The organism is Mycoplasmopsis pulmonis, from assembly GCF_900660575.1.
In the GTDB taxonomy this organism is placed as follows: Bacteria; Bacillota_I; Bacilli_A; order Mycoplasmatales; family Metamycoplasmataceae; genus Mycoplasmopsis_B; species Mycoplasmopsis_B pulmonis.
Window position 1 is genome coordinate 230,686 of sequence record NZ_LR215008.1, and the last position, 230,686, is coordinate 461,371.

The following is a 230,686-nucleotide window of genomic DNA, read 5'->3' on the forward strand; positions in this document are numbered from 1 at the left end:
GAGAGAGCAAATAAAGATAAAAATGGAGTTATTCATGAAATTGACACAGTTAGTGCTACACAAGAAGATAGAGATAATGGTCAAGTTCAGGTAAGTGTTAAAATTTCAAAAGGAAATTCTTCAAGTATTTATAGAGTAATTGTTTTAGGATTCAAGAGAGGATAATAATGGCTAGAGAGTTGAAAAATTACATTCCAAATGTGCTTGTTGTAGTTTTAGGTGAGTGAAACTTTGAACATATTTATAACTTAGATTTTAAAATTAAACAAAATGCTAAGTTTTTAAGATTTGGTTCTAAAAAACAAAACATTAGTAATTTAAATATTGAAGAACATTTTTACCTATGACATCCTTATGATAAAAACTCAAGTGTAAATTACAAAAAACACAAATCACCAGCCCAACTTTTTGAAGAAAATAAAATTGAACTTGATTTATTCTTTAAAAATGCTGATTTGATGGTTGTTCTTTCAAAAACTCGAGATGAAGAAAGTTTAGAATATGTTTCTTTTTTATCAAAAATTGCCAAAGCAAACAATATTTTAACAATGCATCTTTTACTTAAAAATTTACTTTGAGCAAAAACTTCAGCTAAGCTCTATTCTATGGCCCTTGATCATATTAGAGATAATAAAAACATCTTAATAGATCTTGAAGAAATCAACTTACTTTCAACCTATGAAAACATTGAAATTCCTAAAAGAGATCGCTATGTAGATAAATCAATTTCTCAAATAATGAAATCTCTAATAGCTCCTTTTTATGAAACTGTTTTAAATCCTAATTTGTATGCAAAAATCAAATATGAGATTTTAACTAGAAAAATTGAAAAGCTTCCAGAAAAATGATATGTTGCTTTAGGAAGTTCAAATGAAAAACAAGATCGTTTTGAAAAAGCACTTTTTGCAGCTCTTGCAAATCCAACATTTAGAGGTACATTTAACTCAGCTAAAAAATTCTTTATTATAATTTCAGGAACTTTTATTAGTGAAAATAAAATTGCTAAAACTCTTAACATTCTAAAACAAATTGTAATTCCTGGCTCAGAGGTTATTGTCTCAAGAGTTGTAGAGGACTATCTTTTTGAAAATGTTATAAATGTTGCCATTATTGCTAGAAGTGCAGACAAAATTGAATTAGTTGATGATCCTGAGCAAATCAATTCTTTAATTAGAGAAACAATGGCAAAAGTTTATTCACTAGTTGACAATGAAGAAACTAGAGAAATTATTCTAAATAAGCCTTTTCAAAAAACAAAAATAATTGATCAATAAAATTGACCTTTATCTAAAAACTAGTGCTTATCTAGAAGCAATTTTTTTATTTACTCTGGAATTTAAAATCTAAAATTAACTAAAATATTAGAAACTTAGTTCATGAAAAGAACTTTGCTATTTTTTTATTTGCCTAATTTATAATTAAGCTTATGATAAAAAAGTCATTTTGGTTTGAATGGTATGAAGGCAGTAAACAAAAAACAACTAAAAGAATTCGTTTTGAGTGAAAATCTGTAATTGCTATTTTTGTAATTTTTTTAGTTATTTGAAGTTTTTATAATGTTTTTGGAAAAATTAATCCTAGAGGATTTCAAATTTTCTCTGAAAACTTTAAAGACTTTTTTGCTTTTTGAAATGTTAGTGTCAAATACCCGGGTTATTCTCTTATAAGTCTTAGTTTTCAATTTTTATGAACTTCTCTTAAATATGTAGCTTTAGGAAATACTATTGGTTTTATTCTGGCTATGATTAGCTCCTACTTTAGTGCTAGAAATATAAATAAAAGTTATGTCTCTACATTGCTAAAGTCAATTATTCTATTTTTTAGAGCCTTCCCAGTGCTAGTTTTTGTTTATGCTTTTAGAGAAGGTTTTGAATCTATTTTAGTAGCTAGTTTAGTTTTTAGTTGATTTACATGACTATGACTTCATAAATATATCTATGAAATTATTGAAAATGTTGATCTAAAAAAATATAACCATTACATAATGACAGGATATTCTAAATTTTCTGCTTATCGAAAAGGAATTTTTCCTGAGATAAAAACTAAATTAATTCTAATTTATTTTTTATCTTTTGAAGCTAATCTAAGATGATCTTCAATTTTAGGAGCAGCTGGAGTTGAGGGTATTGGTTCTCTTTTTAATGATGCTTGAAAAGATAATAAATATCGTTTTAAGGCAATAGGAATTCCATTAGTTATCTTTTTGTTTGCTATTTTATTTTTAGAAGCAATTAATTTATTCTTGAATAAAGTTGTTCTTTACAGGAAAAATAGAACTTTTTCAGAAAAAGACTATGGATATTGTTTTAATTGAAAAACATGGTTTCAAGTATTTTTAATTTTGATTTTTGTTGTAATTGCACTAATAGCTTTTTCTGAGATTAGATGAAATTTTTCAAGAATTAATGACTTTGGTATCTTTTTAAAAAGTGTTTTTATTCCTAGATTTGATTTTTGATTTACTCCAGTAAGAGAAAATAATCCATTTTTTATGATTGGAACAGTTATTTTCCAAAGTATAAGCATTGTAGTTTTAACTATATTTTTTGCACTTCTAATTAGTATTTTTTTAAATGAAAAACTTAATAGTAAGTATGTTTATTTACCATTAAAAATAATTAATTCAGTTGTTAGAGTTATTCCAACTATCTTTTGATTCTTTATTTTTTCACCTATTTTTCATAATCCACTTTTATTTGTGGTAGTAATTGCCATTAGTATTCACAACTCAAGTGTTTTATCCATACAAATTAATGCATTAATTAATGCTATTAATTTTAAGATATATGATAATTTGAAACTACAAGGATGATCTCGTGGAAGATTGCTTATTTTTTATGTGCTTCCTTCAATTAAAAAAGATCTAATAAGTTGAGTAGTTTTTAAATTTGAAGACATTTTTAGAAACGTAATTTTATTCGGTGTCTTTGGTTCTTCTCTTCTAGGAGCTAGATTAGTTTCTCTTCTTTCTCCAGGTAGAGCACAAGAGCTTTCAATTGCAGCTAGCTATGTATATCCTATTGTTATTTTTATAATTCTACTTAATATTTTTTCAGCTTTTTTCAAGAAAAAAAGTTGAAAAAAAGTAAAAGATAAAAACTCATCATTTAAGAATAAACTTATTAATCATTCAAAAGTGATATCTACAAAGCTTAAACGAAAAATAAAATAAGATCAAAACCCTAAAAAAATTTTTTTGAATAAAACTTAGATTTTATCTATCAAAAGTAGATTAGATTTTTATAAGAGTTTTAAAAGTAAAATTTGTTAGCTAAAAATTAAGTTTTAAATTTAAATTAAAAAAACAAGTGTCTTTAGATAAATATAAATCTACACTTGTTTTAATTTAATAAGGAACATTTGATTAAAAAGCAAAATTTTTGCTTTTAAATTTCCATTAGTTCTCTTTCTTTTCTTTTGGTAATTTCATCTATTTGTTCAATATATGAATCATTAATTGTTTGAATTTTTGTTTCATATTTTTTAATATCATCTTCAGAAATTTCACTTTTAAATGATTTAATTTTTTTATTTGACTCTTGTCTTAAAAGTCGAATAGAAACTCTAGCTTGTTCTGTAAATTTATTTAGTGATTTAACTAATTCTTTTCTTCTTTGAGTATTTAGAGCTGGAAAGTTTAGTCTAATTTGATTTCCTTCATTAACAATGGCAACATCAAGATTTGCTAATAATAAACTTTTGTGAATTTCCTTTGTGATGTTATGATCAAAAGGCTTAATTAAAAGTTGTTGAGGCTCTGGAACACTAATATTAGAAATTTGCTCAAGAGGTATTAACTCTTCATAGTAAGAGACTTTAATGTTTTTGATTAATTGAGGATTTGCTCTTCCAGTTGAAATTTTTGATAAATTAAATTCAAAATTTGAAACTACATTCATTGATTTTTCTTCAAGAGTTGAAAAAACTTCATTAATTATTGAAATATCCATTAGTTAACCACCTTTGTATGATTTATTTTTCCTAAAATACTATTATAAATAGAATTTTTTTCAGTTATGTCAAAGACTATTAATTCAATTTTATTTTCTTTGGCCATTGATATGGCTGTAAGGTCCATAATCTGCAAGTTCATATTTAAAACTTCATCATAGGTAATTGTGTCAAATTTTTTTGCATCTTTATTTTTCTTTGGATCATCTGAGTAAACTCCATTTACTCCATTTTTACCCATAATGATGGCATCAGCTCCTATTTCACTAGCAAAAAGAGTAGCTGCTGTATCAGTGGTAAAATAAGGCCTTCCAGTTCCACCTGCAAAAATTACTATTTCATTATTTTCTAAATTTTTTGTAGCTTTTTCATTGATGTAATTTTCAGCTACTTTAGGATCTAGATTTAAGGAAGAATAAACTCTTGCAACTAATCCTTCTTTTTCAAATCCTGATTTTAGAGCTAGGCCATTCATGACTGTTGCTAGCATTCCAATATAATCTGCTCTATTTCTAGGAATTCCATTTTTTTCGGCACTCGTTCCACGCCAAAAATTTCCTCCACCAACTACAATTGCTACTTCAATTCCTTTTTTGACAACTTCTTTTAATTGTTTAGCAATGTCTTCTACTAATTTATAATCAATGGCTAGATTTTTCTCTTTATTTGCTAGCCCTTCACCAGAGAGTTTTAGTAAGATTCTCTTATACATATATTTAAATCACCCCAAATTTTCAAAATTAATCTTTATTATATATTAGCTAAATAATAATCAGACATTTTTTTATTTCAAAAATGTAAAAAAATGAAATATTTTCAATAAATATTTTCAATTTATGCATATTTTTTCAACTTTTTATTATTAATAAACATTCTTTTTATAATCAAACTAGGTAAGTTTTCTAAAGATGAAAGGAACATCAAAAAATATAAAACTTTAGCTGATCCAACATTTCTTATATTAAAAAATAGTAAAACTAAATCTAATTAAAAAAGTTTTTAACTTGAAACAATTTAGAAACTTACTAGAAAAAGAGGTGAAAAATGGAAAATAACGAAAAATATATTATTACATTGGATTCAGGAACTACATCGTGTCGTTCATTAATTGTTAATAAAAAAGGTGAAATTATTGCCATTGCTCAAAATGAATTTAGTCAATATTTTCCTAAATCAGGTTGAGTTGAACATGACCCTTTAGAAATTTGAAATACTCAACTTTCAACTATGCAAAGTGTAAAAAACAAAGCCCAAATTAAATCAAGTGATATTGTGGCTTTAGGTATTACCAACCAAAGAGAAAATATTGTTGTTTGAGATAAAGACACAGGCTTGCCTGTTTATAATGCCATAGTTTGACAAGATGTAAGAACTTCAAGCTTTTGTGATCAGATGATAGCTGAAAATAAAACTGAGTTTTTTAGAGAAAAAACAGGACTAATTATTAATCCATATTTTAGTGCTACTAAATTAAAATGAATTTTAGAAAACGTTCCTTTAGCCAAAGAAAAATTGGCTAAAGGAAAACTTTTAGCAGGAACAATTGATACTTGGTTGATTTGGAAATTAACTGGTGGAAAAGTTCATGCTAGCGATGTTTCAAATGCTTCAAGAACTATGCTTTTTAACATCCATAGCCTTGATTGAGATCAAGAGATTCTAGATTATTTAAAAATTCCAAGAAGCATCTTACCTAAAGTTCAGGCCTCTTCTGAATTTTATGGCTTTGTTCAAAGCAGTCTGTGGTCAAATAAAGCCAAGGGGAAAGTTCCAATTACTGGAGTAGCAGGAGATCAACAATCAGCTTTATTTGGTCAAATGTGCACTGAAGTAGGAATGGTAAAAAACACTTATGGAACAGGATGTTTTACTTTGGTTAACACTGGTCAAAAACCAGTTAATTCTAAAAATAGACTTTTAACAACAATAGCTTGAAAATTAGGTAATGAAAAAACAATTTATGCCTTAGAAGGTTCAGTTTTTGTAGCAGGAGCTGCTATTCAATGACTAAGAGATTCACTAAGGATTTTATATAATGCAGCTTTAAGTGATTTTTATAGCTCCTTGGTAAAAGATAACCAAAGAGTCTATGTTGTTCCAGCTTTTACTGGACTAGGAGCTCCATATTGAGATTCTTATGCTAAAGGAGCAATTTTTGGCCTTGAAAGAGGAACTAAAAATGAACATATTATTAAAGCTACTTTAGAGTCAATAGCTTATCAAAGTAATGACTTAATTAAAGCTATGGAAAAAGACTTAGGTCAAAAAATAACTTTACTTAAAGTAGATGGAGGAGCTAGCAAGTCTGATTATTTAATGAACTTTCAAGCATCTATTTCAAATTTAGATGTTCATAGACCAGCCAATGTAGAAACTACTGCCCTAGGAGCTGCTTATTTAGCTGGATTGGCCGTTGGTTTTTGAAAAGATATAAAAGAAATTCAAAAAATGATCAAAATTGATCATCAGTTCAAACCTTCTGTTGATCAAAAAGAAGTTGATGTTTTATTAAAAGGATGAAATGAAGCTGTAAAAAGAGTTTTAAACTGACAAAAGGACATTGAATAATGCACTTAGATATATTAGGTGAGTTTTTAGGAACTTTAGTTTTGATTTTACTTGGAAATGGTGTAGGTATGTCAACTCATCTTAAAAGAATGCTTGCTAACCAACATGGAAAATGAATTATGATTGCCCTAGGTTGGGGCCTTGCAGTTTTAATGGGAGTTATTGTAGCTTTTTCATTAAATTCACCAGCTCATCTTAATCCAGCTGTTTCTATTTTTGCTTTAGTTTCAGGTAGCTTAGCTCTTTGAAAGTTTTTTGTCTATTTTTTAGTTCAAGTTTTAGGAGCTTTTATAGGGCAAGTAATTTTATATATAATTAACTATAAAAATATTAAAGAAACTAACGATTGAAATTTGATGCGTGCAATGAGTGCAACTGGTGGGGTATATGATAATTTTAATGAAAAAGGGCTTGTTCAAAATCTTTTATATGAATATGTAGCAAGCTTAGTTTTAATTGGAGTTATTTTTGCCCTTTCAAAAGGCAAAAATACTCAAGCTTTTCAAAGTTTAGGAGCCATTCCTGTAATGCTTTTAGTTTTATCAATTGGATTATCTCTTGGTTCAGTAAGTGGCTATGCAATCAATCCAGCTCGTGATTTTGGACCTAGACTTGCTTTTTGAGTTTTTAGCACTTTAGTTTGAAAACAAAAAAGTGCTTCAGCTCAATGAAGTTATAGTTTTGTGCCAATTGTCTCTCCACTGCTAGCAGGAACTACCATTGGTTTATTTGCATTAATTTAAAAGATTAAAAATTTATTTTTTATTATTTATAAGGATTAAAGGAACTTAAAATAATAAAAATAAGAATAAATTTATAATTAATAAAAATCCAAAAGTAATTTTTATTAAGCTAGCTAAAATTAAAAATTCTTAAAATTATTTTTTTTAACCTAAAAAAAAAAAAAAAAAATTAGCACTTTATTCATTTGAGTGCTAATTTTGTGATATACTTCAAAATGTAAGACAAAAAATTACGCACCAAATTTTGTTATTTACTAACCGGTGGTAAAAAGCAAAAATAATATAAAAAGATAACTAAGTTAAATAAATTTTTGTAAAGGAGACATTTTAGACTATGCCAAAAGAAATAATTTTAGGAATTGACTTAGGGACAACAAACTCTGTTGTTTCAATTATTGAAAATAAAAAACCAGTAGTTTTAGAAAACTTTAATGGTAAAAGAACAACTCCTTCGGTAGTTGCTTTTAAAAATGGAGAAATTCAAGTTGGGGAAATTGCAAAAAGACAACTTGAAACTAACCCTGACACAATTGCTTCTATTAAAAGATTAATGGGAACTACTAAAACTGTTAAAGCAAATGGAAAAACTTATAAACCAGAGGAAATTTCAGCTATGATTCTTTCTCACTTGAAAGAATATGCTGAGAAAAAAGTTGGTAAAAAATTAACAAAAGCAGTAATTACTGTTCCAGCTTATTTTGATAACTCTCAAAGAGAGGCAACTAAAATTGCAGGTAAAATTGCAGGTTTAGATGTTCTTAGAATTATCAATGAACCCACAGCTGCTGCTCTTTCATTTGGGCTAGACAAAAAAGAAAAAGAAATGAAAGTTTTAGTTTATGACTTAGGGGGAGGAACATTTGACGTTTCAGTACTTGAGTTAGAAAATGGAACTTTTGAAGTTCTTTCAACTAGTGGAGACAACCACCTAGGAGGAGATGATTGAGACCATGTTATTGTTGAATGATTAACTAAAGAAATTAAAAATAGATATGATTTTGACCCTTCAAAAGACAAAATGGTAATGACAAGACTTAAAGAAGCAGCTGAAAAAGCAAAAATTGACCTTTCAGCACAAATGGTAGCTCAAATTACTCTTCCTTTCTTGTCAGTTACTTCTAAAGGACCTATTAACGTTGATTTAGAACTAAAAAGAAGTGAATTTGAAAAAATGACAACTCATTTAGTTGATAGAACTAGAAAACCTATTGAAGATGCTCTAAGAGAGGCAAAAATTAAAGCAAGTGACCTTAGTGAAGTTCTTTTAGTTGGAGGATCAACTAGAATTCCTGCTGTTCAATCTATGGTAGAGCATGTTCTTGGTAAAAAACCAAATCGTTCAATTAACCCTGATGAAGTTGTTGCTATTGGAGCTGCAATTCAAGGTGGAGTTTTAGCAGGAGATATCAATGATGTTCTATTACTTGATGTTACTCCTTTAACACTAGGAATTGAAACCCTTGGTGGTGTTGCTACTCCATTGATACCAAGAAACACAACTATTCCAGTTACAAAATCACAAGTTTTTTCAACAGCAGCTGATAATCAAAGTGAAGTAACAATTTCAGTTGTTCAAGGTGAAAGACCAATGGCAAGCGACAATAAACAATTAGGACAATTTAACCTAAGTGGAATTGAACCAGCTCCTAGAGGAGTGCCTCAAATTGAAGTTTCATTTTCAATTGATGTTAACGGAATTACAACAGTTAAAGCTAAAGATTTAAAAACTAATAAAGAACAAGAAATAACCATCAAAAACTCTTCAAAACTTTCAGATGAAGAAGTAGAAAAAATGGTAAAAGAAGCTGAAGAAAACAGAGAAGCTGATAAAGCTAAAAAAGAAAAAGTTGAAGTTATTGTTAGAGCTGAGTCATTAATTTCTCAACTTGAAAAATCATTAGTTGATCAAGGTGATAAAGTTGATGCTAAAGCTAAAGAAGAAACACAAAAACAAATTCAAGAATTAAAAGATTTAATTAAAGATGACAAAATTGAAGAGCTAAAAGTTAAACTAGAACAAATTGAACAAGCAGCTCAAGCTTTTGCTCAATATAGTGCTCAACAAGCCGCTACCGAAAATTCAAAAGATAGTGACACAGTTGAAGCTGAAATAGTTGATGATAAAGCAAACTAATTCAAATCTTTAAAATCAAAAAATACCAACTAAAAATGAGTTGGTATTTTTGTTTTGTTTATTTAGTTTTTCAAAAAAACAATAAAAAAACAAGTCATTCTTAATAAAGAGGCTTGTTTTATTAATATTTTAAGCATTATTTATTCAATTATTTATAAATAAAATCAATTTGTTCTTGAGAGAGCTTTTTATTAGTTGTTTCAAGTTGGACTATTTTGTTATTTTTAATTCCGAAAATTTTGTCAGCATAATTTTGAGCTATATTCAAATCATGGACATTCAAAATAATACAACCTTGAAAGTTTTTTGAAAGATCTTTAATTAATTTTAAAATGTTTTTTGAAGTTTCCACATCAAGGGCACTTGTAGGTTCATCGGCTAGAATTAATTTAGGTTTTTTGATTAAGATTTTGGCAATTTCGACTCTTTGCTGTTGGCCTCCAGAAAGATCTGATGCTTTCCAAAATGCTTTATCTAGAATACCCAAATATTCTAATGTGTCGAAAATTTGTTTTTTTTGTTTCAAAGTTATGATTCCAAAGATCTTAAAAAATCAATTATGATAATCATCAATTGATCTTTTAATATTTACATAGACAAAATCATCCAAAACTAAATTTGGACTTTGAGACAAAAAACCAATATTTTTAAGTTGTTTTTTTAACTCTTTTGATTTTAGTTTGGTTAAATCAACATTATTCAAAATAACTTGAGAGTCTTTTGAATTTATTAAGTTTTGAACAATTGCCTTAAAAAGAGTGGTTTTTCCAACACCACTAGGACCTATAATTGCTGCTATTTCAAATGGTTTGAGTTCAAAGTTAACATCTTCTAAAATATAATTTTTACTATCTGGATATCTCGAAAACAAATTTTTAATTTTTAACATTTTATTTATTGACCATAAGCATTGTTGAAAATTTTTCTAACTTCTTCATCAAAGTTAGCTATAGATTTATATCCGTTATAACCTACAAAAGGACCAAAGCTATCTTTTCCACTTTTACCTAAGTTAATAAAAGTTTGGACAATTAAATTAGCTTGTTTTTCATCAAAGTCTTTTCTAAATGAACCAATGTCATAAGGAAGTCTTTCGGTTGCTGTTAGAACTTCAACTTTTCCATTTTCAATTTTTGATGTATATCTTTTTCCATCTTTTTCATTTTCAGTTCATGCAAATGATCCTTCTTTATCAAAGGCAATTTTGAAATTTGCATCTTGACCTATATCTCTACCTTTTCCAACTTTATATTTAGAAGGATGATTAAGTTTATCTGTTGCTAAAGTAAAGTTTTGTCCTAGATTAAAGTGTTTTCTAATTAAACTCTCTTGAAGAAGATATTTTCCTGAAGAGTTAGTATTATCTGTGCTTATTATTCCAAAGTTTCTAAAAGTATCTCAATTTTTTTCATTTCAAGCTTTCTTAATTTGATTTAGATCACTTTCTGTTCCATGAATAAAAAGTATACCTCTGTAAAAACTAACTAGATCATCTGGATTTGAATATAAAAATTCATATTTTTTTCCATCTCATTTTTGAGCTTCTCTAGTCCAATTATTATATAAAGGTTCTTTATTAAAAATTGCATTTGTATCAGTGGCAATTTTTCTTAAAGGATCATCATTTTGACCATTTACATATTTTGCATTTGCATCTTTGTCAAATTTAAATGCTCTAGTTAAAGTATGCAATTTTGAAAGTAATTTTTTAGATTCTGAATCTTGACGAGTTACAGTTTCAGTAACATTTGCTATTCCAAAATCATCAGTTCCTGTTTGAAGTCCTTGAACTACTAGACCACTATCATCTTGATGTTTGATTGTAAAGTTTACATCATCAAGATTTTTTGTTTCTGGATCTGCATCTTTGAGTTTTTTAAATTCTTCTGAAAAAGCTTTTAAAAATTTTTCTTCTTTTCCATCCCCTGCTTTTAATTCTCAATATTGTGTTCTTAAGGTTAGACTAACATCTTTGTCTCATTTTTGAGCAGTAGTAGAATTATTATTTTTAACATCAGAAGATTGCTTATTTCCAGGCTCAGTTGTTTTACTATTTCCGACACAAGAGACAAAAGTAATAGCTGGTAGAAACAAAAACACACCAGCTAAAATTTTAAATTTTTTTAGTTTCATAAAGTTTCTCCTCGATTTTCATAAGACAGAGAAGAGTAAGTGGTAATTTCTAAGACGAAATTTAAAGTCTCGCTACGCTAATATTAATTAGATCAGCTAAAGAGTTTTTCTCAACCATACCTACTTTTTCAGTGAGATATAGTACCCCTGCCTTTGTTAAACATTATATTATATATTTGATTAATAAATGAGCTATTTTTTAGTTTCTATGAAAATGTGAAAAATTTAAAATTTAATGCTTTTTATATTAAATAAATATAAAAATAACTAATAAATAAAGAACTTATTTTCTATAAATTAATTATCTTTTATAGGCCAAAAAAATTTTTAAAAAAAATTAAAATTTTTTAAAAATAGTGTATTATTTAGAACAAGTGACCATAACGCAAGTTATACCTGATACCATTCCGAACTCAGTAGTCAAGACTTGTGGTGCCGACGATACCCGCTGGGGAAAATAGGGAGTTGCTTTTTTTTATATTTTTTTTGATATAAAAAAAAGCATAAATACAAACAAGCTTATCAAAATCTTTTAGATTTAAATTTAAATTTAGTTTTTTATTTTTTATTAAAAAGATTAAGTCTTAGCTTTATAAAAAAATTTTTAAAAAAAATTAAAATTTTTTAAAAATAGTGTATTATTTAGAACAAGTGACCATAACGCAAGTTATACCTGATACCATTCCGAACTCAGTAGTCAAGACTTGTGGTGCCGACGATACCCGCTGGGGAAAATAGGGAGTTGCTTTTTTTTTGCCTTTTTTGTGATGAAGGGAATCAACAATGTCTTTTAGCTATGATATAAAATGAGAACTTATTAACTCGAAATTTAACTCTTCTAAATTTAAATCTTTTGTAAAAGGCTTTGTTTTGGCCTCTGGAGTAAAAAAAGAAGATAAACTTTGATGCAAGATTAATAGCTTTGACTTAATTGAAAAATTTAAAGAACTTTTAAATAATTTTAAATTTCAATATCAATTTGAAAAAGGTAACTTTATTTTTGAAGCTAAAAAACTAAATTTTAAAAATATTACCAACTTTACAAGCTTTTATGCTGGAGTTTTTGTAGCAAGAGGCTCTATTAGCAAAGAAGAAGCCAATAGCTACCATCTTGAATTTAGCTCAAATTATCAAGATTATTTTAATTTAATAATGGAAAGGATTTTAAAACATGAATATGACTTTCATTTTAATATTCTGACCAAAAAAAATAAGTATGTAGCTTATTTAAAAAGAGTTAGTTCCATTTCAACTTTTTTACAAGGAATAGGAGCTTTAAATAATTATTTTATTTTTGAAGAGCGAAAAATTAATAGAGATATGAAAAGCGCTATGGTTAAATTTACTAATTTAGATGTACAAAACTCATTGAAAATAGTAAATTCATCAAAACAACATTGTACTTACATCAATTTTGTTTATCAAAAAAATCTAAAATACCTTTTTAATGAAAAAGAATTAGCTTTTTTTGATTTAAAACTTGAATATCCTTATTTATCTCTTGAAGGAATTAAAGAATTACTAGAAAAAAGAAATATTTATATTTCAAAAAGTGGACTAAACCATTGGTTAATTAAATTAAAGAAAATATATCTTAACAATAAGGAAAATAAATAGGTTTTTATGAATTAAAAGTGTAGAATTTTTATATGTTTGAAAATAGCAATTTATCAATTAAACAAAAAAAACATTTTATTTTAACCAAAAACAAATTTTATGCCACTACTTTTTTATTTTTAGGGATTATGTTGTTGTCTTTAATGTCAATGACCATGGTTTTTACTAGCACTAATTGGATTTTTCAAGACTTACAAAGAGCAAAACGACTTCTTTACATAGCGATAGGTACAAGTTTTTCACTTTTCATTGTTTCTTTTTTCTTTAGACGAAAAATGTCAACAAGTATAGGTTTTGCCTTATTTATAGTTGTTCCATGAACTTTATCTCTTTCTTTTTTAGCTAGTTCTTCAATAAGCATTTATTTAACCCTTAATCAAAATAATGTCTTAAAATCTCTAGCCATCATTGCTATTCCTGGAGCTACTTTAATAGTAATAGGATTACTAAGCTGATTTAATATTTTTAAATTTTGAAAATTGTATTCTTTTCTTATTTTTGGAACATTTGGATTAATTATATTTTCAATAGTTTCATTTTTTATCTTCAATTCAGTATTGCATACAATTTATTCAGTTTTGGCTTACATCATTTTTAGTCTTTGAATTGGTTTTGATATTTGAATTATTCAAAAAAAGGCTGAATACATTCAAACATATGAAAGAGAAATTACTATTTCAGCTTTCCTAGCTTTAGCTTTAACATCAGCTTTTTCAATCTTTATTGATGTTGTTAACTTAGTTCTTATTACTGCAGATCTTCTTAGATAATTAAATTTAAAAATTTTAACCTTCAGGAAACTGAAGGTTTTTTATTTGGAATTAACAAATAAAGGCTATTTTTATAATAGCAATGTATTATTTTAATAATCAATTTATACAAATTATTTAAGAGGAGATTTTTATGAAAATTATAGCCATAGACATTGGAGGAACAAACACTAGAGTTGCCCTTTATGATGAGAGCTTAAAAAAACTAGATTATAAAAAAATAACTTCCCATCCAAGAAACTATGAAGAGACTATGAACCAAGTAGTTGAATTTATCAATGGCCATCAAGGAGTTGAGGCAATAGGAATTTCAGCTCCAGGACCAGCTGATTATCAAAAAGGAGTTTTCTTTAATTTACCTAATCTTCCAGGTTGAAGAAATTTTCATTTTATTGATTTTTTAAAACAAAAAACTAATGTAAAAAATATTAAAGCACAAAATGATGCTAATTTAATGGCCCTTGCTCATCACTATCATTTTAAAAGAACAAAAGATGATGTTACACAATTTTTTACAGTCTCAACGGGTATAGGAGCTGGACTAATAATTGAGAATAAAATTTTTGCAGGATCAAAAGGCTTTGGTCAAGAAATTGCAAACTTACCAGCTGCTTGAAATAAAGAAAGTGGCTTTGGTTATGGACAAGGTTCAATTGAACTTTATGCCTCTGGTAAAGGACTAAGTCTAAGATCAAATATGAAGGCACAAGAGCTTCTTTCAAAGTACAACTATGAAGATAATAAAATTATTGAAGAGGCCATTGAATCACTTGCAAATTTGATTGCCATAAGTGCTGCTTTTGTAAATCCTAATTTAATAGTTTTTGACGGTTCAGTTGCTCGTTACAACAAATGATACATAATGAAGGCAATAGAAATTTCAAGAAAAAGAATGTTTGAAAGTCAATGGAATTCACTTGAATTTAAATTTTCTGAATTAGATGATGATGCTGCCTTGATTGGTGCTTTTCATCTTGTAACAAAAAATAACTCTTAAAATAAAAAAAGATGATTTTGTTTTTGCTAGCAAAAAAAGAAACATAAAAAAAATTAAAAAATCATCTTTTAAAAAATCTAAGAATTTAAAAAACTTCAAAAAATTGAAAAAAGTTAGTTTTTCCCTAAAAAAATGTAGAAAAATTAACTTTTTTTATATTTTTTTTAAATTATTAAGAAAATCATCTTTTATTAAAATATTCGCAATTTTACTTATTAAAAATTAAAATGTGTTAACATTAAATGTGTAATATCTAATCTTATAAAAATGGATATTTATTATTAGTTTTTTTTAACTTTAAGAAAGGACCTAAATGGACACAACTAACGAGAATATAAAACCAAAAAACTCAAAAGTTAATTCAAGTGTTCAGTCTGAAATTTTAGGTGAAGTTAGCAAGGGAGTAATTTTTCTAAAAATTATTTCATATACTTTACTTGCTCTATTTTTTGGAATGATTTCTTCGTTGAATTATATTGTTTTTCCCAATAACATTTTAGTTGGAGAACAATCGCTAAAAAACATTGAATTGATTTGAATTTTTGTTTTGGCTACAATTACTCTTGTTTCAAATTTTATTATTTTGTTTACTGGATCACATTTTAAAAGTGTTTGACCATTGAAATATTACTTGGGTATATTTTTCAATAACCTAATCTTATTTATTTTAGTGGCTATTAGTACAAGCATAATAAAAATAGAAAATACAAACTCTATTATTTCAAGAGCCAACTTCTACTTAATTACATTTATTGTTTATGCAGTGACATGATTTGTAATCATGACATATTTTTATCTAATTGGAAGAAATGCTTTTCCTTTAGTAGAGACAAAATATAAATTTTTTGTTGCATGATCTTTATATGTAATTGTTATAGCTGTGCTTTTAAGATCATTTGCAGTATCTGAAGTACGAAGTTCTCAAAATGAAGGCTTAATTTATTCAATAATAATGATTATGCTTTCATTATTGATGCTTACATATATTGTTTTTGCTTTTGTATTTATCAAACTTTTCAAATCAAATGCTGTTGTTGATTTAAGAGAAGTTCAAATTGAAAAAATTAAAAATAGTAGAGACTTACTTTCAGCTGCTTCTTTAGTAATATCTGTTGCAATTGCAATAGTTGCAATAGTTATTAGAAGCGATTCAAGTAATGCAGCAGAGGGTGATTCAAAACTGCTTTTAATTATTGGTATTGCAATTACAACCACTGTTCTATTTTTCTATTTAGCAATGACATCACTAAAAAGAAAAGTAGTTGTTAAACAAAATTTTGAAGAAAATTTTGTAGAAAAAAAATCTAAAAGACAAGTTACAACCTCTTTAGACAACATGTTATTTTCAACATTTGTTACTTTTCTAGTTGTAATAGTCAATACTATCTTAATAGGAATTTCAGAGTCTTTAACTAGAACTCAAACATCAAGTGTTTATCTATTAATTGTTACTGGAATATTTATTTTCTTAATTAATGTTTATAACATTATGGCAAAGGTTAAAATGCCTAACTTTAAAAATTATATTTCATCAACAATTGCCATGACAATAGCCCTTGTTTTAGTATGTGTGACTATTCTTTACTCTTCAATTAAAGACTCTACAATTATCAAAACGTTCCTACCTGTAGAGATGAGCTTGCTTTTAATGGTAACTTTAACAATTGGTTTTACAATGTTGCTTTTAATTGCTGTTGTTTCAATTTTTAGAATCGAATCATTTAATAAGAAAAAACCTATCAAAAACAAAAAAACCAATAAAGAAACACCACAAAACACAGTTGAGACAAAACAAGCGCAGACCTTTGAAGGCCAAGCAGAAAAACAAACACTTTAATTAATACAAAGGAGAAATAAAAAATGAATAATAAAACAAACGATAAAATAACAACTGAACAAATTACAACTAATGAAGTTTTGGAAAAGCAAGCTACAACAGAAGAGCAACTAAGAACTAGCGAAACTCAAATAATTGATACTTTGTATGAAGAATTTGACAACATTGAAGATCTTAATCTTGAACCTAAATCTCATAGTTCATGAGAAAAATTAGAAAACTCAACAAACTATGAAGATTTAGTTATGCAAACTAAAGAAATTGCAACAAGTGTTTCATTAAACGAAACTGAAATGAAAAAAATTGAAGAGGATTCACTAGAAAGAAGAAAGAAAATTGAACTTCTTGAAGCTAGATATGATGATCTTAATGCAAAGCCTCTTTCTGGAGTTGACTCATATGACAATTTCAATTTAGTTTTAAACAAATCTTCATGAAATTACAATGAAATTTTAAAAAGAAACACTCAATTTAAATTAATAGATTTAGTTTTACAAGTTCAACTTTATCTTTATAGTGAAGACACTCCATTACTTTCAGTTGAAAAAATTCAAGGTGTTCTAAAAGACTTTATCGACAAAGTTGCAGAAAAAATTATTGATGGACATGCAGTTGTTTTAAACTCAATAATTATTCTTGACACAGTTAGATTCGACCAATCATCAATTTTACCTATTGCAGTTGCTAACCCAAAACTAATGCCTCCAATTAACGTTATTGAATGAGACACATTCATAACAGGAGAAGAAAACTTAGTTATTATTGATACTTTCATTCAAATGATTGAAAACTCTCTATCAAGAGGACATGAAGTTGAGTTTTTTGAAAATTCACTTTTTGTTAGAAACATTGAAGGTATTACCTCACTTTTTATAAATGAAGAAGCTTCAAGGTACTTTAATTCAAGAATTACTAAAAAATACTCTTCAGCTAAAAAACAAAGTAGTAGTTTAATAAAATAAACTAATTCATTTAGTTTTATATACAACTAAAAAGCTTTTAAAGGAGTAGAGTTGAAAAGAAAAGAAATTGAAGAAAGGAAAAATAATTTTGAATTTTTCTCAAATTACATTGATATTTCCAAAATCTCATTGTTATACAATTTAAATAAAGAAATTCAAGATTTAAACACTATTAAATCCCTAAGAAAATCACATAGTGTTTTACTTTCTAAAATCAATGAAAAGTGATTAAAAAAATATAACAATTATTACTTAAATGTTAATAAAAAACTACCTTCTCTATATATATTAGTGGATGCAAAGCAAGATGATGAATATGCTGAAATTGCTTTAAATAAATTAAAAGAAATCATGGTAGAAAGAATTACACTAAATGATTATGTAATTACCATTGGTTGAAAAACTCATAAATTAGCCGAGTCAATTGGCTTTCAAATAATTGACAAATTAGACTTTAGTGCCTTTGAAAAAATTGATCTTCTAAGTGAAAGACTCTCATCAATTTTAGAAATTGGACTTCAAAATTATGTCTTTAGTAAATCAGTTTTACTTATTGCAGAAAATGACATTGAAACTAAAGGGATTATTGAAAAAATTATTATTCCTTTTGACAAAAGTTCACTTGAACAAAAAATGGAAATTCTTGATGATGACGGAATACCTATTAAAGATGATGAATTTGAAGAAGATGAAAATTGAATTAGCCATTATGAAGATATTATCAATGCAATTGATCTAAGAAAAAACAAATGAAAACCTGATGTTGTAGGTTTTTACAACAAAATGTCAAAAGCTTTAATTAAAAGTGAATTTTACGAAATTAAAATTAAAAGAAACATTCAAACTTTAAAGTTACAACTTGCAATTCTTGAAGATAAAAAAAGAAATGTTAATGAACAACTTGAAGATCTTCAGAAAAAATGAAATAAAGTTAGAAAAGAAGAAACTACTAATAAATCATTAATTCTTTTTGCAGCTTTTAAAGCTAAAAAGAAACAACTTGAATTATCAGATCTAGAAGAAAAAAAAGCTGAGAAATTAGCTGACAAAATTAGAAAAACAAATGCTATTAAAAATAAAGAGCATATTCTTTTAAAAGAAGAAGAAAGTCTAACAAAAGCTACAACTAATTTAAAAAAAGTCAAAACTAAAGAGCCACAACTAGAAAAAAGAAAAAAGAAAATTAAGGAAGAAATCTAATGCCATTAATTCTAAGTATTATTGAACCAAGTAATTATAAGCAAATTGTTCCTAATAATAACTTTGAAATTCTAGACATAACTCTTATTTCTACAGTTCAAAAACCAGTGATTATAACTGATGAGCCAGCTAAAAAACAAAGTGTTTCAGTTTATGATGTAGCAGCTCTTGTATTTTCAATTAAGAACCCTGAAAATGAAGAGATCAAAAAAGTTTATGTCATTGCTGAAAGTGTTATTTGAATTTCAAACGAAAAAGGAAATTTAGTTTCAATTAATGGTCTTTTTAAAATTATTCCAAATGATCTATTTATTGCTGTTTACAAGAAATTCGAAGATCTAAAAGAAATGTCTGTTGAAGAAATTGAAGAGTTCTTAGAACTTGATAAAAGTAAATCAATTCTTCAAGCCTTCGATGAAGTTACTGATTATTTTTCAATTTCAAACTATGAAATCAACAGCAACCTTTTTAGAATGGCTACAAATCAAGACAAATTCACTAATCTATCTAAAAAAATTCTAGTTAAAACTTTAGTTGCCTGACAACTAACAAAATAAAGGGGATAAAACATGAACAAGAAAAATAAAAAAGCTTTGTTAATAGCTCTTCCAATAGTTTCTTTAGTAGCAGCTTCTACTACTAGTGCTTTTGTCCTTACTAATAGACCAAAACAAGAAATTCAAAACCAAATTCAAGACCAAAGACAAAGTGTTAATCTAAAAAATATTAAATATCAAGATTCAGTAAGTCAAAATATAGCTGGAGGAATTTTAGACAATCCCAAAGTTTATTTTAAACTTGATGAAATCTTACCTTTGGAAATTGAAAATGGTCAATGAAAAAATATTGTTGAAAATTTAAATTTAATTCCAAATACTTCCCCTGCTAAAAACCAACTTTTAGAAATCATGAAAAATCTTGAGTACTATAGACTTTGAGAGAGTTTCAAAAGAGGTTCACAAGAACTTGATTTAATTGAAGATTTTAGAAAAAAATTTGCTTTAGATTTTAATTTCGAAAGTGTTGAACAAATTACAGGTGGAAATGAAAACATTAAAAAAATCATTAATGAACTTAATGGTTTTGTTGAAGGTACAAGAGTTAACATTACTGGAATAGGTAATACCTCAGCTAGTGCAAACTCTCCTGATTTTATTCCTGGGGCAAAAATAGTTGATTTGTCTCTTTCGGTGGCTTCTTCTACAACTAATGTTAATTTAAATGATAGATATAACACATTAGTTAAAATAGCTGAAATTGACACTAGTTTAAACTCTGACGTAGTTTTTAACTTTGAATATAGTGGAACAAGTGTTGTTGGAACTAAAAACGGAAAGCTAATTATCAAAAATGAAAATGGTGAGCTTCAAAGTGCTAATTTTTCTCTTGAAAATTATTCAAAAAACTTAAACCTTTTTGGAAGATGAGAAGGTTTTACAGGAACTCAAGATTCAAACCAAGGTTTTCCAACAACTATAAGAAACTTTATAATTGTTAGAACTCTTGAAAGTTTAGAAGTCTATGTTAGAGCTGAACAAAATGAAAGAATTCAAAACATCCAAGTTGAATCAGGAAAAACAGCTGTTAAAAAATTTGGAATTTTAAATTCTCAGCTAAGCTCTCAACCTATTATTAGTTCACAATCATTTAGTTCAATTAGATTTTATGGAGTAGGAATTAACACTCAAAATTGAACAAATCGAGAAGGCTTTGATGTTTATTTAGGAGATAAAACTACTTTTGAAAATCCTATTTATGCAAAATCTTCAAATCAAGATTATTCAGTTGGTAATTTAGTTCAAATAAAAGATGAAAATGGAGATGTTAATCTAAAACTTAGCTATGACAAAAGCTCTGAAGATAGAGAAAAAAGATTTGAAATTAGCCCTAACTTAGCAAAACTTCCAATTCAAAGTGAAGATCTTAACAAAGTTAACCTTAGTGTAAGTCCTTCTTCATTTGACAATGGTAACTATGCTAAATTTTCAGTTGGTTTTAACAAAGATATAATTAGCTTTAACTCAGCTCAGGCTAATAACTCATCTACTTATAATCCATTAATTTCTCTAGATGCCAAAGACTATGCTAAAAAAATATTCTTTGAGCCACCTTCAATTTCTACAAGTCTTGACTTTAGTGCTCAAGAAAAAAATATTCAAGGAGAAATTTTTGTTGACAATGAAATTCAAGCTAGAAAAGAATTGGCAAGAATTTACAACAAATGAGCAATAGATTCAACTCAAAACTATGATTCAAATAAATATAGCAAAATTGATTTTTCATATAACAAAATAACTTCAGAACAAAGTAATGGAAGATTTATAAAAATTAAACAAAATCAAGTTACTAAATTTTCAAATTTTGGTCCAGAGCTTTACAAACAACTTTCAAAAGATTATGTTGAATATGCAAATATTATTAAACAACTTGATCCTCAAGCAGATGTTTCTAATTTAAGTCCCTTTATTCTTTCAGTTCTAAATGAAGAAACAGCCTCTGATGTTATTAGATCTCAATTCTTTAGTAAAATAAGCTCAACTAATCTTCAACCAATTATTAACAGAATAGTTGAAGCACTTAACGATAGAACAAAAAATAGCCAAACTAAAGATGCCATTTATGAAAAAGAAATGGCCAACATTATTGAGCTTGTATATAGATGAATTAACAGTGAGTTCAAGAAAAACTTGGATGATATTTTCCTACGTTCTCTAAGAGGATTTATAGAAAGTTCTAATAAAAACCAAGCTTTAAGTTTTAACAAAGTTTTAAACCTAGATGTTGTTAAAACCAATGAACATCAAGTAAATGTAAATGGAACAACTCAAAAAGTTAAGCTTTTTTCACTGGTTCCTCAAGTTCAATCTTGAATTTCAAAACCTGATGGAAGTGCAGCTAGTGCAAGTGACATTCTAAAAAGCATTATTGATTTTATCTACAAAGATGAACTAGGAACTTCATTTTTTGCCTTTAGTAATTCAATAGCAACTTATAGATCATTTTTACAACAAGAAAATGAAAGCCAAGATGATTTAAACATAAGAAGATCACAGCTTTATTCTAGTGAATATTTAAAAGATAGAACAAGAGCAATTGAAGCTGCTAATTTATATATTGAATTGTTTAAATTAGTAGGAATTGATTGAAATGCTAAAATGTTTGGATTTTTAGAATCAGGACAAACAATTAACTTTGGAACACTAAAATCTTCTCAAACAAATGATCCTACATTTTCAATTGAAGGATTTATTGAAGAATTTGCCTCTAAACTAGAAAATACTTCAAGAGACAATTCAAATCTAATAGATACTAAAGAAAGAGAAAATGAAGTTTCAATAAAAATTTATGATAAAAAAATAACTTCTGAATATTTAAAAGTTCTTTTATCAGGATCAAATATTTACAATTCTTTAAATGCTAGATTAAATTCAATTTCTAATTTAGCAAATACAGATGATGAAAAAAGAGTTATTAATCTAAGACTAAGAGAGTCAATACCTACTTTAAATGTTGTGGCAAATTATGCCCTTGTTGCAGGAAATGTTAATGTTAAAAATTACATTGATAATTTTGTTAATGAACAAAGCCAATTATCACAGGCTCAAAAAATCATTAATGAAATTGATCTTTCTAAACAACTAGTTTTTAGAACAGTTGATGTTCAGTCATTTTTATCAGCTGGAACTCAAGCTGTAGATCAAATATTTAAATATTCAATGCTGATTTTTTCATTAATTTTCATGGTAATACCTGCATTTTTATTAGTGACAAAAAGAAAAACAATCAATTTTAAAACACAACCATTTTTAAAATCAATATTAACGGGTCTTTCAGTTCTTGGAGCTGTTGTGCTTGCTGTGGCTCTATGATTGATTCTAATATAAGATAAGGAGAAAATATGATTACAAAATTAAAAATTACATCCATAAAGGATAATATTGTTACGGTTGTTGGTAACCATCCCTATAAATTCTTGGAAGTTGTAAAATTTTCAAACAAAACTCAAGGAATTGTTCTTAAAGGGAGCGCTTTTCAAGCAGAAGTTGGATTAGTTAATGTTGATAGCCACAACCAATTAGAAGTAGGATCAGAGGCCATTGCCACTGGTGAACTTTTCAAAGTTAAAATTCACGATAACTTAATTGGTTCAGTTGTTGATGTAAGTCTAAATGAAGTTTTAACTTTTAGTAAAAGAGGTCAAGATGACATTGCTATTCTTGACGTTTTTGAAGAGGCAAAACCAATTTATTCAAGAAAAGCTGTAAATGCACCTCTTGAAACAGGAATTAATGCAATAGACGCTGTTTTACCAATTGGTAGAGGACAAAAACAATTAATTATTGGGGATAAAGGAACAGGAAAAACAGCTATTGCTTTAAATGCGATTTTAGCTCAAGAAAAATCAAATGTTATTTCAATTTATGCAGCTGTTGGTAAAAAAAGAGAAGAAGTTGTTGAAATCTTTAGTGTTTTAAAAAGCAGAAAATTGATGGACAAAACTATCATTATCTCTTCATCAGCTGATGATTTAGCTGTTACTAAATATTTACTTCCTTATGTTTCAATGTCAGTTGCAGAGCACTATCAATCACTTGGAAGAGACGTTTTAGTAGTTATTGATGATTTAACAAACCACGCTGATGCCTATCGTGAAATTTCACTTCTTTCAGGTTCTGCCCCTGGACGAGAGGCCTATCCTGGAGATATTTTCTACACTCACTCAAGACTATTAGAAAGAGCTGGTAAATTTAGCGATGAATTTGGTGGAGGATCAATTACTTGTATACCTATTGCCCAAACATTGGCTAGCGATATTTCAGGGTATATCCCAACTAACTTAATTTCAATTACTGACGGGCAAATCTTTACTTCAACTAAGTTATTTAACTCAGGAAAAAGACCAGCCATCGATATTGGACTTTCAGTTTCAAGGATTGGTTCTATAGCTCAAAAATACTCAATGATTCAAGCTTCAAAAGGTTTAAAAACTTTAATAACTGAATTTTTAAACCAAAAGAAACTCTCTTCAGTTTTAACTGAAAGAACCAAAAGAGATCTTGAAAAAATGGAACTAGGATGAGTTTTTGAGGCTTTAATGGACCAAAGAGAATATGAAGTAGTTGAATATCACACAACAACAATCTTGCTATTCTTACTTAAAAAAGGATATCTATCATTTTACTGAGAAAAAACTAAAGAATTAGTTTTAATCAAAGACATTTTAAAAACATTCTTGTCAAAAGATATTATGGGCAATAAACTAAGAATGCTTTTAGACACCCATGAATTAGAAGCTCCAATCATTGATTTATATCTAAAACACTTTATTTTACCTCTATTAAAATATCACTTATTAACAGAGAGCGTTTATTTAAGTAAAAATACTAAATTCATTAAGAAATTTAATGACATTAGAAATGACGGTAGAGTACTTCTATCATACGAAAGAAAAGGTTTAGAGAAAGGAATAGCATATGACTACAAATAAAAACTCGTATAAAGATTATCATTTCAATACTTTAAAAGCAGCTTCTAATAAAGTTGGTCTAAAAATTAAAAAAGGTACCAAAAGAAATAAACTAATTGAAAACATTTTAAAACACGATTTAGAATTTCCTGAAAACACAGTTTTAGCCTTTTTACTTTCACCTGAATCAAGTGCTAGCCTTCAAAAAGAAAGTGCTTCAAAGGCTAAAATTGTTAAAGAAGTAACAAAAATTGCTAAAGAAAAAGCTAGTTCTAAAAAAGTTAAAGTTGTTAAAAATCTTTTAGAAGATGAAAAACCAGAGCCAGTTGTTGTTCAAGAAGAAACCAAAGAAATTGAAAGCTCGTTTTCAGATTATGACTATAAAAAAATGACAGCTTACAAAATTTATAGCCCTGAAAACTTAGCTCTTTTAACTTATGATCAATTAGTTGTTTTAGCTAAAGTTCACAAAATTTTCAAACCAGAAAATAAAACCAAACAATCTCTAATAGCAGCCATTGCTGAAAGACAATACACAGATGATTTTAGAAGAAAATCTGAAGAAATCATGAAACCAAGAGCTAAGTTTAAAGCTAGAAATCCTCTAAAACCTCTTGAAGATAAAGCCTATGTTCTAGAAGGAATTGTAGTTGAGGTTAAATCACAGGTTTACAAAATTAAACTTACTCTTGTAAAAGAAAAACCAATTATTAATGCTCTTTTTGAAATTCAAACTGAGCAAGGACAAACAAGATTGCTTGAAATTTCTGATATTTTAAGTGATAGCTTAGTTGCAGGATATGTACTAGGAAGAGAGCAAGGTATTGAAATAGGTTCTTTTGCTCGTTCAAAAAATAATCCTTATTCAATTCCTATTTCAGAAAAATTACTTGGAAGAATTATTGACCCTGTAGGAAGAATCTTAGATGATCCTACACATCCACTAGTTGGTAAACAATATGCTCCAATGATTGAAACTGAATCAAAACAAACTGAAAAGTATAAAGTTTTCCCTAAAACTCAAATTCTAGAAACTGGAATTAAAGTTATTGACGTTTTACTTCCTATTCCTTCAGGAGGAAAAACAGGACTTCTTGGTGGAGCTGGAGTTGGAAAAACTGTTGTTGTTCAAGAACTAATTAACACTTTCATTAAACACCACGATGGAGTTTCGGTTTTCTCTGGTATTGGAGAGCGTATTCGTGAAGGTCATGAATTATGAGAAGAAGCTAAAGAGTTAGGATTTTTAGATAAAACCACTTTTATCTTTGGACAAATGAATGAATCACCAGGACTAAGACTTCGTTCAGGATTTACTGGAGTTAAAGTTGCTGAATACTTTAGAAACAATCTAGGTAAAAACGTGCTTTTATTTATGGATAATATCTTTAGATACATGCAAGCTGGTTCAGAGGTTTCATCTCTACTTGAAAAAACCCCTTCAGCTGTTGGATATCAACCAATGCTAGTAAGTGAAATTGGTAAGTTGCAAGAGAGAATTAACTCAAACAATGATGGAGATATCACTTCTATTCAAGCTATGTATATTCCAGCTGATGACTTTACCGATCCAGCTGCTGTAGCTGCTTTTGCCCATTTTGATGCAACCATTATTCTTTCAAGACAACTAGCAGCTGAGGGTCTTTATCCAGCTGTTGATCCACTAGTTTCTTCTTCAAAATTGCTTTCAACTAAATTTACCTCAACAAGACACATTAACATTGCCAAAGAAACAATTGCTATTTTAGAAAAAAGTAAATCACTTGAAGACATTATTAACATTCTAGGTTTTGATGCTCTTTCTGAAGCTGATAGAAAAACCGTTAGAATTGCAAGAATTATTAGAAAATTCCTAACTCAACCATTTGTAGTTAGTGAAAAATTCACAGGACAAAAAGGAGTTTTTGTTACTTTAAATGATGCTCTAAGAGGAATGGAAAGAATTTTAACTGGAGAGTTTAACCATATTCCAGAGACCTACTTTGCTTATGTAGGAACCATTGAAGAAGCTCTTGAAAAATATGAATATGACAATAAAGAAGAAGAAGCTAAATTGATGGTTAAAGAAGAAATTTCACAAGAGGCAACTAATATTAACATTTAATTTAATAAAAAGGCATTTTTCAAAGGAAAAATGTTTTTTTTATGAAACTTAAGCTATGCTTAGTAATGTTTAGACAAAAAAATATATAATTAAAATATTTTTATACATAAATTATTCAAGGAGAAATCATTTATATGAATTTTAATGACTATATTATTTCTAGAGTCAAAAAACTTAAAGAAAAAAAACGTATCCTACTAGTTGATGGAAACGATCCAAGATCTCTTGAAGCTGCCAAAGAACTTCAAAAATATCCAAATATTGAAGTTAGCCTTTTGGTTGAGTCTAAAAGCGATGTTAAAGATGGATTTAACTTTGTTGTTTTAGATCAAGATCAAAAACAATACGAAAGTTTTTGTCAAGATCTTTTTGAATCAAGAAAAGGAAAAGACTCTCTTGAGTCTGTTCAAAAAGCTCTTAAAACTCGTCCTTTTTATGCAATGATGCTACTAAAAAAAGGCTTTTTTGATGGAGTTGTTGGTGGACTTTTATATACAACAGCTGATATTTTAAAAGCTGCTTTTAAGGTTGTTGGTCCTAAAGTTGGTGTAAAAACTATTAGCTCATTAATGATTATGTCTAAGGGCGAAGATACTAAAATTTTTGCAGATATTTCAATCAATGTTAACCCTTCAGCTGATCAATTAGTTGACATTGCTAAAAACAGCGTTGAGTTTTTAGAACAAATGGGTATTGAAGCTTTTCCTTCATTTTTATCTTTTTCAACTCAAGGCTCAGCTGTTAGTGATGAGACTAAAAAAGTAGTTGAGGCCAAAGAAAAATTTAATGCTCTAGCACTAAAGGCCAAAGCTCTAGGAGAGATTCAATTTGATGCAGCCGTTGATCTTAAAACAAGATCTTCAAAATACAAAAACCCAGAGTTTAGTCAAGAGTCTAATTTACTAATTTTTCCTGACTTAGAAGCTGGAAACATTGGATATAAAATTGCTCAAAGAATGGGTAAATATGGAGCTTTTGGACCTATTGTAACTGGAACAAAACTTCCAATTAACGATCTTTCAAGAGGAGCATCAGTTGAAGATGTTGCCAATACTGTTTTAATTACTGCATTACAAAGTGAGGGAAAATAAATGAAAATTTTAGTTATTAACGCAGGATCGAGCTCTATTAAATTTGCTTTATTTGAAAAAGAAAATTTAAATCAAATAGCTAGTGGTATAGCTGAGAGAATTGGAATTGAAAATGGAATTATTTCAATTTCTTTTGACAAAAAATATCAATTTGAAATTGATATGAAAGACCATCTTGAAGCTGCTAAAAAACTTTTAGAACTTTTTGAGCAAATTTCACTAATCAAAAACGCTGATGAAATTGAACTAATAGGTTTTAGAGTAGTTCATGGAGGAATTGAACTAAATAAAGCTTCGAAACTAGATCAAAAAACTATTTCAATCATTGAAGACTCAGCTAAATATGCTCCTTTACACAACCCAGGAGCTCTTCAAGCGATTAAAGCTTTTCAAGTTGCTCTTCCAAAAGCTAAACTTTCAGTTAATTTAGACACAGCTTTTCACTCAAGCATTGACAAAATTAACTATTCATATCCAATCAATTATGAATTGGCTCAAAAATTAGGAATTAGAAAATTTGGTTTCCACGGAATAAGCCATCGCTTTATTACTAATAAACTAGAAAAAATTCTTAACAAAAAAAGTGTTAACTTTGTTAACTTGCACATTGGTAATGGAGCTAGTTTATGTGCTGTTAAAGACTCAAAATCAATAGATACTTCAATGGGATTTACTCCTTTAGCTGGAATTATGATGGGAACAAGAAGTGGTGACATTGACCCTTCTATTCACGAGTTTGTTTGTAAAGAAGAAAACATGAGTATTGAAGAATTTACTTCAATTTTAAACAAAAAATCAGGAATATTTGGAGTAAGTCAAATCTCTAGTGACCTTAGAGATGTTGAAGAGCAATATGCCAAAGGAAACGAGCAAGCTATTTTTGCCCTTGATTTATATAGCCAAAAAATTGCTGACTATGCAGCTATTTATCTAAATAAAATTGCTCCTCAAATTGACGCTATTGTTTTTACAGCAGGAGTTGGAGAAAACTCAGCTTTTATTCGTAAAAATGTTATTAGCAGAATTAAAATCAAAAACATTGAACTTGATGAGACTTTAAATAGTCAAAAAGTTGGAGAATATCAGCTAATTTCGACAAAAAACAGTGAAATTCCTGTTTATGTAATTAGAACCAATGAAGAGCTAATGATTGCTAGTGATGCAAAAAAACTAAACTCTTAAAATGCTTCGTTTTATCAAAAGTGCTTCTAATAGCCAATCGTGATATAACCACGACAAAGTCGAAATTTGTTTTATTGGAAGAAGTAATGTTGGAAAATCCTCTTTAATTAATAGTCTTTCTAACTCAGCGGTTTCTAAAGTTTCTAACACTCCCGGAAGAACTCAATTAATTAATTTTTTTGAAGATGATCAAAAAAATGTCTATGTTGATCTTCCGGGTTATGGCTTTGCACAAATGCCAAAAGATAAACTTGAAAAAATGCATCAAATGATTGATGAATATCTTCAAAATCGCAAAAACTTAAAAACAATTGTGCTTTTATTTGACTCAAGAAGAGGAATTTTAGACCAAGACTTAGACTTTATTAATTGAGCCCAGCAAGCTAAGAAAAATATAATCTTGTTAGCAACTAAAATTGACAAACTAAATCAAGCTCAAAAACATAAGCTTTTAGTCTCTCTCAAAGAGCTTAATTTAGAAAAATCCGTGCTTTTGGTCTCTTCTTTAAAAAGAACAAATATAGATAATTTGAAAAAACTTTTAGCAAGTGAATTTAAATAATTAACTTAAGAGCTTGATTTATTAAAAATAAAAATAAGCTAAAATTCTAATAGTAAAAGAAGTTGTTTAGGCAACTTTTTTTATTAACTATGCTTATTAAAATTTTTAAAAATAAGCAATTGTGATAAATTTTTCATCAAAATTAATGGTTTTTTTAATCCATAGACCTTTGAATGTTAAATTAGTGATAAAATGAGTATAAATAGATTTGTAAATTTGTTATTTTAGATATTTTTTTACAAAAATTAAGTAAAAGTAATAAAAAAATAGGAGTTTTTTTAATGTATTCGATAAAAAAGAAATCAAAACTAATTGCTACAATTGGACCTTCTTCTGATAACTATGAAGTTTTAAAAGAGTTAGTAGAAAATGGAGTAACTTGTGTAAGGGCTAATTTTTCACATGGAGACTATCAAGAACAAAAAAGAAAATTTGATCTTGCCAAAAAAGTAAGCCATGATTTAAACACCCCCCTTTCATTAATGTTAGATACTAAAGGACCTGAAATTAGAATTGGGAAAATGAAAGATGGAGTTCAAAAAATTGAGGCCAATCAAAGTTTAAAAATTTGAGTCTCAGAAGAAAAATATAAAAATTTATTAGGAACCTCAGAAGATATTAGCGTTTCTTATAATATGTCTCAAGATTTAAAAAAGGGCAATCAAGTTCTTCTTGATGATGGAAAATTAGATACTATTGTAGAAAAAGTAACCCCTGAGTATGTTCAAGTAAGAGCACTTAATTCTCATAATTTAAAAACAAATAAAAGAATTAACCTTCCGGGAGTGGCTTTTTCACTTCCTTTTCTAAGCGAAAAAGACAAAAAGGATATAGCCTTTGGAGTTGAAAATGATATTAACTATGTTGCAGCTTCATTTGTTAATTCCAAAGAAAATGTATTAGAACTTAGAGCTATTTTAAAATCACTAAACGCAGAGCATGTTCAAATTATTTCAAAAATTGAATCAACTCTAGGAATTGAAAACATCGATGAAATAATTGAACACTCAGATGGAGTTATGATAGCAAGAGGAGATTTAGGACTTGAAATTCCTTACTATGAAGTTCCTTACTGACAAAAAACAATTATTAGAAAATGTATAAATGTAGGCAAAGTTGTAATAGTAGCAACTCAAATGCTTGATAGTATGGAACATAACACTAACCCTACAAGAGCAGAAGTCACTGATGTATACTTTGCAACTGAATTAGGAGCTGATTCAACCATGCTCTCAGGAGAGACCGCTCAAGGACATTTTCCAGTTGAGGCTGTTCAGGTTATGTCAAAAATTAACCAAAGAGCTGAAAAAGAGTTTTATAGTAAACTTTACTACAATGCTCAACTTGAATCAAATGCAAAATTAGCTACTACCAAAAGAGCTAAAATTGCCTATGAAGTAGCAAAGAAAACTCAATCAGGAGATTTTAAATATACAGTAGTGCTTTCAGCTAGTGGTAATTTATTAAAGAAAGTAGCCAACTTTAGACCTAATACTTCAATTATAGGCTTTGTTCAAGACAAAAAACTAATCAATGCCTTTGGAATAGTCTCTTCTGTATTTGTCTCACCTGAGTCTGTTCAAAAATACTTTGAACTAAAAAATAATCCTTTAGCTGCAATTAGCACCCTTAAAAACTATGATGCAAGACCAGGAGATAAATTCTTGATTGTTCATAATGAAAAAATTACCCAACATGTTGTTGAGTAATTTTTAAAGGATCTCTTATTAGAATTTTTAGCTCTAAAGGCTAAAAATTTTTTTATCTCTTTCTTCGATTTTTCATTCATCTTCAAAATAAAAATAAAGCTGGCACAAGAATTAAAATAAAGTTAATAACCAAAAAGATTCTAAATCAAATTTTTCTTCTTCCTTTGGTAATTTTTTCATAAACTTCATCTGTTATTCAATTTTCTTTACCACCAAAGGATTGTTCAATATCGTTTTTTCGTTTTTTTCTTGAAAGAGCAAAAAAAACATGAAGAACTACTCAAGCTGCTAAAACTATAATAAAAATAGTTATTACCAAATTAGCATTTCCAAACATAATTCGAATTAGCTCTTTAAAATTAAAGTCTATTCGACCAAATATTCCTAGTGAAACTGATTTGTTAACATCTTTAAGAGCATATAAAATACCTAGAAAAATTGAACAAAACCAAAGCAAAATAATACTAATTCAATTATGATCTATTTGCCTTAAAATAATTTTTTTATAAGCATTTTTCATATACTGAGGACCGTTGGGAGTATCTCCTCTTTGAACTTCATTGCGATATGAAATTTCTGAATTTTTTAAATTCCTTAGATCAATTAAAATGCTAATAATTTTAGCAAGCATTACAAAGGCTATAGTTCCACCAAAAAAATAATAAGTATTTGAAGGCTCTATCAATTTCTCGCTTAATAAAGTTGGTTTAAAAGCATTTATTAATAGAAAAATTGAAACTATAACAATAGCTGCTAAAAATAAAATTAAAGTTAAAACATTAATAATTTTTTCAGATCTAAAAACTCGATAAGCACTAGCTTCCATTACGCCTTTAGGATCTTTTACTTTTGAGGATTGAAGTAAAATTTTATTATATTGATTTGAGGGACTAACAATATTAATCGTTGAAGTGTCGTGAAGAGGTTTTATATCCATGGCCATTATCCTTTAGTTTAATTATTTAATTTTATTTTATTACAAGGATAGAAAAAAACCTAATTAAAGGTTGATAATAGGTCTTTTTCTTTCTCTTCTTAAAAGAATAATATAGATAAATAGATAAACAATATGAACAGCAAAGATTATAACTATGATCAAAATCGCTGCACTCATGAAAAATCTTGCTGGAAGAGCATAAATAATAGGATCAACATTGCCATCAAATCTTCAAGTTGAGTCTCTAAAGAAGATTTTGTGGAAATATTCAAAAGCAATTTGAAAATTAGCAGCTATTGCAATACCTATTATTAGTGCAAGAATCAAAATAGCTATAAATGAAAATTTTAAATATGAATAACTTCTATGAGCTAGTGTTAAATAAATTGTTAAAGGAATAAAAAGAAGTCCGAAGAATATTCCGCTAATGGCTAAGTTTTCTATAAGAAATTTAACATCTCTAAAATGTGATATTCCACTTTCTGACATAGGAAAGTGAGTTAAACGCAAATCTGTTTTTTTAGAAAAAGGAACTAAATAATCAATAATTTCACCATAGGCTTGAACTATTTGAGCTGAACTAACATTTAAATTTGAACCATTTTCTTTTAATTTTTGGTTTATTGAAGCTTCTAAATCTAAAGTGTTTACTTGGCTGCTGTATATTCATTTACTAAAAAAAATAGATAGTGAAATTAAAATAACCGTAATTATTAATAATGAAATTGTATTTAAAAAAGTTGCCGTATGTTTGAGAAATTTGTGTTTATAAAAAGGGGTTTTATGATTTTGCATTGTTTATTAATTTTACACTATTTTTGCAATATTGAAGTGGAGCTAATTAAGCCAAGGGCCAAAACTTAGAATAAATCCAATAAATTTAACCAAAAACCTCATAGATATAAACTATAATGTATCATTAGCCTATGCACAATATTAAAAAATCTATTGTAGCTTCAATTATCAAGACTCTAGAAAATTTTTATCAAGATGAGCCTATTAAATTAAGCTCATCAAATTTTTCTGATCTTTCAAGTAATATTTTGATGATTGTCCAGAAAAAAAACAAACTTTCTTTAGAGACCTTGCAAGAGCTTTTTGAAAATAAATTTGAAAATGAATATGTAGAAAAATTTGAAATACTAAAGCCTGGTTTTTTGAATCTTTTTTTAAATGATCTAGCTTTTAAGACTCTAGTTTTTGAAATTTTAGAGAAAAAGCAAAACTATGGAAGATTAGAAAAAAACGGTCAAAACATTAACATTGAATTTGTCTCAGCCAATCCAACAGGTTTTTTACATATAGGCCATGTTAGAAATGCTTGTTATGGACAAATTTTAGCCAACACCTTAGACTTTAGTGGCTACAACGTCACTAAAGAATACTATATCAATGATGCTGGAAGTCAAATTGAAACTCTAGCTTATTCTGTTTATTTTCGTGCTAGAGAATATTTAAATTTTGAAACTCAAGCTCCTCAAGAAATGTATAGAGGAAATGACATAATTTATGGAGCAAAGGCACTAATTGAGAAATTTGGAAGTGGAATTTTTGAAAAAGACTTTGAAGAAATTAAAGAATTTTTAAAAGAAGAATCAACCAATATTTTTCTTAAAAAAATTAAAGAAGATTTAGCTTTAATAAGAGTTAGCTTTGACATTTTCTTTTCTGAAAAAAGTTTGTACAAAGAAAATAAAATTGAGCCAATTTTAAAAGCTCTTGGGAACTACACATATGAAAAAGAGGGAGCTCTTTGATTAAAAACTAGCGATTTTGGAGATGACAAAGATCGTGTTTTAAGAAAAAGTGATGGTTCACTAACTTATTTTAGCCCTGACATTGCCTATCATAATATTAAACATGTAAGAAATAATTCTAGTTTAATCAACATTTGAGGAGCAGACCACTCAGGTTATATTAAAAGACTTTCAATAGCTTATGAAATGATAAGTGGTCAAAAAGTAAAAGTTGAGACAATCCAACTAGTTAAACTTACTAAAAACAATCAAGAGCTTAAAATGTCAAAAAGAATGGGTACTAGTTTTACTTTAATTGAGCTCTATGAAATGGTAGGAAAAGATGCAATTCGTTTTTATATGAACTCAAGATCTAATAACTCAAATTTAGTCTTTGACATCGATGCAATTTTAAAAAATGACTCTGAAAATTACATCTACACTATTAAATACACTTATGCAAGAGCTTTTCAACTTTTATTAAAAGCTCAAGAAAGTTCAAATGATTTATCAAAAGAAACTAACAACAACTATCAAAATGAATTTGTTAAAAATCTAATTAAAAAAATGGTTGAGTTTCCTTTATTAATTTTGCAAATTTCTCAAAGTTTTAAAACTCATTTACTCAATCAATATTTAATTGATTTAGTAACAACTTTTAATTCATTTTATTCAAATGTTTCAATTATTGGCTCTAGTCAACAAGAGGCTTTAATTGAAGTGGTAAAAGCTTTTAGAATTCTTATGAGCACTATCTTTGACATAATTGGAATAGATAAAATTGAAAAAATGTAGATTTTAGTTTAACTAATGAAATTAAAAGAAAATGCACGCTTAGGTGCATTTTTTAGTTATTTAAATTAGTGCTTTAATAAATTATTTATCTAAATCATTTCTAAACATAAAATCATAAATAGCCTCTGCCACTCCATGTTGAGAAACTGATGAGGTATAAAATTTAGCTTGATTTTTGATGTTTTGACTTGAATTGTCCATGGCATAAGAAAATTTTACAAGTTCAAACATAGGACTATCATTTGCACTATCACCTATGGCCATTACTTTATCTAAGTTTTCTTGTTTAAAATGCTCCATTACTAAAAACTTTAGTGCACTTCCTTTTGAAGTGTTTTTTGGAGTTACCTCTAGATGAATGTCTTTGATTTTTGCACATTCAAAATCATTTTCTTTTAGTATATTACAAATGATAGAGCTATCTTTTGGATCTGTAAAATATTCAATTTTAAGAGATTGTTCAATTTTATCTTTTTGATAATGTATTTGTCCAAAACCATTAAATTTATTTACATACTCAGCTCTTTCTTTGCTTGCGTTGTATGAATAAAAAGCTTCTTGGGTTACATAAATAACCTCAACTGGATAGTCTTTAGTAGTTTTTTTAAAAACTTCAATTTGTTCTTTACTAAACTGATTTTTAAAAAGAGCTTTGTCATTTTTCATATCATGGATATAAGCTCCATTTGAAGTAATTACGTAATTGATATTAAGATCAAGAGCTATATTTTTAATTTTATTCGAAAAAGGATTACCTGTTGCTATGACTACTTCGATACCTTTTTCTTGAGCTTTTTTAATTGCTAGTTTGTTTTTATCAGAGGGGATAAATGATTTATCGTACAAAGTACCATCTAAATCTGTAAAAATAAAATACATATATTTCCTTTTTAATTTATTTTATTTCTATATTGTAATAAAAAAAAGAGCTTTGTTATATTAATAAATCATATTAAAAATTTAGATAAATAATTAACCTTTTTGAATAAAAATTTTTTAAGCATTCTTTAGCATTTTTTTATAAAAATATTTAACTGATGGTGAATATAGAAAAATAGAAAAGCAAAATTTTAAAAAAAGCCACTAAATTTTTGGACTAAATTTAGCCATTTTTTTAACTATAAAATCTAAGAAAAATTTAATAAATTGAAACTAGCAAATTTTTGTCTATATTGAAGTTTCTAATTGTAGCTGATTTTAATTGAAAAATTCAATAAAACTTTTGTATTTTTTTGTTTTATCCCTTTGATGGCGCTTTGAAAGTCGAAAAAAGCCGAAAAAGGAGTAAAATATATACTATGAAGAAAAAAATACTAACTTTAACAAGTGTGCTTGTAGTGGCCCCTTTATTAGCCGTTTCTTGTATCGTAGATCCTACAAAACAAAAAGAAAAACAAGAGCAAGGTCAAGGTAGTGAAAAACCACAAAGTGATCAAAATGAGCAGTCAGATAGAGATATGCAAAACACTCCTGATGATTCTCAATCAAAAGATGAAGAAAAACATGAAAAGATTCATTTTGAATTAGATGACATTGCTAAAGTTGAGTTATCTAAAAATTCAGAATTAAAAAGAATACTTCCTTCAAATGTTGTAAATGAGAATTTGGATTTTAACTCTTTAAGGTTAATCACAAAAGATAACATGCTTATTGGAGAAAAAAATATTCCAAAAAATTACACTGTTGCTTTTTCTATAGATCCAAACTCTGTACAAAATGCTAGTGCTGATAACACTGATGGTTCAATGAACATCATTGTTTCCCTTAAAAAAGATAATGGCGTATTTTTAGAAAAAGTTTTCAAAATAACTGGCCTTCTTTCAGAGTTAGAATATATCAGTGATCAAAATTTAAAAGTAGATATACCAAATAAACAAAATATTTTGGCTAGCTCGATTGTAGAAGTTGAACAAATTACTAATGAAAAAATTAGCCTTTCTTCACAAGGAAAAGTTCCTAGCACTTTTGATTTATCTAAATATGAGACTTCCTTCCATGTACTTTCTCATGATGATGAAAAAGGTAGTTTAAAAATAAGACTTACCTTAAGTGCAAAGTCTAAAACTAAATCAAAAGATTTTGACTATACAATTGATGGATTTAAGCAGTCATTCCTTGAAGATAGAATTACTCTAAAACCTAAAGACGGAGTAAATAAAACTGCAGATGAAATTATAAAAAGTCTTCAACTTCTTCCAAAAGAAGCAAGCTCTGAAGATAAATTAGAAGTTTTAAGAAGCGCCTATGATATAAGTGTGCCTAGCTCTCTTAAATTTAATTTTGTCTCTTTTGAAGCAAAACAAGGAACTTTTGATAAAGGTGTTTTTAACTTACTTTTTAACACAAATTAATGGAACCAGAAGAACTGAAGAGGTTAAATTAGATATTCAAACATTTAATATTATCAAAAGATACTTGGATGAGACAATTGCAAAAATTGATACAGTTACTCTAAAAGCTAATTCAAGTTTAAAAAATAGTTTGCCTTCAGAGTTTGCAGAGAATAAAGAAATTAAAAATTGAGAAAATGAAATTGAACTTTTAGATAAAAATAAAGCAAAAATTGATGTCAAAAAAGAATTTCAAGTTTCACTTTCTAGCTCAACTAATCCTCAATATAATTTAATTGATGGCTCATTAAACATTGAAGTTCGTATTTCAAGAGATGGAATAGTTCAAAAAGTAACTAAAAAACTCTCTGGTCTAACAAAACTTGATGCAAACTTATTTGATGTAGTGGCCAAAGCTAATGTTTCTAATCAACTTCCAGGAGCTTTAAAAGCCAAAGATACAAATTTTAAATTTGGTGAAAAAACATTTAGCACTGACTCTTTTGAGCTTAAATTTAAAAATACTAAGGAAAATAATTCAATTTTAAATCTTTATAAATTGACTTTAGAAAATGTTAAATTAAAAAACTTTTCAGGTCAAGTAAGTTTTGATGTTAAATTCACAAGAAGAGGTTCATACAAAGAACAAGAAAATGTTGTAATTAGCAAAAGTGTTACAAATTTCAAAAAAGAGCCTTTATTTACAGATCAATTCAGAAGATACTTTGATGAAAATGATCATTTCCACAAATCAGTTGCTATTACAACAAGAGTGTCTAGAAATGATTTTATTAAAAAGATTGTTGATGCAAGAGAAAATGATGATTTAGATTATTTAATTGACTACTTTATGAGCTTTTTGGTTAAACCAAATGAACACAATAGTAATAGATTGTCATTTTTAATAAGAACTAATAATCTCTCTTCTGCAAGATATACTCCGATTAAAGGAAGATATAGAAGTGGAACTCGTTTAGATCAACTATCAGAGCAGTTTACTATTTTCCAAAATGTTCATATAGTAGGTAGAGACAAAACAAGAGTAATAAGAGAAAAAATCAAAAATTGATTTGATTGAGCTGTTTTTGCAGTTAGAAAAAATCTAAATAAAAATGCAGCTGATTTTAAAAACGATTTTAACAAAGCAAAAAACTTTAACTATAGATTAGCTGTTTTTAATAACTACTATAATTTATACCTTCCAAAAGGATATAAATTATCAGATCTAAAAGAAAAAACACTAACTCCAGTAATTTATAAAGAAGCTAATCAAGAATCACAAGAAAATAGATATAGTGATTATGAAATAACATATGTAATTGAAAAAGTAACTCCAAAGAGCATTCACATAATTGAAAGTAAATTAATTTTACCTTCAGGTCACAAAACTTATGTTGATTTTCATATTAAAGACTTTATTAAAAAAGTAGAAGTTTTAGACATTAAAAAACACTTCGGAAACACTAATGTTGTTTGACATGAACTATTAAGAAGATCACTAAAACAAGTTAAATATAGATTCAATGACAATAGTATTTTCTTCAAAGATGTTAATATAGCTCCTCAAGATGATAAATTGATAAATACCTCACCTGGTGTATATACTCTATTTCAAACAATAAGAAGACATAATGGTGGATACGTTTTACAAAAAAATCGCTTCATTTATGAAAATGGCAAAATTTATCTATTGAGCAATAACACAATAGATGCTTTAAATTTCTTATAGAAAGCAAAAAATCTAATTAGCAAAAAACTAGTTAGATTTTTTATTTGTCCAAAATCAATTAAACACTCCTAGCTCATTAGAAAAAAGCTTTGTTTAGTTGATTTTAAAGTTCATAAATTTCAAAACAATAAAATTTAAGCTTAAATAAGCTCTTATTTTGCAATTTAGCACTCGTTTGAATAAAAACCTAAAAGATTTTAAAAAGTGTTTTCTAGCTATTTTATTTTAAGTTTTTAAATAGCTTTTTAAAAAGTAAAAAAACACCCTTAGAAAATAAATTCTAATGGGCGTTGTAATTACATTGTAAGTAATGAAGGATTAAATCATTGTTGTAAAGAAGGTAAGTGTAATTACTCTTAAATTATATAAAAAATCTAATTTATTTTTTTATATAAAATGTTAAAAACATTTACAAAGCAAATAAACCAAGCTTTTATGTTTTTCAAAGTCACAATCCTATTTAATTATAAAAACGCTGATTGGATAATACTTAGTTTTGTGGAATTTTAAAGTAAATATTTGCTTTTGTAGAGCAAAGCTTATTTTAGCTAATTTAATATTTAAATTTTCAAACTAATAGATTTGGCCTTTAGAAGGCTTTTAAAAGCAATAGTTTTAAATCAAAAAAGCAATATAAAAAATAACCACTTTTGCGGTTATTTTTTAAAGATTACTTAATTTGGAATTATCTTTTTCTACCAAAGAATCAAAATCTTTTTTTGTGAGGAGCTGCAACTTCGTCTTCACTTAAGATATCTCTTGAAGTGTTCTCTGTGATTTCTTGTTCTAGTTCATGTGTTTTCATAGCTAATAAATCACTTTCAATAACTTCTGTTGGTTCGAAATTTTCTTGAGTTGATCTTTCAATTTCATCACTTGTTTGGAAAGCTGCACTTTGTAAATCTAAATCATCAAAAGTTGAACTTGGAGTATTGAAATTATTTGTATTAAAACTTTCAAAATTTGATGTTTCTAAGCTAGATGTTTCTAAAGTTGTGTTTTGAGGCTCTGGATTTTCTAAGTCATCAAAAGAATTTGTTGTTGTCTTAGGAATGTCAGAAACTGTAAAACTATTGGTTTGAGAAGAAACGCTTTCATTAGTTTCTGTTGACATTTCCATAGTTTTTTCACTAGTTTGATCTAAGTGTTCAAAGCTTTGAGTAGGAAAACTTTCTTCTAATGTTTGGAAACTAGTCTCTTCTGTTGGGAAAGTAGATTCTCTTGTTTGGAAACTTGTTTCTCTAACATATTGTTCTAAAGTAGGCTTTAAATCATCGTTTGTATGTTCAAAAGTATTTGGAATTAAAGTTTCTTTAATTTCTGTTTCTTGAGTTTGTTTTAAATCTTGAAAGTCGCTTGTTTTGAACTCGTTTGAAAATTCAGAAGAAAATGGATTTGTTGAAGTTAAAAATGAACTAGTTGAGTCACTTTGCTCTTCTGTTTTAAACATATCTTGAGAATCAAATTCTGGATTTTCATAGTTATTAATTAAATTCTCTTGGTTTTCACTTGTAGCAAAGTGTTCTTGAGTAGAACTTGTAAATTCACTAAAGTTTTCAGTTGTGTTTTGTGAAAATGTTTCTTCAGCCATTGGTGAATCAAAGTTTTGGCTAAATTCTTGACTGAATTCTTGACTTTGAACTTGTGCGTCATATTGATCATATGTTTGTTCATAGTTTTGAATTGCATCAATACCTGGAAGAACTTTTGATTCAATAAATTCTAAGCTAGCTCCACCACCTGTTGAAATGTGTGAGAAAAGCATTTGTGCATTTAATTTTTCAATAATAGCAATTGAATCTCCTCCACCAACAACTGAGTAAGCTCCTACTAATTGAGAAATAGCTTCAACAACAGCTAAACTACCACTTTGGAATTCTTCAAATTCAGTTACACCCATAGGTCCATTTCAAAAAATTGTTTTAGCAGGGCTTATTCCTAGTTTAGTATCACCTTTGATGTATTTGTGAATTAGTTCAATTGTTTTAGGTCCAACATCCATACCAATAAATGTTTGAGGTATTTCTAGTGGGTTTTCATTGTTGAAAATTGGTTTTGCATTTTTGAATTTTTTAGCAAGAGCATGGTCAATAGGTAAAATAATTTTGTGGTTGTATTTTTTTAGAAATTCTGTGGCAAATTCAATTTTATCTTGTTCATAAATAGAATCACCAATTCCAATACCTTGAGCTTTTAGGAATGTATAAGCCATAGCTCCACCAATAATTAATCTATCAACTTTATCAATTATTTTTTCTAAAACATTTATTTTGTCTGAAACTTTTGATCCACCTAAAATAGCCACAAATGGTTTTTCTTGTTGTTCCATTAATTTCCATAAGGCATTAACTTCTTTTTGTACCAAAATACCAAGAGCTGATTCTTTAATGTTACTTGCAATACCAACATTTGAAGCATGTGCTCTATGAGCAGTTCCAAAAGCATCATTAATAAAAACATCACCTAGAGAAGCTCAATATTTTCCAAGCTCAGGATCGTTATTAGTTTCAGCTTTATTATTTAGGTCTTCAAATCTTGTATTTTCAATTAATAATACATCTCCAGGTTTTAATTTTTCAATTGCACTTTCTAATTTTTTTCCTCTTGTTTGATCTACAAATTTTACAGGTGAGTTTAAAAGTGAAGCTAGAGCTTCTACAACAATAGATAATGATTTTTTCTCTTTGTCTTCTTTTGTTTTTACTCTACCTAAGTGAGATAATAATATAATTTTTCCACCGCGCTCTTGAACATATTTAATTGTTGGAATAGATTCTTCAATTCTCTTTAAAGAAGTTATTTTTTTACCTTTTAAAGGAACATTTAAGTCTAGTCTAATCAAAACCTTTTTATCATTTAAGTTCAAGTCAGTTATAAGTTTTTTCATTTTCCTCCAGGTTATTGAAATTATTTAATACTTTTAGTTAATAAGTAAATTTAGCTTATTTCATATTAACAAATTATTACATTTAATTATAAACAAATTTATCAAAAAATGCGACAACTACGACAATTATAGTTGATAATTTATTTTTTGTCCATATTAGATTTTAATACACTCAAGAATGCCTCTTGTGGAACTTCAACTGAACCAATTGATTTCATTCTTTTTTTTCCTTCTTTTTGTTTTTTCAGAAGTTTTTGTCTTCTTGTTACATCTCCACCATAAAGCTTTGCTGTAACATCTTTTCTATAAGCTTTTATTGTTTCTCTTGCAATAACTTTTGCTCCAATAATAGCTTGAATTGGTATTTCAAAAGATTGTTTTGGAATAACATCTTTTAGTTTTAATGCAAGTTCTTTTGAACGCTCATAAGCATTTTCTCGATGAGATATAAAACTAAAGGCATCAACTTTTTCTTTGTTAAGTAAAATATCAACTTTAACAAGATCAGCATCTCGATATTCTATAAATTCATAGTCAAATGATGCATATCCTTTTGAAATAGATTTTAGCTTATCAAAAAAGTCCAAGATGATTTCACTTAGAGGTAGTTCATAGATTATTTTTACTCTTTTGTCAATGTATTCAATATTGACATAAACTCCTCTTTTTGATTGACATAGCTCCATGATTCCACCAATGAATTCTTCAGTTACTAATATAAAGGATCTAATAAAAGGTTCTTTAATATTTTTGATGTAGTTTCTATCAGGTAAATCACTTGGATTTGAAACTATTTCAACTTTATTATTTGTTAAATAAACTTTGTATTCAACAGAAGGAGCAGTTGCAATAATATCAATGTTAAATTCACGTTTAAGTCTTTCTTGAAGAACTTCCATGTGAAGCATTCCAAGAAAACCAACTCTAAAGCCAAATCCAAGGGCTTTTGAAGATTCTAATTCTCAAGTAATTGATGAATCTGAAAGAGATATTTTTTCAAGAGATTCTTTCAAAACAGGATAGTCTTTTCCATCTATTGGATAAAATCCTGTAAAGACAACAGCTTTAACTTTTTTATATCCAGGAAGAGCTTCTTTAGTTGGATTTTTTACAAGAGTAAGAGTATCACCAACTGAGACATCTTTGGCATCTCTAATTGAAGCTGCAATTCATCCAACTTCTCCTGATTCTAAAAAAGGTTTTTTTACTTCAGTGGGTGTTCTTACTCCAAGTTCAATTACATGAAATTGTTTGTTTGTAGAGATGAATTTAAATTGATCATTAACTGCAATTTTTCCCTCAAAAATTCTAACAAGTAAGATAACTCCTCGATAAGCGTCAAAATAAGAATCAAAGACTAGTGCTTTTAGAGGTTTGTCATCATCGGCATCAATTGGATAAGAAATTTTATCAACAATTTCTTCTAAAACTTTTTCAACATTTAAACCACTTTTTGCAGAAATCAAGATGGTATCTTTTGCAGAAATTCCAATAACTTCTTCAATTTCACCTTTGATTCTTTCTGGATCAGCTGATGGAAGGTCTATTTTGTTAATAATAGGAATTATTTTTAGGTTATTTTCTAGAGCCAAATATGCATTTGCCAAAGTTTGAGCTTCAATACCTTGAGTTGCATCAACTAATAAAAGAGCTCCTTCAGAGGCAGCTAGTGATCTTGAAACTTCATAAGTAAAATCAACATGGCCAGGAGTGTCAATTAAATGAAAAATATAGTCTTTATATTTTATTTGAACAGCATTTAATTTGATTGTAATTCCACGCTCTTGCTCTAAGTCCATTGAATCAAGATGTTGAGCTTTTAGCTCTCTAGTTGAAACTGTTTGAGTAATTTCTAAAATTCGATCAGCAAGTGTTGATTTTCCATGATCAATGTGGGCAATAATTGAAAAGTTTCTAATTTTTGATTTATTCATAAAAATTATTATATGGAAATTATGGGTAAGTAAATTAAACAATATTTTGAGATGAAAAGCTAATTAAAAGCTAGTTTTGTTCTTATAAACATTGTTAAATTAAAAACTCCCAAAATTATTTGGAAGATTTTTCTTGAGCTAGTGCTCTTCTTTTTTCTCTAGCGTATTCTTTTTTTAATTTAGCAGCTCTTTTTTCAGCTCTTAATTTATTATTTTTTCTAACAATTTTTCTCATTTTTCCTCCATTTGAGAATTTTTCAAAGTTTTATTAATACAAATGTATCTATAAACGAATTTATTTAAGATTGACTATCTTAGTTTATCTATTTTACTAAATTTTAAAAAGCTTTTGTTTAAAATTTCATACAAAAAACAAAGCCATTTTCAAATTAATACCTTTGAAAGCTGGCCTTGTTTAAAAATTATTATTTTAAAAATTAAAGTTCTAATTTAGAGTTATTTTAAATTTACAAGTAAAAGTCCATCAACAAAAATTTGTTCATTTACTTTTTGACTTTTATTAACTTGATCAAAAGTTAAAATATCCTCAACTTTAGAAGCACTTACATGTTTGGTTTCAATAGAAAATGAATCTAGAATTCTTACATTAATATATTCACCATCTGCACCTGAAGATCTAAATCTTAGTCTAATTACTTTGTATTTATCATCTTGTTTTACAACATGGAAATAAGTAAGCATATCATTTGCGATTGTCATTCTTCTTCTAATTACATCACTAAATTGTGCTGAATTAGTATTGATATTATTGCTTGCTTTAAATTTTATTTGTTTTAACTCATCAACAATTGCTGATAGTCAGTGTTTATTATTACTTAAATATCTAGTTTTTAAGAAATTTGCAGCTCAAAATTGATCAAAAATTCTTCTAAACTCGATTGGCACAAAAGTTACATAACCAAGAATAGTTCTTTTACTAATTACTTTTGAACCTTTTTTTAGTTTGTATTCAAGTTCATAAGCACTATAGCTACTTTGAGAAGCTGATATTGGTGAAAGTTTTGCGTTATCTTCTAAATAAAAAGTATAACCCTTAGGTATTTCTAAATCGTAGTATTTTAGAAGTACATTTTTTTTGTGATTTTTGTCATTTTTTGCCTCAAATTCAGTTTTAAAATCATTTGAGTTTTTGTCTATATTTTTTCTTTTGAAGAAAGTATTTTCATTTATAAAATCAATTAATTTATTTTTGAAATTTTCAAGAGTATTTATAGTTTGGCTACCACCAAAAATAAACATTTGATTTTCATTTTGAGAATCTACACCAGTTGTTTTGATATAGAATTCTTTTAGTTTTTTAAAATCAGGTAAATTATTTTTTTCTTGTTCTAGTAAAGAATCAACTAAACCTCTTGTGTCATTGTTGTTTCTTGCTTTAACAAAGATATCTATTAATTCTCTTGTAGTTAAAAAGTAACCTAGCCCATATGAGCTTTGATTTTGATGAGAATAAAAGACTTTATTATTTCTAACTTGCTCTCTTTTAAAACCAGTAATTACTTTTGAAAAGCTTGATGAATTTTTGCTTGAAGTATTTCTTACAAGTTTTACATTGAAATCAACTTGACCTGAATAATTTTTGTAATTAACCACTTCAATTTCTATGTTAAAAAACTTTAGAACTTGAGCAGTATCGGCAACTGATTTTCTAATTTGAACCTCAAATTTTGGAGAAGTAATTTGACCTTTTTCAATTTTTAAGTCACTAGCTTTTAAATCACTTGGATAAGTTTTAGATATATCTCATGAATTATTTTTTTTAATTTCAATATCATTTGAGTTAAGTTTTCTAAAACCTGAAAGCACTTTATTAACTTCAACTTTTCGAGAATCTTTTTCAATGATTAAAATTACATCAACACTTCCATTTGTAAGGTTGTAATTTGGTTGACCTTTAAGTTTTACTGAATATTTAAAACCATTAGATAAATCACTTTGATTTGAAGAGTTATCTTTTACTCTTATATGGTTTTTAATTTGGTTACTATCAATTACTTGATTTGGATTTAATTGAGTAACTAGAGATTGTGCATATGTTGAGTTATTTTTTAAAATTAACTCTTTAATTTTTTTAGCTTCGTTGTTTAGTTCTTTTAAAACTAAGTTTGATTTTTCATCTACAATCTTAATTCCTGGAAAATCCTACAAGATATTGGTAGAATTGTCTTGATTCAACTTTTCCAGTTTTTGAACTAGGATTTTCATCAGAACCATTGTCTAAATTATCTCTAACTATTTTGTAATGTAAAACTAGTTGATAATTAAATTGATTATTTAATTTAAATGTTTGAAGATCTATTTTAACTACCTCAAGTTTAGCATTTTGTGGAATTGATAGATCAAAATATTTTCTTAATTCTTCTAGTTTATTTTCACTATTTAGTATTTGATTTCTAAATTCAGGAGCTTTTGGACGAGTACTTAGATTTTTTCATCTAATGTTAGCTTCATGATTAAGATTTACTCTTGCAAATCCTGTAACTTCAAGACTAAGATCTCTTTTAATGCTTGGATTTTCTTTTAGAGAAATAGTAGCTTTTATTTTTGCTTTTGCTTCAACATCGTTGACTCAAACTTTTTCGAATTTAACATCGTATTTATTATCAACATCTAAACCTTCAACTTTTAACTTTTTCATTTCATTAGTTAATTGTGATGGTGAAATTTTTCCTTTTTCTGTTACATCAACACTAAACTTGCTTTCTTCTAAAGTAGAAAGTTTTGGTTTTAACCCTTCTAATTTAACTTTTTTACTTTGGGTTTCGCTACCTTTGGTTAATTTTAAGTTTACTTCAAGAGTTCCTGCATCATCATTAACTTGATTATTTCCACTTATAAGCTCAAGTGAAAGTTGAGCATCACTAGGAACTTGAAAATCATTTTCTCCTGCTTTTACTGAAAATTTGCTAATGTCTTTAAGATCTTCACTTGTTATTGCCGAAGCAAGTTTTTGAATAGATGAATTTTCTTTTAACGAAAGTTTTGTTATTGATTGAATTTTAGATTCTAAAGTGTTTGGATCAGTTTTTGGTCCAGTTTGAGGGGTATTGTCTGGTTTAGTCTCTGGATTAGGAGTTGGACTAGTATCGGGTTTATTCTCTGGATTAGTCTCCGGATTAGTCTCTGAATTAGTGTTTGGATTAGACTGTTGTCCTTGCTCACCATTCTGCTTATTACTTAGCACAAGATAAGTTGTCGCACCACCAACCGCAACTATAGTTCCTCCGGTTGCTGCAATTGCAGCTAATATAATTTTTTTTGACTTAAGCATAACATCCTACCTTAGTTTTTATTCGTGTTTATTCATGTATATTTGGGGCAAATTTTAGTTAATTTACAAAAACATACACACTTTAATTATACCATTTTAAAATTAAAAATCAAAAAAATAAAATAAAAGTGTTATATTATAATAAATTATTCAAATTTATAACTAAAAAATTTATATTATTTTTCTAATAGCTTAATTTAAGAAAATTTATTATATTTTTGGTCTAAAAATCAGCTATATTTATAGAAAAATGAGCACTAAAAAATTTTTATTTTTTTTGAAATAAATTTTAAAACTTGTTATAATAACATAGCATTTTTAAAAGCCCGGGTGGCGGAATAGGTAGACGCAGGGGACTTAAAATCCCCCGGCAGTAGTGCCGTGCTGGTTCAATTCCAGTTCCGGGTACCAATAGAGCGCCTTTAGCTCAGCAGGTAGAGCAAATGGCTTTTAACCATTGGGTCAGAGGTTCAAATCCTCTAAGGCGTACCATTTTCACGAAAGTGACCAAAAACACAGCTTAGGTTGTGTTTTTTATTTTATTGATCATAAAAAAGTAATATAATTACCAAGAATTTTCCTAAATTTTTTTTTATTTTTGACAAAAGAGCAAATTTTGGATATTAAAGATTGAAGGAAGTGGAAATATGTCTGAAAACAATCAAAGTAACCAAAATAATCAAATAAATAAAATAATTAAATCAACCATTGAAGAAATAGAAAAAAAATTTGGAAATGAATCAATAATGCTTTTGGGTCAAAAAGAAAAATGTGACGTTGATGTTTTTTCATCTGGCTCATATGCAATTAATAGTGCCCTTGGAATAGGGGGCTTTCCTAAAGGAAGAATTATTGAAATCTTTGGCCCTGAATCTAGTGGAAAAACTACAATAGCTCTTCATACAATAGCTGAAATTCAAAAGAAAAATGGTTTTGCAGCTTTTATTGACGTTGAGCACTCAATTGATCCAGTTTATGCTAAAAATTTAGGAATAGACATTGACAATCTCTTAATTTCTCAACCAGATAGTGGAGAGCAAGCTTTAGAAATAGTTGATATTCTTGCTAAATCTGGCTCAATAGACTTAATTGTTGTCGATTCAGTTGCTGCTCTTGTTCCTGAAGCTGAGTTAAATGGAGAGATGAAGGATCAATCAATTGGTCTTCAAGCTCGTTTAATGTCAAAGGCTCTAAGAAAAATTACAGGATCTTTATCAAAAAATAAAACTTCTGTGATTTTCATTAATCAAGTGCGAGAAAAAATTGGTGTGGTTTTTGGAAATCCCGAAACCACCCCCGGAGGAAGAGCTCTTAAGTTTTATGCATCGATTCGTTTAGATGTGAGAAAAAGCACAAATATTATGTTAAATAATGACATAAGTGGAAATCAAATTAGAGTTAAAGTTGTAAAAAATAAATTAGCTCCACCATTTAAAATTGCAGAAACTGAAATAATTTTTTCAAAAGGAATTAACAAATTTGGAGAAGTAGCTGATTTGGCTCTTGTTCATGATGTATTACAGAAAAAAGGAGCTTGATTTTCATACAACGGAAATAACATAGCTCAAGGACGTCAAAAATTAATAGCTCAACTTGAGTCTAACAATGAACTCTTTGAAGAAATTTTTCAAAAAATAGTTGAAAAAGAAAATCAAAAGTTATCCTAAAAGCAAATTAAAAAATCATTAATTATAAATCTTTATTTTGTGAATTTAGGTGATTTTTTTATTGCTCTTTTTAATATAATAGCAATACTATGATTAGGAAAAATTTTGATGTTATTGTAATTGGTGGAGGCCACGCTGGTGTTGAGGCTACTTTTGCTTTGGCAAAAATGAACTTAAAAGTCGCTTTGATTACAATTTATAAAGATAAAATTGGTGCAATGCCTTGTAATCCTTCTATTGGAGGACCTGCAAAAGGAATTATTACCAAAGAAATTGATGCCCTTGGGGGAGTGCAAGGCTACTATGCTGATAAAGCTATGATTCAAGTGAAAATGCTCAATGAATCAAAAGGCCCTTCAGTTAGGGCAATTAGAGCTCAAATTGATAAGGAAAAATACTCAGAAATTATTGTAAAAGATCTTTTACAAAATGAAAATGTGACAATTTTTGAGGATTTTGCCACTGATTTGATTGTTGAAAATGATCAAATAGTTGGTGTTGAACTTGAAAAAAACAAAACTATTAGTTCCAATCTTGTTGTTATGACAACCGGAACATATATGAACTCAAGAATTTTAAGAGGAAGCGACATTGAACACACAGGACCTAATGGAGAAAAAACCGGAATAGGTCTTTCTAAAGCTCTAGAAAGACTAGGTTTTGAACTAATTAGACTAAAAACAGGAACTCCTCCAAGAATTTACTCTGATTCAATAGATTTTTCCAAAGTAGAAGAGGAAGTCCTTGATGTTAATGGCTATGTTTTTTCACCTAGAAGTAATGTCAAAATTGACAAACAAATTCATTGTTATTTAACTTATACAAATGAAAAAACTCACAAAATAATTCAAGATAACATTAATAAATCAGCTATGTACTCTCAATTAATTGAAGGTACTGGTCCTCGTTATTGTCCTAGTGTTGAAGATAAAATTATGAAATTTGCTGACAAAGAGCGACATCAAATTTTCTTTGAACCAGAGACTTCTCGCCAGGACATTATGTATATAAACGGACTTTCAACATCATTTCCAGTTGAAGTTCAAAAACAAATTGTCAAAACCATACCTGGACTAGAAAATGCTAGAGTTAAAATTTGAGGTTATGCAATTGAATATGATGCAATTAATCCACTGCAGTTAAAAAAATCGCTTGAGTCTAAAAAAATCAAGGGACTATTTTTAGCAGGTCAAATCAATGGAACTAGTGGATATGAAGAAGCGGCAGCTCAAGGGCTAATAGCTGGAATTAACGCTGGTTTAAAATTTAAAGGTGAAGATGAAATTGTAATTCAAAGAAATCATGGTTATATTGGTGTTCTAATTGATGATTTAGTAACAAAAGGAACTCAAGAGCCCTATAGAATGCTTACCTCAAGAGCCGAGTATCGTCTTTTATTAAGAAATGATAACGTTGATATTAGACTAGCTCATTATGGACTAAAAGCTCATTTAATTTCTCAACAAGACTATCAAAAGATTCTTGAAAAATACAAGAAAATAGATGAAAAAATTGAAGAGTTAAAAACTAAGTTTGTCTCTTCGAAAACTGATTTTGCTCAAAAGTACAAAATTGAAAATGGAATAAGTTATTTCCAAGCTCTAACTCGCCCTGATATTGAGCCAAGTGATTTAATAAAAGATTTTGAATTTTTAAATGAAATGACTATTCAAATAAGACTAGAAGGCTACATTAAAAAACAAAATAATGCAGCTGCTAAAATGGAAAGACTTGAAAATTTAAAAATTCCTGAAAAAATTGATTATTCACAAATTTTAAATTTAGCCAATGAAGCAAGAGAAAAATTTAATAAAATTCGCCCTCAAACTATAGGACAGGCCTCAAGAATTAGTGGTATTAACCCAGCTGATATTCAAATGTTACTTTTTTATCTTGATTTGAAAAAAAGCAAACATGAAAATTAACATTATTTCAGTTGGAACTCTTTCAAAAGAATTTCAAGTTATTTTTGATGACTATATCAAAAAAATTAACTTTTATTCAAATGTCAATTTAATCAAGATAAAAGAGTTTAAAAGTAATAACAAAGATTTAATTATTAAAAATGAAACTATGGCTATTTTGGAAAAAATTCCTAAAAATAGCAAAGTTTTTCTTTGTTCTTTAAATGCAGAGCAATATTCTTCAGAAAAATTTGCTCTTTTTCTTCAAGAAGACAATATAAGCTTTGTCATTGGCGGCTCTCATGGAGTTGATGAAAAGATGTTTAAAGGTGCTTGAAAAATAAATTTTTCAAAAATGACTTTTCCACACCAACTTTTTCATTTAATGTTAATTGAGCAAATATATCGAGGTTTTAGTATTTTAAATAACAAAATTTATCATAAGTAATTATAATAATATAATTATTAAAAGGTATAATTCAAAGCATGCTGAACTACAAATTAAGATTAAGAAAACCATTAGTTGTTTTTAAGAAGTATTGAACTATTAAAAAAATTACTTTTGTATCAATTTTAATTGCTATTTCAGTAGTTTTTGCTATTTTAGGAGCTACAATAATTCCTATCACTAGCTTGCCTACATACAAAATTTCTTTTACAGGACTTCCTGTTAAGATTTCGGGTTATATTTTTGGTCCAATAATTGGTCTTTTTGTAGGTCTTTTAACAGATCTTATTTCAATTTTGTTTTTACCTTCATATTACCACCCTTATTACACATTAGCCTCAGGTATTAATGGATTTATTCCAGGAATTGTTGGTGTAATGTTTTTTAAATTTTTTAAAGTTTTTTTCAACCCAAGAAGAAAAGAATTTTCTTTAGATTCAAAAATTGAAAAAGAAAAAAAACTTTATGAAAAGTCTAATTTTACAAATCAAAAACTTGCTAAAAAAATTGAACTTTTAACCCAAAGAAAAGAAAAACTAACTAAAGCAAACACGGATAAAAGAGTTGATTCATTTTTAACTTTTGTTTTTATGATTGCTGGAGCATTTTTTATTGTTATTACCATCCTTTTTAATTACGTTTTAATTTTCAATATCTTAAGTAAAAAACAAATAGCTGATTCTTTTTTACGTAAACCTGAATATTTAATGCTTTTAGCCTCTTCTGGTTTTATCCTAATGTTTTTTTATGTGATAATAAGTAAATTCTTTTTAAAAAGTGAGAAGTACTACACTATTATTCCTATTGTTGTTTTTTCAGCACTTTTAGAATTTGCAAATGTTAATGTTATTTCTTTAGCTGATGAGGCATCTTTAAATATAAGTTATGTCACTGCTATGTTTAACCATATAATAACTGCTCCTATTAAAATTTGAGTTAACTTAGTTGTTGTCTATTATTCATATAAAATAATAATTTTCCTAATAAATAAAAATTCAAAAAATAGTTGATAATTTAAAAGAAAATGAGAAATTAATGGAAGAAAAAAAATATATTAATATTGAAGATATTTATATTTTCAATAAAAATAAAAATAAAATTGATTCCAATTTTCAATCAAAAATTAGATTAAAAATTTTTGAAGGAGAAATTGGAGCTTTTTTTCTTAGAGAAGATAGTAATTTTTTATATACTAAAATCTGAAAAATTATAGAAAATCAAAAACTAGATGACTGAGTTTTAATTTCAAATTCATTTTTTTTTGATGGGCATGAATTTGAAAATATTTCTAACAAAAAATTAATAACCTCTGATTTAATTGACATACTTTACAAAGAGGATTCTTTTGCTACAAAAAACTCTGAAATTTCAAGTGTTCACGAAAATATTTACAAGCACATTAAATGAATTTTAGAAAAAAATAAAGCCTCTTTTAAATCAAAAAATGATCAAAAATATAGTGCTAATAACATCCAATATTTGATGGATAATTTAAAGCTAAAATATTTAAATTTAATTAATAAAACTTATGAAAAAAACTTAAGCTTTTTAGAAAATTGAGAAGAAAAAATAAGTAAATATAGAGATCTCTATGAAAACAATGGCGAAAAAGCAATTACAACAATTCTTTCATTTTTTAAAAGTGTAAATTCATTACTTGTTTATCATCAAAAAAAATATAGTATTGTTTTTCATGATTCTTATAAAGAATTTTTAACTTTAAATAAAAACTTAAAAAACACTTTTTTCTTAGATACAACTAATTTAGATAAATTAAAAAAAGAGATAAATCACACAAGAACTATATCTTTTTTTAATTTCAATAGCTTATCTCAAAGAGAAGATTTTTTTGTTTTAAAAAAAGAAATTGATAACATACTTTTAAACCAAAATAATAGAATCAGAAACATCAAAAAAATGATTGATTCATTCATTTTTTCTTATGAAAATCTTTATAAAATCGAAAATTCACCATACAACAAAACTCACACAAACAATAAGCCTCTTTTTTATTTAAAAAGAAAATTAGTTTTTCAAAAAGCAGCTAGGGTTTTAAGGAAAAACAAGAAATTTTTAGTTTATCTAGACAAAGATCATTTAAATAGTTTTATTGAAAATTTTAAAAAATACTCGCTTGATTTTATCCATAATAACTTGTTTTATATCAATGACAAATACTCTCATGTAAAACAAATTAGAAATATTATTTTTTTTGAATTCAACTTTGATTTTAAGCCATATTTATTACTTTCTTCTTCAAATAAAAAGAGATATAAAAATGAAATTAAGGCTGTGCAAAATCAACTGATTTCATATCAAAATCAAATCAACATTTTTTTATTTAAAAACTTTAAAAAAGATCTTCAAAAAGACTATGAAGCTGATAATTTAGAATATCTTTATAAAGAAGAATATGCTGATATTCATTGAAAACAAAAAAAGATTTCCGAAAATCATACTAAAATAATTTCTAATTTAGATTCTAAAATTTATAACTTACTAGAAAGAAACAATCAAGTTATTTTAAACATTAAAAAATTAATTAATGAAGCTAGCAATATTAATGAGGCAATTGAGAAAAAAGATAATAAATCTTCATATATTTCATACAATAAAAAATGAGCAAAAATTATCTTAAAAAATATTGATAATTTAAAACTTTTAACCCAATCAATTACTTACTTAAATTTATATTTTAAAAACTTAAATTCTAAGAAAAATCACTATGAAATTTTTGTCAAAATGTACTATGAATATTTATTGATGATTGACAAAATTAAAATAAATGGCGATTATCTTTTGACAATTCATAACGACCTTGATGATTTTGAAAAAATCAAGATTTCATTTTTAATTTCACAACTTAAAAATCCATTTTTAATTTTTATTAACCTTTTAGATAAAAGTTTTTCAAAAAATGAGTTAACTAAAATAATTGGACTTTTTGGCTCAATTACAAGACAAAAAAAACAAGCCATTATTTTCTTTTTAAATGACAAGCATTTAGTATTTAATTTAACAAATAGAGTCTGAATTTTTGCAAAAAACTCACTAGTAGAATTTGGTAAAACTCATAAAGTATTTTTAAATCCAATTAATATTTTTTCTAAAAAGATGATCTATCATGACAAAGATAAGTATCTAAGAGATATAGTTGACTATGATATTGACAAAGAGGAAAAAACCTTCAATAAATATACAGATGATCATTTTGTTTTTTCAACTCAAAATGAGTTTTTACTTTGAAGTAAAACTTTAAAAGGTGATATGGATGCTTATATAACTGATAAAAAAATTTCAAATTTTTATACAGATAAAAGCCCAACAACACTACTTGATTTAGAAAGTGTTGTTTCTTATCCTAAAGAATTTATGTTAATTGACATTTCAAAAAAATAAATGTAAAATTTGATACCATAAAATAATTGATTAACTTTATAAAAAGCAAGCAAGAAGTGAGGTAATATGGATTCAAAGTATAATCACTATGAAATAGAAAAAGATAAAAATCAAAAATGGATTGACAAAAAGTATTTTATCAATCATGATTTAGATAAAAAACCTTTTTCAATAATATTGCCCCCGCCAAATGTAACTGGACAGCTGCACCTTGGTCATGCTTTAAATGGATATTTACAAGATAGTGTTATTAGATATAAAAAACTTGAAGGATATGATGTTTTATTTTTACCTGCAATGGACCATGCAGGAATAGCCACTCAAATTAAAGTTGAAGAGTCTCTTGCAAAAGAAAATCTTTTAAAGCAAGATATTGGAAGAGAAAAGTTTTTAAAATTTAGTTATCAATGAAAAGATAAATATGCCAACATCATTAAATCTCAGTGAAACAAACTTGGCTTAGCCCTTGATTATTCAAGTGAGAGATTTACCCTTGATCAAGATTCTAAAGATGCTGTTAATAAAGTTTTTATTGATTTATATAATGCTGGCATTATTTATCAAGGAGTTAAAGGAATTAATTGAGACCCTCTTCAAAAAACAGCTCTATCAAATGTTGAGGTAATTAACAAAGAAACTCCTCAAAAAATGTATTACATAAAATACTTTTTAGAAAACTCAGATGAATTTGTTGAAATAGCCACTGTTAGAACAGAAACACTTTATAGTGATAGAGCCATAGGAATAAATCCAAATGATCCTAGAGCTAAAAATTATGTAAATAAATTTGTAATTCATCCTTTAACAAAAAAAAGATTGCCAATTATTACAGATGACTACATTGATCAATCTTTTGCTTCAGGTTTTATGAAAATATCAGCTCATTCATTAGCTGATATTGACATTTTAAATAAAAACAACCTAGAAATAGTTGAGTCAATTGATGAAAGCGGATTTTTAACAAATATTTGTGATGAATTTGAAGGAATGGAGCGTTTTGAAGCTCGTGAAAAAATTGCTCAAAAATTACAAAAAGAAAACTTAATTTCAAGAGTAGAAAACTACTCTTCAAATATTGGTTATTCAGATAGAACCAAAGTGCCAATTGAAATTTTAGTTAAAAAACAGTGATTTGTTAAAATGGATCTTTTTTCTAAGATGGTTTTAGATTCTTTAGAATCAAAAAACAAAGTAAATTTTTACCCTTCTAGATTTAAAAAAAATCTTGAAGGTTGAATGAATAAAACTTATGATTGAACAATTTCTCGTCAGCTTTGATGAGGTCATCAAATACCAGCTTGATACAAAGATGAACAAACTAAAGTTCAACTTAATAGCCCCGGGCCTGATTGAACTCAAGATCCAGATGTTTTGGATACATGATTTTCTTCTGCTATAGCTCCTTTTTCATTTTTTGGTTGACCAAATACTTACAAAAAGCTAAAAAGATACTATCCAACTTCACTTTTAGTTACAGGTCATGACATCATATTTTTTTGAGTTTCAAGGATGTATTTTTCAGGGCTTTATTTTATGAAAGACAAGCCTTTCAATGATGTTTTACTTCATGGTTTAATTAGAGATGAACAACGTAGAAAAATGACAAAATCTCTTGGTAATGGAATTGATCCAATGGTGCTAATTGATCAATATGGTTCAGATTCGCTAAGATGGTTTTTAATTACAAATACAACTCCTGGTTTGGATATAACCTACAATGAAGAAAAGATTAAATCTTCATGAAATTTTATGAACAAACTTTGAAACATTGCTCGTTTTATTAACTTGCAAGAAAACACTAAAAAAGTTTCAATGTCAAAATATGACTATTGAATTAGTGATAAGTTCAATAAAGTTGAATCATATGTTAAAAAGTTCATGAAAAAATATGAATTTACTTTAATTGGAAAAGAAATTTATAAATTCATCATCAATGATTTTTCATCGTGATATTTAGAATTTTCTAAAATCACAAAAAACATAGATTTTCAAAAAGTAATTTTCAAAAGACTTTTACTTCTTTTACATCCTTTTATTCCATTTTTAACAGATCATTTATTCAAGATAATTTATGATCAAGAACTTCTTGAACACACCTTTGAAAACAAAAAATTAAAAACTCAAAAAAATAATGTAGATCAACTTATTTTAGTTATAAGAGCTATTAGAGAATTTAGAGAAAAGTACCAAATTTCTAAAAAAGAAAAAATTAAATATTGAATTCAAGATTGCCAATTTTTACAAGAAGATATTGATGCTATTAACTTTTTAACTTTTTCAGAGTTAAGTCAAAACTCTGAAAATATGACAATAGTTGAAAATATTAAAATATTTATGATTTTGCCAAAAAATATTGAAGAAAATCTTTCTAAAGAAAAGGCACAAAAAATTGAATTTTTAAAATTTGAAATAAAAAGAGCTCAGTCACTTTTACTAAATGAAAAATTCATCTCTAAAGCTCCTACTTTAAAAGTAGAAGAGGAAAAAGCAAAACTTGAAAAATATCAATTACAACTAAAGGAATTACTTGATGAAAAAATTATTGAGTAATGAATTAGTTCAAATAAAAAGAGCTGAACTAAAAGAAAAATTCTCTAAGTTAGACCAAAAAGTTAAGTTTGCCATTGTTTTAATTGGTGATAATGCCTCATCTAAAATTTATGTTAAAAAGAAAATAGAGTTTGCCCAAGATATAGGTGTCGAGGCAAAACTTTTTCATTTTGAAGAAAATGTTGATTTTAATTTATTAAAAGATGCTTTTAAAAAAATAGATAAAGAATATGATGGAATAATTTTACAACTTCCAGTTTTACACTTTGATGTAAATGAACTTCTTTTAATGATTGATAAAAATAAAGATCTCGATGGACTTAACCCTGAAAATGAAAAAGCTTTTTATGAAAATAGAGAATGTATTATTCCGGCTACTGCAAGGGCTATTTGAACTTTTTTAAAATTTCATAAAATAAGTGTTGAAAATAAAAAAGTTTTTGTAGTAGGCCAGTCACGTTTGGTTGGAAAGCCCATTAGTCAATTTTTAAAAAATAACAATGCCATAGTTAGAGTTTTTGATAAATCCACAGGTTCAAAAGGCACTGAAGAAGCTGATATTTTAATTGTTGCTACGGGAGTTGCTCAATTGATAAAAGCTGAAAACATCAAAGAAAATTCAATTTTAATTGATGTTGGCTTTAGTAAAATAAACAATAAAATTTATGGAGATCTTGATATTGAATCAATAAAAGAAAAAGCTCTAAAATATACCCCTCCAATTGGGGCAATAGGACCAGTTACTGTCCTAAGTTTATTTGAAAATCTTTATGAAATAATTTTGAAGAAAAAATAATTTTGTGTTAATATTTTTAAGCAAAAGAAATTGCAGAAAGTAGAAAAGTCACTTCTCACCTGATGATTCATTCATGGGTTCTAGCTACAATTTTATAAATTTTTTTAATATTTATTATGTAGTTAATGAGAGTGGATTTCATCCACTTTTTATTTTGCTTATAAAAACTTTAGAAGGAGTTACCATTTCAAATACTGAACAACACCAAAAAAAAGGTCAAAAAAACAAAGTTTTACTAAATAACGATATCCCATTTTCAAAAGTATTTTTAATCGGAGAAGATGGAGAAAAAATCGGAATAAAAACTAAAGAAGAAGCCCTAGATATTGCTCGAGGAGAAAAAAAAGATTTAGTTTTAATTTCAGTTCAACCCAAACCAATTGCAAGAATATTGGACTATGGAAAGTTTAAATATGATCGCAAGAAAAAGGAAAAAGAACAAAAAGAAAAACAAACTAATATTAATAATAGACAAATAAGATTGACACCATTAATTGGAGATCATGATTTACTAACAAAGGCTAAAAAAACTAGAGAACTATTATTAAAAGGTGACAGAATTAAAGTTTCTTTAAAATTTAAAGGAAGAGAAATAGCTAGAAAAGAGCTAGGAATTGATACTTTAAATCGTTTTTATGAACAAGTTGAAGACATAGCCAAAATCGACAAAGAACCAAAATTAAATCAAGATCGTTTTTTGGATATGTATTTGCACCCTGATAAGCAAAAAATAGCAAAATACTTAAAAGAAAAAGGAGAAGATAATGCCAAAAATGAAAAGTAAATCAGCTTTAAAAAAGCGAATTAAAATTACTGGAACTGGAAAAATTAAAAGACATCAAGCATTTAGATCACATCTTGCTCAAAACAAAACTACTAAACAAAAAAGACAATCTAGAAACGCTGAATTAATGCACAAATCTGATTACAAAAGATTTAAAGCACTTATTCAAAAATAATTAAAAGGAGTAAATTATGAGAGTTAAAGGCGGAACAGTTACAAGAGCAAGAAGAAAAAAATGATTAAAATTAGCTAAAGGTTACTGAGGACACAAATCAATTGGTTATAAAGTAGCAAAACAAGCAGTTGTAAAATCATGAACTTATGCTTTTAGAGATCGTAAACAAGTTAAAAGAAACTTTAGAAAACTATGAATTAGTAGAATTAATGCAGCAGTTAGACCACTTGGAATGAGCTATTCTCAATTTATTAATGGACTAAAAAAAGCTAATGTTAAAATTAATAGAAAAATGCTTTCTGAGCTTGCTATTCGTGAAATGAAAACTTTTGAAATGTTAGTTTCAATTTCAAAATCTTCAAAATAAAATTTAATTAAAAGCAACTTTTTGGCAAGGGCCAAAAAGTTTTTTTATTCTTTAAAAAAACTTATCATAGCTAAATTAAAAACATGGATATTTTTGCTAATCTTAGCTTTTTTAGTTAATTGGTTTTGACAAAACTTTTTCTAGTTTAAGTCAAAGAAAAATAAGAAAAAAGCAACTTTAGTAAGTTAATATAAAAAAGCTATTTTTAATTTTTTTAGATTTAAAAAGTTAAAAAAAGTATCAAAAAAAGAAATTAAAAGTTTTTATCTTATAAATTTAAGAATATTACACAACATAGTATACATCAAAGAGCTAAAAAAAGCATTTGCAATAAAAGTGTTTTATAAAAATATTGGTAAATTTTCATTTTTTTTCATAGTAATTTTCAAAAATTTTGACAATTTTAAAATCAATTTAAAATTTATTATTAGTGAAAGGAAACAATGAAATTATTATCGTCAATTTTAAATAGATTTACACCAAGACAACTTTTGGTTTTATTTATTTTAGCAGCAGCTGATGTTTTTGTTATAGCAGCTCCTTACTATATTAAAAACATCATTCCCAATTTACATACATATTTACACATAAAAGAACACAACATTGCTGAGTTAACTAGTGTTATTGGTTATGTAACTCTAGTTACTCAGCTTCCAGGTGGATTTTTGGCCAATAAATTTAGGTCCAAATATTTATTAGCAGGAGCTACTTTTAGCACTGGACTTATAACAGTGTGGTTTGCTTTTAACATTTTAAATTTATCTGGACTAAGCTATGAGTCTTTATTAGTTCAGTATAAAATAATTTTTGGTCTTTGAGGAATAAGTTCAACTTTAATTTTTTGAACTCCTCTATGAAAATTAGTATCTCAACAAACTACCAAAGAAAACCAAGGTCTAGCCTATGGTCTTCAAGGTATGATGAATGGAGTATTAGGATTTTTCTTAATTTTTGCTCTATCACTTCTATTTACTCAAGTATGACAGCCAAGAGCTGAAGGCTCAGCCGCACCTTTTGCTACATATGCTTTTATAGTAGCTTTTTACTTACTTGTAACAACAGCTTTGATTGTTTTTTTAGTTCCGGAAAAATTCACAAAATCAACTGAAAAACTTTCTTGAAATAAAATAAAAGAAAATTGAAATAAACTGGGACAAAAAAATAAAAAACACTTTTTAAAATATACTTTAAATAGGAGTGTTTATGAAACAACTAAAACCAGAACAATGAAAGAAATGATTTTCATTATATGAAGAATTTTATGATGGAAAAATTAATATAAAAAAATATATATTTTTAGTAAACAAAAATATTGGTAAAGATTGAAAAAATACATATGTAAAATCTTGATTTTTCAAAAAATATTCTGCTTTTCAAAAAGATGAACAATCTTTAATTTCACAAACTGGCAAATCTACAGCTAACAAAAAAAATAACGGTAGACCACCAAAAAGAAAAGAAGTTAATGAATATACAAGAGAAGAATTAGAAGAGATTGTTAAAATTTATAGAATAATTTTTGATGACATTAGTGAAAAAGAAATTCGAAAAAAAATTAAAGAACATAAAGATAAAGAAAAAATATTAACTAAAATTTCATGAAAAGAATTTCTCTTTTCAAAATCAACATATTATTCTTGAAAAAAACCTAAACTTGCAGAGCCGAAAAAAGATCAAGAAATTGAAGAAATTATTAGAAAATCATTTCATGAAAACAAAGGTATATTTGGTAGAAAAAGATTAGAAATTTATATTCAAAATAAATATAAAAGGTATATAAACTATCGAAAAATAGGTAGAATTTTGCTTAAATTAAATCTTTTTTGCAAAATTAGAAGAGCAAAAAGAAAAAATGAAATTAAAAATCTTAATACTAAATATCAAAATCTAATTCAAAGAGACTACAATGGCAAATTTAACAACATAGTTGCCACTGATGTAACTTATATTCCAAGCCCCAAAGATGCAATTAACAATCATGTTTATTTATCGATTGCAATTCATCATCAAAGCAAGAAAATAATTAATTGAAATCTAAGTAAAAGAAATGATGTTAAGTTAGTTTTAGATCATATTTCTAAAATCAAATTTGATAAAGAGTGAATAATTCACTCAGATCATGGAAGTCAATATTCATCAAATCAGTATAGTGAAATTATTAAAGAAAACAATGGGATAATTTCAATGAGTAGAATCGCAAATTCACTTGATAATCGAGAAGCAGAATATTTCTTTTCAAATATCAAAAGTGAGTGCTTAAATGATCTAAAAATTTCAAAATTATCATTCAAAGAATTGCAAGAAATTATTCAAAATTATATTGACTGATACAATAATGAAAGATTACAATCAATCTTAGAATGAAAAACACCTCAACAAAGCTGAGATGTTCTAAGTGTTTTTTAAATAGTCACTTTTTTTGTCCTAGTTTAAAATCACATTCTTAAAGCTTTGTCAAATTGAAAATTATGAATGCTTTCAGTATTTTTATTAGGAATGTATACATTCCAATCAGTTTTTGCTTTTTATCTATTACAAATGATTGAAAATGCCTTTTTAGGACCAACCATTCTTGTAGCTACTTTAGGTGGACTAAGAACTTATGCAATGAGAGTTGCCATTTCAGGTTATGTCGGAAGACTAGCTGATAAATTTAGATCATATGTTCTATTTTTAATCATAGTTTTAGGAATAGGAATTGTTCTTGTTGGAGTTATGATCTTGCTTCCTTTTGGAGCAAAAGATAGACAGCAAAACATTGCATTAATTGTTATTTCTTCAATAATATTTGTTTTTGTAGGTCTTCTATCATGAATCATGGTAACACTAAGATATGTTCAAGTTGGTGAGACTAAAATTGAAAAATCAGCATATGCTTCATCAATTGGAATTCTATCATTTATTGGTTTTTCTTCAGATGCATGACTTTATCAAATCACCGGTTATGTTGGAGAAAAATACACAGCTGATCAAGAAGGACATACCTCAATTGTTGGATATCAAATAATTTTACTAATATCACTAATTATTGCCTTTGTAGGTTTAATGGCAGGGTTTATAGTCTTTATCGCAAATACTCGAGAGCTAAAGAGACTAGGAAAAACTAACTATCGCTGAAGGGAATTAGAAAATGTCTAGAAAACAACTTCTTTTAGCCCATAGAGGCTACATGGCAATAGCCCCTGAAAATACTCCTTTATCTTTTGAATTAGCAAAGCTTTTTGGCTTTGATGGAGTTGAACTTGATGTTCACTTAACAAAAGATCAAAAGCTTGTAATTATTCATGATGAAAGTACTAATCGAACAGCTCTTAATGATAAAGTCATTGCAAATGAAACTTTAAATTCTTTAAAAAAAGATGATCATGGCTTATTTTTTAAAGTTAAAGTTCCTAGACAAACCATCTTAACTCTTGAAGAGTTTTTAGACAAATACTTAGATGTTTTTGAAATTATTAACGTTGAAATTAAAAGTGATGTATATCACTATCCAAATATTGAAAATAAAATTTTTGAACTATCACTTAAATATGGACAAAAACTCATTGACAAAGTAATTTTTTCATCATTTAATTTTGAAACTTTAAAAATCATGAAAAAGCTTAATCCCAATTTCAAATTAGCCTTTTTATTTTGAACAAAAACTCAACTAGAAAAAGTTTCAAAAAACCAAATATTTGAAGTTTGTGATTTTTTAAATCCTTGAACTGAGCTTTATGAAAAAATTAAAGATGAACTTGATAAATTCAACCTTCCATATTTACTTTGAACAATTAGATCAAATGATAAATATCAAAAGTTTTTAAAAGATAAAAAAGTTTATGCACAAATTTCAAATTACAAGTGAAAATAATTATAAAATTTAATAAATAAATTTATCAAAATACATGATTCAAACTTGAATTTTTGAAAAAAGCTTATTAAAAAGCTTTTTTCAAAAGCCATAAGGAAAATATGAAAAAACATGACATAATCATAATTGGTGGAGGTATCATAGGTATAACAATTGCCTATGAGCTTTCTAAATACAAAAAAGTGGATGTTTTACTTTTAGAAAAAAATCCACTTTTAGCTGATGAAACTTCAAAGGGAAATTCAGGAGTTATTCATTGTGGCTTTGATGCTGATTCAAACAAAATTGAATCAAAGTTAAATGTTCTAGGAAATCGCCTTTGACAAGAAAAAATCTTCAAAGATGTTCATTTTCCACGAGCTAAAGTTGACTCACTTGTTCTAGCTTTTAATGATCTAGAAAACGAAGCTGTAGAAAAGCTCTACCAAAGAGGACTTAGAAATGGCGTTTTAAAAGAGCATTTAAAAATTTTAACAAAAGAGCAAATTCTAAAAAAAGAGCCTTTAGTAAATAATAAGGTTCAAAGTGCTCTTTTGTGTACAAATTCTTGGTCAATCGATCCTCAAAAAGCTAGTTATGCCCTTGCCAAAGTAGCTCTTCAAAACAAGGTTAAAATCGAGCTTAATTCAGAGGTAGAAACCATTGAATATCAAGAAGATTTTTTCTATCTAAAAGTTAAAAATGGCCAAAGCTACAAAAGTAAAATTGTCATTAATGCAGCGGGTCATTATGGAGATGAAATTGCCAAAAAAGCTGGCTATGGTGAATTTAAATTAAAAGCTAGAAGAGGTCAATATCGAATTTTAGCCCGAAGTGAAGGCCATGTTAGTAAATCAATTTTGTTTATGGTACCAACCATTCATGGAAAGGGTGTAATAGTTTCACCCATGCTTGATGGAAGAGTTTTAGTTGGCCCTACAGCTGAGGAAAACATTGCCAAAGATCAAACAAGACTAGTGACATCTCAGGGATTTGACTTAATTGAAAAAAATGGAAAAAAAATTATTCCAAGTTTAAAAATTCAAAACACTGAAATGACTTTTGCAGGATCAAGGCCAATTGATATTCAAACCAATGATTTTGTAATTAAAAGTGCCAAAGACAATCCTAATTTTATTAATGTAGTAGGAACAAAATCCCCTGGTCTTTCAGCTGCTCCTGCAATTGCTTTGGAAGTAGTTAAATTAATTAAAAAAACCAATTTGAAAATAACTAAAAAAAGTTATTTTAAAGGAAGATTTAAAGAGCTTATTTAACTTGTTTAGCTTAATTTAAAATAAAAAAAGCAAAGCTTCAAAAAAGAGCTCTGCTTTTTAATTTGACTAAAGCTTTGAATGAATCAAATAAAGATCAAACAAAAGCTAATTTATAAAAAAAGTCTTGATCTTCAAGACTTTAGCTAAATTATTTTTTTGGACTTTGAGTGCTATTTGAAGAAATTTTAAGTCTATTAATAACTTTTTTAAGTTTTAATTCATTTCTAAAATAATCACTATCTTTGTTTTTACTATTTGAAAGAATTTCAACAAGATAGTCATGTTCTCTTCGAGCTTTTTCAATGTCAATGTCTTCTTTAAATTCGATGGCACCTGTGATGATATTAGCTTTGTCTTTTTCAACATATAAAAGCCCACCATTAATTGAACATATTCGATAGTCTTTGTGGCCTTCAGTGTTAATATGAAGTTCACTAATTTCAATAGTTGAAATTAGAGGTTGGTGGCCATATTGAATACCAATGTGGCCCCCTGCAGTTACAACAGTGACTATATCAACTTTTTCGTTAAAAAAAATGCCATTAGGCGTTGTTATTATTAGCTGTAGTTGCATTGCTTTGTCCTTTAGCTTTTTCTATTGCCTCATCAATTGAACCTACATATAAAAAAGCATCTTCAGGTAAATTATCATGTTTACCTTCAAGAATTTCTTTAAAAGATCTAATAGTTTCTTTTAAAGGAACAAACTTACCTTTTTTACCTGAGAATTTTTCAGCTACAGTAAAAGGTTGAGATAAAAAGTTTCTAATTTTTCTAGCTCTAAAGACTAATTTTTTATCCTCTTCAGAGAGCTCTCCTATTCCTAGAATAGCGATGATGTCTTGAAGTTCTTTAAATCTTTGTAAGATATTTTGAACTTCAAGGGCTACTAAGTAGTGCTCATTACCAATAATTAAAGGATCAAGCATTCTTGAAGAAGAGGCAAGTGGATCAATGGCTGGATAAATTCCTAAAGCTGCTATGTTACGCTCTAAAACAGTTTTGGCATCTAAGTGAGTAAAGGTTGTAGCAGGAGCTGGATCTGTTAGATCATCAGCTGGAACATAGACAGCTTGAACAGAAGTAATTGAACCATTTTTAGTTGAGGTAATACGCTCTTGAAGTTGTCCCATTTCAGTTGCTAAAGTAGGTTGATAACCAACAGCTGAGGGCATACGACCTAAAAGAGCTGAAACTTCACTACCTGCTTGAGTAAATCTAAAGATGTTGTCAATAAATAAAAGCACATCTTGTTTAAATTTATCTCTAAAATACTCAGCCATAGTTAGCCCAGTTAAAGCAACTCTCATTCTAGCTCCAGGAGGTTCATTCATTTGACCAAAAACTAGAGTGGTTTTATCTAAAACTCCTGAGGCAATCATTTCATGATAGAGATCATTTCCTTCACGAGTTCTCTCTCCTACACCAGCAAAAACTGATAGACCTCCGTGTTGAGTTGCTATGTTGTTAATTAACTCTTGAACTAGAACAGTTTTTCCAACTCCAGCTCCTCCAAAAAGTCCAATTTTTCCACCTTTTGAATAAGGAACTAGTAGGTCAATGACTTTAATTCCTGTTTCAAGAATTTCACTTGAATCATTTTGCTCTTCATATGAAGGAGCACTAGCGTGAATTGAACGAAATTCTTTGGCTTCAATTTCACCTTTGTTGTCAATTGTTTGACCTAAAACATTAAACATTCTTGAAAGCACTTCTTTTCCTACAGGAACCATTATTGGAGCTCCTGTGTCAATTACTTCAAGACCTCTAGAAAGTCCATTTGTTGAGACCATTGAAATGGTTCTAACAACTTCATCACCTATGTGCTGAGCAACTTCAAAGTTATATTTATTGTTTTCAAAAACTAGTTCTAAGTTATTGTAAATGGCTGGAATTTTTTGTCCAGCAAAAGAAATATCAACAACAGGACCTAATATTTGTACTATTTTACCAACGTTTTTTTGACTCATTTTATACCTCCTTATTCAACTGAACCAGCTACAATTTCTGAAATTTCTTGAGTAATTTTTGCTTGGCGAGTTTGATTGTATTCAATTTTTAGATTGCCAATTAAATCAATTGCGTTTTTAGAAGCACTTTCCATAGCAGTTCTTCTAGCAGCTAGCTCTGAGACTTTAGATTCAGTTAAAAATCCAAAAATAATAGAGGCTAGATAAAGTGGAATGGCTTTGTGAAAAACACTTTCAACATCGGGTTCAAATTCTAAAATGGCATTTTCTTTGATCTCGCTTTTCATTGGATTTTTTTTGATTGGTAAAATTGTAGAAATTTTTTCTTGTTGATTAATTAAATTAATAAATTTTGTGTAGACAACTTTAATTTGATTAACATCTTTGTTTAAAAATGAATTTAAAGCACTATCACTAATTAGTTTTGCTATTTTATAAGTTACATAATCAGGAAGAGCTTTAAAAGTTTCAATAATTTGATCTTGGCGATTTGAAAAAAAGTTGATTGCTTTTTGACCAATTAAAATTAGTTTATCTTCATTTTTTATATTTGAGTTTAAGATTTTAAAAATATTTGAATTGTATGAACCAGCTAGGCCAATGTCGCTTGAAATTACAATGTACAAAGTTGAATTTTTTTGACCATCTGGATAGAGTTTTATTTGAGGGTCAATTTGTGAGACAATTTTAGAGAAAATATCTAGAACGCTTTGAGAAAATTCATTAACTTCCAAAAAATGTTTTTGAGTTTTTTTCATTTTGGAAGTTGCAACTAATTCCATTGCTTTTGTAATTTTTTTGATGTTGTCAATTAGTGCAATCCTGTTTTTTGTTTTTTGTAATGAAGGCATTATTTACTTTCAACTAATTTAGCATATTCTTCAGGAATTGGACGGTGGTCTTTTGGATTGTAATTGGCAATTGACTTAGTAATGTTTTTAATCTCTTCAATAATGATTTTAGTAATTTCATTTCTTAATTTAGTTGATAATTTTTTATCATTTCTAATAAGAGTTTTTAGATTTAAAGCTTTGGCATCTTTGTTAAATTTATGGATGATAGCTTTTTTAAATTTAGATATATACTCAAGAGGAATTGGGTTAATTAAATTTTGTTTAATAGCTAAAAATAAAATAACTTGAGTATATTGATCAATTGGGCTATATTGATCTTGTTTTAAAATTTCATAAATTTTAGATCCATTTTCCAAAATAGCTTTAGTTGAATCATCAAGATCAGAGCCAAATTGAGAAAAAGCAAGCATTTCATTATATTGAGCCAATTGAAGTTTTAATGAAGAAGTAACTTCTTTCATAGCACTTATTTGGGCACTTGAGCCAACCCTTGAAACTGAAAAACCAACATCGATGGCAGGTCTTTGTCCTGAGTTAAAAAGTGATTCTTTAGTAAAGATTTGACCATCAGTAATTGAAATAACATTGGTAGCAATATAAGCCGAAATATCACCTTGCTGAGTTTCAATTATTGGAAGGGCAGTAATTGAGCCTCCTCCATTTTCTTTGTTAACTTTAGCTGCTCTTTCAAGAAGTTGAGAGTGAAGATAAAAAACATCTCCAGGATAGGCCTCTCTTCCAGGGGGCCTTCTTAAAAGTAGAGAAAGAGTTCTATATGCAACAGCATGTTTTGAAAGATCATCATAGACAATTAAAACATCTTGGCCAGTTTCCATGAACTCCTCAGCAATAGTTACTCCTGTATAAGGAGCTAAATATTGCATAGGACTAAGCTCACTTGCACTAGCACTAACAACGCTAGTATATTCCATAGCGCCATGATTTTCAAGTTTTCTAACAATTTGAGCAACTGTTGAATTTTTTTGTCCAATAGCTACATAAATACATTTAACATTTTTACCTTTTTGGTTAATTATGGCATCAATTGCAATAGCTGTTTTTCCGGTTTGTCTATCTCCTATGATAAGCTCTCTTTGACCTTTACCAATTGGAATCATTGAGTCAATTGCTAAAATACCAGTTGAAAGAGCTTCATTAACACTCTCACGAGCCATAACCCCTGGGGCTACTCTAAAAATTTGTCTATGAATTTCTGAGTCAATTTCACCTTTTCCATCAATTGGCTCTCCTAGTGCATTAATGACTCTACCAAGAATTTCTGGACCTACTTTAATAGAAATAACTTCAAAAGTTCTTTTGGCCTCATCACCTTCTTTTAGTAAAGTATCATTACCTAAAATAGCAACTCCAATATAGTCAATTTCAAGATTTAAAGTTAAACCATAAACACTTTCATTAAAAATTATTAGCTCACCATTTTTGACGTTTTTAAGACCTGAAACAAGAGCAATTCCATCTCCAATAGAAATGACTTTTCCAACTTCATCATTGATTTTTTCAATTTTATAATTTCTAATTCTTTCTTTAATAATTGATGAGATGTCTTTATTTTTTAATGCCATTTTTAGTCTCCTTTTTTAATTGATAGTGCCATTTGGTCAATTCATGAGGCCACATTGTTTCTTTGTTTAAAATCGCCAACTTGGATTTCATAGCCTGAAATTAGTTCTTTGTCAATTAAATTTAAAAGTTTTACTTCTTTTTTCAAAAAAACTGATAGTTTTTTTTCAATTTCCAATAGTTTTTTATCAGAGAGTTTTAAGGTTGTGTAGATGATCCCATTTTCAATGTTAAGTTTTTTATTAATGGTAAGAATTGCCTTTAAAAATATATTGTCAAGGTATTTAATTTTGTTATTTTCAACTGCCATTAATAAAAAATTTAAAATTAAAGGTTCAATTAAATCAAAAATTTCTTCAATGAATTTTTTCTTGTTTTCAAGTTTAATTGAACCACTAGCTAAATATTCAACTACTTCAGGGTTGTAAGAAAAAATATTTTTGATAATAAAAAGTTGATTCAAAAATAGTTTTTCTTTTTTTTCTTCAAAGGCAATTTGACTTAAAGCCTTTGCACTGCTTTGCACATAGTGATTGTCAATCATAGTTTTGTCCTTTTATTTTTCTGAATCAAAACTGATGTCATCGATGATTTTTTTTTCGTAGTTGCTATCAATTTCTTTAATCAATATTTTCTTAGCAATGATAGTAGCTGCATCAATTATTTCTTCTCTTGATGTTCTAAGAAACTCTTCTTCTTTTCTCTTGATTTCTAATTGGGCTTTTTTAAGAATTTCCTCAGATTTTTTTTGAGCGCTCATTTTGTAATTTATAACAATTAATTCAGCATCTCTTTTTGAGCTATTGATTATCTCGCTTGCTTGTTCTCTGGCTTCATTTAATTTTTTATTCGACTCTTCAAGATTTTCAAGTGATTGTTGTTTTAGCTTGTTAGCTGCATCAATGTTATCTTGAATGTATTGTTTTCTTTTTTTAATATTTTTTCTAATAGGTTTATAAAAAAAATAAGTTAAAAAGAAAATTGAAATTACAAGTGCTGCTAAAGTAGCTAGCATCAAAGGAATTGATGGAAATAATCTATAAAATTTTTCTGTTAATTCCTCATTGTAATTTGTAAGTAAGTTAGCTCCAAAATTCATTAGTAAACAAACACTAATAAAATAGCAATAATAAATGAATATAGTGAAGCTGATTCACTAATTGCCATACCAATAATCATTAAAGATCTAATTTTTTTAATAGCTTCAGGGTTTCTTCCAACAGCCTCAGCCGCTCTTCCAGCCGAAAGTCCTTGTCCTAGTCCTGTACCAAAGTTACCAATAGAAGCTAGCCCAGCTCCTACTGCAACTAATCCAGCTCCAGTTGTTGCACTAGCTGGGTCATTTTTTAAAGCAAGTAATGAAATTATATTTTCCATGTTGTTCTCCTTAAATATTTTAAATAATCTTAATTTTTTAAATTCTAAACTTAAATTTTATTTTGTTTCCTTTTTAATTGTGAAAAAGAAAATATTTTTTTAGAAAAGTTAAATTTACTTTGTTTTTTTCTTAGTTCTTTTTCATCAATTTCGCTTGATCAATAAACAATTGATAGTAATGTAAAGACATAAGCTTGGATAATGGCGCCAAAAAGGTCAAAATACAAGTGAAATAAAGGTGTAAAAAATGGTGCCAATACTAAAAGTTGATTTTGACTTCCACTAATTTGGCCTCAAAGATAACCTAAAAAAGTGTAAAACAAAAACACAACAGTACTTCCACCTATGATGTTTCCAAAAATACGAACAGAAAGTGAAAGAAGCGGTATAAAATGACCTATTAAATCTAATGGATTAATGATGTTAAAAATAATTTTTACTTTTCTATTTGCAAATTTAAAAACAGTAATTCCAATTCATGAAATAAGGGCCAAAGTTAGTGGAACTGAATAAGAAGTTACAATTGGCTCTAATCCAATTAAAGAGATTAAATTTCCTATTAATAAAAAAGTAATTAAAGAGAAAAAATAAGCTCCTGATCTTTTTAATTTATTTTCACTTGCATCATCAAAGGTTGATTGAAAAGCTCCAACATATTCTTCAGCAATTAAAACAACTCCTTTGGGTACTTCTTTATAGTTTTGTTTTCTAACTTTAAAATAAACTACAAGAGAAATAATAATGATGATTAAAGTTGTAATAAAAAGTGAAAACAACTGTGGATGTTCTCAAGATCATAGGCTTGTTGTAAAGCTTGGATTTTTGTTTTTTGGCTCACTTTGAGCACTAAGAAACATTTTCATTACTAACTTTTTTCCTCCTATTTTTTATGGCATTGATAATTAAATCTAGGATTATAGCACTAAAAATAATTAATGTTGAAGCTATGTATCAAAACAAATTTATTGGAGAGCTCATTTGTCCAACAAGTGTGCTTTGATTTTGAGAATACTTTTTATTAATAAAAATTATTAAAATCAAAGCAATACATAAAATAAAAGTCTTGATGTAAAAATGAACTAGATGTTTAGTTTTTACAAAGGAGTTTTTTTCATTAATTGTTCATTTAGTAGTTATTATCTCCGAGATAAAAAAACCAACAACATTTAAAAAACCACCAATAAATCAACCCAAAAATCAATAGTATTTAATCTCTGGTATAAAAGCAAAAATTATCAAAAAAATAGAGGTGCTTAGTCAAATAATTATTGATAGAATTTTTACTCTTTTTGACATAATTTTCCAATTAAATTTAAAGGCACACACTCATGCCTGTTTGTTATTTTACTCCTATTTTTTTAAAAAGAAAAAAAGATTTTAAAGTCCTATTTCTTTTAAAATCTTTGACTTTTATTTATGAGAAAAAGCTTTATTTAAACAACTTTATTAATACGTTCTTGGATAATTTTTTCAATTTCTTTTTTTTCTTTAATGTCACTTTCAATAGATTTTTTTAACTCTCCAATAGTCATGTTGTCATCAAAGTTATATTTTTTTAAATTTTGAGCAAGATTAAAAAGTTCTAGAGAATGAAGAGTAACTGATCTTTTAAATGAGCGTAGTTTAACAATTTGGTTGAATCTATTATTTACAATTTCAGGGTGCAAAGATAAAAATTGTAATCTCAAAACATCATCTTCGGAGTACTCTGCTAATTCATTTAAAAGTTTTTGTTGCTCTTCGAAAGTTAATAAATTTGTTATTTTTCAATTATTAATTAAAAGTAAAAAACCACAAAAAGAAGCAAGAGCTCCATCTTGATCAAGGCCATATTTTTTAATTTCCATTTCAGAGTATTCTTTGGCTACTAAAGTTTTTAAAAAACTAAAGTAGCTCTTTTTAAATTCATGTTTAGTTAGAGCTAAAAGTGAAACTTCTTCACTATGAAAAATTGAACTTACGCTAATGTTGGGACCAAAAAATTCACTAAGTAAAGTTTTTTCTAAATTAGGAGCAAAAGCTAGAAAGTTAATTTTTTCAAAATCTAAGCTTTGCATAATTGAAAAAATATCATCTTTTAATTTTTCTTTTAAATCAGATGCAATTTTTTCATAGGTTTTATTTTGTCTAAAATCAACTATTGTAGTTTTGTGATTAAAAACATTGTGATTGTCAAAATAACCAATTGTATAGGCAAAAGGGATAGCTCTTTTTGACTTAAATCTCTTATTTCTAAATTTAAAAGTTGATCTTATTGCTTCAAAATCAATATAAATATCTAGGACACTTTTCATATTTAATACAATTATTATATATTTTTAATTAAATTTAAAAGTTATTTTAGTTGCCAAAGATTCTAAGATGTGATATCATTTTATGGCTTGAACTTTTGATTTTGGTGTTTAAAAATAATTACCAATTTATTTAGAAATCTTAATTTTAATAAAACAAAAATTACTAGAAATTAACTCTATAATATATTTTAGGAGCTTTATTTTATGAATACAACAAAAGACAAAACGCTATGATTCATTAGAAAAACAATTGCCTCTTCGATTTCCCTTTCGGCTTCATTAATTGCAATTTGGTATTCACTTCCTATTGAATTAGGAACCAAAAGAAATCAAAGCTTTAGTCAAAGCGAATCACTTGAATTTGAAATTGAAAGATTAGAAAAAAACTATCAAGAAAAATTACAAAAAAAACAAGAATTAGCTAGTATAGACCCCAATCAAAAGTTCCCTAATATTTTAAAAAACTTAATTAGCAGAAAAAAGAACTACTAATTTTTATAGTAGATATTTATCTTAAAAAATAAGTGCCTTGCATTAAAAAAGCTGGCACTTATTTTTTTTAAAGTTAATTATTTAAATAAGCCTCTAGAGCTATTTTGCCTGAATTTAAATAAGCTCTCATTAAAAGTCCTTTTCCTAATTTAACTCCTCCAAAGTATCTTATTGAGACAATAAGAACATTTGAGAGATTATGCTTTGAAATTAAATTTCAAAGAGGCAAGCCCGCACTTCCTTTAGGTTCTTTGTCATCACTATAGCCTGAATTTAAAAATCCTTGATCATCACGAAAAACAAAAGCGCTGCAAATATGTGAGGCTTTTTTGTGCTGTTTTTTTAAATCTTCAATGATTTTACTAACTTGAGCTTTAGAGTTAATTTCAAAGACTTTGCTATAAAACTTTGATTTTTTAATTTCATATAATTGCATGGCTAGTTAAGCTTTATTTTAGTTTATCTCAAATATCCTCACCAGTTTCAATAGTTTTTAAACCAAAGTTTCTTGCAACAATATTTCCACTTGTGCCTAGTCCCAAAAGAGTTTTTAAATAGCTAGGATTTTTAAATGCTTTTGAATAAACAATTAATGGAAGAGCCTCTCTAGTATGACTTGATCCTGGAAAAGTTGGATCATTTCCATGATCTGCTGTAATTATTAATAGATCATCATCACTTAAAACTTCAAGAAGCTCTCCTAATTTTTTATCAAAAGAGTCAATGTTTTTTCCATATCCAATTACATCTCTTCTATGTCCATAGTGTGAGTCAAATTCAACTAAGTTAACAAAAACAAATTGATTTTCTTTTTTAGTTTTTGCAATTTCAATGGCCACATCCATATTTTCAACATCACTAGCTGGAGGATAGACTTTATCTATTGCTTGTCCTACAAAAATGTCATTGATTTTACCAACTGCTATTGTTTGAATTTTTGCTTTTTGAAGTGAGTTTAAAAGAGTTTCAGAAGGTTTATTTGCATAGTCATGACGATTAAAAGTTCTTGTATAACTTCCGTTTTGTCCAACATAGGGCCGAGCTATTACTCTAGCTACATTTCAAATGCTTTTTGAAGAACAAATTTGTCTTGCAGCTTTTGCATAGCGATAGAGATTTTCAAGTCCCATGTGCTCTTCATGGCCACAAATTTGTAAAGTTGAATCAGGGGAAGTATAGACAATAATTTCATTATTTTCTATTTCTCTATGAGCCAATCTTTTTAAAATTTCAGTTCCACTTGCATTTTCATTGCCAATAATTTTTCTTCCATCAAAGGCTTTTTCTAGTTCTTTAATTAGCTCATCAGGAAAGCCTTTTTCAATAAAATTGGGATTTGCCACTTTTGTTTGAATTCCCATCATTTCTCAATGACCAGCTAGGGTGTCTTTTGCATTTGATTTTGCAAAGATTTTTCCAACATAAGCCTGTGGTTTAAGATCTTCATTTTTATCTTTTAAACTCACAAGAGCTTCAATACCTAATTTTTTTAGATTAGGTATTTGAAGATCATAATTTTGTCAAACATGTAAAAACGTGTTTGCCCCATTATCTCCAAAGCTCTCTTGCTTTTGGTCTTTTCCAATTCCCATAGAATCAGCTACTATCATAAAAACATTTTTAAATTTTTTAACCATCTTAGTCTCTTTATTTTATTTCAATATTTATTTGTTTAATTTGTCTTGTTTTAATGCTGCTTTCTTTAAAGATTTTTCTACTAATTCAAGCATCTTCTGTATCATGATAAAAATCTTGTTCATAGACAATTTCTTTAATTCCAGTTTGAGTTATTGTTTTTGCACAATTTGAACAAGGAAAAAGAGTTGTATAAAGAACTGCATTTTCTAGAAGAGTTGTTGTATTTAAAATAGCATTTAATTCAGCGTGGATGACATAGGCATATTTTTTATCTTTTTCATTTTCTGCATCTTTTGATCAAGGAAAAAAATCATTTCCTAAAGGCATTCCGTTGTAGCCAAGGGCTATAACTCTTTTTTTGTCATTAATAATACAAGCTCCAACTCTTGTATTGGGGTCTTTTGATCTTAGTGAACTAACTTTAGCCAAAAGCATAAAATATTCATCTCAATCAATAATTTTTTCTTTTTCCATGTTTTTATTTTATATAAAATTAATTTGTTTAAGAAAATAAGCTTTAAAAAAATAAAAAAATTGATAAAAATTATAAAAAATATGTTATTCTATCAATTAGCTTACCATTAGTTGGTAGGTTTAAACTAAAGAGTATAATAGTTTAAACGTCTGCGGAATTTTAATTATTCTTTCCCATGGCTAACTTTGTGGTGTTTCTATTTTTTAGAAACACTTTTTTTTATTTAAAAAGCTACATTTACTGTTAATTTACAAAAAAGCGATTTTTTAGTACTAGTTATTGGCATTTGTTAATAAAAATAAATTAAAATAAATAGATTTTTTTAGTTAAAATTTATATAAATATTAAATTTGTAATTTAAATGACTAAAATTTTCAAATTTTATTGTTGGTATATTTTGTAATTTAGGAGAATCAATGAGAAGGTTTTATTGTTTATATTCAAAAACTAATGTCCCATATCACTGAATATTACAAGAAGTAAAGTCAAATCCCATTGGTTATTTTAAATCAAGACTAGACTGTATCGACTATTTTATTGATAATTACGCTACTAAAACTAAAGCAATCATTTGATTTCATAATGACTTAAAAATTTTTGAAGGTTCACTTAAAAACATTGCTGGCAAAGATGGACAAAATCTCTATGAAATTGTAATTGACAAATTTCAAATGAAAAAACACAAAAATGAAATTGTTGAAAAAGAAACAAATGAAGTTTATAATGAATTTTTTATTGATCCAAAAACTAAAAAAAGAATTGAGTATAAAAAACGTAAAAAATGAATTGGAACCAAAGAATATATTCTTGAAATCAATAACTCAGATCCTGAAAAAGAATATTTTCAACCTCAAAAAACTAGTTATGATAGTGGTCTAGTAGACATTCCGTTGTTTTATTACAATAATAAAAACTCACAAACCCAAAATCAAAAAACCACTCAAGTTAATAAATCATCTCAAGAAAAAACTAATAAAGAATTAAATATGAAAAGCTCTTCAATTACAAAAGAAATTAATCAATCTGCAGAATCAAAAACTACTTCACAAAACCAAGATCTTAGTTTAAATGAGCAAAACAATTTAAACCAAAGCTCTGTTACTAGCCAAAATACTTTTGAAGCTACTAGCTCTAGTTTTAATCAAATGCCTAACTTTGACACTAGTCAAACTAGTGCTCAAACTATTAGCCCAGCTCCAAATCAAAATCTTAGTCAAACTAATGAGGTCACTCCAAGTCCAGTTGTTGATTTTTCACAAACAAGTATTTTTGGACATGGAAATGATTTTAATCAATTCAATAGTTTTACTATAAATCAAAAAAGAAACTCAAGCTCTAGTGAAAAGACAAATCCAGATACAAGTGAGTTTAAAAATCAATACAATCTTGAAAATGAGCTAGAGTTTAAAAACAAAGATTTTATGGACAAAAAAGATCAACATGTTGAATCTTTTTTCAAAAGCTTTGAAAGCCAACTTCAAGAAAAAGCTAAAGATTTAGAAAATGAAAATAAAAGCAATTTTACTAAACTAGAAAAAGAACTTCAAGAAATTCAAGAAAAAAATAGAAAGCTTGAAGAAGAAAATAGACTTAAAAATCTTGAAATTGAAAAAGACTATATTAATTTTCAAAATGAGCTTGATCAACTTGAAGCTAGCGCTGAATTAGAAAATCAAAAAGAAAAACAAGAACTTTTAAAAAGCCAACTTCATTTATATCAAGAACAAATCAAGGAAATCGAAAGAGAACAAGAAGAGTTTTTGAAAAATCAAGAAATAGAAAAATTGAGATTAATTGAAGAACAAGAAAATCAAATATATGAACAAGAAGAGCTTTATAACCAACTTGAAGAGAATTTAAAAATTGAATATGAAAATGCACTTTTAAATTACTATCAAAATCTTTATGAGCAATCTCTTCAAAATCAATCTCAAGCAATGTATCAAGAATTTCAAGCTTTTACCCAAGATCAAATTAATGCTTTTAATCAAGAGATGAATTGAAGATTTAATGAGTGACAAGCAGCTCTACTTGAACAGCAACATGAGCTTTATCGAAGAGAGATGCAACTTCAACAATATATTTATAATCAGCAACTTGTAATAGAGGAACAAAGAACACTCTTTGAGCAACAAAAAAATCAAATATTACTTGAAAGAAATTTGTTTTTCCAACAACAATATCAACAAAAACAATTTTATCCAACAAATCCAAATCCTAATATTCAGATTGATAATTATTTATCAGAAGAAAAACAACCTAGTAATATAATTTATAATCAAAGTAATAATGACAATTCAATGTTTAGCATATACAATGAACCAGATATAATTTATTATGAAGATCCAAATGATCAAGCCAATACTGAAGAGGAGATAATGTCTAAAGCAAATCAAAACTACAATCCCAATAATATTAACAATAACGGATATGGCCAAAATCCAAGTTTTCCAAATCAACAGCCAAATCAACAAATGAACAATCAATATGTTGAAGCTCAATATGCAACTGGAGAAATTCATAATCCTTATGTAACAAACCAACATCCAAATCCAAGTGCTCCAATGCCAAATTTTGCTCAGAGTCAAAATTTTGTAAATCCTTTTGTTCAACCTCAGCCTCAAGCTCCTAGATTAGTAAATCAACCAATGCCAAATCCTTTTACAAGAACAGAGCAATTTAATTACAATCCATATGCTCAAGCTCCTTCTATGCAAAGTCCTACTCAAAATATGGCCAACCCTTTTGTAGCTCCTACTCAAAACATGGCCAACCCTTTTGCAAGAGCAACCCAAAGTTTAGCCAATCCTTATAGCCAAGTAAGTCCAAGGCCTTCTTTTCAAGGTTTAAATACTATTTATGAAGCTCCTCTTACTAGTGTTTCACAAAATTCTCCTTTGCTAGATACAATTACAATTGATTCAACTCTAGAGGTAATTAAACACAAAGAATCTCAATTAAAAGAGATGAAAAAGCAAGAGATTTTATCAAGAGAAAAAAGACTTAGAGAAATCAAAGAAAATGAAAAGTTAATTTTTGAAGCTAAAAAAGAAGAGCTAAGAAGAGCTGAAGAAAGAGTTAAATCTCTTTTAGAACAAGAAAAGCAAAACTATGAAACTAAAAAAGAAACAATCAAAGAGCAAGAATACAAAGTTCGTCAACTAATTTCAGATGAAATTAAAGAATATGAACAAAGAACTAAAGAACTTGAATTTGCAAAAGTTGAACTAGAAAACAAACTAAGAGCCCAAGAGCGTGAAACAAGTGAGCTTAGAGATGATTTTCAAAAATATAAAGAAAACTTAGAAAATTCTCAAAGAACAACTCAACAAGTTTATAGACCTCAAAACCCTGATGTCAAACCAGTTTATTCAAGTATTGTAGATGGTCAAAAAATTAAAGAACATGACAAAGATGGAATTACTAAAACTTATGTAATTAATCCAATTGAAAATTACACAACTAACAAAAAGTATGTTCTTTAATCAAAAGAAAACATTGAACAAAAACCTTTAGATGAATCTCTTTACATTCCAGATCATGTAATTGCAAATGAAGATGAAGAATCAATTCAAAAAAATTGGGTTAAAGTAGAAGAAAAAACTAAAGAACCTGAAAAAGTTTCAAAAATTTTATATTGAGCACTAGGATTTTCTTTACTTGTTCTAATTGGAGCTATTGCACTTTTAGTTTTATTTATGCTAAACGTAATTTAATAGCAAAAATCTAAAAACTAAAAATTTAAAAAACCAAAAAAGCATCATAGACCAAAAAATGATGCTTTTTAATTTTTTAAAGTTTATAAAAAATTAATTAAGAGAATAATAAATAATTAAAGTTACTATTGTAATAATAAAAGAAATAGCCAAAACACTTAAAAGGGTAATTCAAGGTTTATTTTTTAGTTCACTGTTATATTGCTCACTAGTAATTTTTTCTTTATGATCTTTTTTATTAAATGTTCTACGATTTTGATTAATAATTTGCAAATTTTTTCATCATAAAATAATGCTTTTAAAAAGAGTAAACCTAATCAAAACATTAATTAAACAAAAAAGAAGCACAATTACTGAGCTAGTGTTAATGGCATTGTATCAAAGGTTTTTTTGGTAAAAAGTTAAAAACAAAGAAAAACCAATGATAAAAACAAATTGTCCAACAAGTGCCATTGCAAAAGTTGTTTTATTAGTTTTTTGTCATTGGTTTTTTAATCATTTAGTCATTCTTTTATTTTAGAACATTAATGATAAAAAATATTAAGAATTATGTAAGTAATTGAAATAATGGCTATGGCCAAAACTGTTAAATTGAGCCCATTTTTCATAAAATCAAGATATTTGATATTTTTTTCTTGGTATTCTTTTCTTTTTATTAAATATTTAATTGTATCTACAAGACCATAAGTTAATAAATAAGAGGCAAATCCAAAAGAAATTCCAACTGAAATCGAAAATCCTAAAACTCCAATTAAAACTGTAATTAATAGAACAACTACATCATAGGTTTTCTTTCATTCAAAGTGTCTTAATTCTTTTAAAATCAAAATTGAAATAAAAATAAGCACAGGTCCTGTTATAGGTTGAATGGAACTAAAAGGGCCAGTTTTTATTGGTAGAAGTGGACCTAAAATTGGTCAAAGAGCTATTGAAATTAAAAATAAAAATGATGTTGTCAAAGAAGAAATACCAGTTTTGGCCCCACTTTTAATGGCTACAGCTGATTCAACATAAGTTGTAACTGAAGAGTTTAATAAAAGTGAGCCAAAAATAGTTGAAGTTCCATCAATGATGTTAGCTCTTTTGATTCATTTTGTTCTAAATTCTTCATTGTAGTAGTGCTCTTTAGAAATCATTGAATCAAAAACCATTAAAGTTCCTGTTGTATCAAAGAAATCTACATATAAAAATGTAAAAATTGATCAATAAAAAAGTGGATTTGAAAAAGCCTTTGAAGCACTTGTTCACATCTCTTTTGAAGCCTCTGAAAATTTAGTAAAGTCACTAAAAGTTCTTAGTTGAAAAGTTTCTCTAAGCCCTTCAATTGTTCCTTTTAATGGAGAAGAGTCATCCAAAGTTCAATTTTTGCTAATTCCATAAGTAATGGCTAGCATTATTACACCAGCGATCATCGAAATTATGACAGCTCCTTGAATTTTCAAAAGATAAAGAACAATCATAATTAGAAAAACTAAAATTCCAATAATAACCATTGGATTTTTAAAATCTCCAAGTCCAGTAAGAGTAGCTGGATTTGAGACAATAACTCCCATGTTTTGTAGACCTATATAACCAATTAAAAGCCCAATCAAAACTGAGATACTAATTTTTAAATTTTTTGAAACTGAATTTACCAAATATTTTCTTAAATTTGTAACTGCAATCAAAAAATATAAATTTCCGGAAATAAAAACGGCAAGAAGAGCCCCGCCATATCCTATTCCTAGTGCATTTGCTACATTAAAAGTGAAAAAGGCATTAATACCCATTCCAGGCGCAAGAACAAGCGGGACGTTGGCAAAAACACCCATTAAAAAAGTTGCTAAAAATGAAGAAATCGCAGTTCCTAAAAAAATAGCTGCTAAAAATCCTCTCTTGCCACCTTGTCCATCTGCTAGAGATAGAATTGAAGGGTTGACTGAGAGGATATAAATCATTGCTAAAAAAGTGGTAATACCACCGATAATTTCTTTTTTTATCAGAGTATTTCTCTCTGAAATTTTAAAGAAATTATCAATGTATTTATAAATCATTAAAATCTCCTCATTTCTAAAATGTAAATAAAAAATAATGGGTTTAAAAACCCATTTTTATTATATAAGAGCAATAGTGAAATTTTAAATTTGGCTTTGATAAAAAGCTAAGAAATTTTTAACAACTTTTTGAAATTTTGTTGTAAAATGTTTTTGTTGGTTGTCTTAAAAAAAGCAATCTATAAAATTAGAAAGTGAAAAATGCGATTTGAATTTAACCTTTGTTCGAAGAAAAATAAGAATGCCATTTTCAAAGCAAATATCTTTGCTATGAACTATTTTAATTTTAAGATTGAATCAGTTTTAAGATTGTAACTTTTAACTTTAATTTTAATAAGTTAAAATTTAACATAAGAAATCTTGATATTTGCAATCTTAAAAAATTTAAGAAGACATTTATCAAGATTTATTTTTTATGATAACCAAACAACTAGTTAAACTATTAATTAAACTAATACTAATTTATAAAATTTTAAAAAAACTAAAGGAGATTTGATGTTAAACAGACGCAGGCTTTTAAAATTTTTAATACCTACACTTTTACCATTGGGAATTATGACTATAGCTGTTTCTTGTTCTAATGGCCCATCAAATACAGGTGGACAAAATCAAAAAACAACAAACCAAGATTCATTCCAAGCAAATGCAGCTACTTTTTTTGTTAGAGTTAACGAAAAAGTTCATAGACCTTTTGAAGAAGATATTACCTCTCAAGCTTATTCTCTTGATCAAAATACACTTTTATATGGATCATTACTTTTTCAACTTGCAGCTTCAGGACAAACTAAAGCCACAAGTGAAGGAGTTATAAGTGAAAAATCTAAAAACTGACATAAACTAGTTCATGCAGAAAAAGTTTATTTAACTCTAGCTGATGAAAATGGTCAAGAAAAAGTTGTTGTCTATGACAATGACAAAGTAGATAAATGAGTAGCTCACCCTTCAAATCCGTCAGTTGACATGGGTGAGTCTTCAGATCCAAAATCTATAAATAATCCAAAATTTTTAGAAGATCTTAAAAAAACAAAGAAAATGCAAGTAACTATTAAAAAAGGTAATTTCTGAGTTAATAGTAGAGGAGAAAAAACTCAATATGAAGTTAAAGCAGAGGATTTTTGAACAAAATATGCTAGAACTTTCTTAAGAGATAACAAAGCTCGTCATGAAGCTGGAGGTTCTAAAGAACTTGATGAAATGGCAAGAAATAAATATAAAGGTCTAAGTCCTAATCCAGGATCTAATCCCTTTGATGCCAATGGAGAATATTCAGATGAATATCTTTTAAATATTTTTAACATTGACTATAAAGCTCTAAAACATAAAGAAAAATTTTTACAAAAAACATCAGAGGAAAACCCAGAGCAAGCTCTAACTTTTATGAGTGCAGAGGGTCAAAAAGGAATGTATGACTTTTTCAGAAAAGTTTTCTTAGACACTAACATATTTACAGCAGCTCCTACTGATTACATTAAAGATAACAAAGCTACAAAAGATATAGCTCAAACAACAGGATTAGTTTCTGAAGTTGGTTACTATTGATATGGTGAAAAACCAAGTGATTTTCTTTCTGCAGGACCTTACTATTTATCAAGCGCTAATGCTGATAGAAGAATTTTTGTTCAAAATAAACACTTTTTAGATCAAGACTGGGTTAAAAATGAAAATGCTCTAAGAAGGCTTACATTCTTTACAACAACTCAAAATGTACAAGCTTATGCAAGAGAAGAATTTGAAGAGTACAAAGAAGGTAATAGGGTTACTATAAATTGAAATACTTTAGATAGTGCACAAAAACTTCAAATTATTGATAATCCTCAAAAATTTAACTTAAATTATCGAAAACCATTAGATAACAGTAGCATTAGAATTGCGGGAAATAATAACTTTGTTGCAAACCCTGGAAATCAACCTTCAAACAAAAGAGCTTACCAATTTAGTGATGCTTATTCTAAGTTAGTCTACGGTGCAAAAACTACTGAATTATCAGCTGAAACATCACCTGTTGTTAATAAACATTTTTGAACAGGAGATTCACTAATTTTTAGAACATTAATTTCAAATGCTTTTAATATTCACAAATATGGTCAATTAAATATAACTACTGAGTCAGTTTGAATTCCAACAGCTCGTCCTGATGCTTTAATTAACGGAAGCAATCATGCAAGCTCTCAATTTAAAACTCTTGCAGATGCAAAAGATATGAATTCACTTTTTGCTTTAGGTTATAATGAACAAAACAAAATCATAAAATTTGGTGAAAAAACTATTGAAGAAGATAGAAAACACTTTATAGCTAACCCTGACAATGATATTATTTCAAGCCGTTCTTCTACTTGAGAACAACTTCAAAAACAAATAAAACAACTTTTAGATAAGTTCTATCAAGCAAACACAGAATTTAATCCTCAAGATGAAAATGGAAAAATAAGTGCAAACTTTTATGAGGTTCCTCTTGCTATTGAAGAGAGAATTTTAACAACTGCAAAAATAGTAGAAAACATCAATAGGCTTGATCCTAGATTAAACTTTAAAGTAATTCCTTACAACGAAAATGACACTAGCCAAGACCTTAGAGAATTTAGAGCTCCAACTAGTTGATCCGGTTGAGGATATGACTATGACGGTTATGGTGGATTTTTGGGAATGGTTTTATATCCTAATTCCAGATTTCAATTTTTAACTTTACTTTGAGCTTTTGGAGCCTTAGATGAAAATCATGAATTGGCAAAAATTTTTCCACAAGTTTATAAATTAGCTAAAGAAATTAAAAATAATAAAAAACTTTTCCCTGAAGGGGCTAGAAGTTTTGAAGAAATTCAAAGTGCAACAGCAAAAGATCTTTCAATTGACATTATTAAATACTTGAAAAAAAATAAAAGTGATGACTTTGATGTAATTGGAGAGTATGCTAAATTTGCAAAAGAATATCAAGACAAGACAACTAATGAAGATTTAATTGCTCTGACAAAAGAATTTAACGTTTTATTTGGATGAAGTCCAAACAACGATTTAAAACACACTCCAAAACAATTTTTACCTGTACTAGTAAATAAACACTACCAAGTTCCACAACACTCATTAAACAACTTGTCATATTACGATTGAAGAATTGTTAAAAAATAATGATTAGCTATCTCTCTAAAAGACTTGGCTTATTCATATTTACCTTCTTCATAATTCTCTTTGTTGTTTATGTTTTTCAAGCTTCATTTGGAAATATTCCTTTTAGTCAAGGAATACAAGAACCTCCTAGAGGATCAGATGAGCTTCAAAGACTAAATTCACAACTTAAACTTCATGGTTTTGATAAACCTGTTATAGTAAGATTTTTTACTTGATTTTTTAATCTTTTAAAAGGGGACTTTGGAATTAGTTATGTTTCAAAAATTGAACTTCCCAAAGATGTTTTTTCGCGATTAAAATGATCAATTTTTATAAGTTTACCTGCTTTTATATTTAGTGTTATTATAGGAGTAAGCCTTGGTACACTAGCTGCTTACAAAAGAGCAAGTGCAATTGATACATCAATTAATGCTTTTTCAACATTTTTTTCAGCTGTACCCTCATTTGTTTTAGCTCCCTTTATCATAATATTCTTTGCTAAAGTCTTCAACTTACCATGAAGTTTTAGAGAAGTAGATGCTGAAACAGGTATAACTTTTGCAGAGACAATAAGATCATCAATAGCACCAATTTTTGTTTTTACCATTACCAATATTTCAGGATATGTAATTATTAGTAGAAACCAAATTGTTCAAGTTTTAACTTCTAATCAAGTTTTAATTGCAAAGTCAAAAGGTCTAACAACATTTCAAATTTTTAGAAAACATGTTTTAAGAAATGCTTCTTTACCTCTTGCGGCTGCTATTATTCCTTCATATCTTTTCATTTTGTCTGGTTCAATTGTTCTTGAATCACTTTTCAACATACCAGGAAATGCTCAAAATATTCTTGATGCTACAAAAAAAGGTGAAATTAATGTAATAATGTTTAATGTTGTATTCTTTACTGGTCTGTCTATGCTTACTCAAATTTTAGTTGATATAATTTTTGTAATTTTAGATCCAAGAATTAAAATTTATTCTTCTTCTAGATGAAATTTGAAAAAAAGAATTCAAAGTTTTATAACCAGAAAAAACATTTTAGTTCAATTGCAAAGGAGAGCTAATGGAAGAAAATAAAAACACTCAACATAAACTCTCTGAAGCTGATTTAGCCTTATTGAACTTTGCATCACAAAATAATTTAAATGCAGCTCTTGTTGGAAAACCAAAAACTTTTTGAAAAGATATTGTACTAAGATTTTTTCAAAATAAATTTGCAGTTTTTGCCTTAATTGTATTTTTAGTAGTATTTTTAATGTCAATTTTTGTTCCTATTTTTTCACCTTATTCTTCAACAAAACCTATTTCAACAGCTGATGTTTCTTTGGTTCAAAAATTGCCCTCATCAATAGGAAACAAACCTCATAGAGTTCTTATTTCTTCGGATTTTTTAGATATTCTAAAAAACCTTGAGGCAAATAATCCTGGAACTAAAATTATTTTAGAAAGTCAAAGACTTGGAAATCAAGTTAGAATTTCTTATTATCCATACTTGGCTCTTTCACTTCTTTCTCCTACAAAACAACAATTTAGTTCAATAATAGGTACTGACAGTTTCGGAAGAGATCTTTGACTTACTTCTTGAGAAGGAACAAGAAATGCCCTTTTATTAGGTTTTATAGTTGGAACAATTCAAACATTTATTGGAATAATTGTAGGAACTTACATGGGATTTCACATTGGTAAAAAAGTTGATAACATCTTAATGAGAGTTATTGAAATTATTAACTCAATTCCATGATTTTTGATCTTCATAATTCTTGTTCAAATTTTAGGAACTGACTATTTAAGTATTGGAATAATCCTTATTGTTTTAGGTTGAACAAACCCTACTTATGTAGCTAGAAGTTATACTTCAATTATTAAAGATGAAGAATTTCTTTATGCTTCAAAAGTTGTTGGTGCTTCAAAATTAAGAATTATTTATCTAGAAGCTCTTCCTCAAATAATTGGTAAATTAACCAATGTTTATTTAAATAGAATTATTGGTGGAATTTTTGCCCTTAGTTCACTTGCCTTTTTACAACTTATCTTTGATAACCCTTCATTAACACCTAATTTAGGATTAATTTTAAATAACTCAACTAGATTAATTGATGAAAATATTTGAGCAATCATTTTGCCATCTTCAATTTTGGCCATTATTGTTATTACTCTAAAAATAACTTTTACAGGATTGCATGATGCTTTAGATCCAAAAACAAAGAAGGTTTCATAATATGCATGCAAATGATATTGAACAAAAAAGCCAAAAAATTGATCAAAATAACATGGTTAAAAAAGATAGTAATTATGTTTTAAATGTTAAAAACTTAAATATTTATTTTAAGATTAGCAAAAAACAAAAGATTCATGTTGTAAGAGGAATTGATTTAAAAGTTGCTAAATCACAAATAGTTGGTTTAGTAGGAGAGTCAGGTTCTGGAAAAACTGTTACTTCCAAATCATTTTTAGGTATTAACTTTAATGACATAACTAGTTCAGATAAAATGGACATTTCTGGAATTGATGCAAGCAAATTTATCAAAAACAAAGATTGACTTAAAATAAGAGGAAAAAAAGTTGGTTATATACCTCAAGATCCTCTAACTGCTTTAAATCCAACAAGAACAATAGGTAAGCAACTTTTAGATGTTCTTCACAAGGATCCAAGATTTAAAACCAAAAAAGAAAAAATTGATTATTTAGTTGATATTCTTGAAACCTTTGGTATTAGAGATGCTCGTTCTAAATTTAATTCATATCCTCATACCTTTAGTGGTGGGATGAAGCAAAGAGTTGTTATTGCCATGGTTGTTGCTTTAAATCCTGATTTAATTATTGCAGATGAGCCAACAACTGCTCTTGATCCAACAGTTCAAGCCTCTGTTTTATCATTGCTTGATGAAATTAGGGAAAAATATAAAATAGCTATTATTTTTATTTCCCACAACATCTCAGTTGTAGCAAAATTTTGTGACTACATTTATGTAATGTATGCAGGTAAAGTTGTTGAAAAAGGAACTAGAAGAGATATTTTTACTAACCCTAAACATCCTTATACCTGAGCTTTAATTAGTGCCATTCCAGAAAACAAGGAAAAAGCTCTTTATACCATTAAAGGAACTCCTCCGGATATGGCTAATCTTCCTCCAGGAGATGCTTTTGCTCCGAGAAATGAATATGCCCTAGATTTAGATTATGTTAAGGAACCTCCTTTTTTCAAAATAAGCTCTACTCATAGCGCTGCTACTTGGCTTTTACATGAAAAAGCTCCTAAAATTGAGTTAAAAGAATCTGTTGTTAAAAGACTAGAATCATTTAGAAAGGTTTTTAATGAATAAAGAAAGTAAAACTATTTTAGAAGTTAAAAATCTAAAGAAATTCTTTCACAACAAATTTGGAATAGTCAATGCAGTTGATAATGTTGAATTTAGTGTTAAAGAAGGAGAAATAGTCGGCCTTATTGGAGAGTCAGGTTCTGGAAAAACAACTGTTGGAAGATCTTTAATTCGTCTTTATGATGACTATTCCGGAGTTGTAATTTTAAATGGAAAGCCAATTTCAGGAAAAAGAATCTCAAGAAAAAAAGAAAAGTTTTTAAGAAAAAACATGCAAATGATTTTTCAAGATCCCCATGCTTCATTAAATGGACAAAAAAATATTTTTTCAATTTTAAAAGAGCCTTTAGTTGTTAATGGGATTTTAAAACAAGAGTTAAAAGATGTTCTAAAAGATCTTAGCCTTGTTCAGCAAAATTTCTATTACACCTTTAGAGATAAATTTAATGACACAAAGCTAGAAAATTTTGAATTTAAATATGAAAGTGCTAAAAAAGCCCTTGGTTCATGAGAGGAAAAACTTGAAAAATTAACTTTTTCTCCTGAAGAAAAATTTGATGATCTTTTTGATTCTTATTTTAATTTCTATGAGTCTAATTATTCAATTCAGTCATTAGTTATTAATAATGAATATCGAAACTATGACAAGCTTTATAACTTTTATTTTGAAAAACAAAAAGACTATCGAAATAAAGTAAATATTGACCAAGATGAAATTGAACTAGCTACAATTAGAGAACAAATTGAACTTTATAATAAATATCACAAAAAAAGTGAAGACTACTATAAAGCAAAAGAGCTCTATGATAAAAATAAAAAATTGCTTGGAGAGTTTAAAAAATCTTTTGCAACTAAAAAAGAAAATGCAGTTAATATGATCAAAAGTTATATTAATGAATTCTTTTTAGAATACAAGCTTGCCAATTCTAAAGCTTGAGATGCCACTTCTAATGAAGAGTGATCATATTACAAGTTAATAGCAACAGTAAATAAAATATCTTATAAATTATTAAAAGTTTCTTTTTTTAAAAACCTTTTAAATACTAACCTTTTATTCTTTTTAAAATTCAATGAAGTTAGGTTTTTAATAGAGCAAATTAAAAAATACAATGAAGATTTTATTTATAAATTTAACTTACCAAAAACTTTTTCAAAAGGTTTTGAAAAAAAACTAGTTCTTGAAATTTATGATGCTTATAAGTTTAAAATTGATAAATATCTACAAAGAGCTCAAGAGCACAAAAACCTTTATTTAAAAGAAAAAGCAGATTTTGAAAATAGAAAAGCTCAAAGCAAAAAATCTTTTGCCTTTAATTCTGAAAATAATAAAGACTTTTTGCCAACTATTCAAAAATTAAAAGATGAATATGAAAAAGCTAAAAAAATCTTTGACCAAGGAGTTGAAAAATTCAATATTGAATTTAATAGTCGTCAAGAAAAAAGAGACAAAAGACTCAAAGAACTTGAGTCTTTATGACAAGAAGAGATTTTGGATGTTCAAAAAAGAATTAAAGCAATATTTGCTAAAAAACACACTGAGTTTTTAAATTTTGTCAAAGATCAATTAAGCCAAAAAGGCAAAGATAAAAAAGAAATTAATTTAATAGTTTCTCAATATGACAACATCCTAAAAGAAAAAGAAAAAAACTTTAATAATTTTGAAAAAGAAATTATGGTTATCCAAAGAGGATATGAAAATATCAAGATTCTTTATGGAATTGAAAGTGATAATAAGTTTTTTAAATACTACAACAAAGTCTTTTATCCTCAAATCATCAAAAAAGTAATTTTACAAGAAAAAATTTATAAAGCTCTTGAAGATGTAGGTCTTTTAAAACAATTTGCCTATCGATATCCTCATGAATTTTCAGGAGGTCAAAGACAAAGAATTGTTATAGCTCGTGCTTTGATTGTTGATCCTAAATTAATAATCGCTGATGAGCCTATAGCTTCACTTGATATTTCTATTCAAGCTCAAATTGTTAACTTACTAAAAGAGCTTGGAAAAGAAAAAAACATTGGAATTGTCTTTATTGCCCACGATCTTTCAATGGTTGAATATATAGCTGATAAAATTTTAATTATGCATTTGGGAAAAATTGTTGAAAGAGGTAAAACTGAAAAAATTTATGAAAACCCTATTCATAAATATACAATCAATTTGTTTAATTCAATACCTAAAATGGCCAATGCAAATGAACCTTTTAAAAAATCTAACTTTGATATTTCATATTTAGATGAGCAAAAGTTTCCAAACAAAATCTCATATTTTGACGTTGAAGATCAACACCAAGTTTTAGCCACTGCTAAGCAGTTTCAAGAATGAGTGAAAGCTAAATAACTTTAATTAATAATAAGTTAATAAAAAATTATCCATCTTTTTTGTGGATAATTTTTTGTCTCTTTTAAAAAGTTAATAATTTATTAAACTAAGTAAAAACCAAATTTTCCTCATTGGTAAATTACCTTTTGACCATCTTTAACTTTTGTTTTTCCATCATTGTAAAGAGCTATGTAATACTTTTGTGAAAAAAAAGGAATTAGGCCATTAAAAACATTCTTAATACTTTTAAATGTTCATCTAATATAAAGATTGTCAATAATTTCTTGGTCAAAAAAACCTTCCTTGTCAACAATATCTAAAAGTTTTTTAGATATATTTAGCTTTATTTTTCTAATTTGTTGAAGTTGATTGAAAAATTTAAATTCTCTGTCAGAGTTAAAATTTAAAATTGCTTCTTTGTGAATTAACCCTTCATTTTCAATTAGTGATTTTAAATCTTTTGAGTGTTTGCTAATAAAACTTCTTCTTTTGGGACTAAAGATTTTTCAAACAGGAGGAATAACTCAAAAAGAACCATTGACAAAGTTAATTTTCAAATTAGCAACTTCAAAAGATTCAAGCTTTTTATCCATAATTATAATTAATTTTTAAAGCGAAATTCACTTGGAACTTGATCATCAGAGATTCCATTGGCAAAGATATTAGTCTTTAAATTAGCTCCTAAGTTTTCATAAGCTTTAGCTAAAGCTTGACGATATGAAGTTTTTTGATCTTTACCTCCACCAAAAATTAGATCATATTGAGCAAGTTTATATTTTCCATATAAACCTTGATAATCAAATCCCTCTGAACGAAAGGCAGCTGCTATTCCACTATTGGCACTTTGATTTCCACTATGGAAAATACCTACTAATTCATTATTTTGGTTTCTAATAGAACTTCCACTTGATCCTCCAGGAGGTACATAGTCTTTTATTAAATAGTTTAGACCATAACTAAAGTATTTTTTCCCATCACTATGTACATGTGGACCATCATCATTAATAAATGGTGCAATCAAGAATGCATCAAAAACTCCAGGTTTATCTTTAAATTGGCGAAAAGCTAATTGTCTACTTAAATAATTATCTCTTAAATGATTTGGGTATTTATTTGTATTAGCTTTTAAATCATCAAATTTATCATAATATTTAGGATCAGCATTTATTCAAAGACTAAACTTTTCTGCGAGTTTTTGTCGTCTATCATATCTTTCTTGCGGTGTAAGATTTTTATTTTTTCTATCATCATCGCTAGCAAAAAAATCATTTTCAGCTGTAGGAAAACCTAAAGCAAATAATTGATCACCATTAAAGTTAGTTTGTTTTGAGTCTTCTAAAGGAGCATCAATTTTTTCATAATTTTTTAAATAACTCTCTTTTAAAAATTTAACATGATCTTGCTGTCTTTCTGCATAGTTGTGTGTAAAACAACGAGCCATTTCATAGGCATTTTTAAAATCACCCATAAAATTTTTGTCAATTTTTTCAAAATCGATTTCTAAAACTGCAAAGTCAGCAAACTCTTCAATATCTGCATATTTTTTCTTTTGTGAGTGTGTTAAAAAATCTTTAGGAGAAGTCTTTAAAAAATCTGTTGCTTCATAGATTTTTCTCATTGCTCTAGTATTTAATGTGTATTGCATAAAATTTGACTTCTTTTTAGCTTCATCACTAATCAAAAAGTCAGTGTGAGTTAGTTTTTCTAGTAATGGAGTGTCTTTTTTTACTGTATAGGCTCGAATGAAATCAGTATTTGAATTAAGAGATGAACTTACATGAACATTAGTTGCAAAAAGTCATTTTGTTGGATAAGCTTTATTTGGCTCTTTTACATAATCTAAAATTCACATAGTTCCTGAGTTAGTGTTTGCTAGATTACCTACTTTTTTAGAGGTAAATTGAACTGAATATGATTGCTCAGCTATTTTTTTATAAGTTTCATTTAATAAAAGTCGTGCAACACCTTTGTTTCGATAGATATTTCCACCATTGACTAAATGCGCATTATTTAAACCAGTTTTTGGAACAATTTTGTCCTCTTTGATTGCTATTCCTTGAAATTGGTTATTTGAATAACTAGCAACACTATGCCCTTTAGCATATGAGTTATATCAATTGTCCATTTTTAATTCTTCAGCTTTTTTGTTATAGTTTTCTTGATCTTGAGTGCTTGCATTAGTGTCTGGTCTAAATTTTGGATCAATATTTTTACCATCTCAAATTTTTTCAGATTTTAAATATCCTTTTGTTGCATCAGTATAAAATTTGTTTTCAAAGTTATATTGTTGTTCATGAGAGGCTTTTGCATAATTTTTTAATCCTACAAAACCTGTTAAAAATCCATAAGTTAGTATTTCTTTGTTTGAATTTTCTTTATCTTGTAAAGTAATTTCAAATTTAACTTTACCCTCTAGCTGAGAGATATCCTTGCCATTTGAATCAAGATAAGGAACTCTTTTAGTTTTAGACTCTACTATGGTATATTTATCTTTAAATTGAGGCTTAAGTGAAACTGATATTTCAGAAGGAAATGAATCAAGAAAGTCTGTATTTAGCCCAAAAGTGCTTCTAAAACCTTCTGATGAATAATCTTTTAATTTTATATCAACTTTTTGATCTGGATTTTCAGAGCTACTTATTACATCTGCATAAGGATCATTACTTATGATTGGTCTATCATCGCTAGAAGAGCTACTATTTTTAGATGACTCAGAGCTATTGTTTTTATCTAAGTCTTTTTTATTAGGCTCAACTTGCTTTGTTTGTTCAGTTGAGCCACTTTGATTGTTTTGTACATTTGGATTAACTGGGCTTTTTGGTTTTGAAATTACAACTTTTTCATCAGAATTCTTTGAACAAGAAGACAAAGCAATACTTGGCATTGCTAGCAGGGCAAAAGAAGAAAAGATTTTGTAAATTTGTTTTTTGTTTTTTAATTTAGTAACTTTTACTTTCATCTAAAAACTCCTTAAATAAAGTTAAATATTATGATGCTAATTATACCATTTTAGAACTTTTTTAAAGGTTTTAACTTTAAAAGTAATGTAAAAAAACCAATTTTGCTAGAAAATTGGTTTTAAATTTTTTAGTTAAAAAAGTGATTATTCAACTACAACTTCAGCACCTGAGGCTGCTATAGATTTTCTTAACTCTTCAGCTTCATCAGCTTTTAGGTTTTCTTTAATAGCAACTGGAGTTGATTCTACCATTTTTTTAGCATCCATTATTGATAGACCAAGAGCTTCTTTAATTGCTTTAATAACAGCAATTTTAGCTCCACCATCTGATTTAAGAATAACATTAAATGATGTTTTTTCTTCACTAACTTCAGCAGCTGGTCCAGCAGCAACTGCAACAGCTGAAGGGTCAATTCCAAATTCATCTTTCATTGCTTGAACTAATTCCATAACTTCTTGAATGTTCATTTCTTTAAGAGAAGCTATAAAAGTTTCTTTTGTTAATTTTGCCATATTTATTTCTCCTTTTTTGTATTTAAATTTATATTAGTTTAGTTATTAATTAGAAAGTTTGTTTTCATCTACTAGAAGCTTGAAAGACAATGAAATTTGTCTTAAAGGTCCAAGTAGTGAAGAAGCCAAGATTGTAAGAGCTTCTTCATATGTTGGAAGTTCAGCAACAGCTTTTACTCCAGCTGCATCAACAACTTTTCCATCAAAAATTCCAGCTTTTAGAACTAGTTTTTTGTTTTTCTTAGCAAATTCAGCTAAAACTTTAGCTCCATCCATACCTAGTTCATTACTAAAAACAAACAAATTTGGTCCTACTAAAAATTTATCTAAATCTGAGTGTCCTAGTTTTTGAGTTGCCAATTTAACTAGACGATTTTTGTAAACTTTAATTTCGACATTATGTTTTTTAGCTTCTTTTCTAAGATTTAAAAGTTTAGCAACTGTTAAACCACGATATTCAGCTAAAAATAGTGATTGAGAATCATTAATTTTTTTAGTAATTTCAACAACTATATCTTTTTTAATTTGTCTATTTTTTGATTCGATGTGCATTTTCACCTCCTCAATTTTTATAAAATAATTAATAGTGCAACAGGGATAAAACATATACTAGGAAACATTATTAAAGCTTATAACTCGTTTCTGTCTTTATATATTGCAAAGCAATTTTACTTTAATTTATGAAAAAAATAAAAAAATTATTGCTCTTGATCAAAACTTTGAATCAAAATTTTTTTAGCTTCTAAAAAATCCTTAGAAGGAATCTTATGTCATATAGAAACTTCTAAGTAAATAGAGTTTTTAGGAATTGTAACTACCTCTTTTTTTCCCAAAATATTTTCAAATTCAACTTTTTTTGGAGTTGCTCCAGTTTTTTGAACTATCCCAAGCTTATAAAAATGGGGAGAAAAAACTTTAGCTCTTTCAAAAACAAGGTATTTTGAAAGAGCATCAAAGCTTTTTAGTGTTTTTTCAAAAACATTTTTTGAAGGATCTTGTCTAAAGATTTTTCTAAATTCTTCATAGTATTTTTCTGAGTTAAGTTTGGAAATTTCAGAACCTGCTTTGAAGTTAAAATTTTTAATTAGCTCTTTTGCAACATCAGAGTTGCTTTGGACATTATTGGTCTTTTTTTGATCTTGAGTGTTTTGTTGACTTTGATTATCTTGGCTTTGTTTTGAGCAAGAAATTAAAAAAGGGCTCATTAGTGCAAAAGTTGAAAATAAGGTAAAAAATTTTATTTTTTTTAGTTTCATAAAAGCTCTTTTCTAAAGTAGTTTAAATAAATGGCTTTCTAATATTCCTCCGCCTCCAGAGCCTATTTCTACATTGGAAGAGTGGCTGTGAAAAGAAAGGATGACTAAGGTAAAAATTATTCCACAGCCAAAAGAAATAAGGGTAAAATACCATGTTTTTTTGGAGTCATTTCTTAGGTGAATAAACTCAGGAACCAATTCAATGACGGCTACAAAAGCAATAATTGTTCCACCACTGGCATAAATAAAAGGAAGTAATCATCAAATTTGACTTAAAAATCGATTAATAAAAGCTCCAATAGTCATAATTGGAATTAATATTAAAACACTAATGAAATTATAAAGCATAGCTTTTTTAGTGTTTTGTCCATATTGAACTTGGCGGTAGTAAACAATTAAGATCTCTATTAAAATGTGGAGATTAAAAGTTACAATTAGTCCAATATTTATTTTATCTCCTTGAGTTATTCTACTAACTGTAGCTCCAAGAACAAAGCCATCAATTGTTCTATGAGAAAGAAGTAATAAAATTGCTAGCCATGCAGCTTTGGGATTGTCGATGTCACTAAAGTTTATGATGTGATCGCTATGAGAGTGCTCAGTGTGGTCAACATGGACTTCTTTAAAAAAACGTGAAAAAAAAGCTCTTAGAATAAAAACGCTCATAAGACCAACAAGAGCTCCTGAGCCAATGATGGCAGCTATTAAAAATTGTTCTTTGGTTATTGAACCGTTTGTTAGGTAGCTTTGAGAGCTATGAAGGGCTATTTCAATTTCACTATAGCCTTCTTTAATAAAGCCAACTGTACCTAAAATCAAAAGCATAGCTGAGCTAAATGAATAGAGCAAAATGTTGTTTTGCTTTTTAATTTTGGGTCTTACTAAAGAGACCAAAAATACTAGTATTATTGGAGAAATTAATAAAATAATTGAGTAAATAATTAAATTTATAAAAATGGCTAGGTTAATATTACCACCAAAATCATTGGCTTTATATGGAAACATTTAAACTCATTCTACAATAGATTAACTAATTTAATCTATTAAAAATTCTTATTAAGGTATTGTTAAATTATATAGATGTTTTAGCTTTATAAGCTAATTTTTATTCATCTTTGTTATATTGCTCTGATAAATACTTGTTTTTTCTATTAAAACGTACTATTTTTAAAATTGATAAAGGATTTCTTTTAATATCATCTATGTGGATTGCTCAATCAGCTTTAAGATAAACAATTTCAAAAATAGTAATTTCAATTATTGAGATGCTTTGGAAAATTAAATACATTAGAGCAAGGCTTAAATTTGTATTTGGAACAATTACATAAGTAACAAAGACTAGTCATAAAAATGAAAAAGTTGAAACAGAAAAATCAACAAATGAAGAAAGATTTGTTTTTCCTCCAGAGGCTATTAGTGTTAAGGAAGTAACATATCACATTCACACAGGAGTTCATAGGGCAATAATTAATAAAATTCACTTTAGTTGATTTAGATAAACATTTTGAGCTTCAATGGCATAACTTGGCTCAAATCCTCGTGAGGTTATATCTTCATAGACCCCTGAGGCAAGAGCTCTAGCATAGGGAACTAAAAAGGCAAAAATAATTAAAATTATTGAAAAAAAAGTAGCTATTAAGGTGTGAAAGCCTTTTAGAGCACTTGCATTTTTAATGGCTTTTTGAAAGTTTCTTCTTCCTAGGTGCTTACCAACAAAAATAGCAACATTGGAGCTAACTGTATAAAAAACAGCTAAAAAAGTTTGAGTAATGGTACTAGCTAGTCCCATAATACCAGCTGCTCCAATGTTTCAATCTTTTTGTCCAATTGAGCCTTCTGGAAAAGCGCTATTGAACATGATTGAGCGTGAAATAATTAAAAATAAAACCCCAATTGTTAAAAATGCTGCATAAAATCTTTTTAAAAATCTTTTTCAAGCATTTTTTGAAATTTTAAAAAGTGATCAAGGAGTAATTGAAATTTCAGGTATTTTTTTATAGAAAAAATAGCTATCTGTAAAAATTCCTAAAAAACGAGCTCCTATGGAAGCATAAGCTGCTCCTTCAACACCCATTTTTAGTCCATACATTAAAAGTGAGTTTAGTCCAACATTGGCTACAAGTGAGGGAATTGAAGAGTATAAAACATATTTTGCCTGTCCAGTTTCAGATAAAACTGAGCTTATTGGAGTAGTTCATGAGAGCATAAATCAGCTTATAACTATTAATCTTAGGTATTTAACTGATTGATCTAATGTTTTTTGGCTAATTTGGCCCTTGGCAAAAAAGTAGATGTAATTTTCAGGGATAATTAAAGCTAGGCCTCCAAAAATAATGACAAAGATTACAGAAACTAAAACTCTAATTCGAATAGTCATTTTAACCTTATCATATTCTTTAGCTCCTAAGAGCTGTCCAACAATAACAGAGCCCACTACACTAACACCGCTTAAAAAAGCTCCGTAAATGGCAGTTCAACCATTGGCATAAGAAAGAGAGTCAACTCCTTTGTCAATGTGAGTTACCATAAAATTATCAACAAAACCATTAAGTGAAAAAAACAATGATGTAATGATCATTGGCACTGAGTATTTTAAATACTTTTTCCATTGTTTTTTACTATCTGGAAAATAGTTCTTGATATTTTTAAAAATTATTTTTTGCATATAAATCTATAAGATAATATCTATATTAACAAAATTGCCTAGCTTTATCTTCTATTAAGCTTTTGATATCTAGTAAAAGAAAGGATTAATTATGGATAAAAATCAGCCAACTACAAAATTGCAAACTAATAATAAGTCAATAAAAAAAGTCTTTTTGTATTTTACAATAGCTTTTGTTGTCTTGATTTTGCTTGCTGTTTTTGCTTTAGCTGTTGCTTCTTTTGTTTATATAAAAAAAAGATTCTAGAAGATCTTTTGTGGTCATAAAATGATTTGGAGCAAGTGAAGGGAATCGAACCCTCACAATCAGCTTGGAAGGCTGAAGTTCTACCATTAAACTACACTTGCATTGTTTCCATTGGATATTATACATATTTTTATAAATATTCAATGAAATTTTTTTAAAAAATTTTATTAATTTTTTAAGCCTTTTAATAGCTAATTTTTCAAAATTTATTTTGAAGTTTTATTTCATTTTATAACTTTTTCTTGGCCTTTGATCATTCTGCTAATGTTTTCATGATGAGATCAAATTACTAGCAAAATGATTAAAACATAAACTAAAGGTGAAATTCATCAAGGCCATTGATAAGCAATAAATCCTAGGGGAAGTTGGCTCATTCAAGGAATAAACATTAAAGGAAGTAGTGATGGTATGGTAATAAGAGTTGTAAAAGAGACAATTCTTTTTCAGTAGGTAATTATCAATAAATAAACAATTGCACCAATAACGGCAATTATGATATTAACTGAAATGATATAGCCAAGAGTTGAAGCTGCACCTTTGCCACCTTTGAATTTGTGCCAGATTGGGAAAATATGACCAATAACAACACAATAAGCTACTGCATGAAAAACAACAACTGAGTCTTTAAAAGCATAGAGATTTACAAAATAGACTAAAAGACTAGCAAGGTAAGTTTTTAATATATCAAGGGCAAAAATAACTAGGGCAATTTTAACTCCAAAGTTTCTTAAAACATTAGTTGATCCTGCATTGCCGCTTCCTAGCTTTCTAACATCATTTTTTTTAAATTTTGAATAAATAATTGAAAAATTAATTGAACCAAAAAGATAAGCTCCTAGACAAAAAGCTAAATTTATTAAAACAATAACAAAATCAGGCATATTCCAAAAATTATACTTTATTATTTAAATAATATTTTTAAATTTGATTTTGTACATACATAATTTGTTTTTTCTCAATGTATTTTTGCTTTTCAAAATTTAAAACTGATATTAGCGGAACAAGTATTAGTGAATAAATTGGAATGGTAAAAAGTGACTTAATTATTATTGGTCCTTGTCAAGTAAAATATAAATCTTTATGAAGGCGCACTCTTTTGCTTGGTAAGAACCTATTTAAATAATTAGTAAAAGCATAAGGGCCCATTAATCATCTAGATAAAACAACGCTTGAGACAATTAGACAAATTACAATAATGATTCTAAAGTAGATATCTTTTTTTGTTTTTAAATAAAGAAATAAAAACAAAAAAATTAGAATAAGTGAAACAAGAGCAACAATAGTTGAAACAACAATAGAGCTAATAAAGCTTACTTCTTGTCAAATTCAAATGTCAACACCTTTTTTTGGTCTATAAAAAGCAAAAGTTGTAAAACCTCCAGTTAAAGAAACTACAATGATAGTAATTGGAATAAAAATAAGTTTTAAATTTTTGTTTTTATAGATTTGATATAAAAGCGAGGCTATTATAGGAATAAAAACGGCTGAAATGGCATATTCTCACATTCAAAAAGCAATTCTACCTTTTAGAATTAGGGCAAAAGTATCGGTTATGATAGAAAGAAAAACGCCTTTAATAGGGCCAAAAAATATTCCAAATGTTATAAAAAATAAAATTTCAGTATCAATGTTTAGTCTTGGAGGAAGAGTGTGATGAACAATTAAAGATGAAACTAGTGAAAGTGCAAACAAAATTCCTGATATAGCTATATCAAAAGTTGTGAATCTAAACTCATTTTTTAAGTAATTGACAAATTTTGTATTTTTGTAGAATGTTTTTACCTCTTTAGACATTTTTAACTCAATTAATATAAATAATAGCAAAATTAAATAAAAAATTAACACCAAATTGTGCTAATTTTTTATAACTTTAACTTGATTTAAATTCAAGCTTAATTTTAATAATTTTGCTTTAAAGGTTGATTTTTTTCAACTTCTTCAATTTCTACAAACTTATCAAAGTCTTTAACTATGTTTTCTTTATCTATTCATAGTTTTAAAGCTCAATTTATAATAGGAATAATTATAAGAAGTACTAGATAACCTAAGTACATGAAAAATTGTGAAAGAGCACTAAGATCACCATCTCCTCCTAAAAATACTCCTCATGAAGATTTAAAATCACTTTTAAATAGATCAGCAAATATTAAATATGTTGATATAATTGTTAAAACTAAAATTCCGCCAAGTGAGAAAAAAGCTGCTGTATAGTAAACTGGGACAAAAAAATAAAAAACACTTTTTAAAATATACTTTAAATAGGAGTGTTTATGAAACAACTAAAACCAGAACAATGAAAGAAATGATTTTCATTATATGAAGAATTTTATGATGGAAAAATTAATATAAAAAAATATATATTTTTAGTAAACAAAAATATTGGTAAAGATTGAAAAAATACATATGTAAAATCTTGATTTTTCAAAAAATATTCTGCTTTTCAAAAAGATGAACAATCTTTAATTTCACAAACTGGCAAATCTACAGCTAACAAAAAAAATAACGGTAGACCACCAAAAAGAAAAGAAGTTAATGAATATACAAGAGAAGAATTAGAAGAGATTGTTAAAATTTATAGAATAATTTTTGATGACATTAGTGAAAAAGAAATTCGAAAAAAAATTAAAGAACATAAAGATAAAGAAAAAATATTAACTAAAATTTCATGAAAAGAATTTCTCTTTTCAAAATCAACATATTATTCTTGAAAAAAACCTAAACTTGCAGAGCCGAAAAAAGATCAAGAAATTGAAGAAATTATTAGAAAATCATTTCATGAAAACAAAGGTATATTTGGTAGAAAAAGATTAGAAATTTATATTCAAAATAAATATAAAAGGTATATAAACTATCGAAAAATAGATAGAATTTTGCTTAAATTAAATCTTTTTTGCAAAATTAGAAGAGCAAAAAGAAAAAATGAAATTAAAAATCTTAATACTAAATATCAAAATCTAATTCAAAGAGACTACAATGGCAAATTTAACAACATAGTTGCCACTGATGTAACTTATATTCCAAGCCCCAAAGATGCAATTAACAATCATGTTTATTTATCGATTGCAATTCATCATCAAAGCAAGAAAATAATTAATTGAAATCTAAGTAAAAGAAATGATGTTAAGTTAGTTTTAGATCATATTTCTAAAATCAAATTTGATAAAGAGTGAATAATTCACTCAGATCATGGAAGTCAATATTCATCAAATCAGTATAGTGAAATTATTAAAGAAAACAATGGGATAATTTCAATGAGTAGAATCGCAAATTCACTTGATAATCGAGAAGCAGAATATTTCTTTTCAAATATCAAAAGTGAGTGCTTAAATGATCTAAAAATTTCAAAATTATCATTCAAAGAATTGCAAGAAATTATTCAAAATTATATTGACTGATACAATAATGAAAGATTACAATCAATCTTAGAATGAAAAACACCTCAACAAAGCTGAGATGTTCTAAGTGTTTTTTAAATAGTCACTTTTTTTGTCCTAGTTTATAGAACAAAATATTATTAATTCTTTTGCTTGTTTCTAGTTTGTTTTTAACTCTTTTGATTGTGTAGAGTAAAATTACTATTCCATAGATTATAAAGAAGTAGTAAGTAGGCATGTTTGAAGCGCCATCAATTGTTTGATCATTGTTTAAAATCATTGCTGGAAGCAAGATAATTAAACTTCAAAAAACAAACATGATAAAGCAGTATATAAAAGCACTAACCATTTCAGCTACATGTTGTGACATTGATTTTTTGAAGTAGTTTAGAACTTTTTTAGCCCCTGCTAAAGTATTAGATTTAATGTGAAAATCTATTTGTTGAACATATGAGGCAATAAGACCATTTGAAACACCTAATGCAGAGATTAATAAGAATGAATAAACTGTAGTGTTAATTGCATTTGAAACAGAAGGTGAAAGAGAATCTTTTAATATTCCATCAATTGAACCTTGGTTGTGCAAAATTGCAGAAAGAGCAACAAGTGAGTAAAGTATAACAATTGTTATCATTCCAAATAAAACAACTTTTGGAAGAGTTTTTTCTGAATTTTTAACTCTTTTACCAATTGAACCAACTGAAATAAATGAATCATATGCAAATAAAACAGCAGGAAGAGCAGCTATTACATTTGCAAAGCTAAATTCACCTATTTTTTTAGTTTTATTTGGAACAAAAGCATTAGCTCCATCCTCTAAAGTGTGAGTGCTTACAAAGATTAGCCCAACTAATATAGTAGCAATTAGAGGTAAAAATTTTAAAATAGTTGTAATAACTTGAAAAACTCCAGAGGCCTTAATTGAAACAATGTTTAAAATGATAAAAATAAACGAAATTACGGTTCCTAGAACTAAAGAGTGTCACATTTCCATTTTAATGTTTGCTCCTAGTAAATTCAATCAATGGAAAAATATTTCCGCTGTGAAAAAACCTAGGATGATTTGGATAATACCACTATAAAAAAGGGTAAAGGAAATACTTACAAAATATCCAAATCTTTTGTCACCAACTTTGTGAGATCAGTTTCCAATTCCAGCTATTTTTGTGTTTTTCAAAAATGAAATTTCTGAAAAGTTTATAGCAGCTGCAAGTGAAATAATTCCACCAAAAACTCATGCTAATAGTCATGAAGTTCCATTGTGTTCAACAGCTCTACCTACCGAGCCATTTTTAAAGAAAATACCTATTCCTACAACCGATCCTAGTAGCATAGAAAGAGCTACAAAGAAACCGACTTTTTTGAATGTTTTTTCACTCATAAAAAACCTTTCTTATTTAATAAATTACGTAATTAAATTTTTAAATTTTATAATTATAAAGAAAACTTTTTTCTTTATTTTAGTTATTGATAATTCTTTGAAATTCCTCTGGCATTGGAATTTCAAAAGTTAATTCTTGATTGGTAATTGGGTGGACAAAAAATAATTTATATGCATGAAGATATTGTCCATAATCACTAAAAGACTTTCCATATAAGGGATCGTTCCACACAGGATGTTTAAAATAATTTAGATGAACTCTAATTTGATGAGTTCTACCTGTTTCTAGTTGACACTCAACTAATGAAAGAGGCTGTTTTTCATAATAGAATTGTTTTATTAAATAAACATGAGTAATGGCATTTTTTGAATTATTATTTGTAATTTCCGTTTTTTTTCGATCTTTTTGAGAACGTCCAATTGGAAGGTTTAAATGAACAATTTTATTTTCAAAAAATCCTTCAACTATCGCAATATAACTTCTTTTAATTTCATGATTTTTTAGCATCTTAGCTAGTAATTGATGAACTTGATTTGTTTTAGCAATTATTAAAAGTCCTGATGTGTCTTTGTCAATTCTATGAACAATGCCAGGTCTTAAAAGTCCATTTTCATTTGAAAGATTCTTGAAGTGATAAATTAACCCATTTACCAAAGTTTGCGAATAATGCCCTGGAGCTGGATGTACCACTAGTCCTGAGGGCTTGTTAATGACAATTAAATGCTCATCTTCATAGACAATATCTAGATCCATTTTTTCAGGTTTTAAATCAATGGTTTTATCAATAACTTTAATAACTTCAATTTCAGCATCTGGCTTTAAAATGAAGTTTGGTTTTTGGATAACTTTACCATTGACAAAAACAGCTTTTTCTAGAATTAGACTTTTAATGTCATTTCTAGAAATGGCTGAATTATCACTGATGTATTTGTCTATTCTTTCTGAGTATTTGCTTGTCATCTTTAACATAAAAACAATTATATGTAAAAATTTTTTTATTGTATCAAAAAACTAAATTTATTTTTTAAATTTTTGAGTTTATTTTGTTAATTTTTTAATAGCTTTTAACTTTGAAAAAAATTATAAAACAAAGCTTTTTCAAAGCAAATTCTTTGGTAATTTTGTTTAAAAATCAAAAGACTTAGAAGTTGATATTAAGTATAATTAGATTCTATGGATGAAAGACAAAAAAAGATTGATCAATTGTGATTTGACAAATTTAAATATCAAGAAAAAGTCTATGATTATGCAGATAATTTAATCATCAAAGATCAATTTAATACAGCTAAAAAATATAGTTGAGGAGTTGATTATTTTGACATTGAAGACAAAGATCAAGTCTACATTGCTTCTCAAGAATTTATCACTAAAAGAGCAGGTAGAAAAAAATTTGAAGTTAATGGTTTAAACTTCGAGTTAATAGAGGATTTAAACACTAATTTTAGATTTGTCTCTGCCAATAAAATCATCAATTATTTTGATCCTTTTAATGTCGATTTATATTTTCAAAATTTACTTGAATCTAAAGAGCAAAAAGAAGAGTTTTTATTTTTTGCTCTTTCAATAAAAAAGATGAAAGATGAGCCTCAACAAATCTTTAATAATTTTTTATATCAATACTTAAAAGATGAGTGCTTTGTTAATTTTTCAATCGAAGAATTAGGTGAGCAATACATCTTAAAATTTATTTTTAAAAATAATAAAAATCAAAGCATTGTTAAATATTTTGACTTAGCTATTTTTTTAACTTCAATTATTCCACTTTTTGTTTATAGACTAAGAAAGAAATTTAAGGATCTTTGATTAATTAATGAGTTTGTTAAAAAAGGAAAATACTTTAATTTTATTTTGTTTGAACTAAACAAAGAAAAAGATCCAGCTATTGTAGAAAACATTCAAGCTTCTAATTTAACTTATGCCTTTGAAAACACAATTTATTTAAATGAAAAATTTAAACAAAGTATAACTAGTCAAAACAACAACTATACCCCTGAGCACTTTAGTGTATCTAAAGACATTGAAAATAAAGGAGTTTATGTTTTTAACTACCTTGATTCAAATGTAACAAAATATATTTCCAAAAAAATAAAAGAATAAAAAAGCACACTCAAAATCAAGTGTGCTTTTGTTTTTAAATTAATCTTCTAATTTGAAATTTTTCATCATTTCATTCATAAGGATGGCTTTTTCTTTTTCATTTGAAGTGTTTTTTTCAATAAAATCGCGGCTAAATTGTTTTACAGCCTCACTAGCTCCTAAAGGAAGTTCTACTCCATATAAAGCATTATATTCTTTCATTTTATTGATTAAAAAATCTCTTGCCATAATTGAAGCAACAGCCACTGAAATGTGTTTTGACTCTGCTTGATAAGTTAAATAAATTGGTTTGTTTATTTTTCTAAAACCAGCTCATTTCATGCTTGGGTCAAATCATTTTTCAAGATATCCCTTAATTGCATTTTCAGTTGAATATTGATCAATTAAAACACAATCAAAATCATTTGTTTTAATTGTGAACTTTGCTTCTTTTAAAGCTTTTAAATGAACAAAGGTTTTGATCTCATTTGCATTATTTTTTTTAGTCATATTATTGTAACCTTTTGGTCCAATATGTGCAACTTTAAATTTAGCTAGTTCATTTTCTTTAATAATAGAGGCTAATTGTTGAATTTTTGAATCAGAAAGTTTTTTTGAATCTTTAACTCCAAGGTCAATTAATTTTTGAACATTTTCTTCACTAACAACTGCAACTGCAGCTACTAATGGAGTAAAGTAATCACCCACGCCAGTTTCATCGATTCCAAGAACTTTTTTGTTAGCAAGCTCTTGCTGAAGTTCATGGACATCTTGTATTTCTTTAATTTGCATTTTCTTTCCTTTTTAGTCTATTTTTTTTATGTATTTCTAGCGACTTTTCAATTTCTGCTTGAGGATCTTCTAGGAGTTTTTTTAGATAAAGACCAACACCACCTTCTTCATTGGTTTTGTTTCATCTAACAGTTGATCATGATTTAATTTCAGGATCTGCATTTTTAACAGTAACTGAAATATTAGTTTTTTTAAACATCGGAACGTCATTAAAACTATCTCCAATTGAAACAGTATTTTCTCATGGGATATCATAGTATCTTCTTAGTAAAGGAACAACTTTTCCTTTATTAACTCCAAGGCTAGTTATGTCAAAAACTGAAGTTGATTCTTTACCTTTTGATCAATATGAAAACTCACCTAGATCACCATATTTTTTAGTCATAAATGATTGAAGCTCTACCGGATCAGTTGTTTCTTTTACATCAAAGACAATTCCAGTTGGCTTAAGAGGAATTTTATTTAAATCAATTCCAACAACAAATTTTTCAGCATCTTTAAAACCAAAGATACTCTCTAAAACAGGGTCTCTTTTTTGAATTTGAACCCATCCTAGCCCTTCAATTGCTAAGTTAGTCATTTCTTTTTGGATTTTTTCATCACCAATTATATAAAGCATTTCATTAAGATTTAAATAATGAATTGTTGGAACAAAGTTTTGATCACTTGGATTGTGAATTTGAGCTCCATTTTGATTTCCAACAATTGTATTTAAACCAAGTCTTTGATAGATTGTTTTGGTGCTTCGCCATGGCCTTCCAGTTAAAATACAAACATGGTGTCCTTGGTTTGAAGCTTCCTTTACTCATTTAATTGTTTCTTCATGAATTTCGTTTGTAGATGATTTAGACAAAAGTGTTCCGTCTAAATCAACACATATTAGCAGCTTATCTTTTTGATTATTTTTTTTCATCTAATTCCTTAATTATCATTGTTATATTGTTAAATTAATTCTTCTATTTTTGGCATCCATTATATATTAAATGTCTAAAGTTTCAACATTTTTAAATTCTACATTCATTTTATTGTTTGCTATGGTTAAAATTGCAAATGATTTTTGTGAGGAAAATCTAGGAAGTGATATTGATCCTGGATTAATTGCAATTTTGTCTTCATATTTAGTTAAAAGATTCATATGTGAGTGACCATAAATTAAAATATCAAAGCTTGAATTTTTCAAAACTTTTTCCATAAATTTTGAATTTATTAGTTGATTATATGAACCAATTAAATGACCATGTTCAAGATGAATTTTTTTGCCCATTATTTCAAAATCAAGGCTAGTTCTTGCTTGATCAAAATCATTGTTACCAGCTACAAAAAAGTCAAAATACTTTTGCATTAAATCATATGATAGCAAATGATCTCCTGCACTAATTGCATAGTCATAACTTTGACTTTTTAGTATTTTTTCTAAAGTCTTTAGATCTCCGTGGATATCCGAAATTATTAATATTGTTGTTTTCATAATTCAACTTTCCTAAAAAATTTATTTACAATAAATAAATCTTTCTAGTTATATTATTTATAATACAACAATTATGATTAATATTGTATTATATCAACCTGAAATTCCACCAAATACAGGAAATATTATTAGAACTTGCTTTGCAACTAGCTCAAAATTACACATTATTAAACCAATTGCCTTTGATTTAAACCCTAGATTTTTAAAAAGATCTGCAGCTGGCCACCTTTTAAGTGAAATTCAACATGAAGTTCATGATTCATACAATGATTTTTTAGCAAAGTATCAAAATGAAAATATTTTTTATATTACTCGCTATTCACAAAAAAGCTATTCAGATATTGATTTTAAGTTAGAAACTTTTGATGGTAAAAAAGACATCTTTTTTGTTTTTGGAACTGAGTCAACTGGAATACCAAAAAAAATACTTTCTCAAAACATTGACAAAACTCTAAGAATACCAATGGCCCCTGAAAATCGCTCTTTAAATTTAGCCAATTCTGTAGTGGTAATTATTTATGAGTGTCTAAGACAACTTGACTTTCCAAATCTTTCAAAATATGAAATTCAAAAAGGAAAAAACTTTTTAAATGAATAAAGTTATTTCTTCAAAAGAAAATGAAAAAATCAAGCATCTTAAAAAACTTCAAAATAAAAAATATCGACAAAAATTTAATGAATTTTTAATTGAAGGAGATCACTTAATTGATGAGGCTTTGAAAAATAATTTTGAATGTCAAATTTATTCAACTAAACCAAATGAAAAACATGATTTTTTAATAACAAAAGAAGTTTTAAAACATGTTTCTCTTCTAGTTAATTCAGAGCAAAAAATTGCTAAAGTAAAAATCAAAGAAACCAGCAATGATTTTTTAAACATTGATCAAAAAAGTAATATTTTATTTTTAAATAATTTACAAGATCCAACTAACATAGGTACACTTTTAAGATCAGCTCTTTCTTTTAATTTTAAAAACATTATTTATGATAATTTGGATATTTATAATCCAAAAATAATAAGAGCAAGTCAAGGAGCAATTTTTGCTTTAAATTTTTTTAAATCAAAAAATCACCAAAAAACTCTAAAATATCTACAAGAAAAAAACTATGAAATAATTGGAACTTTCTTGCATAGTGATTCAACTAATTTATATCAAAATAGCTTTGATAAAAAAATAGTTTTAATCTTAGGAAATGAAGGCTTAGGAATTGAAAAAGAAATTTTAACTTTAATTGATAAAAATGTGATTGTACCTATCAACTTTGAATCTTTAAATGTAGCCATTGCAGGTTCAATCATCATGTCATATGTTGAAAATAAAGGGAGCAAAAATGAAGCTTAGTGATTTTGAAAATTTAATTAAAAAAATTACAGATAATAAATTTACAACACAAATAAATGGCTATAATGCAAGTGAAGTTGATGCTTTTATAGATTTAATAACAAAAGAGATCTACAAATTTTTAACAAACCATCTAGAGCAAGAAAAGAAAATTAAGGATTTAGAACAAAAGATAAATTCAAAAACAATATCACTTTTTAGCTGTCAAGAAAAACTAACTGTTTTTGAAGGAATAAAAAATGAACAGCAAAAAAAACAATAATGAAAATGATAATTTAAATGAAATAAAGATAAATTGATTTCCAGGTCACATGGCCAAGGGAATGAGGGAAATTGAAGAAAAAGCTGTTGTAGCTGATCTTTTTGTGATTTTACTTGATGTAAGAGCGCCACTGAGCTGCTACAATAAATCATTTGATAAAATAGCACCTAATAAACCAAGACTTTTTGTTTTTTCTAAAATTGATCTAGGAGACAAAGATAAATATAATAAAATTAAAGAACATTTTGGTTCAGATAAAAATGTAGTTTTTGTTGATTTAAAAAAACCTCAAAGTCGCCAAATAATTTTGAAAAAAATTGACTATCTTTTAAAAGAAAAAGTTTTACAAGAACAAAAAAAAGGATTAAACAAACCTAGACTAAGAGTTTTTGTTTTGGGAGTTCCAAATACTGGAAAAAGTACGTTTATAAATCTTCTTTTAAAAGAGAAAAAAGTTAAAGTTGGGAACATGCCAGGAATCACAAGAGGGCAACAATGAATCAAAGTTGATAACATCTTATTGTTAGACACTCCAGGGATTTTATGACCCAATTTAGATGATCAAGATGTTGCTATTAAACTCTCAATTATTGGTTCAATAAGATCAGAGATCATCCCTAGTGATTTTCTCTTTAAAAACACTTATAAAATCATCTCTAAAAACTATCCTGAAATTTTAACAAATATGAATCTTTTTTCTTCGAACGATGAAAACAAGATTCATGAAAATTTATTAAAAATTGCAGAGCAAAAAAACATGTTTATTAAAAATGGTGAATATGATTTAGAAAGAGCTAGAAAGTGATTTTATAATTTCATAAAAAATTCAAAAGGACTAACTTATGATTTCTAAAAATGAAAAAAGTTATACAAAAATTTTAATTAAAAATAACATTAGAATTTTTCTTTCAGACTACACAAAAGTTGCAAATGAAATTCTTTTAAAAAAACAAACATCTTTTATTTCAAAAGTTATTTTATCTTCAGCAATTGCAACTTTTGGTTCACTTGGCTTTATCCTTACAAAAGATGGTGAAGTTAAAATTAGTTATGTCTCAAAACAACTAGGAAGTGTAATTGATGTAATAGGAACTTTTGATGGTAAATTAAGAGCAAAAATGTTGAATAATCAAATTCAAGATGAAGATAATTTTTCAGAGGATTTTTTATCTAAAAGCATTGATTTATCGAACATTTATTTAACTCCTTATATTGGTGAAGATGCAAAGTTAATTGTAAATGTCAAAGATAAAATTTCAAATTATAATTCTCAAGTTGATGTTTTTAAAGCTGATATGATTAGTGATTTAAATTATTTTTTTTATCAATCATTTCAAATTCATAGTGCCATTAAAAAATCAATAAAATTTGATGAAAAAAATAACTTGACAAAAGCTACATCAATCATCATGCAACTTCTTCCTAATCACAAAGAAGAAGACATAATTTTCATTGAAAAATTTTGAAAAGAAAATAATTTTAATGATATGTCAATAGAAGAGGTTGAAAACAAACTAGAGGCTAATTTGTTAGAAACAAAAGAAGTAACTTTTGTTTTTGAGTGTTCATATGAAAAAGTAGTTAATATGCTTAGTTCTTTATCTAAAGAAAATAAAAAATATCTTTTTGAAAATAAGGATGAAAACATAGAAGTTAATTGTCCATTTTGTGAAAGTAAATATTTGATTGAAAAAAAGATAATTGAAAAATAAAAAATAAAACCTATTTTTACCCATTAAATAAATACTCTATATAATACATAATGAACATTAGGATTGGTTAGAACATTTAATGGTGCTGAATACCTAAGGAGGTATTTTCTTTGAAGAAAAAAACTAAATTGTTTATTTTGTCAGTTCCAATAGTTGCAACTGCTGTAGCTGCAACTTCTATTGTTGTTTCCTTAGTTCATAAAAACAAAGTTAGAGATGAAAATATTAGAAAACAATTAAATGAACTTGCCATAGACCAAAAATTTTCAATCCTACTAAAAAATGACTTAGAAAATAAAACTCTAAGTGATTTAATAAATGAATACAAAGCTTTAGGTGATAAGGAAATTTCATTTAATTCTTTTATGCTTAGCAAAGTTATTTTAAGACCAGAACTTGAAGAAGGTGTTGAAGTTGAGTATTTTTTAAAAGATGATGATCAATAAACTGGGACAAAAAAATAAAAAACACTTTTTAAAATATACTTTAAATAGGAGTGTTTATGAAACAACTAAAACCAGAACAATGAAAGAAATGATTTTCATTATATGAAGAATTTTATGATGGAAAAATTAATATAAAAAAATATATATTTTTAGTAAACAAAAATATTGGTAAAGATTGAAAAAATACATATGTAAAATCTTGATTTTTCAAAAAATATTCTGCTTTTCAAAAAGATGAACAATCTTTAATTTCACAAACTGGCAAATCTACAGCTAACAAAAAAAATAACGGTAGACCACCAAAAAGAAAAGAAGTTAATGAATATACAAGAGAAGAATTAGAAGAGATTGTTAAAATTTATAGAATAATTTTTGATGACATTAGTGAAAAAGAAATTCGAAAAAAAATTAAAGAACATAAAGATAAAGAAAAAATATTAACTAAAATTTCATGAAAAGAATTTCTCTTTTCAAAATCAACATATTATTCTTGAAAAAAACCTAAACTTGCAGAGCCGAAAAAAGATCAAGAAATTGAAGAAATTATTAGAAAATCATTTCATGAAAACAAAGGTATATTTGGTAGAAAAAGATTAGAAATTTATATTCAAAATAAATATAAAAGGTATATAAACTATCGAAAAATAGGTAGAATTTTGCTTAAATTAAATCTTTTTTGCAAAATTAGAAGAGCAAAAAGAAAAAATGAAATTAAAAATCTTAATACTAAATATCAAAATCTAATTCAAAGAGACTACAATGGCAAATTTAACAACATAGTTGCCACTGATGTAACTTATATTCCAAGCCCCAAAGATGCAATTAACAATCATGTTTATTTATCGATTGCAATTCATCATCAAAGCAAGAAAATAATTAATTGAAATCTAAGTAAAAGAAATGATGTTAAGTTAGTTTTAGATCATATTTCTAAAATCAAATTTGATAAAGAGTGAATAATTCACTCAGATCATGGAAGTCAATATTCATCAAATCAGTATAGTGAAATTATTAAAGAAAACAATGGGATAATTTCAATGAGTAGAATCGCAAATTCACTTGATAATCGAGAAGCAGAATATTTCTTTTCAAATATCAAAAGTGAGTGCTTAAATGATCTAAAAATTTCAAAATTATCATTCAAAGAATTGCAAGAAATTATTCAAAATTATATTGACTGATACAATAATGAAAGATTACAATCAATCTTAGAATGAAAAACACCTCAACAAAGCTGAGATGTTCTAAGTGTTTTTTAAATAGTCACTTTTTTTGTCCTAGTTTACAAGGTGCATTTTTTATTTTAAAAAAAGCTAACCTTATCTCTCAAGAGTACAAACTAGAAGAGGCTAGTTTTGAACATTTATATAAAGAAATTCAAGATTCTTTAAATTCTATATCTTCAATTGCTGTAAAAGATCAAGCTTTATTTCTTAGAAATAAACTTCCTTCTGAAGTTTTAAATGGTGAGTTAAATTTAGATAACATTGATGTTTTTACAACTGCTGGGGATAAATATCAAAATGAAAAATTTGACATTACTTTTGAAATTGTTGAACAAGAAAACAAGGCTCATTTAAATGACTTTGAAGCCAAATTAAATGTAAAAGTTTCTTTAAGTTATAGAAATAGCAATCCTTCAGTTAAAAGATCTAAGATTTTAAATCTATCTAATTTAAAAAACATTGACACTAGAGTTCAAGACTATGTAAATTCTATAAGTACTATAAATTTAAAAGATGGAAAAAATCAAATAAAAAATAAACTTGCCTCTGAAATTACTAATGAAGATTTAAAAATTTCAAATTTTGTATTTCTAAAAAATGATCAAGCAATTTTTAATGAAAAAGATTATTCATTAGAAATTGAAAAAGCTAATGTAGCAAATTCTCACTCTGACACTGAAGGTTCAATTTATGTAAATGTTAAATTGACAAAAGGTAAAATTACAAAAATTTCAAAAAATCCAATCCAAATTAGTGGCTTCAAAAAAATCACTACATTACTAGAAGAAAAAGCTAATTCTATTACAAAAATTGAACTAACTGAAAACAACATTATTTCTAAATTTCTTCCTTCTGAAATTACAAATGAAGACTTAAATCAAAATGACAATTTAAAAGCTTTTATTGAAGAAAATAAAGAATATGACACATCAAAATATCCAATTCATTTTTCAATTCCCTTTGAAGAACAATACTACAACAATGAAACAGGAACTTTAAAAGTTGTTGTTACTGTTTCTAGTGATAATATAACAATAAAAAGAAGTGAATTAATAGAGATAAGCGGACTAAAAACTTCTTCAGAAAAAATTAGAGAAAATTTATTAAATCTTAGTAAGATTTTATTTAATCAAGCAAATAGAGATCTAGCAAAAAAACTGCCTTCTGAAATTACAAATGATGATTTAAAAATTGATAAATTAAATGTTCTTAATGACAATGATTTAAATTACAAAAAAGCTCAATTTCTTTCATTTGAAATAGCAAAAGATGAAGAAGATTATTTAGATGATTTAGAGGGGTTTTTAAAGGTAAAACTAACTTATACTGAAGGGTCTTTAAAAGATGAAAAAGTTTTAGTTTTAAAAGATTTATCAAAAATAATTGATAGAGTAGAAGTTGATTGAGTAGATGCAACAATAAAAAAAGAAGAAACTAAAGCATCATCAATAGTTCAAGAAAACTTAACTCATGAAGATGATGAAAATGTTAATAAAAATTTAAATATAACTTTTGGCCAAACAACAAAAGAATTAACAGAAAAATATAATGTTAGTGTTTTATTAAAAGATGAAAATGACATTCAAGGTGAACTAGTATTAAATGTTCAATTAACTAATAAAAATAACCCTAACAAAACAAGTTCAACTCAAAAAATTATCTCTGGTTTTAAAAGCTTTCAAATGCTTAACTCATCATTGACGCCAGTTTCATTTGATTACAAAATCAATGATGTAGTTAAAAATATTTTTACACTTCAAACAAAAGATTATTCATCAATTGAGTTAAAAAAATACATTAAATATGCTCAACAAAAAGGTGATAAAGTAATTGATGATTTAGCAAATAAAATCTATTCTTTTTTAGGTGAAAACTTAACAAATAAAATTTCATATTACAATAAATTTAAATTAGTAGGTAATGACTATGACTATGAAAAATTTGGTATACCTTGAAATGGAATTTTTGAATCAATCAACTTTAAAAAATTAGGATTTTTTAAAGACAAAGATGATTTATTAGAAACTATAAAAAATGAAATAAAAACTTTTATTTTATTTGAACCTAAAGAAATGTCAAATAAAACTAGTGTTTATAGTCCAACAAGATTATTAAATGAATTTAATTCAAAAATAACTACTCAAGGAAAAATTGATTTATTAAAACAATTTTTTGATTTTGAACTTCCAAATGGATATCAATTTAAAGATGAATTACTTACATTAGATTTAGTCAATTTTGCTAATTACAATGAGCCTTCAGAAATTAGTGATTTAAATTTATCTTTTAAATTAAAATCACAAGAAGGAAAAGAAATATTTAAAACATATACATTAAAATTCTTTAACTTTTTAGTTGACAAACAAGAAAAATTAACTGATCAAAATGTTGATCTTATTTTGCTTGAAAAAATTAGTGGAAAAGAAATTAGTTGAAAAAATGATCTTAAATCTAATTTAAAATATATATCTTTTTCTAAAGATCAAATCTCACAAAAAAACAATCATACTTTCTATAAAATAAGTGAGTCAAATTGATCAATGAGACATGACAATTTAATCCTAAACTTAATCATAAAAGATCATGCACTATGAGTTGGTATTGAACTTGAATTTAGCATTGAAAATTCAATGATAAAAACAAAAATAATATCTAGAAAATTCACTTATTCAAATCTTAATAAAACTGAAGAAGAAATTAAATGAAGTGATCTTGATCAAACATCAGAAAATTTAAAATTCAATATTGACGGATTCTTATTTAAAAGATCTCAAATAAACTAATTTTTAATACCTAATAAAATATATAAAATTATCCTCTTAATTCTACTTGAGGTATATCTTTTGCTATTAACTTTATCAACAAAATCATCATAGCTTTTTTCATTTATATGTTTTTTAAAAAGATTTTCAATTCCTTCACTTACTAGCTTGAATTGACGAAGTTCTTGAGCTGTTTTATTAAAAATTATTGTTTGAAAATCAAAGTATAAATCTTCAATTCTTATGGGCTTTTTTTCAAAGATCATTGGTGTATATTTTGATACATCTTTGCCTTCAAAAATCATCTTTCTAATCAAAGTTGAACTAGCATATTTTCCACTTGGTTTATCTGATTTATAATCATTTGTTCTTGTATGACAAAAAGCTGTGATTTTATAGTTATTAAAGATAATTTGTTTTACATACTCAAAGCCTAAAATATCATTGGGCATTTGAAAATATTTTCCAGTTATTTTTTGACTTGCTAAACTTGAGGCTTTTGGAAATGAAAGGCCTTTTTTTAAATTTTCTTTTAAAAATAATTGATATTGACTTTTATTATCTTTAATAATTTTTGCAATGTTTATAAACTCATTTATATCATTTGTTTCAGAGCCAAAAATAAGCTTATCAATTTGGAGTGAATTTATTTTTGCAAGAGCTCCTTTTGCAAAAATATGTGCAGCTTGACTTGCATATTCAAATTCTAATTCATGAACATAATCAGCTCCATATTCAAGAGCAATTTTTTTTCTCTTTTCAAAACTAGCAATTGCAATTTCTCCTCTTTGGACATAATTGCCTGAAAGAATTATGTGAATTTTTTCTCCAGGAAATTTTTCTTTTACATAATTGATTTGATAAATATGTCCATTGTGAAAAGGGTTGTATTCTGCAATAATTGCAATTGCCATTTTACTCCTTAAAGTTACTACTAAAATTAATAATTATTTATAATTTTACTATCTTAAATTTAAAATTTATTTAATCATACTTTAGTTACTTATCTAAGGAGATTTTATGCCTGAATTACCAGAGGTTAGAGTTGTTTGCAAATCATTAAATGAAAAAGTTCAAAATTTAGTTTTTAAAAAAGTTGAGATTTTTAATCCCAAACTTTTTAAAGAATATGACCCTTCTTATTTTCAAGAATTTTTAATAGGTGAAAAAATTTTGAAAATTTCTAATTTAGGTAAAAATATCATTTACTTTTTAACAAACAACAAGATTATGCTCTCTCATTTAAGAATGGAGGGTAAATATAGCTTTTATGAACAAAAACCCAAAGAAACTCTAAAACACATCCAAGCTATTTTTTACTTTGAAAATGGCTCTGAACTTCACTATCGAGAATCACGACCTTTTGGAACTTTTCATATTCGATATTTAAACAATTATTTAAAAATAGATCCTCTTGCAAAAGTTGCTCAAAGCCCTGGTGAAATTGACTTTGAAACTTTTTATAATAGACTAAGCAAAAAAGCACTAGCAATTAAACCGACCTTATTGGATCAAAGCATTGTTTCGGGAATCGGAAATATCTATGCTGATGAAATTCTTTTTGCTTCAAAAATTCATCCAGCAACTCCAAGTAACTTATTATCAAAAGATAAGGTAAAAGAGATTTTAAAAAATGCTATTGAAATTCTTGATAAATCCACAGAACTAGGAGGTTCAACAATAAATTCATATGAATCACTAAATAAAAAAGAAGGTCAGTATCAAAACTTTTTAAAAGTTCATACTAAAAAAGGCGAGTTTTGCATCAAATGTTCTAGCAAAATTGAAAAAATTAAATTTAAAGGCAGAGGAACTTATTTTTGTCCAACTTGTCAAAAACAAAAAGATTTTATTTAATTTTTAAATTTAAAACAAGGCATAATTAAAAAAGCCAATGGAATATAAAAATTTAAAAAATATTATTATAGAGAGAATAAAACAAAAAAGATTTTATATGAAAAAAATCCTTAGCGAAAGCAAGGATCATGTTTTAATTGCACTTTATGGCTATGCTGCACAAGATATAGTTATTTTTTTAAACATTTTAAATGAAGGCAAGCTTAACATTGATCTTGATGAGCTTGAAAATTTAGTAACAAAAGTTTATGTTTCGACATTTAAAGAACAAGGCAATTTAAGAAAAGATAATTTAAAAAATTTAGTCCAAGAACTTGAGCAAAAAATAGATCCTATAATCGAGCAAATCTATGAAAATTTAAAAGGTGAAAAAAACACTCATTTAGAACAAACTAGCAATTAAAAAATCTAAATATAAATATAATGTATAATTAAAAACATATTATTTTATACATTCAAAAAACTAAGAATAGAGGGCAAAATCGCAAAAGTTTTAGTAATCAAAACATCTATGATGGGTGCAAATTCAATTTCAAATGTACTTAACGATAAATTTATGGAATACTATAAAGAAAAAAATCCAAATGATGAGTTTATTTATATGAACTTAAATGATGAAAAAATGGCAAGTATTACAATGACATCACACAACATGAAAGAATACTTTGTAGCTGAATATTCAGATAAATACATCAATCAATTAAAAAAAGTAGACAAAGTTGTTATGTCAGTTCCAATGACAAACTTCAATGTTAATGCTGTGACAAAAAATTATTTAGATCACATTTCAGTAGCTGATAAAACATTTAGTTATAAATATTCAAAAAAAGGTGAAGCTATTGGTCTTTTAGATCATTTATCAGTTCAAATTTTAACAACTCAAGGAGCTCCTTTAGGTTGATATCCTTGAGGTAACCACTCAGAATATTTAAAAGGACACTGAAGATTTTTGGGTGCCAAAGTTGCAGATCACATTTTAGTAGATAGTGTTAAAATAGGAGAAAATTCTAAAAAAACTCCTCAAGAAATCATTGAAAAATTTGATGGTGAAATAAAAAAAGCTGCTTATAGTTTTTAAGATTTTCATTACAATAGATAAAAAACTGCTTGCAATTTGTAAGTGGTTTTTTTACTTTGATTTATAATATAACACTAAGTTTTAAAAACCAATTTTCTAGTAAAAATGGTAAAATTTAACTGCCTTATTTTAATTCTAAAAAGCTTAGGAGTTTGTTATGAAAATGAAAAATAAAATTCTAATTGGTTTGGGTCTTGCTAGTTGAGCCGGTATTATTACTACCTCTGCAATTTTACTTCCAAAAATTGGTAAAGGAAAAGATGTAGCTGTTGTAGATAATAAAAACAAAGATAGTGAAACTTCATCAGGATCTGTTTCAGATGATTTTGATAAAAACACAAAACATAGCCCTGATGATAAAAAAGCGAACCAAAACAAAGATAAAAAATCTAGTCAATCTAGAAGCTCAGAGTCAGATTTAGAAAACAAAAATAATTCAGAGAATAATTTCGACAGTGGTTTTATTGATAATAACAGCACTTTATCAAATGATAAGCGTTTAATAAAAGACAAAATTAGATTTGTCACTTTTGGTGATTCAATTGCAGCTGGTTTTAATGCAAAAATGCTTGATTATGTTCCTGGTGAATATGATCCTAATACAAAGCAAATAACTGGACTAAGTTATTCATCTTATATAGCAGACTACATTAATGATCTTGATCCAAACAAGCTAGAGAGTTTTAAAAACTTTGCTTTTTCAGGAACAACTCTAAAAGATTGAAATGATTATTTTAATAATAAAGATACAATATTTTTTAACTCAACTAAAAGCGAAGATCTAAGTCAAAGAGAAGATTTTTTAAAACGACTTACAAACTCTAATTTATTACTTTTAAATTTAGGTGCAAATGACTTTATGTCACTTGCTTTTGAAAAGTTTAAAGAAAAAGATGTTCTTTCACTTCTTATGAAAAAAGACGCTAGCACAAATGATTTAATTGGTGTTTTTTTACCTATTCTTTCAAGTATTAGACACGAAATGGGTATTAGATATAAAGAACTTATTAGTCACATTAGAAAATATAATAAAAATGTAACAATTAATTTAATTGGTTATCCAATGCCTGCTCTTAAGCTTTTTAATATGGTTAATAAACTATTGGGAGAGAGTGTAAAAATTGGTAATGATACACTATTGGGATTTCTTTTAAATTTCATTAATTCAAGCATTAAAGATCAAGTTGATTTATATGAAAATGTAAACTTTGTTAATGCCTATGATGATCCATTGTGATTAAAACACAAAAATGATTTTACAGATGTAGCCTTTGATATTCACCCAAATGAAATTGGTTATAAAAAAATGGCTCAAGAGATCTTTTTGAAATTAGCAATTGACATTTCAAAATATAACAACCCTAGTGAAATAAATTCATCTTGAAATGCAAATTATTTAAGTTATGATCACGGAAAATTTTCAAGATTATTTGAATTTAAAAATAAAAAAGACAGTGAAATTATTACTACTGTTTTAGGAGTTAATAATTCAGCTCTTTTTTCAAAAAATGACAAAAGAATTGCTCTTTATGAGTCTAAATTTAACACAGATAATTACTCAGAAATTCTTTTTAGATATAGTGATATTTTCAAAACACTTTCTAAATCAGCTGTTGAATTTATTATAAATTCTTCTATATTTAAAACACTTGATCCAGAGGAAGATTTAAAGAAATTCTTGTTTGCAAACAATGAAGCTAATTATCAAAAACTTTTTGAAATTCTAACAAAATCAAGATTTGTTCACAACATTATCAATAGATCAATTAGAGACACTTTAACTCTCGATTTAGATAATAATGGACAAGCTGGTATTCAAGAAATTGAACTTTCACATTTGATGACAATATTCAAAAAAGAAATTTCAAATTTAGATAACTATCTAGGTTTATTAAGAGAGTTTTCATCAAGCAGTTTTTATGTTGATCCTGAAACAAACTTATCTTTTAAAGACATAATTAAAAAAATCCTAAAAAACTTCTTACAAAAAAGTGAATTAAAAACAACTTTAATTTCAAAATTCACTGGTGCTTTTATACAAAATAAAATTCTATCTCACAACCTAAGTGAATTGGTTTTAAGAATTGTTTCAGGGGAAAAAACTTTTGCATTAATAGAAAAACTTATTGATGATATTTTTGATAACAAAGCTGTTTATCAAAAAGTTGAAAAAATTGAAGATTTCTTGTTTGCTTTTGTTAACACAAATGAAAAAGCAATTACTGATTTTGTAAGATTTGTTTTAAATGAATTAGTTGCAAAACCAGAAAACTTTAAAGCACTTGTTTCTTTTGGAATTAGCCAATTTTTAAACTCATCAAATGAGGTTATTTCAACTCAAACAAGCCAAGCATTTTATGAAGTTTCTAAAACTTTAGTCAACATTGTAGACACAGAAGAATTACTTGAAAAAGTCCTTAAAAATTTCATTGAGGAAATTAAAAGCTCTGCTCAATTAAAATTATCAAATCCTAAAGAATTTAATCTTATTGAAAAACTTCAAAAATCAATTATTTCAACATTTGGATTTACAAATGATTTAGGTTGATCATTCTTAAAGCAAGTTGTTAAATCTAAATCTCTTTCATCAGTGGAACAAAGAGATAAATTTACAAGTAGTTTAAAAGAAGTTGTTTCATTTGTTTTTAAAAGTGAAAACGTTAAAAATAAGTTAATTAGCTCAGCTGGAACTTATCTTTCAAATATTGAATTATTTAAAGAAAATAGTGATGTTTTTAAAGGAATATTTTCACATATTTTAAACTTTGAAAAAACACCTGAATTGTTAAATAAAATAATTGATTATGTAATTAATTCATGAGAATCAATTGATCAATATAATGATGCATTTGAATTTGTGCTTAACTTTTTAAAAACAAATTCATCATGATTTAAAACTTATGTAAAAGATATTTTTTCATCAGTGGTTAACTCAGAAATTCAATATGCAAATATCTTAACAAGCAAACTTAATAAGTTAGCTTCTCAAGCTGGTTTTGAACTTACAAACTCAAGTGTTGAATCAATTAAAAACATTTTTACTAACACACTAAAAATTATTGCAGATTCAAATACAATAGATGCTTTAGTTGATACTTTTGTAAATTCAAAAACTCTATTAGAAATTGATAAAAAAAACTTTATAGCATCATTAAAAAATATTCAAATTTTTGCTCTTTCAGATGACAATTTCTTTAGTGTTTTTAAAGCTTTAATTTCATCAAATAAACTAAAAGATAAAGCCTTTGTAAATCAATACAAACAAGACATTACTAATGTTTTAAAAGAGTTGTTATTTGAAGAAAAATTCTTTAATTTAATTTACTCATTTATGATGCCAAAAACTAGTGAGCTTTTTGAAAATAACCCTGAGGCACTTAATAAAACAACTACAATTTTAAGAAATGCTCTTAAGAAAAATTTAGATCCTGATTTTATCAATAAAATGATGGACATTATTTTTGATAATTTAGACAAATATCAAAAACTAGAAAATTATGGACAAGTTTTAGGTTTAATTTTAAAAGACAACTCTGATGCAATTGCAACAAAAGTTCAAGCTATTTTTAAAGATGTAGTTAATGAAGCAAATTTCCAAGATGTTTTAAAAGTTCTTTTGGTTTCACAAACCAAAAAATTCATGGGATTTGAGCTTAATGCAGATGAGACAAATAAAATTTCAACTGATTTAACTAAAATTTTAAAACAAGTTTTTGAATCAAATAATTTTGCTAAATCACTAGCTTTAGCTACCAAAGATTCATTAGTTATTGATGGAGTTCAAGCAAATAAAAAAATATTTGATTTTACAAGATTTTTAAATACTTTCTTACTAAGTGAAAAAGATGAAAAAACTAAAGAAAATTATCAAATGGTTAAGTCGATATTAAATACAAAATTGATTGACATATCACAAAACTCAGAGTCAATTAAAAATCTTTTAAAAACATTTACAAAATCAGCACTTTCTCGTGATGAACTTTATGAAAAAACAATTAAAGTTTTCTTATCAAAAGAAAAATTAGCAAGTGCTTATACTCCAGTTTATGAGTTTGTTAAATTTGTTTTAAAAAATGAAAAAACAACTAATTTTAGTGATCTTTTAATTGATAGTCTTTTCAAAGATTTTTCGCAATATCAACAAGCCAATAGTTTTGAAGAGTTGATCTATCTTGTTTTAAGAAACAACAAAGAAACTGTTGTTAATTACTTAAAAGAACTTTCTTTTGAAATAAAATCATCTAATATAATTCAAAGACTTTTAGGTCAAACAATTAATGCCTTAGTAACTCCTAATGGAGAGAAAATTTTTAGTGATACTGAACTACAAAGTCTTTCAACTTTAATAAATGAAAGTTTAGATTTATTTGGAAAAACTAACATCATTTCTAATCTATATGATTTAGTGCTTTCAGCTCTATCTATTAACCAAGAATCTTCAAGCGTTTTAACTAAAGTAGAAAATATTACTCATAAAGCTTTAGATCAACAAAATTCATATTTTGCTGTGATTAAAACTCTTTTAAGTGTAAAAGAAGGCGATGTAGACAAAAGTGATGAGTTCAAAGCTATTATTAAAAAATTCTTAAATCTTTTTGCAAAAAATGATTATCTTTTAACTAAATTTATTAGTCCAATAGTTGATAAAACAATAGACTTTGATAGTGCTACTAAATCAAGCATTGTTAAATTAATTAAAAATGTTTTAAGTGATGAACAAAACTTGAAATTTAGTGCACAAATAATTGATACAATTTTTGCAAATAAAAACAAGTATTTAGCATATGAAAATCTAAATGATTTTTTAATTGATGCTTTAGTTGATAATAAAGAAAATATAATTAATTTAAGCTCTAATACACTAGGTAAAATAAAAACAGATGATGAGTTTAAAAACATTATAAAAAGCTTTATAACTAAGAATCTAATGACAAGTGATTCATCAATTACTGAAGAAGAAATTAACACAATTGTTAAATCAGCTCATGAGTTAATTTCAATTGTTGATTCATCTAATTTTTTAAATCAACTTTTAAAAGACTTTTTTGCACTTTTAGAAAAAAACAAAAAAGATTCTAAATCAACTTCATTAGAATTTTCAACATTTATGAAAAAATCAATAAGTGAATTTTTAGATGCTGAAAATAATTATTTAGCCCTATTCAAAAAAGTTCTTTCATCAAATCTTCTTTCTACTCAAAGTGACCAAAGTAGTTTTACAAAATCTATATCTTCAATTCTAAGAGTATTTTTAAGAAAAGAAAAAGCTCTTGAGCTAATGTTAAAAAAACAATTTAGAAATTTTGAACTTCATGATATTAAAGTTGATGATGCAATTAACTTGATTAAATTTATTTTTAGAGACAATCAAGTTATTGATTTTATAGAAACCATCATTAATAGAGTTGTTTCACAAAAAGAAGAGTATTCAAAGCTAAATTCTTATCAAGAAATTCTTTATAAATTCTTATCATCAAATAAAAATGAAACTTTAAATTTCTTTAAAAAACAAATAGGTGAAATTAAAAATTCTAAATTAATAAATCCACTTGCAAAAAGCTTTATTGAAAGTGAGTTAAAAAAATCAAAAATAACTTTGCAAAATGATGAAATTGATTCAATAGTAAATTTTGTAAATGAGTCATTAGTAGTTCTTGAAAAAACAGATTTAATTGACAAACTTTATGATTTAGTTGTTTCATCTTTTAATGCAAAAGTCTCTGATAAAACAAAAGTTGAAATCTTTAATTTTTCAAGTCTTTTAAAACCAATAATGGATCAAAAAGATAACTACTTTAGTTTAGTTAAAACACTTGCTACAATTAACTGAAAATTAATGGAATCTCAAAATACAGATGCTCTTAAAAATGCCCTTGGACAAATGCTTTTAAGAGTGTTTAAAAATACTGATTTATTAAACAAATTCTTAGATCCAGTTTTACAAAATATTAACTTCATAGATCAAGATCAAAAAGACTCAAAAACTAAAAATGAAAATTTAAGAAATGCTTCAAAACAAATTCTAGTTTTTGTGCTTCAAAATGAAGATACATTAGAGTTTTTTAAATCACTAGTAAACAACATTATTTCTAATAATCAAAATTACAAAAATGCAAATAATTATCTTGATTTAATTGTTTCTTTTATTGAAAAAAACAAAAACTTAGTAACTCAATACTTTAAGAAAATAGCTCCAAAAATTGCAAGTGATTCAATGTTAAAAACTTTTGTAAATGGCTTTGCTTTAAATCTTTTACAAGAGCAAAATCTTGAGCTTTCTAAAGATGAACTTTCACTAGTTTCAAATATTACATCAGGGGCAATTGATGCATTGTCAACTTCAAATATTGTTGAAAAAATTCTTGAGGTATTTTTAGCTGAAGTTAAAAAACAAAATCCTCAAAGCAAAACAAATGATTTATTTGCTTCAATTCAAGAAATTCTAAAGAGCAAATTTGACTTTTCACAAAATGGTCTTTTTGAAGTTTTATCAATTATTTTAAAATCAAATATTCTAGATTCAAAATCTATTAATAACAAAGAATACATTCAAAAAGTAAAAACTCTTTTTGAGAAGTTATTGAAAAACACTTCTGTACAAAATTTTGTCAAAGATAAATTTATTGAAAACATTTCAAAATCAATTCCTATTGAACAAAACAATAAACAAAGCTTGTCAAAAATAGTAGCTCTAATAGCAAGTGATCCTCAAACAACTAATTTAGTTAATAAAGTAATTGATGATATTTTTAAAAATCACAAAAACTATGCTTCAAAAGCTAATTTAAATGAGATCTTAGCTGAATTTTTAACAACTCATAAAAATCAATTATTAGCTTATTTAAAATCAATTATTAATAAGTTAAATGTTAAAGTTTCAGAGTTACATGATTTTAGTGTAAATGTGCTTCTTAGTCAATTAAAATCTAAGATGAACATTGAGTTTAACAATAAAGAAAAAGAACAATTAAAATCAATTTTAAAAACATCAATTCATCTAATAATAAACTCTGATATTCCTCAATTAGTACTTAATAATTTAATTGAAGAATTAAAAAATAAAAAAGCTCTTTCAAGAAGCGTTTCAATGCAAAAAATAATAACTAGAAACTTAAATTTTGACAAAGGCTTTTTTGAGATATTTAAAATTGTTTTAAATAGCGTAAAACAAAAAGATAATAATTTTAGACAAGAAGTTATTAATCAAATCAAAAATGGACTTTCAATTGTTTTAAATAAAGATACTTTGATTAATGCTATTTTCACAAACTTTGATTTAAAAATTCCAAATGATTTAAAACAAAATTCATTTAATTTATTAAAAGAGATTTCAAATGATGTTCACTTCCATAGAGTTGTAGAGGCTATTTTAGAAGTAGTGTTTTCAAATCAAATTCACTATCACAATGGCAAAATTTATGAAAGTGCACAAAGAAAATCTGAAATAAAAAATTGAGAAGATTTAATTAGAGTTGTGCTTGAAAAATCAGATAACGTCGCTAATAATAAAGTTGAAGATGCTTTATATGATCTTATTTATAAACTTTTACTTAAATCAAATTCTTTAAAAAACATTTTAGTTTCACAACTTCTTCCAATGTTTAAAAGTGCTAAATTTGATATCAAAACAAAACATCATGAGATTATTTTAAGATTTGTTCAAGGTTTAGGAAGATTTGCTCATGAACAAGGAATGTTAAAAAACATTTTCAAAAAATCATTAGATAAATTCAAAAACACAAACTTTTCAAAAGTAGACTTTAATAAATTAACTATTGAGATAATGAATATTATTAAATCTAACTTCATGGATGTTAAAACTAATACTCTTTATGTAAGTAACATTTGAAAAACAAAAGATTTATTAGATAAATACTTTAGAACTTATAGAGATGCTACTAAAGATTTTGTTAACTTCTTCAACATGCTTTTTGAAGCTTCATCACTTCCAAACAAAACTTGACATCAATATCAAAATGGTATTTATAAAATGCTTACAAATATTATTTATCCAAATGAAGCCAATGCAGGAGGTGCACAAGGATCAAGTTCAAGTCTAAAAGTAGATGGATGAGATATTTTCAAAAACTTAATTCATTTAGTTAATACTTATAAAGAACTTATGTCAGTGTTTTCATATCACTTAGGAAAAGGCTACATTGACACAATTTGACAAACTAAAAACTTTAAAGACAATCCTTACTACAAAGCTTTATTTAGAATAACTACAATTATTTTATGAATTACTTATCAAAATGTTGATGGTTTTATTTGATGAAATGCAACTAATCGAACAATTGAAGGCTTTACTTATGCAGGACTTGAAGATGGTTGAAATAAAGCCAAAAATGAAAAAAGAGGTATTGTTAATAATATTAGAAAATTCACTGGACACTATCCAGAGGACAAAGTTGTTTTAAATGGTTCTAACTTAGTTCAAACTATTTTTGGAAACCGTTCAAACGGAACAACAAGATACAACTATTATGATGATCAACTTCTAGCCTACATTTGATGAAATAGCTCTAAAGATCGTTTTACAAATCATCCAAATAGAATAATTCTGCTTGAAGCTCTAAGAAATGGTTGAATTCAAAAAACTTGAAAGAGAAGATAGCTAAATTATCATTTAATAACATAAAGTCTAAGTACTTTATGTTTTTTGTTTTTATTTAAAGAAAATAAAAAATAAAATATAATATAAAAGATTATGCAAGCATTTATTAATTATTTTGACTTTTTTAAAATATTTTCAAAAATTAATGCTTTGTGTTTTTTAAATTAAATTTAAAAGTTATTTGTTGTTTGGACAAATAACTTTTTGTTAAGATGAGCAAAAGGAGTAAAAATGGAATTAAATAAATATATTGATCATACTTTGTTAAAGCCAGAGGCAAAATCAAAAGATATTGATAAGCTAATTGATGAGGCTAAAAAATATAATTTTAAAGCAATTTGCATCAACTCATCATGGGTTAAATATGCCAAAGAAAAATTAAAAGATAGCGACATAAAAATAGCATCAGTAATTGATTTTCCTTTTGGAGCTGCCATTACTCAAGCAAAGGTTCAAGAAGCCAAATTAGCAATTAGCCATGGAGCTAGTGAAATTGATATGGTAATGAATATTGGAAAGTTTAAAGATGGCGATTATGAATATGTTTTAAATGATATTAAAAGCGTTAAAAAAGTAATGGGATCAAACATTTTAAAAGTTATTATTGAAACTGCTTTATTAAATGAAAAAGAAATCATTAAAGCTTGTCAAATTGTTTTAAATTCAGGAGCTGAATTTGTTAAAACATCTACTGGATATTCATATCGAGGAGCAAGTGAAAGTGACATTGAAATTATGAAAAAAACCGTTGGAGATAAAGTTTTAATTAAAGCCTCTGGAGGAATTAAAAATCAAGAAAGCCTAAAAAAAATGATTGAACTAGGCTCAAGCAGAATTGGAACTTCTTCATCAGTTGCGCTTATGGAAAATCAAGAAATTAAGAAAGGATATTAAATGTTAAAAGTTATTGACCATCCTCTAATTAAACAAAAACTCTCAGTTATAAGATCTCAAAAAGCAGGTCATGATGTTTTTAGAAAAAATGTAATTGAAATTGCCTCACTTATGACTTATGAAGTTTTTAGAAACTATAAACTAAAAGAAATTAAAATTGACACTCCCGTAGCCCAAGATGTTTTGGCCTATGACTATGACAAAGAAATTGTAATTGTGGCAATTTTAAGAGCTGGTTTAGCTATGGTTCCGGGAATTGTAAATTTACTTCCAAAAGCAAGAGTTGGTCACATCGGAATTTTCCGTGATGAAAAAACCTTTGAACCTAATAATTATTTCTACAAAATTCCAGATGTGCCAAAAGACTCAGAAATATTAATTGTCGATCCTATGTTAGCAACAGGAAACTCAGCTGTTTATGCTATTGAAAGACTAAAAAAAGATGGTTTTAAAAACATTAGACTTCTTTCACTTGTTGGAGTTCAAGAAGGAGTTGACAATATTGAGAAAAATGTTGGAAAAGACTTTCCAATTTTTCTAGGATCTCTAGATGAAAAATTAAATGACAAAAAATATATTGTTCCAGGACTAGGTGATGCTGGAGATAGAATCTTTGGAACAAAATAAATAAGCTTTTATAAAGCAACTAAAAAAACAACCTCTTGATTTAGGTTGTTTTTTTAGTTAATTAAATTTAAGATAATTGTAATTTTTAAAGCAAGAAAAATTACAATTTTTTTATTAAGCATCTTCTTGAATTTTCATAAGCTCTTCTCAAAGCTTTTCTTTTGAGGTTTTTCTTCCACCATCTTTGGTGTAGTTTAAAAGAGTTGTACTAATTGTTTTTCATACTTTTGCAGTGTAGTTATCATGATAGATATATTTGTTATATTCATTAGCTTGTCTTGCTGATAAAATGTCTTCTAAAGATAATTTTACTGATATTAAAAAGTTTTTCTCTTGTTGAGCTTTTTCCATTTTTTTAATTTCATCATCACTTTTATTTTCTTTAGCTTTTAAAGAGTTAAATTCTTGAGTTTTTTGCTCAATCATTTTTTCTATTTTTTGCTTTTCTTCTTTAGTAAGCCTATCTGCTGTAGGAACTACATATCTACTTGTATTTCTTAGATGGTCTTTTACTTTAATGCTTCCATAAGAGCTTGGAAGATCTCCTGTTAAAAGTCATTCAATAAATTTGATGGTGGCTTTATCTCTTTTTGGAGTTGTTTTTATTGGAACAAGTGAAGAACCTCCATAGTAAAATACAGCCCTATCAGATCCTTTTTTCATTCTTGTAGTTTGTCTTGTGTAGTAGATATCTTCTTCTTTGGTAAAGCCTTTTTGAATTTGCTCTCATTTTTCTTGTTTGCTTTGACTATTGCCATCAAAATTTTGAAGTTCAATATCTCTTGTAGTAAAAGAATTGTAAGCATCTTTATAACCTAGATGAGTAGCATAGGCAAAAGCTGTGTTGTATTTTAAAATATCACGACTTGATCAATCGTTTTCACCTTTTGTTGAATAAAAAATTGATTTAAATTTTCTTGATTTAGTTCCTGAGCCTAAAATATGTTTTTCGTGATTATCCTTAACAAAAGCTTCATAGGAATCGAGTAAAATATTTTTAATATTTTCATTATTTTTAAAGTTATAAATTAAATTTTTTCCAGTTTTTCCTGTTTCTTTATTTACTTCAAAATCTCAAAGATAAGGATTTTTTCCTTCATAGGCATTTAACCTATCAAAAACAAATTTTTCAAAAGCCACGCTTTGATAGTCTATTCTAAAAACTTTAGCATCAGCTCCCTGTTCTATTTGTTCTTTTATCTCAGGAGAAAGATTTTCTTGCAAGGTTAAATTTTCATAGACTTTTGCTGCAAATTCTTGAAGGCCTTCATAGGTATTAAATGAATCATCAACAACTTCATATCCTTTAAAAGCTTCACTTGACTTAGCTACTAAATATTTTCACATTTTTCCTTCAGGAATTTGAACATTTCCCTCTGTTTTAGCTTTGTCAATTTTTGTTTTTAAGACATTAGTCTCTGATAAATTAATTTTTCCGCCACCAGCTTTAATTTGATCAAAAATATGAGCCATAATGTCAATATTAAAAACAAGAGCATCTATTGTTGCAATATCAAAAGGAATTGAATAGAGCTTTTCTATGTCTGAACCCGGAATTCTTCCATGTAATTTTCAAAATACATCATCAAAAAGATCTTTTGTGATTTTTGAATTTTCAAGATCTAAAAGTCTATTATATTGATTTATTAAAAAAGCACCTCTGGCACTATTTAATAAAATATTAGGAATTTCATCATCTTTTTTTAGATGCAATTTTTCAAGTGTAGTTCTTGCTAGTGAATCTTCATTATAAGTTTTGGTTATTCTTTGATCTTGAAGCTCAACTGGCAAAAAATTAGTATCATTTTTAAATTCTTGATTGTAAATTTTTATTAGCTCTCTTAGAGCTGGCATTAAAGGTCAGCTTTGTCCTTGAGCTGCTTGAAAGATAACTTTGTCTTCAAAAGTTTCCATTGTTTTGATTTCTTTTTGACAAGAAACAACAAAAGCTGTTGTCGTTAAAATAGACACTCCTGCAAGGCTAGTAAATATTTTGTTTTTGTTTTTCATTTTTACCCCTTCTATTGTCTATTTTGAATTGACAATATGTTTGTTTGATGTTTAAATTATGAACTTTTATTTTTAAAAAATAGGTAAATAAACATTTTTTTAAAATAAATAAGTTGAATTTCCACATTTTTTAAAAATAACAAACAAAGTTGCTAGGGGCCAAAGTAACTAAAGTTTTTATTGAATTTTTTCTAGCTCTGCTCAAAACTCTTCTTTTGTTAGAGGTTTTTCTCCACTTTTAGTTGAATTAAGTAAAATTTGAGTAATTTTAGTTCATATTTGACTTGTGTAATCATCATTGTAGATAAATCTAGTTTGTTCTTTAGCTTTTACTGAGGCTAAAATATCATCAATTGTAAGTCTAGCTGAGATTAAATAATTTCTTTGCTCTTCAGCTTTGTCCATTTGAGCAATTTCTTCAGCGCTTTTGTTTTCTTTGGCTTTAAGATCTTTAAATAATTTATCTTGCTCATCTATTAGTTTTTGTACTTTGTCTCTTTCTTGTTCTGAGATTTTATCTGCAGTAGGAACTATATATCTACTTCTATTTCTTAGTAAGTCCTTAACTTTTCCACCGCCATGTTTTTCAGGAAGATCTCCTGTAAAAATTCACTCTAAGAATTTAATGGTGGCTTTGTCTCTTTTTTGGGTAGTTTTTATAGCAACTAGTGAAGAGCCTCCATAGTTAAAAAGTCTATTTTGTGAATTTTTTTGTAGCTTTGTTGTTTGTCTAGTTAGTCAAAAATCTTCTATTCTAGTAAAGCCTTTTTCAAGATCTTTTCATCTTTTTTCTTGTTCTTGAGCATTTCCACTAAAGCCTCTAAGAACAGATTGTTTTAATGTAGATGAGTTGTAATAGTTGGTATAACCAAGTTTAGTTGTATAGGCAAAAGCGCTATTATATCTTGTAACATCACTACCTGATCAGTCATTGTGACCTTTAGTTGAATAGTAAATAGATTTTAATCTTTTAGCGCTAGTTCCTGAACCTGAAACTATTTTTTGTTTATTGTCTTTGACAAAATCATTGTAGGCATTTAGGAAAATTTCTTTAACTCTTGGATCATTTTTAAAATTGTATTTTAAGTTTCTTCCGGTTATTCCTTTGCTTGGATCTGGATTTTCAAAGTCTCAAAGATAAGGATTTTTTCCTTCATAGGCATTTAGTCTATCATATAAAAATTTACCAAAGGTTAGATCTTGATAGTCCATTCTAAATACTTTAGCATCTGCATCACTAGCTATTTTAGCTTTTATTTCATCTGATAAATTTTTTTGTAGTTCAAGGCCATCATAGACTTTTGAGGCAAATTCTTGAATTGCCTCATAACTTTCAAAAGTTTCATCTTTTACTTCATAACCACTAAAGGCTTGGTTGGATTTGGCCATTAAATATCTTCAAATTTTTCCTTCTGGAATTTCACTGTTTCCTTCAGTTTTAGCTTTGTCAATTTTCATTTTTAGTGGATTGGTCTCTGACAAGTTAACTTTTCCTCCACCTGCTCTAATTTGTTCAAAAATATGAGCCATAATGTCAAGGTTATAAAGCACGGCATCAACTGTAGTTACATCGAAAGGAAGAGCATATAATTTTTCTACATTTGAACCTGGAATTTTACTATGAGTTTTTCTAAGAACCTCTCCAAAAAGTTCACCTTTAATCTTAGTTCCTTCAAAGTCTAAAAGTCTTTCATATTGACTAATCAAAAAAGCACCACTTGGGTTATTTAACAAAATATTTGGAATGTCATTGTTATTTCCACCATGAATTTTTGAAAGAGTATCTCTTGCTAGAGTATCTTCACTAAAAGTTTTTGTAATTGATTGATCTTGTAACTCAACTGGTAAAAAATCAGCGTCATTTTTATATTCTTGATTATAAATTTTGATAAGCTCACTAAGACCAGTCATAAGAGGCCAAATTGTACCTTGAGCTGATTGAAAAACAACTTTATCTTCAAAACTATCTGCTTGGAAGTTTAATTTTTTTGAACTTTCTCCTTGTTTACATGAAACAACAATGGGAGTCAAAGCTAAAAAAGCTGCAAAAGCAGCTGAAACTAAAAATCTCTTTTTATTTTTCATTTTTGTTCCTTTTATTTTAATTTTATTTTATTTATTTTTTACTCTTGTATTTCGAAAGGGTTTCTTTCGAAAAAAATATTAACTTTTAAATTATCACCTTTTTAGCTAAGCATTAAAATAAAAAGTTAAATTCCTGAAAAAATGAATTAAAATTTCACATTTAATTTTTCAAGTTGCTTAAAAAAGTAATAAAAAGCTTTTCGAAATACAAAAAAACCAACTATTTTAAATTAGTTGGAATATATTTTTTAATTGCTTGTAAGAAAAAACCAACTTAAAAAAAAGATTAAAATTTTATTAATTTTGTGCTAAAAAGCTTATTCTTGAATTTTTTTAATTTCTTCTCAAAGATCACTAGATGAAGTTTTACGTCCTCCATTTCTAGTGCTATCAAGAAGGGATCTACTTATTGTTCCTCAAACTTTTGTTGTATAACCATCAGTGTGGTTTGCTCTATTATATTCATTTCTTTTTATAGATTCTAAAATATCATCAAGAGTAAGTCTAACAGCCATTAAGTAATTTCTTTCCTCTTGAGCTTTTTCCATTGTTTGGATTTCTTGCTCAGTTTTGTTTTCTTTGGCTTCTAAATCTTTAAATATTTTAGTTTTTTCTTCAATTACTTTTACGATTTTATCTCTTTCTTCTTCAGTTACTCTATCAACGGTTGGAACTATGTATCTACTTCTATTTCTTAGTAAGTCCTTAACTTTTCCTCCGCCATGTTTTGTTGAAAGATCACCTGTAAAAATTCACTCTAAAAATTTAATTGTAGCTTTGTCTCTTTTTTCACTAGTTTTTATAGTAACTAATGAAGAACCACCATAATTAAAAATTGCTTTTTGTGAGCCTTTTTTCATTCTTGTAGTTTGTCTTGTGTAATAAACATCATCTTCTTTAGTGTAGTCTTTTTGAATTTCTTGTCATTTATCTTCTAGCTCTTTTTGGCTACCTTGAACATTTCTAAGATGATCTTTTCTTATTGTATAAGTAGCATATGAACCATTGTAACCTAGATGAGGAACATAAGCAAAGGCTGTGTTGTATCTTAGAATATCACCAGTTGATCAATCAGTGTTACCTTTAGTTGAATAGTAAATTGATCTAAATTTTTTGGCTTTAAGTCCTTCTCCTAAAACATTTGTAACTTTATTGTCTTTAGTAAAGTCTTGGTAAGCCTCAAGTAAAATGTTTTTAATTCTCTCATCTTTTTTGAAGTTGTAATCTAAGTGCTTTCCTTCTTTTCCAGTTGCTTGATCTTTTTCAAAGTTTCATAGATAAGGATTTTTACCATCATAGGCATCTAATCTATCGTAAAGAAATTTACCAAAAGCTGCATTTTGATAGTCCATTCTAAAAACTTTTGCATCTTGACCTTGAAGTATTTTTTCTTTGATTTCATCAGATAAATCATCTTTAAGTTTTAAACCATCATAGACTTTTGAGGCAAATTCTTGAAGTCCTTCATAGGTGTCAAATGAATCATCATTAACTTCATATCCTTTAAAAGATTCATTAGATTTAACAACTAAGTATTTTCACATTTTTCCTTCAGGAATTGAAGTGTTTCCTTTTTGATTAGCTTGGTCAATTTTAGTTTTTAAAGCATTTGTCTCTGACAAGTTAATTTTTCCACCACCTGCTCTAATTTGTTCAAAAATATGAGCCATAATGTCTATGTTAAAAACTAAGCCCTCTATTGTAGAAATGTCAAAGGGAATTGCATAAAGCTTTTCTATATCTGAGCCTGGAATTTTACTGTGAGTTTTTCGAAGAGCTTTTCCAAAAAGATCTCCATTAATTTTTGAGTTTTCAAGATTTAAAAGTCTTTCATATTGATTAACTAAAAAAGCTCCACCTGGGCTATTAAGTAAAATGTTTGGAATTTCACTGTTTTTTTTGTGATAAAACTTTTCAAGGATGTTTCTTACTAGAGCATCTTCTCCAAAAGTTTTTGTTATTGTTTGATCTTGAAGCTCAACTGGTAGAAAATCAGGGTCATTTTTATGATCTTCATTGTAAATTTTTATAACTTCTCTTAGTCCAATCATCAATGGTCAACCAGCTCCTTGAGCTGCTTGAAAAACAACTTTATTATCAAATGTTTCTCCAACTTGATTTTGGGTTTTTGAATCTTGATTTTGAGTTTTTGTCTGTTCATTTTGTTTACAAGAAATAGCTATTGGCGCTAAAACTAAAAAAGATGTCATAGCAGAGGAAACTAAAAGTTTCTTTTTATTTTTCATTTTTATTCCTTTTTTAAATTTAATTTATTTATTTTTTGCTCTTTTATTTTGAAAGGTTAACTTTCAAAAATTTCAATAGACTCTTATTATCAACTTATTAATTAGTGATTTAAATAAAAAAATTAAATTTTGTAAAAAAATGAATAAAAATTTCACAATTGTAAAAAAATTGTGAAATTTGAAATTAATGTTTTAGCATTCGCATTATTGTTTCTAAAAATTCTTCTGAAGAGACTTTTTTAGGATCATTTAAAGTTGTGTTAAATAAAAGAGTTGCTATGGTAGAAATGACTCTAATTGTCAAATCATCATTTTGAATATTCAAAGTTTTTTGATTTTGTTTTTTAATATTCAAAATATCCTCAAGTGATAAATTAGCAGCTCTTAAAGGACCAATTTCATCTTCAATTTGATCTTTTCTTTTACTTTGCTCTTGTGTTGGATTGGCTAAGTTTTTTAAACTTTCTAGTTCTTTTTCCTTAGAGCTAATTAAAGATTCTAAATCAGCTTTGGCTTTATCGGTTACAGCTTGTTTTGTTGGGAAAACATAAGAGCTTCCATTTTGTAAAAATGATCAAACTTTTTGATTTGTTCCAGGAATGTTTGCCTCATAAATTCACTCTAAGAATTTAATGGTGGCTTTATCTCTTTTGCTAGTGGTTTTTATAGCCACTAGCGAAGAGCCTCCTTCATAGAAAATTGGATGTTTTGAGTCTTTTTGAACTTTTGTAACTTGATTGCTTCAATAAACATCTTCTCATTTTGGAAAATCATCAATTATTTTCTTTTTCTCTTGTTCATTTCCACTAACGTAAGTTCTTCTTGAATGAGGTGAGTCATAAGAGCGAGTTATTCCTACATGAGATGAAAAACCAAAGGCACTATTATAGTTTCTAATATCTCAACTTGTTCAATCAACACTTCCATTAGCTGCATAGTGAATTGAATTTAATTTCTTGGCATTAATTCCACTTCCAATTATGTTGGTTTGTTTGTTATCCTTGGTAAATTCTTCATAGGTTTGTTTTAGTATGTTTTGAAGTTCTTGACTGTTATTGATAGTGTATTCTAAAGTAGATTTTTTTTGACCTTGAGCATCAGTTTTTTCTTTTAAATTTCACAAGAAATTATTTGTGTCTTTATCAGAGTTTATCTTATCAAAAAGCAGTTTTTGAAAAGGAAGCTCTTGATAGTCAATTTTAAAAATATTGGCATTTTTGTCTTTTAGAAGTTTTTCTTGAATTTGAGGGTTTAAATTTTCTTGAAGTTTTAGTCCATCATAAACTTTTGAGGCAAATTCTTGAAGTCCTTGATAACTTTGAAAGTGTCAATCTTGGACATTAAAATTTGAATAAGCATTGTTGGATTTGGCTATTAAATATCTTCAAATTTTTCCTTCTGGAATTTCACTGTTTCCTTCAGTTTTGGCTTTATCAATTTTCATTTTTAAAGGATTGGTCTCTGATAGGCTAATTTTTCCTCCACCTGCTTTAATTTGCTCAAAAATATGAGCCATAATATCAATGTTAAAAACAAGTGAGTCAAGAGAAGCAACATTAAAAGGAATTGAAAAAAGTTTTTCTGAGCTTTGACCTATTACTTTATTGTGAAGATTGTAAAGTCCTTCAAAATAAAGATCTTTTGAAATTTTTGTTCCTGTAAAATCAAGCAATCTTTGATATTCATTGATTAAATGAGCACTTTTATGATTATTTAAAATTAAGTTAGGGATGTTATTGTTATTAGCCACTTTTAATTGTGCAGTTACATTTCTAGCCAATTCATCTTCATCAAAAGTTTTGGTTATACTTGCATCTTGAAGTTCAACTTCTAGAAAATCATTGGTGTCTTTTTGACTTTTGTTATAAAGCTCAACAACTTTTTGAAAAGTAGGCATTAAAGGCCAAGAAGCTCCTTGAGCTGTTTGGATAATAACTTTATCGCTAAAGTCATTTGATCTTATACATGAGACAAAAACTGAAGATAAAGCTAATGTAGAAATGGAACTAATTTCAAGGAGTATTTTTTTGTTTTTCATAATTTCACCTACTTAATTTAAAGTCTAATCTTGATTACTTAATTTTATCAAAAATTTAAAAAAACTGCTTTTTTATGGTTAAAAAAGGCAGTTTTTTGATTTTTTTAATTTTTTACTTAAAAAGTTTGTTTCCTATTTCAACAAATTGATCTATTGTTTGTTCAAAATTTTTAAAGGCTAGATCATAAATTTTTGAATCATAAAGATCAATTCCAGCATCTTTTAAAATTTCAACTGGTCAGTCTCTTCCACCTGCACTTAAGAATTTATTGATGTAAAATTCTAGAGCTTGCTTACCTTCTTCTTTGTATTTTTGGTAAAAGACATTGGCAACTATCATTCCAATTGCATATTTATAAACATAGAAATGGTAGTAAAAATGAGGAACATTAACTCCAATAACATTTTTTTCATCTTCTGGATGGTGATTTTTTAAATCACTAACTTTGTATTTTTGGCTAATTTGTTCATAAATCTCATCAATTTTTGTATAAGTTCCCACTGGTTCGCCTTTGTCAATTTTATTGTACAAAGTATATTCATATTCACTTCAAAGAGTTTGTCTATGAACTGTTCCAACAAAATTTAAAATACTCTCATTTAGAATATGGAATTTTGTCTCTAGATTCTCTGAAACTTCCAATAGATAATCCTTAAGCATTAGCTCATTAAAAATTGAAGCAATTTCTGCTAGAAAAATAGGATAAGAACTTAGTGATTGAGGTTGGGTTTTGTCTGAAAAATATGAGTGCATTGAATGACCCATTTCATGTGAAAGAGTTGAAACACTATTTAGAGTTCCATCAAAATTCATAAGGATGAATTTTTTGTCAATTCCATGTGTTGATCCAATTGAATAAGCTCCTGATCTTTTATTTTTAACAGGAAGATAGTCAACTCATCTTGAACTAAAAGCTTCTTTGACTTTCGAAATGTATTCACTTCCCATAGGTTCAAGTGATTTTAAAACTAAATCTTGAGCCTCTTCAATTGAATATTTTTCATCAACTACAACTAGAGGTAGATAAATGTCTCAAGCTTCCATTTGTTTCGAATTTTTCTTTTCGAAAAATTTCTTGTAATTTTGATAGTATTTTTGGAAAACTTTTTTGTTTGAAGAGACTTTGTCATAGAGATTTTTAAGAAGTTTTTCATCAACTTGATCTTCAAATAAAAAGGAATTTACAGTTGAAGAATATCCTCTAGCCAAAGCATCAGCTGAAAGCTTGCTAAAGTGTTGGTATAAAAGTGAACTAAGAGTTTCTTTGTGTTTAGCAGATGCTTTATTTCAATTTAGATAAGTTGTTTTTCTAATGTTTTCATCTTGGTCTTTTAGAAGATTAAATCTATTTGATAAATTAATTTCAATTTTTCTTTTTCCATCACTTGAAAGAGCATAGCCATAGTCAAGTTCTGAATTAGTTAAAATACCATAGACTTTATAAAGTTCAATATTACCTCTTGAAACTTTAATTAAATAATCTTCAACTTCCTTGCTTAAGCGGTGTTTTTTACTTTTAAAAACAAAATCAAGAGCTTTTTTATAACTTGCTAGTCTAGGGTCTAAAAGTCACTTAGTAATTTTTTCTTCATGTTCTAAAATTCTTTGATTTTCATCTCCAATTTGATTAAAAAAGCTATAGTACATAAATTCAAATTTTTGACTAATTTCTCTAAAGTGAGAATCAACTACATTAACACTAATGTTATTAGAAATATAATTGATGATTTTGTTATTTAGTAAATTAAAATCTTCTTCTAGTTTTAAAGATTCTAAATAACTTTCAATGTTTTGGTATTTTGAATCTTTTATTTTGATTAATTTTTTAGATTTTTCTAAAAATTGATCAAAAAGTTGATCAATTGTTTTCCCTTCTAAAAGATAGTCTAAATCAAAGCGATATTCTTTTGGCACATCGCTATATTTTTTGTATTCTTTTATTTCTTTTGACATAGTTAGACACTTACCTTTACTAGAGATTCTACTTGTAATGATCCAAATTTGGACCTTCCATTTAAATTAGTTAGTTCCAAAAGCAAGATTATTTTTATAACTTTTGCTCCTTGAGACTCAAGCAAATCAATAATTGCTTTTGTTGTTCCGCCAGTTGCTAAAACATCATCGATAATTATGGCTTTATCCCCTGGTTTAATCACTCCTTTTTGAATTTCTAAAATATCTTTTCCATATTCAAGATCATATTCATGTTTAATGACTTCTCCAGGAAGTTTTCCTTTTTTTCTAACCATAATAAATGGCTTAGACAAAAAAGCAGCAGTTGGTGTTCCAAAAAGAAAGCCCCTTGCATCGGGGCCAACTATAATATCTGCATCCTTTGCTAGTTCGGCCATTTTTTTAATTGTGTAATTTAAAGCTTGGCCATTGGCTAACAAAGGTGAGATATCTTTAAAATTAATTCCTTGTTTAGGAAAATCTTTAACATTTTTTATAAATTTTTCTAAGTTCATAACGTAGATTATTGTAGCACAATAATTTTAGTTATTCTCTTGGAAAAATTGGGTTCTTTTTATATCTTCGAAAAACTCTTCTTTTGTTTTTTGCTTAGCTGGGTTGCTAGCTGTTCCTGGTTTGGTGTTATCTAAAAGAATAGTACTAATTGTTGATCATAATTGAGATGTATTTTCATCATGGTGATAAACAATAGTTTCTTTGTTTTCTTTTTGTCTTGCTAAAAGATCTTCTAGAGAAATACTTACAGATTGAAGTGAAGGAAGTTGATCTTGAAGTTGAATGTATTCAGTTTCTTCTTCTTTAGTTCTATCAGTTTTTTTAGCTAATTCATCAATTCTTTTTGTTTTTTTGTCAATTAGAGCTTTTAAAGTTTGACTTTCTTGTTCATTAACTCTGTCTTTTAAAGGAATAACATATGAACTAGTATTTCTTAGTTGTAAAACAACTTTTCCTTGATTTTCATCATTTTTATATTTTTCTGGCAAGTCTCCAAAGAATAGTCATTCTAAGAACTTAATTGTAGCTTTATCTCTTTTTTCAGTTGTTTTAACTGCAACTATAGAAGAACCACCTTCATGGAAAATTTGTTTTGTTGAATCTTTTCCTTGTTTTGTAACTTGTTTAAGACTTAAAACATCTTCTTTTTTTGTGATTTCATGATTGAATTTTTTATCTCTTTGTTCTAGAGTTAAATTTTTGTCTGTGTCAATAAAAGCTCTTCTAACAAATGGAGTGTTGTAAACTTGGTTTTGACCAACAGTTGGTGCATAAGCAAAAGCTGTTTCATAATTTCTTATATCTCAAGTTGCTCAATCAGAATTACCATTTTTATTGTAGTAAATTGATCTTAAGTTTTTGTTTATTGTTGAAAGATTTTTTTCTTTATTGTCTTTAGTAAATTCTTCATATGTATTTTTTAAAAGCTCTTGCATAGCAGTGTCTGTTTTAAGTGTATATTCTAGATATTTTTTACCAGCACCTTGTTTTGTTGGATCGTCTTTTAATTTTCATAAGAATTTATCTGGTTGTCCACCTAATTTATCATATAGATATTTTCCAAAAGCATCATTTTGGTAGTCAATTTCAAAAATTCTTGCATCTCTAGAATCTTTTAATTCATTTTTTACATTTTCAGCTAAATCATCTTTAAGTTTTAATCCTTCATAAAGATCTGAAGCAAATTTTTGTAATGATTCGTGGCTTTCAAAAGTAGCATCTGTAACTTCTAAGTTTTTAAAAACTTCATTAGATGATGCAACTAAATATTTTCAAATTTTATTATCAGGAATTCCAGCATTTCCTTCTTGTTTTGCTTTGTCAGTTTTTTGTTTTAAAGCATTGTTAGCTGATAGATTAACTTTTCCTCCACCTGCTATAATTTGCTCAAAAATATGAGCCATAATATCCACATTAAAAACAAGAGCATCAATTGTTGCTATGTCAAATGGAATTGCAAAGATTTTTTCATCTGGATGACCAGGAATTTTGTTGTTATTTTGATAGAACTTTTCTTCAAATTTATCTTTTGTAATTTGTGTATTAGAAAAGTCTAATAATCTATTAAATTGATTTACAACAAATGCTGAATAAGTGTCACTTAAAAGTAGATTTGGAATTTCTGAATTTTTTTCTGATTTTAATCTACTTTGAACACCATTTGAAAGTTCTCTTTGACTATTGTATTTTGAAACTTCAAGACTTTGAAGTTCAACAGGTAAAAAGTCTTTTGTTCCTTTTTGGGTCTCGTTATATATATCAACTAGTGGTTGAAGACCTCTCATTAAAGGTCAAATTTTACCTTGTGCAGTTTGGAAAACAACTTTGTTATCAAAACTAGTAGCATCCTTACACGAAACTACAACTGGTGCAATTGCTAAAACAGGCAAAGCACTAGCTGCAATAAAAAACTTTTTTTTCATTTTTCTCCTAAGATAGTGTAAAATTTTGTCACAAAAATTGATGGACAAAATTAATTTTTAATTTTATTTATTCATATTTTTGCTATAGTTTGCTCATAATTTTGTTAATAAAAATTGCAAAAATATCTTTTAATTATACAACTAATTTTAGTTTTTTATTTTTTAATAAATTAAATTATTGCTTGTCGAAAATAAAAAAAATCAATTTTTTTATAAAAAAAATCAAATAATGTTGTAAAATAAAAAAAATTCTTATGCTCATTTTTGAAAACATTTTACAAAAGCTATAAAGAATGTCAAAATTTAAAATTAGCGTTTTAGCTATAAAACAATTATAAGGAGGACTAATGGCTATAGTACCAAAGAGAAAAACTTCCAAACAAAGAAAAAGAAAAAGACAAACTCATGATGCTCTAAAAGTTTCTACATTAGTTTCATGTCAAAACTGTTCTGTTCAAACTATTCCTCATGTTACCTGTAAATCGTGTGGTTTTTACAAAGGTAGACAAGTTTTAAAAGTTAAGAGTTCTTAAGATGTTAATATTACAAAAAAATAGAAGGTTGAGACTTTCTATTTTTTTGTAAAATATAAAGACTAATTGAAAATATGCCTAAATTAAACCAAATTTTAAATATAGCAAGTGAAAGTATCTCTAGTTTTAAATTAAATACTCATTACAAGATTGCAATTGTTCTTGGGATGTTTTTTGTTTTTTCAGTTTTTGTTCTTTTTATAATTTGAAAAGTAAAAAAACTTTTAAAAGTTAAAAAGCTTAAAAAGATAGGTTCAAATTTTGAAAAGAAAATCAACTCTCAGTTGATTGAATATGTAAAAAGTAAATATTCTTTTTACCATCCTTCAAGTATGTATGAATATAGTAATAAAATTTTATTTGAAGTAGATGGAATATTACTTACAAGTAGAGCTTTAATTGTTATTGAAATGAAATCAATTACTGGCTCTATTAGTGGAGATGCCTTTGATGCTTTTTGAACAAAAAGAGTAGGTCAAAACACTTATGAAATTCCAAATGTTATTTTTCAAAATAAAAAGCACATAGATCATATTTTAAAAATTATTGGAATTAAAGTTCCAATTCTTTCACTAATAGTTTTTGATTCAAAAATTGAAAGCATTGAAATATCAAATGTTCCTGCTCATGCATTAATTGAAAAAGAAAATATGTTAATTGGAACTCTTGAAAGCTTAGAAGATCTTTTGAAAGTAAAAATTACCAATGATGAAATTGAACATATAAACAATAAGCTAAATGAACACAAAACAAGCACTAGTCAAAATAAAAAATTACACCTTAGTTATGCAAGAAGAAATAGTCCTAAAAAAAATAGATAAAGACTCTCTTGTTTTTGAAGATATTAGTCAAAAACAATATGAAGTAAAAATTCTCAAAACGCATAATATCAAAAATGTTTATTTATCAATAATTAAAGGTCAAATAACTCTAAGAGTGCCAAAAAATAAAATATTATCTAATAATGAAATCATAAACTTTGTAAGCAAACATATTTCTAAGCTAATAAAAAGCTTTGATAAAGTTCAAATTCAAAAAGAAGAAAATTTTTTTCTTCTTTTTGGAATAAAAACTTTTTTTATTTACAAAAATAACATTTTAATAATTCCCGATCTTTCAAAAGTTATTAGAGTAAAAGAATATGAAAAAATAGATATTTATCTTAAAAAAATAATTAAAGAAATTTTTTTAGAATATCTTAAAGTTAGACAAAAATATTGGTCCTTGATTATGGGAGTACCAGAGCATTCAATTGAAGTTAGAGAAAAAAATAGATCATGAGCTTCAAATTATGTTTCAAAGAAAAAAATAGTCTATGCTCTAAAATCTAGTTCAAAATCTTACGAGTGAATAGACTATTTAATTATTCATGAACTTGCTCATTATAAAGAGCAAAACCATTCAAGTAATTTTTGAAAGATTGTCTCACTTTATTGCCCTAATTGAAAAGCAATGAAGAAAAACAATTAGTTTAAAAAAGTAAAAATCTTTAGATTTGTTTTTCTAAGAGCTGATCTAATTTTTCAAGAGCAAAATCACAAGCTTGATTTTGAATTTGCTCTCTTGATCCTTTAAGTTTAAATTCATAGACTTGATCATTTATTCCAATGTAAACTAACCCTACTTCTTTGTTATCTCAAGCATCAGGGCCAGCATTTCCTGTAAAGGAAAAACAAAGATCAGCTTCAAAAAAAGCTTTGCCTTTTTTTGCCATTTCTAAAGCCACATTTGCATTAATGATGCCTTTTGAAGTATCGATGCCCAGCTTTTCTTTGACTTGATTAGAATAGGCCACTATTGAACCTGCAAAATATTTACTAGCTCCAGGTCTTTGAACAATTTTGCTAGCAAAAAGTCCACCTGTAAACGACTCAACTGAACAAAATTTCATATTAATTCCTTAATAGTTTTATTTATAAAAAAATCCTTGCTCATAAAACAAGGACACAAATTGAAAAATTATTTTCTAATTTTAAGTTTTTGAATAGTTGTTTGGTAACTTTCGAAATTAACATCTTTAAGGTAAGCCAAAAGTTTTTTTCTTTTGTTAATTTTAGCTATAAAACCTCTTTTTGAATGTTTATCTTTTTTGTTTGTTTCAAAGTGGATTTTAAGTCTTTCAATATCATGGGTTAAAATCGCAATTTGAACTTCAATAGCACCAACATTTTTTTCAGAACCACCAAATTCAATGGCTAATTCCTTAACAAGTTTTTTATCTGTCATTTTTCCTTTCTAAACCTAGCAAAAATAAAACTATTTTAACCAAGCATAAAATTGATCAAGAAAATTAAATTATTTTTTTTCTTGGTAAACACTAGCGTATTTTCTGTTTCTTCTTTTTTCATATTTAACATAACCATCAACTAACATAAATAAAGTATCGTCATTACCTCTACCTACGTTTTGACCAGGGAAAATTTTAGTTCCTCTTTGTCTATAAATTATTGATCCCGCAAGAGCAAATTGACCATCACCTAATTTAGCACCTAGTCTTCTACCTTTGGAATCGCGGCCATTTCTAGTCGAACCACCAGCTTTTGTTTTTGCCATTTTTTATACACCTAACCTTTGATTTCTAAAATTTTAACTCTTGTATAAGGTTGTCTATGACCTAGTTTTCTTTTATGAGTTGATTTTGCGTTATGTCTATAAACAATAATTTTTTTGTGTTTACTTTGTTTTTGGATTTCACCAATTACTTTGACTTTTTCTAAATATGGTCTTCCAACTTTATCTCCAAAAAGCAAGACTTTATCAAATTCTACTTTTTCTCCGGCATTACCTTCGATTTTTTCTGTAAAGATAACTTCTTGTTCTTTGACTAAAAGTTGTTTGCCACCTACTTCAATAATAGCGTACATTATTATACTCCTAGTATTATATATATCATCCTTGGGGTACTTTATATTTAAAGATTTGACAAACCCTTTTGGTATGGTTACAGGGTAACTTGGCAATTATAACATTTTTTAATTTTAAAAATAAAAAAATAAGTAGCTCAAAAACCTAAGTTTTAAGGTTTTGCAGCTACTTATTATTTGAGTGAGGAAAACATAGAAAATTAATAATTAATAATACTTAATTAACAAAAATTAGTATGTAAAGTATACTGGAATACCAGTATTTGAATTTGTTGTTTTTTTAGAAGCGCTCGAGCTTTCATTTTGACGCTCATTGTCTCATTTGTATGAAAAATCTTTGCTTTTTACTTCACCTTTTGTTGAAGTAAAGGATCTAATTGTTTGAACTAAAGACACAGCCGCTGTGACAAGTCCGGGTATTAGTCCTAAAGCAACTAAAACAGATCCTCCATAGACATTGGATTCTTCTTCAGCTTTCATTTTAACAAAACCATTTGTTTCCATTTTAACCTCCTTCCAATCTAGTATTTCCTAAATTACAAAAGAAATCTAATAAAAAAACAAATTTGAGAAAAACCTTATTATTTTTCCACTTTTAGAAAAACTTCTTTTAATTGCTCTTCTGAAACTAGTGAAGGAGCATCTTCCATAAGAGCTTGTCCACTTGAGGTTTTTGGAAAAGCTATAACTTCTCTAATTGATTCACTTTGAGTCATGATCATAATAAGACGTTCAATACCAAAGGCAAGACCACAATGAGGAGGAAGGCCATAGTCAAAGGCTTTTAGGAAAAAACCAAATTTATCTTCAATTTCTTTTTGTGATAAATTTAGTAATTTAAAAATTTGAGCTTGAATTTCTTTTTTGTAAATTCTAACAGAACCTGAAACTAGTTCATATCCATTTAAAACTAAGTCATATGATTTAGCTTTGGTTTTTTCATAGGAAATTTTTCCATCAACTAGAGTTGATTCATCATACATTGTAAATGGGTGATGTGAAGGACTATAAGTATTTGTGTTTTCATCATATTCAAAAAGTGGTCAATCAATAATTCAAGCAAATTTATATTGATCCTTATTTGCTCATTTAAAAATAGAATTTAGCTCAACTCTTGTTGCCCCTAATGATAAAAGAACTTTATTTTCAAAGTCACTAGCTACTATAAAAAATGTTCCATTTTCAATTGAAAAATCTTCAATTATTTTTTCAACACTTTCTTTGTCTTTATTTGCAAAGTTTGTCCTTGAAATTTTTCCTTGTTCTACACTTGAGTAAAACAAAATATTAGCTCCATTTTTTTTGGCAATTTCCTCTAATGTTTTAAAGTCATTTTTAGTGATAATTTCTTTTATAAAAAGACCCTTGATAAATTTTTTAGATGAGATGATTTCAAAGGAACTTTTTTCAAAGTATTTTTTTAAATCTTGAATTTTAACTTCATATCTTAAATCAGGTTTGTCACTTCCATAATTTTGCATCACATAATCAAAAGAAAGTCTTTCAAAAGGAGCTTCAATTTTAATGTTCATTTTTTCAAAAGCATAAACTAGCATTTTCTCAGTTATTGAATGTAAAACTTTTTCATCTTGAAAAGAAATTTCTATATCAAGTTGTGAAAATTCTGGTTGACGATCTTTTCTACTATCTTCATCTCTAAAAGCACGTGCTATTTGGAAATATCTTTCAAAACCAGAGGCCATTAATAATTGTTTATAAAGTTGAGGTGATTGAGGAAGTGAAAAGAATTTATTTTTATTTCTTGTAGGAACTAAAAAATCTCTTGCCCCTTCAGGAGTTGATTTTGATAAAATTGGTGTTTCAATTTCAACAAAATCATTTTCAATTAAAAAAGTTCTTAGTGCATTAATAAACTTTGATCTAAAAATAATCTTTTTAGTGTTGATTGGTTTTCTTAGATCTAAAAAGCGATATTGTAGTTTTGTCTCTTCCTTTGAATTGTCATCATCTCTAATTAAAAATGGTAGCTCTTTTGAAGTATTTAAAACTTCATATTCACTTACATGCACTTCAATTTCACCTGATTGTAGATTTGGATTTTTTTCTTTTCTAAGAACAACTTTTCCCTTAACTTTTAGGATTGTTTCAAAACCTAATTTAGAAGTTAAATTATCAAAAACAATTTGGATAATTCCGTGCATATCTCTTAAATCAATAAAAGTTAATTTTCCAAATTTTCTTTCATTTTGAATCCAACCAAAAAGAGTTAATTCCTCACCTACATTTTTGCTTGTTATTTCATTGTTTTTATATTTTTTAATCACTGTTTTCCTTAATATATTTTTTAATATTTTCAATGTTGGGATTAATTAGATCCACAACTAGTTTTTGGTCATTAAATTTATTTTTTAAACTCACTTCATTTTGAGCATTATTTAACTCTTTAAAAATTAAAAAATCACTTTCTTTTATTTGTTTTGATTTGAAGATTTTTTTAAAATTAACTACTTTATTTATGCAATCAATTTTTATTAAATCACCAAAGTTATTTCTTAGTTTTAAAAGTGCTATTAAATCATCTTCATTTGATGCAAAAGCAGTTATTTTTTTTGCATCATCTTTAAAGTTATTTAAGTCAATAACTTCCATGATCCTTTCAAGACCAAAACCAAAGCCAATTCCTTCAATATTTTCTCCACCAAGTTCTTTTAAAAGTGATGAATAAACTCCTCCACCTAAAAGAGTTTTTTGAGCTCCTAAATTTTGATTTGTTGAAACAAATTCAAAGACAAAATCACTATAGTAATCTAGACCTCTAACAAGAAAGGGATCTACTTTAAATTTAATATCAAATTTTTTAAATAAATCTTGTAATTGATAAAAATTTTCAAGAGATTCTTTTGGTAAAAAATCATGAATTTTAGGTGCATTTTTGACAAAGGCTTTTTGTGATTCTATTTTGTCATCTAAAATTCTTAGAGCATTGTTTTTTAGTCTTTCTTTTGAAATCTCCTCAAGTTGATTTTCAAATTGATTTAAGTAGTTTTTTAAATGATCTAAATAGTTTTTCCTTTGCTCAGGATGGCCTATTCAATTAATCACAATTTCATAGTCATCAATTTTTAAAGTATCTAAAAAATTTTTGGCAAAAAAAATGATTTCAATATTTGTAAAAGGGCTTTGTTTTTCTAGTCATTCAATACCGCCACTAAAGAATTGTCTTTGTCTTCCTTTTTGGGGATTTTCATAACGAAACATTGGACCAAAATAAAAAAACTTATTATGTTTTTGTAATAAATTATTTTCAACTATTGCCCTTAGTGCAGGAGCTGTTCCTTCAGGTCTTAGAGCTATTTGTCTTTTTGATTTATCTTCAAAACTATAGAGCTCTTTTTTTACAAGATCACTAAAGTCTCCACTTGTTCTTTTAAAGAGTTCAACATTTTCAATAATAGGTGTTTCTAAAAAAGAAAAATTAAATTTTTTTGCACTTGTAAAAAAAGCATTTCTAATTATTTCTAATTTGTTAGAATCTTGAAAATAATAGTCTCTAGTCCCTTTTAATTTTTGAAATTTCACCTTAAGCCTTTCATAATATTTTGCCTTTAAAAATATTCAAAATTATACATTTTAGATTAATAAAAATTTATAAAGTTATTGTTATTAAGCAATTGAAATAATTGCCAAAATTAAAAACAAAGTTCCTAAAATAAAGAAGATAATAATCAATGCAATTAATGTCATAAATCAAATTGACAAAATTGAAAATTTCATCTTGTATTTGTAGTTTGGATTGATTCCATCAAAAAAGAAATATTCTCTAAAAAAAAGTACTTGAAAATTAAGTCAATCTTGATGACTAAAAAGATCTTCAAATTCATCTGGAGCTTTCTGATGAGATAAAAATTCAAGTAATTCTTTTTCTTTTGAAAATTCAAATTTAGGATTTTTAAAGCTATATCATTTACCGAAATAGTTTTTGTAAAATGAATTTTTGAAATACAAAATTTTCATTTGTTTAAACAAAAAATAAAAAGATAAAAGAAGTGCTATTAAAACAAAAAAGCTAGTTAAAAGATAAACTGGAGCTGTTTTTTCGACATCTTTTTTTAGGATGATTCAAAGAGAAAGTGAAATAGCAAAAAAAATTAAAAATATTGATGTAATTCAAAGAGTTAAAAGAAAATTTTTTTTACTCAAAACTTTCTTAAAAAAAGTTTCTTTATGGTTTTCATTTAAGAAAACAACTCTTTTTGTCATTGAGTAAAGTTGCTCTTTGTTTTTTGGTGAAGAATTTTTGTAGTCACTATAAAAATCTTCTTTATTTTTTCAATTTGATATTTTTGCTTTATTAGGATTTTTATATCTTTTTAGACTATCAGGTTGATGAGCTCATTGACCCTTTTCAACAAAATTAGAATTTTCAAAAATTTCTAATTTTCTTTTGAGCTCTTCCATTTTTTCATCTAAAGTTGTTCTATTTTTTTTTGACATTTTATCTATTTTAGCAAAATAAAATAATTTATAAGTTTTAGAGGCTATTTTTTTATAAAATTAACTTATTTTATTAAATAATGTAAACTTAACAAACTAAAAAAATATTGAAAGTTTTAAAAAATATGAGAATTGCAATTTATGGTGGGTGTTTTGACCCAATTCACAAGGGACATAGCAAAATAGCAAAATATGCTATTGATAATTTTAATCTTGACAAAGTTATTTTTGTTCCAACTTGAAAAAATCCTTTAAAAACTAGCAAGGACATGGCAAGCTCTGAACATAGGGTAAATATGTTAAAGCTTGTACTAGAGGAAAAACAAGAAATCTCTGATTTTGAAATTAATAGAAAATGTCCTAGTTATACAAAAGATACACTTGAGTATTTTTTACAAAAATATCCAAATGATGAAATTTTTTTAATTATTGGAAGTGATAATTTAAAAAATTTAAATAAATGAAAAAAGATTGAATGAATTGCCCAAAATGCTCAAATATTAGTGGCAAGACGAACTAAAAGTTTTTCAAAAATTAATGCTAAAAAATACAATGCAATAATTATGAAAAATGACATTTTAGAATTTGCTTCAAGTGATGTAAAAAAAGGTGATTTTACTCATCTTGATCAAAAAGTTAACGAATATATTGGCAACAACTTTTTATATATAAATTCAATAGTAAAAAGTACTCTTTCAATTTATCGTTCTAAGCACTCTATTGCAGCTGCAAATGCAGCTAGAGAATATGCAAAGAAAATTAACTTCGATCAAAACATTGCCTATAATGCAGCGCTAATGCATGATATTACCAAAGAATGAGATGAACAAAAACATAGAAAATTTTTAATAAAACATGGTAAAAAAGATGAAGCTAGTTTTGACTATCATAAACTTCATCAGCATAGCGGAGCTACTTGAGTTAGACATTATTACAATTGTCATAACAATGAAGTATATGAGGCGATTTCAAAGCACACAACCCTTGAAGGAAAACAAATTTTAACTTTAGATAAAATAGTTTATGCAGCTGATAAATTAGCTAATGGAAGAAAATATCCTGGAATTCAAAAAGATAGAGAATTAATTTTAAAAGACTTTAATAAAGGCTTTAAAAATATTGTAGAAAAAACAGTTGAAAAATTAAAAAAAGAAAACAAACTTTCATTAGAAGAACAAAAAAGATTTGAAAGAATCATCAATGAATAATGAGAAAATTTTTTATCTAATAGTAGCTGATCCAAATGAATTTGTCAATCTTCAAAATCATAATTTTGAGCTTATAAAAAAAGAATATTCTAAGGCAAAAGAATATTATTTTTTTAGAAAAAACAACATCACTTTAGTTTGTGTTCACTCTCGAATTGGTCTTGTAAATTCAGCGCTAACAACTCAAGATTTAATAAATAAATATAGTCCTGAAATAATCTTTAATTTTGGAGCAGTAGGCTCTGTAATTAAAGATGATCTTTTTAAAGTTTATCAAATTGAAAAAGCAAGTTTTTGAGATGTTGCTACACCTTGATATCCAATTGGTCAAACTCCAGGAGAAAAAAGATTTTTTGATTTAACAACTTTTGAAAATTCTTTACAAAAAGCTCATATTTTTTCAGGCTCTAGTTTTGTAAGTGATCTTAGCACTCTTAAGATATTAGATGAGAATATAAAATACTGACTTTTTGATATGGAACTAGCTGCTATGGCCCAAGTTTGTTTTTATAACAAAGTCAAACTTGTAAGTATTAAAGCAGTAAGTGATGTTATTCAAAATCAAGGCTCAAAAATAGAAATAGATGATATCAACAAAAGAATTAATAAAGCTTCAAATTTAGCCCTTGAAAGTTTGTTTGAAATATTAGGAAAAATGTAATATGAAAATCCAAAAAAGAATTGCACATCTTGGTTATTGTTCAAGAAGACAAGCTGAGGCTTTGATTTTACAAAACAAAGTAAAAGTTAATTCATCTTTTGCAACAATAGGTCAAATAGTTAGTGATCAAGATATCATTGAAATTAATGGAAAAATTCTTGTTGAAAAAGAAAATGAAAAAGAATATTATTTGCTTCATAAACCACCTAAAACTATTTCATCAACTAAGGATGAAAAAAACCGTCAAGTTGTAACTGATTTAGTTAAATCAAAATCTCGAGTTTATCCAGTCGGAAGACTTGACTATAACACAACTGGTGTTTTGATCCTTACAAATGATGGAGATCTTACTCAAAAACTTCTTCATCCAAAATATCAAATCAAAAGGTTATATCATTGTAAATTGGATATACCCTTAGAAGAAAAAGAACTAATTTATCTAAATGAAGAAAAAATATATATTGATAAAAAATTATCAATTCACAAAGTTTTACAAGTTGAAAAAAAATCTTATTTAGTTGAACTTCATCAAGGCTCTTATCACCATGTTAAAAAAATTTTCGAAAAGGTAAATAGAAAAGTTGTTAAGTTAAAAAGACTTGCTTTTGGACCTATAACAATTGATAACTTACCAGAGGGATATTTTAGAAAATTAACCTTTAAAGAAATCAAAACTCTAAAAGCTCTAACAAGAGATTAGTCTCTTAAAAATAACTTTTTAAAAAGCTAAAAATCTTTATTTATAAAAATGTTAATGTTTTTGTAAATAAAGATTTTTGTTATAAGAAAAATAACTTTTTTAATTGAATATTAAGAAATTTTAAAAGCCTGTAAAGTTAAAAATAACTTTAAAAGCAAATTTTATTTTTATATATAATTGAAAGCGCATTGGTCAATTGCTGATTTTATAATTAGAGGAAAGTCCGCTCTAGCACAGCCTGCGATGGTTGTAGTGATCGTGTTGGATCTAATAAATCCAAGCCTAGACGACAAGTGCCACAGAGACGAGAAAAGTGAAACGCGGTAAACTCCACGAGCTAGAAACTCAAATTTTGGTAGAGGAACTTTTGCAAGGTAAATGAACTAAGCAAAAGAGGTAATTTTTAAAATAATAAAAATTACTTAGATAAATAATTGACAAGGATTAAAAATCCTACAAAAAGCGGCTTATAAATGCTAAAAAACCTCATAGCGAGGTTTTTTATTTATTTCTATTTTTTGCGTATTTTTCAATGAAATTATCAGCACTTTTAAACTGATCTAAATCAAAGAATTGTCCTACATCCTGGAAGTATTTGTAAATATCTTCAAGATTTTTTCTGTTAGTTTTTATAGCCTTTTCTTTAGAAGGAAAAATTATATCTCTTTGAATTAAATGAAAAGTTGTGGGAATTGGAAAATTTTCAAGGTTTACAAAATTTCTAGCTTGTTCATATGAGATATTAAAGTTATCCTTTAAAAATGAAAGAGTTGAAGTGATGCTTGTTGTTGTTCCTTGATATCCTCAAATAGTAGTTTTTGATGAATTATTTTTATCCTTAAAATCATTTTTGTCAAATAAAACTGAATTATTTTTTCCAAGTGCTATATATTCACTTTCTAAAATAAACTCTCAAGGAATTTCTGATTCTAGAATAATTGGTTTGTCAAAATTATTTGTTATTAAATTTACATAATGTTTAGACTCATTGTTTTTATAGTAAGGATGAAGTTTGAAAATATAGTTGTATTTATTGGGATCATATTTAATTTTAATTGCTTCAAAAATTTTGTGCACTTCATCTAAATTTTTTCTAGCAAGATCTGTGTTAGTTTCTAGTCTTAGTTTATCTCTATCTACAGTGCTTGTATGTCTAAAAAGTGATGATCCTAAAAATACTAAGTTTTTCTTTTTTGTGTCTAAAAAATTTTTATTATGAACAATAAATTCATCAAATTTTTGATCTTTAACTTTTAAAACACCTTCATAGTTTTTAACAAAATTTTCATCAATTTTTTCTCCAAAGCTAAATTGTCTATGACTTAATGGAGATTTATGGATTTTAAATTTTGCATTTTGATTTTTATATCTTTTATCAAAGTATCCAACATAAGATGGATCAAAGTTATATACTTTTATTTTATCTTCTAGTTGAAAAAATAATCGATGATCATATTTTTCAAAAGCTTCTTTTGTTTTGTTTTTTTGAATGTCTTCTCATGCTTTTTTAAGTTCATCTTTTGAAGGTCAAATATTATTTTTTTGTGCAAAATTTTCAAAGTAATATTGATTCATAAAATATATTTGTTGAGCATTACCATCTGAGAATAAAACTATTTTGTTAGCTCTTTCAATTACAAATCTTTGTATCTCAATTGGCATGTTCATTCAAACAATATCAGGAATATAAAAATCAAATTTTTCAACTTTTCTATCTAGATATGGTTTTAATCAATTTTGAAGCTCTTCAACTGAATTAGGCTTTCATGTATATGAATATTTTTTTATATTCCCATTTTCATCTTTGAGTTTTAAATCTTCAAAATCATTCATCAATAAAAATCTAGAATCTTTTGAGAAATTTTCTTGTGAGTCAATTGATTTTAAAACATCTCCATAATCATCTAAGAGTTTTTTAAAATCAAACTTTTGCTCTTCTTTATTTTCAATAGTTTTTTTATATTTATTTTCTAAATCAGAAGTTAATAAAATAACATCATTGAATTGTTGATTATCTCCTGATTTTTTCATCATTTCAAGTTGAGCAATCATGGAAATAAAAGATGCTATATAAATTTGTGCAGCTCTTCAAGTTATGAAAAAAGAAGGATGTTCATTTTGTGCTGAATCTTTAATGTCATCAATCCAATTTTCTAAATTTAAATTTTTCTTAATTGAATTACTTTGATCATTTTTTGTCTCATCTGGAATGTTGTTTTTAGTTTCGTTATTTTGTTTATTTTTATTGTCAGCTTCACCTTGTTTAATTTCTGCAGAGCAAGAAATCATAGTGGAAAATGATAAAGTTAAAAGTGAGGCAAAAAATAAGTATTTTAATTTTTTAGTTTTCATAAATTTTTCTTTGTATATTTTTTGGATTTTAAAATAGTTTATAGCATTTTAACTATCATGGTAGAGAGAATTTTTTAGTTATTTCAAGAACTTCATTTTTTAACTCTTGATGTAGTGAAAGATCATCAGGATTTTTTAAAGCTTTAACCATAATTCTTGCAATTAAAATAAATTCATTTTCTTTAAAACCTCTTGTGGTCATAGCAGGAGTTCCCAATCTTATTCCTGAAGTAACCATTGGTGAGTTTGTATCAAAGGGAATAGTATTTTTATTAACTGTTATGTTGATTTTCCCTAAGATATTTTCAGCTTTTTTACCAGTAATTCCATAAGAGTCAAAAACATTAACTATTAGTAGATGGTTGTCAGTTCCTCCTGAAATAACTTTGGCTCCAAGCTTGATAAATTCATCTGCAAAAACTTTTGCATTTTTTACAACTTGATCTTGGTAGGTTTTAAAAGAAGGTTGCAAAGCTTCATAAAATCCTGTTGCCTTTCCAGCTATAGCATGGAAAAGAGGTCCTCCTTGATATCCAGGAAAAACTCATCTATCAATTTTTTTAGCAAGCTCTTCATTATTGGTCATAATGATTGCCCCTCTTGCAGAGCGCATTGTTTTATGTGTTGTTGTCATAATGACATCTGCATATTCACTTGGAGAAGGGTGGTTATTTGTAACTATTAATCCAGCAATGTGGGAAATATCAGCTAAAAGATAAGCTCCAACTTCATCAGCTATTTCTCTAAATTTTTTAAAATCAACTATTCTAGGATATGCAGAGTAACCACAAATAATAACTTTTGGTTTTACTTCTTTTGCTATCTTTAAAATATCATCATAATTTAGAAAACCATTTTCATCAACTTCATAAGTATGAGAATTATAGAAAAAACCACTAAAGCTTATTTTGTAACCATGAGTTAAATGTCCTCCTGATTTTAGTGAAAGTCCTAGGATAGTATCTCCATTATTCGCAAGTGAAGCAATAGCAGAGGCATTAGCTACAGAACCTGAGTAAGGTTGAACATTAACGTATTTAACATTGAAAAGTTTTTTTGCTCTTTCAATTGCTAAATTTTCTACTACATCAACGTTTTCACATCCTCCATAATAACGCTTTGAAGGATAACCTTCACCATATTTGTTTGTTAAAATAGATCCTACTGCTTTTAGTGTATCTTCAGAGACAAAATTTTCACTTGCAATTAATTCAACATGTTCTTGCTGTCTTTTTAATTCATTGTTAATTGCTTGTTCAACTTCCTTGTCATTTAAAGTAATTTTTTTATACATATTTACATCTCCTTTTTATAATTTTAAATTTAAAAGCTACTATTGTAAATTCAAGTTAAATTTTAAAATAAAAATGTAACAATTTATGTTTTTCTTAATAAATACAAAAATTTTATTTTATTTACTTAAATAGTTTTAATTTAACAATTAAGTATTTTATTTAATGTTATTTTAATTAGCTAGAAATATTTTTAAATTGAAAAATATTAATCTTGATAATTAGCTTAAAAAAGTAAATATCTAAATTAAATAAGTTAATTAAATTCTCTAAAAATTTAGAGCAATTTTTAAACAAATTTAAACAATAAAAATTTAGAAAATCTCAAGTTAAAACATTATTTACTTAATTAATTGTTTATAGTTTATTTTCGCTATTTTGCAGTCATAGATAAGTTAAAAAAACAAAATAAAAAACAAGTTTTATCATTTAAAAAAGCACTTGTTTTTTATGGATTTTCTCTATTGTTTTTTTATATATTTTTACTAGCAAAATTTAAGTAATTTTTTTAAAAGATGAACTTGGAGATTTTATGTTTTTAAAGTTTTTTTAATAGTTAAAATCAAGTTAATTTTAAACCTCTAAAAGTCTTAAACCGTGATGGGAAATTCTTTCTAAATTTTTTAGAATATTTAAAATTTCAATATCTAAAATATAATCTTTTTTATCTAAGTCAAGTTGTTGAAGATCTGCATGAAAATTATGAGAATATTTGTTGATCATTGAATCAGTTTTTCTAACAATTTTTCTATTTTCTGAGAGCTTAGAAATTTCAGGATTTTCTAATTGTAAAATACCATCATTTAAGATTTGGATGTTAATGTCTAAAATCTTAATAATTTGTTCTTTTCACTTTTTATAAAACTCTTCATTAATTTTTTTAAATTGTGATTTTGTTTTGTTGTAATCTTCTAAGACTTCTCTTAAAAGTTGAGATATTTTTTCAAGTGATCTATGAGCTAAAATTAGTTTTAAATTAATCTTTGATTCTTTTTCATTTAAATTCGTTTTAGAAACTAAAACAGAATATTTATAAAGCTCTTTTTTATATTCTCTAATAACTTCTAAATCTCTTTCAATGGAAATTGATTTAGGACCTTTTTGATTAATATATTGTTTAAATTTTTCGATCAAAGAAATAACACTTTTAGTTAGAATCATTGTTGATTTTTTTGCAGATAAAAGTGCAAACTCAACCGATACATTAACAAGAGTTTTTGGAAGTAACATACCCTCTGTTTTTTCATCTTCACTTTTTTTGATCAATACAAAACAAAGTCATACAAGTTGTTTGATAAAGAAGAAGAAAACAACAGCTAGAAAAATATTGAATAATAAATGTGCTATTGATAATTGTCAAGCAGCTATTTCATTTTCTCCTGGCACAATTAATCTAACAAAAGGAGCAAAGGCAACTCCTACAAGTGACATTGCTATAAGAGCAATTGAAAAGTTACTAAAAAGCCATGATATTGCAATTCTTTTTGAATTTTTATCCCCTGAAACAAATGCAATAATTATTGCAGTTATAGTAGTTCCAATGTTAGCTCCTAAAACAAGAGCTATTCCTGAACTTAAGCTAAGAATGTTTTCGCCTTGAGAAATTATGGCTTGATAAATTGCTATGGTAGCAGATGAAGATTGAAAAAGGGCAGTAAGGGCAATTGAGAAGAAAAATGAAATTCAATTTGAACTAGCACTATCTTGACCAAATTTTTTGATAAAGTCACTGAAAACAGGTGATTGAACTAAAACTTTAACAGCTGAGCCAAGTATTTTTAGTCCTAAAAATATCATTCCAATTGAAAAAATTAAAAATCCAATTTTAGTTCATTTTTCTTTCTTGAAAAATAAGAAAATAAATCCACCAATAACACAAAGCATTAATAAATAATTTGATATTTTAAAATATTGTTCTAAAGCAACAATAATTGAAGTTGTAGCAGTTCCTACATTGGCTCCTATTACAAAAGCTATTGCCCCTTTTAAATCAATAAATTTAGCTGCCAAAAGCCCCATAATCAAAGCCACAGCTCCATCTGAGGATTGAATCATACTAGTAAAGGCAAATCCTGCAAAAATTCCAATTATTGGTCTTTTGGAAAAAGAAAGTAAGATTTTTTTAAATTTTTCACTTCCAACATTTCTAATGCTAGTTGACATCATTTTAATTGACATTAAAAAAACACTTATTCCAACAAATACTAGTAAAATTCCTTCTCAATATCCCAGTCCAATTGTTGTGTTTAGTGAATTAGTCAAATCTATTTTTCAAAAAAACATAGTTCACTAAATATTACCTTATTTTTCATAAATAAACTACAAAATTCAACTAATAATAAACTTATGTAATAAAATAAAAACATGTTTGATTTTCTAGGTAATAGAATACAAAAAAGTATTCAAAAAATGAGTAAAAAAACTACTTTGAATGAAGCCGATATCCTTGAGGTTATCAAAGATATCAAATTTGCTTTATTAGAAGCTGACGTTAATTTATTAGTAGTTAAAAAGTTTATTAAAGATGTTAAAGAAAAAGCCCTTGAATCAGAGCTAATAGGTAAGTTAAATCCATCTCAAACAATGATTAAAATTGTCAAAGATGAACTAACTACTTTACTCGGAGGAAAAGCCCAAGAGATTAAAATTGTTAAAAAGCCTCATGTTATTATGTTTGTTGGTCTTCAAGGTGGAGGAAAAACTACCACCGTTGCCAAAGTTGCTTATTATTTAAGAAAGAAAAAATTTGTTGAAAATCCTCTTTTGGTAGCCTGTGATGTCTACAGGCCAGCTGCCATTGATCAACTTCAAACTTTGGCTAAACAAATTCAAATTCCAGTTTATGCAAATGATGTAAGTGTTTCTCCCATAAAAACAGCAAGACAAGCCCTTGATCAAGCTTATAAAGAAAAAAATGATTTAGTAATAATTGACACTGCCGGACGTCTTTCAATAGATGAAAAGTTAATGGAAGAGCTTTTGTTAATTAAAAAAGAAATTAAGCCTGATGAAATTATTTTTGTAGCAGATGCAATGTCAGGTCAAGATATTATCAATGTTGCCAAAACTTTTCATGAAAAACTTAGTCTTAGTAGTTCAATAATTACTAAGCTAGACTCTGATGCAAGAGGTGGAGCTGCTTTATCAATTAGAGAAATTTTAAATATTCCAATTAAGTTCATAGGGACAGGAGAAAAAATTTCTAACATTGATATTTTTCATGCAGATAGAATGGCTGAGAGAATTTTAGGTATGGGAGATGTGCTTTCTCTAATTGAAAAAACTGAAGAAGTTGTTGACAAAAATAAAGTTAAAAAAATGATGAATAGAATGATCAAAGGTAATTTTGATCTTGAAGATTTAATGGAGAATCTAAAGCAAGTTCAAAAAATGGGTAAGCTTTCTAAAATTGTTAAAATGATCCCTGGATTAGGGGGCAAAATTGATGAGTCAAAACTTGATCAAGCTGAGTCAAAAATTCGTCTTTTTACAATACTTATTTCATCTATGACTAGTGAAGAGAAAAAAAATCCTAAGCTTTTAAAAAATGCTTCAAGAAAAAGAAGAATTATTGAAGGTTCAGGAAGAAGTGTTCAAGAATATAACTTATTAGTTAATGAATTTGAGACAATGACTAAGAAAATGAAAGCTCTTTCTGCAAATCTAAAAGAAGGAAAAATTACTCCAGGATCTTTTGGAAACTTTTCAATATAAGACAAATGAGTTTATAAAAATTTAATTGACTTTTTTATCAGTAAAATTGTGGATAAAATTACCATTTAAATCATTTTTAGTTAAAAAATGCTAATTTTAATCTATAAAATAAAGTGAGCTCAAAGTCAAAAATACCGATATGAATCTTTGGGTGAGTTCATAAAAAAATTAATATATTATAAAAAAATAATTTTAGTTTTAAGCAGTTATAAAAATTTGATAATTTAATATCAAATATTTATTTTATACGACTAAGCTAAAATTTGAAATGAGTTTATATGAAAATCAACAAAAAATTGTTTGTTCTTAGTCTTTCTTTAGCAACTTTATCACTACCTTTAGTTGCTATTTCTTGTGGAGTTGGTTCGGGTTCAACAGCATCTACTTACAAATTAGTTTCATCTCCAGAACAACCTGCAAAAGCAGTTAGTGAAAAAATTTCAGATGGTTCTATTGTAATTACAGTAACAGATCCTGAAAATCAAAGATGAGTAGAGACAAAAAAACAATTAGATGCTTATTCAAAAACAAATGGATTTGAGCACATTTCATCAAATCACGTAAAAGCTCAAGCTGAGCAAAATTCATTTGTTGATGCTGAACTTGCAAAAACAGGAAATAACAAACCAAAAGTTGTTTTAATGGGAGCAGCTGATTCAGGAAATGCTACACAAGCTATTGAATCTACAACTAATGCTCAAGCTCAATTTATTGCTGTAGATAGATTCATTCATAAAATTTCTAATAACTACAATTGATATGTTGCCTTCAACAATTACACAGTTGGACAATTACAAGGATTAGCTTTAATTTCTGGAATTTATGGAAAACAAGGTGAGCCTTTTAAAACTTTAGAAGAAGCTAAAACTTATGTTATGGCTAATAAATTAGCAAGTGAAAAAGGATTTGTAGCTTTAGCTGGAGCTCCTGAAGATAATAACTCTCACTTATTCTTTAAAGGTGCAATGGATGTTATTACTGCAATTATGAAAATAGATTCAAACTTAAAATACTTTGGTGAAGGTGAAGGTGCTGATGTTTTCAATAGACTTTCAGGAGATTCAAAACCAACTGATCAAGAGCTTACAAGTGCTATTACATCACACTTTAGAGTAGTTGCTCAAGCAAACTGAAACTATTCACAAGGAAAACAATTCTTGGATACTTTATTTGCAAAATCAACTTTTGATAGTAGAAAAAATAATTTAGCAGCAGTTCTTGCTCCAAATGACGAAATGGCTCAACAAGCTGCAATTACAAGTATTGAACAAAAAGGTCTTGATCCTAAGAAAATTTATATAACAGGACAAGATTCAAATCAACCTTCATTAAGATCTATTGATAATGAAACAGGTCAAAATATGACTATTTCAAAAGAAGACTGAAAAATAGCAGCTATTTCAACAGCTCTTGCTTATTACATAGTAAAAAATCCAAAACAAAGCAGTGAAACTGATGAGGTTTACAACAAAAAAGTTGAAGCTTATCTAAAAGAACAATATCCAAATATTCCATTCCAAATATCTAGAACAGAGTATGTAGCTAAAGAAAGTGAATCAAATAAAAAAGAAATTAATTCTGTTTTATTAACACCAACTTTAGTAACAAAAGCTAACTTCTCAAAAGTTTTCAAGAAAGAATCATAGAAAAATTAAATAATTTTTAAAAAACCATCAATAATTTTTATTGCCAGAGATGGTTTTTTATTTATGAATTTAAAAAGGAAGAAAAATGAACACTAACGAAGATGTCATTCTTGAGTTAAAAAATGTTACAAAAGTCTATCCTGGTGTAGTTGCTTTAAATAATGTTTCTTTTAAAGTTAAAAGAAAATCCATTTTATCTCTTGTAGGAGAAAATGGAGCTGGTAAATCAACCATTTTAAAGGTTATAAGTGGCGTTATTCCAAATGATAAATTTGATGGAGCAATTTTTTACAACGGTATTCAAACAAACTTTTCTAATTTAAAACAATCTGAAAAAGCTGGAATTGCAATTATTCACCAAGAACTTGCTATCTCACCACATCTTTCACTTTATGAAAATATTTTTTTAGGTAACTATGAAGCAAAACATGGGCTAATTAATCGTAATGAAATGATTAAAAAAGCTAATTATTATCTTCATTTAGTAGGTCTTAAAAAAAATCCAGATACTAAAGCTGGAACACTTTCAATTGCTGATCAACAACTTTTGGAAATAGCAAAAGCATTGGCTAAAAAAGCTAAGTTATTAATTTTAGATGAACCCACTTCTTCATTAAATGACAAAGATAGTTATGCACTTTTAGATATTATGAAAAGACTTCGTGATGAAGAAGGAATAACATGTATTTTTGTTAGTCATAAACTTAAAGAAGTTGCATATGTAGCAGATTACATAACCATCATTAGGGATGGAAAACACATCTCTGACTATAGTAATTCAAAAGAAAAAACCATAAATGAAGCTACTTTAATTAAAGACATTGTTGGAAGGGACTTAGAATCTAAATTTCCTGAAAAACCAGCTGAGCGAAAAATTGGAAAAATTAAACTTGAAGTTGAAAAATTCCAAGTTGAAAATCCAAAAGTTAATGGAAAATTAGATGTCATTAATGCTTCATTTAATGTTAGAGAAGGCGAAATTGTTGGAATAAGTGGACTAGTTGGTTCAGGAAGAAGTGAACTTGCTATGTCAATTTTTGGAAATGCCTATGGTATTAGAAAAAATGGTAATATCAAAATTGATGGCAAGATAGTTAATTTAAAAACTCCGCTTCAAGCTATTAAAAATGGTCTAATGTACGCCTCTGAGGATCGAAAAAATGTTGGTTTAATTCAAATGTTTTCAATTCATTGAAATATCTCCTCAGCTGCCTCTCACATTTTTTCTAACAAATTTGGAATTCTAAAAAAAGAAAAAGAAACACAAAACTCTTCATATATGAGAAGCAAAGTTAACATTAAAGCCCCTTCTGTTGACTATCTAGTTGAGACTCTTTCAGGAGGAAATCAACAAAAAGTTTTAATAGCCAAGGCCTTAACAACTAATTTTGATATATTAATTATTGATGAACCTACTAAAGGTATTGACGTTGGATCTAAATATGAAATTTATAAAATATTATTAGATCTTGCCTCAGAAGGAAAAGCCATTGTTGTTATTTCCTCTGAATTAGAAGAGCTTTTAGGAATTACAGATAGAATCTTTGTTATGTCACAAGGAATTATCAAAGGAGAGCTTCCTTCAAAAGAGGCAACTCCAGAAAAAGTAATGCAAATTGCCATTGGAACAAAACAAAATGAAAGGAGTCAAGCAAATGTCCAATAACTATAGTCAAAGTGAAATTCAAAAAATTAATGAACTTAGGAAAATAAACCTTGAAAAACGCAAAGTTCGTGATCAAAAAGAAAAAGCTAAGTTAGATTCTAAAAACAAAAAAAACGAAGCAAAATTTCAAAAATTAAAAACAAATTTTGACTCTTTTGCTAAGTCAAAAAATCAAAGACTAAACAAAGTAGTTAAATCTATTGAAACTAAATTTGATCAAAAAATTAGCACTTTAAAACAAAGTCTTTCAACAACTAAAACAAATGAACAAGAGCTAAAAGACTCAAAAGCTCTTTATAACAAAAAGAAAAAATACTACGAAAGTAGAATTGCAAAAAATGAAGCTAAATATGAAAATTTAATCAAAAAGCTTCAATATAAAATTGACACTTATGCCCTTGATAAACAAGAAGGTCAACAAAAAATTGATCAGCTTTATCTTGATCTTGGCCAAATAAACAAAAGATGGTCATTAAAAATAGCTTCTTTAAATATCGAAGATACAAAAATCAAACTTGAAAAGCAAATTAAAAAACTAGAAGAAAAAAAACAACTTCAAATTAAAACAATTGAAAAAAGAAGAGAAGTTTCACCCGGATCTTCTTTTGTTTCGAATCTAAGAAACAGAATAGCAGATGAAAAATCTCGTTACATTGGAAATTATTCAATTGACTATATTTTCAAAAAAATATCAGCCAACATTAGAAAATACTCAATGTTCTACATTTTGGCCCTTATTCTTTTGATCTTTGGATCTTTAACTAAATTCCAAAATATAACTCCTTCTAATATTGAAGTTATCTTTAGAAATAATACATATGTTCTAATCATTGGAATGGGAATGCTCCTTGTAATTGTTGGTGGAAACATTGACCTTTCTGTTGGCCAGCTCCTTAGTTTACTCGGGGCCATATCGGTTATTATTTATAATGGAGTAAGTAGAACATTTTCAAATAATAGCTCTCTTGGTGGACTTTATTTAATTATTACCTTAATTGGTACTGCATTTATAGGTGCTTTAATTGGTATTTCTCAAGGATTTTTAATTGGATATTTCAAAATACCTTCATTTATCGTTACTTTAGGGGGAATGTTAATTTTTAAAGGGCTAGCTCTTTTTGCAGTTCCTCTAAACAACATAACCCCTGAAGGAGGATCCCAATCAGCTTATGTTAGGGCTATTATTAGAACAATCTTTGATGTTCAAGTTGGTGGTTTTTACATTATTTCATTTTTAATTTTTATTGTCTCACTTGCTTTAATAGTTCTTTTTCTAGTTTATGGTAGAAACAAGAAAATAAAATTTGGTTTACTAGTTGACTCTGGTTTTGTATTTTGACTAAAAATAGTTGTTATATCAGTGTTTATGATTTTACTAGGTTATGCTTTTGGAAAAATTGGAGTTAAATGATACTTGCTTTACATTATGATCTTGCTTGTTATCTTTGTATTTTTAACTCAAAACACAGTTTTTGGAAGAAAAGTTTATGCCATTGGTGGTAATAAAAAATCAGCAGAGCTCTCAGGTATCGATGTTAGAAAAACTACTACTTTAATCTTTATGATTAATGGAATAATGGTTGCAATTGCCTCAATAATCTTTACTGGTATTGTAACTTCAGCTACAGCTACCGCTGGTGAAGGATTTGAATTAGACGTTATTTCATCTGTCTTTGTTGGTGGAGCTTCTATGGCTGGAGGAATAGGAACAACTATTGGAACTCTAATTGGTGGATTTATCCTTGGATTTATTAACAATGGAATCTTGCTTTTAGCCCTTAATGTTGGAACTCAACGTGTTGTTAAAGGTGTTGTTCTTGTCTTAGCTGTTGCCTACGATATTTATGCAAACAGAAAAATTAGTTAATTAACTAACAAAACAAAAAGAAAAATGTCAAGCTTAAAAGCTGACATTTTTTATTTTCCTTTAATGGTGCTATTTAAAAAAATAAGTACTAAGCTTTGTGATAAGTTTATTTACTAAAGCTTTGGCTATTTAACAACTAAATAAATTATTGTAAAAATAGTGCTATATTAGGCAAGTAAAGTTAACTAAAATTTTCTAAGCTAACTAGCAAGCTTATCTAAGAATCAAAGAAATAAAAATACTAACTAATCAAAGCTAGTTAGTATTTAATTAAAGTGTGATTACAAAATAATTAACTTGTTATTGCCTCACCTCTATTAGCTTTTTGGATAATAGATTTCAAGTGTTCTAAATCACCATTGGTCATTTCTTTTTCAATTTTTTTAGAATTAGGATTGGCATTTCATTTATCAATAGCTTTTTGAATAGAAGTGTCTGCTTGAGTTTTAATGCTTTCTTTAACTCTTGATTTAGTAATGTTAACGAATTTAGCGCTTAAACCTCTTTTTAGAACTAGGTTCTTAGGATTTGATCCAAGGAATTTATCATTTCCTTCTTTAAGAATTACTGATTCTTCATCTTTAGTTAATAAAGCTAGTAGAATTTGGTAAACAGGAAAAGCTATATTTTTTACAATTGATGTAAAGAATCTTTTAGAATCATTTGTAAATGATAAACTTTGATCTGTGTCAACTCCAACTATAAATCTATCTTCATCGCTTGTGTCTTTTCTAAGTACGTCCACAACCACACCTGTAAAAGGTCCAGCAACTGGAAGTGAAATAGTAGATTTTCCAGTTTCAACAACATTAGAAACAACTTCATTTTTTTCAGCATTTGGTATAAATCCTGTATCCAATACTAAGTTTTCAGAGACAATTTTAACTTTTTTATTAGCATTTTCAGCTTCAGAGTTTCAAGCTCTAATTCCTTCAAAAAATCCATTTAAAAAGTCAGTAACTCCAGCAAAATCTCCTCCACCAAAGGCAGAAATAGCTCTTTTTGCTTCATTATTTGCATATTTTGTTCCTAAAAAATCTGCACTTGCATAACCAGCTTGTCATCCAGCTTCTTCAGTTTTAAATAAAAGTGAAATTAATGAACCTTGAGGAATTTTTGAATTTGCATTAGGGGCTCAATCAACTCCAATAATTTTCACTTTATTTTCTTTAAATCTTCTTAAATTATTTTCATCATTTAAGAAGTTTTCAATTTCATTTCCTTGTTGAAATCCAGTTAAAATTCAAGTTGTATAACCACGATCAAGAGCAACTTTATAGTTTTGCTCTAAATCTTTAACAGCTGAGTTTATATAATTGTCAAGTTTGTGTTGATTTTCAGCTTCTTTGTTTTGACTTTTATAAGCTTTATCAACAAAATCTTTTAAAGTTTTTTGTGATTCATATACTTGTTGGTTAAAAGATTTATCATCAATATTTCCATCAGCTGTTATTAGCACAACTTTTTGAGTTTCAAGACTAGCTTGTTTAATTTTATTTTCTACAATTTTTTGAGTTTCTGTAACTTCTTTTTGAGATAGAAGATCAGTAATTTTACTTGAATCAAGATTTGAATTTGTTTTGTTTGGATTTTGAGCACAAGAAACAAAAGTTGCAGGAAGGGCAATAGCTAGTGCTGCTACGGGCAATATTGAAAAAAGTTTTTTGTTAAGTTTCATTTTAGTCCTTTTGAAAATATATATAGTTGTTATCAAAATTAAAAATATGGACAAATTTTTGTTTCTCAATATGTCCTATTTTTAATTATATTTTAATATTACTTTTTATGCCTAGTTTTGTGCAAAAAAATGCCAAAATGTTCTTTTTAAAGATTAAAAAGTGTTTTTAACTCTTCAATGTTTTCTTCAAAAGCTCAAATTCTAATAGTGTAAATGCTAATTTGATTTTTTTGGTAGTGATCAATTAATTTATATGAATAGATTTTTTCATTTTTCTCTAGAGTTTTATAAACTTCAAAAAGCCCATTTTCACTTGGCACTTCAAAGTTAATGTCAAGGGTTTTTAAAGGTAAATAATTTAGTGATTTATTTTCAATTTTTTTATTTCTAAGCTTATCTATTAAAATTTCAGCATAGACAAAATCCTCTTCAAAATTCTTGGCATTTGCCCTAATTATATAACCTATTAACTGGTCATTATCTTTGATGATTATTGACTCAAGTGGATGGCTAAAATCAAAGCCTCCTTTTTCAAAAGAATAAAGCTTATCTTTTAAAATTGACTCAACATCTTCTTTAAAGCGATTAAAGCTTTTTTGGTTGCTTAATAATGCAAGACTTCTTTGTGAATTGTTGATAATTCCAATTTCAAAAATATTAACATTTTCAACCTTTCTTTTTAGGTTGTATTGTAAAACTTCTTCCATTGATAAAATCATAGAATTTCTAATTTGTTCTCTTTCTTTTGAATGGAAAGTTTCAAGGTTAATATTTTCTTTAAAATTAAAAGGATTGAAAATATTTTTATCCTTTGAAACTAGAGAATAAGTTCTTGTTTCACTGTAATTTAAATAAGGAATAAAGTTTAAATATTCTTCATAATTTTTAGTCTCAAAGTTTTTAATATTTGGAGCTTCAAATACAAGATTTTCATATCCATAAAATCTTAAAAACTCTTCAAGAATATCTTGGACATGTTCAATGTCATGGCGATAAGTTGGAAGATAAACTTTATTGTCTTTAAATTCAAAACCTAAAATATTTAAAGACTTTAAAACTCTATTAAAATGAGGCATTTTTTTAACATCAGTGTTTAAAAATTTATTTAAATCTTCTCAAACAAAATTAAAGGATTCTTTTTTATCTTTTAAGTTTTTACTCACTAGTACTTGAGAGTCAAAATATGATGTTAAAAAGTTAAGTGCCATCTTAAATGTTCCTGATGAAATTTTCTTTGAAGAAAGCTTTGAACTTTGAGTGTCTAATTTAACACTTTTAATTGATTTTTGAATATCAAGTGTTTTAAATCTTCCAATTTCAAAAACAAAATTTTTTGTGTTTTGATCACTACCAAAATCAGCTATTCCAATTACCCCTGCAATTGATATGGGCTTTTCTTTTGAACAAACAACTAAGTTATTATCTAAGCTTATTTTTTTATTACCTAAAATACTTACCTCTTGAGAAACTTTTTTAACTGAAATTTCATTTGAGATTTTGTCCTTGTCATAAACATGAGTTGGCATAGCATTCATAATAAGATTTAAGTTTGTTAAATCTACTGAATCATTAAAAGTTTTTATATTTGATTTCATAATCAAAATTTGATCTTTTAATGAAATTTTTTTAAGCTCTTTTTGAGGCTCAATTAAGACAAAATCTAAAGTGTTAGTTTCATCAACTTTTAGATTTGGATGAATCTTAAAAATTTCATTTTTTATTTCAAAATTTGTTTTAGTTTCAAAAAAAGCACTTAGCTCTAAAGCCATAATAAAATAACCATTGGCATCACTACGATTTGACAAAATTGAAACATCAACTATTTGATCATCTAGGTCAAAAAAATCAATGGGATCTTGTTTTAAATCTGCTTTATCTAAAAGGAAAATTTTGTCTTGAAATTCATCTCTAATTAAAGACTTATCAAAGCCAAGCTCTTCCAGAGAACAAAGCATTCCTTGAGAAAAAGTTCCTTTAATTTCTTTTGCTTCAATTTTGATTTTTCCAAAAGTTGAATTTTCAACAAAAGCTACTATGTATTTATTTTGCTCAACATTTTGAGCAGTTGTTTGGATGATTCGCATTTTGTCTTCAAATTCAATTTCACAGACATTTAAATTAGAAGCATTGGGATTTTTATAAACTTTTTTTATTAGTCCAAATTTGATTTTTGAAACATTTAAAAAATTTTTAACACTCTCAACTTCAAAGCCGATTTTATTGATTGCATCGATGATTTGATCATTAGTAATTTGTTTATCTAAATTAGCTAAGTCTCTTAATTTATTGATTGAAAAAAGCATTTATACTCCTATTTAAATTGTCTTAAAAATCGTAGATCATTTCGATATAAATCACGAATGTCACTAATGTTGTATTTAATCATAGCAATTCTTTCAAGACCTATTCCAGCTGCAAAACCCACCATCTCATTTGTATAGCCAGCTGCTTTTAAAACACTAGGATGAATCATGCCAGCTCCTAAAACTTCTATTCATTTATTGTTGTAAAAAATATCAACTTCAACAGAGGGTTCTGTAAAAGGAAAGAAGCTTGGTCTAAGTCTAATTTCAACTTCTTTTTCAAAAACATATGAAAGAGATGATTTGAGAGTTCAAATTAAATTATTAAAAGTTACATTTCCAACACTTATAAAATCGATTTGACTAAACTGATGAGAATGAGTTGCATCATCTTCATCATTTCGATAAACTTTACCAATTACAAAATTAGAAAAAGCTTTATTTTTATTTCTTTCAAGCTCACGAGCTGAAACTCCAGTGTTATGAGTTCTTAGTAAAAGATTTTTATTAATATATAAAGAATCTTGCATATCTCTAGCTGGATGGTCAAATGCTATGTTAAGACGTTCAAAGTTATATTCATCACTTTCAATTTCACTTGCCAAAGTTGAGTAATAACCATTTTGTAAAAATCAAGATCTAAATCTTTTTTCAACTAAGCTTATTGGATGATTAGAGCTTTCAATTGAACTAAACAAAAATGGATCTTCATTAAAAGAGTCATTTCTTTTTTTAATATTATAGCTTTTAATATTTTCATTAATTTCTTCAAAGATCTTTTCATATTTTTGTTTTAGATCATTAAGCTCTTGGCCTAAAATTTTTTTTTGATCAACTGGAGCTTTTTTTATTTGTTCTTGTTTTTTTGCAAGCTCTCCATCTTTGCCATAGATTTTAAATTTATATTGTTTTAACTCTTCAAGAGTTTTTATATTTTGATAGTCTTTTTCCATTTAAAATTCCTTTTATAGTTAATGTTATTAGATTTTTGAAAATTCAAAACTAATAACATTGAAATTTTTATTATTTCCATCTATTATTCAACTTCTTTGCATAATATTTTTATTAAATTTTTGAGCCAGTTCTAAATTTAAAATATTCTCATTTAATTTAAGATAAACTCATGAAGATTTAATCTTTATTTTAAAGCTTTCAAAATAAATAATTAAATAATCATCTATTTCTTTATTTTGCTCTTTTGACTCTTTTAAATTTGCATTTATTTCACTGTGATTTTTGTCAAAAATTTTAATTTCCTTAAAATTGTTTAGATCAATTTCAAGGCCTATTCCATAGTAGCTTTTTAAATTACTATTGATGCGAGCACTAATTGAAAAAAGATTTTTTTCTTTTTCAAAAACATAGTTTTGTCTAACTTCAATTGATTGAGAATTTTTGAAATTTCCATTGGCAAATAAAAAAGTTTTTTTTGATTTTTTTTCGTAGATAAACTTAAAAACCTCAGGAAAAATAAGAGCATCTTCTTGATTGACTTCAACTATGCTTTTGGAAAATAAACTTTTTAAAACTGGAACTTTACAAGGATAAAAAGTTATTGAATTAATTAACTTTTGTCCTTCATAAAAAAGACTTTGGATTTTCAAAGGATTTAAAACATTAAATTTAAAGTTACTATCTTCAAAATTGCCATCAAAAATTTTTGTTTTTTTCTTAAAAAAGTTACTTCATCACATAGAGTTAATATTATATGAGCTTTTTGTTTTTGAAATTAAAAACTCACCTTGATTTACATATTTGAAAAAGACATAACTTTTTTAGGTTTTTTAATTACTAGCAAAATTTTTCTAAGCTTTTAAAGTTAAAGATCTCTAGTTAGACTTTAAGTGATATATAGAAAATTTATTGATTAGATTTTCACATTTTTAAATCTAAAATTTGTTAAAATGTAGATCATAGTGTTTTTCAAGGTTTTGTTTTTTAATGAAAGGGGATAAATGTCAGCAATTGCTATAGTAGTGCTAGTTTTTTTAGTAATTTGTTCATTATTAATAATTATTTTATCCCTAATTACCTCTACTGATTCAAATGGTTTTTCAGGGGCTTTAGTTGGTTCTGGTGATCTAGAGCTTTTTAAATTTTCTAAGGAAAGAGGGTTTAAAAAATTTAGTAAATATGCCATGTTTGTTTTAGGATTTTTTGTAATAATTTTGGCTATTTTATTAAAAGTTTTACTACAATAATGAAAAATTTAGTTCTACAAAATTTAAAGTCAAACAAAGCATATTCTTTTTTAGAAATAGCTAGAATTAATAAAATAAATCCAAATTTTAATTCACAACTTTCAAAGGCTCTTTTTAGTTTATTAGATCAAGGTTTAATTGTAAAAAATAACGATGGAAATTTTATAAAAGTTAATGAAATAAAAAAAATTCAAGGAATTTTTAAACAATCTAATCGTAATTTTGCTTTTATTGAAACTGCTGATGAGCAATCTTATTTTGTTGCAAAAGCTCATTTTAATGGTGCTATTAACTCCTTTGAAGTTGAAGCAATTGTTTATGAAAGTCCCTTTGAAAAAGATAAAAAATATGCAGTTGTTAAAAAGATTTTAAAAAACACTCATCCTGAAATTATTGGTTTTATCAAAATTTCAAATGGCATAAAATATTTCAATGCTTTTGAAGAGAGTTTTAGAAGTTATAAATTTTTTGTTGATCAAAACATTGATGTTGAAGAAGATGATGTTATTTTGGTTGTAGTTGAAAAAATTGTTGATCAAAAAATTTATGTCAATTTTGTAAAAAAAGTTTCGACTCTAAAGTCAAATTTTTATCAAATCGACATTGTTTTAGAAAAATCAAAAACAATAATTGACTTTCCCGAAGATGTCTTAGATGAGTTTGCTTTAATTGAAGATCATGTAATTGAAAAAGACTATCAAAATAGAAAAGATCTTAGAGACAAATTAATTATTACAATTGATGGAGAAGATACCAAAGACTTTGATGATGCCATTTATGTTGAAAAAAATAAAGACCATTTTCTTCTTTCAGTTCACATAGCTGATGTAGCTCATTATGTAAAGGAAAACTCAGCCATTGATAAAGAAGCTCTTAGAAGAGCAACTTCAATTTATCTTCCGCACATGGTAATTCCAATGCTTCCTGAAAAACTTTCAAATGGAATATGTTCTTTAAATCCAGGAGTTGATCGATTAGTTATGTCAATTGATATTTTTATTGACTTTCAAGGAAATACCATCAAAACTGAGCTCTATGAAGGGATAATTAATTCAAAACATCGACTAACTTATAACCAGGTCAATGATTTTTACAATAATAAAATAAAGCTTGATCCAAATTTAGAAAAAATGTTAAATGACTCTCTTGAGCTTTCAAAAATTCTCGAAAATTACAAAAAAGATGAAGGTTATATTAACCTAGAAATTGAAGAGTCAAAAGTTATCTTAGACAAAGAAGGAAAAACAGTTGGAATTAAAGTTATTCAAAGAGGACTTTCAGAGGTTTTAATAGAAAATTTCATGGTAAGGGCAAATGAAGCTGTTGCTTGAAAAATGAATAAATTAAAACTTCCTTCAATATATAGAGTTCATGACAATCCAAGTATTGAAAGCTTAGTGCTTTTTGAAAAAACCCTAAAAACTTTAGGAATTGATTTTGACACTCCTAAAATAACAAGTCCAAAAGCTTTTTCTGATTCTTTTGAAAAAATTAAACAAAACTATCAAATTGATAATTTTGTTAAATTAATGGTTTTAAGAACCATGGAAAAAGCCATTTATTCAGATAAAAACATAGGTCACTTTGGACTTGCCTCTTCTTACTATAGTCATTTTACTAGTCCAATTAGAAGATATCCTGATTTACAACTTCATCGATTAATTAAGCAAATGGTTTTTGACAAAAGCAATTTAAAAGAGAAAAAAAATCATTTTTCTTTAATCCTATCAGATGTTTCTGTTCAGTCTTCTAAAAAGGAAGTAGAAGCCGTTAGCATTGAAAGACAAATCAATGACATCAAAAAAGCTGAGTATTATGAATCAAAAATTGGCAAGAGTCTAAAAGCTCAAATTGTTTCAATTTTAAGTTTTGGAATGTTTGTTGAATTTGAAGATAAAGTCAGTGGTCTAATTCATATTTCCAACCTTTTAGGTGAGGATTTTCAAGTCTCAGAAGATGGGCTTTTAATTAGTTCTAATAAAACTAAATATAAATTAGGTCAAGAAATTGATGTAGTTGTTGTTAAAGTTGATAAAAATCTTGGTAAAGTAGATGTGGTTTTAGAAAAAGACTATCAGGAATATTTAAAAAAAGAACAGGCTTTCCAAGCTTTTAAGAAAAATAAATTTACTCAAGATAAAGAAAAACAAAATGGCAAAATTAATTACAAAAAATAAACAAGTTTTTAGAGACTATGAAATTATTGATAAATTAGAAGCTGGAATTGTCCTTCAAGGTTGAGAAGTAAAATCAATAAGAGCTAGTGATGTTAATTTAAAAGGATCATATTGTGTTTTTAAAGCAAATGAGTTATACTTAATCAACTCCTACATAGGTCTTTACATGGCAGTAAAAGGTGATGAAAGACAAAGTAGAAAACTGCTTTTACACAAAAATCAACTTAGAAGATTAAAACAAAAAGTTGAAAGTCAATCACTTAGCATTGTGCCTTTGAGTCTTTATTGAAACAAAAAATCTAAAGTCAAAGCAGAAATAGCCCTTGTTAGAGGACTAAAAAAACATGACAAAAGAGAAAAACTCAAAAAAGAAGAAACTAACAAAAAACTTAAAAAACTCATCTCTTATTAAAAAAGATTTTAATTAATATAGAAAGGTCTAACGTGAAATTTATTGATGAAATTACTTTAAATGTCAAAGCCGGAAAAGGTGGAGATGGCATGATTGCCTTTAGAAGAGAAGCTCACGTAGACAGAGGAGGGCCCTCTGGAGGAGATGGGGGAAATGGTGGAAACATCTATTTTGTTGGAGATCTTGGAAAAAATACCCTTCTTCATTTATATTTACAAAAAAGCATTGTTGGTAATAATGGAGTAAATGGAGGAAGAAAAAATCTTTATGGCGCAGCTGGTGAGGACAAATTTATTAAAGTACCAGTGGGCACTGTTGTTTATGAAGGACAAAAAGTTATAGCCGATATTGTTGAAGAAAAACCTTATTTAATTGCCAAAGGAGGCCGTGGAGGTAGGGGAAATACTAAATTTAAAACAGCTAAAAATAAAGCCCCTCGCATCTCTGAAAATGGTCTTCCTGGTGAGTCTAAAAAATTAACTCTAGTTTTAAAAGTACTAGCCGATGTTGGTTTTGTAGGAAAGCCTTCAGCTGGAAAATCAACTTTGCTTTCAGTTATTTCCAATGCAAAACCAACAATAGCAGATTATGACTTTACAACGCTAGTTCCTCAATTAGGGCTTGTAAAATACTTTGATAACTCCTTTGTAGTAGCTGATCTTCCTGGATTAATTAAAGGAGCACATCAAGGAAAAGGACTTGGAATAAGATTTTTAAAACACATTGAAAGATGTAAAGTAATAGCTAATGTCATTGATTTTGGAGATGAAAATAAAAATCCTCTTCAAGACTATCAAGAAATTAGAAATGAACTTAAGCTTTATAATTTAAATTTAGAAGAAAAAGATGAAGTAATTGTAGCTAATAAAAAAGATCAAGAGTGTTTTGAAAAAAAACTAGAAGAATTTTCAAAACACTATCCAAATAAAAAAATAATTGCCATCTCAGCTCTAAAACAAGAAAATCTAGATAAGTTAAAAGAGGCTTTGTGACAAAGTGTTAAAAACACCAAAGACATTGTTTTTGAGCTCTCTGAAGATGAAGAAGTCTTTATTAATTTTGAAGCTGATTTTAATGTAGTTCATCTTGGAGAGGGCCAATATTTAGTTGAAGGGCCTAAAATTCATCATTTTTACCAAAGAATTCCTTTAAATACTCATGACAACTTGATGCGTTTTAACTTAATTTTAAAAAAAATGGGAGTTTGAGATGAACTGATTAAACAAGGAATTCAAATAGGAGATAGTGTAAAAATTTACGATTATGAGTTTGTTTGAGGCAATGAATAATACCCATTTTTTTGCTTAAAAAAATAATATAAAAAATATGTTATTTTTTAAAATATTGTATATAATACTAAATGCTTAATTCATCAAAAAGAAATGGGCAAAGTGGAGAAGTAGCTCAGCTTGGTAGAGCACTTGGTTTGGGACCAAGTGGTCGCAGGTTCAAATCCTGTCTTCTTCACCATTTTGTGGGGGGGTAGCTCACCTGGCTAGAGCGCCTGCCTTGCACGCAGGAGGTAGAGGGTTCGACTCCCTTCCTCTCCACCATGGCGCTGTAGCTTAGTTGGTTAGAGCATCCGGTTCATACCCGGAAGGTCAAGGGTTCGACTCCCTTTGGCGCCACCATTATATGGAACACCTAGCTGAAGCTGGTGAATTTAAGGACCTATAACTCAATGGTTAGAGTACCCGGCTCATAACCGGTAGGTTGCTGGTTCAAGTCCAGCTGGGTCCACCAAGGGCAATTACCCAAGTCTGGCTGAAGGGAGTAGTCTTGAAAACTACCAGGGGCTTCACCGCCCGCGGGGGTTCAAATCCCTCATTGCCCGCCATATGAGTTCTCTTGTTAATCTCTTTGAGTTCTCACCAATTTTTTATAGCGGAGTGGAGCAGTTGGCAGCTCGTCGGGCTCATAATCCGAAGGTCGTAGGTTCGAATCCTACCTCCGCAACCATAAGGTCCAGTGGTAAAGTGGTTGACTACGCCTCCCTGTCACGGAGGAGATCGCGGGTTCGATTCCCGTCTGGACCGCCATAAAGGCTCTGTAGCTCAGTAGGTAGAGCAACGGATTGAAGCTCCGTGTGTCGCTGGTTCGATTCCTGCCGGAGCCACCATTTGACAATTGTCATCTAATAAACATGGAAAAATTACCATATATAAAATTAAAAAAATATCTTAAATTTTTCCAAAAATATCTTTGTTATAAATTTAACTTCATAGTTAAATTTTTTTTCTATTTTTTATAAAAACAAGCATATTTTTATAAAAAATATATATAAAAATCCTAAATTTGTTTTATTTATAAAGATTTTTTGTTTTTTTTACTATATATATGTAGAACAAAAAAATACTAATGGAGGATCATTATGAATAACAAAGAATATTTACTAAAACTTACTTTCAAAGAGAAAAAACAACTTGTACAAAACGCTTGTTTTTTCTATAAAAAAGTAAAGCAAATTAAAACAATAATTAACTTAAAAGCAAGAGGAACCAAAAAAGAGACAAATCCAAAAATAGATGAATATGATGAAATGAATAAGAGCATTTTTGAACACATATTGGAGAATTTAGAGCCTGTTTATTCTTTGATAATTACTAAAGTTTTTTTAGAAAAACCCAAAGAAGAGACTTGATACATGGATTATTTTTCTAAATCTACTTTTTACAAAAGACAACATGAAGCCATTGATGAATTTATAAATATGTTTTATGGTTAATATTCAATACAATGACACTAGTGCTAATTCACAAATAGTCCATCGCTTTGACATTAATGCAACTTATAGCTTTAACTCAAATTATTCTTTGGATGAAAAACTTGGTTTAGAAATTAAAAGATCATTAATAGACAACCACTTTAGTTTAAAAATTTCCTATACACCAGTTGTTTCTAAAAACTTAATTTTTGAAACTCAAATTAACAATAACTTAGTCTCTAGATATGAAAGTGGCAATGTTATAGCAAACAAAACCGGAAATCTTTTTCTTCTAAAAGAGCATCTTAAAGAAAACATTACTAAAGTAAACAAAATAATTGTTGTTGTTAAAGAAAAAAACGAGCTAAATCAAGAAGAGATTATTTTTAAGGGTGACTATTTTATAACTCGCTATGATTATCAAAGAAATTACATCCTTAAGGATAAAAAACTTTCTTTTAAAATTCCTTGAATTATCAGAGTATCAACAACTGGATATAATGTTAAAAACAGAATTGACCACAAACATGAAAGTGACTATTTTAATGTTGAAATTGAAAAGCAACCTATTAATAGATTAGTACATTTTACAAAGCTTTATAAATTAAAGATCTACAATGATAAAAGTGAAAATGTTTTAAATGATTTTCATTTAAGTATGTCTCCACTTGAAAATACTTTAATTTCAAATGAAAAAGATGAAAAATTTAGGCCTATTTTTAATAGAATTTTAAATAACAAAAATCTCGTTGAAGGCTTTATTGAACTAACTAATAATAGTTATTATGATTTTGATAAAAAAGCAACTTTTGTAGGTTCGTCAAAAAATGCTAAAGAAGGTCTTTTAATTCCCTTTAATTTTAAAGGTAGCTTTGATCCAAAAGTTACATTAAAATTTAATGAAGCACTAGAAAATTTAACCCTTAGCTATCATCAATATTTCCCTGATAGGCTTCTTGATAAATATGAAGGAAAAATTAAATTAAATTTTGAAGAAATTTCTTCAAATATTTCAAAACAAATGAAGTTTTTTACTATTAAAAATGGAGATTTTTCAAAAATAATTAACGAAAATTTATCTTTACAAGCACTTGAAAATTTATATTTTAAAGAAGAAAAGGAGATTTTAAATGATTCAGAAAATTAAGCTTTCATTTCAAAAAGTTAAAAATCTTTCTTTAAAACAAAAGATTGTTGTAGCTCTTGTAACAAGTCTTTCTCTAGGGGCTATTGGTCTTGGAGTTTTTTACTTTACAAATAATCACAACACTCAACTAGCAACTAAAGATTCAAATCAAAAAACTGAGCAAAGTAGCATTAGTTTTAATGTCTTTTCACAAATGGATGAAAAAGATTTTTATCAGTCTGTCTACATTGAAGATGGAAAAGCCAAAATTGACAAAGACATAGTAGCTAAAATTGTAAAAGATCAAATTACTCGACTAGGAGTAAGTCATGGTGATTTAAAAGTTGGTTATTTTGTGGAAAATGAAGTTATTTTCTTGGATTTAATTTGAACTTCAAATAACAACCAAAGAGTGCAAAAATCTTTTAAATTGTATCTAAGTTAAAAGTGTATAATAGTAGATTATGGCCATCAAAGAATGAATAATTACACAACTTTCAAAACTAACTAAAAACAAAATTACTGAAGAGAGTTTATTTTCAGAAATCGGAATTGACTCACTTGATTTGGTAGAACATGTCTCTGATTTAGAGCAACACTTTGACATTGAAATTAGTGATGAAGAGCTTTTAAATATTAAAAAAGTTAACGATATTATTGTTTTAATTGAACAAAAAAGTAAATAATTCTAAAAAGTACATATTAAATTAAACATATGTACTTTTTATTATTTAATAAGCTTAGATTAAAAATGCTCAACTATTTGATCAATAACATCTTTGTCCACTTTGACAAGAGAAATGGCAATAGCCCCTAGTCCAGTATGAACACTTATTACTGAAGGAAGAGATAAAATTAAAGGCTTTTTTCCAAATTCATTTAAAAAGTGCTCTTCATAAAAGCTAATATTTGAATTTTGAGCATGCAAAATTACTGGAAAGTAATTTTTTGAATCTTTGCTATATTTGCCACTTAAAGAACTTATTAATTTAGTAAGAGTTTTTTGAAAAGAAATTCCTTTTCCTTCTTTAAGTAACTCACCATTTTCAAATTTAATAATTGGAACAACTTTTAAAACTTTTGCCAAAGCAGCTGCTTTTGGTGAGAGTCTTCCCCCTGCTACTAATGCATCATTGTATTCAGGAATTAATAAAACTTTTTGGCTTTCATCTCAATGAGAGAGCTTTTTTAATTCTTCATCAAAAGATTGGTTTTGGCTAATGGCTTTTTCAAATTTAATTAACTGTACTATTGTTAAAAAAGAAAGGTGTTTAGATTTAACAATATGAATATTTTTGTATTCTCTTGCAATCAAATCAAGATTTTGATATTGACTTGAAAGCTTGTAAGAAATAGGAAAAACCACAACCTTGTCATATTTGCTTGTAATATCATCAAAAAGACTTATAATTTCACCTCTTGATGAAGCAGAAGTTGAAGTTTTTGAATTTTTTTTGAAAATTTCAAAAAAATTTTTATTATCAAGATCTATTCCATCTTTGTAAGTTTTTTCATCAATGTCTATATTTAAGGGTAAAAAATATCATCCTCTTTTGTTGGCTTGCTCTTTTGTCAGGCCTGAAGAGGAATCAATTACAATTGCTATTTTCATAATCTAAATTATTATATATAAATATTATTTTTTAGTTAAAAATAATATATAATACTATTCGTGCTAGGAGTATAGTTCAATGGTAGAACAACGGGCTTCAACCCCGTGTGTTATGGGTTCGAGTCCTGTTACTCCTGCCATTTTTTTTAATTTCAAAAAATATATCTTACTATTTTATTTAATTTGATAAAGCTCTACCTACGGGGCTTTATTTTCTTTTTTTAATTAATTTTATTAGAAGAATTTAGTCTTTTTTAAATAACTAAAGAAACATTAGCTATGCTTAAACAATTAAAAATTAAACAAAGAAGACAAGTTCAAAAAGCCCAAAACATCTACATATATTTTTGACATTAAAAAAGAAAAAAATGAATGTAATTATTGACTTTTGAAATTATATAAACTAACAAGTTTTTTAACTCATTTAATTGACTTAAAATTATTTAATTTAATTTTTATTTTTAAGTTTTTAGATCTAAAATTTTTTTAAAATCTAGCTGATAAAATCAATCTTTATTTTTAGTTACATAAATGAAATTTTTATTTAAAAAAACAAGTTAAATTTAGCTTTATCTAAAGATTAAAAAAAGCTTTTTGATTGAACTAAAATAAGTCTTTATTTTTACAAAAATTAAACCTTTAAAAAAAGCATTTTAAAATTAGAAAAAATGTTCAAACAAAAAAACAACTTTAAGCATAAATAAGATTAAAAATTGATGGAAAAACTAATAAAAAATCTAGGCTTAAAAGACTAACAATTAAAACTAGATTTTTGTTAATATTTAATTTAAAAATTGAACTATTTTTTTGCAAACATATCTAAAAAATAAAGTGTTTTTTCTTTTATTTTTTTGATTGCATATAAGTTAATTTTTCTAATATCTTTTACATTTGGATATTCTTCAAAAAATTCTTTTATAGCACTAATATGAGCTAAATTAAAATCAGTTCCAATATTAATTTTTCTAATACCAAATTTTCATGCTTTGATAATTTCTTTTTTAGAAAGACCACTTGTTCCATGCATAACTAAAACAGTGCAAATTTTACTTTCAACATTTTTTAAAAGATCAAAATCAATCTTTGGATTTTCTTTATAAATTCCATGCAATGTTCCAAAATTAAAAGCTAAAGAATCTGGCTTAACTAAGTTATAAAATTCTAAGATATCTTCAAGTTTTGTTTTTTGATTTTCGTCTTGATTTTCATGAGAGTTTTTTCCAAGAATTTGACCTATTTCAACTTCTAAAAAAGCTTCATATTTTTTGGCCATTTCTTTTGCTTTTAAAGAAGAAAAAACATTGTTTTTAAAATCTAAAAAAGATCCATCAAACATTACTGATTTAAACCCATCTTTTAAAGCTTTTTCTAAGAGATTAAAATCATCACAATGATCTAGATGTAAAACAAAATTTGCCTTTGAATTTTCAAGTGATTTTTTTAGTGACGGAACTATTAAATCATAGCCAAGATTTTTGATTGTGTTTTGACTTATTTGAATAACTAAATCAACTTGTTTTTCTTCAGCTATTTCAATAAAAGATTTTAGTGTTTCTAAATTGACGACATTAAAAGCTAAAATAGCTTTATTTTTTCTTTTGAGCTTTTTGTAAAAGTGATCAACTTTAGTTATTATTGCCACTTTGTTCCTTTTGAGATTTGAGTTTAATTAAATGATCATAAACAAACTGAACATCTGTTCCAATAATAATGTGATAATCTTGATTTCCAAGTCTTACAACTCCTCGAGCACCTAAATTTTTGATGGCACTATCATTTATTTTTTCTGGTGAGTTGTTCTCCAAAATAAATCTTAGTCTAGTAGCACAGTGCTCAATTGTTTTAATATTTTCAAAACCAATAATATCCAAAATATTTTGTGCCATGATCTGGTATTTATCTTCTGTTTTTTCAGAGTTTGTTTTTTGCTTGCCTAAGCTTTTAAAGCCAAAAATATTTTTGTCACCAGCAACTTCTATTCCAAGCTGCTCTTCTCTTCCTGGAGTTGCTATTTTTAGTTTTTTAATTAAGAAGTAAAAACTAAAATAATAAGTTATTCCCATTAAAAGTGCTATTGGTCAAATTCAAAGTGGATTTGCCATAATTCCTAGATGAGATGCAATTTGTCATGATGTTGGAAATGAAACTAAATAATCAATAAAACCAGCTGAAAAACCTATTCCTATTGACATTGAAGTTCAAGTGGTTATCATGTAGAAAAATGAAGTTAAGATTGCATTAAGAACATAAAGCAATGGTGAGACAAAAATAAAAGCAAAAATTAAAGGCTCATTAATTCCTGTAAGTCATGAAACAATTAATGCTCCACCTAAAAAAGTCATGATTTGTTTTCTTTTACTTTTATCACTTGTCATGATCATAGCAAGGGCAGCTCCTGGTAAGCCTCCTAAAAATAATGGAAAAAATCCAGTTGTAAAAACTCCTGAGTCAATAATACCTCTATTAAAGGCAAAAATATCACCGTTAACACTCATTTGTTGACCTTGTAAATTAGGTCCACTTATAGGAAGTTGAAATCATACAAAAGTGTTTAAAATATGGTGAAGACCAAAAGGTTGAACTAAGCGATTAAAAAATGCATAAATTCCACCATAAAATCCTTTTAAAAAGCCATTTGAAGAAGTTAAACCTTGTCCAATTGAAATAAGACCATATTGAAGTCATGGTCAAACGATTGCAAAGATTAAACCAAGAGGAAGAACCATAGCCAATCCAAGCATTGGAACAAATCTTCTTCCACCAAAAAAAGATAGAGCAGGATGTAATTTAACATCTTTATAACGATTGTAAATTAGCGCTGTTAAAACACCAACTACAATTCCACCAAAAACTCCAGCATCTAACTGGTAAGTTGGTTTGTCATTTTTTAAAAAATAAAGAAGCCTCGTTTTGTTTTCGAGCTCTTCTGAAACTAAAACATTTTTTCAAATGTTAGAGGCTAAAAATCCCTCTTTTAAAAGGGTATTTAAACCAAATCAAACAATAAGACCAACTAAAGCTGCCTCTCCTCTGTGATCTTTTGCAAGTCCAAAGGATATACCAACTGCAAAAATTAAAGCTAAATTAGAAAAAACAATATCACCAATTGAAGCTATTATTTTTCCAGTCATTATTTGTGCTTCACTTAGTCCTATTGATCCATTTGCTAGAGGATCTTGAATTAAAGAACCAATTCTTAAAAGAAGTGCAGCAATGGGCAAAACTGCAATTGGAAGCATTAGTGATTTACCAAGAAGCTGCAATGAAGACAAAAGCTTATTAATATGATTTTTAAAATCTCATTTTTTTATAATTTCTTTACTTTTAGTCATAACTTAAATTCACTTTGCTTTCTTTAGAGTTTCTTCATTTAACAAAGAGGCAGCTTCTTTGTCTAAAATGTAAATACAATTAGGATGTTCTTGAAGAAATGAGGCAGTTACATTTTCATTTGGTTTATCTTCAAGCATTTGTTTAGTTACTTGAGCTTTTTCCTTACCAAAAGAGACCATCATAATTTTTTTACATTGATTTAAAATTGTTTTAACACCCATGGTAATGGCTTTTTTTGGTACTTCATCAATTGAGCTAAATTTATTTTTTGCAATTAAATCTAAAATTGTCTCTTTAGTTAAATTACTTACATGAGTAAGTGAGTCCTTTGGAGTTCCAGGTTCATTATAGGCAATGTGGCCATTTACACCTATTGAGATAAATTGAAGATCAATTCCATTATTTTTTCTAATTTTATTTTCATAATTTAAAGCCTCTTGATCTGGATTTGATGAATTGGACTTTGGTATATTAATTTTTTGCTCATTAATGTCTAAATGATCAAATAAATTGCTTTTCATTTGCTTTATAAATGACTCAGGATGACTAGGATCAATGTCAACAAATTCATCTAAATTAAAGCTAGTAATATCTTTTCATGAAGTTTTGTTTTCTTGGTGATCTTTTACTAGTAGTTGATATGTTTTTAGTGGTGTTTTGCCAGTTGCAAAACCCAGAGTTGAGTCTTTTTTGATTTTTATTTGGTCAATAATTTGTTTTGCACAAAATTTGTGCAAATCTTGTAAATCTTTAAAAATATAAATTTCTCTCATAATACTTCCTTAACTATTGATTTTTTCATAAAACATTTTCGTGATAAATTGTGGTCTTGTTATCGCCGAGCCTACTACTACAGCATTTGCCCCTATATCTAGGGCATCTTTGGCATTTTGTGGGCTATTAAAGCCCCCCCTCTGCAATTAGATATTTTTTGTTTTGCTGACAAATCTTTAAAACTTGTCTTAAAAACAAATAATTATCATCTGTGTTTGAAAAATTTTTGGTATCTTCGGTATAGCCTCTTAGAGTTGTTCCAATAATGTCAAAGTTCAATTTAATGGCATTGTTGACATCTTCAATAGATGAACAATCAGCCATCAAAAGTTGATGGCTTTTTTTGTGTTTAAAAAAATAATCTACAATTTGATTTAAACTTTCCTTAGGTCTTTTGCGAAGTGTGGCATCAATTGCTATTATTTGAACCCCTGTTTTAATAAGCTTTTTCATTTCTTTTAATGTAGGGCTTATATATACATCTGAATTGGGATAATTTTGTTTTATTATTCCAATAATTGGGACATTAAAATTTGCTCTAATAAGCGCTTTAATATTTTTGATTTGAGAAGTTCTTAATCCTTGTGCACCTCCTTGAATTGCTGCTTTTGCCAATTTAACTACAATGTCTTTTCCATAGAGAGCTTCTCCTTTTAGTGCTTGACAAGAAACAAAAAATAATTTTTTTTCAAACATTTTTACCTACTTAAAATAAATATCGTTAATCTTAGATGAAAGAATTTGAGCTTTTCCTCCATAAATTGCTTGTGTTGAATTTCCCTTTTTTATAAATCCTTTGGCCCCTAAATTTTTAAAAGCATTTTCATCTACTAAGCTAATATCAAAAACTTCAACTCTTAATCTAGTGGCACAAGCATTTACACTTTCAATGTTTTCAAGGCCTCCATAGGCTTTAATTAGCTCTTGTATAAGTTGATCATTTTCACTAATTTCTTTTTTGTTTTGCTCAGAAAATTCAATGTTTTGATTTTGAGTTTTTTCTTTATTAGTGCTTTTTTGATTTTTAAGTTCTAAAAAGGCTTTTTTATTTATTAAAACAATTTCTTCTTCCAATCTTCCAGGAGTTTTAATGTCGAATTTTTTTATAACAAAAAAGAAAACAATAAAGCTAATAATTAAAAAAACTATAGAAATAGGAATAGCTCAATAAAAATTAGTTCCTTTTTGGTATGGCACTATTCCATAAATTACATAATCAATAAAACCTCTTGCAAAACCAACACCAACATGAGCTTTAAATATTTTCATAAACATATAAGCAAATCCAGAAATAGGAACATAAAATAGGTAATAAAATGAAGGTGCTACAAATAAAAATGAAAATTCAAGTGGCTCAGTTATTCCAGTTAAAAAAGCAACAAACATTGATGAGCCAACTATAGCAGCTACTTTTTTTCGATTCTTTTTGTATGAAGCTAAAATCATAGCAAGACCAATTCCTTGAATTGCCCCTAAATAAATTGGATAGTCTTGTGTAAATCTTCCTGCATGAACGCCCACTCTAGAAGCTAGCCATTGAAAAATTGGCTCACTTGCTCCTGAATTGTTAATTGGTAGTTTGTTAACAGGTAATTTGTTTATAAAATTTCAAATATTTTGGTCTCCATCAATTGATGGAACTTTAAGATCATCAAAAGCTTTAATAACACTTTGAATTTCAAAAGTATCTAAAACTCCAAGTGAGCTAGCTACATTTTTAAATTCATTTAAAGATAGCTCTCCTCCCAATTTTGTCTGTCATGCTATTGCTATAACAATATGATGAAGACCAAGAGGCATTAAAGCTCTAGCTAGCATTCCATAAACAAGCCCATCTACTCCACCAGGGGCATAAGAGGCTTGCTTTCCAATTCATGCAATTGCAATTCCAATAAAAGGTCAAAGAATTAAAAAAGCAATGGCAAGTAAAACAGAAAAGGGAAGTAATATAAAAGGAACTAATTTAATACCTGAGAAAAAACCCAAATAATATGGAAGTTCTATTTCACTTCATCTATTCATAATAAAAACAACAAATGTAGCAACTATAATTCCACCAAAAATTGAAGTTTGTAAAGTATTTATTCCTAGAGTTTTACCTACTATAAAAGCATTGTCTGGGTTTGTATGAAAAAAGAAGATATCTAAAAATTCATTTTTATCATTAAAATGAATAAAAACAGATTGAATTGATAAAAAAATCAAATATCCAATAATAAACATAAATGTTCCATATATTCGATTTTTATTGGTAAAAGATATTACAACTGAAGCTCCAAAAAGCATTGCTAAATTTGCAAAATAATATCGGAGGCACCTTTAAAAAAATTTACAAAAATTATTGCAACAGATGTTGAAGAATTTGCACCAATTGCCCCACCTATTCCAAGCAATAAACCTGCAATCGGTAAAATGGAAATTGGCAACATAAAAGCTTGTGATAATTTTACAAGTGTTGTTCTTGATTTATTCTTAAAATTAAAAAAATATGTTTTAAAAAAATTGCTCATTTTTACTAGTCCTTAATTTTAAAAAGGCAAATTTAAATCTTTTTTAAAAACATAAGTTCATAGTTAATAATAAAAAAGTTGTCTTTATTTTCTTTGATCAAAATTTTCTATAATCATTAATAATTTTTTTATTGAATTTAATCACTTATTTTCTCTAAGATGTCTTTGTAAATAAGTATTTTTTTACTCAATTTTTTTAACAACTTTAATTTGCCTATTTAAAAAGATTTTTTATCAATTTTTAAGATTTTTTAAATTCAAAATTTTTTGATCGAATTATCAAATTAATCAATTTTTTTGTTTTATAAAAAGCTTTATGAAAATATAAAAAAAGAGAAAATTTACAAATCAAAAAATTCAATTGTATTAAATGAATTTAAAAAGATAAAACTTGAAAATATGTCATTTATGTTAGTGATTTTACTAACAAGAAAAGAGCCTTGTTTTTAAAGTATTTTGGATAGATAATAATCTATCCACAACTAAATTATATTTTTGGTAAAAATTAATTTTTTTGTTTAAAAAAAAGTTTCCAATTTTAAGCTAGAAAATTTTTAAAATCTGCAAAAAAGTTTTTAAAAATAAATTTTTATTTAATACTTAGAAGAGTTGTCTTTATAATTTAAACAAGATGAAAATTTTTCATAAAAAAAATGCAAAACTAACTGAAATCGAAAAAGCAATTGAAGAGTGAATTGAAAAAAACACCAAAAAATTTTTGGAACTTTCAATTAAAGAAGTTGCCCATAATTATGTTTTTTGTTCTGTTTCAGGAATAACAAGGTATATTCAAAAAATTGGCTATTCAAGTTATAGAGAATTTAGAAATGAAATTTTAGTCTCTTTTGGAAAAGAAAAAAATTATCAAGATGATCCTATTAGCTCATATATTGAAAATATTAATGTTTATTATTTATCTTCTCTTGAAAAAACTCTAAAAAATTTAAATAGAGAATCTTTGCAAACTGCAATTTAAAAAATAAGGCAAACAAAATTCACTATTACTTTTGGACTTTCATCTTCTTATGCAATTGCCACTGAGATGTCAAATGGTTTAAATTCTCTTGGATTTTTTTCAAGTGTTGCAAAAAGTATTCATGAAGTTTTTCTATGAATGAAAAATGTTGATTTAGATTCTATTTTAATTTTAATTTTTTCAAAAAGTGCATTAAATCATGAAGTTATGTTTTTGATAAATGCTTTAAAAGAACATAAAATTAATTCAATTTTAATTACAACTAATAAAAACATAATTAGTGAAAATAATTTTTGCACAATTCATTTTGAAACAATTGAACAAAGATATCGTTCAACGGCACTTTCTTCAAGGATAAATCAATTTTTAATAGCTGATATCATTTTAAAAAAACTCTTTTATAAATTAGATAAAAAACAAGAAAATGAAATCTTTAAAAAATTTAATGATCAATGAATTAACAAAGGACAAAAATAGTGAAATGACAAAAGAAAATATTTTTAAAACTACAATTTATAAAAATGTTTTTATAACAACAAAAGATGAGCAATTTTTAGGTTATATTGAAATTGATTCAAAAGGAAAAATTCAAAAAATAAAAAAAGGTTATACTAGAAAAATAGGAATTGATTGTAAAAAAAATTTTTTACTTCCTGGTTTTATTGATGGACATACTCATGGAGGTTATGGCTTTGCTTTTAATGATATTTTAGATCAAGATGGAGAAGAGAAATTTTTAAAATATCAATTTCAAGTTGCTAAAAATGAGGGAGTAGTGGCTAGTGTTTTTGCTACAGTAAGTGAGTCTTGAGATAAGTTAAAAAAATGTCTTTAGTTTTAAATGATTTAGTCATAAAAAAATATTAATATTTTATTTTGATATATGGAAGGTCCCTTTATTTCTAAAGAAAAAAAAGGAGCTCATGATGAAAATATCATCATCCCATTAAACGAAAAATATCTTGAATTTTTTAAAAAACAAAAAAATCTAAAAACAACAATAGTAGTAGCTCCAGAAGAAAATGATTATAAACTCATAAAAAAATATTCTAGTGATTTTCACTTTTCAATTGGTCATTCAAATTGTTTTGATTTTAGTAAAAAATTCAATTTAAAATACTTCAAAAGCTTTACTCATTTTTTTAATGGATCTTCAGGTTTTGATCACAAAAAAGAAGGCCTTATAAATACTATTTTTAGTCAAAAATTACCTAGTGATTTTTTAGTTGAAATTATCAGTGATGGCATTCATGTAAGTTCTCAAGTTTTAAAATTAACTTATCAAATTTTAAACATAAAAAATTTGATAGTTGTCTCCGATTCTCTTAGTCCAAAAGGATTAAAAGATGGAGTTTATTTTTTAGGAAATTTAGAGATAAAAAAAGAAAATAAAACTTTTTATTTAAACAAGCAAAACACCATTGCAGGAAGTGCTCTTGAATATAATAAAAACTTAAAATTTTTTAAAGAATCAACTAATGCTTCATGAACAGATATTGTTTATGTATCTTCATATAATTTGGCAAAAAATTTAAAACTTCAAAATAAATATGGAACTATAAAAGTAGGACAAAAAGCCAATCTCGTTTTAATTGACAAAGACTTTAATATTTTATTTACGTATGTCAATGGAAAAAAATATTAATTTCAAAAGTATTAATATTTTGCTTTGTTTTTTTAATTAAAAACACTTTTTAAATTTCATTGCAGCACGTTGTTTGTGTTATTAGAAAAATCATCAAAGGATAATAAAAGATTTTTAAATATAAATTAAAAAAACTAATTAAGCTAAGTGAGCCAAAAAAAGATGAAAATCAAAAAAAGAAAAATGATATTAATGACTCTTCTAAAGATAGAATCGGAAAATTCAAACTAAGCCAAAGAAAATAATTAGTGAATTATTAAGCATTAGTGCTCTAAAGAAGAATCTTTAGAAAAGTTTTTTAATTATATCTTAGCACTAAGAGATTTAGTAAGGAATCAAAACTCTAATATTCCATACAATAGAGTTGATTTATTTTGTGAAAAAGTTATTTAAAAATATTGTGAAACTCTAAAGTATTTAGCTCAATATCACAATAGAAAAACATAAATTCTTTTACTTTTCTTTATTAGGTTTATATACCAATATTGACTTGTAGCTACTAAGACAATTTAAAGAAAATTAAGATAATTAAAAATTAATATAATTACATAAAACATAAAGGCTATGTAAGATTTATTTTTATCAAAATTTATAAGAAATAATATGTTTTGATCAAATAATTCACTTATGAATTTAATAATAAAAATTAGAATATTATTTAATAAAAAAAGTATTTATATTTTTTAAAAAATCTATTAAAAAAATTTCAATTTCAATTAAACTAAATTTAATATATGAGAAAAAGTAAATTCAAAACCAGCTTTGAGGAAATGGAATATTTACTAGACCTTGATTATGAAACAATAGTTGAATATTTAAAGAAAAAATATGGAATTATTAGTGAATCATATTTTTTGAACAAAAATTGTAAAACTAGAAATACTAGAATAACAAGAACATCCGAGGGTCTATTTATTCACCATATCGATGAAGACAAAGAACAATTACTTTCTCGACCAAGAATAGCTATTAATTATCCTTGAGAATATCAACAAGGAGACCGCCTAGTTTATTGTAATTTGTTGGAACATTGATTGTTACACATTAAAATCACAATATCCCCTAAAGGATTTGGAGTAGGTTGAGGTGGTTTTTTATTAATTTTAAGCAATATTATGGATTGTTTGGTTGATTATAAATTTAGTCAAGAATGAAGAATACCTATTGGAGAATCAATTTTAAAAAAAGACAACGGTAAAGAAACAATTGCAATTATAAAAATGCTTTTAAAGAATTCTTATGAACATCCTCCAAGTTATCCAATAAAATTTCTTTTAGAAGATAGAAAAAGTTTTTATTATTCAATTCCTGAAAAAATAAATTGAGATAATTATGAAAATATAAAAAGAGAACTTGAACAATTTGTTCAAAAAGATAATTATTTAGAAATTTTAAAAAGAGACTTTGAACAATATATTCACGAAAATTCAAAAAGAGAATTTAAACAAATAATGAAGGATCAACAGATAGTGGAGGATCATCAAATAATGGTAGATCAACAAATAATGGTAGATCAACAAATAATTAAGGAATCACCTAAGAAAATGAAGTGATTAAAAAACATAAAAAAACTAATTAGAAAATTATTTGGATATTTTTTAAATTTAAAAGATGTAAATCAAAAAATATAGACCCTATTATTGAAATTTTCCAGGAACACAAATTTCAATATTCAAAAGATTATATGATATATAGATTTGAGGTTTTATATATCTAGTTAAAAAGAATATATTAAATCAAAATTCATATAACAAAGATGTTTTTAATATTTTAGATAAATGCGAAGAAATTGGGAATACTCAATTTATAGATATTGATGATTATGATAAAAATAATATTGAAAAAAATGAAGAATTAAACTTCTGAAAAACAATTAATGATTTATCTAAATTAAATAAAGTTTAAAGTTGCTGTTTGTTTTGTTAATTGTTTTTTAATGACAATAACTTTTCCTAATTGAATCTTACTATGGACTTAAAATCATAAAAAATTAAGATTTACAAATCTAAATAATTTTTTTATTTTTAAAACTAAAAACTTAACATTTTAACTTGGTAATTTTGAATGAAAAAAACATCTTGTTTTGAATTGCATCCTTGCTTTAATTAATTTATGTCTTTATTGTATTAAAGTAATTAATTTTAATCACCTTTACAAAAGATATATATTTGTTATTTTTAAAAGATTTTATTAAGATTTTGTTTTTAATTTTTTGCATGTTTTAAAAATTAAAATAGACTTTTAAAATAACTAATTTATTCAAAATTTTTTAATTCTTCTTTTTTAAAAACAAAACCATATTTTTCCTTAGATTTTTCAAGTCATTTTGAGTAGCTTTTTTGAACTTCATCTTTTGTAAAATTTAACTTGATTTCACTTTTTATATCTTTGTAAAAATATTCTTTAACTCATTTGTTCATATGTCATTTTGAAATGGGGTTGTTTTGATTTCAACCCATTTCAATATACAATGGAGTAAGTTCATTCATAAAGTCAATGATAAATTTATACATTTGTTTATGATTAGATTTTGAACCTCTCAAAAAAAGTTCATCTTTAGTTGCCATAAAATGATTTAAAGGATCTAAAAATTTATTTGCTTTATCTGCAATTTGTTCAAAAAGTTTTTTAAACTCTTTTGTATTAAATTGTTCTTTAAAAGTTTTTTGACTATCATTAATTTTAGTGATTAACATTTTTTCTAAATTAATGTAGTCAATATAAAAATCTATTAAACTGATATTGTTATCAAAATAAATGAGAGTGTAGAGCACAACTAAAGTTAAACCAAGATTTTTATCAAAAAATCTAGATTCATCTTTTTTGAGTTTTTTGAATTCTTTAAGTTCTTTATTATCATTTGATTTATCTAAAGAAATTGTTTTTTCTCAAGATTGTAAAAACTTATCTTTAAGTCCTTGGTATTTTGTCTTTGATTTTTGATCAAAAATTTGACTAGAAGTTAAATCTTGAATCAACTGATCATATTTTAATAATAGCTTTTGATTTATCGAATTTTTATCACTATCATCAATATCTAAATTTTCTTGTTTTATCAAATTTCTTAATCCTAATATGTAATTTCAAAGATCATCTAAACCTTCATTTTTTTCTATATCAATATTAGGAAATTGTTTTATTAAATTATTTAGATTGCTTTGTTTTTTTGTATGCTTGTTGCTTTCTAAACTTTGGCTTTTTTCATTAGCATTTTTTCCAAAATGATTTAAAGAATTTTTGCTTTCTTTTTTTGTCATATTTGGCTCTTTTTGTTTTTCTTGAAAAAAAGTAAAACAGCTTGTTAAAGTTAGAGGGAAAACTCCAAGAATTAGGCTAAAGATTAAATTAATTTTATTTTTCATTTTTGCTCCAAAATTTTTTATTTAAAAATAAGGACAATTATAAAATTTTTAATTAGAAAAAAATTCCTATCTTTTTCCTTTAAAAGTTCATAAATTAAAAAAATAACTTAACTAAGATAGTTTTAAATTGTTATTTCAAAGTCATTAACTAAAGAAAAATCGCTTTATTTTTTAAGCTTTAAACCTTGAAATGAGCATTTTTCTATATAATGAAAAATTATGTCTAAATATACAGTTGATGATTTAAAAATGTTAAAGGGCTTAGAAGCTGTTCGAAAAAGACCTGGAATGTATATTGGATCAACAGATATCAACGGTTTACATCATTTAGTTTGAGAAATTTTTGACAATGCAGTAGATGAGGCCTTAGCTGGCTATGCTAGCATTATTAAGGTCTCTTTAACCAAAAATCAATCAATTAGAGTAGAAGATAACGGAAGAGGAATTCCCGTAGAAAAACACTCAAGCGGTAAAAGTGGTGTTGAACTTGTTTTTACAGAACTTCATGCTGGAGGAAAATTTAGCGAAGGAGCCTATCGAACAAGTGGTGGTCTTCATGGAGTTGGCTCTTCTGTTGTCAATGCACTTTCAAAGGAATTGACAGTTAGTGTTTTTAAAGATGGTTTTGAATATAGAACTAAATTTGAAAATGGAGACACTATTGTCGAAAAAACTCATAAAGTAGGTCCTTCTAATAAAAAAGGAACCATAGTTGAGTTTTTACCCAACTATGAAATTTTTAAACGTGCTCAATTTTTACCAGAGACAATTTCAGAAAGACTTAGAGAAGCATCATTTTTAATACCTAATTTAAAAATTGTTTTCTATGATGAAAATCAAAATTTAAGAGAGACTTTTAACTATGAAAATGGAATTGAAGCTTTTGTTGATTTTATTAACAATGGTAAAAAAACTCTAAACAAAGTTGTTTCTTTTAGTGAAACTAAAAAGAATATTGAACTTTCATGTGCTTTTCAATACAACGATGATTACTCTGAGACTATTATCTCTTTTGTTAATAACGTTAAAACCCGTGATGGTGGTACTCATGAGGCAGCTTTTAAAAGTGCTTTTACCAAAACTTTAAATGACTATGCAATTGAAAAGAAAATTTTAAAAGGTGGTAAAACTTTTGAAGGAAGTGATTTTAGAGAAGGATTAACAGCCATTATTTCTTTAAAAATTCCTGAGTCAATTTTGGAATTTGTAGGTCAAACAAAAGATAAACTAGGAACCATTGAAGCTAAAAATGTTGTTGAAGAAATTGTTTCTCAAAATTTAAAATATTGGCTCAATGAAAAAAAACAAGAAGCCGAAAAAGTATTTAATAAATTCAAAAAAGCCTATGAAGCTAGAATTGCAGCAAGAAAAGCTCGTAATGAAGCAAGAACACTTAAATCCAAGATGAAAGAGACTAAAATTCTTTCAGGAAAATTAACCCCTGCTCAGTCAAAAAATCCAAAAGAAAATGAAATTTTTTTAGTAGAGGGAGACTCAGCTGGAGGAAGCGCAAAATCGGGAAGAAATCGACGCTTTCAAGCTATTTTACCCCTTAGAGGTAAGGTTATTAACACTGAAAAATCAAGGTTAATTGATATTTTAAGAAATGAAGAAATTTCTACTATTATCAACGCTTTAAATACAGGAGTAGGTGAAGATTTTGAAATTAAAAATTTAAAATATCACAAAATAATTATTATGACCGACGCTGACACTGATGGAGCTCATATTCAAGTTTTACTTCTTACTTTCTTTTTTAGATATATGCATGAATTAATTGAAAAGGGGATGGTTTATGTAGCACTGCCACCTCTTTTTAAAGTAACTTTTAAAAATGATAAAAAAAATAAAATAGCCTATGCTTGAGATGAAAATGAACTAAAAGAAATTGTTAAAAACAAAAGTGTTGAAATACAAAGATATAAAGGTCTCGGTGAGATGAATGCAGATCAACTTTGAGAAACTACTATGAATCCAGAGACAAGAAGTTTAGTTAAAATAACAATTCAAGATGCTGCAATTGTTGAAAGAAGAGTTTCAACTTTAATGGGTGAAAATGTAGAGATAAGAAAAGAGTGAATTAATAAAAATGTAAAATTTACTCTTGAAGATGATTTTCAAATTTCAACTGGAGAACTAAGTGAATAAAAAAAATAGCCTAGAACAAGAACAAATCAATGAAAAACTAATTAGTCAAAGTTTAGATCAGATTATGTCTGATCGTTTTGGTCGCTATTCAAAATACATCATTCAACAAAGAGCTCTTCCTGATGCTCGTGATGGGTTAAAACCTGTTCAAAGAAGAATTCTTTATTCAATGATGGATTTAAAACTTTGAAATGACAAGCCCTTTAAAAAATCAGCTAGAATTGTAGGAGATGTCATCGGTAAATATCACCCTCATGGAGATAGTTCTATTTATGAGGCTATGGTTAGAATGGCCCAAGATTGAAAGATGAATATTCCTTTAATTCAAATGCACGGAAATATCGGTTCAATTGATGATGATCCCGCTGCTGCTATGCGTTACACTGAATCACGGCTTGCAGAAATTTCTAATTTAATGCTTGAGGGAATTGAAAAAAATGTAGTCTCTTTTGCACCTAATTTTGATGACTCTGAAAAAGAACCAACTGTTTTGCCTGCTTTAATTCCAAATTTACTTTTAAATGGAGCTCGTGGAATAGCAGCTGGTTTTGCAACAGAAATGCCTCCACACAACTTAGGTGAAATTTTAGACGCTGCCATAGCTAAAATTAGAATAAGCAGTCTTAAAGTTGAAGATTTAATTAAATATATAAAAGGTCCTGACTTTCCTACGGGAGGAGTTATTCATGGACTAAGTGGAATAGTTCAAGCTTTTAAAGAAGGAAGAGGAAGAATTTCACTTACTTGTAAATATGAGCATATAAACTTGCCTGATAAAAATGAAATTTTAATCACTCAAATACCTTATGGAAGTGTTAAATCAAAAATAGTAAGAGACATTGATGAAATCATTGTTAATCAAAAAATTGATGGAATTAAAGAAGTTTTAGATCAATCAGATCGTGATGGAATTTCTATTGCTATAAAATTAGAAAAAAAAGCTAATCATGAAAGCATTATGAAATATCTTTTTTCTAAAACTGAACTTCAAGTTTTTTATAATTACAACAACATTGCCATCAAAAATGGCTCACCAACTTTACTTAATTTAAATGAGCTTTTGGATATTTACATTGAGCATTTAAAGACTATTAATGTCAAGATTTTAGAATTTGATCTAAACAAAGCTCGTCTACGATTAGAAGTTGTTGAAGGGTTTTTAAGAGTTGCGCAAATTACTGATCAAATAATAGCAACTATTAGAGCTTCAAATGACGGTAAAAAAGGTGTAATTGAAGATCTTATTAGAATTTTTGCCTTTAGCCAAAGACAAGCAACTGCAATAGCTGAACTTAGACTTTATAGACTTAGTCAAACTGACTTTTATTTATATCAAAATGAAAAAGAAGAGTTGATTAAACAAATTAATGATTTTGAAAAAATTCTCAATAGTGATAATGAATTAAAAACTTACTTAGTTAATATTTTGAAGAAAATTAAAAAAACTTATCCAACACCAAGAAAAACACAAATAATTGATGAAGAGCTAAAAAGAAACTATGATATTGAAGAGTTAGTTGTTGATGAAAAATGTTATGTTTCATTATCACAAGATGGCTATTTAAAACGAGTTAGTTCAAAGACTTTTAAAACAAATGATTTTGCTAGTTTTGGTCTAAAAGAAAACGATAATTTATCTTTTTTATCAAAAGCTACAACAAAAGATAAATTACTAATTTTTAGTGATCATGGAAATTATGCAATTATTCCTATTTATAAAATTGAAGAACAAAAATCAAAATCCTTTGGTGTTCACATTAATGATTTTGTTTATTTTAATAGTTATGAAAAAATTATTTATGTTTTAGTTGTAAATGAATTTAGTCAAGATTATTACATTTCATTGGTAACTCAAAAAGGACTAGGTAAAAGAGTTTCACTTAACAAATTTTTAATCACAAGACAGTCTAAAATTTCAAATGCAATAACTCTAAAAGATGATGATCGCCTAGTTGATGTTAGAGTATCAAAAGGAAAGCAAAATATCATTCTTTTTACCAACTTTAATAACGTTGTTAAATTTAGTGAAGATGCCCTTCCTGTTATATCAACTAAAGGTCAAGGAAATAAGATGATTCAGCTAAGTGAAGGCGAAAAAGTTAGTGCAATGTCAATAACAAAAACAACTGACAATTTAATTTTAATTACTAATAAAAATAATTTAATAAAAGTTCCTACTTCACATTTTAAATTTACTCCAAGAGCAGCTAAAGGTAAAAGAATCTCTGAAGAGTTAAAACTAGGCTATCAAAAAATTGTTTTAGCTTATAATCAAAATTTGCATCATAAGTTGATTTTGGTAAAAAATGAACTTGAAAAAATTGATCCATCAAAAATAGTAAATTTTAAAATAACAAAACTAAATGCTGATAATTTTTTCTTTAGACAAACTTATGATTTTAAAGTTAAAAATAACCTTAATAGAATAAGTGAAAACACAAGTGAATTTTCATTTGATCAAAGCGAAAATAATCAAAATGATTTTGAAAAAGATGAATTGAATAAAACTCAAACAATAAAGAAAAATTTCAATGAAAAAAATGATAAAGATCAAGAGCAAAATAATTTTTCAAAAGCTGAAAATTCAACACAAGAAAAACTAGAAATCAAAAACCAAAGCAATGCAAAAAAAACAAAAGATTTTCAGTTAAACTTTTTTGATAAAAATGAAAAAGATGATCAAAAAGATAATGATCCAGATAAGCTTTTTGACAAATTAGAAAATTTTATTGATAGTATTGAAATTAATGACATTGATTCATATTTGAAATCAAGAAGAAATAAAAAAGAAAAAGAAAAAAACAAAGGATAAAAATGAAATTAAATAAAAAAATAATTTGATCATCGGCTCTTTCAATAACTTCGATTATTTCACTAGCTACTTTTATAAGTTGTAGTGGCCAAAAAGAAACAATTGTTGTAGAAACACAAATAAGTAGTGATAATAAAAATCTTATAGATCAAAAAATAAAATCATCACTAAAAAACAACTATCTTAGTCTTGGATCTTTTGATAAATATTTGCAAGTTGATTTAGCAAGAAACTATGATAAAGAATTTATAAAATTTTATAGAGATACTTTAAATAAACTAGAAGAAACTAGAGGAGAAATTGCTTCAAAAATTCTATCACTTAATTTATCTAATTCTTCTTATTATCAGGAATTAAATAATTTAAAAAGTGAATTTAAAAATTTAATCTCTCTTTCAGAAAGTGAATATAAAAAAGCAATAAAAAAAGTCAACTCTTCTATAAGTGATAGTGATATTGAAACAAAAGATTTAAAAAACTTTAGTGAGTTAAAAAGCTTTTTAAAAACCCACTTTATTGAGTATAAAAATGTTGATTTTAATAAGTTAAATGCTTTTGAATTAAGTGAATTTTTAGAAGATGAAATATTTACAATGTTTTTAACTAGAATAAGTATTAAAGAAAATTTAAATGCAGAAACATCTTTAAAAATTTTAGGACAACTTTTACATCTAAGTTTAAAAAAACAACTACAAGTTATTGCCATTGCCATAGCCTCTGAAGATATCAAATTAGAGCAATCAATACTATCTTATAAAAAACAAAATCCAAAGTTATTTATTCAAAAAGAAAAAACTAAAATTGAACCATCTTTAAAAGCAAAAGTTGAACAAAGCAAAACAGAACTTGAAAAACTTGAAAAATCATTTGAACAATTAATTTCAAAGTATGAAAAAGCTAAAAATACAAATGTTATTGCTGAAGAAAATTTTACTAATGCTAGAAGACAGTTTTATTCAATATTAAATGACTTTAATGGATATAAAACTAATGAAATAAATATATTTGGTCAAAATATTAAAAATGGTCTAGTTAAAAATTTAACTTCACTACAAGAGAAAATAGGTCAAATTTCATATCTTCCAATTCTTACAATAAATCAAATTAATGCTTTTTATAAAATAACCCAAGATGCAAAAAATGTAGCTAATTCTCTGGCTGTAAATTCAAAGTTTATTTTATACAATTTAAATGCTTTTTTAGCTTCTGTAGAATTAATAAAAAAATCTTTAAATAATTCAAAGGACAATCAAGAAATAAATGCATTTAAAAATGATCTTGAAAAAATTTTAAATGATTTAAAATCTCAAGATTTAACTTCACTAAGTGATTCAATATTTTCTCTTTCAATAGAAGTTCAAAAAAACTTTGCTCTAGCTCAATCTTTTTTACTTCAATACGCTTTTGATACTATTGCAGATCTTAATGAAGAAAAATATAAATTAATATAAAAATTTTTAAATCTAAAAAAGTTAATAGTTTAAAAATATAAATAAACTATATATAAAACAAGTAATTAAAAATGAAAGGAAAAAAAGTGATAAAAGTTTCAAATGAAAAAGAATTTCCAATAAGTTTAAAATTAATTTTTAAACAAGAAAATATGAATGATTTTTTAATCCAAGAAGATCATCAAATAACAGAGATTAACTCTGAAAATACTTTGTATTATTTTGTAAAAGACAAATCAAAATATGATATTAAATTTTTTAAAAAAGCTGCCTCAAAAATTGTGGAAAATCAAAATAGAAATTTAAATATTGACATTTCTAGTTTTTCTCATAATTCAATAGCACTTGAGAGTATTGTTAAAATATTTGTAGAAAAATATGAATTTAAACATGCAAATTTATTTAAAGAAAAAGATAAAGATGATAAACAATATTCAATCAATCTTTATGTTAGTGATAAACAAAAAATATTAGTTTTAGAAACTTTACTTGAAAAAACTCTTATTTTGACAAATGCTTTAAATACTGTTAGAAAACTTCAAATATATCCACCAAATATTTGTAATTCTGAGTGGTTAGCTGATTTTGTTTATGAAGATTTAAAAAAAATAGATTCACTAAAAATTAATATCTACAATAAAAGTCAAATAGAAGATTTAGGTATGAACTTGTTTTTGTCAGTAAATAAAGGAAGTGCATATGAGCCTAGATTAGTTTCTATTGAATATAACGGTGATCCAAGTTCAGAAGAAAAAACAGTTTTAGTTGGTAAAGGAATTACATTCGACTCTGGAGGATATAACATTAAAACTTCACATATGGGTGGGATGAAATTTGACATGTCAGGAGCTGCCATTGCAGCTTATGCCCTAAAGGCAATGGCTCAACTTCGAGCAAAATCAAATTTTGCAGCTCTTATGTTAATTACTGACAATCGTTTAAATAGCGTTGCAAACATTCCTGATTCAGTTTGAAAATCAATGAATGGAAAAACTGTTGAAGTAACTGATACTGACGCTGAAGGAAGATTAGTTTTGGCAGATGGAATAACTTTTGCCATTAGAAAACTAAATGCAACTAGAGTAATAACAATAGCAACTTTAACCGGAACTATTTTATATACTCTAGGAACTTCTTACACCGGAGGATGAGCTACAAACAATAAAACTTGAAAAGAGCTTTTATCAGCTGCTAAAAAACATGATGAACCTATTTGAAGATTACCTTTAAATGAAGACTACATTGAAAGCTATAAAAAATCAAAAGTAGCTGATTTGGTTAATTGATCAAGTGCTTCAAAACCTGATTCAAATAGTGCTGCTATGTTTTTAAAAGAATTTACTGAAGAAAAAGATTTTGTTCATCTAGATATAGCAGGAACCGCTGAAATAGAAGGTGAACCTCAAGGAGTGCTTGTTAAAACATTGGCTCAATTAGCTCTTGATATATAAGTTTTTCAAAATTTAAAAAAATACATTTTAAATTAGCTACATAAGTAGCTTTTTTATTTTCTTAAATTTTTCCAAAATTTGTCATGTCTTTTTTTATTTTTTGAAAAAAATTACTTTTTTAGAAATTAATATATGAAATGCAAATTACATTACAACAAGATTTAAGAGATTGTGGACTTTCTGTTTTACAAAGTTTTCATTATGAATTTTTTGGTAAAAAAATTGATATTAATGTTTTAAAAAAACAAGTAAATTTTGGCAATAATGGAATCAACATAAGTGAGCTAAAAGAGCTAGGTTTAAAATGAGGACTAGCCCTTACATCTATGAGTGGTGATTTTGAATCTTTTATGAAGATCAAAATTAAAACTCCTATTATTTCGATTATCTTAATTAATGGAGCAAAACACTATGTCATAGTTACAAAAATAAAAAAAGATAAAGTTTATTTTTTAGATCCGATTTTTGGATCTAAAGTTTTGAGTTCATGAGAATTTAAAGATCTATATCAAAATGTTATTATCACTGTCGAAAAAGCTTTTGTTCAGGAAATTAACTATAAAATTTCAAATTTTGTTTTTTCATATACAGGCTTTAATTTTAATTTTTTTATTGTTGTATTAACTATCTTTATTAGTCTTTTAACTTCCTTTGCTTCAAGTTATTTTTTAAAGTTAATTTTAGATAGTGTTATTCCCTTAAAATCCAATGAGTTACTTTTGTATTTAACTATTGTTTTTGCTTGACTTGCTATAGTAAGAATTTTTAGTAATTTTTTAAGAGGATATATTATCGGTAAAAATGAGAAAAAAATCTATTTAAATCTTAATGAAAAATATTATTCAAAATTAGTTAATTTAAGCTTAAAAAATATTTCAAAATTAACAACTTATGATTATGTTAGAAGAGCTAACTTTTTAAGTGAAATTGCAGCTTTTAAAGCACAATTTATCTATGGTATTTTAAGTGAAATAATTAACTTTCTTTTTGGTGCTATTTTACTTTCATGAATAAGCTATAAAATGTTTTTAATTTCATTTATTATTGGAATTTTAATATTTTGTATTTCATTTATTTTCCAAAACATTTTTATTAATAAATATAATAAAATTTTGGTCTCATCTCTTAAAAAATACACTACTAATTTAGACTTCTTATTTTCACTAAAAAATCTAAAAGAAGAAGATAATCTAAAGTTTATAAACTCATTTAGAAATAGTGCTCTTGAAGAAGATTTTAAGATAAATTGAAACTTTGAAAAAATTATAAAATGGCAAAATTACATATTTGAATTTTTGATGATTTTATCCCCTATAGCAATTACTTATCTAGGTATTAGTCAAGTTCTAAAAAATGAAATAACAATAGGATCTTTTTTGATGTTTATAACTGGTTTTAACTACTTCATAAGTCCTATAAGAACTTTTTCAGAAATACTGACAAAATACCCATTAAATAAAGAAAATATTAATATGGTTAATTTCATTTTATCATTTGAAAATGAACAAATAAATGATAATGGATTAGAGATTAAAAAAATTGAAAAAATAGCCTTTGAAAATTTAATTTTTGAATTTGAAAAAAATAGAAATATTTTAAACATCAAAAATTTTGTTATTGACTCTGACATTCAAATTTCGGGAAAAAATGGATCAGGAAAAAGTACACTTTTAAAGATTATAAAAACAACTCTAAAGCCTAGTTATGGAAGCATTAAAATTAATAATGTTGATCGCAATTATCTTAATTTAAAAAAATTTAGATCTAACGTTTTTTATGGCGAACAAGGCTATTATTTTAATAGTTCATCTGTTTTTGAATTTATTACTTTTAATAATGTTGAATATGCAAAAACTTTCAAGGAAAATATCATTAAATACAACCTTAATGATTTGCTAATAAATGCAAAAATTAATTTTAGTGAATCACTTCAAAATAATGGTGCATCTCTTTCATCTGGTCAAAGACAAATCATTTTGCTTTTGAGACTTTTTGTTAGAAAATATAATCTTATTTTGTTGGATGAATCTTTTGAAAATATTGATAAAGAAAATATTGAAATTTTAAAAAGTGCAATTAATGAATTTCAAGATCAAGCACTTTTTATTGAGATAAGTCATAATGATAATTTTATAAAAAATAATAGAAGGATTTACATTGATGAAATTAACAAAAATTAATTCATGAATAATTATTTTATTTATATTTTTCCTAATGATTTCTAGCTTTATTTTTTATTATTTTTTTATCAAAGAAATTCCTCAACAATATTACAGTGAAGTTAAAGTTGATGCAAACAATAAATATAAAATCGCAATTGATTCAGAGCTTGCATACAAGTTAAAAGTAAATTCCAAAATACACATTTTTTTCAATAATCAAGAACATGAATTTTTAGTTGAAAAAATCAATTTTTTAGAAAATAACAACTTTGAAGCACATTTAAAAAAATCAGCTTTAATTGATAATTTAATACCAAACACTACTTTAAAAATAAGAGTGAATTTTGGTTATCAACCTTTATATAAATTATTTTGAAATTAAACTTTAAGTTAATTTCTTTTTTTATATAATAAAAACCATGAACATCATAAACATCACTAATAAATCAAATTTTCGATTTATGTATAAAAAAGAGTTTTTAAAGATAATGGATATTATTCAAGAAAAATTTAATTTTAAAAAAAGAATTTCTGTTGATTTGTTAATAACTGATAATAAAGAAGTAAGAGAAAATAATTTACTTTATAGAAATGTAGATAAAGAAACTGATGTATTGTCTTTTCCTTTTGGTGATCCTGATTTTTTTGATCATCTTGATTTTATTCCTCTTGGATCAATTATTATTTCGCATGAAAAAATAGTTGCTCAAGCTCTTGAGTTTAATCATAGTAAGAAAAGAGAATTTTGTTATTTATTTACTCATTCTCTTTTGCATCTTTTAGGCTATGATCACAAGGAAGAAGATGAAGAAAAGATAATGAATCAATATACAAAGGAAATTGTTGAAAAATTAAATATTTATAGATAAAAATTAAAAATCTATAAATTTATTTTATAAAATCTAAATATGAATGAAATTTACAATGAATTAAAAACTTTGTTAGAAAAATCTTACTCACCATATTCAAAATTTAAAGTTGCATCTATTGTCCTTGATAAAGGAGGTAAAAAATTCAAAGGAGTTAATGTTGAAAATGCGGCTTATCCTTCAGGAATTTGTGCAGAGCGCTCTGCTTTATTTGGGCTATAAGTCATGGATTTAAACCTGGAAGCATAGACAAAATTTATATTTTTTCATCATCTAATGAACCAATTGCTCCTTGTTTAGGGTGTCGTCAAGTTATGACAGAGCTAATGGATGAAAACGCTTTAGTGATTCTAATATCAAATGATGGAAAAAAAATAGTAGAAAGAAAACTTGAAGAATTTTGTCCATACCCAGTAAAAGCAAAAGACATAAAATAGGAGATATAAAATAATGAAAATACTTTTTAGTACAATTATAGGAAGACCCAATGTTGGGAAATCAACACTTCTAAATAATATTTTAGAATATGATCTTGCGATAGTTAGTTCAAAACCCCAAGCTACAAGAGATCAAATTATGGGAATTTACTCTGATGATGACTATCAACTAATTTTCACAGACACTCCTGGAATATATAAAACAAAAACTAAATTTGGAGAAAATCTAAATGCTCAATCTTATGAGTCTTTAAAAGATATTGATTTAGTAATTTTTCTTAGTCCAGCAAATGAAGAAATTGGTCCTGGAGATGAATTTATTTGTGAAAAAATTAAAAATTTCACAAATAAGATAGCTCTAATTACAAAAATTGATTTAGAAAACTCTGAAGAGGTACTAAAGAAAAAAGCTGAAAAATTAAAATCACTTGGCTTTAAAGAAATTTTTGCAATTTCTTCAAAAGATCATGGTTCAATTAAAAAATTAATTAATGAAATTAAAAAATATTCATATGAAGGTGAAAGACAATTTGATGAAGATATGATCACTGAAAAAAGTGAAAAATTCATTGCAAAAGAAAGTATTAGAGAAGCTTGTATTGATCTTTTAGAACAAGAATTACCTCATTCAATTTTGGTTGAAATAGATAGCTTTTCTGAGGAAGAAAGAGAAGAAAAAAACTTAGTAGAAATTCATTCAACCATTTATGTAAATAAAGAATCTCAAAAAGGAATTTTGATTGGTAAAGGTGGATCAAAGATTAAAAAAATAGGAATTTCTGCAAGAAAAAAAATTCAAAGAAAACTTGGTGTTAATGTAAAACTTTTTTTAAAAATCAAAGTCAAAAAAAATTGGGTCAACCAAGAAAAAATTTTTAAAAAATTTGATAACTAATTTTAAAGTAAAAATATTAAAAAAGCACTCTTGACTAAGTGCTTTTTTTGTTAAAATCAAAAACTAAAATTAGCATTAAAAACTTATATTTTAAAATGTGATTTAGGATTAATTATGACTTTGAGATTCATTTGGTTTTTTAATCAAATTGATGATCATAGGTTTATTATTTTCTGATTCAAGATTGCTTTTTATCAAACTTAAAATTTCTTTTCTTTTTTCTACCTTGATGAACTTATTATTTTTTACTTCCTCATGATCAACATTTTCGTTTAGAAATCTTTTTTCAATTTTATAAATAAAGCTTGTATCTGCAAATAAATTGTTATTTTCAATTTGATCTAAAAAATAATAATTATTAGCTAAATTTTCATTTGTATTTTTACAAATCAAAAAGTAATAATCATTTTCGTCAAAAGTAAGAACTATAAAATCTTTTTCATCTCTTTTTTCTCCCAAAAAATTTTTGAAAATATTTTCATTTTGAATTTTTAATGGTTTTAAAATTGGTAATTGCATATTTTTCCCCTTCTATTTAATTCTTCTATTTTGTTTGTTTTTAAAAAATCATATTAGTCCTCCTATTGCGATAATTACAACAAAAACAACAGGTATTAAATAAATCAAATCACTACTACTTTTTTTAGATTTTTCCTTTAGAAGATTAGCTTGAATTTGGTTTTGTTTTCCAATAGGTATTTCAGTAATTTCTTTAAAATCATTTTTATTTAAATTTATTAAATTAATACTTGTGGACCCAAGGCTTTTGTGTGAATTTGAAACAATTGTAAATCTTTGAATATTTTTAACACTTTCACTTTTTCTTAATAAGTTATTTATTAAATCTATGTTAAAAAGATTTTCGATTTTATAGTCATATCCATATTCTAAATTTAGCTTTTTAAACTCTTGATCAACTTTGGTAATTAGTTCGATTAAAAGCTCTTCATAGTCACTAGCTTGAAGTTCAATAGGAGCCATGTTTATATACTTTAAATCAAGTCTTATTGGCTCATGATTTTCAAGTTTTACTTTTATGACTTTGTTATTTTTTAAATAGTTATTTTTTGGAATAACTTTTATATCAAATTCATACTTGTTGTTATGAGGAATTTGTGATATTTGTTTATCAAGATCTTCAAGGATATAGTGTTCATTTATATATAGCTTGTAAGGGCTTAATTTTTTAGAAATTTCTAAAATCAAATTTTCTCTAAATTCAACTATATTTTTTGAAGTTATTTCAAGATCAAATTCTTCTATTTTTTCTAGATCATCTATGGTAGGAAAAATGGTGCTTTCAATTTGATTGTAAAGTCGAAAATACTTTATGTAATTTTCATTTTCACCATTAACTATTAGAGTTAATTCAATTTTTTCTGGAATTTCATTTTTTAAAAATACTTTGTTAGCTAATTTTAAATTTTCATTATTGAGAACTAAAAATTTTTCTTTGTCAAAGTTTGTTGAACCATTTACTTGTTTTTCTAAGTGAGATAAAATTTGGTTTTTAATTTTTTCAAAATTAGTCTCACCATTTAAATTTAAATCAGCAATTTCTAAAAAGATAATGTTGAATATTTGTTGATTAAAATTTTTACTAGATAAAAATGAATTTGACTTTGCATTGTCTTCTAAAATGAACTTGTGATAAACATCACTGTAGCTTAAATAAAAGTAATCTTGATAATCTTTTTTTACATGAAAAAGATATTCAACTAAATAATCCTTTTCTTTTCTTGAAATGTTAATTTTTAAATCAATTTTTTCTTTATCAGTTGAGTCAAAAATCAAATTAGCAATATTTGAATTAATTTTTTTACCATCTTTTATTAATGAATTTATCTCAATAATTCTTTCTTTGTTGATATTGATGGTTATTTGTTTTTTGTTTATTTTATCTTTGTAAAAAATACTTTTTTTCTCAAAAGTTAAATCGTAATTTGGATGGTCATATTGATAATCAATTTCAACAAAATTTTTTGTGTTTTTAAATGAATTTATCTTTAAAAATTCTTCTTCATCAAGCAAGCTAATTAATTTATTTTTATTGTCAACATAAGTTGATAAACTGTCCATTTTATTTTCAATATCAAAAATTTTTTTATTATATTTATTATTTTTTATATTTAAAAATTCAATCAAATTTACATTCAATAATTTTCAATTTTGAACTATTTCTTCATAAGAAAGTGAAGAAATAGATTCTTCAAAATTAAAGTTTTTCAAAAGGTAATTTTTAAGGATATTTCCTGCTATTGATTTTTCAACTGGAACTAAAATTTTTTTATCAATTAATTCATTAAGATGCTTTAAATTTGAATATCCAACACTTATTAGATTGTAGTTTGAAAAATAATTTGTGTTTTTAAGTTCTAATAAAAAATTACCTGATTTAGAAAAAGAATTATTATTGTCTTTTATTGTTATTAATTCTTCTTGTGAAAAATCATTGTTAGATAAATTTCAAAAATATTTTTTAAGTGTAAGTGAATTCTCGGGATAAGGAAGATCTATTGAATAAGCTTTTTGTGAAATTGAAACTTTAACAAAAGCACCTTCTTTTATATTTGGAAAAACTTTTTTGAAATTAGGTGAAAGATGATTTAACTTTTCATGTTCTAATCAAAATATCTTTTCTTCTAATCCATTATGTGGATTTATTCTTGGATTATATTTTGGATTGACCTTTCCATTTTCATTATGTTTATCTACAAGCTTTTTATGTTCTAAATTATTAATTGGATCTCAATTAAATCAACGTGCTTTTATGGCGCTGTCTTTTAACTCTTTTGAATATATGATTTCATACAAAGTTTTGTTTGTATCTTTTGTCTTTATTGTTATTTTTGTTGTTTTCTTTTTTCTTTGTTGATGTTCTAAATCAAAGAAAAATAAATTATCTATATTATCAATTGCTATGTCATCAACATAAATGACTTCATTGTTTTGATCACTAGAAATAAAAGCCATTCTTGGAAATTGATTTACAAGTCAGTGACCTCCATATTCATTACTTATTTCTCTTTCTTCATGAATAAATTGTGGCACTTCTTTTTCAAAACCATTTTTACCATCAAAGTTTTTATAAACATTATTTTTGTAATAAATTAAAAGCCTTTGTTTTATGGGTGATTGAGAGTTGATATCTGATCTTGATATTTTGACTCTTTTAATACCTAAATCAATGATATTTTGCACATTAAAATATTCACCTCTAAATAAAAGTAAAAACTTAACATCAGAGCTTATTAAATCATCAGAGAGTATTTGATATTTAATTTCAAATTTATTTTTATTAAAATCAAGAGCTTGAATTTTTTTATAAATTTCATTATGTAAAAGATCTAAGTTAACATTTTCTTTTCAAAATAAAAGTGAGCTAGAAGTAAATATTTCAAAATTTAACTTATCAAAATCTTTTACAATTTTTTGTATTTGAGAGTTAATTTCTTTTTTATAAAAAACATTTCTTTTTATTTCTAAAATAACATCAACTTTTTTCCTAAATTCATTTAAAAACAATGAATCATTTTTTGGACTTTTATAGTCAATATAAAAATCAAGTTTTTTTATTGATACTGAAAAATGATTGTCATTATATTTTTGTGATAAATCACTTTTTATCTTTTCTATTCTTTGTTTTATGTTTGTGATTTCTTCAATAAAATCTCATGATTGTGATGATTTATCATTGAAGAAAAATTTAACTGAATTTAACTTATCTATATCATTTGTTTTAACATTCAAATTTGTCCAATTTTCAATTTGTGAATTGTTATTGCCAAGTGAAAAATTTTCGTTTGAATTATCAATATTAACTATGTAATTAATTTTTTCAAAATCACTTTTATAAATATTTAAATTTTTTGTTTCTATGAATTTTGAAATAATGCTTAGTGTTTTTTCACCTATTTCTTCATCATTGTTTTTTCTATATTCATCAAAGTTTTCTAGGGAATTTTTTTTAAAAACTTGAGTTATATTTTTTTCTTGAGCAATAGTGCTAGTATTACTTGATAAAAAAAATAATAAACTCATTGGTAAAAATAAACTAGAAGCAATAATCTTTTTCAATTTCATTGTAGTGTAAGTGTAAAAACTTTCTTGTCATATTATTCATCCCTAAAATTAGTTGTCCTTTCTTTGCCTTTGTTAGAATTTTTTTCTCTTCTTCTGATATTCCGCCAGTTGAAGAAAACATTTTTGAAACATTTGAAATATCTTCACTTCTTAAATTTAAGAAAAATGTATATTGTGTATTTGAAATAATTGCCAAACTTTTTCGAGAAACTTCTCCTTCTAAATTAAAATCACTTGGATTTTGAGTTGCCAAAATTACCGAGCCATTGTACTTTCTAATTCTTTTTATTGTTCTAAAAAGAAAATTTAAAGCTTCTAAGTTATCCTTATCTATAAAAAGGTGTGCTTCATCAAAAAAGATAACTAACTTTTCTTTTTTAAATCTATTTAAATTAATTTCTCTTTGGATAAAACCTAAGATAGTAAATAAGCTATTAATTAAGAATTCTTTTGATGTAGTTTCATAGATATCTTTTACATTTATAACAACTAAATTATTTTCAAAATTTAGGTTTTTACTTTTGTTATATAACTTTGAAAATTTACCATTATTTTCAAAGTCAAATTCTAAGATATTAATTATCTTTTTCAAGCTTTTATCATCGTTTGATTTTAAGATTTTTATTAAATCAGAAATTATTGGAAAGTCTTTTGAAGAAATACTTTTATCTTTAATTTTGCTTAAAAAAATTTCATCACTATAGAGCAAGTTAACGTTAAAAATTATTCTTCTTTAATCTTCTTCATTTAATTCTTTATATAAGATTTTAAATCACTCTTTTAACCACATTAAGTGATTGTTTTTGCTTGTTTCAAAATCATCTAAAAAATTATCAATTATTTCAAGTGGATTAAGTGATTTATCACTGTTGATATTCAAGTTGATGTTTTCTCCATTGAGTCTTTTTGAAAAAGTTGCATATTCATTTTCTGGATCGATAATGATTACTTTATTTCCACTTGTGATTTGATTTGCTAGAATTTTTTTAGCAAGTGTACTTTTACCACTTCCACTAGTGCCTAAAATGAATGTATTGAAATTTTTGCGATCATCATTTTTTGTAAAAATATCTAAAATAATATTTTCATCTTGTTCTGTTTTTCCTAAAAAAAGTGAATTACCATCATTGACAGATGAAGTTAAAAAAGGCCATGATTCAGCAAAAGTATCAGCTGGTAAAAATAACTCATTTTTATCAAAAGAACTAGCTTTTAAAAAGCTCTTTGAAAAATAATTAAATTGAGTATAAAGACAATTATTTATTTTGATATTTATTAAATTTGCATTTTTAATATTTTCATTTTGTAACTTAATCAAATCTTTTTTATTAGTTGATTTATTGATAAAAATAATTGATGATCTTTTTAAGCTTTCTTTACCAAAAGCAATTTTTTTAGCAAGCTCTTCAAAGTTATGGATGATAAATTTTTCCTTTTCAATATCAACTTTATTTTTAACATTTATAGAGTTAACCCTTGAGTTAATGATAGCCTTGTTTATTAGAACTTTTGCTTGATCTTCTTCAACTGAATTAAAATGTCAAATCACTGTTGAATCACTTTTAAAAATATTGCTAGCTCATCCAGGTAAAATTTCAAAAGGAAATTCTTCAACACTTTGTAAGTTAACAAAATAATCATTTATTTTTAAGTGTTTTTTGTTAATTTCAAATTTATCAAATTCAAATTTACTTTTTAAATTTTCATTGATATTATTTGTATTTTCCAAATATTCACTATCAAGTTCTAAGTTCTTAAAAAAGTTAATTTTTGAAATTAGATTTATTTGATCAACATTTGAAAGTTGAAAGTTTTCGAATCCTGCTATTTTGAGCATTAGTGATATTTTTTCAATTTCATTTGAAAGCTTTTCTTTATCAATTGAATACAAAACTAAATAGTAATAATTTATCTTTTTTTGATTTTCGTGATTTTTTGAAAAATCATTTTTGTAACTCTCAACTAAATCAAGAGCAAAATCATTTTTTTGATCAAAATTATTAGTTATGAAATTTAAATTTTGTTTTCAATTTTCATATTCTTTTATTTTGATTATTGTTGCTTTTAAGTTGATTTGATTAATTACTTCTTGAAAGTCATTTATAAATTTTTCTTGCTCATTTATCTTGGAATTTGCAATGTAAAAACCTTTTATTTCAAGAGCTTTAAAATATTCTTTTTTATTTGAATTTGGAATTTTTACATAGAGATCATGACTTTCATCTATTTCATAAGGTATTAAAATTTTGCTTTGATTTTTTGGAATTTTTTTATTAGAAAAAATGAAAACAAAAAATCTAAATACCAAAACATAATTTTTACAATTGTGTTTTTTATTACTTTTTACAAGAGCTAAAAATGGAAGGTTAAAAAACAAAATTAAAAACGTTTTTAAAATGATATGAATAGAGCTAATATTCATAAATAAAGTAATTGAAATTGCTAAAGAACAAATTAAGATTGCTGCATCATAAATTGTTAAATTTTTATAAATTTTTAAGTTTGTATTTTTTGGTGATTTTGGTATTAGCATTATTTCCTTATAAACCTTTTTTCCAATTTAAAATCTTTAGGAATAGGCTCAGTTACTCTTGTATAAAATTTAAAATTTTCTTTGAAGTTGATAAATGAATTTGAAATTCATTTAGATTTAAAAAAACTTTGTTTTGGAAAAAAATCATTTAAAGTTGAACTTAACTTTGAAATAAAAAATGTAGTTGAAAAAACCATAAGCATTCTTAAAAAATTAGATTGTCTAGTTTGATCATTTCAAAGTGTTTCTATTAATCTATCCGATATAAACTTAGACATACTTAAGGCAAACAATATAAAATAAATTGAAAATATCTTGGTCTTGAGTTTTTGTTTTAAAATTGTTATTTTTGAATAATCATTGCTTGTTGCAGTACTTACTACTAAAGGTGAAAAAATTATTAAAGCAAATGTTTCTATTTGTATTTTTACAATGTTTACAATAATTTTTAGTTGGAAAAAAATTGTTAAAAAAGACATAAAAACTACTAGAAGAAAATTGAAGCTATCAAATTTATGATTTCGTCATGTTTTAAAATCTGGTGCATCAAAATGTAAATCTCCATTTCGATAAGCCATGTTTTCTCATACTCTTTCTCCAAGCCCTTCAGGCCTAATTGAATTGTAATAATACAGAGCATTAAAAGAAGATTGTCTTGATCCGCCTAAACTTAAATCAAGTAAAATTTCAAAGAGATTAAATCCAAAAAAAATTAAACTTGGTAATAGAAAAATTATAGAAAAAACAATAATAGAATTTTTAGTAACCTTTTTAATATTTTCGACTCTTGTATTAGTTTTTTCATTTAATGACAATTTAATAAAGTTGAAAATAAAAATTGTTAGAAAAACAAGAATTGCAACAATTGACATGTGCTGTAAAAGTATTGAAGTTTTGTTAATTGAAAAATTTTGTTGACCTTTGCCATAAAACAAATCACGAGCATAGTTAAAAGAAACTTTTTCTCTTACTGATTCAATTATGTATAAAAGTGTAAGTGATGGCTTTATAAATATGTTTCATCCAATAGCAAAGAAAATGTATTTAAAGCGATCAACTATTTCATTAACCACCCATCCAAAAAAAGTTAAGTTAACTGGTAAATTTAACATTAGTTAATGACCCTACAACAAAACCGCTTATTGCTCAAATTACTAAAATTGCAATAAAAGAAAGTCCTACTCATCTAATTGCATTTAAATATTTTCTTTTTTCCTCTGGATTGTCTGCTTTTGTTGAAAGCTTTACAAAGTAATAAATTGCCATGATAATTAAAGCAAGACCAATAAGACCACTAAAAGCTCCAAAAACGCCATTTATTGTTGTTGATATTTGTCTTGCAGCTGATTGTAGATTACCAATATTACTATTTTGAAAAAATAAATTTATTTCATTCATTTTGCACCCCATTTATAAATAGCCGTTTTTGTTAAAAATCGAAAAAAATAAAAAAATTTAAGAAAAACACTTAAAAAAGTGTAATTTTTAGTAAAAAAATAGGGTTTTTTAGGCTTTTTGTTTGTATATTTTTTTATCTTTAAATTTTGGAAAATAACATAAAATATATTAATACTTATGATTAAAATTAAAAATTTGGTTTTTAGATATAGAAACTCATCCAATAATGCCCTAGATGATTTGACCCTATGAATTCCTAAAGGTAAATATGTTGCCATTTTAGGTCATAATGGAAGTGGTAAAAGTACATTAAGTAAAATTTTAGTTGGACTTTTTAAACCTACATCTGGTGAAGTTGAAATTGATGGAGTAGTTTTAAATCAAGAATCAAAGAATTTAATTCAATCTAAAGTTGGAATTATCTTACAAAACCCTGATAATCAATTTATTGGAGCAACTGTTGAAGATGACATTGCTTTTGGTCTTGAAAATAAGATGTTAAAATCAGAAAAAATCAAGGAAATAATTGATTTTTATTCTGAAAAAGTAGGGATGAAAGAATTTTTAAAAAGAGAGCCTCAAAACCTTTCAGGAGGACAAAAACAAAGAGTAGCCATTGCTAGTGTTTTAGCCCTTGATCCTGAGGTTATTATCTTTGATGAGGTTACTTCAATGCTTGATCCTTTGGGAAAACACTCAATTTTAGAGTTAATAAAAGATATCCAAGAAAAAAATAGCAAAACACTTATTTCAATAACCCATGACATGGATGAGGCAATCCAAGCTGATTATTGTTTAGTTTTTTCGGCTGGTAAGCTTGTAGCTTCTGGAAAACCAGCTGATATTTTAAACAATAAAGAAATTGTTGAACTAGCTAAAATTGACTCTCCTTTTATATATAAAATTAGTCAAAAGCTTGAAGGCATAGAGCCTACTTATGATGAAGAGCACCTATTGGAGCAAATATGCAAATAATTGTTAAAAATATAAGTTATATTTATAATCGTAAAACAGCTCTTGCTCTTAAGGCTTTGGATGATTCTTCTTGTATAATCAATCAAGGAGAACATGTTGCCATTATTGGTTCAACTGGATCTGGAAAAACAACTTTTATTGAACATTTAAATGCACTTTTAATTCCAGAGACAGGAACTATTAATTGAATTTTTGAAAATGAGCACAAAAAAACCAAAGAAAAATATCTTGAAGATGTTGTTTTAAAAAGAACTTATTTTAAAAAAGTTAAAAAAGCCAAAGATATAAGAAGAAGAATAGGTGTAGTTTTTCAATTTGCTGAATATCAAATTTTCGAAGAAACCATTGAAAAAGATATTATGTTTGGACCTCGCTCTTATGGAGTGAGCAAAGAAGAGGCAAAGCAAAGAGCAGCTAAGTATTTAGAAATGGTGGGACTGCCTCTTGAATTTTTAGAAAAAAATCCTTTTGGTCTTTCAGGTGGGCAAAAAAGAAGAGTTGCCCTAGCTGGTATTTTGGCAATTGAGCCAGATTTTTTGGTCTTAGATGAGCCTACAGCTGGTCTTGACCCTCAAGGGGTAAAAGATATTTTGGATATTTTTGATAACATCAATAAAAATGGAAAAACTGTGATTATGGTAACTCATGATTTAGATAATGTTTTGGAAAGAACAAAAAGAACTCTTGTCTTTGACAAAGGTAAATTAATCAGAGATGCAGGAACTTATGAAATCTTAAAAGATGAAAAGTTTTTAGTTGAAAATAAGTTAAAATCACCAAAGTTAATAACTTTTGTAAATAAACTTGAACAAAGGGGAATTTTCTTAAAACCAGTGACTTCTATTGATAAACTAGCTATTGAATTAAATATCTATTTACGAAATAAACAACAAAGCAATGAATAAAAGTAATTAAAGTAGAAGAAAGGAAATTAAGATGAAGGCAGTTTTTGGTAAATATATCCCGCTCAACACATTTATTCATAAATTAGATGCTCGGCTAAAACTAATTTTGTTGATAATGTACATAGTTACCATTTTTTTATCAAGAAATCTAGTTATTTCGCTTGGAATTCTTTTAATAACAGCACTAGCTTTTTGAATTTCTACTAAAAAATGAAAAGTTTTATTTTCAGTTTTAAAAACTCCAGTTCTTATTGCTCTTTTTGTCTTTCTAATCAACATATTTTCTAAAAGTAAAGGCACTGATTTAGAAGATAAAGTTTGATATTTTTGAGAATACAAAGGTTATCTTAGAATTACAATTAGTTATAACATAGTGATGTCTTCGCTTTCACTTTCTTTAAGAGTTTATTCAATAATTTTACTTTCATCAATTTTGAGTATAACCACAACATCTGCTTCTCTTACTAAAGCTATAGAATTTTTAATTTATCCTTTAAAGTTTTTGTTTATTCCAATATCAATTATTTCAATGATAATTTCAATTTCACTAAGGTTTATTCCAACTCTTTTAGAAGAGGCAACAAGAATTATGAAAGCTCAAGCTTCAAGGGGAGTTGATTTTAAAAATGGAAAAGCCAAAGAAAGAGCTAAGTCACTAATTACTTTGATTATCCCTCTTTTTACAAGTTCATTTTCAAAAGCAGAAGATCTTTCATATGCTATGGAAACAAGAGGATATGATCCTTATAAAGCAAGAAGTAAATATAAAGTTTTAACTTTCAAATGATATGACTATTTAGTATTTCTATTTTCTCTTTCAGTTTTAGTTGGAATTGTCCTTACAATTGTCTACAAAGATAGCATGCCATTTTGACTAAATTACATTGCATATTTTTGAGGAGATGTAACTTATCCAAGTTAATTAAATTATGAGTTTGTCAAAATCAAAAGTTAAATCTAAAATTAAAGAATTAAATGAAAAATTAAAACTTTATAACCATCATTATTACAATAAAAATGAATCCCTTGTTTCTGATGAATACTATGATGCAAAACTTCTTGAATTAGAAAATATAAGAGATAACTTTCCTGAAGAATATAATCAAGTTTTTCAAAAAGATTTTTCAAAAAGTGTACTTGAAAAAGTTAACCATCTTGATGAACAAGATGTTAAATTACAAAAAGAAAAGCATCAAAAATTGATGCTTTCTTTAAATAAAGCTTACTCATTTGAAGATCTTGAAAGATACACAAATCGCATTAACACTTTTGTTGGTAATAACCATCAATACATCCTTCAAGAAAAAATAGATGGAGTTTCTATTTCACTTTATTACGAAAATGGAATTTTAACAAAAGCTTTAACTAGAGGTGATGGAATTTATGGTGAAAATGTCACTCATAATGCACTAAATATTAAAGACATTCCAAAGACAATTAATATCAAAGAAAACATTGAACTTAGAGGTGAAATTTTCTTTAGTCTTAAACTTTTTGAATCTCTAAAAAATGAATTTTTAGATAAGCAAGATGGAACAAAAAACAAAAAGTGAAATACACCAAGAAATAAAGCTAGTGGTATTTTAAAAAGTTTAAAAACAACTGATGAAAGCTCTTGACTTTCTTGCTTTATTTATGAGGTAGTTAGCCCTGAAAATTTCAATTTAAAAACTCAAAAACAACTATTTGATTTTTTAAAAATTCAAGGATTTAATTTACCTAAATTTGAGTTTATAGAAAATGAAAATTTAATAGAAAATTTCATCACAAATTTTAAATTTGAAGATGATCAAAGAGACTATGAAATTGACGGACTTGTAATTAAATTAAATGATCTTAGTTTGTATGATCTTTTAGGAAAAACTTCAAAGTTTTTTCACCATTCAATAGCTTATAAATTTAGAAAAAAATTTGTAATGACAAAAATTGAAGACATCTTTGTAACAGTTGGTAGAACTGGTTTAATTACTTACAATGCAAAACTTCAAGAAGTTGTTTTAAATGGTTCAAAAATCAAAGCTTCAACGCTTCATAATTATGAATATATTAAGAACATAAAAATTAATATTGGTGATAAAGTCTACATTGAAAAAGCTGGTGAAATAATACCTAGAGTTGTAAAATTAGTTAGTCCTAAAAATGATCAAAATTACTTTAGTCCAATTGAGTTTTGTCCTTCATGTAAAAACAAACTTTCATGATCTGAAAACATGTTAAATCAGTTTTGTTTAAATCCAGATTGTATTGAGAAAAAAATTCAAAAACTAAAATATTTTGTCTCAAAAGATGGAATGGAAATTCAAGAGCTAGGTGGGAAAAAAATAGAACTTTTTTTTGCTAAAGGATGAGTTAAAAAAATTGAGGATATTTACAATCTAAAAAACAACTATGATGATTTGTTAAAACTTGAAAATTTTCAAGAACATTCAGTCAATGTTTTGCTTCATAAAATTGAAGAGTCAAAAGATGTTTATACTTGAAAATTGATAGCTGCTTTAGGAATAAAAAACATAGGAAAAAAACTTGCTAAATCACTTGTAAAAATCATCTTTGAAAATGATCAAAAAAATCTTTTAAGTCTTTTAGAATTTAACTATGATGAATTAGAAAAATATGATGAATTTGGAAGTGTCAAAATTGAATCACTAAAAGAATTTTTTGCAAATGATGAAAATAAAAACTTAATTAAATTTTTAAGTGAAAATGGCTTTGAAGTAAAATTGGAAAAAGAAATAATTCAATCAACAAAACTTGAAAATAAAACTTTTTTAATTACAGGAACACTTGAAAAACCAAGAGATTTTTACAAGAATTTAATTGTCCAAAATGGAGGAATTATCTCCTCATCAATTTCAAAAAAATTAGACTATTTAATAGTTGGTCAAAACCCTGGATCAAAAGAAAAAAAAGCAATTGAATTAAATATAAAAATAATCGATGAAGAATTTTTGAAAAAAATGCTTGAGTAGATATAGCATTTATTTAGATTTACTAAACTATAAATTTTAAGGATTAAAATGAACGAGAATATTAAACTTACAGAACAAGAAATAATCAGACGAGAAAAACTAAAAAAATATGAAGATTTAGGAGTTGAAACCTTCAAAAAATTTGATCATGAAAAGATCAATATTTATAGCAATGAAATTATTGACAAATATAGTAATTTCACTAAAGATGATCTTTTAGAAAAACAAATAAAGCTAATTGTAGCAGGAAGAGTCTTAACTCAAAGAGGACCTTTTATTGTCATTCAAGACACTAATGGAAAAATTCAACTTTACATAGATAAAAAAGAACTTGAAGAGCAAAAAGAAACTCTTGCTCTTCTTGATATAGGTGACATTATTTATGTTAAAGGTACACTAATGAAAACTATGAAAGGTGAGTTAACAATTAAGGTTAATTTCTTTGATCTTTTAACAAAAGGTTTAACTCCTCTTGCTGAAAAATATCATGGTTTAGTAGATGTTGAAGAGCGCTATCGAAAAAGATATCTTGATTTAATTTCTAATCCAAATATCAAAGAAATTTTTTGGACAAGAACCAAAATAATTTCAAAAATTAGAGAATTTTTTGATAAGCAAAATTTTATGGAAGTTGAAACTCCAATGCTTCATTCAATTTTAGGGGGAGCAAATGCTCAGCCTTTTAAGACTTATCATAATTCACTAAGCTCAAGTTTTAATTTAAGAATTGCAACAGAATTACCTTTAAAAAAACTTTTAGTTGGAGGAATTGATAGAGTCTATGAAATAGGTAGAATTTTTAGAAATGAAGGAATAGACACAACTCATAATCCTGAATTTACATCAATTGAGTTTTATCAAGCTTATTCAAATTTAGAAATCATGATGGAACAAACTGAAAATCTAATTAAATTTATAGCCAAAGAACTAGGACTTTCAAAAATTAAAAATCATGATGTTGAAATTGATCTTTTATCCGATTTTAAAAAAATCAATATGGTTGATGCAGTTTCTGAGGCAACCAAAGTTGACTTTAGAAATATTGATTTAGAAAAAGCCACGGAAATAGCTAAGGCTTATAAAATAAAAGTTGAAAAATACTTTAAAGTTGGTCATATTATTAATGAATTATTTGAACTTTTAATTGAAAAAACTCTAGTTCAACCAACTTTTGTTATGGGTCATCCAATAGAAGTTTCTCCACTAGCGGCTTGTTCCAAAGATAAACGCTTTACTGAAAGAGCAGAACTTTTTATTAACACAAAAGAATATGCGAATATGTTTACAGAGTTAAATGATCCTCTTGATCAAAGAAGAAGATTTGAAGCTCAATTTGAAGAAAAAGAAAATGGAAATGAAGAAGCTAGTGAAATTGATGAAGATTTTTTAAATGCTCTAGAATATGGACTTCCTCCAGCTGGAGGTTGTGGAATAGGAATTGATAGACTAGTAATGCTTTTAACTCAAAAAGAATCCATTAGAGAAGTTATTCTTTTTCCTACTCTAAAGAAAAAACAACTTTAGTTATTAAAAAAATGTTTTAACTCTTTTATCATTTGTAACTTATCTAACTTAGGTTACAAATTTTTTTATTATTTAACTTAGAGTAGCTAAATCATTGAATTTTTCAGTGATTTTATGCTTTAAATATTTTTAAAATACTTTAGTTGTAAAAATATTTATTAGTCTATTTTTGCTAGTTATTTTGTTTTATTTTTTTAATTTAAATTGCAATATCTATCAAAATTAAGTTAATAATAAAATTAAACAATATTTTCAATCTTGCTAAATTAAACAAAAAAACTAACCAAAAATGGTTAGTAAAATAAAAATAATAAATTACATTTTTGACAAATTATCCATTGACTTAACAAAAGCTTTTCATTCTTTTTTGTTTTTCATTCTATTTGGCCATATTTGCGCAATTTCTTTATTGCTCATGTATTTCAAGTTTCTATCTACTTTAAAACCTTTAGGCATTTATTACTCCTTGATCATAGATATAATGATATTTATAACATAAAATAAAATAAAAATTAATAATTTTATTTATATTTATTAAAAAATAAAGTTTTTAAAACATTAATGAAATCATATTTACACAAATTCTTTATTACTTACATGTTTTTAAGCTTTTAGAATTTTAAATTTCATATTTTTTTGTTATTTTATATTTTTATTTTATATGAAATTAAAACATTCTTTTTTATTCATTCGATAATTTCATTGTTTACTTTTTCTTTTCTTTCATCAACACTTAAATTTAAATCTTGTGATTTTATTTTGTCTTTACACTCATTTTCTAAACTATATAAAATAGTATTTTTATCGTTTATTGATTCACTTTCAACATAATCACTCAAATCTCTATTAGAAAGTCTTGTTGTAAAACATGCAATGTCTGATTCTAAAAGTTTTGTTTGTTTTGAAAAATCTTGATATTCACTTTCATGAGATCATTTAAAATAATAGCCATTAAATTCCAAAAATGTAATTAAAAAACTAATAGAAAATCTTTTGTTTCCATTGTAAAAAACATGTGACGTTAAAAGCTTAATAAATAAATCAGCAGTAAATTCAAAAAAATTTCAAGATTCTTCTTTACGTTCATATTTAAATGCTATATTTCACAATTTATCAAAAACAGAATGGTTGTCTTCTTTTAATTTAAAATCATCTTTACTCTTTGTGTTTACATTAATTTTCTTTGCATGTTTAGTTGAATATTCAATGATTTTTTCTAGTTTTTTATAAAAGATATCATTGATTTCTATTTGTCCTATTATAAATTCTACTTCTTCTTTTTTGTCATTGAAATAACTATCAAAATAATACTTACCATCAATGTTGGTTTTTATCATACTACTTTTATATTTTTCAATATATTGTTTTAAGTATTTGTTACCTTTATCAATTTCGAAAGAAGAGACGAAAAACTTAATTTTTCTTATACTTTTATACATTACTTAAGTATAGATAGATTTTAGTTAATCTCTAGTAAATAACTTTTTTAAAATCATTAAATTTATGAATATCAAAAAAGTATCTAAAAATATAAATATAAATTTTATTTTTAATTATTTTTTATTAAGTATATTTTAAAATAATGATAAGTTGTAACAAAGTAATAACATTTGATTGTAAAGATAAATATTCACTTTTTTATTTTTTAATAAAAAAACATTTGTTTTTATTATTAGTAAATTTATGATTTGATTTTGTTAAAAGTATAAATATTTGCTTTTCTTTTTTGAAATAGATTTAAAAAATTGGTATGATGAATATTTGAGTAATTATGTTTATATAATTTTCCAATTTATTTTAAGGAGTAAAATGAATAAATACCAAATGTATCTAGAAAAACTAGAACTTATGAAAAATAATAACTATATTAATTTTGATCAACATGAGTTAATTAAAGAAATTTTGGAAAAATTCCAACATGATGAGCATATGTTAGAACAAACATATAAATTATTAATTCAAAGAGTAAAATTAGGCTTTCGTTTTGATATTGCGCCAGAGACAAATCATGAACAAATTTCGCTTTTAATTAAAGATGAAAAATTGAGTATTTCCAATAATGTTATTGAAAAAGATAATGAGTTAATTATTGGTGAAAACTACGATGCTCTAAAAAATCTAATAGTTATCGAGAGAGAGAGAGAGAGAGCAGCAATATAACATAATCTATATTGATCCTCCTTATAATACTGAAGCCACTAGAGAAGATGGCAATAACTTAGCTAATGAAAAAGAAGATATAAAAAATAATGCATTCCAATATCGAGATCGCTTTTCTCGTAATGGTTGATTAAACATGATGAATGAAAGATTAACCCTTGCAAGAAAACTTCTAAGTGATGATGGAATTATTTTTGTTTCAATTGATGATAATGAACAAGCTTATTTAAAAGTTTTAATGGATGAAATTTTTGGTGAAGAAAATTTTATTTCTAATTTTATTTGAGAAAAAAATTATTCTTCAAAAAATAATGTTAAATTTGTATCAGTAAACCATGACTATATATTATGTTATGCAAGAAACAAACTATTTTTAGATAAATTAAATAGAATTAATAGAACAGAATTGAATAATAAATTATATAGATATAATGACAATGATGGCAAAGGTTTATATAGAATTAGTGATTTAACAAAAAATAATTCAAAAAATAGATTTGCAATTGAGCATAATGGAAAAAAATATTTCTCTAAAAACAATGGTTGAATTTATTCAAAAGAAAAAATTGATAAACTAATTGAAGAAAATAAAATCTGATTTCCTCATAATGAAAATGGTATTCCAGGATTAAAAAGATATTTATCAGAAATGGAAGGAGTTGTCTCTAAAACAATACTACCATATCAACTAGTAGGTCACACTGATGAAAATCAAAGATATTTAGATACCATAATAAGTCCAAATGATGAAAATGGTGAAAAAGTTTTTAAGTATCCTAAAGGAACGAAATTAATCAAATATCTAATAAATTTGTATCCAAACAAAGATGCAAAAGTTTTAGACTTTTTTGCAGGTAGTGGAACTACTGGACATGCAGTTTTAGAATTAAACAGAGAAGATGGTGGAAAAAGAACTTTTACTTTAGTGACTAACAATGAAAATAATATTGCAATGAATGTTACACATGAAAGACTTCATAGAATAATTCAAGGTAAATCTACAAAAGGTGAATCTAATTTTAAATGATTAGAAAAAAACAAACCTTTTATTAATACAAATTTAAATATTTTTAAAATTGATTATTTTGATGTATCAATAGAATCAGCAAATGACTTATCTAAAATGATTGATATTTTTAGAAAATCTTTGAGAGATTTTGGAGTGAAAAATTCATTTATTTCTGAAGAAGAAATTTTTACTAAATTAAGATCTCTTACATCATTAAGGAAATAAAATGATTTTGACAAAAGTTCAAGAAAAAATAGTTAGTGAAATTGTTGAAGAATTTAAAATTAACGAAAAAAATATAATTCAATTTCAAGCTCCTACTCGTAGTGGTAAAACTTTTATGATGGCAAATGTTATAGATAGGATAATTTCAAGATATCCAGAGGAAAACTTTGTCTTTATTATAGCCACACTCTCATCCGCTGATTTACCAACACAAATGAAAAATAATCTCGAAAGTTATAAACAATATTTATCTAATGATTTTGAAATAACTATTAAAGAATCTCCATCAAAAAGTAAATTAATCACAAAAGATAAAGATTATAATTTTTATGCAGAAAAAAACAAAGTTTTTATATTAGGAAAATCATCTTTTGGTAAAGATAGAATTTTTACTGAAAGATGAGTTATTCAAGATTTTCTTATAGATGCAAAGGAAAGAAATTTCAAAATAATTTATATTAGAGATGAAGCTCATTATGGTTCACAAGTGACTTCATTAAAAGGAAGAGAAAAGAATTTTGAAAGTCAAGTTCAAGACAAAGTTGATTTTGTTTTAAAAATGACTGCAACACCAACAGGAAGTGAAAAACTTATTTACATTACTGAAGAGGATTTAAAAAAGGACAATATTCAACTTTTAAAGGATAAGGAAGAATTTAATAGTGGAATCGATGATTTAGATGAAATAGATTTTAAAGAAATTTTAGAAATAGCAACAAATAAATTTGTAGATATTCAAAAACAATATTTACAAACAGAGGGTCTAGAAAATATTAGACCTGCTATGTTAATTCAAGTTAGTGATAAATATAAAGATAAAGAAGAGGACTTTGAAAAAAATATTGACCAAATAACAACTTTTTTAGATAAAAAAAATCTTACTTGAATCAAATATTTTTCCAATGAAAAAATCTCTTCTAACTCAAGGGTAAACTTTAGTTTAAATGAAATTTCTGAAAATTTTTCTGATGTAGATGTAATTATTTTTAAAGTTGGTCCAGCTGTTGGATGGAATATACCTAGAGCTACAATGCTTGTTAAACTTAGAAGTGTATGTTCTGATTCTTTAAACATCCAAACTTTAGGTCGGATTAAGAGAAATCCTAATCCAAATTTTGAGCACAATGAGCAGTCAATTGCAAGAAAATATTTTCTATATTCTGATTTAAAAATTGATAATAAATTTATAGAAAAATTTAGAATAAAAGAGCCTTTTAAACATCTTAAGTTTTTTACCGGAAAATTAGTATTAGATGAAAATCCTTTAATAAAAGAAAAATCTAGTCAAAATTATACATTTTGAGAAAAAATAAAAAAAGAAATTCTAAAAAAAGATACATTTAAAAATACTATCAAAAATGATATCAGTAAATTTCTTAACAAATATCAAGATTCAAATATAAAACACAATGACAAAAATAAATTTTTAATATGTGAATCAAAATTCATTAAAGATGAAAAAAATACTAATGTTGAATTAATAATTAATAAAGCTTATAACAAAATAGATTTGAGGTTATTCATATTGAGAGAATTAAAAAAACTAAAAAATATTTTTAATTCTGAAATAAAAAATAAAATTGATATGTTTATAAAGAAAAATTTTAAAGATTATATTTCAATTGATTTTTTTTGATATGTTTTGTTAAAAAAACATAAAGAGGATTTCATTTCTATTTATCAAAGCTTAGAAGAAAAAATTTCAAAAAAATTGAAAAATCACCAAATCTATAAAAATAAAAATTTACCTGAATTTTATAGTCAAATTGTTTTTGATGATGATGATAACAAAACACAATTAGAGCATTATGCATATGAAAAAATAATAAGAAAAAATAAAACTCAAGATGAAGAAAAAAATCAAATTTATTTTGACTCAGAAAAAGAAACTATTTTTATTAATGAATTAAAAAAGATAATCAAAATAAGTAAACCAAACTTTGCGATTTGAAGTAAAAATATTCTTCATGAAGGTCTAGGATTTGAATACATTAGAGATGGAAAAGTTCATACATCATATCCAGATTTTATTATTATGTATAAAGATCAAGTTTTTTATATTGAAGTCAAGGATGGCAAACATGACATCGATGAAAAGAAAACAAAATCAATTATAAATGCCTATAAAAATTACATTGAAAATTACAAAAAAACTGTTTCAGTCTATGAAAAAAATTTTTCACTTTTAGTTTGTTATGTCCATGAAAAACAAATGATAATTAAAGGCTCAAGCACTAATGACAAAATTAATGATATTTTAGTAAAAAATTCAAAAGTTGAAATTTATGATATTTTTAACTAACTTGATTAGTTATTAGTGTTAATGTTAAGAAATTAATTATAAGTTCAAGTAAATCTTGATCTCTTCTTTTTTAGTTTTTAATACAACAAATTTTATTTATTTAAATATCATTTTTTATAAAAAAACTAATACATATCACATAACTAGCTCAATAATTTTATGGCTACCTTATGAAATAGCTAACTTTTTAGTTTGCTAAATTTTTAAATAAGTTATATTGAAAGAGATTTTGGATTAACATAATTAAAATTATTAATTCAAAAGCTAATAAACTAGAAAAAAACCAACTATTTTATTGAATAGTTGGTTCATAATCAAATTTTTATTTTTAATTATTATTTTAAGATTTTTGTAACTGATCCAGCACCTACAGTTCTTCCACCTTCACGGATTGAGAACTTAGTTCCTTCTTCAACAGCAATTGGAGAGATAAGTTCAACAATTAAGTCAACGTTATCCCCTGGCATAACCATTTCTCTTCCCGCTGGGAAAACAACACCACCAGTAACGTCTGTTGTTCTAAAGTAGAATTGAGGTTTGTAGTTTGAGAAAAATGGAGTATGTCTTCCACCTTCTTCTTTTTTAAGTGCATAAATAGCAGCTTCAAATTTTGAATGAGGAACAATTGATCCTGGTTTAGCTAGAACTTGACCTCTTTCAACGTCATTTCTATCTACACCTCTAAGAAGTAGACCAGCGTTGTCACCAGCTTGAGCTTCTTTTAGATTTTTTCTAAACATTTCAATTCCTGTTACAGTTGTTTTTTTAGGTTTTTCTGTAAACCCAACAATTTCAACTTCAGAGTTAATGTTTAATTGTCCTCTTTCAACTTTACCTGTTGCAACAGTTCCTCTACCTGTAATTGTGAAAACGTCTTCAACAGCTAGTAAGAAAGGTTTGTCTAGTTCTTTAACTGGAGTTTCAATGTAATTGTCAACTGCATCCATTAATTCTTCAATATTTTTTTCATATTGAGGATTACCTTCAAGAGCTTTTAAAGCTGAACCTTTGATAATTGGAGTGTTGTCTCCATCAAAACCATATTCTGAAAGTAGTGATCTAATTTCAAGTTCAACTAGCTCAATCATTTCATCTTCACCTTCAAGCATGTCAACTTTGTTTAAGAAAACAACCATTTTTGGAACACCGACTTGTTTAGAAAGTAGAATGTGCTCTCTTGTTTGAGGCATTGGTCCATCTGTTGCAGAAACAACTAGAATTCCCCCATCCATTTGTGCAGCACCTGTAATCATGTTTTTAACATAGTCAGCATGTCCAGGACAATCTACGTGTGCATAGTGTCTTTTTTCTGTTTCATACTCAATGTGAGCTGTATTAATAGTAATACCTCTAGCTTTTTCTTCAGGAGCTGCATCGATTGATGCATAATCCTTAGCTTCAGCTAGACCTTTTTTAGAAAGAACGGTTGCAATTGCAGCTGTCAAAGTAGTTTTACCGTGATCAACGTGACCAATTGTTCCAATGTTAACGTGTTCTTTACTTCTGTCAAAATCTAATTTTGCCATAATATAAATTTTTTCCTTTCTTAAGAATTATTTTGTTTATGTTTTAGTACTAAAACCAACCAATGTATAGACTTTCAACTATATCCTATCCAATAGTTAAATTCATTTTCACCTTTTTGTCAAACAAAATGAATTTAACATTTCTTTACTAAATAATTGTAATTTTAAACTAAAAAGTTCAAAACTCATTGGTACATTATAATAAATTTTTCTATTTATTCAACAAAAAGGTTAATGACCAAATGTTTTTTAATTTTATATTAAAATTTAATTTTCATTAGCATAAAAAAATAAAAACCAAAATGCTTATTTTTTTATAAAAAAAACTTATAATTGAAAACAATCAATATGATTATTTTGTACAATCTTTTGGGTTGTTATTGGAACAAAATTTAGTTCTTATTAAAATATAAATATTTTAAAATTGAAAGGGAAATATGAGTGAGTCAAAAACAAAAATGGAAAAATGATATTGCACACAACGTTTAGATGAAAACGACAATAAATTTTGATCCCTTAAAGAAGCAGGAAAAGAACCAGTTGCTGCTTTTAAAACTCAAAGTGATACAATAGATTATTTTAAAAGTATGAATTTAAATGCTCATCTTTGATTTCAAAAAGGTGGCAAATTTGTTAGAACAATCAAAACTTATAAAACCGAAAAAGGTGAAGAAATGATTGTTATTGATACTAATGATTCTGAAGAAAAGACAAAAGATAAATTAAAAATTATTGAAGCTCGTAATAATAAGAAAAAAGAAGAAAGAGCTAAAGCTGAAAAACTAATGCAAGAAGAAAAAGCTAAGGAAAAAGCTCTTGAAGAAGAAAAGGCTAATGAAGAAGCTAGAAAAGAATCTCTTAGAATGGAAAGAGCTAAAAAAGCTCAAGAGGCAAAAAAAGCAAGAGATACCCAAGAAATGGCTCAAAAAGCTGAAGAAGAAGCTAGACAAAAAGCTCTTGAAGAAGAAAAAGCTAGAAAAGCTCAAGAGCAAAAAAGACTTGAAGAAGAGCAAGAAGCTCTTGAAAAAGCTCGTTTAGAAGCTGAAGCTCTTGAAGCACAAAGAAAAGCAGAAGAGGAAGCTGAAAAAGCGCGTTTAGAAGCTGAAGTCCTTGAAGCACAAAAAAGAGCTGAAGAAGAGGCTAAAAATGCTAGATTAGAAGCTGAAGCTCTTGAACAAAAAAGAATAATTGAAGAAGAAAGGCTAAGAGCTGAAGCTGAAAGACTTGAAAGAGAGCTTCAAGAAGAATTAGAGTCTAATCAAAAAAATGAACGAGAAATGGAAAATGAAGTTCTTGAAGATGTTTTTATTAACTTAGAAGAAGATAAAAAACCTGATTTTCAAGTTGCAGGGCACAACACTTATGAACATCAAGAAGTTGTTCCTATTGTAGTAGATGATAAAGCTGAAAAAGAACAAATGTTAAAACAAGAAGAGAGAAAATCTCGTCTTGCAAAACAAATGGAACAAGAAATTAAAAAAGCTAAAAGAGAACAAGAAGCCAAAGAAGCTCTAAAAAATGAGCCAGTTAAAAAAGTTGATCTTCCAAAGAAAAATAAAATGAAAAAAGAAGTTTTAAACAAAATTTTACTTTCTCTTTTTGCTTTGGTAATTCTTATTACACTAATTTTACTAATTTACTTTTTAAGTAATAGACCTAGTGCTTAATTAAATTTAATTTAAAAAAATGTTGATTTAGATTTTAGGTTAAATTCAACATTTTTTTATTTTTGTCTACAATTTTATTGGTCATTATTACAAATTTTTCAAAATTGTAATAAAATGAAAATTAAACAATTTAGACTTGATTTTAAGTCAAAAAAATGAGGTTATTTTATGAATGTAGTTGTTATTGTAATCATGTTTGTGTTGCTAACATTAATTTTGTTTTTTGCATCATTTAATCATATTTCTGCTCTTTTAAAATTTATTTTCAAAAAGAGTAGATATTCAAAGATGGGTAATTCATCAAAAATTCGTCTAATTCACCAAGTTAAAGAGGCAGTTGAGCAACTTGCTAAAACCAAAACTGGTGCAATTATTACAATTGAAAACAAAGATCAAATTGACAATTTAAGAACTGATGGAATTATTCTTGATGCCAACATTTCTTCTTCATTAATTATTTCATTATTTAATAAAGAATCACCTCTTCATGATGGGGCTATTATCATTAGAGATAATAAAATTCTTTATGCAGCTACTTACTATAAAATAACAAAAAAATCTATGGACAACAAATATGGAGCTCGTCATCGAGCTGCCATGGGAATAAGTGAGCTCTCAGATGCTACTACCATTATAGTCTCTGAAGAAACAGGGGAAATAACCATTGCTAAAAACTCATATTTTAATTCAGTAAGTATTAAAGATTTCCAAGAAAATTTAGTTAAATTCTTAAAGGATTAATATGGAAAATATTAGCGAACTTATTAAATCAAAAAATTATCATTCTTTAAGAGAATATGTCAACTCCACACCAATAACTGATATAGCCAAGGCCATTGAAGAGTTAAATTCTTATGAAAGAGTTTTATTTTTTAGAATTTTAAAAACTGAAGATGCAGCTGAAATTTTTTCTTATCTTTCTTATGATACTAGAAAAGTTTTGGTTGAAAATTTTACAGATGATCTTAATGAAAGTATTATTAATGAACTAAAATCAAATGAAATTGCTGATCTTTTAGAAGAGGCCCCTTCTAATTTAATAAATAAAGTACTCTCAAGTATTGACAACAGTGAAAAAAGAAGAAAAGTTAATCAAATTCTAAAATATGATGAAAATCAAGTTGGTTCAATTATGTCGGTTGATATGTCTGTTCTTTGAGAAGAGATGACAATGCGTGAGGCCCTTGATAAAATCAAAAAAGATAGAAAAGCTAAGGCTCAACTTGAGCATTATTTTTTTGTTGTTGACAAAAAAAGAAAGCTTCTTGGCTCAGTTGCTCTTGAAGATATTATTTTTGAAGATCCCTATGAAAAAATTAAAAATGTAATGTTTTCTGTTAACTCAATTTTAACAACTGATACTCTTGAACATGCTGCTTTAATTTTTTCCAAAGAAGGTATGTCAGTTTTGCCTGTTATCAACCAAAATAAATACTTAATCGGAATGGTAACAACTGATGAAATTATTGAAGTTATTCAAGAAGAAGCCACTGAAGATATGTATAAAATGGCTGGAATTGTAGTTGAAGATAGTTCTATTCCTTATCATAAAATGTCAATTAAAAGTATTGTCAAATCAAGAATTGTTTGATTAATTGTTTTGATGCTTGGCTCAACTTTGAGTCAAATTGTAATTCAACTTTTTACCAACTATTCAGAAAAAAGCATTGAACAGTGAGTTGCCATTTCTGTTTTTGTAGCCATTGTCCCAGTTATTTCTGGAGCAGCTGGTAATGCTGGAAGTCAATCTTCAACTACTATTACTCGCTCGCTTGCTTTAAATGAATTTGAAAAGAAAAAATTTAGCAAGATTTTTTGAAGGGAAATTTGAATAGGCTTTATTATTGGAGCGATTTTATTTATCATGAACTTTTTAAGGCTAATAATTTATTTTTCAATTTCAGGAGAGTTAAGAAACTCTCAACAAACAAATTATTGAGTTTTAATTTTTACTTCCTCTTTTGCACTAATGCTTGTAATAATTTTTGCAAAAGCTCTTGGATCACTTGTTCCTTTACTTGCTTTAAAATTAAAAAAAGACCCAGCTGTTATGTCGGCTCCAATTTTAGCCACTGTTAGTGATGCTTTTTCAACTGTAATTTTCTTTTCAATAACAATAGGCCTATTTTTAACTTTTCCATGACTTTGAGTTCCTATTAGCAATAGCGACACTCTTAATACAGCTTTTGTTCTATTTTAAAAAACTTTTTAATTTAAACATTAAATTTTACAAAGTTTGATTTAACTTTAAAAGCATTATTTTTTATCAAAAATGATGCTTTTTTTCTTGATTTTTCTGGGCAAAACTCAACAAAAATTAACCAAGAAAAAAACTAGAGAAAAAAATATTTTGCTTTGATTTTTTGATATAATTGATTTATAAATTTTACCTAAAGCAAAGAAAGGCACAAAACAATGGTTTTTCAAAGAAAATTAAATAATTTTAAAATTTGAAACTCAATTATTGCTTCAAAAATTAGCAATATGTTTTTTGCTAATTCTTATGATATCAAAGTCTCAACTAAGGGCAAAAAGAAAGCGATATTAAACTAGGACAAAAAAAGTGACTATTTAAAAAACACTTAGAACATCTCAGCTTTGTTGAGGTGTTTTTCATTCTAAGATTGATTGTAATCTTTCATTATTGTATCAGTCAATATAATTTTGAATAATTTCTTGCAATTCTTTGAATGATAATTTTGAAATTTTTAGATCATTTAAGCACTCACTTTTGATATTTGAAAAGAAATATTCTGCTTCTCGATTATCAAGTGAATTTGCGATTCTACTCATTGAAATTATCCCATTGTTTTCTTTAATAATTTCACTATACTGATTTGATGAATATTGACTTCCATGATCTGAGTGAATTATTCACTCTTTATCAAATTTGATTTTAGAAATATGATCTAAAACTAACTTAACATCATTTCTTTTACTTAGATTTCAATTAATTATTTTCTTGCTTTGATGATGAATTGCAATCGATAAATAAACATGATTGTTAATTGCATCTTTGGGGCTTGGAATATAAGTTACATCAGTGGCAACTATGTTGTTAAATTTGCCATTGTAGTCTCTTTGAATTAGATTTTGATATTTAGTATTAAGATTTTTAATTTCATTTTTTCTTTTTGCTCTTCTAATTTTGCAAAAAAGATTTAATTTAAGCAAAATTCTACCTATTTTTCGATAGTTTATATACCTTTTATATTTATTTTGAATATAAATTTCTAATCTTTTTCTACCAAATATACCTTTGTTTTCATGAAATGATTTTCTAATAATTTCTTCAATTTCTTGATCTTTTTTCGGCTCTGCAAGTTTAGGTTTTTTTCAAGAATAATATGTTGATTTTGAAAAGAGAAATTCTTTTCATGAAATTTTAGTTAATATTTTTTCTTTATCTTTATGTTCTTTAATTTTTTTTCGAATTTCTTTTTCACTAATGTCATCAAAAATTATTCTATAAATTTTAACAATCTCTTCTAATTCTTCTCTTGTATATTCATTAACTTCTTTTCTTTTTGGTGGTCTACCGTTATTTTTTTTGTTAGCTGTAGATTTGCCAGTTTGTGAAATTAAAGATTGTTCATCTTTTTGAAAAGCAGAATATTTTTTGAAAAATCAAGATTTTACATATGTATTTTTTCAATCTTTACCAATATTTTTGTTTACTAAAAATATATATTTTTTTATATTAATTTTTCCATCATAAAATTCTTCATATAATGAAAATCATTTCTTTCATTGTTCTGGTTTTAGTTGTTTCATAAACACTCCTATTTAAAGTATATTTTAAAAAGTGTTTTTTATTTTTTTGTCCCAGTTTATATTGTCTCGGTATAATTTAAAATTTAAATATTCATTTTAATTTATAAAAAATTGTTAATTTTATAAAAATATTTATTTAGTAAGTTTTTGCCGAAAACCGCTAAATAAATATTTTTTTTAATCTAACAAGAAAGGATTTAATGCAAAAAATTACAAACAATTCAAAAATTCCAAAATCAAAGCAAAATTCATCTTTAGAATCAAATCCAAAAATAAAGATTCAAAATAACTATGTTTCACTAGATAGAAAAGTTCATCTTTTTGATAGCACTAGTAAATGGGATAAATTTTTAAGCTTTTTTAATACCGACAATTTGGCAATAAACATTTTTTTAAAAATTAGCAAAATTTTAATTGAGTTTTTCTTTGTTGCCTGAATTGTTGTTACTATAACTTTTTTCCTAATCAACTCAGTTCCTGGAGATCCAAGTTTTGTCAGTGGACTTAGTGCTGAGCAAAAAGCAGCTGAGCTTGCAAAATATGGACTAAATTTACCAATTGTTCAAAGATACTTTAATTATTTATATGGAATTTTAACCTTTGACTTTGGAATTTCAACTGCTCTAAGACCTAGAGTTGAAATCAACGATTTCATTTGATCGAGATTTCTAGTTTCATTTTCCGTAGGGATTTTTTCAGTTTTTCTAACAATAGCCACTGGAGTTCCTCTTGGAATATGAGTTGGAAAAAATCCTGGAAAATTCTTGGACAATGCCTCAACTGTGGTGGTTTCAATTTTTAGTTCAATACCTTCACTAGTTTTTTCTTTACTTTTACTTTTAATAGGAAGAGCTTTTGGAATACCTTTTATCTATGACATAAAAGACTTTACAACCTATATTCTCCCGGCTATAGCTTTGGCTATGCCTTCAGTAACGGCTTATATTAAATATATTCGTTATGAATTAAACAACGAACTTAATTCAATGCATGCAAAATTTGCCTATGTTAAAGGAGTAAGTAGAAATGGCTTTGTTTGAAAACATGCTTTAAAAGCTTCTCTTTTTCCAATAGCTACTTTCTTCCCCGCTGTTGTTTTAGGTTCATTTATCGGTTCACTTTTTGTTGAAAAAATCTTTTTAATCACAGGAAGTGGAGGAATCTTAATCAATGCTATTGAATCAAAAGACTTTAATATCATTTTATTTTTAGTAATACTTTATTCTCTACTTACAATCATTAGTTTTACTCTTAGAGATATTTCATATGAACTTCTTGATCCACGAGTTAGAAGGAAAGGAAAATAATGCAACAAAAAAAACTTGATGATTATTTTTCAGAAGTCGCAAGACCTAATAAATTTGTTCAACCTTTTCAATATCAAGGTTGAAAATTAATGAAAAATCAAGCTAATTTAGCTGATGATTTACAATTTAAATCAAATATCTCAATTTACAAAGAATTTATAAACCGTTTTTCAAGAAGCTTTGCTGGAGTTTTTGGTGTTGTTATTATTCTTTTCTTTATAATTAGCGCCTTTATCATTCCTTTTACTACAGGAAGTCCTATTGAACTAAGGCCAAGCCAAAAAAACTACGATTTTTTTCAAGAAGGCTTTATTTTAGGAACAGACAATCAAGGAAGAGACCTTTGAGCTTATCTATGACATGGACTTCGTTTTAGTTTAGCTCTTGCATGTATTGTTGCTCTTATCGACATTACAGTGGCTACTTTAATAGGAATTTTGATGGGTTATTTTGATAAATTCGACAAAGTCATGACCTTTATTATTAAAGTTATTTCAAACGTGCCAACGATCTTAGTAATGATTTTGATGACCATAGTTTTAAGACCTAGCTTTGGAGTTTTGATTTTCTCAATGACAGTTACAGGTTGAACTGGACTTGCCAATCAAGTAAGGGCTCAAATTAAAAGAGCTAGAAACTTTGTTTGAGTAAGCGCTTCTAGACTTTTATGTACTCCTGGATGAAAAATTATTTTAAACTTTGTACCAATTATTATTCCCCTAATTATTACTAACTTAGTTTTTACCATCCCTGGAGCCGTTTTAGCTGAAACTGGCCTAGCTTTTATAGGACTAAGCTTACCTAACGTGGCTACTCTTGGTAATATGATCAATGAGGGAGTACCTATTATTACTTTATATCCAAGATACGTTTTAATTCCAGCTACTATCTTAATTTTAATTACTTCATCAGTGCAATTAATTGGAGCTTCAACTCAAGATTCCCTAAGGAGACAACGTTAAA

At 26.6% G+C, this 230,686-nt stretch carries 186 protein-coding genes, 12 tRNA genes, 2 rRNA genes, 1 other RNA gene and 4 pseudogenes (1 of these 205 cut by a window edge); 121 read left to right on the plus strand and 84 right to left on the minus strand.

Going from position 1 to position 230,686, the window contains the following annotated elements:
* The 3 genes from EXC36_RS00960 to EXC36_RS00970 all read left to right on the plus strand — a co-directional run.
* Positions 1 to 165, plus strand: partial view of a lipoprotein 17-related variable surface protein gene (locus EXC36_RS00960; protein WP_129690044.1) — the 3' end only. 3,222 nt of this gene lie to the left of the window's left edge; 165 of the gene's 3,387 nt are visible here — the last part of the coding sequence; its start codon lies beyond the left edge, outside the window; the stop codon is at positions 163 to 165.
* A gap of 2 nt (positions 166 to 167) precedes the next feature.
* Positions 168 to 1,274 (plus strand): gliding machinery protein P42, encoded by a 1,107-nt coding sequence (p42, locus tag EXC36_RS00965; protein WP_010925021.1) that lies wholly within the window; start codon positions 168 to 170, stop codon positions 1,272 to 1,274.
* 152 nt (positions 1,275 to 1,426) lie between these two features.
* On the plus strand, positions 1,427 to 3,172 hold the full coding sequence (locus tag EXC36_RS00970) for a PhnE/PtxC family ABC transporter permease (protein WP_129690046.1): 1,746 nt from the start codon (positions 1,427 to 1,429) through the stop codon (positions 3,170 to 3,172).
* Between the two features lie 214 nt (positions 3,173 to 3,386).
* On the opposite strand, the gene frr is transcribed toward EXC36_RS00970, so the two are convergent.
* Positions 3,387 to 3,950: a ribosome recycling factor gene (gene frr, locus EXC36_RS00975; protein WP_010925023.1), complete on the minus strand. Its 564-nt coding sequence runs from the start codon at positions 3,948 to 3,950 to the stop codon at positions 3,387 to 3,389.
* Complete coding sequence (gene pyrH, locus EXC36_RS00980; protein WP_041363979.1) at positions 3,950 to 4,663, minus strand: UMP kinase; 714 nt, start codon at positions 4,661 to 4,663, stop codon at positions 3,950 to 3,952. Before pyrH ends, frr begins: the two co-directional genes overlap by 1 nt.
* 332 nt (positions 4,664 to 4,995) lie before the next feature.
* Here pyrH and glpK point away from each other — a divergent pair, with 332 nt between their 5' ends.
* From glpK to dnaK, 3 genes are all read left to right on the plus strand, one after another.
* Positions 4,996 to 6,519, plus strand: coding sequence for a glycerol kinase GlpK (gene glpK / locus EXC36_RS00985; protein WP_129690048.1), 1,524 nt, complete (start codon positions 4,996 to 4,998; stop codon positions 6,517 to 6,519).
* On the plus strand, positions 6,519 to 7,262 hold the full coding sequence (locus tag EXC36_RS00990; protein ID WP_010925026.1) for an MIP/aquaporin family protein: 744 nt from the start codon (positions 6,519 to 6,521) through the stop codon (positions 7,260 to 7,262). Before glpK ends, EXC36_RS00990 begins: the two co-directional genes overlap by 1 nt.
* Before the next feature lie 334 nt (positions 7,263 to 7,596).
* On the plus strand, positions 7,597 to 9,396 hold the full coding sequence (gene dnaK / locus EXC36_RS00995; RefSeq protein ID WP_129690050.1) for a molecular chaperone DnaK: 1,800 nt from the start codon (positions 7,597 to 7,599) through the stop codon (positions 9,394 to 9,396).
* 148 nt (positions 9,397 to 9,544) lie between these two features.
* On the opposite strand, the gene EXC36_RS01000 is transcribed toward dnaK, so the two are convergent.
* Both EXC36_RS01000 and cypl read right to left on the minus strand, forming a co-directional pair.
* Entirely contained in the window at positions 9,545 to 10,267 is a 723-nt protein-coding gene (locus tag EXC36_RS01000) for an ATP-binding cassette domain-containing protein (protein WP_223212139.1), read from the minus strand.
* 23 nt (positions 10,268 to 10,290) lie between these two features.
* Positions 10,291 to 11,529 (minus strand): ABC transporter thiamine pyrophosphate-binding lipoprotein p37/Cypl, encoded by a 1,239-nt coding sequence (gene cypl, locus EXC36_RS01005; protein ID WP_129690052.1) that lies wholly within the window; start codon positions 11,527 to 11,529, stop codon positions 10,291 to 10,293.
* A gap of 370 nt (positions 11,530 to 11,899) precedes the next feature.
* On the opposite strand from cypl, the gene rrf (EXC36_RS01010) reads away from it, so the two are divergent.
* From rrf (EXC36_RS01010) to pyk, 16 genes are all read left to right on the plus strand, one after another.
* A 5S ribosomal RNA gene (gene rrf, locus EXC36_RS01010) occupies positions 11,900 to 12,003 on the plus strand.
* A gap of 173 nt (positions 12,004 to 12,176) precedes the next feature.
* Positions 12,177 to 12,280: ribosomal RNA gene (gene rrf, locus EXC36_RS01015) — 5S ribosomal RNA — on the plus strand.
* 32 nt (positions 12,281 to 12,312) lie between these two features.
* The gene (gene whiA, locus EXC36_RS01020; RefSeq protein ID WP_041363985.1) at positions 12,313 to 13,146 is read left to right on the plus strand and encodes a DNA-binding protein WhiA; all 834 of its coding nucleotides are present in this window, start codon (positions 12,313 to 12,315) and stop codon (positions 13,144 to 13,146) included.
* 128 nt (positions 13,147 to 13,274) lie between these two features.
* On the plus strand, positions 13,275 to 13,916 hold the full coding sequence (locus EXC36_RS01025; protein ID WP_129690054.1) for a Bax inhibitor-1/YccA family protein: 642 nt from the start codon (positions 13,275 to 13,277) through the stop codon (positions 13,914 to 13,916).
* Between the two features lie 133 nt (positions 13,917 to 14,049).
* Positions 14,050 to 14,913 carry an ROK family protein gene (locus EXC36_RS01030; protein ID WP_010925032.1) on the plus strand — a complete coding sequence of 288 codons (864 nt, stop codon included), beginning with the start codon at positions 14,050 to 14,052 and terminating at the stop codon, positions 14,911 to 14,913.
* Between the two features lie 313 nt (positions 14,914 to 15,226).
* Positions 15,227 to 16,750 carry a hypothetical protein gene (locus EXC36_RS01035; RefSeq protein WP_129690056.1) on the plus strand — a complete coding sequence of 508 codons (1,524 nt, stop codon included), beginning with the start codon at positions 15,227 to 15,229 and terminating at the stop codon, positions 16,748 to 16,750.
* A gap of 23 nt (positions 16,751 to 16,773) precedes the next feature.
* Positions 16,774 to 17,712 (plus strand): hypothetical protein, encoded by a 939-nt coding sequence (locus EXC36_RS01040; protein WP_129690057.1) that lies wholly within the window; start codon positions 16,774 to 16,776, stop codon positions 17,710 to 17,712.
* Positions 17,713 to 17,763: 51 nt separating this feature from the next.
* Positions 17,764 to 18,912, plus strand: coding sequence for an MMOB1630 family gliding motility ATPase complex subunit (locus tag EXC36_RS01045; protein WP_129690059.1), 1,149 nt, complete (start codon positions 17,764 to 17,766; stop codon positions 18,910 to 18,912).
* Positions 18,912 to 19,469 (plus strand): MMOB1640 family gliding machinery internal complex protein, encoded by a 558-nt coding sequence (locus EXC36_RS01050; protein WP_010925036.1) that lies wholly within the window; start codon positions 18,912 to 18,914, stop codon positions 19,467 to 19,469. Before EXC36_RS01045 ends, EXC36_RS01050 begins: the two co-directional genes overlap by 1 nt.
* 12 nt (positions 19,470 to 19,481) lie before the next feature.
* Entirely contained in the window at positions 19,482 to 22,796 is a 3,315-nt protein-coding gene (locus tag EXC36_RS01055; protein WP_129690061.1) for a hypothetical protein, read from the plus strand.
* A 14-nt stretch (positions 22,797 to 22,810) separates the two neighbouring features.
* The gene (locus EXC36_RS01060; protein ID WP_129690063.1) at positions 22,811 to 24,400 is read left to right on the plus strand and encodes an MMOB1660 family gliding motility ATPase complex subunit; all 1,590 of its coding nucleotides are present in this window, start codon (positions 22,811 to 22,813) and stop codon (positions 24,398 to 24,400) included.
* Positions 24,387 to 26,483, plus strand: coding sequence for an MMOB1670 family gliding motility ATPase complex subunit (locus EXC36_RS01065; protein ID WP_223212140.1), 2,097 nt, complete (start codon positions 24,387 to 24,389; stop codon positions 26,481 to 26,483). The genes EXC36_RS01060 and EXC36_RS01065 overlap by 14 nt, the downstream gene beginning before the upstream one ends.
* A gap of 134 nt (positions 26,484 to 26,617) precedes the next feature.
* Positions 26,618 to 27,574 (plus strand): phosphate acetyltransferase, encoded by a 957-nt coding sequence (locus EXC36_RS01070; RefSeq protein WP_129690065.1) that lies wholly within the window; start codon positions 26,618 to 26,620, stop codon positions 27,572 to 27,574.
* On the plus strand, positions 27,575 to 28,756 hold the full coding sequence (locus EXC36_RS01075; RefSeq protein WP_129690067.1) for an acetate/propionate family kinase: 1,182 nt from the start codon (positions 27,575 to 27,577) through the stop codon (positions 28,754 to 28,756).
* A gap of 1 nt (position 28,757) precedes the next feature.
* Complete coding sequence (gene yihA / locus EXC36_RS01080; protein WP_129690069.1) at positions 28,758 to 29,318, plus strand: ribosome biogenesis GTP-binding protein YihA/YsxC; 561 nt, start codon at positions 28,758 to 28,760, stop codon at positions 29,316 to 29,318.
* Between the two features lie 281 nt (positions 29,319 to 29,599).
* Positions 29,600 to 31,027 carry a pyruvate kinase gene (gene pyk / locus EXC36_RS01085; RefSeq protein WP_129690071.1) on the plus strand — a complete coding sequence of 476 codons (1,428 nt, stop codon included), beginning with the start codon at positions 29,600 to 29,602 and terminating at the stop codon, positions 31,025 to 31,027.
* A 52-nt stretch (positions 31,028 to 31,079) separates the two neighbouring features.
* Here pyk and EXC36_RS01090 read toward each other — a convergent pair whose 3' ends face one another.
* Together EXC36_RS01090 and EXC36_RS01095 are read right to left on the minus strand one after the other, a co-directional pair.
* The gene (locus tag EXC36_RS01090; RefSeq protein WP_129690073.1) at positions 31,080 to 31,964 is read right to left on the minus strand and encodes an MSC_0882 family membrane protein; all 885 of its coding nucleotides are present in this window, start codon (positions 31,962 to 31,964) and stop codon (positions 31,080 to 31,082) included.
* Positions 31,965 to 32,027: 63 nt separating this feature from the next.
* Positions 32,028 to 32,759: a TIGR01906 family membrane protein gene (locus tag EXC36_RS01095; protein WP_129690075.1), complete on the minus strand. Its 732-nt coding sequence runs from the start codon at positions 32,757 to 32,759 to the stop codon at positions 32,028 to 32,030.
* 131 nt (positions 32,760 to 32,890) lie between these two features.
* On the opposite strand from EXC36_RS01095, the gene argS reads away from it, so the two are divergent.
* Positions 32,891 to 34,495 carry an arginine--tRNA ligase gene (gene argS, locus EXC36_RS01100; RefSeq protein WP_129690077.1) on the plus strand — a complete coding sequence of 535 codons (1,605 nt, stop codon included), beginning with the start codon at positions 32,891 to 32,893 and terminating at the stop codon, positions 34,493 to 34,495.
* A gap of 81 nt (positions 34,496 to 34,576) precedes the next feature.
* Here the strand turns inward: argS and EXC36_RS01105 are convergent, their stop codons facing one another.
* Positions 34,577 to 35,374, minus strand: a complete 798-nt coding sequence (locus tag EXC36_RS01105; protein WP_129690079.1) for an HAD family hydrolase — start codon at positions 35,372 to 35,374, stop codon at positions 34,577 to 34,579.
* A 419-nt stretch (positions 35,375 to 35,793) separates the two neighbouring features.
* On the opposite strand from EXC36_RS01105, the gene EXC36_RS01110 reads away from it, so the two are divergent.
* Together EXC36_RS01110 and EXC36_RS01115 are read left to right on the plus strand one after the other, a co-directional pair.
* On the plus strand, positions 35,794 to 36,846 hold the full coding sequence (locus EXC36_RS01110; RefSeq protein ID WP_129690081.1) for a lipoprotein 17-related variable surface protein: 1,053 nt from the start codon (positions 35,794 to 35,796) through the stop codon (positions 36,844 to 36,846).
* The gene (locus EXC36_RS01115; RefSeq protein WP_129690083.1) at positions 36,815 to 38,554 is read left to right on the plus strand and encodes a lipoprotein 17-related variable surface protein; all 1,740 of its coding nucleotides are present in this window, start codon (positions 36,815 to 36,817) and stop codon (positions 38,552 to 38,554) included. Before EXC36_RS01110 ends, EXC36_RS01115 begins: the two co-directional genes overlap by 32 nt.
* Before the next feature lie 1,675 nt (positions 38,555 to 40,229).
* Here the strand turns inward: EXC36_RS01115 and EXC36_RS04100 are convergent.
* From EXC36_RS04100 to EXC36_RS01135, 4 genes and pseudogenes are all read right to left on the minus strand, one after another.
* A pseudogene (locus EXC36_RS04100) lies at positions 40,230 to 41,441 on the minus strand (phosphoglycerate kinase); the annotation flags it as partial.
* Between the two features lie 140 nt (positions 41,442 to 41,581).
* Positions 41,582 to 43,375 carry a translation elongation factor 4 gene (lepA, locus tag EXC36_RS01125; RefSeq protein WP_041363992.1) on the minus strand — a complete coding sequence of 598 codons (1,794 nt, stop codon included), beginning with the start codon at positions 43,373 to 43,375 and terminating at the stop codon, positions 41,582 to 41,584.
* 456 nt (positions 43,376 to 43,831) lie between these two features.
* Positions 43,832 to 45,202: a hypothetical protein gene (locus tag EXC36_RS01130; RefSeq protein WP_235666083.1), complete on the minus strand. Its 1,371-nt coding sequence runs from the start codon at positions 45,200 to 45,202 to the stop codon at positions 43,832 to 43,834.
* A 319-nt stretch (positions 45,203 to 45,521) separates the two neighbouring features.
* Positions 45,522 to 46,667 (minus strand): lipoprotein 17-related variable surface protein, encoded by a 1,146-nt coding sequence (locus EXC36_RS01135; protein WP_129690089.1) that lies wholly within the window; start codon positions 46,665 to 46,667, stop codon positions 45,522 to 45,524.
* A 324-nt stretch (positions 46,668 to 46,991) separates the two neighbouring features.
* On the opposite strand from EXC36_RS01135, the gene EXC36_RS01140 reads away from it, so the two are divergent.
* From EXC36_RS01140 to glpO, 17 genes and pseudogenes are all read left to right on the plus strand, one after another.
* Positions 46,992 to 47,078: transfer RNA gene (locus tag EXC36_RS01140), tRNA-Leu, on the plus strand.
* Positions 47,079 to 47,083: 5 nt separating this feature from the next.
* Positions 47,084 to 47,159: transfer RNA gene (locus EXC36_RS01145), tRNA-Lys, on the plus strand.
* A gap of 155 nt (positions 47,160 to 47,314) precedes the next feature.
* Positions 47,315 to 48,334, plus strand: coding sequence for a recombinase RecA (gene recA, locus EXC36_RS01150; protein WP_010925056.1), 1,020 nt, complete (start codon positions 47,315 to 47,317; stop codon positions 48,332 to 48,334).
* Positions 48,335 to 48,423: 89 nt separating this feature from the next.
* Positions 48,424 to 50,259, plus strand: coding sequence for a tRNA uridine-5-carboxymethylaminomethyl(34) synthesis enzyme MnmG (gene mnmG / locus EXC36_RS01155; protein ID WP_010925057.1), 1,836 nt, complete (start codon positions 48,424 to 48,426; stop codon positions 50,257 to 50,259).
* Entirely contained in the window at positions 50,249 to 50,686 is a 438-nt protein-coding gene (locus tag EXC36_RS01160; RefSeq protein ID WP_041364004.1) for a 23S rRNA (pseudouridine(1915)-N(3))-methyltransferase RlmH, read from the plus strand. The genes mnmG and EXC36_RS01160 overlap by 11 nt, the downstream gene beginning before the upstream one ends.
* A gap of 38 nt (positions 50,687 to 50,724) precedes the next feature.
* Positions 50,725 to 51,699: an ECF transporter S component gene (locus EXC36_RS01165; protein WP_010925059.1), complete on the plus strand. Its 975-nt coding sequence runs from the start codon at positions 50,725 to 50,727 to the stop codon at positions 51,697 to 51,699.
* A gap of 22 nt (positions 51,700 to 51,721) precedes the next feature.
* A complete protein-coding gene (locus EXC36_RS01170) occupies positions 51,722 to 54,085 on the plus strand; it encodes an MAG1360 family OppF-related protein (protein WP_010925060.1) in 2,364 nt (787 codons plus the stop codon).
* 66 nt (positions 54,086 to 54,151) lie between these two features.
* On the plus strand, positions 54,152 to 56,635 hold the full coding sequence (locus EXC36_RS01175) for a valine--tRNA ligase (RefSeq protein WP_129690091.1): 2,484 nt from the start codon (positions 54,152 to 54,154) through the stop codon (positions 56,633 to 56,635).
* A complete protein-coding gene (locus EXC36_RS01180) occupies positions 56,616 to 57,431 on the plus strand; it encodes a bifunctional 5,10-methylenetetrahydrofolate dehydrogenase/5,10-methenyltetrahydrofolate cyclohydrolase (RefSeq protein ID WP_129690093.1) in 816 nt (271 codons plus the stop codon). The genes EXC36_RS01175 and EXC36_RS01180 overlap by 20 nt, the downstream gene beginning before the upstream one ends.
* Positions 57,432 to 57,663: 232 nt before the next feature.
* Positions 57,664 to 58,215, plus strand: a complete 552-nt coding sequence (gene infC / locus EXC36_RS01185; RefSeq protein ID WP_129690527.1) for a translation initiation factor IF-3 — start codon at positions 57,664 to 57,666, stop codon at positions 58,213 to 58,215.
* A complete protein-coding gene (gene rpmI / locus EXC36_RS01190) occupies positions 58,196 to 58,390 on the plus strand; it encodes a 50S ribosomal protein L35 (RefSeq protein WP_010925064.1) in 195 nt (64 codons plus the stop codon). Before infC ends, rpmI begins: the two co-directional genes overlap by 20 nt.
* A gap of 16 nt (positions 58,391 to 58,406) precedes the next feature.
* The gene (gene rplT / locus EXC36_RS01195; protein WP_010925065.1) at positions 58,407 to 58,757 is read left to right on the plus strand and encodes a 50S ribosomal protein L20; all 351 of its coding nucleotides are present in this window, start codon (positions 58,407 to 58,409) and stop codon (positions 58,755 to 58,757) included.
* Positions 58,758 to 59,200: 443 nt separating this feature from the next.
* Positions 59,201 to 60,034 (plus strand): MFS transporter, encoded by an 834-nt coding sequence (locus EXC36_RS01200; protein ID WP_223212141.1) that lies wholly within the window; start codon positions 59,201 to 59,203, stop codon positions 60,032 to 60,034.
* Entirely contained in the window at positions 59,961 to 61,163 is a 1,203-nt protein-coding gene (locus EXC36_RS01205; protein WP_041363864.1) for an IS3-like element IS1138B family transposase, read from the plus strand. The genes EXC36_RS01200 and EXC36_RS01205 overlap by 74 nt, the downstream gene beginning before the upstream one ends.
* Positions 61,164 to 61,196: 33 nt before the next feature.
* A pseudogene (locus EXC36_RS01210) lies at positions 61,197 to 61,895 on the plus strand (MFS transporter); the annotation flags it as partial.
* Complete coding sequence (locus EXC36_RS01215; protein ID WP_010925067.1) at positions 61,888 to 62,610, plus strand: glycerophosphodiester phosphodiesterase; 723 nt, start codon at positions 61,888 to 61,890, stop codon at positions 62,608 to 62,610. The pseudogene EXC36_RS01210 and the gene EXC36_RS01215, both read left to right, overlap by 8 nt.
* Positions 62,611 to 62,711: 101 nt before the next feature.
* Positions 62,712 to 63,866: a type 2 glycerol-3-phosphate oxidase gene (gene glpO, locus EXC36_RS01220; RefSeq protein ID WP_010925068.1), complete on the plus strand. Its 1,155-nt coding sequence runs from the start codon at positions 62,712 to 62,714 to the stop codon at positions 63,864 to 63,866.
* Positions 63,867 to 64,014: 148 nt separating this feature from the next.
* Here glpO and atpC read toward each other — a convergent pair whose 3' ends face one another.
* From atpC to EXC36_RS01270, 10 genes are all read right to left on the minus strand, one after another.
* Entirely contained in the window at positions 64,015 to 64,440 is a 426-nt protein-coding gene (gene atpC, locus EXC36_RS01225; protein ID WP_010925069.1) for an ATP synthase F1 subunit epsilon, read from the minus strand.
* Positions 64,409 to 65,836 carry a F0F1 ATP synthase subunit beta gene (gene atpD / locus EXC36_RS01230; RefSeq protein WP_010925070.1) on the minus strand — a complete coding sequence of 476 codons (1,428 nt, stop codon included), beginning with the start codon at positions 65,834 to 65,836 and terminating at the stop codon, positions 64,409 to 64,411. The genes atpC and atpD overlap by 32 nt, the downstream gene beginning before the upstream one ends.
* 11 nt (positions 65,837 to 65,847) lie before the next feature.
* Positions 65,848 to 66,687 carry an ATP synthase F1 subunit gamma gene (gene atpG, locus EXC36_RS01235; protein WP_010925071.1) on the minus strand — a complete coding sequence of 280 codons (840 nt, stop codon included), beginning with the start codon at positions 66,685 to 66,687 and terminating at the stop codon, positions 65,848 to 65,850.
* Entirely contained in the window at positions 66,687 to 68,273 is a 1,587-nt protein-coding gene (gene atpA / locus EXC36_RS01240) for a F0F1 ATP synthase subunit alpha (protein ID WP_010925072.1), read from the minus strand. Before atpA ends, atpG begins: the two co-directional genes overlap by 1 nt.
* A gap of 2 nt (positions 68,274 to 68,275) precedes the next feature.
* The gene (gene atpH, locus EXC36_RS01245) at positions 68,276 to 68,815 is read right to left on the minus strand and encodes an ATP synthase F1 subunit delta (RefSeq protein ID WP_129690095.1); all 540 of its coding nucleotides are present in this window, start codon (positions 68,813 to 68,815) and stop codon (positions 68,276 to 68,278) included.
* Between the two features lie 12 nt (positions 68,816 to 68,827).
* Positions 68,828 to 69,370 carry a F0F1 ATP synthase subunit B gene (atpF, locus tag EXC36_RS01250; protein ID WP_010925074.1) on the minus strand — a complete coding sequence of 181 codons (543 nt, stop codon included), beginning with the start codon at positions 69,368 to 69,370 and terminating at the stop codon, positions 68,828 to 68,830.
* On the minus strand, positions 69,370 to 69,648 hold the full coding sequence (gene atpE / locus EXC36_RS01255; RefSeq protein WP_129690097.1) for an ATP synthase F0 subunit C: 279 nt from the start codon (positions 69,646 to 69,648) through the stop codon (positions 69,370 to 69,372). The genes atpF and atpE overlap by 1 nt, the downstream gene beginning before the upstream one ends.
* A gap of 50 nt (positions 69,649 to 69,698) precedes the next feature.
* Entirely contained in the window at positions 69,699 to 70,511 is an 813-nt protein-coding gene (locus tag EXC36_RS01260) for a F0F1 ATP synthase subunit A (protein WP_129690099.1), read from the minus strand.
* Positions 70,495 to 70,944 carry a hypothetical protein gene (locus tag EXC36_RS01265; RefSeq protein ID WP_041364014.1) on the minus strand — a complete coding sequence of 150 codons (450 nt, stop codon included), beginning with the start codon at positions 70,942 to 70,944 and terminating at the stop codon, positions 70,495 to 70,497. The genes EXC36_RS01260 and EXC36_RS01265 overlap by 17 nt, the downstream gene beginning before the upstream one ends.
* 137 nt (positions 70,945 to 71,081) lie before the next feature.
* Positions 71,082 to 71,942, minus strand: coding sequence for a hypothetical protein (locus EXC36_RS01270; protein ID WP_010925078.1), 861 nt, complete (start codon positions 71,940 to 71,942; stop codon positions 71,082 to 71,084).
* Between the two features lie 204 nt (positions 71,943 to 72,146).
* Here EXC36_RS01270 and EXC36_RS01275 point away from each other — a divergent pair, with 204 nt between their 5' ends.
* Positions 72,147 to 72,434, plus strand: a complete 288-nt coding sequence (locus tag EXC36_RS01275) for a hypothetical protein (protein WP_129690101.1) — start codon at positions 72,147 to 72,149, stop codon at positions 72,432 to 72,434.
* 73 nt (positions 72,435 to 72,507) lie between these two features.
* Here the strand turns inward: EXC36_RS01275 and EXC36_RS01280 are convergent, their stop codons facing one another.
* Genes EXC36_RS01280 through EXC36_RS01290 form a run of 3 tightly spaced genes read right to left on the minus strand, consistent with a single transcriptional unit; the run spans position 72,508 to position 74,546 of the window.
* Positions 72,508 to 72,870, minus strand: a complete 363-nt coding sequence (locus EXC36_RS01280) for an IMPACT family protein (protein ID WP_129690103.1) — start codon at positions 72,868 to 72,870, stop codon at positions 72,508 to 72,510.
* Positions 72,871 to 72,883: 13 nt separating this feature from the next.
* Positions 72,884 to 74,071 carry a phosphopentomutase gene (locus EXC36_RS01285; protein WP_010925081.1) on the minus strand — a complete coding sequence of 396 codons (1,188 nt, stop codon included), beginning with the start codon at positions 74,069 to 74,071 and terminating at the stop codon, positions 72,884 to 72,886.
* Positions 74,072 to 74,081: 10 nt separating this feature from the next.
* Positions 74,082 to 74,546, minus strand: coding sequence for a deoxycytidylate deaminase (locus tag EXC36_RS01290; RefSeq protein ID WP_010925082.1), 465 nt, complete (start codon positions 74,544 to 74,546; stop codon positions 74,082 to 74,084).
* Between the two features lie 417 nt (positions 74,547 to 74,963).
* On the opposite strand from EXC36_RS01290, the gene EXC36_RS01295 reads away from it, so the two are divergent.
* Complete coding sequence (locus EXC36_RS01295; RefSeq protein WP_129690105.1) at positions 74,964 to 78,032, plus strand: hypothetical protein; 3,069 nt, start codon at positions 74,964 to 74,966, stop codon at positions 78,030 to 78,032.
* A gap of 324 nt (positions 78,033 to 78,356) precedes the next feature.
* Here EXC36_RS01295 and EXC36_RS01300 read toward each other — a convergent pair whose 3' ends face one another.
* Positions 78,357 to 78,770, minus strand: a complete 414-nt coding sequence (locus EXC36_RS01300; RefSeq protein WP_010925084.1) for a hypothetical protein — start codon at positions 78,768 to 78,770, stop codon at positions 78,357 to 78,359.
* 17 nt (positions 78,771 to 78,787) lie between these two features.
* Positions 78,788 to 80,296 carry an NCS2 family permease gene (locus EXC36_RS01305; RefSeq protein WP_129690107.1) on the minus strand — a complete coding sequence of 503 codons (1,509 nt, stop codon included), beginning with the start codon at positions 80,294 to 80,296 and terminating at the stop codon, positions 78,788 to 78,790.
* 495 nt (positions 80,297 to 80,791) lie between these two features.
* On the opposite strand from EXC36_RS01305, the gene EXC36_RS01310 reads away from it, so the two are divergent.
* From EXC36_RS01310 to EXC36_RS04085, 5 genes are read left to right on the plus strand one after another with little or no spacing between them, the layout of a single operon-like run.
* Complete coding sequence (locus EXC36_RS01310; RefSeq protein WP_129690109.1) at positions 80,792 to 83,419, plus strand: OppA family ABC transporter substrate-binding lipoprotein; 2,628 nt, start codon at positions 80,792 to 80,794, stop codon at positions 83,417 to 83,419.
* Positions 83,419 to 84,477 (plus strand): ABC transporter permease, encoded by a 1,059-nt coding sequence (locus EXC36_RS01315; protein WP_010925087.1) that lies wholly within the window; start codon positions 83,419 to 83,421, stop codon positions 84,475 to 84,477. The genes EXC36_RS01310 and EXC36_RS01315 overlap by 1 nt, the downstream gene beginning before the upstream one ends.
* Positions 84,464 to 85,618 carry an ABC transporter permease gene (locus tag EXC36_RS01320; RefSeq protein WP_010925088.1) on the plus strand — a complete coding sequence of 385 codons (1,155 nt, stop codon included), beginning with the start codon at positions 84,464 to 84,466 and terminating at the stop codon, positions 85,616 to 85,618. Before EXC36_RS01315 ends, EXC36_RS01320 begins: the two co-directional genes overlap by 14 nt.
* Positions 85,619 to 85,670: 52 nt before the next feature.
* Complete coding sequence (locus EXC36_RS01325; protein ID WP_041364358.1) at positions 85,671 to 86,723, plus strand: ABC transporter ATP-binding protein; 1,053 nt, start codon at positions 85,671 to 85,673, stop codon at positions 86,721 to 86,723.
* Positions 86,716 to 89,061 (plus strand): ATP-binding cassette domain-containing protein, encoded by a 2,346-nt coding sequence (locus tag EXC36_RS04085; protein ID WP_129690111.1) that lies wholly within the window; start codon positions 86,716 to 86,718, stop codon positions 89,059 to 89,061. The genes EXC36_RS01325 and EXC36_RS04085 overlap by 8 nt, the downstream gene beginning before the upstream one ends.
* Positions 89,062 to 89,144: 83 nt before the next feature.
* On the opposite strand, the gene EXC36_RS01335 is transcribed toward EXC36_RS04085, so the two are convergent.
* The 7 genes and pseudogenes from EXC36_RS01335 to EXC36_RS01365 all read right to left on the minus strand — a co-directional run bounded on the left by EXC36_RS01335 (position 89,145) and on the right by EXC36_RS01365 (position 96,436).
* On the minus strand, positions 89,145 to 89,636 hold the full coding sequence (locus EXC36_RS01335; RefSeq protein ID WP_010925091.1) for an MPN499 family protein: 492 nt from the start codon (positions 89,634 to 89,636) through the stop codon (positions 89,145 to 89,147).
* Between the two features lie 8 nt (positions 89,637 to 89,644).
* Positions 89,645 to 91,966 (minus strand): annotated as a pseudogene (gene mip, locus EXC36_RS01340) (Ig-specific serine endopeptidase MIP); the annotation flags it as partial.
* A 180-nt stretch (positions 91,967 to 92,146) separates the two neighbouring features.
* Positions 92,147 to 92,515 (minus strand): 50S ribosomal protein L7/L12, encoded by a 369-nt coding sequence (gene rplL / locus EXC36_RS01345; protein ID WP_010925093.1) that lies wholly within the window; start codon positions 92,513 to 92,515, stop codon positions 92,147 to 92,149.
* 45 nt (positions 92,516 to 92,560) lie between these two features.
* Positions 92,561 to 93,067 carry a 50S ribosomal protein L10 gene (gene rplJ / locus EXC36_RS01350; protein WP_041364021.1) on the minus strand — a complete coding sequence of 169 codons (507 nt, stop codon included), beginning with the start codon at positions 93,065 to 93,067 and terminating at the stop codon, positions 92,561 to 92,563.
* Positions 93,068 to 93,213: 146 nt separating this feature from the next.
* Positions 93,214 to 93,771, minus strand: coding sequence for a hypothetical protein (locus EXC36_RS01355; protein WP_010925095.1), 558 nt, complete (start codon positions 93,769 to 93,771; stop codon positions 93,214 to 93,216).
* Between the two features lie 12 nt (positions 93,772 to 93,783).
* Positions 93,784 to 94,776: a ZIP family metal transporter gene (locus tag EXC36_RS01360; RefSeq protein ID WP_010925096.1), complete on the minus strand. Its 993-nt coding sequence runs from the start codon at positions 94,774 to 94,776 to the stop codon at positions 93,784 to 93,786.
* Positions 94,777 to 94,876: 100 nt separating this feature from the next.
* A complete protein-coding gene (locus EXC36_RS01365) occupies positions 94,877 to 96,436 on the minus strand; it encodes an MATE family efflux transporter (protein WP_010925097.1) in 1,560 nt (519 codons plus the stop codon).
* Between the two features lie 91 nt (positions 96,437 to 96,527).
* On the opposite strand from EXC36_RS01365, the gene EXC36_RS03970 reads away from it, so the two are divergent.
* Positions 96,528 to 96,683 (plus strand): hypothetical protein, encoded by a 156-nt coding sequence (locus EXC36_RS03970; protein WP_165152507.1) that lies wholly within the window; start codon positions 96,528 to 96,530, stop codon positions 96,681 to 96,683.
* A 27-nt stretch (positions 96,684 to 96,710) separates the two neighbouring features.
* Here EXC36_RS03970 and EXC36_RS01370 read toward each other — a convergent pair.
* From EXC36_RS01370 to EXC36_RS01385, 4 genes are all read right to left on the minus strand, one after another.
* Positions 96,711 to 96,784: transfer RNA gene (locus tag EXC36_RS01370), tRNA-Gly, on the minus strand.
* Between the two features lie 105 nt (positions 96,785 to 96,889).
* Complete coding sequence (gene plsY / locus EXC36_RS01375; protein ID WP_129690115.1) at positions 96,890 to 97,564, minus strand: glycerol-3-phosphate 1-O-acyltransferase PlsY; 675 nt, start codon at positions 97,562 to 97,564, stop codon at positions 96,890 to 96,892.
* Between the two features lie 37 nt (positions 97,565 to 97,601).
* Positions 97,602 to 98,477, minus strand: coding sequence for an ECF transporter S component (locus EXC36_RS01380; protein WP_050780365.1), 876 nt, complete (start codon positions 98,475 to 98,477; stop codon positions 97,602 to 97,604).
* Positions 98,478 to 98,581: 104 nt separating this feature from the next.
* Positions 98,582 to 98,962, minus strand: coding sequence for a hypothetical protein (locus tag EXC36_RS01385; protein ID WP_129690117.1), 381 nt, complete (start codon positions 98,960 to 98,962; stop codon positions 98,582 to 98,584).
* Between EXC36_RS01385 and EXC36_RS01390 the strand changes: the two genes are divergently transcribed.
* Complete coding sequence (locus EXC36_RS01390) at positions 98,954 to 100,156, plus strand: IS3-like element IS1138B family transposase (protein WP_129690119.1); 1,203 nt, start codon at positions 98,954 to 98,956, stop codon at positions 100,154 to 100,156. The genes EXC36_RS01385 and EXC36_RS01390 overlap by 9 nt on opposite strands.
* Here EXC36_RS01390 and EXC36_RS01395 read toward each other — a convergent pair.
* The gene (locus tag EXC36_RS01395) at positions 100,056 to 101,438 is read right to left on the minus strand and encodes an amino acid permease (RefSeq protein WP_129690121.1); all 1,383 of its coding nucleotides are present in this window, start codon (positions 101,436 to 101,438) and stop codon (positions 100,056 to 100,058) included. The genes EXC36_RS01390 and EXC36_RS01395 overlap by 101 nt on opposite strands.
* 79 nt (positions 101,439 to 101,517) lie before the next feature.
* Entirely contained in the window at positions 101,518 to 102,408 is an 891-nt protein-coding gene (locus EXC36_RS01400; protein ID WP_129690123.1) for an RluA family pseudouridine synthase, read from the minus strand.
* A gap of 204 nt (positions 102,409 to 102,612) precedes the next feature.
* Between EXC36_RS01400 and EXC36_RS01405 the strand changes: the two genes are divergently transcribed.
* A complete protein-coding gene (locus EXC36_RS01405; RefSeq protein WP_010925103.1) occupies positions 102,613 to 103,536 on the plus strand; it encodes a hypothetical protein in 924 nt (307 codons plus the stop codon).
* A gap of 39 nt (positions 103,537 to 103,575) precedes the next feature.
* Here the strand turns inward: EXC36_RS01405 and EXC36_RS01410 are convergent, their stop codons facing one another.
* The 3 genes from EXC36_RS01410 to EXC36_RS01420 form a co-directional block, all read right to left on the minus strand.
* Positions 103,576 to 104,307, minus strand: coding sequence for a ribonuclease HIII (locus tag EXC36_RS01410; protein WP_010925104.1), 732 nt, complete (start codon positions 104,305 to 104,307; stop codon positions 103,576 to 103,578).
* Positions 104,297 to 105,220, minus strand: a complete 924-nt coding sequence (locus EXC36_RS01415; protein WP_010925105.1) for a Cof-type HAD-IIB family hydrolase — start codon at positions 105,218 to 105,220, stop codon at positions 104,297 to 104,299. The genes EXC36_RS01410 and EXC36_RS01415 overlap by 11 nt, the downstream gene beginning before the upstream one ends.
* Before the next feature lie 66 nt (positions 105,221 to 105,286).
* Positions 105,287 to 105,775 (minus strand): metallophosphoesterase family protein, encoded by a 489-nt coding sequence (locus EXC36_RS01420; protein WP_010925106.1) that lies wholly within the window; start codon positions 105,773 to 105,775, stop codon positions 105,287 to 105,289.
* Positions 105,776 to 105,848: 73 nt separating this feature from the next.
* On the opposite strand from EXC36_RS01420, the gene EXC36_RS01425 reads away from it, so the two are divergent.
* From EXC36_RS01425 to EXC36_RS01460, 8 genes are all read left to right on the plus strand, one after another.
* Entirely contained in the window at positions 105,849 to 106,373 is a 525-nt protein-coding gene (locus EXC36_RS01425) for a tRNA (cytidine(34)-2'-O)-methyltransferase (RefSeq protein WP_010925107.1), read from the plus strand.
* Positions 106,366 to 107,118 (plus strand): TrmH family RNA methyltransferase, encoded by a 753-nt coding sequence (locus EXC36_RS01430; RefSeq protein WP_129690125.1) that lies wholly within the window; start codon positions 106,366 to 106,368, stop codon positions 107,116 to 107,118. The genes EXC36_RS01425 and EXC36_RS01430 overlap by 8 nt, the downstream gene beginning before the upstream one ends.
* Complete coding sequence (locus EXC36_RS01435) at positions 107,108 to 107,380, plus strand: DivIVA domain-containing protein (RefSeq protein WP_041364024.1); 273 nt, start codon at positions 107,108 to 107,110, stop codon at positions 107,378 to 107,380. The genes EXC36_RS01430 and EXC36_RS01435 overlap by 11 nt, the downstream gene beginning before the upstream one ends.
* Positions 107,358 to 108,233, plus strand: a complete 876-nt coding sequence (gene ylqF / locus EXC36_RS01440) for a ribosome biogenesis GTPase YlqF (protein ID WP_197722593.1) — start codon at positions 107,358 to 107,360, stop codon at positions 108,231 to 108,233. The genes EXC36_RS01435 and ylqF overlap by 23 nt, the downstream gene beginning before the upstream one ends.
* Positions 108,223 to 109,092 (plus strand): Hsp33 family molecular chaperone HslO, encoded by an 870-nt coding sequence (locus EXC36_RS01445; protein WP_129690127.1) that lies wholly within the window; start codon positions 108,223 to 108,225, stop codon positions 109,090 to 109,092. The genes ylqF and EXC36_RS01445 overlap by 11 nt, the downstream gene beginning before the upstream one ends.
* Before the next feature lie 110 nt (positions 109,093 to 109,202).
* The gene (locus tag EXC36_RS01450; protein WP_129690129.1) at positions 109,203 to 109,538 is read left to right on the plus strand and encodes a hypothetical protein; all 336 of its coding nucleotides are present in this window, start codon (positions 109,203 to 109,205) and stop codon (positions 109,536 to 109,538) included.
* Between the two features lie 56 nt (positions 109,539 to 109,594).
* A complete protein-coding gene (locus EXC36_RS01455; RefSeq protein ID WP_041363864.1) occupies positions 109,595 to 110,797 on the plus strand; it encodes an IS3-like element IS1138B family transposase in 1,203 nt (400 codons plus the stop codon).
* A complete protein-coding gene (locus EXC36_RS01460; RefSeq protein WP_129690131.1) occupies positions 110,752 to 113,547 on the plus strand; it encodes a lipoprotein 17-related variable surface protein in 2,796 nt (931 codons plus the stop codon). Before EXC36_RS01455 ends, EXC36_RS01460 begins: the two co-directional genes overlap by 46 nt.
* Here EXC36_RS01460 and EXC36_RS01465 read toward each other — a convergent pair.
* Positions 113,544 to 114,440 (minus strand): nucleotidyltransferase, encoded by an 897-nt coding sequence (locus EXC36_RS01465; RefSeq protein WP_129690133.1) that lies wholly within the window; start codon positions 114,438 to 114,440, stop codon positions 113,544 to 113,546. The two genes, EXC36_RS01460 and EXC36_RS01465, sit on opposite strands and share 4 nt — an antisense overlap.
* Before the next feature lie 106 nt (positions 114,441 to 114,546).
* Between EXC36_RS01465 and mutM the strand changes: the two genes are divergently transcribed.
* The 6 genes from mutM (at position 114,547) to upp (ending at position 126,599) form a co-directional block, all read left to right on the plus strand.
* Positions 114,547 to 115,383 (plus strand): DNA-formamidopyrimidine glycosylase, encoded by an 837-nt coding sequence (gene mutM / locus EXC36_RS01470; protein WP_129690135.1) that lies wholly within the window; start codon positions 114,547 to 114,549, stop codon positions 115,381 to 115,383.
* A 97-nt stretch (positions 115,384 to 115,480) separates the two neighbouring features.
* Positions 115,481 to 115,786 (plus strand): hypothetical protein, encoded by a 306-nt coding sequence (locus tag EXC36_RS01475; protein WP_129690137.1) that lies wholly within the window; start codon positions 115,481 to 115,483, stop codon positions 115,784 to 115,786.
* A gap of 78 nt (positions 115,787 to 115,864) precedes the next feature.
* The gene (locus EXC36_RS01480) at positions 115,865 to 116,461 is read left to right on the plus strand and encodes an FMN-dependent NADH-azoreductase (RefSeq protein WP_010925116.1); all 597 of its coding nucleotides are present in this window, start codon (positions 115,865 to 115,867) and stop codon (positions 116,459 to 116,461) included.
* 157 nt (positions 116,462 to 116,618) lie between these two features.
* Positions 116,619 to 125,078, plus strand: coding sequence for an SGNH/GDSL hydrolase family protein (locus EXC36_RS01485; RefSeq protein ID WP_129690139.1), 8,460 nt, complete (start codon positions 116,619 to 116,621; stop codon positions 125,076 to 125,078).
* Between the two features lie 231 nt (positions 125,079 to 125,309).
* Positions 125,310 to 125,972, plus strand: a complete 663-nt coding sequence (gene deoC, locus EXC36_RS01490) for a deoxyribose-phosphate aldolase (protein ID WP_041364028.1) — start codon at positions 125,310 to 125,312, stop codon at positions 125,970 to 125,972.
* Positions 125,973 to 126,599, plus strand: a complete 627-nt coding sequence (gene upp / locus EXC36_RS01495; RefSeq protein ID WP_010925119.1) for a uracil phosphoribosyltransferase — start codon at positions 125,973 to 125,975, stop codon at positions 126,597 to 126,599. It begins immediately after the preceding gene.
* Between the two features lie 114 nt (positions 126,600 to 126,713).
* Here the strand turns inward: upp and EXC36_RS01500 are convergent, their stop codons facing one another.
* The 7 genes from EXC36_RS01500 to EXC36_RS01530 form a co-directional block, all read right to left on the minus strand.
* Positions 126,714 to 128,609, minus strand: a complete 1,896-nt coding sequence (locus EXC36_RS01500; RefSeq protein ID WP_129690141.1) for a P68 family surface lipoprotein — start codon at positions 128,607 to 128,609, stop codon at positions 126,714 to 126,716.
* Positions 128,610 to 128,786: 177 nt separating this feature from the next.
* A complete protein-coding gene (locus EXC36_RS01505; RefSeq protein WP_129690143.1) occupies positions 128,787 to 130,694 on the minus strand; it encodes a P68 family surface lipoprotein in 1,908 nt (635 codons plus the stop codon).
* A gap of 317 nt (positions 130,695 to 131,011) precedes the next feature.
* Positions 131,012 to 132,940 (minus strand): P68 family surface lipoprotein, encoded by a 1,929-nt coding sequence (locus tag EXC36_RS01510; protein ID WP_010925123.1) that lies wholly within the window; start codon positions 132,938 to 132,940, stop codon positions 131,012 to 131,014.
* Between the two features lie 184 nt (positions 132,941 to 133,124).
* Positions 133,125 to 134,978, minus strand: coding sequence for a P68 family surface lipoprotein (locus EXC36_RS01515; RefSeq protein WP_129690144.1), 1,854 nt, complete (start codon positions 134,976 to 134,978; stop codon positions 133,125 to 133,127).
* Between the two features lie 112 nt (positions 134,979 to 135,090).
* Entirely contained in the window at positions 135,091 to 136,932 is a 1,842-nt protein-coding gene (gene pepF, locus EXC36_RS01520) for an oligoendopeptidase F (RefSeq protein WP_010925125.1), read from the minus strand.
* A gap of 2 nt (positions 136,933 to 136,934) precedes the next feature.
* The gene (locus EXC36_RS01525) at positions 136,935 to 137,447 is read right to left on the minus strand and encodes an adenine phosphoribosyltransferase (protein ID WP_129690146.1); all 513 of its coding nucleotides are present in this window, start codon (positions 137,445 to 137,447) and stop codon (positions 136,935 to 136,937) included.
* A gap of 27 nt (positions 137,448 to 137,474) precedes the next feature.
* Positions 137,475 to 139,370 carry a P68 family surface lipoprotein gene (locus EXC36_RS01530; RefSeq protein WP_129690148.1) on the minus strand — a complete coding sequence of 632 codons (1,896 nt, stop codon included), beginning with the start codon at positions 139,368 to 139,370 and terminating at the stop codon, positions 137,475 to 137,477.
* 347 nt (positions 139,371 to 139,717) lie between these two features.
* Here EXC36_RS01530 and rpmF point away from each other — a divergent pair, with 347 nt between their 5' ends.
* From rpmF to EXC36_RS01545, 3 genes are all read left to right on the plus strand, one after another.
* A complete protein-coding gene (gene rpmF / locus EXC36_RS01535) occupies positions 139,718 to 139,903 on the plus strand; it encodes a 50S ribosomal protein L32 (RefSeq protein WP_010925128.1) in 186 nt (61 codons plus the stop codon).
* 74 nt (positions 139,904 to 139,977) lie between these two features.
* Positions 139,978 to 140,724 carry a nuclease-related domain-containing protein gene (locus EXC36_RS01540; protein ID WP_010925129.1) on the plus strand — a complete coding sequence of 249 codons (747 nt, stop codon included), beginning with the start codon at positions 139,978 to 139,980 and terminating at the stop codon, positions 140,722 to 140,724.
* Positions 140,690 to 141,373, plus strand: a complete 684-nt coding sequence (locus EXC36_RS01545; RefSeq protein ID WP_165152509.1) for a YgjP-like metallopeptidase domain-containing protein — start codon at positions 140,690 to 140,692, stop codon at positions 141,371 to 141,373. Before EXC36_RS01540 ends, EXC36_RS01545 begins: the two co-directional genes overlap by 35 nt.
* 19 nt (positions 141,374 to 141,392) lie before the next feature.
* On the opposite strand, the gene EXC36_RS01550 is transcribed toward EXC36_RS01545, so the two are convergent.
* From EXC36_RS01550 to EXC36_RS01585, 8 genes are all read right to left on the minus strand, one after another.
* Positions 141,393 to 141,794, minus strand: a complete 402-nt coding sequence (locus EXC36_RS01550; RefSeq protein WP_010925131.1) for a CinA family protein — start codon at positions 141,792 to 141,794, stop codon at positions 141,393 to 141,395.
* 68 nt (positions 141,795 to 141,862) lie between these two features.
* On the minus strand, positions 141,863 to 142,129 hold the full coding sequence (gene rpsO / locus EXC36_RS01555; protein ID WP_010925132.1) for a 30S ribosomal protein S15: 267 nt from the start codon (positions 142,127 to 142,129) through the stop codon (positions 141,863 to 141,865).
* Positions 142,130 to 142,198: 69 nt separating this feature from the next.
* The gene (gene rpmA / locus EXC36_RS01560; RefSeq protein ID WP_010925133.1) at positions 142,199 to 142,456 is read right to left on the minus strand and encodes a 50S ribosomal protein L27; all 258 of its coding nucleotides are present in this window, start codon (positions 142,454 to 142,456) and stop codon (positions 142,199 to 142,201) included.
* 11 nt (positions 142,457 to 142,467) lie between these two features.
* Positions 142,468 to 142,767, minus strand: coding sequence for a 50S ribosomal protein L21 (gene rplU, locus EXC36_RS01565; protein ID WP_010925134.1), 300 nt, complete (start codon positions 142,765 to 142,767; stop codon positions 142,468 to 142,470).
* A gap of 231 nt (positions 142,768 to 142,998) precedes the next feature.
* Positions 142,999 to 143,271, minus strand: coding sequence for a hypothetical protein (locus tag EXC36_RS01570; protein WP_010925135.1), 273 nt, complete (start codon positions 143,269 to 143,271; stop codon positions 142,999 to 143,001).
* Positions 143,272 to 143,348: 77 nt separating this feature from the next.
* Positions 143,349 to 145,052 carry an aspartate--tRNA ligase gene (gene aspS, locus EXC36_RS01575; protein ID WP_129690151.1) on the minus strand — a complete coding sequence of 568 codons (1,704 nt, stop codon included), beginning with the start codon at positions 145,050 to 145,052 and terminating at the stop codon, positions 143,349 to 143,351.
* Entirely contained in the window at positions 145,045 to 146,307 is a 1,263-nt protein-coding gene (hisS, locus tag EXC36_RS01580; protein WP_010925137.1) for a histidine--tRNA ligase, read from the minus strand. The genes aspS and hisS overlap by 8 nt, the downstream gene beginning before the upstream one ends.
* Before the next feature lie 84 nt (positions 146,308 to 146,391).
* On the minus strand, positions 146,392 to 147,222 hold the full coding sequence (locus EXC36_RS01585; protein ID WP_010925138.1) for a hypothetical protein: 831 nt from the start codon (positions 147,220 to 147,222) through the stop codon (positions 146,392 to 146,394).
* 125 nt (positions 147,223 to 147,347) lie between these two features.
* Here EXC36_RS01585 and EXC36_RS01590 point away from each other — a divergent pair, with 125 nt between their 5' ends.
* The 4 genes from EXC36_RS01590 (at position 147,348) to rnpB (ending at position 150,266) form a co-directional block, all read left to right on the plus strand.
* Positions 147,348 to 148,430: a nicotinate-nucleotide adenylyltransferase gene (locus EXC36_RS01590; protein ID WP_041364040.1), complete on the plus strand. Its 1,083-nt coding sequence runs from the start codon at positions 147,348 to 147,350 to the stop codon at positions 148,428 to 148,430.
* Positions 148,423 to 149,091, plus strand: coding sequence for a phosphorylase family protein (locus tag EXC36_RS01595; RefSeq protein ID WP_050780366.1), 669 nt, complete (start codon positions 148,423 to 148,425; stop codon positions 149,089 to 149,091). The genes EXC36_RS01590 and EXC36_RS01595 overlap by 8 nt, the downstream gene beginning before the upstream one ends.
* Before the next feature lies 1 nt (position 149,092).
* On the plus strand, positions 149,093 to 149,791 hold the full coding sequence (locus tag EXC36_RS01600) for a pseudouridine synthase (protein ID WP_010925141.1): 699 nt from the start codon (positions 149,093 to 149,095) through the stop codon (positions 149,789 to 149,791).
* A 184-nt stretch (positions 149,792 to 149,975) separates the two neighbouring features.
* Positions 149,976 to 150,266: RNase P RNA component class B (gene rnpB / locus EXC36_RS01605), an RNA gene on the plus strand.
* Positions 150,267 to 150,292: 26 nt separating this feature from the next.
* On the opposite strand, the gene EXC36_RS01610 is transcribed toward rnpB, so the two are convergent.
* The 3 genes from EXC36_RS01610 to EXC36_RS01620 all read right to left on the minus strand — a co-directional run bounded on the left by EXC36_RS01610 (position 150,293) and on the right by EXC36_RS01620 (position 155,718).
* On the minus strand, positions 150,293 to 152,143 hold the full coding sequence (locus tag EXC36_RS01610) for a hypothetical protein (RefSeq protein ID WP_129690153.1): 1,851 nt from the start codon (positions 152,141 to 152,143) through the stop codon (positions 150,293 to 150,295).
* A 52-nt stretch (positions 152,144 to 152,195) separates the two neighbouring features.
* A complete protein-coding gene (glyA, locus tag EXC36_RS01615; protein WP_010925143.1) occupies positions 152,196 to 153,437 on the minus strand; it encodes a serine hydroxymethyltransferase in 1,242 nt (413 codons plus the stop codon).
* 571 nt (positions 153,438 to 154,008) lie between these two features.
* Positions 154,009 to 155,718, minus strand: a complete 1,710-nt coding sequence (locus EXC36_RS01620; protein ID WP_129690155.1) for a Na/Pi cotransporter family protein — start codon at positions 155,716 to 155,718, stop codon at positions 154,009 to 154,011.
* Between the two features lie 81 nt (positions 155,719 to 155,799).
* On the opposite strand from EXC36_RS01620, the gene ffh reads away from it, so the two are divergent.
* The 4 genes from ffh (at position 155,800) to EXC36_RS01640 (ending at position 162,328) form a co-directional block, all read left to right on the plus strand.
* The gene (gene ffh, locus EXC36_RS01625; protein WP_010925146.1) at positions 155,800 to 157,149 is read left to right on the plus strand and encodes a signal recognition particle protein; all 1,350 of its coding nucleotides are present in this window, start codon (positions 155,800 to 155,802) and stop codon (positions 157,147 to 157,149) included.
* 278 nt (positions 157,150 to 157,427) lie between these two features.
* The gene (locus EXC36_RS01630; RefSeq protein WP_041364043.1) at positions 157,428 to 158,795 is read left to right on the plus strand and encodes a substrate-binding domain-containing protein; all 1,368 of its coding nucleotides are present in this window, start codon (positions 157,428 to 157,430) and stop codon (positions 158,793 to 158,795) included.
* An 85-nt stretch (positions 158,796 to 158,880) separates the two neighbouring features.
* Positions 158,881 to 160,461: a sugar ABC transporter ATP-binding protein gene (locus tag EXC36_RS01635; protein WP_010925148.1), complete on the plus strand. Its 1,581-nt coding sequence runs from the start codon at positions 158,881 to 158,883 to the stop codon at positions 160,459 to 160,461.
* A complete protein-coding gene (locus EXC36_RS01640; RefSeq protein WP_158304720.1) occupies positions 160,451 to 162,328 on the plus strand; it encodes an ABC transporter permease subunit in 1,878 nt (625 codons plus the stop codon). Before EXC36_RS01635 ends, EXC36_RS01640 begins: the two co-directional genes overlap by 11 nt.
* Before the next feature lie 292 nt (positions 162,329 to 162,620).
* Here EXC36_RS01640 and EXC36_RS01645 read toward each other — a convergent pair whose 3' ends face one another.
* From EXC36_RS01645 to EXC36_RS01660, 4 genes are all read right to left on the minus strand, one after another.
* Positions 162,621 to 164,006: a BMP family ABC transporter substrate-binding protein gene (locus tag EXC36_RS01645; RefSeq protein ID WP_129690159.1), complete on the minus strand. Its 1,386-nt coding sequence runs from the start codon at positions 164,004 to 164,006 to the stop codon at positions 162,621 to 162,623.
* A 146-nt stretch (positions 164,007 to 164,152) separates the two neighbouring features.
* Positions 164,153 to 166,309, minus strand: coding sequence for a phenylalanine--tRNA ligase subunit beta (locus EXC36_RS01650; RefSeq protein WP_129690161.1), 2,157 nt, complete (start codon positions 166,307 to 166,309; stop codon positions 164,153 to 164,155).
* An 8-nt stretch (positions 166,310 to 166,317) separates the two neighbouring features.
* Positions 166,318 to 167,262, minus strand: a complete 945-nt coding sequence (gene pheS / locus EXC36_RS01655; protein WP_129690163.1) for a phenylalanine--tRNA ligase subunit alpha — start codon at positions 167,260 to 167,262, stop codon at positions 166,318 to 166,320.
* Between the two features lie 27 nt (positions 167,263 to 167,289).
* Positions 167,290 to 168,003 carry a hypothetical protein gene (locus EXC36_RS01660; protein WP_010925153.1) on the minus strand — a complete coding sequence of 238 codons (714 nt, stop codon included), beginning with the start codon at positions 168,001 to 168,003 and terminating at the stop codon, positions 167,290 to 167,292.
* A 261-nt stretch (positions 168,004 to 168,264) separates the two neighbouring features.
* On the opposite strand from EXC36_RS01660, the gene secG reads away from it, so the two are divergent.
* From secG to EXC36_RS01740, 16 genes are all read left to right on the plus strand, one after another.
* Positions 168,265 to 168,510: a preprotein translocase subunit SecG gene (gene secG, locus EXC36_RS01665; RefSeq protein ID WP_129690165.1), complete on the plus strand. Its 246-nt coding sequence runs from the start codon at positions 168,265 to 168,267 to the stop codon at positions 168,508 to 168,510.
* Positions 168,510 to 170,687 carry a ribonuclease R gene (rnr, locus tag EXC36_RS01670; RefSeq protein WP_129690167.1) on the plus strand — a complete coding sequence of 726 codons (2,178 nt, stop codon included), beginning with the start codon at positions 168,510 to 168,512 and terminating at the stop codon, positions 170,685 to 170,687. The genes secG and rnr overlap by 1 nt, the downstream gene beginning before the upstream one ends.
* Positions 170,662 to 171,099, plus strand: a complete 438-nt coding sequence (gene smpB / locus EXC36_RS01675; RefSeq protein WP_010925156.1) for an SsrA-binding protein — start codon at positions 170,662 to 170,664, stop codon at positions 171,097 to 171,099. The genes rnr and smpB overlap by 26 nt, the downstream gene beginning before the upstream one ends.
* A 32-nt stretch (positions 171,100 to 171,131) precedes the next feature.
* The gene (gene obgE, locus EXC36_RS01680) at positions 171,132 to 172,388 is read left to right on the plus strand and encodes a GTPase ObgE (RefSeq protein WP_129690169.1); all 1,257 of its coding nucleotides are present in this window, start codon (positions 171,132 to 171,134) and stop codon (positions 172,386 to 172,388) included.
* Between the two features lie 104 nt (positions 172,389 to 172,492).
* Positions 172,493 to 172,569: transfer RNA gene (locus EXC36_RS01685), tRNA-Pro, on the plus strand.
* Positions 172,570 to 172,575: 6 nt separating this feature from the next.
* Positions 172,576 to 172,652 (plus strand) — tRNA-Ala (locus EXC36_RS01690).
* Between the two features lies 1 nt (position 172,653).
* Positions 172,654 to 172,730: transfer RNA gene (locus EXC36_RS01695), tRNA-Met, on the plus strand.
* A 36-nt stretch (positions 172,731 to 172,766) separates the two neighbouring features.
* Positions 172,767 to 172,842, plus strand: a tRNA-Ile gene (locus EXC36_RS01700).
* A 1-nt stretch (position 172,843) separates the two neighbouring features.
* Positions 172,844 to 172,936 (plus strand) — tRNA-Ser (locus tag EXC36_RS01705).
* 46 nt (positions 172,937 to 172,982) lie between these two features.
* Positions 172,983 to 173,058 (plus strand) — tRNA-Met (locus EXC36_RS01710).
* 3 nt (positions 173,059 to 173,061) lie between these two features.
* A tRNA-Asp gene (locus EXC36_RS01715) sits at positions 173,062 to 173,138 on the plus strand.
* A gap of 4 nt (positions 173,139 to 173,142) precedes the next feature.
* Positions 173,143 to 173,218 (plus strand) — tRNA-Phe (locus EXC36_RS01720).
* A gap of 252 nt (positions 173,219 to 173,470) precedes the next feature.
* Positions 173,471 to 173,824, plus strand: coding sequence for an MG284/MPN403 family protein (locus tag EXC36_RS01725; RefSeq protein WP_010925159.1), 354 nt, complete (start codon positions 173,471 to 173,473; stop codon positions 173,822 to 173,824).
* Positions 173,817 to 174,950 carry an MHO_1580 family protein gene (locus EXC36_RS01730; protein ID WP_010925160.1) on the plus strand — a complete coding sequence of 378 codons (1,134 nt, stop codon included), beginning with the start codon at positions 173,817 to 173,819 and terminating at the stop codon, positions 174,948 to 174,950. Before EXC36_RS01725 ends, EXC36_RS01730 begins: the two co-directional genes overlap by 8 nt.
* Entirely contained in the window at positions 174,934 to 175,374 is a 441-nt protein-coding gene (locus tag EXC36_RS01735) for an MHO_1590 family protein (RefSeq protein WP_010925161.1), read from the plus strand. Before EXC36_RS01730 ends, EXC36_RS01735 begins: the two co-directional genes overlap by 17 nt.
* A 19-nt stretch (positions 175,375 to 175,393) precedes the next feature.
* Positions 175,394 to 175,615 (plus strand): phosphopantetheine-binding protein, encoded by a 222-nt coding sequence (locus EXC36_RS01740; RefSeq protein WP_010925162.1) that lies wholly within the window; start codon positions 175,394 to 175,396, stop codon positions 175,613 to 175,615.
* A gap of 59 nt (positions 175,616 to 175,674) precedes the next feature.
* Here the strand turns inward: EXC36_RS01740 and EXC36_RS01745 are convergent, their stop codons facing one another.
* Positions 175,675 to 176,541 carry a DegV family protein gene (locus tag EXC36_RS01745; protein WP_129690171.1) on the minus strand — a complete coding sequence of 289 codons (867 nt, stop codon included), beginning with the start codon at positions 176,539 to 176,541 and terminating at the stop codon, positions 175,675 to 175,677.
* A 65-nt stretch (positions 176,542 to 176,606) separates the two neighbouring features.
* On the opposite strand from EXC36_RS01745, the gene EXC36_RS01750 reads away from it, so the two are divergent.
* Positions 176,607 to 176,681: transfer RNA gene (locus EXC36_RS01750), tRNA-Trp, on the plus strand.
* 659 nt (positions 176,682 to 177,340) lie between these two features.
* Here EXC36_RS01750 and EXC36_RS01755 read toward each other — a convergent pair.
* From EXC36_RS01755 to EXC36_RS04040, 7 genes are read right to left on the minus strand one after another with little or no spacing between them, the layout of a single operon-like run.
* Positions 177,341 to 178,183 carry a class II fructose-bisphosphate aldolase gene (locus EXC36_RS01755; protein ID WP_165152511.1) on the minus strand — a complete coding sequence of 281 codons (843 nt, stop codon included), beginning with the start codon at positions 178,181 to 178,183 and terminating at the stop codon, positions 177,341 to 177,343.
* A complete protein-coding gene (locus EXC36_RS01760; protein WP_129690175.1) occupies positions 178,167 to 179,873 on the minus strand; it encodes a PTS transporter subunit EIIC in 1,707 nt (568 codons plus the stop codon). The genes EXC36_RS01755 and EXC36_RS01760 overlap by 17 nt, the downstream gene beginning before the upstream one ends.
* A 3-nt stretch (positions 179,874 to 179,876) precedes the next feature.
* Positions 179,877 to 180,647 (minus strand): glucosamine-6-phosphate deaminase, encoded by a 771-nt coding sequence (nagB, locus tag EXC36_RS01765; protein ID WP_129690177.1) that lies wholly within the window; start codon positions 180,645 to 180,647, stop codon positions 179,877 to 179,879.
* 9 nt (positions 180,648 to 180,656) lie between these two features.
* On the minus strand, positions 180,657 to 180,794 hold the full coding sequence (locus EXC36_RS04090) for a hypothetical protein (RefSeq protein WP_318025395.1): 138 nt from the start codon (positions 180,792 to 180,794) through the stop codon (positions 180,657 to 180,659).
* Positions 180,775 to 181,344 carry an N-acetylmannosamine-6-phosphate 2-epimerase gene (locus EXC36_RS01770; RefSeq protein WP_318025396.1) on the minus strand — a complete coding sequence of 190 codons (570 nt, stop codon included), beginning with the start codon at positions 181,342 to 181,344 and terminating at the stop codon, positions 180,775 to 180,777. The genes EXC36_RS04090 and EXC36_RS01770 overlap by 20 nt, the downstream gene beginning before the upstream one ends.
* A gap of 6 nt (positions 181,345 to 181,350) precedes the next feature.
* Positions 181,351 to 182,934, minus strand: a complete 1,584-nt coding sequence (locus EXC36_RS01775) for a PTS transporter subunit EIIC (protein ID WP_050780367.1) — start codon at positions 182,932 to 182,934, stop codon at positions 181,351 to 181,353.
* 2 nt (positions 182,935 to 182,936) lie between these two features.
* Positions 182,937 to 183,077 carry a hypothetical protein gene (locus tag EXC36_RS04040; RefSeq protein WP_223212142.1) on the minus strand — a complete coding sequence of 47 codons (141 nt, stop codon included), beginning with the start codon at positions 183,075 to 183,077 and terminating at the stop codon, positions 182,937 to 182,939.
* Positions 183,078 to 183,789: 712 nt separating this feature from the next.
* Between EXC36_RS04040 and EXC36_RS01780 the strand changes: the two genes are divergently transcribed.
* The 5 genes from EXC36_RS01780 (at position 183,790) to EXC36_RS01800 (ending at position 187,410) form a co-directional block, all read left to right on the plus strand.
* The gene (locus EXC36_RS01780) at positions 183,790 to 184,134 is read left to right on the plus strand and encodes a MurR/RpiR family transcriptional regulator (RefSeq protein ID WP_010925170.1); all 345 of its coding nucleotides are present in this window, start codon (positions 183,790 to 183,792) and stop codon (positions 184,132 to 184,134) included.
* A 66-nt stretch (positions 184,135 to 184,200) separates the two neighbouring features.
* Positions 184,201 to 184,611 carry a phosphoheptose isomerase family protein gene (locus tag EXC36_RS01785; protein ID WP_010925171.1) on the plus strand — a complete coding sequence of 137 codons (411 nt, stop codon included), beginning with the start codon at positions 184,201 to 184,203 and terminating at the stop codon, positions 184,609 to 184,611.
* A 4-nt stretch (positions 184,612 to 184,615) separates the two neighbouring features.
* Positions 184,616 to 184,969, plus strand: a complete 354-nt coding sequence (locus tag EXC36_RS01790; protein WP_129690179.1) for an amidohydrolase family protein — start codon at positions 184,616 to 184,618, stop codon at positions 184,967 to 184,969.
* Between the two features lie 48 nt (positions 184,970 to 185,017).
* On the plus strand, positions 185,018 to 185,779 hold the full coding sequence (locus tag EXC36_RS01795) for an amidohydrolase family protein (protein WP_129690181.1): 762 nt from the start codon (positions 185,018 to 185,020) through the stop codon (positions 185,777 to 185,779).
* Positions 185,780 to 186,513: 734 nt separating this feature from the next.
* Positions 186,514 to 187,410: a hypothetical protein gene (locus EXC36_RS01800; RefSeq protein WP_129690183.1), complete on the plus strand. Its 897-nt coding sequence runs from the start codon at positions 186,514 to 186,516 to the stop codon at positions 187,408 to 187,410.
* Positions 187,411 to 188,034: 624 nt separating this feature from the next.
* Here the strand turns inward: EXC36_RS01800 and EXC36_RS01805 are convergent.
* Positions 188,035 to 189,141 (minus strand): hypothetical protein, encoded by a 1,107-nt coding sequence (locus EXC36_RS01805; protein WP_010925175.1) that lies wholly within the window; start codon positions 189,139 to 189,141, stop codon positions 188,035 to 188,037.
* A gap of 219 nt (positions 189,142 to 189,360) precedes the next feature.
* On the opposite strand from EXC36_RS01805, the gene parE reads away from it, so the two are divergent.
* The 9 genes and pseudogenes from parE (at position 189,361) to era (ending at position 201,366) form a co-directional block, all read left to right on the plus strand.
* The gene (gene parE / locus EXC36_RS01810; RefSeq protein WP_129690185.1) at positions 189,361 to 191,289 is read left to right on the plus strand and encodes a DNA topoisomerase IV subunit B; all 1,929 of its coding nucleotides are present in this window, start codon (positions 189,361 to 189,363) and stop codon (positions 191,287 to 191,289) included.
* A complete protein-coding gene (gene parC, locus EXC36_RS01815; protein WP_010925177.1) occupies positions 191,282 to 194,101 on the plus strand; it encodes a DNA topoisomerase IV subunit A in 2,820 nt (939 codons plus the stop codon). Before parE ends, parC begins: the two co-directional genes overlap by 8 nt.
* A 2-nt stretch (positions 194,102 to 194,103) precedes the next feature.
* A complete protein-coding gene (locus EXC36_RS01820) occupies positions 194,104 to 195,552 on the plus strand; it encodes a hypothetical protein (protein WP_010925178.1) in 1,449 nt (482 codons plus the stop codon).
* Positions 195,553 to 195,623: 71 nt separating this feature from the next.
* Entirely contained in the window at positions 195,624 to 197,003 is a 1,380-nt protein-coding gene (locus tag EXC36_RS01825; protein WP_010925179.1) for a M17 family metallopeptidase, read from the plus strand.
* A 137-nt stretch (positions 197,004 to 197,140) separates the two neighbouring features.
* Complete coding sequence (locus EXC36_RS01830) at positions 197,141 to 199,183, plus strand: Mbov_0121 family peptidase domain-containing ABC transporter (protein ID WP_010925180.1); 2,043 nt, start codon at positions 197,141 to 197,143, stop codon at positions 199,181 to 199,183.
* Positions 199,164 to 199,547, plus strand: a complete 384-nt coding sequence (locus tag EXC36_RS01835) for an MAG1140 family protein (protein WP_041364051.1) — start codon at positions 199,164 to 199,166, stop codon at positions 199,545 to 199,547. Before EXC36_RS01830 ends, EXC36_RS01835 begins: the two co-directional genes overlap by 20 nt.
* A 79-nt stretch (positions 199,548 to 199,626) precedes the next feature.
* Positions 199,627 to 200,034 carry an rRNA maturation RNase YbeY gene (gene ybeY / locus EXC36_RS01840; RefSeq protein WP_223212143.1) on the plus strand — a complete coding sequence of 136 codons (408 nt, stop codon included), beginning with the start codon at positions 199,627 to 199,629 and terminating at the stop codon, positions 200,032 to 200,034.
* Between the two features lie 39 nt (positions 200,035 to 200,073).
* Positions 200,074 to 200,471 (plus strand): annotated as a pseudogene (gene cdd / locus EXC36_RS04105) (cytidine deaminase).
* A 13-nt stretch (positions 200,472 to 200,484) separates the two neighbouring features.
* Positions 200,485 to 201,366, plus strand: a complete 882-nt coding sequence (gene era, locus EXC36_RS01850) for a GTPase Era (RefSeq protein ID WP_010925184.1) — start codon at positions 200,485 to 200,487, stop codon at positions 201,364 to 201,366.
* Between the two features lie 108 nt (positions 201,367 to 201,474).
* Here the strand turns inward: era and EXC36_RS01855 are convergent, their stop codons facing one another.
* From EXC36_RS01855 to EXC36_RS01880, 6 genes are read right to left on the minus strand one after another with little or no spacing between them, the layout of a single operon-like run.
* The gene (locus EXC36_RS01855; RefSeq protein WP_010925185.1) at positions 201,475 to 201,885 is read right to left on the minus strand and encodes a hypothetical protein; all 411 of its coding nucleotides are present in this window, start codon (positions 201,883 to 201,885) and stop codon (positions 201,475 to 201,477) included.
* A gap of 12 nt (positions 201,886 to 201,897) precedes the next feature.
* Positions 201,898 to 205,449, minus strand: a complete 3,552-nt coding sequence (locus tag EXC36_RS01860) for a hypothetical protein (protein WP_129690187.1) — start codon at positions 205,447 to 205,449, stop codon at positions 201,898 to 201,900.
* Complete coding sequence (locus tag EXC36_RS01865; protein ID WP_165152513.1) at positions 205,421 to 206,158, minus strand: helicase HerA-like domain-containing protein; 738 nt, start codon at positions 206,156 to 206,158, stop codon at positions 205,421 to 205,423. Before EXC36_RS01865 ends, EXC36_RS01860 begins: the two co-directional genes overlap by 29 nt.
* Before the next feature lie 24 nt (positions 206,159 to 206,182).
* Positions 206,183 to 207,982 (minus strand): helicase HerA domain-containing protein, encoded by a 1,800-nt coding sequence (locus EXC36_RS01870; RefSeq protein ID WP_129690191.1) that lies wholly within the window; start codon positions 207,980 to 207,982, stop codon positions 206,183 to 206,185.
* Entirely contained in the window at positions 207,982 to 209,094 is a 1,113-nt protein-coding gene (locus tag EXC36_RS01875) for an Mbov_0396 family ICE element transmembrane protein (RefSeq protein ID WP_010925188.1), read from the minus strand. The genes EXC36_RS01870 and EXC36_RS01875 overlap by 1 nt, the downstream gene beginning before the upstream one ends.
* Complete coding sequence (locus EXC36_RS01880) at positions 209,075 to 209,380, minus strand: Mbov_0395 family pilin-like conjugal transfer protein (protein WP_041364054.1); 306 nt, start codon at positions 209,378 to 209,380, stop codon at positions 209,075 to 209,077. The genes EXC36_RS01875 and EXC36_RS01880 overlap by 20 nt, the downstream gene beginning before the upstream one ends.
* Positions 209,381 to 209,557: 177 nt before the next feature.
* On the opposite strand from EXC36_RS01880, the gene EXC36_RS01885 reads away from it, so the two are divergent.
* From EXC36_RS01885 to lysS, 5 genes are read left to right on the plus strand one after another with little or no spacing between them, the layout of a single operon-like run.
* On the plus strand, positions 209,558 to 210,355 hold the full coding sequence (locus tag EXC36_RS01885; protein ID WP_010925190.1) for an energy-coupling factor transporter ATPase: 798 nt from the start codon (positions 209,558 to 209,560) through the stop codon (positions 210,353 to 210,355).
* Entirely contained in the window at positions 210,346 to 211,260 is a 915-nt protein-coding gene (locus EXC36_RS01890; RefSeq protein ID WP_010925191.1) for an energy-coupling factor transporter ATPase, read from the plus strand. The genes EXC36_RS01885 and EXC36_RS01890 overlap by 10 nt, the downstream gene beginning before the upstream one ends.
* A gap of 31 nt (positions 211,261 to 211,291) precedes the next feature.
* Complete coding sequence (locus EXC36_RS01895) at positions 211,292 to 212,182, plus strand: energy-coupling factor transporter transmembrane component T family protein (RefSeq protein ID WP_129690193.1); 891 nt, start codon at positions 211,292 to 211,294, stop codon at positions 212,180 to 212,182.
* A gap of 7 nt (positions 212,183 to 212,189) precedes the next feature.
* Complete coding sequence (gene ligA / locus EXC36_RS01900) at positions 212,190 to 214,229, plus strand: NAD-dependent DNA ligase LigA (RefSeq protein WP_129690195.1); 2,040 nt, start codon at positions 212,190 to 212,192, stop codon at positions 214,227 to 214,229.
* A 48-nt stretch (positions 214,230 to 214,277) separates the two neighbouring features.
* Positions 214,278 to 215,753, plus strand: a complete 1,476-nt coding sequence (lysS, locus tag EXC36_RS01905; RefSeq protein WP_129690197.1) for a lysine--tRNA ligase — start codon at positions 214,278 to 214,280, stop codon at positions 215,751 to 215,753.
* 315 nt (positions 215,754 to 216,068) lie between these two features.
* Here lysS and EXC36_RS03975 read toward each other — a convergent pair whose 3' ends face one another.
* Both EXC36_RS03975 and EXC36_RS01910 read right to left on the minus strand, forming a co-directional pair.
* Positions 216,069 to 216,209 (minus strand): hypothetical protein, encoded by a 141-nt coding sequence (locus EXC36_RS03975; protein WP_165152515.1) that lies wholly within the window; start codon positions 216,207 to 216,209, stop codon positions 216,069 to 216,071.
* A 188-nt stretch (positions 216,210 to 216,397) separates the two neighbouring features.
* The gene (locus EXC36_RS01910) at positions 216,398 to 217,192 is read right to left on the minus strand and encodes a type II toxin-antitoxin system death-on-curing family toxin (RefSeq protein ID WP_129690199.1); all 795 of its coding nucleotides are present in this window, start codon (positions 217,190 to 217,192) and stop codon (positions 216,398 to 216,400) included.
* A gap of 370 nt (positions 217,193 to 217,562) precedes the next feature.
* Between EXC36_RS01910 and EXC36_RS04045 the strand changes: the two genes are divergently transcribed.
* From EXC36_RS04045 to EXC36_RS01920, 3 genes are read left to right on the plus strand one after another with little or no spacing between them, the layout of a single operon-like run.
* On the plus strand, positions 217,563 to 217,913 hold the full coding sequence (locus tag EXC36_RS04045) for a type III restriction endonuclease subunit M (RefSeq protein WP_223212144.1): 351 nt from the start codon (positions 217,563 to 217,565) through the stop codon (positions 217,911 to 217,913).
* Between the two features lie 58 nt (positions 217,914 to 217,971).
* A complete protein-coding gene (locus EXC36_RS01915; protein WP_235666086.1) occupies positions 217,972 to 219,147 on the plus strand; it encodes a site-specific DNA-methyltransferase in 1,176 nt (391 codons plus the stop codon).
* Between the two features lies 1 nt (position 219,148).
* Positions 219,149 to 221,449: a DEAD/DEAH box helicase family protein gene (locus tag EXC36_RS01920; protein WP_129690201.1), complete on the plus strand. Its 2,301-nt coding sequence runs from the start codon at positions 219,149 to 219,151 to the stop codon at positions 221,447 to 221,449.
* Positions 221,450 to 221,784: 335 nt separating this feature from the next.
* Here EXC36_RS01920 and tuf read toward each other — a convergent pair whose 3' ends face one another.
* Positions 221,785 to 222,975, minus strand: coding sequence for an elongation factor Tu (tuf, locus tag EXC36_RS01925; protein ID WP_129690203.1), 1,191 nt, complete (start codon positions 222,973 to 222,975; stop codon positions 221,785 to 221,787).
* 437 nt (positions 222,976 to 223,412) lie between these two features.
* Between tuf and EXC36_RS01930 the strand changes: the two genes are divergently transcribed.
* The 3 genes from EXC36_RS01930 to mgtE all read left to right on the plus strand — a co-directional run bounded on the left by EXC36_RS01930 (position 223,413) and on the right by mgtE (position 226,842).
* Positions 223,413 to 224,642, plus strand: coding sequence for a coiled-coil domain-containing protein (locus EXC36_RS01930; RefSeq protein ID WP_129690205.1), 1,230 nt, complete (start codon positions 223,413 to 223,415; stop codon positions 224,640 to 224,642).
* Positions 224,643 to 224,756: 114 nt separating this feature from the next.
* Positions 224,757 to 225,383 (plus strand): diadenylate cyclase, encoded by a 627-nt coding sequence (locus EXC36_RS01935; RefSeq protein ID WP_010925208.1) that lies wholly within the window; start codon positions 224,757 to 224,759, stop codon positions 225,381 to 225,383.
* Position 225,384: 1 nt separating this feature from the next.
* Entirely contained in the window at positions 225,385 to 226,842 is a 1,458-nt protein-coding gene (gene mgtE / locus EXC36_RS01940; protein ID WP_010925209.1) for a magnesium transporter, read from the plus strand.
* 371 nt (positions 226,843 to 227,213) lie between these two features.
* On the opposite strand, the gene EXC36_RS01945 is transcribed toward mgtE, so the two are convergent.
* Entirely contained in the window at positions 227,214 to 228,416 is a 1,203-nt protein-coding gene (locus EXC36_RS01945; RefSeq protein WP_041363864.1) for an IS3-like element IS1138B family transposase, read from the minus strand.
* Positions 228,417 to 228,616: 200 nt separating this feature from the next.
* On the opposite strand from EXC36_RS01945, the gene EXC36_RS01950 reads away from it, so the two are divergent.
* Together EXC36_RS01950 and EXC36_RS01955 are read left to right on the plus strand one after the other, a co-directional pair.
* Positions 228,617 to 229,723 carry an ABC transporter permease gene (locus tag EXC36_RS01950; protein ID WP_010925211.1) on the plus strand — a complete coding sequence of 369 codons (1,107 nt, stop codon included), beginning with the start codon at positions 228,617 to 228,619 and terminating at the stop codon, positions 229,721 to 229,723.
* A complete protein-coding gene (locus tag EXC36_RS01955; protein ID WP_010925212.1) occupies positions 229,723 to 230,685 on the plus strand; it encodes an ABC transporter permease in 963 nt (320 codons plus the stop codon). The genes EXC36_RS01950 and EXC36_RS01955 overlap by 1 nt, the downstream gene beginning before the upstream one ends.
* Position 230,686: the final 1 nt, after the last annotated feature.